This window comes from Paludisphaera rhizosphaerae (assembly GCF_011065895.1).
Classification (GTDB): domain Bacteria; phylum Planctomycetota; class Planctomycetia; order Isosphaerales; family Isosphaeraceae; genus Paludisphaera; species Paludisphaera rhizosphaerae.
Genome location: NZ_JAALCR010000003.1, coordinates 115343 through 346028, shown reverse-complemented (window position 1 = coordinate 346028; position 230686 = coordinate 115343). Strand labels below are relative to the sequence as shown.

The 230686-nt window shown below is 66.7% G+C and carries 161 protein-coding genes, 1 tRNA gene, 1 pseudogene and 1 riboswitch (2 of these 164 cut by a window edge); of the genes and pseudogenes, 75 read left to right on the top strand and 88 right to left on the bottom strand.

Features of this window, described 5'->3' with window-relative positions; all coding sequences use genetic code 11:
* Positions 1–313, bottom strand: partial view of a dihydroorotate dehydrogenase electron transfer subunit gene (locus G5C50_RS05915; RefSeq protein ID WP_240906982.1) — the start only. The gene continues 575 nt to the left of window position 1, outside the view; the window shows 313 of its 888 coding nt (coding positions 1–313); its start codon is at positions 311–313; the stop codon falls past the left edge of the window.
* Positions 310–2055 (bottom strand): pseudouridine synthase, encoded by a 1746-nt coding sequence (locus tag G5C50_RS05910; RefSeq protein WP_165066390.1) that lies wholly within the window; start codon positions 2053–2055, stop codon positions 310–312. Before G5C50_RS05910 ends, G5C50_RS05915 begins: the two co-directional genes overlap by 4 nt.
* A gap of 1061 nt (positions 2056–3116) precedes the next feature.
* On the opposite strand from G5C50_RS05910, the gene G5C50_RS05905 reads away from it, so the two are divergent.
* A complete protein-coding gene (locus G5C50_RS05905; RefSeq protein ID WP_165066388.1) occupies positions 3117–4328 on the top strand; it encodes a hypothetical protein in 1212 nt (403 codons plus the stop codon).
* Between the two features lie 205 nt (positions 4329–4533).
* On the opposite strand, the gene G5C50_RS05900 is transcribed toward G5C50_RS05905, so the two are convergent.
* From G5C50_RS05900 to G5C50_RS05880, 5 genes are all read right to left on the bottom strand, one after another.
* Positions 4534–6018: a sulfatase family protein gene (locus tag G5C50_RS05900; RefSeq protein WP_165066385.1), complete on the bottom strand. Its 1485-nt coding sequence runs from the start codon at positions 6016–6018 to the stop codon at positions 4534–4536.
* 34 nt (positions 6019–6052) lie between these two features.
* On the bottom strand, positions 6053–6481 hold the full coding sequence (locus G5C50_RS05895) for a DoxX family protein (RefSeq protein ID WP_165066382.1): 429 nt from the start codon (positions 6479–6481) through the stop codon (positions 6053–6055).
* Entirely contained in the window at positions 6478–7605 is a 1128-nt protein-coding gene (locus G5C50_RS05890) for a glycoside hydrolase family 5 protein (RefSeq protein WP_165066379.1), read from the bottom strand. The genes G5C50_RS05895 and G5C50_RS05890 overlap by 4 nt, the downstream gene beginning before the upstream one ends.
* Positions 7606–7693: 88 nt before the next feature.
* Positions 7694–8002 carry a hypothetical protein gene (locus tag G5C50_RS05885; RefSeq protein ID WP_165066377.1) on the bottom strand — a complete coding sequence of 103 codons (309 nt, stop codon included), beginning with the start codon at positions 8000–8002 and terminating at the stop codon, positions 7694–7696.
* 25 nt (positions 8003–8027) lie between these two features.
* A complete protein-coding gene (locus G5C50_RS05880; RefSeq protein ID WP_165066375.1) occupies positions 8028–9854 on the bottom strand; it encodes a sulfatase in 1827 nt (608 codons plus the stop codon).
* A gap of 291 nt (positions 9855–10145) precedes the next feature.
* Here G5C50_RS05880 and G5C50_RS05875 point away from each other — a divergent pair, with 291 nt between their 5' ends.
* On the top strand, positions 10146–13091 hold the full coding sequence (locus G5C50_RS05875; RefSeq protein ID WP_165066372.1) for a zinc-dependent metalloprotease: 2946 nt from the start codon (positions 10146–10148) through the stop codon (positions 13089–13091).
* Between the two features lie 844 nt (positions 13092–13935).
* Here G5C50_RS05875 and G5C50_RS33155 read toward each other — a convergent pair.
* Positions 13936–14100 (bottom strand): helix-turn-helix domain-containing protein, encoded by a 165-nt coding sequence (locus G5C50_RS33155; RefSeq protein WP_407673489.1) that lies wholly within the window; start codon positions 14098–14100, stop codon positions 13936–13938.
* 368 nt (positions 14101–14468) lie between these two features.
* On the opposite strand from G5C50_RS33155, the gene G5C50_RS05865 reads away from it, so the two are divergent.
* Positions 14469–15524 carry a DUF1559 domain-containing protein gene (locus G5C50_RS05865; protein WP_165066369.1) on the top strand — a complete coding sequence of 352 codons (1056 nt, stop codon included), beginning with the start codon at positions 14469–14471 and terminating at the stop codon, positions 15522–15524.
* Between the two features lie 532 nt (positions 15525–16056).
* Complete coding sequence (locus tag G5C50_RS05860; protein ID WP_165066366.1) at positions 16057–16716, top strand: PEP-CTERM sorting domain-containing protein; 660 nt, start codon at positions 16057–16059, stop codon at positions 16714–16716.
* A 159-nt stretch (positions 16717–16875) separates the two neighbouring features.
* Here the strand turns inward: G5C50_RS05860 and G5C50_RS05855 are convergent, their stop codons facing one another.
* Positions 16876–17772 (bottom strand): SDR family oxidoreductase, encoded by an 897-nt coding sequence (locus G5C50_RS05855; protein WP_165066364.1) that lies wholly within the window; start codon positions 17770–17772, stop codon positions 16876–16878.
* Positions 17773–17898: 126 nt separating this feature from the next.
* On the opposite strand from G5C50_RS05855, the gene G5C50_RS05850 reads away from it, so the two are divergent.
* Positions 17899–18831 (top strand): AraC family transcriptional regulator, encoded by a 933-nt coding sequence (locus G5C50_RS05850; protein ID WP_165066361.1) that lies wholly within the window; start codon positions 17899–17901, stop codon positions 18829–18831.
* A gap of 478 nt (positions 18832–19309) precedes the next feature.
* Here the strand turns inward: G5C50_RS05850 and G5C50_RS05845 are convergent, their stop codons facing one another.
* Together G5C50_RS05845 and G5C50_RS05840 are read right to left on the bottom strand one after the other, a co-directional pair.
* The gene (locus G5C50_RS05845) at positions 19310–20248 is read right to left on the bottom strand and encodes a hypothetical protein (RefSeq protein ID WP_206107592.1); all 939 of its coding nucleotides are present in this window, start codon (positions 20246–20248) and stop codon (positions 19310–19312) included.
* Positions 20249–20451: 203 nt separating this feature from the next.
* Positions 20452–21474: an SDR family NAD(P)-dependent oxidoreductase gene (locus tag G5C50_RS05840; RefSeq protein ID WP_165066355.1), complete on the bottom strand. Its 1023-nt coding sequence runs from the start codon at positions 21472–21474 to the stop codon at positions 20452–20454.
* Between the two features lie 313 nt (positions 21475–21787).
* Between G5C50_RS05840 and G5C50_RS05835 the strand changes: the two genes are divergently transcribed.
* Positions 21788–22639, top strand: a complete 852-nt coding sequence (locus tag G5C50_RS05835) for an ATP-binding protein (protein ID WP_165066352.1) — start codon at positions 21788–21790, stop codon at positions 22637–22639.
* Between the two features lie 25 nt (positions 22640–22664).
* Here the strand turns inward: G5C50_RS05835 and G5C50_RS05830 are convergent, their stop codons facing one another.
* Positions 22665–24974 carry a putative PEP-binding protein gene (locus G5C50_RS05830; protein WP_165066349.1) on the bottom strand — a complete coding sequence of 770 codons (2310 nt, stop codon included), beginning with the start codon at positions 24972–24974 and terminating at the stop codon, positions 22665–22667.
* Between the two features lie 378 nt (positions 24975–25352).
* Here G5C50_RS05830 and G5C50_RS05825 point away from each other — a divergent pair, with 378 nt between their 5' ends.
* On the top strand, positions 25353–26477 hold the full coding sequence (locus G5C50_RS05825) for a 3-keto-disaccharide hydrolase (RefSeq protein ID WP_240906981.1): 1125 nt from the start codon (positions 25353–25355) through the stop codon (positions 26475–26477).
* A 105-nt stretch (positions 26478–26582) separates the two neighbouring features.
* Here the strand turns inward: G5C50_RS05825 and eno are convergent, their stop codons facing one another.
* The 4 genes from eno to G5C50_RS32220 all read right to left on the bottom strand — a co-directional run bounded on the left by eno (position 26583) and on the right by G5C50_RS32220 (position 31143).
* Positions 26583–27890, bottom strand: coding sequence for a phosphopyruvate hydratase (gene eno / locus G5C50_RS05820; protein WP_206107591.1), 1308 nt, complete (start codon positions 27888–27890; stop codon positions 26583–26585).
* A 591-nt stretch (positions 27891–28481) separates the two neighbouring features.
* Positions 28482–29243, bottom strand: coding sequence for a serine aminopeptidase domain-containing protein (locus G5C50_RS05815; protein ID WP_165066346.1), 762 nt, complete (start codon positions 29241–29243; stop codon positions 28482–28484).
* A 13-nt stretch (positions 29244–29256) separates the two neighbouring features.
* A complete protein-coding gene (locus tag G5C50_RS05810; protein WP_240906980.1) occupies positions 29257–30288 on the bottom strand; it encodes a diadenylate cyclase in 1032 nt (343 codons plus the stop codon).
* 120 nt (positions 30289–30408) lie between these two features.
* Positions 30409–31143 carry a hypothetical protein gene (locus G5C50_RS32220; RefSeq protein ID WP_206107590.1) on the bottom strand — a complete coding sequence of 245 codons (735 nt, stop codon included), beginning with the start codon at positions 31141–31143 and terminating at the stop codon, positions 30409–30411.
* 439 nt (positions 31144–31582) lie between these two features.
* On the opposite strand from G5C50_RS32220, the gene G5C50_RS05800 reads away from it, so the two are divergent.
* From G5C50_RS05800 to G5C50_RS05770, 7 genes are all read left to right on the top strand, one after another.
* Positions 31583–33775, top strand: coding sequence for a hypothetical protein (locus tag G5C50_RS05800; protein ID WP_165066343.1), 2193 nt, complete (start codon positions 31583–31585; stop codon positions 33773–33775).
* Positions 33776–33869: 94 nt separating this feature from the next.
* Positions 33870–36833 carry a DUF1553 domain-containing protein gene (locus tag G5C50_RS05795; protein ID WP_165066340.1) on the top strand — a complete coding sequence of 988 codons (2964 nt, stop codon included), beginning with the start codon at positions 33870–33872 and terminating at the stop codon, positions 36831–36833.
* Between the two features lie 5 nt (positions 36834–36838).
* Positions 36839–38308, top strand: coding sequence for a DUF1501 domain-containing protein (locus G5C50_RS05790; protein WP_206107589.1), 1470 nt, complete (start codon positions 36839–36841; stop codon positions 38306–38308).
* 27 nt (positions 38309–38335) lie between these two features.
* Positions 38336–38908, top strand: coding sequence for a hypothetical protein (locus tag G5C50_RS05785; protein WP_206107588.1), 573 nt, complete (start codon positions 38336–38338; stop codon positions 38906–38908).
* Positions 38908–41673 carry a PSD1 and planctomycete cytochrome C domain-containing protein gene (locus tag G5C50_RS05780; RefSeq protein ID WP_165066334.1) on the top strand — a complete coding sequence of 922 codons (2766 nt, stop codon included), beginning with the start codon at positions 38908–38910 and terminating at the stop codon, positions 41671–41673. Before G5C50_RS05785 ends, G5C50_RS05780 begins: the two co-directional genes overlap by 1 nt.
* Positions 41674–41705: 32 nt before the next feature.
* Positions 41706–43676 carry a S9 family peptidase gene (locus G5C50_RS05775; protein ID WP_165066331.1) on the top strand — a complete coding sequence of 657 codons (1971 nt, stop codon included), beginning with the start codon at positions 41706–41708 and terminating at the stop codon, positions 43674–43676.
* 165 nt (positions 43677–43841) lie between these two features.
* The gene (locus tag G5C50_RS05770) at positions 43842–45506 is read left to right on the top strand and encodes a SpoIIE family protein phosphatase (RefSeq protein ID WP_165066329.1); all 1665 of its coding nucleotides are present in this window, start codon (positions 43842–43844) and stop codon (positions 45504–45506) included.
* A 24-nt stretch (positions 45507–45530) separates the two neighbouring features.
* Here the strand turns inward: G5C50_RS05770 and G5C50_RS05765 are convergent, their stop codons facing one another.
* From G5C50_RS05765 to tilS, 5 genes are all read right to left on the bottom strand, one after another.
* The gene (locus tag G5C50_RS05765) at positions 45531–46436 is read right to left on the bottom strand and encodes an NlpC/P60 family protein (protein WP_165066326.1); all 906 of its coding nucleotides are present in this window, start codon (positions 46434–46436) and stop codon (positions 45531–45533) included.
* Between the two features lie 68 nt (positions 46437–46504).
* Positions 46505–47584, bottom strand: coding sequence for an HAF repeat-containing protein (locus G5C50_RS05760; RefSeq protein ID WP_240906979.1), 1080 nt, complete (start codon positions 47582–47584; stop codon positions 46505–46507).
* A gap of 95 nt (positions 47585–47679) precedes the next feature.
* Positions 47680–50844, bottom strand: coding sequence for an AsmA family protein (locus G5C50_RS05755; RefSeq protein ID WP_165066323.1), 3165 nt, complete (start codon positions 50842–50844; stop codon positions 47680–47682).
* A 31-nt stretch (positions 50845–50875) separates the two neighbouring features.
* The gene (locus G5C50_RS05750; RefSeq protein ID WP_165066321.1) at positions 50876–52171 is read right to left on the bottom strand and encodes an ArnT family glycosyltransferase; all 1296 of its coding nucleotides are present in this window, start codon (positions 52169–52171) and stop codon (positions 50876–50878) included.
* A gap of 97 nt (positions 52172–52268) precedes the next feature.
* Positions 52269–53681, bottom strand: a complete 1413-nt coding sequence (gene tilS, locus G5C50_RS05745; protein WP_165066318.1) for a tRNA lysidine(34) synthetase TilS — start codon at positions 53679–53681, stop codon at positions 52269–52271.
* Between the two features lie 43 nt (positions 53682–53724).
* On the opposite strand from tilS, the gene G5C50_RS05740 reads away from it, so the two are divergent.
* Positions 53725–54678, top strand: a complete 954-nt coding sequence (locus tag G5C50_RS05740; RefSeq protein ID WP_165066315.1) for a class I SAM-dependent methyltransferase — start codon at positions 53725–53727, stop codon at positions 54676–54678.
* Between the two features lie 2 nt (positions 54679–54680).
* Here G5C50_RS05740 and G5C50_RS05735 read toward each other — a convergent pair whose 3' ends face one another.
* Positions 54681–55604, bottom strand: coding sequence for an SMP-30/gluconolactonase/LRE family protein (locus tag G5C50_RS05735; protein ID WP_165066312.1), 924 nt, complete (start codon positions 55602–55604; stop codon positions 54681–54683).
* Between the two features lie 34 nt (positions 55605–55638).
* Positions 55639–57096, bottom strand: coding sequence for a DUF1501 domain-containing protein (locus tag G5C50_RS05730; protein WP_165066309.1), 1458 nt, complete (start codon positions 57094–57096; stop codon positions 55639–55641).
* A gap of 196 nt (positions 57097–57292) precedes the next feature.
* On the opposite strand from G5C50_RS05730, the gene G5C50_RS05725 reads away from it, so the two are divergent.
* Entirely contained in the window at positions 57293–59467 is a 2175-nt protein-coding gene (locus G5C50_RS05725) for an arylsulfatase (RefSeq protein ID WP_165066306.1), read from the top strand.
* A 567-nt stretch (positions 59468–60034) separates the two neighbouring features.
* Positions 60035–61201, top strand: coding sequence for a hypothetical protein (locus G5C50_RS05720; protein ID WP_165066303.1), 1167 nt, complete (start codon positions 60035–60037; stop codon positions 61199–61201).
* Between the two features lie 63 nt (positions 61202–61264).
* Here G5C50_RS05720 and G5C50_RS05715 read toward each other — a convergent pair whose 3' ends face one another.
* Positions 61265–62032 (bottom strand): VOC family protein, encoded by a 768-nt coding sequence (locus G5C50_RS05715; protein WP_165066300.1) that lies wholly within the window; start codon positions 62030–62032, stop codon positions 61265–61267.
* Between the two features lie 131 nt (positions 62033–62163).
* Between G5C50_RS05715 and G5C50_RS05710 the strand changes: the two genes are divergently transcribed.
* On the top strand, positions 62164–62598 hold the full coding sequence (locus G5C50_RS05710) for a hypothetical protein (protein ID WP_165066297.1): 435 nt from the start codon (positions 62164–62166) through the stop codon (positions 62596–62598).
* A 3-nt stretch (positions 62599–62601) separates the two neighbouring features.
* Here the strand turns inward: G5C50_RS05710 and G5C50_RS05705 are convergent, their stop codons facing one another.
* Complete coding sequence (locus G5C50_RS05705; RefSeq protein WP_165066294.1) at positions 62602–62799, bottom strand: hypothetical protein; 198 nt, start codon at positions 62797–62799, stop codon at positions 62602–62604.
* Positions 62800–63058: 259 nt separating this feature from the next.
* Here G5C50_RS05705 and G5C50_RS05700 point away from each other — a divergent pair, with 259 nt between their 5' ends.
* On the top strand, positions 63059–64069 hold the full coding sequence (locus tag G5C50_RS05700) for a zinc-binding dehydrogenase (RefSeq protein WP_165066291.1): 1011 nt from the start codon (positions 63059–63061) through the stop codon (positions 64067–64069).
* A gap of 27 nt (positions 64070–64096) precedes the next feature.
* Here G5C50_RS05700 and G5C50_RS05695 read toward each other — a convergent pair whose 3' ends face one another.
* From G5C50_RS05695 to G5C50_RS05675, 5 genes are all read right to left on the bottom strand, one after another.
* Positions 64097–64594, bottom strand: a complete 498-nt coding sequence (locus tag G5C50_RS05695) for a hypothetical protein (RefSeq protein WP_165066288.1) — start codon at positions 64592–64594, stop codon at positions 64097–64099.
* A 34-nt stretch (positions 64595–64628) separates the two neighbouring features.
* Positions 64629–65195, bottom strand: a complete 567-nt coding sequence (locus G5C50_RS05690) for a hypothetical protein (RefSeq protein ID WP_165066285.1) — start codon at positions 65193–65195, stop codon at positions 64629–64631.
* Between the two features lie 111 nt (positions 65196–65306).
* Entirely contained in the window at positions 65307–66212 is a 906-nt protein-coding gene (locus tag G5C50_RS05685) for an NAD(+)/NADH kinase (RefSeq protein WP_165066282.1), read from the bottom strand.
* Positions 66213–66251: 39 nt separating this feature from the next.
* Entirely contained in the window at positions 66252–68264 is a 2013-nt protein-coding gene (dxs, locus tag G5C50_RS05680) for a 1-deoxy-D-xylulose-5-phosphate synthase (RefSeq protein ID WP_165066279.1), read from the bottom strand.
* Positions 68264–69202, bottom strand: a complete 939-nt coding sequence (locus G5C50_RS05675; RefSeq protein WP_165066277.1) for a polyprenyl synthetase family protein — start codon at positions 69200–69202, stop codon at positions 68264–68266. Before G5C50_RS05675 ends, dxs begins: the two co-directional genes overlap by 1 nt.
* A gap of 296 nt (positions 69203–69498) precedes the next feature.
* Here G5C50_RS05675 and miaE point away from each other — a divergent pair, with 296 nt between their 5' ends.
* Entirely contained in the window at positions 69499–70122 is a 624-nt protein-coding gene (miaE, locus tag G5C50_RS05670; protein WP_165066274.1) for a tRNA isopentenyl-2-thiomethyl-A-37 hydroxylase MiaE, read from the top strand.
* A 45-nt stretch (positions 70123–70167) separates the two neighbouring features.
* On the opposite strand, the gene G5C50_RS05665 is transcribed toward miaE, so the two are convergent.
* Entirely contained in the window at positions 70168–70737 is a 570-nt protein-coding gene (locus tag G5C50_RS05665) for a DUF6036 family nucleotidyltransferase (RefSeq protein ID WP_165066272.1), read from the bottom strand.
* Complete coding sequence (locus G5C50_RS05660) at positions 70727–71539, bottom strand: helix-turn-helix domain-containing protein (RefSeq protein ID WP_165066269.1); 813 nt, start codon at positions 71537–71539, stop codon at positions 70727–70729. Before G5C50_RS05660 ends, G5C50_RS05665 begins: the two co-directional genes overlap by 11 nt.
* A gap of 251 nt (positions 71540–71790) precedes the next feature.
* Here G5C50_RS05660 and G5C50_RS05655 point away from each other — a divergent pair, with 251 nt between their 5' ends.
* Positions 71791–72180: a hypothetical protein gene (locus G5C50_RS05655; protein ID WP_165066267.1), complete on the top strand. Its 390-nt coding sequence runs from the start codon at positions 71791–71793 to the stop codon at positions 72178–72180.
* 246 nt (positions 72181–72426) lie between these two features.
* The gene (locus G5C50_RS05650) at positions 72427–73227 is read left to right on the top strand and encodes a hypothetical protein (RefSeq protein WP_165066264.1); all 801 of its coding nucleotides are present in this window, start codon (positions 72427–72429) and stop codon (positions 73225–73227) included.
* Between the two features lie 67 nt (positions 73228–73294).
* On the opposite strand, the gene xseB is transcribed toward G5C50_RS05650, so the two are convergent.
* The 10 genes from xseB to G5C50_RS05600 form a co-directional block, all read right to left on the bottom strand.
* Complete coding sequence (xseB, locus tag G5C50_RS05645) at positions 73295–73720, bottom strand: exodeoxyribonuclease VII small subunit (protein ID WP_165066261.1); 426 nt, start codon at positions 73718–73720, stop codon at positions 73295–73297.
* A 269-nt stretch (positions 73721–73989) separates the two neighbouring features.
* Positions 73990–77388: a beta strand repeat-containing protein gene (locus G5C50_RS05640; protein ID WP_165066259.1), complete on the bottom strand. Its 3399-nt coding sequence runs from the start codon at positions 77386–77388 to the stop codon at positions 73990–73992.
* Between the two features lie 93 nt (positions 77389–77481).
* Positions 77482–81024: an Ig-like domain-containing protein gene (locus G5C50_RS05635; RefSeq protein ID WP_165066256.1), complete on the bottom strand. Its 3543-nt coding sequence runs from the start codon at positions 81022–81024 to the stop codon at positions 77482–77484.
* A gap of 261 nt (positions 81025–81285) precedes the next feature.
* The gene (gene xseA, locus G5C50_RS05630) at positions 81286–82446 is read right to left on the bottom strand and encodes an exodeoxyribonuclease VII large subunit (RefSeq protein WP_165066253.1); all 1161 of its coding nucleotides are present in this window, start codon (positions 82444–82446) and stop codon (positions 81286–81288) included.
* 278 nt (positions 82447–82724) lie between these two features.
* Complete coding sequence (locus tag G5C50_RS05625) at positions 82725–83813, bottom strand: acyltransferase family protein (protein WP_165066250.1); 1089 nt, start codon at positions 83811–83813, stop codon at positions 82725–82727.
* 430 nt (positions 83814–84243) lie between these two features.
* On the bottom strand, positions 84244–85362 hold the full coding sequence (locus G5C50_RS05620) for a Gfo/Idh/MocA family protein (RefSeq protein WP_165066247.1): 1119 nt from the start codon (positions 85360–85362) through the stop codon (positions 84244–84246).
* A 100-nt stretch (positions 85363–85462) separates the two neighbouring features.
* Positions 85463–86467, bottom strand: coding sequence for a lysophospholipid acyltransferase family protein (locus G5C50_RS05615; RefSeq protein WP_165066244.1), 1005 nt, complete (start codon positions 86465–86467; stop codon positions 85463–85465).
* A 5-nt stretch (positions 86468–86472) separates the two neighbouring features.
* On the bottom strand, positions 86473–88062 hold the full coding sequence (locus tag G5C50_RS05610; RefSeq protein WP_165066241.1) for an amino acid adenylation domain-containing protein: 1590 nt from the start codon (positions 88060–88062) through the stop codon (positions 86473–86475).
* A 40-nt stretch (positions 88063–88102) separates the two neighbouring features.
* Entirely contained in the window at positions 88103–89335 is a 1233-nt protein-coding gene (locus tag G5C50_RS05605; RefSeq protein ID WP_165066238.1) for a hypothetical protein, read from the bottom strand.
* A gap of 22 nt (positions 89336–89357) precedes the next feature.
* Positions 89358–90668 carry a hypothetical protein gene (locus G5C50_RS05600; RefSeq protein WP_240906978.1) on the bottom strand — a complete coding sequence of 437 codons (1311 nt, stop codon included), beginning with the start codon at positions 90666–90668 and terminating at the stop codon, positions 89358–89360.
* A gap of 734 nt (positions 90669–91402) precedes the next feature.
* Here G5C50_RS05600 and G5C50_RS05595 point away from each other — a divergent pair.
* The gene (locus G5C50_RS05595) at positions 91403–91939 is read left to right on the top strand and encodes a hypothetical protein (protein ID WP_165066232.1); all 537 of its coding nucleotides are present in this window, start codon (positions 91403–91405) and stop codon (positions 91937–91939) included.
* A gap of 6 nt (positions 91940–91945) precedes the next feature.
* On the opposite strand, the gene G5C50_RS05590 is transcribed toward G5C50_RS05595, so the two are convergent.
* Together G5C50_RS05590 and G5C50_RS05585 are read right to left on the bottom strand one after the other, a co-directional pair.
* Positions 91946–94687, bottom strand: a complete 2742-nt coding sequence (locus tag G5C50_RS05590) for a sigma-70 family RNA polymerase sigma factor (RefSeq protein WP_165066229.1) — start codon at positions 94685–94687, stop codon at positions 91946–91948.
* 237 nt (positions 94688–94924) lie between these two features.
* Positions 94925–96730 carry an ArnT family glycosyltransferase gene (locus G5C50_RS05585; protein ID WP_165066226.1) on the bottom strand — a complete coding sequence of 602 codons (1806 nt, stop codon included), beginning with the start codon at positions 96728–96730 and terminating at the stop codon, positions 94925–94927.
* Between the two features lie 383 nt (positions 96731–97113).
* On the opposite strand from G5C50_RS05585, the gene G5C50_RS05580 reads away from it, so the two are divergent.
* The 4 genes from G5C50_RS05580 (at position 97114) to G5C50_RS05565 (ending at position 102833) form a co-directional block, all read left to right on the top strand.
* Positions 97114–98178, top strand: coding sequence for a DUF1559 domain-containing protein (locus G5C50_RS05580; RefSeq protein ID WP_240906977.1), 1065 nt, complete (start codon positions 97114–97116; stop codon positions 98176–98178).
* 197 nt (positions 98179–98375) lie between these two features.
* A complete protein-coding gene (locus tag G5C50_RS05575) occupies positions 98376–98582 on the top strand; it encodes a hypothetical protein (RefSeq protein ID WP_165066223.1) in 207 nt (68 codons plus the stop codon).
* A gap of 204 nt (positions 98583–98786) precedes the next feature.
* Complete coding sequence (locus G5C50_RS05570; protein WP_165066220.1) at positions 98787–101744, top strand: YfhO family protein; 2958 nt, start codon at positions 98787–98789, stop codon at positions 101742–101744.
* Between the two features lie 510 nt (positions 101745–102254).
* A complete protein-coding gene (locus G5C50_RS05565; protein WP_165066217.1) occupies positions 102255–102833 on the top strand; it encodes a hypothetical protein in 579 nt (192 codons plus the stop codon).
* 110 nt (positions 102834–102943) lie between these two features.
* Here the strand turns inward: G5C50_RS05565 and G5C50_RS05560 are convergent, their stop codons facing one another.
* Positions 102944–103318, bottom strand: coding sequence for a cupin domain-containing protein (locus G5C50_RS05560; RefSeq protein WP_206107587.1), 375 nt, complete (start codon positions 103316–103318; stop codon positions 102944–102946).
* Positions 103319–104016: 698 nt separating this feature from the next.
* Between G5C50_RS05560 and G5C50_RS05555 the strand changes: the two genes are divergently transcribed.
* Entirely contained in the window at positions 104017–104796 is a 780-nt protein-coding gene (locus G5C50_RS05555; RefSeq protein ID WP_206107586.1) for a hypothetical protein, read from the top strand.
* On the opposite strand, the gene G5C50_RS05550 is transcribed toward G5C50_RS05555, so the two are convergent.
* Positions 104700–105086 carry a DNA polymerase ligase N-terminal domain-containing protein gene (locus G5C50_RS05550; RefSeq protein WP_165066208.1) on the bottom strand — a complete coding sequence of 129 codons (387 nt, stop codon included), beginning with the start codon at positions 105084–105086 and terminating at the stop codon, positions 104700–104702. The genes G5C50_RS05555 and G5C50_RS05550 overlap by 97 nt on opposite strands.
* Positions 105087–105249: 163 nt before the next feature.
* Between G5C50_RS05550 and glnA the strand changes: the two genes are divergently transcribed.
* Positions 105250–106662 (top strand): type I glutamate--ammonia ligase, encoded by a 1413-nt coding sequence (gene glnA, locus G5C50_RS05545; RefSeq protein ID WP_165066205.1) that lies wholly within the window; start codon positions 105250–105252, stop codon positions 106660–106662.
* On the opposite strand, the gene lspA is transcribed toward glnA, so the two are convergent.
* On the bottom strand, positions 106650–107255 hold the full coding sequence (gene lspA / locus G5C50_RS05540) for a signal peptidase II (protein ID WP_165066202.1): 606 nt from the start codon (positions 107253–107255) through the stop codon (positions 106650–106652). The genes glnA and lspA overlap by 13 nt on opposite strands.
* Entirely contained in the window at positions 107252–107638 is a 387-nt protein-coding gene (locus G5C50_RS05535; RefSeq protein WP_165066199.1) for a TraR/DksA family transcriptional regulator, read from the bottom strand. Before G5C50_RS05535 ends, lspA begins: the two co-directional genes overlap by 4 nt.
* A gap of 235 nt (positions 107639–107873) precedes the next feature.
* Here G5C50_RS05535 and G5C50_RS05530 point away from each other — a divergent pair, with 235 nt between their 5' ends.
* Positions 107874–108887: an NAD-dependent epimerase/dehydratase family protein gene (locus G5C50_RS05530; RefSeq protein WP_165066196.1), complete on the top strand. Its 1014-nt coding sequence runs from the start codon at positions 107874–107876 to the stop codon at positions 108885–108887.
* 45 nt (positions 108888–108932) lie between these two features.
* The gene (locus G5C50_RS05525; protein ID WP_165066193.1) at positions 108933–109463 is read left to right on the top strand and encodes a type 1 glutamine amidotransferase domain-containing protein; all 531 of its coding nucleotides are present in this window, start codon (positions 108933–108935) and stop codon (positions 109461–109463) included.
* 63 nt (positions 109464–109526) lie between these two features.
* Here the strand turns inward: G5C50_RS05525 and xylA are convergent, their stop codons facing one another.
* Positions 109527–110840: a xylose isomerase gene (xylA, locus tag G5C50_RS05520; protein ID WP_165066190.1), complete on the bottom strand. Its 1314-nt coding sequence runs from the start codon at positions 110838–110840 to the stop codon at positions 109527–109529.
* A gap of 204 nt (positions 110841–111044) precedes the next feature.
* Between xylA and G5C50_RS05515 the strand changes: the two genes are divergently transcribed.
* Positions 111045–111117 (top strand) — tRNA-Val (locus G5C50_RS05515).
* A gap of 261 nt (positions 111118–111378) precedes the next feature.
* Here the strand turns inward: G5C50_RS05515 and G5C50_RS05510 are convergent.
* The 3 genes from G5C50_RS05510 to G5C50_RS05500 all read right to left on the bottom strand — a co-directional run bounded on the left by G5C50_RS05510 (position 111379) and on the right by G5C50_RS05500 (position 116106).
* Complete coding sequence (locus G5C50_RS05510) at positions 111379–111663, bottom strand: hypothetical protein (RefSeq protein WP_165066187.1); 285 nt, start codon at positions 111661–111663, stop codon at positions 111379–111381.
* 145 nt (positions 111664–111808) lie between these two features.
* Positions 111809–115333: a carboxypeptidase-like regulatory domain-containing protein gene (locus G5C50_RS05505; protein WP_165066184.1), complete on the bottom strand. Its 3525-nt coding sequence runs from the start codon at positions 115331–115333 to the stop codon at positions 111809–111811.
* 101 nt (positions 115334–115434) lie between these two features.
* A complete protein-coding gene (locus G5C50_RS05500) occupies positions 115435–116106 on the bottom strand; it encodes a class I SAM-dependent methyltransferase (protein WP_165066181.1) in 672 nt (223 codons plus the stop codon).
* Between the two features lie 28 nt (positions 116107–116134).
* Between G5C50_RS05500 and G5C50_RS05495 the strand changes: the two genes are divergently transcribed.
* Both G5C50_RS05495 and G5C50_RS05490 read left to right on the top strand, forming a co-directional pair.
* Complete coding sequence (locus tag G5C50_RS05495) at positions 116135–116935, top strand: class I SAM-dependent methyltransferase (RefSeq protein WP_165066178.1); 801 nt, start codon at positions 116135–116137, stop codon at positions 116933–116935.
* Between the two features lies 1 nt (position 116936).
* The gene (locus G5C50_RS05490) at positions 116937–117410 is read left to right on the top strand and encodes a macro domain-containing protein (protein ID WP_165066175.1); all 474 of its coding nucleotides are present in this window, start codon (positions 116937–116939) and stop codon (positions 117408–117410) included.
* A 13-nt stretch (positions 117411–117423) separates the two neighbouring features.
* On the opposite strand, the gene G5C50_RS05485 is transcribed toward G5C50_RS05490, so the two are convergent.
* Positions 117424–118143, bottom strand: a complete 720-nt coding sequence (locus G5C50_RS05485; protein ID WP_165066172.1) for a phosphoesterase — start codon at positions 118141–118143, stop codon at positions 117424–117426.
* 452 nt (positions 118144–118595) lie between these two features.
* Here G5C50_RS05485 and G5C50_RS05480 point away from each other — a divergent pair, with 452 nt between their 5' ends.
* The 13 genes from G5C50_RS05480 to G5C50_RS05420 all read left to right on the top strand — a co-directional run bounded on the left by G5C50_RS05480 (position 118596) and on the right by G5C50_RS05420 (position 132970).
* Positions 118596–119072 carry an FHA domain-containing protein gene (locus G5C50_RS05480; RefSeq protein WP_165066169.1) on the top strand — a complete coding sequence of 159 codons (477 nt, stop codon included), beginning with the start codon at positions 118596–118598 and terminating at the stop codon, positions 119070–119072.
* A gap of 50 nt (positions 119073–119122) precedes the next feature.
* On the top strand, positions 119123–119896 hold the full coding sequence (locus G5C50_RS05475) for a MinD/ParA family ATP-binding protein (protein ID WP_165066166.1): 774 nt from the start codon (positions 119123–119125) through the stop codon (positions 119894–119896).
* A gap of 99 nt (positions 119897–119995) precedes the next feature.
* Positions 119996–120982, top strand: a complete 987-nt coding sequence (gene glsA, locus G5C50_RS05470) for a glutaminase A (protein ID WP_165066503.1) — start codon at positions 119996–119998, stop codon at positions 120980–120982.
* Between the two features lie 235 nt (positions 120983–121217).
* Positions 121218–122087 carry a hypothetical protein gene (locus G5C50_RS05465; protein WP_165066163.1) on the top strand — a complete coding sequence of 290 codons (870 nt, stop codon included), beginning with the start codon at positions 121218–121220 and terminating at the stop codon, positions 122085–122087.
* Positions 122084–122851 carry an ABC transporter ATP-binding protein gene (locus G5C50_RS05460; RefSeq protein WP_165066160.1) on the top strand — a complete coding sequence of 256 codons (768 nt, stop codon included), beginning with the start codon at positions 122084–122086 and terminating at the stop codon, positions 122849–122851. Before G5C50_RS05465 ends, G5C50_RS05460 begins: the two co-directional genes overlap by 4 nt.
* Positions 122848–124635: a putative ABC transporter permease subunit gene (locus G5C50_RS05455; protein ID WP_165066157.1), complete on the top strand. Its 1788-nt coding sequence runs from the start codon at positions 122848–122850 to the stop codon at positions 124633–124635. The genes G5C50_RS05460 and G5C50_RS05455 overlap by 4 nt, the downstream gene beginning before the upstream one ends.
* A gap of 106 nt (positions 124636–124741) precedes the next feature.
* Positions 124742–126202: a PDZ domain-containing protein gene (locus tag G5C50_RS05450; protein WP_165066154.1), complete on the top strand. Its 1461-nt coding sequence runs from the start codon at positions 124742–124744 to the stop codon at positions 126200–126202.
* 65 nt (positions 126203–126267) lie between these two features.
* Positions 126268–126756, top strand: a complete 489-nt coding sequence (locus tag G5C50_RS05445; RefSeq protein ID WP_165066151.1) for a HugZ family pyridoxamine 5'-phosphate oxidase — start codon at positions 126268–126270, stop codon at positions 126754–126756.
* A gap of 123 nt (positions 126757–126879) precedes the next feature.
* Positions 126880–127707 (top strand): menaquinone biosynthetic enzyme MqnA/MqnD family protein, encoded by an 828-nt coding sequence (locus G5C50_RS05440; protein ID WP_165066149.1) that lies wholly within the window; start codon positions 126880–126882, stop codon positions 127705–127707.
* Positions 127667–128779: a cyclic dehypoxanthinyl futalosine synthase gene (gene mqnC, locus G5C50_RS05435; protein WP_165066146.1), complete on the top strand. Its 1113-nt coding sequence runs from the start codon at positions 127667–127669 to the stop codon at positions 128777–128779. Before G5C50_RS05440 ends, mqnC begins: the two co-directional genes overlap by 41 nt.
* Complete coding sequence (locus G5C50_RS05430; RefSeq protein WP_165066143.1) at positions 128776–129564, top strand: ABC transporter ATP-binding protein; 789 nt, start codon at positions 128776–128778, stop codon at positions 129562–129564. The genes mqnC and G5C50_RS05430 overlap by 4 nt, the downstream gene beginning before the upstream one ends.
* Positions 129561–131705 (top strand): ABC transporter permease subunit/CPBP intramembrane protease, encoded by a 2145-nt coding sequence (locus tag G5C50_RS05425; RefSeq protein WP_165066140.1) that lies wholly within the window; start codon positions 129561–129563, stop codon positions 131703–131705. The genes G5C50_RS05430 and G5C50_RS05425 overlap by 4 nt, the downstream gene beginning before the upstream one ends.
* Positions 131702–132970 (top strand): amidohydrolase family protein, encoded by a 1269-nt coding sequence (locus G5C50_RS05420; protein ID WP_165066137.1) that lies wholly within the window; start codon positions 131702–131704, stop codon positions 132968–132970. The genes G5C50_RS05425 and G5C50_RS05420 overlap by 4 nt, the downstream gene beginning before the upstream one ends.
* Positions 132971–133203: 233 nt before the next feature.
* Here G5C50_RS05420 and G5C50_RS05415 read toward each other — a convergent pair whose 3' ends face one another.
* From G5C50_RS05415 to tatC, 3 genes are all read right to left on the bottom strand, one after another.
* The gene (locus G5C50_RS05415) at positions 133204–134433 is read right to left on the bottom strand and encodes a cofactor-independent phosphoglycerate mutase (RefSeq protein WP_165066135.1); all 1230 of its coding nucleotides are present in this window, start codon (positions 134431–134433) and stop codon (positions 133204–133206) included.
* A 37-nt stretch (positions 134434–134470) separates the two neighbouring features.
* On the bottom strand, positions 134471–135778 hold the full coding sequence (locus G5C50_RS05410) for a homoserine dehydrogenase (RefSeq protein WP_165066132.1): 1308 nt from the start codon (positions 135776–135778) through the stop codon (positions 134471–134473).
* A 793-nt stretch (positions 135779–136571) separates the two neighbouring features.
* The gene (tatC, locus tag G5C50_RS05405; protein WP_240906976.1) at positions 136572–137552 is read right to left on the bottom strand and encodes a twin-arginine translocase subunit TatC; all 981 of its coding nucleotides are present in this window, start codon (positions 137550–137552) and stop codon (positions 136572–136574) included.
* Between the two features lie 336 nt (positions 137553–137888).
* Here tatC and G5C50_RS05400 point away from each other — a divergent pair, with 336 nt between their 5' ends.
* Genes G5C50_RS05400 through G5C50_RS32515 form a run of 3 tightly spaced genes read left to right on the top strand, consistent with a single transcriptional unit; the run spans position 137889 to position 140198 of the window.
* On the top strand, positions 137889–138875 hold the full coding sequence (locus G5C50_RS05400; protein WP_165066126.1) for a type I phosphomannose isomerase catalytic subunit: 987 nt from the start codon (positions 137889–137891) through the stop codon (positions 138873–138875).
* A 52-nt stretch (positions 138876–138927) separates the two neighbouring features.
* Positions 138928–139917 (top strand): hypothetical protein, encoded by a 990-nt coding sequence (locus tag G5C50_RS32520; protein WP_240906975.1) that lies wholly within the window; start codon positions 138928–138930, stop codon positions 139915–139917.
* Entirely contained in the window at positions 139890–140198 is a 309-nt protein-coding gene (locus G5C50_RS32515) for a hypothetical protein (protein WP_240906974.1), read from the top strand. Before G5C50_RS32520 ends, G5C50_RS32515 begins: the two co-directional genes overlap by 28 nt.
* Here the strand turns inward: G5C50_RS32515 and G5C50_RS33150 are convergent.
* A pseudogene (locus tag G5C50_RS33150) lies at positions 140114–140929 on the bottom strand (glycosyltransferase family 4 protein); the annotation flags it as partial. The gene G5C50_RS32515 and the pseudogene G5C50_RS33150 overlap by 85 nt on opposite strands.
* A 173-nt stretch (positions 140930–141102) precedes the next feature.
* Between G5C50_RS33150 and G5C50_RS05390 the strand changes: the two are divergent.
* The 3 genes from G5C50_RS05390 to G5C50_RS05380 all read left to right on the top strand — a co-directional run bounded on the left by G5C50_RS05390 (position 141103) and on the right by G5C50_RS05380 (position 145852).
* The gene (locus G5C50_RS05390; protein WP_165066120.1) at positions 141103–142080 is read left to right on the top strand and encodes an AAA family ATPase; all 978 of its coding nucleotides are present in this window, start codon (positions 141103–141105) and stop codon (positions 142078–142080) included.
* An 80-nt stretch (positions 142081–142160) separates the two neighbouring features.
* The gene (locus tag G5C50_RS05385) at positions 142161–143609 is read left to right on the top strand and encodes a DUF58 domain-containing protein (protein WP_240906972.1); all 1449 of its coding nucleotides are present in this window, start codon (positions 142161–142163) and stop codon (positions 143607–143609) included.
* Positions 143606–145852 carry a transglutaminase TgpA family protein gene (locus tag G5C50_RS05380; protein WP_165066117.1) on the top strand — a complete coding sequence of 749 codons (2247 nt, stop codon included), beginning with the start codon at positions 143606–143608 and terminating at the stop codon, positions 145850–145852. Before G5C50_RS05385 ends, G5C50_RS05380 begins: the two co-directional genes overlap by 4 nt.
* Before the next feature lie 12 nt (positions 145853–145864).
* Here G5C50_RS05380 and G5C50_RS05375 read toward each other — a convergent pair whose 3' ends face one another.
* Positions 145865–146683 (bottom strand): hypothetical protein, encoded by an 819-nt coding sequence (locus G5C50_RS05375; RefSeq protein ID WP_165066114.1) that lies wholly within the window; start codon positions 146681–146683, stop codon positions 145865–145867.
* Between the two features lie 367 nt (positions 146684–147050).
* Here G5C50_RS05375 and G5C50_RS05370 point away from each other — a divergent pair, with 367 nt between their 5' ends.
* Positions 147051–149123 (top strand): carboxy terminal-processing peptidase, encoded by a 2073-nt coding sequence (locus G5C50_RS05370; RefSeq protein WP_165066111.1) that lies wholly within the window; start codon positions 147051–147053, stop codon positions 149121–149123.
* Positions 149124–149203: 80 nt separating this feature from the next.
* Here G5C50_RS05370 and G5C50_RS05365 read toward each other — a convergent pair whose 3' ends face one another.
* The 5 genes from G5C50_RS05365 to G5C50_RS05345 form a co-directional block, all read right to left on the bottom strand.
* Positions 149204–150169, bottom strand: a complete 966-nt coding sequence (locus G5C50_RS05365; protein WP_255597007.1) for a D-2-hydroxyacid dehydrogenase — start codon at positions 150167–150169, stop codon at positions 149204–149206.
* A gap of 64 nt (positions 150170–150233) precedes the next feature.
* Positions 150234–151949 carry a S41 family peptidase gene (locus tag G5C50_RS05360; RefSeq protein WP_165066105.1) on the bottom strand — a complete coding sequence of 572 codons (1716 nt, stop codon included), beginning with the start codon at positions 151947–151949 and terminating at the stop codon, positions 150234–150236.
* Between the two features lie 388 nt (positions 151950–152337).
* Positions 152338–154092 carry a CRTAC1 family protein gene (locus G5C50_RS05355; RefSeq protein WP_165066102.1) on the bottom strand — a complete coding sequence of 585 codons (1755 nt, stop codon included), beginning with the start codon at positions 154090–154092 and terminating at the stop codon, positions 152338–152340.
* 257 nt (positions 154093–154349) lie between these two features.
* Entirely contained in the window at positions 154350–157487 is a 3138-nt protein-coding gene (locus tag G5C50_RS05350; protein ID WP_165066099.1) for a multiheme c-type cytochrome, read from the bottom strand.
* A gap of 89 nt (positions 157488–157576) precedes the next feature.
* Entirely contained in the window at positions 157577–158164 is a 588-nt protein-coding gene (locus tag G5C50_RS05345) for a DUF1795 domain-containing protein (RefSeq protein WP_165066096.1), read from the bottom strand.
* Positions 158165–158840: 676 nt separating this feature from the next.
* Between G5C50_RS05345 and G5C50_RS05340 the strand changes: the two genes are divergently transcribed.
* Both G5C50_RS05340 and G5C50_RS05335 read left to right on the top strand, forming a co-directional pair.
* Complete coding sequence (locus G5C50_RS05340; RefSeq protein WP_165066093.1) at positions 158841–160769, top strand: ABC transporter permease family protein; 1929 nt, start codon at positions 158841–158843, stop codon at positions 160767–160769.
* A 134-nt stretch (positions 160770–160903) separates the two neighbouring features.
* Complete coding sequence (locus G5C50_RS05335) at positions 160904–163894, top strand: PVC-type heme-binding CxxCH protein (RefSeq protein ID WP_165066090.1); 2991 nt, start codon at positions 160904–160906, stop codon at positions 163892–163894.
* Here G5C50_RS05335 and G5C50_RS05330 read toward each other — a convergent pair.
* On the bottom strand, positions 163824–165263 hold the full coding sequence (locus tag G5C50_RS05330; protein ID WP_165066087.1) for an alginate O-acetyltransferase AlgX-related protein: 1440 nt from the start codon (positions 165261–165263) through the stop codon (positions 163824–163826). The two genes, G5C50_RS05335 and G5C50_RS05330, sit on opposite strands and share 71 nt — an antisense overlap.
* A gap of 182 nt (positions 165264–165445) precedes the next feature.
* Here G5C50_RS05330 and G5C50_RS05325 point away from each other — a divergent pair, with 182 nt between their 5' ends.
* Together G5C50_RS05325 and G5C50_RS05320 are read left to right on the top strand one after the other, a co-directional pair.
* Positions 165446–167440 carry a hypothetical protein gene (locus G5C50_RS05325; RefSeq protein ID WP_165066084.1) on the top strand — a complete coding sequence of 665 codons (1995 nt, stop codon included), beginning with the start codon at positions 165446–165448 and terminating at the stop codon, positions 167438–167440.
* Positions 167441–167715: 275 nt separating this feature from the next.
* Positions 167716–168183: a hypothetical protein gene (locus G5C50_RS05320; protein ID WP_165065742.1), complete on the top strand. Its 468-nt coding sequence runs from the start codon at positions 167716–167718 to the stop codon at positions 168181–168183.
* A 20-nt stretch (positions 168184–168203) separates the two neighbouring features.
* On the opposite strand, the gene G5C50_RS05315 is transcribed toward G5C50_RS05320, so the two are convergent.
* Positions 168204–169691 carry a leucyl aminopeptidase gene (locus tag G5C50_RS05315; RefSeq protein WP_165066081.1) on the bottom strand — a complete coding sequence of 496 codons (1488 nt, stop codon included), beginning with the start codon at positions 169689–169691 and terminating at the stop codon, positions 168204–168206.
* Positions 169692–169885: 194 nt separating this feature from the next.
* On the opposite strand from G5C50_RS05315, the gene G5C50_RS05310 reads away from it, so the two are divergent.
* From G5C50_RS05310 to asnB, 4 genes are all read left to right on the top strand, one after another.
* Entirely contained in the window at positions 169886–170329 is a 444-nt protein-coding gene (locus tag G5C50_RS05310; RefSeq protein ID WP_165066078.1) for a GNAT family N-acetyltransferase, read from the top strand.
* A 153-nt stretch (positions 170330–170482) separates the two neighbouring features.
* Positions 170483–170950 (top strand): PEGA domain-containing protein, encoded by a 468-nt coding sequence (locus G5C50_RS05305; RefSeq protein WP_165066074.1) that lies wholly within the window; start codon positions 170483–170485, stop codon positions 170948–170950.
* Between the two features lie 108 nt (positions 170951–171058).
* Complete coding sequence (locus G5C50_RS05300) at positions 171059–171919, top strand: carbon-nitrogen hydrolase family protein (protein ID WP_165066071.1); 861 nt, start codon at positions 171059–171061, stop codon at positions 171917–171919.
* A 203-nt stretch (positions 171920–172122) separates the two neighbouring features.
* Positions 172123–174075: an asparagine synthase (glutamine-hydrolyzing) gene (asnB, locus tag G5C50_RS05295; protein ID WP_165066068.1), complete on the top strand. Its 1953-nt coding sequence runs from the start codon at positions 172123–172125 to the stop codon at positions 174073–174075.
* Positions 174076–174413: 338 nt separating this feature from the next.
* On the opposite strand, the gene G5C50_RS05290 is transcribed toward asnB, so the two are convergent.
* The 16 genes from G5C50_RS05290 to gatC all read right to left on the bottom strand — a co-directional run bounded on the left by G5C50_RS05290 (position 174414) and on the right by gatC (position 195278).
* Positions 174414–175283, bottom strand: a complete 870-nt coding sequence (locus G5C50_RS05290) for a DUF4465 domain-containing protein (protein WP_165066065.1) — start codon at positions 175281–175283, stop codon at positions 174414–174416.
* Positions 175284–175674: 391 nt separating this feature from the next.
* A riboswitch (cobalamin riboswitch) is annotated at positions 175675–175881 on the bottom strand.
* Between the two features lie 74 nt (positions 175882–175955).
* On the bottom strand, positions 175956–177392 hold the full coding sequence (locus tag G5C50_RS05285) for a sulfatase family protein (protein ID WP_165066062.1): 1437 nt from the start codon (positions 177390–177392) through the stop codon (positions 175956–175958).
* 2 nt (positions 177393–177394) lie between these two features.
* Positions 177395–178783: an alkaline phosphatase family protein gene (locus G5C50_RS05280; protein WP_165066059.1), complete on the bottom strand. Its 1389-nt coding sequence runs from the start codon at positions 178781–178783 to the stop codon at positions 177395–177397.
* 95 nt (positions 178784–178878) lie between these two features.
* Positions 178879–179982 carry a cytochrome c biogenesis protein gene (locus G5C50_RS33145; protein WP_407673488.1) on the bottom strand — a complete coding sequence of 368 codons (1104 nt, stop codon included), beginning with the start codon at positions 179980–179982 and terminating at the stop codon, positions 178879–178881.
* 1553 nt (positions 179983–181535) lie between these two features.
* A complete protein-coding gene (locus tag G5C50_RS05270; RefSeq protein WP_165066054.1) occupies positions 181536–183656 on the bottom strand; it encodes a cytochrome c biogenesis protein ResB in 2121 nt (706 codons plus the stop codon).
* A gap of 154 nt (positions 183657–183810) precedes the next feature.
* Positions 183811–184770 carry an RNA polymerase sigma factor gene (locus G5C50_RS05265; protein WP_165066051.1) on the bottom strand — a complete coding sequence of 320 codons (960 nt, stop codon included), beginning with the start codon at positions 184768–184770 and terminating at the stop codon, positions 183811–183813.
* Positions 184771–184886: 116 nt separating this feature from the next.
* A complete protein-coding gene (locus G5C50_RS05260) occupies positions 184887–185345 on the bottom strand; it encodes a type II toxin-antitoxin system VapC family toxin (RefSeq protein ID WP_165066049.1) in 459 nt (152 codons plus the stop codon).
* Positions 185346–185639: a hypothetical protein gene (locus tag G5C50_RS05255; RefSeq protein WP_165066046.1), complete on the bottom strand. Its 294-nt coding sequence runs from the start codon at positions 185637–185639 to the stop codon at positions 185346–185348.
* 435 nt (positions 185640–186074) lie between these two features.
* Positions 186075–189095, bottom strand: coding sequence for a tetratricopeptide repeat protein (locus tag G5C50_RS05250; RefSeq protein ID WP_165066043.1), 3021 nt, complete (start codon positions 189093–189095; stop codon positions 186075–186077).
* A gap of 286 nt (positions 189096–189381) precedes the next feature.
* A complete protein-coding gene (locus G5C50_RS05245; protein WP_165066040.1) occupies positions 189382–190080 on the bottom strand; it encodes a DUF72 domain-containing protein in 699 nt (232 codons plus the stop codon).
* A gap of 72 nt (positions 190081–190152) precedes the next feature.
* Positions 190153–191031 (bottom strand): sugar phosphate isomerase/epimerase family protein, encoded by an 879-nt coding sequence (locus tag G5C50_RS05240; protein ID WP_165066037.1) that lies wholly within the window; start codon positions 191029–191031, stop codon positions 190153–190155.
* 23 nt (positions 191032–191054) lie between these two features.
* Positions 191055–192542: an Asp-tRNA(Asn)/Glu-tRNA(Gln) amidotransferase subunit GatB gene (gene gatB / locus G5C50_RS05235; protein WP_165066034.1), complete on the bottom strand. Its 1488-nt coding sequence runs from the start codon at positions 192540–192542 to the stop codon at positions 191055–191057.
* Positions 192543–192608: 66 nt separating this feature from the next.
* Positions 192609–193019 carry a hypothetical protein gene (locus tag G5C50_RS05230; protein WP_165066031.1) on the bottom strand — a complete coding sequence of 137 codons (411 nt, stop codon included), beginning with the start codon at positions 193017–193019 and terminating at the stop codon, positions 192609–192611.
* Positions 192998–193453: a hypothetical protein gene (locus G5C50_RS05225; protein WP_165066028.1), complete on the bottom strand. Its 456-nt coding sequence runs from the start codon at positions 193451–193453 to the stop codon at positions 192998–193000. The genes G5C50_RS05230 and G5C50_RS05225 overlap by 22 nt, the downstream gene beginning before the upstream one ends.
* Positions 193450–194949 (bottom strand): Asp-tRNA(Asn)/Glu-tRNA(Gln) amidotransferase subunit GatA, encoded by a 1500-nt coding sequence (gene gatA / locus G5C50_RS05220; RefSeq protein ID WP_165066025.1) that lies wholly within the window; start codon positions 194947–194949, stop codon positions 193450–193452. The genes G5C50_RS05225 and gatA overlap by 4 nt, the downstream gene beginning before the upstream one ends.
* Positions 194950–194990: 41 nt before the next feature.
* A complete protein-coding gene (gene gatC, locus G5C50_RS05215; protein WP_165066022.1) occupies positions 194991–195278 on the bottom strand; it encodes an Asp-tRNA(Asn)/Glu-tRNA(Gln) amidotransferase subunit GatC in 288 nt (95 codons plus the stop codon).
* A 315-nt stretch (positions 195279–195593) separates the two neighbouring features.
* Here gatC and G5C50_RS05210 point away from each other — a divergent pair, with 315 nt between their 5' ends.
* Entirely contained in the window at positions 195594–197438 is a 1845-nt protein-coding gene (locus G5C50_RS05210; RefSeq protein ID WP_165066019.1) for a cation:proton antiporter, read from the top strand.
* A 30-nt stretch (positions 197439–197468) separates the two neighbouring features.
* The gene (locus tag G5C50_RS05205; RefSeq protein ID WP_165066016.1) at positions 197469–198740 is read left to right on the top strand and encodes a bifunctional UDP-N-acetylglucosamine diphosphorylase/glucosamine-1-phosphate N-acetyltransferase GlmU; all 1272 of its coding nucleotides are present in this window, start codon (positions 197469–197471) and stop codon (positions 198738–198740) included.
* A 1-nt stretch (position 198741) separates the two neighbouring features.
* On the opposite strand, the gene G5C50_RS05200 is transcribed toward G5C50_RS05205, so the two are convergent.
* Both G5C50_RS05200 and dtd read right to left on the bottom strand, forming a co-directional pair.
* Positions 198742–200262: an FGGY-family carbohydrate kinase gene (locus G5C50_RS05200; protein WP_165066014.1), complete on the bottom strand. Its 1521-nt coding sequence runs from the start codon at positions 200260–200262 to the stop codon at positions 198742–198744.
* A 32-nt stretch (positions 200263–200294) separates the two neighbouring features.
* The gene (gene dtd / locus G5C50_RS05195; protein ID WP_165066011.1) at positions 200295–200744 is read right to left on the bottom strand and encodes a D-aminoacyl-tRNA deacylase; all 450 of its coding nucleotides are present in this window, start codon (positions 200742–200744) and stop codon (positions 200295–200297) included.
* A gap of 163 nt (positions 200745–200907) precedes the next feature.
* On the opposite strand from dtd, the gene G5C50_RS05190 reads away from it, so the two are divergent.
* Positions 200908–201954, top strand: a complete 1047-nt coding sequence (locus G5C50_RS05190) for a Gfo/Idh/MocA family protein (RefSeq protein ID WP_165066008.1) — start codon at positions 200908–200910, stop codon at positions 201952–201954.
* Positions 201951–203585, top strand: a complete 1635-nt coding sequence (locus G5C50_RS05185) for a glycosyltransferase family 39 protein (protein WP_165066005.1) — start codon at positions 201951–201953, stop codon at positions 203583–203585. The genes G5C50_RS05190 and G5C50_RS05185 overlap by 4 nt, the downstream gene beginning before the upstream one ends.
* Here G5C50_RS05185 and G5C50_RS05180 read toward each other — a convergent pair.
* Both G5C50_RS05180 and G5C50_RS05175 read right to left on the bottom strand, forming a co-directional pair.
* Positions 203579–204142 carry a YbjN domain-containing protein gene (locus G5C50_RS05180; protein ID WP_165066002.1) on the bottom strand — a complete coding sequence of 188 codons (564 nt, stop codon included), beginning with the start codon at positions 204140–204142 and terminating at the stop codon, positions 203579–203581. The genes G5C50_RS05185 and G5C50_RS05180 overlap by 7 nt on opposite strands.
* Positions 204143–204164: 22 nt before the next feature.
* Positions 204165–204716, bottom strand: a complete 552-nt coding sequence (locus tag G5C50_RS05175; protein ID WP_165065999.1) for a hypothetical protein — start codon at positions 204714–204716, stop codon at positions 204165–204167.
* Between the two features lie 126 nt (positions 204717–204842).
* Between G5C50_RS05175 and G5C50_RS05170 the strand changes: the two genes are divergently transcribed.
* Positions 204843–205622, top strand: coding sequence for a ThuA domain-containing protein (locus tag G5C50_RS05170; protein WP_165065996.1), 780 nt, complete (start codon positions 204843–204845; stop codon positions 205620–205622).
* A gap of 441 nt (positions 205623–206063) precedes the next feature.
* Here G5C50_RS05170 and G5C50_RS05165 read toward each other — a convergent pair whose 3' ends face one another.
* Positions 206064–211325: an Ig-like domain-containing protein gene (locus tag G5C50_RS05165; RefSeq protein ID WP_165065993.1), complete on the bottom strand. Its 5262-nt coding sequence runs from the start codon at positions 211323–211325 to the stop codon at positions 206064–206066.
* A gap of 593 nt (positions 211326–211918) precedes the next feature.
* Between G5C50_RS05165 and G5C50_RS05160 the strand changes: the two genes are divergently transcribed.
* Both G5C50_RS05160 and G5C50_RS05155 read left to right on the top strand, forming a co-directional pair.
* Positions 211919–214411, top strand: coding sequence for a PSD1 and planctomycete cytochrome C domain-containing protein (locus tag G5C50_RS05160; RefSeq protein ID WP_165065990.1), 2493 nt, complete (start codon positions 211919–211921; stop codon positions 214409–214411).
* A 24-nt stretch (positions 214412–214435) separates the two neighbouring features.
* Positions 214436–215803, top strand: coding sequence for a DUF1501 domain-containing protein (locus tag G5C50_RS05155; protein WP_165065987.1), 1368 nt, complete (start codon positions 214436–214438; stop codon positions 215801–215803).
* A 184-nt stretch (positions 215804–215987) separates the two neighbouring features.
* Here the strand turns inward: G5C50_RS05155 and G5C50_RS05150 are convergent, their stop codons facing one another.
* Both G5C50_RS05150 and G5C50_RS05145 read right to left on the bottom strand, forming a co-directional pair.
* Entirely contained in the window at positions 215988–221165 is a 5178-nt protein-coding gene (locus G5C50_RS05150) for an Ig-like domain-containing protein (RefSeq protein WP_165065984.1), read from the bottom strand.
* 540 nt (positions 221166–221705) lie between these two features.
* Positions 221706–222638 carry an AraC family transcriptional regulator gene (locus G5C50_RS05145; protein WP_165065981.1) on the bottom strand — a complete coding sequence of 311 codons (933 nt, stop codon included), beginning with the start codon at positions 222636–222638 and terminating at the stop codon, positions 221706–221708.
* A gap of 958 nt (positions 222639–223596) precedes the next feature.
* Between G5C50_RS05145 and G5C50_RS05140 the strand changes: the two genes are divergently transcribed.
* From G5C50_RS05140 to katG, 6 genes are all read left to right on the top strand, one after another.
* The gene (locus G5C50_RS05140) at positions 223597–224514 is read left to right on the top strand and encodes an SgcJ/EcaC family oxidoreductase (protein ID WP_165065978.1); all 918 of its coding nucleotides are present in this window, start codon (positions 223597–223599) and stop codon (positions 224512–224514) included.
* Positions 224515–224566: 52 nt separating this feature from the next.
* Positions 224567–225172, top strand: a complete 606-nt coding sequence (locus tag G5C50_RS05135; protein ID WP_165065975.1) for a hypothetical protein — start codon at positions 224567–224569, stop codon at positions 225170–225172.
* Between the two features lie 196 nt (positions 225173–225368).
* Positions 225369–225629, top strand: a complete 261-nt coding sequence (locus G5C50_RS05130) for a GlsB/YeaQ/YmgE family stress response membrane protein (RefSeq protein ID WP_165065972.1) — start codon at positions 225369–225371, stop codon at positions 225627–225629.
* Between the two features lie 190 nt (positions 225630–225819).
* Complete coding sequence (locus G5C50_RS05125; protein ID WP_165065969.1) at positions 225820–227517, top strand: GH39 family glycosyl hydrolase; 1698 nt, start codon at positions 225820–225822, stop codon at positions 227515–227517.
* A 171-nt stretch (positions 227518–227688) separates the two neighbouring features.
* Complete coding sequence (locus G5C50_RS05120; protein ID WP_165065966.1) at positions 227689–229044, top strand: D-arabinono-1,4-lactone oxidase; 1356 nt, start codon at positions 227689–227691, stop codon at positions 229042–229044.
* A gap of 276 nt (positions 229045–229320) precedes the next feature.
* Positions 229321–230686 carry the 5' portion of a catalase/peroxidase HPI gene (gene katG, locus G5C50_RS05115; RefSeq protein WP_165065963.1) on the top strand. The gene runs 815 nt beyond the window's last position, so 1366 of the gene's 2181 nt are visible here — the first part of the coding sequence; its start codon is at positions 229321–229323; the stop codon falls past the right edge of the window.

The window sequence follows — 230686 nt, the reverse complement described above, 5'->3', positions numbered from 1 at the left end:
CGAGCCGGTCGCCGGGTCGCTTACGCGAGAGGGCGGCCGTCCCCCGGCCGATCACCAGGTAGACGACGTCGAACGAGACCGGCTCGCCTGTCCCTTTGCGTTGAACGTCGTAAAGGGCGAACGGTCGGCCGAGCAGGGGGTCGTCCGCCCCCTCCTCAGAGGCTCGCACCATGACGAACTGGCCGGGGAGGATCCGGCGCGCGATCTCGGCGGCGTCGAGCCGCAGGAGGAACGTGTCCCGCGCGATCGGCCTGTTCTCCAGGACGAGCGCGGCGGGACGCATCAGGGCGTTGTTCGTGCAGAGGTCGCTCATGAATCCTCGCCCGGTCGCTTCCGCTTGACTCCGGCCGCCTTGCGCAGCGGACGCCGCTTCGGCATCGGCCGCTTGGGCGGGCCGCCCGGCCCGGCGTTCTCGGGCGTCTCACGGTAGACGTTGTCCAGCCCGATGATCCGCCTTCCCCTCGGTTCGGGCGACGGCGGCCCTTCGGGGCGGGGAGGACGCTGCGACGGCGGCGGGCCGGCGGGACGCGGCGGACGCTGGGACGGCGGCGGACCCGGCGGTCGCGGCGGCAATCCGCCTTCGGGTTGATAGCCGCCCTTCCCGCGTGGCGGCGGTCCCCCTTCGGGTCGGTACGGAGCCTTCCCGCGCGGCGGCGGTCCGCCTCCTTCCGGTCGGTATGCGGCCTTGCCGCGCGGCGGTCCGCCTTCGGGCCGGTATCCCTGGCGACCCTTGCCTTGCGGGCGTGGCGGCGGACCCTCCGGGCCTTCCTCGAAGTGCTGGCGGGGCGGGCGGACGCCGCTCGGCGATCGCTCCGGACGGGCGGCGCGGCGATCATCGTCGGGACGGCCCTGGGGAGGGCGTCCCCGGCGCTGGGATGGGGGCGAGCCGAGAGCCTCGGGGTCGAACTCGCGTCCCCGGCGCGGCGGCGGTCCCTGATCGCGACCTTCGGCCGAATGCGGCCGGCGCGGGCCCTGGTCGGGCTTGCGACCGCGGGGGCGGGCATCGGGGGCGAGGTCGCGCGGCGGCGAGATGGCGATGCCGGACGCCACCTTGCGGAGCATGTCGACCTCGGTCCTTGACAGCGGCCGGGCGTCGCCGACGGGGATCCCCTTCAGGCTGATCGGGCCGATGGCGATGCGCGTCAGCGACATGACCTTGTGGCCGAACTTCGCGAGCATCCGGCGGACTTCGCGCTTCTTGCCTTCGGCCAGCACCAGCTCGATGATGGTCGCCTCGCCCTGCGTGCCGACGACCCGGGTGCGCTTGGCGCGGACCTTGCCGTCGGAGAGCCAGACGCCCTCGGTCAGCCGGGCCAGGACTTCCTGGCTGGGCGTGCCGGCCACGACGGCCCGGTAGATCTTCTCGACCCCGTACCGCGGGTGGGCCAGCTTGTTCGCGAACTGGCCGTCGTTGGTCAGGATCATCAGCCCGGTGCTGTCCTCGTCGAGCCGTCCCACGGTGTAGACGCGCTCGGGGACCGAGGGGAGTAGGTCGACGACGCGGGGCCGGCCGGCGGGGTCCTCATTCGTGGAGACGTAGCCCTTGGGCTTGTTCACCGCGTAGTAGACGTGGCGCTCGGCTTTGAGCTTCTCACCGTCAAGGGCGATCGTGACCTCGTCCGGGTGGACCCGCGCGCCGAGTTCCTTGACGGTCTTGCCGTCAACCGTGACGCGGCCCTGGAGGATGTACTCCTCGCACGCCCGGCGTGAGCCCAGGCCGGCCGAGGCCAGAACCTTCTGGAGGCGTTCGCCCTTCTCGGCCTCGGGGCTGGACTTCAACGGCTGGCGGCGCGGCTTGCGGGGCGCACCTTCGCCGGTCGTCCGACCGCGCGGCGGCCTGCGATCGGCCGGTCCCGACGGCGGGCCTTGACCCTGGCCGGCGCGCGGCGGCTTGCCGCCAGGTCCCGGCGGACCCTGATCCTGGCCGAACCGCTTGGGCTTCCTCCCCGCGCCGGAGAGACTCCGCTGGGGACCACCGGGCGGACGCGGACCGCCCCCTTCCTGTCGCGGCGGACGTTTTTTACCGCCGCCCGGATTCGAACGTCGTTCGGCCATGGCCCACGCTCCTCGTCTTTCTTGATGCACGGCAGCGAACGGGCCACCGGAACCGATTCGACCGCTCGCGAGAAACGTTGCACCCCCCGCGCGGCTGGACGACTTTCATCTTACGATTTTCCGCCCCGCTTCCACCAGCGGTTGCGCCGGCTTCGATACGACATTCGCGGCGGGTTCGTTCGCGCGGAACGGTCCCAATTCGTGAAAGCCCATGCTCTTCATAGGCTCCACAGAGCCAGGGAGTTGCAGCGCTCGGCGACTCTCGGGAATTGGCTTCGATCGACCAATTTCCGAGAACCCTCGCCCCCAACGTCTCATCCTGATGGTTGGAACTGACTGGCGTGGCCGCACGAGTTGGGCCATGGAATGACGACGGACGTGGCCGGATCTGCCGACGCCCGAGTCGGGCGGGTTCGGTTGGGTTCGATCGTCCGTCGCTGTTGCTCTGTCCTGGGAGGGCAAGTCTATGTGGGGAATGGGCTTGCGTTAGAGAATCCGGCGGCGTGATCGGGTTCGATCGACCATTTTCGTGACACTCCTCGATCAATACCACCGAAGAAAGACGGATCTGGGTTTCATCGCCACGCAAGCGTGGCCCCGGCCCCCGATTCCAACGTTTGACCCAGAAATGGCTTCCGGCCGGTACTGGTGATCTTGAGCGAGGAGCGTCCATTTCTGGATCGCCCTGGGCCCACGGCGCCGGCGGATGAAATGAAGCGAGAGCGACCATGTCCGCCTCGCAGTGAATGGGTTCGTTCGTCGACTTCATCGTGGTCGCGCCCCTCTCTCAACGCCGCCGATCGTCCGTCGTCGTGCGTGCTGATCACACAACCCTCCATAAAGGAGTAGGGGCTATGACCGCAATTTTTGGTCGCGGAATTGTGGGATTTCGATTCCCGAGTCAGCATCCCCCCCGAGTGAGCCGTCCTTCGCCACGACGCCTCTGACGCCCAGTATGGATTGGGCTGATCTTGACGTCTGGGGTTGAGAGAGCGATGGTCTCAATGCATTCGACCGTGGTGGAGGCCCGGCCGAGGAGTGGGACTTTCCATGGAGGGGTCATGTCGTCGGGACGCTGGATGATGGCGGCGGGTTTGATCTTCCTGGTCGCCTCGGCCCCCACCGCTTCGGGGACGCCGCTGTACAAGGTGACGGACCTCGGCTCGGACTACCGACCGGTGGCGATGAACGATTCCGGCCAGGTGGTCGGTGTGTCGAGCCAGAGCCCCGGTCTCCCTCCTTACGGCTATGGACCCTGGGTCGCGGGCGTCTATCGCGACGGCCGCTGGTCACAGGTTCCGTCGCCGGCACCGACGACCTCAGCAGTTTTCGCAGGCATGCCCATCTACTCGTCTCCGATCGGAATCACGAGGGCCGGCGACGTCGTGTTTTCGGAGTCCTGGACCTGGAAAGACGGCCCCCTGACGCGTGATCGCGTCGAATATCGGACGACCGCCTCCAACTCGGAGGGATGGCAAATCGGCGTGGCGACCGACTACCACTGGTCGAACCTCAACGGCGGTCAGAATGAGCAACGCTCCATCCTGCTGTCGCCCGCTTCGGCAAGGACCGGATCGGTGGATTCCGACGATGTTGCATCAGCGGGTGGGCTGGCCGGGGACCCCGCCAAGTGGGCTTACAATAGGTGGCGAGGCGTAACGACCGCCGCCGCCCTGAATGATCATCTCGAGGTCGCGGGGACCTCCCAGCCCTGGCCGGGGGACCCCTCGCACGCCTACTTGAGGGATCGGACTGGAAAGTCTGTGGATCTGGGGACGCTCGGCGGCTCATACAGCTCATCGGCCGGCCTGAACAACCTGGGCGAAGTCGTTGGGACGGCGGAGACCGCGAATGGAACGTTGCACGCCTTTGTCTATCGCGACGGAAAGATGATCGACCTGGCGCCCGACTCAATCGGATACTCCATCGCCAGTGCGATCAACGACGCCGGGGTGATCGTCGGCCGAGCCGAAGACGAGGAAGGAAACTTCGGCGCTCTCTTCCGCGACGGGACCGCCCTTCGGCTCGATCAGCTTGTCGACGCGAGTTCGGGATGGTTGATCACGAGCGCGATTACCATCAACCAGGCGGGCTGGATCCTCGCGGAAGGCGAGAAAGACGGCGTCGATTCGTATCTCTTGCTCACGCCGCTCGACGAGACGCCTGTCCCCGAGCCCTCGGTCCTGATCGTGCTTGGGGTCGGCGGACTGGTCGTGAGCCGGCGGCTGCGAAACGGCTTCAACGGTCAGGCCGCCCGCCGAATAGCCGATTGAAGACTCGCAGCGGCAGAGGCGATCGAAACGGCCGGCGCTCTAGGTCATCGCCTTCGTCTTCACCTTTCGAGGTGGTTGCGTTTGCCTCAGCCCTTGGATTCCCCCCCTCATCCGGCCGCTTTGCGGCCACCTTCCCCCTGTATGGTCCGGATGAGGGCCAACTCGCGGAGCCCTTTCAGGACCCGCTCCCGGCGGGAGAGGGACTTCAAGGCGCCGAGGCGCTCTTCGCCGTCGCCCGCTTTGTGGGGCGGGGCCGTACGCGGTTGGGGAGTGGGTCGCCGGTTTCGCGGTCGAACTCGTCGGGGCTGAGCTTGTCGGGCGCGACGTCGTTGGTTCGTTGCTGCCAGTCGGCGAGGGTCTTGCGCATCTCAACGAGCGTCTCGGCGTACTTCGGGTCGGCGGCGAGGTTCTTGAGTTCGTGGGGGTCGGCGGTCAGGTCGTAGAGTTCCTCGGCGGGACGGGGGCTGAAGAAGCAGGTGGACTGCTCGGGGGTGAGCTTGCCTTCGTCGCGGAGCTTCCGCATGGCAACGAACGTGGGGCTGCGGACGGCGTCGGCGGGCGGGTTGAGGTTGCTCTCGCGGTCGTCGTTCTTCACGTACCGGAATCGCTCGGAACGGACGGAGCGGCCCCGCGCGGCGTAGTCGTGCCAGTTCCGCTCGGCGATGATGACGTCGTTGATCCTGGCAGTCGGGTCGCGGAACAAGGGCGAGACGTCCTTGCCCTGGAACGTCGGGCCGGGCTGGACGCCCGCCAGCTTCAGGAACGTGGGGGCGAGGTCGATCGTGCTGACCAGGCTGTCGCAGCGGGCGCCGGCCGGCATTCGGCCGGGCCAGCGGGCGATCAGAGGCGTCTTGACGCCGCCGTCGTAAACGGTGGTCTTGAACCGGGGGAACGGCCGGCCGTTGTCGCTGAGGAACAGGACGAGCGTGTCGTTCGCGACCCCCTGGCGGTCGAGTTCGTCGAGCACAGCGCCGACGAAGTGGTCGAGTCGGCTGATCTCGTCGTAGTAGAGGGCCAGGTCCTTGCGGACCTCGGGCGTGTCGGGCAATTCAACGGGGACCACGACGTCTTCCGGGCGGTGGGGCGTTGGGATCGTGTTCGGCTGGTAGTCGCGGTGCGGGTCGAGAGACGCCAGCCAGAGGAAGAAGGGCTTGTCTTTGGGACGGTCGCGCAGGACGGGGACCCACTGGTCGCAGCCGCTCTGCGCGGCGCCCGCGCCCTCGAAGGCCAATTTGTCCCCCGCGTCCTTCCCGGTCCCCAACTGATAGCCCGCGGCGTTGGCCTCGCGGACGACGTCGAACCGGTTCTTGACCGCGCCGCCGAGATGCCACTTGCCGGCCGCGGCCGTCCAGTAGCCGGACGCCTTGAGCTTCTCGACGAACGTGACTTGCTCCTTCGGCAGCGGTTGATGCAGCTCCTGGGCGTCGGTGTTGTGGGGATAGCGCCCGGTGATGATGCTGCAACGACTGGGGCTGCACGAACTGGCCATGACGAAGGCCCGGTCGAAACACATCCCCTCGCGGGCCAGCCGGTCGATGTTCGGCGTCCCGACGTGCGGGTTGCCGAACGGGCCGCAGTCGTCCCACGCCAGGTCGTCGGCGATCATAAGGACGATGTTGGGAGGCTCGGCCGCGCGGACGGAGGCAAGCGACAGGATGGCGAGAATTCCCGTCAGGAGAGTCAGCCTCATGGTTATGTTCTCGCTCCTCAGGTGGCTCGTTGGTCTATCGTGATGGTCGACGCCACGGGAACAGGGCCCTGAGTCGGGGCTCGCGAAGCAGCAGACCGCCCCAGACGAAGGTCGCCAGGATGCTGGGGAAGGCCAGCTCGAACGGCGACCCATTCATACGCAGGTGGGTCCAGGTGGCCCCGCCCAGGTAGCCGGTCAAGAGGACCGCGCCCAGGACGGCCGTCTGCGGGATCGCGTAGAGCAGCGTCTGGACCAGCAGGATCCCGCCGATGATCGGGATCGTCCACACGGGGATTTCCAGTGGGGCACTGGCTTCGAGGACGGGGCCGGCTTTCACGACCTTCATAACGCCGTCCATCACGAGGAAGAGGATGGCCAGGGTTGATAAGACCATGCCGGTCCAGGCGGCCGTGGTGCGGGTGCGGGGCGTCGAGGTCGTGGGGATCTCGGCGTCGATCGTCATGCGTGGTCTCCAAATCGAGGGGGCAGCCAGCCACGTTCGACGCAGTCGCGGAACGACCAGCCGCCGCCGGCCTCGGTTTTGTAGGTCCAGAAGAACCAGCCGCGGCCGGTCTCGTAGTTGAGGAGCTGGGCGTCGCCGTAGGCGCGGACGGCGGCGTCGCGGGCGAAGCCGTGGAGCCCGCGCAGCGATTCCGGCGGCAAAGCGCACGACCACTCGCCGACGATGCAGGGGAGCGTCTTCTGGAGCGACGCCACCCGCTCCTCGCGATCCGTCAGGGCGAAGCGGATTTGATCCCGGATCGACCGCTTCTTGTCCTCGTCGGTGAAGCACTGATAGCAGTGTGTGTCGATCACCACGTTCTGATATTCGGGAGGCTGCATGAACCCGGACCACTCGCCGGGGCGGAAGCCGTCGTGGATCACGACCGAGGCGCGATCGGCGGGGATGTGCTTGCGGACGAGGGTGTATGCGTCGCGGTAGAAGCCTTTCAGGATGTCCATCGGGACGTCCCAGCGGGGCTCGTTGAGGAGTTGGAAGCCGATCAGGTTGGATCGTGAGCCGAAACGCGCGGCGAGGTCGTCGACGATCCGCAGCGAGTGCTCGACGTTCTCGCGGCTGGTGTGCCAGCCGAGCGTCCCCTGCCGTCCGCTGTGGTCCCACGCGTTTTGACTGCCGGGGACGCCGTGGAGGTCGAGCAGCACGCCCAGACCGTTAGCGGCGGCCGTCTCAAAGGCCCAGTCGAGCGTCTCACGGGCCGGGACGAAGGGCGGGTTTTCCTCGGACGCGCCGTAGTTGATCGGGATGCGAACGGAGTTGATCCCGCGATCGGCCAGCCAGCGGAGGTCGTCGGCCGTGATCCAGGTCTCGCGGTGTCGCTTCAGGCGCTCGGCCGCTCCCTTCGGGCCGAGTTCCTGGCTGAGCGAGTATTCGTCCTCGGCCTTCGTACCGGCGTAGAGCGTGGGGGTGATCCACTTCTCCAGGGCGAGCCAGCCGCCCAGGTTCACGCCTCGCCACTTGGTCGCGGGCCTCGCCGCCGACGCGCCGTCTTCGGTCGCCGTCGACCATCCCGCCAGATTCACCGCGCCGACCGCCGCGGCGCTGTTCAGGAACGTCCGCCGTCGCATAATCGTCGTCCTCCCGGCCCGCGGTTCGTTGGGGCCGTCCCCGATTCTAACGGGGGGAGTGGACGCGAGACAGCGGCCTGCGACCGGCTCAGGGTTGGAGCGTCACGAGACGCTCGGCGACGCCGGCCACCGGCGGCCCGAACCGCAGGATGGCGCGAACGCGACGAAGGCAGCGAGCGGCGTCCAGGATCGGCCGTGCCGCCGCGAAGAGGGCGTTCGCGTCGGGGCCGAAGAGATAGAACGAGCCGTGGCTCAGGTCGACCGCCATCTCGTCGCCGTCGAACTGACCGACGCCGGCGCTTCCCACCTCGGAGATCAACAGAGCTTCCACGTCCAGCAGGGGCTTGAGGTCGTTCGACCCGTACTCGAACTCGACGATCACGGCTTGCTCGGCCATCGGGGTATTCGTCCTTGAGGAGTTGTCAGTCGACGTCGATCAGCGGGCGCATCAGGTCGCGGAACAGGCGGAGTCGATCCCGGGATTCGGGAAGAGAGGCCAGATCCTGGCGCTCCTCGGGGTCGGTCTTGATGTCGTACAGTTCCTCGCCGCCGTCCCCGTTCAGGATGTAAGCGTGACGCCCGGCGACGAGCGACCGCATCGTCCCGAGCCGCGCTGGGGCGTCGCCGGCCTCATCCGGCACGGCCTCCGCGCGATCCAACTCCAGGAAGACCGGCTCGTCCTCCTCGGCTAGCTCGGCCGCAGGGAAGGTTTGCCAGGCCGTCGAGAGCGAAGGACCCGGGAAGGGCCCGGGACCGTCGCCGAGGAGATCCAGGATCGTGGGAGCCACGTCGCGGAGGCTCACCGGCCGATCGACGGCCGACTCGCGGGGAGTCTTGCCGGGGGCGACGACGATCAGGGGAATATGAGTTTCCGCCCGGTAAAGGCTGATTCCATGCCCGGCCAGGCCGTGCTCGCCGAAGCTCTCGCCGTGGTCGGCCGTCACGACGATCATCGTGTCGTCCCGCAGGCCGCGACGGTCCAGGTCGTCGAGCAACCGGCCGATCTGGCCGTCGAGATAGGCCAGGCAGTCGTCGTAAGCGTCGCGCGGGGCGTTCGTTCCGGCCGAGAACTTGCGGGAGGCGTCGGCCGGCGGGATGTATGGGTCGTGGGCGTCGAAGTAGTTCAGGAACATGAAGAACGGCCGGCCGTCGTCGGGCCGGGCGTCGAGCCAGGCCAGGGCGTCTCGGTTGATCATCGCGGCCGACTTCCGGTACTGGTAAGAGCCCGGTCCGAACGCCGTCCGGACCAGTTTCGCCCCCCACTTCGACGCCGCCGTGAACCGCCCCAGCCGCGAGCACCGCAGGATCTCACGGGCGTCGACGCGGTCGTTCTCGTAGAAGTCCTCATAGTGGTCGAAGCCTCGATCCAGGCCGTACCAGGCGTTGCAGTTCTCCAGGTTGGCGACGAAGCCGGCCGTCGCGAAGCCCCGCGCGGAGAGCCGCTCCGCCAACGTGGGGAACTCGCCGTCAAGCGGCCGGCCGACGTCGACGGACAGCTCGGAAGGAAACCGGCCCGTGAACAGCGACGCATGCGCCGGCAGCGTCCAGGAGGCCGTCGATCGGGCGTTGCGGAACAGGACGCCCTCGCGGGCCAGGCGTGCGAGGTTCGGCGTAACGTCTCGCTCCGACCCATACGGGGTGAGTGAATCGGCCCGAACCGTATCCAGCACGATCACCACGACGTTGGGGTCGCCCTTCGCGGGAGTCGCCGAAGGCCCGCGATGATGCTCAAACGCCGTCGCCCCGGCTGCCGCGAGGGCCACCAGGACAAGCCCCGCCGGCGCGGTCGCGCGAACCAGTCGGCGGAAGCCGTCGGGATGCCCCAGCGCAAGCCTCGTCGCGGCCGCGGCCAGTCCTCCCGCCAGAGCCAGCCTGGCGGGCGTGTTCAGCCCCGGCACTCCCAACGCCAGCGACCACGCCGACAACGCCGCGAATCCCCCGATCGCCGCACGCCCTCGCCGAAACCTCGGCGCCGCCAGCGCCAGTCCCACAGCCGCCGTCACGGGCGCGAGAAACAGGGCAGCATAGGAAAGCGGGACCATCCAGACGTGATGCCAGTTCGTTCGAAGAGTGTCGTAGGTGATCACTCCTCGGCCGTGGATCGAGGCCAGACCGACGGCCAGCTCAAACAGCCCCGTCGCCAGGGCGAACCAGACTCCGATCAGTAGGATGTCGATCGGCGAGAAGGCCTTGCGCGACGGAAGAATCGCTGCTCTGGGGGGGGCTGGAGAATCTCCTCGGGCAGCCATTTTCTTCCTCCTTGAATCCAACGGCCGAATGCGGCGGAGCGCATCAGTCGGCCCTGGCGTCGCCTTGCTTACTCGATTGATCCGCTGCTGTCCTGAGAAGCGCGCCTTTCTGAGCCGGATTTAATGGATATTGCGGCGGAAACTCCGAAGGAACTGGGCGATCAGCCCCTTGAATTCCCTGGGACGCTTGTCGAAGATATCGCCTGGGGTGGGTGGGCGGCCCTGGGGGAATCTAGGGGCGGCTGCCCGGTCCGACATCTCAGACGTACTGACTCCGTTCTGGAGGTGAAAATGGACTTGCTGAAGCGTTCGACGGGTCCCGCGCTGGTCGCGGCGGCTCTCTCCTGGCTGGTCGGCGGCGGGCCGGCGGTCGGAGAGGAGCCGAGCAAACCTGCGGAGGCCAAGCCGGCGGAGGGCAAGCCGGCGGAAGCCAAGAAATTCCAGGACTTCCATGAGCTGACCAAGGACGCCAAGAAGTACGAGGGCTTCCTCACGCTCCACGAGAAGGAGCAACACCTCTACGCCGAGATCAAGCCCGACCAGCTCGACAAGCCGATCCTAGCGCCGATCATGATCGCCCGCGGCACGGCCAGCGCGGGGAATCCGCTGAACTTCGGCGACGAGTGGGTGCTGTCGTTCCGTCGGATCGACGACAAGGTCCAGATCGTCCGCAAGAACGTCCACTTCACGGCGAACTCGGGGACGCCGCTGGACAAGGCCGTCAAGCAGAACTACACCGACTCCGTGCTGATGGCCCTACCGATCCTGAGCATCAGCCCCAACGGCGGCGCGCTGGTCGTCGACCTGGGCGACGTCCTCATGGGGGACTTCGCCGAACTCCGCATGGGGTCGATCGATAAGAACCGCTCGCGGTGGTACAAGATCCGCGCGTATCCCAACAACGTTGAGATCCAGGTGGAAGCGACGTTTTCGGGGGGGCGCTTCGGCTACTATTCGTACGGCGGCGGGGCCTCGCCGGTCGTCGATTCGCGGGGGATGACGATGGTCATCCACTACAGCCTTTGCAAGGCTCCCGACTCGGGCTACAAGCCCCGGCTGGCCGACTACCGCGTCGGCCACTTCCTCAACGCCGTCACCGACTACAGCCAGCCGAACCCGGACACCGATGCCAAGCGGATGATCAACCGCTGGCGGCTGGAAAAGGCCGACCCCAAGGCCAAATTGTCGCCGCCGAAGAAGCAGATCGTTTGGTGGATCGAGGACAACGTGCCGCTGGAATACCGGCCCTACGTGGAGCAAGGGATCCTCGAATGGAACAAGGCGTTTGAGAAGATCGGCTTCCTGAACGCTCTGGCCGTCCGGTGGCAGAACGACCAGGACGACTTCGAGCCTGAAGACATCAACTACTGCACCCTGCGCTGGATCACGACCGGGTCGACCTATGCGATGTCGTGCCTCCGCAGCGACCCGATGACGGGCGAGATGATCGACGGCGACGTCATCTTCGACGCCAGCTGGATCAAGATCTGGAAGGAAGAGTACGCGATGCTGGTGGGCGTGCCGACGCCTTCCGGCAAGCCCGGCGAGGCGCCGGCGGCCGTCACCCCGCTGGCCATGGCCGAGATCATCAGCCCGATCATGGCGAGCAAGCAGGGCTTCGGCTTGCCCACTCCGCCGCCGGGCTCGCGCCGGGAGGCTCTCCAGAAGGCCGCGACCATGGGCCTGGCCGCCGGTGCGAACGGCGTCGTCCCGCCGCTCGTGGATCTCGTCCCCGCCGGTTGGGACCCGATCCAGGCGCAGCTCTTCCAGCGCATGAATCAGAACCGCCTGGCCGCCTGCAATTACTCCGCCGCCCGCGGCAATGAGATGCGGTTCGCCACCCTCGCCCTGGCGAGCTTCGCCGCCGCCGCTGCCGAGGAGGAGAAAGACAAGGACAAAGACAAGGAGAAGAAGGACGACGAGCCCAAGCTTCCGGAAGGCTTCCTCGGCCAGGCGATCAAGGAAGTCGTGATGCACGAGGTCGGGCACTCGCTCGGCCTGCGGCACAACTTCAAGGCGAGCGTCATGCTCAAGCCGGAAGAGATCAACGACGTCAACGTCACGCACGCCAAGGGTATGGCGGGCAGCGTGATGGACTACAACCCGATCAACGTCGCCCCCAAGGGCCAGAAGCAGGGCGACTACGCCTCTACGACGATCGGCCCTTACGACTACTGGGCGATCGAGTACGCCTACAAGCCGATCGACGGCGACGAGGCGGCCGAGTTGAAGAAGATCGCCGCCAAGTCTCCTGATCCGGATCTGACCTTCGCCACCGACGACGACTTCTACAACTACGATCCCCAGGTCAACACCTACGACCTCTCCAACGACACTCTGGCCTACGGCCGCCAGCGCATGGAGATGGCTGCGGAGTTGCTCAAGGACCTGGACAAGAAGGTCCTTCGCGACAACGAGTCGTGGAGTCGGCTTCGCTCGGCCTTCAGCTCGTGCGTCAGCCAGTACGGCAACGGCGCCTACCTCGCCGCCGAGTACATCGGCGGCCAGTCGGTCAGCCGCGACTTCAAGGGGACGGAGAAGGCCAAGGACCCCGTCGTTCCCGTTTCCGGTGAGAAGCAGCGTGAGGCTCTGAAGCTGCTGGTCGACCGCATCCTCTCGGACAAGGCCTTCGAGTTCTCACCGGCCTTGCTCCGCAAGCTGATCCGCGAGACCTGGCAGGATCAGGGCTTCGGGATGTCCGGCGCGGCCGGCTACCCGGTTTACGACGTGATCCTGAACATCCAGGAGATCCCGCTCGACGAGTGCCTCTCCGGCTCGACCCTCCAGCGGATCCAGAACCAGGAGGCCCAGAGCGACCCCGGCTCGAAGCCGCTGAAGATGGAGGAGATCTTCCGCTCCTTCACCGACGGCATCTTCAGCGAACTGGCGCCGCCCCCGTCCGGTTCATCGCCGACGACGATCTCGACCTCTCGCCGCAATCTCCAGCGCGAGTACGTCAAGCGCCTGAGCACGATGGTCCTGGGTCCGAAGTCGAACAACGACTTCTACGGGATGTACAGCTACATCATCATCCTCGGCGGCTCATCGAGCACGCCCCCCGACGCCAAGAACCTGGCCCGGCTGCACCTCGACGAGATCGGCCGCAAGATCGACGGCGCCGTCGCCCGCAAAGACAAAGACGCTGCCATCGACGACACCACGTTGGCCCACCTGAAGGAGCTTCGCCACCGCATCGACCAGGTCCTCAAGGCCAACCTCAACGCCAACGAGCCCTGATCCACCGTTGACGCGATCTCTGATGAAAACCCGAGAGGGCGGGACGCGACCGGTCGCCGGCGCGTCCCGCCCTCTTCCGTTTCGGTTTTCTCGCCCCCTCGACGGCAGGGCGGTTCGCCCGTTCGATCGAGACGACAGGTCGTCGTGGTCGCCCCGGAATCGGGCTGCTTGCTCGATCCCAGCAGGGAGTTCCCCTCCCCTGACGCGGGATGCCACGAACCGGGCCTGAGCTTTGAACCTGGATCAAAGCACGGGCCGCGCAGGGCGTCATACAGTCCTGCAGATGACGAGCGCGGCGTTTTTCACGAGCAAGTCATAGCCCCGCACTTCCAGCGTTCGTCCCGGATGGTAGCGGACCTCCCAGGATCGATCCTCAGTCGATAAGGCGAAGGTTTCGCCTGCTGAAGCGAAGACGATCACTTGCCCCTGGACGACGACCACAGGGATGCTTCCGTCGGACAGTCGCTGGACGATCAAGGGCCCATCGCCGGCCCACTCCAGGACGATCGAATCTGCATTGCAAAAATCGGAGTACATCGCGATTGAACCCTTCAAGCCCTCACCTGGGTCAGAGCAACCTCCAACTCATGGTACGAGGACCGGAGTCGATTCAGCAGCCTGGTGGCTACGATCATCCCAACCGTTGGTCACAAACATAAATGTATTGATGTTGCGATATGGGGGGCGTTGGCTGTCCGCCCTGGGGCGAAAGATCTGAGCGAAGCCGTGCGTCCGCCGGTCCGGCGTCCCTTTCCGGGCCGGCGGGATTTCACGCGATTCAGGCCGTCCCTGCGTCCTCGCGTCTGCGAAGTCCGACCGGAAGGGCACTATCGCCGCGATGCTCTCAGAGCGGCAGAAAGACGGTAAGGGACACGCCGAAGTGGTCGCCCAAGCGCTTGGCATGGGCTGCGGTCGGGACCCGCCTGTCTTTGAGGAACGCCGAGAGTGCGGATTGGGCTATGCCGACCGCATCGGCCAGGGCCTGTTGAGTCAGTCGATTGGCGTTCAGCGATTCCTGGAGAACTTCGGCCGGCGTTGCGTCTGACGGCGGAATGGTCTCGTCTTCATAGCGTTCGATGGCGTCCGATAGGGCGTCCAGGTAGGCGACGGCCCCGCCGTCCAGATCCTGTTGCAGCAGGCATTCCAGGATCTACTGGGCCTCGGCGAGATGGTCGTCGTCCTTGTTGCGCGTCAAAGGGGACACCCCCACGAGGCAGAAACGTCGATTTGTTTCCCAGCGTTCCGAAACGGTCTATTTGGACTGAAGGCAACGGGATAGACTAAATCCGAATCCGACAAGTGTGAAGTGTGCATCGGCCTGGAGATCGATTTCGGTTTATCGCGTCGACGACCTCGGACTTCGGAAAGGGGACAGCGATGCTCAGGGGCGATGGGGCGCACCGCCGGGCTTTCACGTTGATCGAACTGCTGGTGGTGATCGCGGTCATTGCGGTCTTGATCGCCCTGTTGCTGCCGGCCGTTCAGGCGGCTCGTGAGGCTGCGAGGCGGGTCCAGTGCGTCAACAACATGAAGCAGCTCGGCTTGGCCCTTCACAGCTATCACGACGTCCATACGGCCCTGCCGCCGGGCTTGATCAAGTCGTCGGCCTGCCCCCTGGGTCTCTTGACGGGATGTCAGAACACGCCGTGGATCGTGCATCTGTTGCCCCAGTTGGAGCAGCAGGCGTTCTTCAACGCGGCTAACTTCGATCTGGGGACGGAAGGGCCGTTCGCACCAGCCCCCATGGGGATTTACGCCAACCTGACCCTGGCCTCGATCAGACTCGCCGTTCTCCAATGCCCGAGCGACGCTGAGAACCAGTTCCAGGTGACGCGCGATTTCATGGGGGGCGTCATGAGCTTTTACACCAGTTCCAAGGGGAACTACGGAGCGAACTGGGGCAATACCTACTGGGGGCAAGACACTCCCTCGCCGGCGACGCTGCTTGTCGACCCGACGACGTCGAGGCCCGCGACGTACCTGGCTGCCCCGTTCGGGAGGACGCTGGTTCGACTCTCGAGCGTGAGCGACGGCCTCAGCGCGACCGCCTTCGTCGCCGAATTGATCCAGGGCTCCCTCAACGACACCCGCGGGTTGATGTGGTCGGCGACCGTCGGCGGCTCCTCTTACATCTCGCGATTCGCCCCGAATCAGTTTCGGGACTATTACCGGATCGAGAACGACGCCGACCGGATTCAACTCCCCTACTTCTGCGTCAGCGAGCCGAGGAAGAACCTTCCGTGCACGGCCGTGGGGGTGGACGAGATCGGACTGCGCACATTCGCCGGCGCGAAAAGTCGTCATCCCGGGGGCGTCAACGTCCTGCTCGGCGACGGGTCGTGCCGGTTCGTCAAGGACTCGATCAACCACGGCGTCTGGCTCGGTTTGAACTCGATCCAGGCCGGCGAGATCGTCGCCTCGGATCAATATTAATCGCGGGTCAAGGCATACTCGTCCCGACGCCGCCGCGGCAGCCGTCGCGACGGCTTCTTTTCGTCCTTTCAGGTCTCATTATCGCGAGGCCTTAAGGTTTGCCCATCATTCGCGACGCAATTTGAACCGATCAACGTCGTCTAAAAGCGACGTTCCGCACCCCGAATGTTTTCTCAGGCCGACTTGACGTGTTCCCGCGACACCTCAAACGGTCGCCCATGCGGCCCCATTGGCATGTATTGGTGATTCAATACGTCATGCGGTCACCTGCCATTTTATCGCGCTGATTCGTGAGGCATAATCCGTCCGACGGTTCGGGAAACCGACCCCCCGAAAAGATAAGAACGGAACAAGAGGGGGGGCCGTCGAGGCAGGACGGTGATTGAGCGCCGGCGGTGACCGGGGCTCTGGAACGACGCGGCGGGCGAGAACGCGGAGATCCCGCACTCAATTCAGGTGGTCGGCTTGTGCCGGCCGCTCCCGCGAGTCGATTTTCAGTGGATGAAAAGGTGTTCATATTAGGAACAATATAATGATTCGTCGTAACTGGATCAAGGCTTTGGCGTTTGGTCTCATCGCGGCCGTCTCGGGCGTCGGCGCCCAGGCCGCATCGATCACCGATCTCTACAACACGGGCGTGGACGCCAGCAAGAACATCCTTCCCGACGGTACGGCGGACTCTCACTACACCCTGACCTTCGCCCCGTCGACGTCGCTGACCGCGTACGCCACGGCTCCGTACGGCGGCGTCTGGGTTACGCCCCCCAGCGGTTCCAAGTGGATCGGCCCCCCGCCGTTCTACAACGTCGTGAACGGCGTCTACACCTATGAGACCACCTTCACGCTGACTAACGCGGTTCTGTCGACTGTCGTCATCTCGGGGCAGGCCAGCTCGGACGACAAGATCGACGACATCCTCGTCAACGGCGTCTCTGTCGGCTTCTCCACGCCGGACCAGTCCTACGGCACGCTGCACGCTTTCATGATCAGCGGCGCCGCCTTCTTCAAGGACGGCACCAACACGCTGACGTTCGTCACCGAGAACACCCACGGCGTCGTCCAGGGCTTGCTCGTCAGCATGAGCGGCACCTATACGTCCACCGTGCCCGAGCCCACCTCGATCGCCATGCTGGGCCTCGGCGTCGTCGGCCTCGCCGCCGGCCGTCGCTTCCGCACCCGCCGCGCCGGCTGACCCGGCCTCGCTGCTCCTCACCGCGACACCTCGGCCCTCTTCCTCGACGTCTTCTCGCCGCGTCCCCACCCCCCAGCCTGCCTCGGCCGGGGGGCGGGGCGTCGGCGTTTTGTTCACTGCTAGATGGCTGCATTTCTTGACAACGCTCGACGCTCTGACTCAGACTTCGGACCATCTCATGTGATCGAGGTCTTCGATGATTCCCGCCTTCTGGATGGGCCGCCATCCCAGGCGTTCTTGCGTCAGGGCGCTGGACGCCGGCATGTCCAATCCGGCGAAGAACCCCATCCAGCCGAAATGGCCGGCGGCTTCCTCGGGCGATAGGGAGACGACAGGGATTTTCAGGCCTCGCCCGATGGCCTCGGCGATCGCGCGGGCGGTCACGCCCTCCTCGGCGACCGCGTGGTATCTCGCGCGGTTCGGCCCCTTCTCCAGGGCCAGTCGGTAGACGGGGGCGGCGTCGAGCACATGCACTGAGGGCCAGCGGTTGAGCCCGTCGCCGATGTAAGCCGCGACTCCCTTCTCGCGGGCGATGGCGATCATCGGCGTGACGAGACCCTGCTTCTCCGTGTTGTGAACCTGCGGGAGCCTCACCGTCGTCACGCGCACGCCTCGCGTTGCGACTGTATCCGCGGCCAACTCCGAGGCCGCGCGGGGGTTGGGGTGGTTGGGGTCGTAGTGGTCTTCGGTCGCGGGCTGACCGGGCGTCTTCGTTCCCATCCCGGTGCCGGAGGTGACGACCAGGGGACGGTCGGTCCCGGCGAGGGCGTCGCCCATCGCTTCGATCGCTCGCCTGTCCGCCTCGCAGACTTCCTGAAACCTCGAGAAATCGTGGATGAAGCCGAGGTGGATCACCCCGTCCGAGGCCGCTGCGCCGCTCCGCAAGCTTTCGAGGTCCTCGAGATCGCCTCGAAGCGCCTCGGCTCCGGCGGCTTCCAGCGATGCCGCGCCCGTGTCCGACCGAGCGAGACCCAGCACGGAGTGCCCCGCCTTGAGGAGATCCTGAACGACGACCGAGCCGATGAATCCCGTCGCGCCGGTGACGAAAACACGCATTCGCAAACCTCCCTGAGATTGGCCTGGGCCGGACTTTCGGCCGCTCGGATTTCAGGATAGGAGCCCTGTCTGATACGATCTATGCTCTGAAATCCAAAGATTCTTCGCGATCGTCCAGGAGGCTTCATGGATCCGCTTTCGGGCGTGCTGTCGCTCCTGAAGCCGCAGAACACCATGTGCGGCGGCTTCGACGTGGGCGGGGACTGGTCGCTGCAGTTCCCCGAGCACGATGGCATCAAGTGTTATGCAATCGTCTCCGGTCGGTGCTGGCTCGCCGTGGAGGGGGTCGCCGAGGCGTTGCACCTCAGGTCGGGCGATTGCTTCCTCCTCCCTTTGGGGCGGCCGTTTCGCTTGACCAGCGACCTCTCCTTGCCGCCGGTCGATTTCAAGTCGGTCTATCAGAGGCCGTTGAATGGGAGCTTCGCCGTCTGGAATGGCGGGGGAGACGTCTCGGGAGTCGGAGGCTACTTCGATTTCGAAAAGAACTACGTGAGCATACTCCTTGGTATGTTGCCGCCGATCGTCCACATCAAGAAAGAGGCGGACAAGCTGGCTCTCCGATGGTCCATCGAGCGGATGATGGCGGAGTTGCGCGAACCGCAGCCGGGCGCCGCGCTGGTGTTGCAACACCTTGCCCATCTGATGCTGGTTCAGGCGCTTCGCGCCTTCCTGGCGGAGGGGCCGGCAGGGGGCGTGGGCTGGCTCTTCGCCCTGGCGGATGAGCACATCGGCCAGGCCATCGACGCCATGCACGGCGATCCCGCCCACCCCTGGACCCTGAGAGAATTGGCCGATCGCGTCGGGATGTCGCGGTCGGCGTTCGCGGCGAGATTCAAGGAGACCGTGGGGGCGACGCCCATCGACTACCTGACGCGCTGGCGAATGCTCCTGGCCGGCGATCGCCTGAAGCACTCCGGAGATTCAATCGCGGCCATTTCACAGGCCCTCGGTTATGAATCCGAGAGCGCCTTCAGCACCGCCTTCAAGCGGGTTATGGGCTGTTCGCCGAGGCGATACAGTCGCGGCCTGGATCTAACGTCGGCCACGCACTCGCAATAGGAACCTGAAGGTTCAGCACGACGCGATTCTTGACGTCTTAGGGATGCGGCGGGTGCTTCCCGCCCCTTTCGTCCCTACGCCGGTCGTCGACGAGCGAGCCTTCGCCGTTTCGTCGACTGATACGTCGGCTCACGTTGCAGCACCGGCGGAAGGCGATCTTGATGATGGAGGATGGGGACGTCTCGATCCGGCTGCTGCCGTGATCAGCGTCTATTCGATTGGCGCGGCCTTCCTCGGGCTGAGGCTCGTTGCTTCGATGGCGGCGGTGGGACGACTGCGCGCCCCCGGCGAGACCATCGTCGACGCTCATTGGGTTGAGGCTTTGGATCAATGGCGATCGACGTTGGACCTCCGACGGAGACGATCCCCGCGACGTTTCTCATCGGTCCCGATGGCGAGGTGAAAGCCTTGGGCCTTCGAGGCGAGCGCATCGAGGCGGCCGTCGCGAAGGCCCTCGGAGAAGGATGAGATCGGCGGCTCAAATCGCGGCGCGGCGAGACAGGCGCAGTCGCCGGATTAGCCAGTACGATCCCAGAGCGGCCAGGGACCAGCACGCCGCCGAGGCCGGCTCCGGCACAGCGGCCTCGTCGATGATCAGGCCAGAGGCGAAGGAGACGTCGTAGCCGGCGTCGGCCAGAGACGTGCCGTCGGGCAGCGTTACACCCGTCAGCGCCAGGCTCGCCCACTGGTAGGAGAAGAAGCCCAAGTTCTTGAACAATCCGGTCCTGGGAAGCGACGAGAGCGAAAGGTTGAACGGATCGCTGACGCCTGATCCGTCCAGGGCCACGTCGATGTGGAATTTGCCGAGGTAGAAGTAGGTGCCTGATTCGGGAGGAATGTCTGGCGAGATGGAGAGGCTGTCGAACTCGCCACCCACACGCAGCGTGCTATAGCCGTCAGAGCTACTATAACTGGTCACGGGCGAAATCGTGATCGTTCGACCGTTCGCGTCCACCTGCATTGATCCGAACATCCAGCGCTCCTCGCTGGAATAGCCTGGCGCCCTGAAGGTGAGAGCGAACTCGAGTCGGACGGAGTCGGGCGGGGCACCGTCGCCGGTCGGTGTCACGATCACCTGGTCACCGCTCCAACTCGCTGTAGCCGAGATGTTGCGCGCCGAATCGGCATAGGTGCCAGTGGTGCCGGGGTCTCCGGCGTAATGTTGACCGCTGACCTCAAGAAGGTTGTTGGCCTGTCCCGTTGCATTGGCCGACGCGGAACTACTCGTCGTTACTTTTGCGGCTGAATAGTAGCCTTGGAATTCGAGCAAGTGCGAGTCCGAACCGATTGCGCTGGCGGTGGCTCCGGACCGGGAGTCGGTTTGGCCGAAGACCTTCGTCGTGGCCGATGCGCCGGCCCACGGCTTTATGGCGTCAGCCTGGACGCTTACGCCGCCTATCAGCACGAACAGCGGCACAAACACTCCTGGTGCAAGTCGTGATGCGTTCATATGAGTCGATCCATCGAAACCAAGGGCCAGAGCCGTCGTGCTGTCTGGCGGGTGTGCATCCATACGAGGGCCTATGCGCGGGGACAGGCTAACAGCTTTCGAGGTTAGGTCAATCGCGGATCAGCTCCCCGGGTTCGCATGCCAAGACGCAAACGCATGGCGGGTTTGGGTCACATCTCGTTGTTGCGGGCCGCGGCGCGGTCGCTGAGGAACGTGGCCCAGGCGGGGGTGAGGCCGCGACTGTCCTTGCCCTCGCGCTTGGCCTGGCCGATGCCGCCGGGAGCGGGGAAGACGAGTTGGTTCAACACGCCCATGGCGTCGGCGAAGAGGCCCGGGAACAGACCGTTGGCCTTCGCCATCAGGTGCGCGGGGAGGGAGATGATCGCCTCGGCGTCGCCGTGGCGGGCGGCGTCGACGATGCGCCTCGCGGCGTGCTCGGCGGAGACGGAAAGGCCGGGGATCGAGTCGCCGATGGCGAACCAGGCGTACTCCTTCTCGTTCTGTCCTTTGAACGTCGCCCGGATCGGGCTCCCTGTTCGCATCAGGCCCGGCGCGACGGTCGTTACGTACACGCCGTCCTTCAACAACTCGGCGCGGAGGCCCTCGGAGAAGCCGATGAGCGCGAACTTGCTGGAACTGTAAGGCAAGAGGTGCGGCGCGGCGACCTTGCCACCGACCGAGGCGATGTTGACGATCCGACCCTCGCCCGAACGCTTCATCGCGGGGAGGACCGCCAGAGCGGTGTAGAGCGGCGCCCAGAAGTGAGTGAGCATCGCTTCCTCGAAGTCGGCCAGCGTCGTCTCCTCAAAGGGACCGACCTGGATGACGCCCGCATTGTTGACCAGGACGTCGATCCGGCCGAAACGCTCAAGGACGTCTCCCACGAGCCGTTCGACCTGCTCCTGGTCGGTCACGTCGCAGACGAACGACTCGACTTCGGCCCCGCGCGAGGCGAGGTCGGCGCGAGCGCGGCCCAACTCGTCCGCGTCGCGGGCGCAGAGGGCCACGCGAGCCCCCTGGGCGGCGAACTCGCGGCCGAGGACCAGCCCCAGTCCTCGCGATCCACCCGTGATGAGGACCGTCCGGCCGTCCAGGTGGATCATTCGTCGGTTGCGCACGAACGCTCGAGCGGCAATGGCCGCACCCGCCCCGGCCGCCGCGATCGCCAGGGCCTTGTTGACGCCGATCGCCATGTCGTCGCCTCCGTTTCGGACCACTCCCCGCCTGGGTTCCCAAGGAGATTCCATTCAAACAGGCAAACCTCGCGCCGGATCGGGCGCGGCGCGGGAGGACTGGACAGGATCAGCCGTCCCCTCTTAAATTAGTAGACAGATGCAGGGCCGTTCTGAGCCTACGCCGATCGGAGTTCGGTCGAACCCGACGCGACGAATCAATCACTTGTCACGATCGGGGCGGCGCGTGACAATGGCCCCGACCTTTCGCCGACGTCCCGGCCGACGTCGCCGGATCTCCTCGCGATTCCGTACGCCCTTCCGAGTCATGCCCATGCCGCGCACGGTTCTGATCGTCGACGATGAGCGCGACACCAACGACATCCTGGCCAGTTTCGTTCGGTCGCGCGGATTCGAACCGATCCAGCTTTTTTCCGGTGCGCAGGTCAAGGCCGCCATCGCCGAGCATCGCCCCGCGTTGATCCTGCTCGACGTCATGCTACCCGATTTCGATGGATTCGAGATTTGCGACGCCCTGAAGCGCGATCGCGAGACGAATTTGATCCCCGTCGTCATGGTTACAGCGCTGCATGAGGCCCATCACCGCGTCGCCGGGGTGCGAGTGGGGGCCAACGGGTATCTCGCCAAGCCGTTCTCGCCCGAGCAGCTCTTCAAGACGATGGACGAGGCTCTGGCCTGGAGCGACGAGCACCGCCGTCAGGGCACCTCCGGCGAGATCAACTTCGACATCCGCAGCGAGCTGACCTACCTTCAGCAGGCCAACGACATGCTGGCCGACCTCTTCGCCCACACCCCGCTGACCGATCGCCAGATCAAGGATCTGAAGCAGGCGGTGATGGAGATGGGGGGCAACGCGATCGAGTGGGGCCACCGCAAGAACGCGGACCTGGTGCTGCGGATCACCTACCGGATCGATCCCGAGGCGATCACGCTGATCATTCAGGATCAGGGGCCGGGCTTCAATCCCAAGCAAATCCCCCACGCCGCCTCCGACGAGGATCCCATCGGCCACATCGATCTTCGCAACGAGTTGGGGATTCGCGAAGGGGGCTTCGGGATCATGCTCGCCCGCGGGCTGGTCGACGACTTCCGTTACAACACCCGCGGCAATGAGGTCACCCTCATCAAGCGGTTCGACGCAGCCGAAGAGGCCGCGAAGAGCTGAGCGTCAGCCTCGGACGGAACCTGCTTTACGCCCCGACGACGTTGAGCCGGGCGCGGACGGCTCGGGCGACGTCGGTCGTCCCACGCGCGGTCAGCAGGACCTCGCGGAATGCGGGACGATCGCAGGGAGGCAGCGCGGCGAGCGCGCGGCGGATGTCCCCGACGCGGTCGACGGCCACGCTCAGCGAATCCACCCCCAGCGTCGTGAGCACGAGCGCGCCGGCGGGATCGCCGGCCATCTCGCCGCAGGCTGAGATGGGACGGCGGGCCTCTCGGGCGTCGTCGATCATCGCGGCGAGCATTCGGACCAACCCGGGGTGCATGGCGTCGTCCGGCCGGGCGCCGACGGGATCGTCACGGTTCTGCCCCAGAGCCGACGCGATCAGGTCGTTGGTCCCCAGCGAGAAGAAGTCGACCCGCTTCGACCAGTCGGTGATCAGGGGGGCCACGGCGGCGACCTCGATCATCGCGCCGATGGGAACGTCGCGACCATGGGGCAGTCCTTCGCGGGCCAGCTCGCGGTGGGCCTCTTGCACGGCCTCCAGCGCCAGGTCGAGCAGCGCCGTGCGGTTGACCAGGGGGACGAGAAGCCGGACCGAACCATAAGCCGCGGCTCGCAGGATGGCCCGGACCTGCTCGTGGAAGATCCGTTGGAGCCCGGGCGAGTCGAGCACCAGCCGCCAGTCGAGCGCCTGGGCCGTCGCCGCCGCGACGGCCGAGCCGTGGCCCAGCTTGTCGGGGCGAAGGTCGAAGGTCCTGATCGTGACCGAGCGGCCCCGGACGGCGTCGACCAGCTTGCGGTAGATCTCGACCTGCTCCTCCTCGGTGGGGAGGGTGCGGCGGGCGAGGAAGATCATCTCCGAGCGGTACAGTCCCACGCCGCCTGCGCCCGCCGCGAGCACTCGGCCAGCCTCGCCCAGCAGGTTCACGTTGACGTCGACCCTTGGCGATTCCGCCTGAGCGGGCTCGTCGGCCGCGTCGGGCGGCGGGACGATCCGGAGCGGCGGGGGGGGCGTCGGCTGGGGGCCGTGGGCGAGGCCGTCCGTCTCCAGGGGCTCTCGCGAGGGGGCTGGGTCCAGCCGGAGCGTGCCGGCGGAGCCGTCGATCGCGACCCGTCTTCCCGGCTCGACGTGTTCGAGCAGTCCCACGATCTGGCCGACCATCGGCACGCCCAGGCTGCGGGCCATGATCCCCGCGTGACTCTGCGCTCCGCCGTGCTCGACCACCACGCCCGCGAGACGGTCCGGGTCCACCGAGAAGAGATCGAGCACCGACGCCTCGCGCGCCACCAGGATCAGCCGGTCGTCGCCGACCGGGGCGGTTGATTCGTCATCACAGGGGCGCAGGTGCCAGGCGACGCGTCGAAAGACGTCCTTGATGTCGTAGATCCGCTCCTGGAAGAACGGGTTGGTCATCCGCGAGAACGTCGCGACGTACTTTTCCAGGGTTCCCGCCACGGCGGCCTCGGCGCGGTCGCCGGCCTCCAGACGCGACTCCAACTCGCGTTCCACGCTCCGATCCTGGAGGATCATCAACTGCGCCTGGAGGATCGCGCCGTGGTCCTCGCCCACCAGCGTGGAGATCCGTCGGCTGAGGCGGCCGATCTCGTCGCGGGCGGCTTCCATGGCGAGGGTCAGGCGTTGGCGCTCGACGGCTGGGTCGTCGGCGGGGCCGTCGTGCACCACGGGCGCGGGTTCGCCCACGATGTAGGCTCGCCCTGTCCCCATTCCGGGGGAAAGCCCCCGGCCCTGGAGAACCCGACCGGCCGGATCTTCGACGGCCGCAGGCCGCGCCGCGACGGAGGCGGCCGCCTGCTCAAGCAATCGCGCTCCCGTGACCAGCGGCGCGAGTTGCGAGGCCACCGTCACGAGCATCCGGACCTCGTTCGGCGAGAACGGCCGGCGATCGATCGTCTGGACGACGAGCACGCCCTCCACCGCGCCGGCCTCGACGATCGGCACGCCCAGGAATGAGCGGTAGCGGTCTTCGCCCGTCTCCTGGAAATACTTGAACCGGGGGTGCGTGGAGGCGTCCGGCTCCATGACGGCGGTCATCCGCTCCGCCACTAGGCCCGTCAGGCCCTCGTCGAACCGCATCCGGATCCGGCCCACGCTCGAGGGGTCCAGACCGATGGTCGCTGCAAGCACCAGATCCTCGGCGACCGGGTCGATCAGGTAGACCGAGCAGACGTCCGTGTGAAACCGCCCCTGGATCAGCCGGACCGTGTTCGACAGCGTTTCCTGGGGGTCGTGCGAATGCGAAACGAGCTGACTGACCTCTTCCAGGGTCAGCAGCAGCGAGCTCTCCTGAGTCGGGACGATCGCAGCTTCGCTCATTTCGCAGGGGCGTCCGAATTGCCTCGGAGTAGACGGGGGGGAAGCGACGTCTCCGTCGCATCTCGAAACTGCCAGCCGGTTAAGCAATAAGCGTGCCGTCTCTCTTTTATACGCCGAACGCCACATTGTGAAGAGGGTGGGCGAGATCTTTCGGACAGGTTCTTCGATCATCGGGGTATGCTGGAAGCCCGAATGCGAGGCACGGCCTGCGTAGCTCGACGGCATTGCGTGCAGGCGATCGTCGGAGCGGGCGAGTCAATCCGTCGGGGGCTCGTTTCCCGTTAGGCGCGAGTTATACTGGCCATTCTCGTCTCTCCGGTGGGTCGTGGCCTCGGGGAGCGCTTCCCTGTCATCCCTGGTGCTCGGGGGCTCGTCATCATGATCGCTCGTCCGTTCCGACTCCGTCGCGTCGTACTGGGAGGGGCTGCGGTCGTCGCGGCCTCGTTGGGAATGGCCGGCGATCAGCCCCGGGTGACGTCGCTGGCAACCCCCAGCGGTTGGCGTCAGCACGACGTCCACCGTCCCAAGCCGGCCGTCGTCGAACCGGCGCCATGGTCGCTCGGGACACCTGCGCCGCCCGACGCCGTGGTCCTCTTCGACGGCAAGAGCCTTGACGCCTGGAAGTCGGCCAATGGTGGGTCGGTCGAGTGGAAGGTGGCCGACGGCGCGTTCACGGTCGCCCCGGGCAAGGGGAAGATCATCACCAAGGAGACGTTCGGCGACATCCAGCTTCACCTGGAATGGGCCTCGCCCAATCCGCCGAAGGGGACGAGTCAGAACCGTGGCAACAGCGGCGTCTTCCTGATGGGGGCGTTTGAACTCCAGGTGCTGGACACGTACAAGGCCGACACCTACTCCGACGGCATGGCCGGCGCCATCTACGGCCAGTATCCGCCGCTCTTCAACGCGACCCGCCCCCCCGGCGAGTGGCAGGCTTACGACATCGCCTTCCGCGCCCCTCGCTACAGCCCTTCCGGAGCGCTCCGCGAACCGGCCCGGATCACGGCTTTCCTCAACGGCGTCCTCGTCCAGAACGGCGAGACGCCCGTCGGAGGAACCTCGTGGCTGGAGGCGGTCCCGTACGCTCCGGGCGTCTCGACGGGCCCGCTTGAGCTGCAGGATCACAGCCATCCGGTGAAGTTCCGGAACATCTGGCTCCGCAAGCTCCCCGAGCGGATCCCCGCGACGGAGGAGGAACGCCGCGAGCCGAAGATCGTGGCCGTATCCACCCCTGAGCTCGACGCACTGGCCGGCACGTACGGCGGCGGCAGCGGCTCGAACGCGCTTCAGATCGTCGTGACTCGTCAGGAGGACTATCTCCTGATGAAGCTCCCCTTCCGGGCCACGCCGCTGCGGATCGTCCCCGTCAGCCCGCTCCACTTCGTCCTGCCCTACACCGACGGCGGCCTCCTCTTCGAGAAGGACGCCGAGGGCAAGCCCACGGCCGTCCAGTTCACCATCGGCGACGGCTCGCCGAGGACGCTGAAGCGCACCGAGAAGTAACCAGGGCTTCGCCAGGGTAAGACTGGAGCGCAAGCGAAAGGCCCGACGTGGAGAGGTCGTCTCTCGCGTCGGGCCCCATTCGTTCACGCGGGTCTTACGAACCGATCAGAGCCCGGCCTTGGGGCCGGGGCCGTAGACGGCGTCCTTGCCCAGCTCTTCCTCGATGCGGAGGAGTTGGTTGTACTTGGCGATGCGGTCGGAGCGGCTGGCGGAGCCGGTCTTGATCTGGCCGGCGTTGGTGGCGACAGCGATGTCGGCGATCGTCGAGTCCTCGGTCTCGCCGGAGCGGTGGCTGATGACCGACGTGTAGCCGGCGCGGTGGGCCATGTCGATCGCGGCCAGCGTCTCGCTCAGGGTGCCGATCTGGTTCACCTTGATGAGGATGCTGTTGGTCGCCTTTTCCTTGATGCCGCGGGCCAGACGCTCGGTGTTGGTGACGAAGAAGTCGTCGCCGACGATCTGCACCTTGCTCCCCAGCTCCTTGGTGAACTCGGTGTAGCCGGCCCAGTCGTCCTGGTCGAGCGGGTCCTCGATCGAGATGATCGGGTACTTGGCGACCCACTCGGAGAACAGCTCGATCATCTGGGCGCTGGTGAAGAGCTTGTCCGGGGCGGACTTCCAGAACTTGTAGCCCTTCTTGCCCCCTTCGTCGAACAGCTCGGAGCTGGCGCAGTCCAGGGCGATGGCGACGTCCTTGTCGCGGCCGGGCTCGTAGCCGGCCTTGGTCGTGGCGTCGAGGATGTACTTGATGGCTTCTTCGTTGTCGAGGTTGGGGGCGAAGCCGCCCTCGTCACCGACGTTGGTGTTGTGGCCGGCCTTCTTCAGCACCGACTTCAACTGGTGGAAGATCTCGGCGACGACGCGAATGCCTTCCTTGAAGGACTTCGCGCCGACGGGCATGATCATGAATTCCTGGAAGTCGATCTTGTTGTCGGCGTGCTTTCCGCCGTTGATGATGTTGGCCATCGGCACGGGCAGGACGTGGGCGTTGGCGCCGCCGATGTAGCGGTAGAGCGGGAGGCCGTGGGCGGCGGCGGCGGCCTTGGCGGCGGCCATGCTGACGCCCAGGATCGCGTTGGCGCCGAGCTTGCCCTTGTTGGGCGTGCCGTCCGCCTCGAGCATCGAGCGGTCGAGGCCGATCTGGTCGGCCGGGTCGCGGCCGACGACGACCTTGGCCAGGGCGCCGTTGACGTTGTCGACGGCCTTGGAGACGCCCTTGCCGCCGTACCGCTTCTTGTCGCCGTCGCGGAGTTCAACAGCCTCGTAGGCCCCGGTGCTCGCGCCGGAGGGGACCGCGGCGCGGCCGAGGGTGCCGTCGGCCAGGACGACGTCCACCTCGACGGTCGGGTTGCCTCGGCTGTCCAGGATCTCGCGGCCTTTGACCTGCGCGATCGCGGCGATCGACTTACTCATATTGATCCTCTAATTGTTGAATGGGTGTCGCCGTCTGGGGCCGCCGTGGGCGGGGCCGAGGCCGGGACCGATCCAATTCCCGACGAGACGGCATTCGGATCGCGACGGGACAAGCTCCGGTCGGCGATCACGGCGCGCGGAAGGCGCCGTTTGTTCCCTTTCTTATCCGACAACGGCGGCGGACGGTCAAGACGCCTGCCCGGCCGGCGACCTTCCTGAAAGCGGAAAAGCTGTTTGCAGCTTTCAGGTTGCGTCGACTTCGAGGGAGCAGGTGCGGGCGGCCCCCGCCTCCGCGTGTTGAGGAGTCTGGGCGAGTTCGTCTTGGGAGGAGGCGGGGGCCGCCGCGCGGTGCGGGTTCACGGCGCACGTTCTCGCGGACGAGGCGCGTGCGGCGGGGCGGGTCGTTGGACCGGCCGGGGCGCCGCGACGGCGCGAGCGTCCGGAGCGGGGCCTTCGGCTGGCGCCGGAGGGCCGCGTTCCCGACGCTCGCAAGCTCGACCGCGAGGAGGGAGGCCGCCTGGTGAAGGTTCACCGCGACGGCCCTACTCCTATCGGCCCGGCCTGAGCGACGGCTTGACCCTCGGCGGCGATTCACGCCTCGGCCGCCCTCTCGACCCGCAGCAAGGGCACGATGTACTTAGCCAGAAAGCGCGGCGAATCCGGACCGAGGTGACCGCCGAAGTAGCCGGTCAGGCTCATGGACGGAGTCCACCTCACCTGGCGGAGCTTCCGATAGGCCTCTTGTCGCGACGGATCGTCGCCCGCGCTTGGCGTGCGAAAGCTGACGAGGCCGGCCCCTCGGCCTCGGACTCGGTCGGACGTGCCGAAGACGCCCGTCCCCAACCCCAGGAAGAAGAGGTCGTACGGCGACCAGTGGACGACGACGTCGCTGTTGACGTTCTGAAGAGCCGGGGCGAGGTCGTAGCCCGGCGACAGCGCCGGGGCCAGCAGCACGGCCCGCTCGACCAGTGGGGCCCCAATCCGTTCAAGAGCCTTGACCATCACCGCGCAGCCGCCGGACTTGCCGACGAGGAAGATGGGGACGTCCGGGCGACGATCCCGGAACAGGCGGATCGTCTCGGCGACGTCGGCGGCGCGGGCCTCGCAGTCGGCGTATCGGGTGAGGTCGGCATACCATCGGCCGAAGCCGTGGCACCAGTGGACGACCCAGGTCGTGTAAGGCAACGCCGCCGCCTTGACGACTCGAGCCAGGGCCCGGCCGCAAAGATCCATTCCGCCGATGCCGTCGGCCACCAGGACCAGGCCTGCGGAGGGCGATCCGGGGTCCGTGATCGCCTCAACGGCGGGACCGGCCGCGGTAGGGGATGTGGACGATCCGTGGAACCAACCCATCGACGGGCCTCTCTCAGGTTGAGGTCGGCGTGCGCGGCGGCGTACTCGGGGGCGACTTCTCCCGGTCTCGCTCTCGGTCCCGCTCGCGCTCTCGACTACGCGGGGGCGGGTCGGCGGGCTCGCTCTCAGCGTCTTGCCACTTCATGGCGCGGGCGTGGCGCATCGGAGCGATGCGGAGGATGACGTCGCCGTCCTGGAAGATCCGGACGGAGCCGGTGGACTGGCTGACGACCACGGCGACGGCCCGGGTGACGCTGGTGATGGCCGCCGCGGCCCAGTGGCGGGTGCCCAGTCCCTTGGGAAGGGTAAGCCCGGCGACGGGGGCGTCGATTAGCCGGCAGGCGGCCTCGACGGTCCCGTCGCGGCCGACGACGAAAGCCCCATCCAACTGGGCGATCTCCTTGATCGCCTCGCGGACGCGGGTGTCGCGAACGTTCCGCTCTTTCCGCCGGTAGCCCTTGAACGGGTCGAAACCAAGGGGGCGCGTGCGGTTTAGGACGTTCCGGACGTCGCCGACGACGATCAACGAGCCGACCGCCTTGCCCTCGCGGCCCTCGCGGCCGATCTCGACGGCCGTGTCGACGACCGCCTTGAGCGTGTCGAACGGGACGGAGGTCTCCAGAGCGCGGAGGTCGCGGGCGGTGAGGCGCTCCAGGTGTTCGCCGAGGCGGATGACACTGATCGAGTCCAGCGCCTCGGCCTCGAAGCCGGAATAGACGACGACCACCCGCGCTCCAGCTTTGACGTGATCGTTGGCGACGGCCTCGATCAGGGCCAGGGTGATTCGTTCAGCGATGGCCGCCTCGATCGGCTCCACCTCGATCGCCGTCAGTCCGGCCTTGCGGATCGCCTCAAGCTGGCGTTCCGAAGCGCTGGCGACCATGAAGTCGACCCCGCCGTCCGCGACCGGACGGACGAGGTCCCATTCCATGGGGCCCTCAGCCATGACCAGCACCGCCGACGCCCCCAACCGCTGGGCGCTTCCCGAGGCGATCGAGAGGATCGGCAGCGGGGCGGTCCCCCTGGACGTGTTGAGCGGCGTCACTGATTCCAGCCTCGGGGCGATCGAAATGAAATGCGCCCGGAAAGGCTTCCGGGCGCACAGGGCCTCAGCAGGGGATTGGAAGCAGCCGAAGCGAGCAGGGGGGCCGCTCCGCCCTCCGGGTCAATCCTTCTTGGGTTCGGCCTTGGGGGCCTCTTCCTTCTTGGGCTCCTCAGCCTTGGGAGCCTCTTCCTTCTTGGGCTCCTCAGCCTTGGGGGCTTCGGTCTTGGGGGCTTCTTCCTTCTTGGGCTCCGCGGCGGGAGCGGCGGCCGGGGCCGGCTTCGCCTTGCGGACGGCCTCGATGTGACGGTTCAGGATGCCGGCGCGCTGGTCGTACCAGGCCTTGAGGCCGGCGTTGGGGTTCAGGATGCGGACGTCGTTGACGTAGTTCACGCCGTCGACCTTGCCGTATCCGGTGTACCACGCGCCGAAGACTTCGGGGCTGACGGCGTAGGGCTTCTTGCCGTCCTTGTTCTTGAGGGTCTTGCCGTCGTCGGCATAGCCCTTGATGAGGATGTCGAGGATCGGCGGCGGGTCGATGGAGCTGTCGACGAGCCCGGCGTCCTGGGCGGCGACGATCGCCTCGGCGACGGCCTTCCGGGCGGCTTCCAGCTTGGCCTCGACTTCCGGCGGAATCGTCGGAGGCGCGGTCTCGGCGGAGGCCTCGGCCTTCTTCGGCTCTTCAGCCTTGGGAGCCTCGGCCTTGGGCTCTTCCTTCTTGGGCTCTTCCTTCTTGGGCTCCTCAGCCTTGACCTCGACCTTGGCGGCCTCCTGAGCGGACGCACGGCCCGTGCCCAGGACGGTCAACGACACCACGAGGCCCCAGGACAAGGACTGCCAAACGTTGCGGCGCAGCACCATCGTTCTCCTTTGCTTCGACTCCTCGCCGGGCGTCGCGCGGCGGTGGGGGCTCTCGTCGTTCCCGAGGTCGACTTTCGGTTCCTTCCCCCTCCCTGGACGTCCCGGCGCAAACATCCAGCCAATGTAACGGGCCGGCCTCGTGATCGCTAGGGGAGGGCGGCGGCGTCGGACTCATCGAGTTCCAAGGTTCCGGGAAGCGGCGACGGCTGTGAAAAGCCCCCTGGATGCGCCGGTTGCCTGTTTTGCGCATTTTCTGGGTCTTCTGGATTTGCCCGGCGGGGCGATGGATAGGGCAAGTCGAGTTATGCGGAAGGCTCGGATTGCCGAAACCATAGTGTGGAAAGTCGCCATGGGCCGGGCGGTTCGGACGTCGCTCGGAGGGGCTCAGGGAGGAGATGCGATGGGACGCTCGCCGTCGAACACCAGGAGGAGCCTGATGCGTCGGGTTCGGCCCATCATGGAAGGCCTGGAAGGCCGCCAGTTGATGAGCGCCGACTCGATGGGCTCGATGTCGGGCGGAACGAACGTCGACCCGATGACGACGGGGCAGGTCGATCTGGCCTCCGCCGCAGCCGCCGAGGCCTACCAGACCGCTCAAGAACAGGCGGCGCAGGCTCTCAAGGACGCCCAGGCGGCGGCCGCTGCGGCTGCCGCGGCAGCTCAACCGACCGCGACGCCGGCGGCCGTGCAACCGAGCAACGGTACGTTCCTGAAGAACAACCAGCAGTTCGCGTACACGACGCCTCACGGGACGCATGTCGTCCTCTCGGTCCAGGGGCGAGGCAGCCTGGAAGGGACTTACGTCGACGACGCCGGGGCGCTCAACCTTCGGTACAGCAAGACGAATCTGTACTCCAAGATCGTCGGCAACGTGCAGGGAGGGAGCGGCCGGGCGGCTCTCGCATCGGTTTACAGTCTCACGCAGGCGCAGAGCGGGACGCAGAACAGCACCAGCGGCATCGGCTCGCCGGTGATCGGCATGATCAACTTGCCGAAGTTCGACCTGATCGCTGGCGGCACCTTCAACGCGGAGGCCGGCATCGGCGTCGTCGCCCTGCGGTCGGCCGCTCCGGGCTCGCAGCTCCAGCTTCGCGAGCTGACCGGAATGGAGACCGCCTCCAATCGCTATGACGCCCGCGGCAACTCGGCCACCTACAACGCGAGCCTGGCGAACATCATCGCCACCTCGTCGAGCAGTAGTTCGACCTCGTCGAGCAGCAGCTCGAGTTCGTCGAGCAGTAGTTCGAGTTCATCGAGCAGCAGTTCGAGTTCGTCGAGCAGCAGCACCAGTTCGACAAGCACGACGACGTCCAGTACGGCCAACCCGATCATCAGCGACGTCTTCCTCGTGCAGACGCTGGCGGGCGGCGACGGTGAGTTCGTCTCGGCGGGCAATCTGCTGCTGACGACGACGAGTCATGGCGATCCCGGCCTCCCCAAGCCGCCGCCGGGGGTCGTCATCGCCATCGACAAGATTCAGGGAGATCTGTCGACTGTCCCGGATCTCCAGACCGACTCGCGGATTTTCGGGTACGACCCGACCACGGGCCAGGTGCTCCGGTTCCAGCTCGACCTGAACACCAACAAGGGCGTGGTGGACTCGACCTGGACGCCGATCTCGGTAGCCGGCTCGCCTCAGGACGTGGGCCTGGCGCTCGGCCGCGACGGCCAGCGGTTGGTCCTCCTGGTGAACGACGGGTCGTCGATCTCGGTCTATGACGCGACCTACGGTACGTCGTTGGGGTCGTTCTCAGTCCCCGCGGGCTACTTCGCCACCGGCTCGACCGACTCATTCACGGTCATCGGGAACGTCGACACCAACCAGCTCGAACAGATCGACGTGACCAAGAGCCTTGCCGCCGGGGCCGCCGTCAAGACGGCCTCGAACTACACGCCGCCGGCTGGAATCTCGCTGCTGGGCGGCATCACCGGCATCCCGGGGTCGAACAACGTCTACACCTCGGTGGCGGCCCCGTTCAACACGCTTCAGCCGCTGGACGACCAACTCGGCTACCTGAACGTCTCCGTCACCACGACGAAGTCGAATTCTTCCGGCGGTCAGAACATCGTCAACCAGTTCGGCACGGTCCAGCAGAAGGCGTACACGTCGGGCGGAGCCTACGTGACGATCCCGTCGGGGAACCCGAACGACACGGCGACCGCCGTCGGCAGCGTCGACCGCAATCTGGCGGTCAACACCAGCGTCGCCAACGGCGCCTCGGCTCCGAACACCATCCGTTTGTTCAGCCAGGTGACGCAGACGGCCCACGGCTCGCTCGTGCTGGATTATCCCAACCAGCTCTCGGACCTGAGCGAGAGCTTCCGGCCCGACCTCGCGGGCTCGGTGATCATCGACGTTCAGGGGACGATCCAGTCGATTCGTGGAACGACCGCGGACGGCATGGTGCTCAACGACTCCGGGTTGCTGAACCTCATTTCCTTCCAGAAGGTGACGAACTCGACGATCATCGGCCAGCCGGTCGGCCACGTCCGCATCAATCAGCGCGACGCTGCCACGACTATCTCGTCGACGCAACGGACTTACGCCGGCCGGGGCGGCGTGACGTACGTCCCCGACCTGGAGCAGATCGGGCCGCTCGCGCAGACGCGAAACCGCCCGCAGGCGTGAGCCGGCGAGTCAGGCACTCGCCCCGGGGGCGGAACCGGGCTATCATGACGACGTCGCCACCCATGCAGGGACACCACCCTCGGGGACGTTCGTCATGGCCCGTTTCTCGCTCGCCCTGGTTTTGGGTCTGTTCGCACTCGCGCCTGCCTTTGGCGACGACGCCCCAGCGCGTCGGGTCGACTTCGAATCCGAGGTCCGGCCCATCTTCACGGCGCGTTGCGTCGTCTGCCACGGCTCCCAGGCGCGCAAGGGGGGCCTCAGGCTCGACCGCAAGGCCGACGCCCTTCGCGGCGGCGACGAGGGGCCGGCGATCAACCCCGGCGACGGCGCCGGGAGCCTGATCGTCCAGCTCGTTTCGGGGATGGAAGAAGACCGCGTCATGCCCCCGAAGGGCGAGCGATTAACCGCCGCCCAGGCGGCGACGCTCCGCGCCTGGATCGACCAGGGGGCGGAATGGCCCGAGGCGGGGGACGACCCACGCTCGTGGTGGTCGCTTCGTCCCTTGTCGCGACCACCCGTACCGTCGCCGACGGACGTCGCCGACGCCCCTGCGGTGCGAAACCCGATCGATGCCTTCCTTCGCGTGAAGCTCCGCGAGAAAGGCTTGCGGCCTTCTCCTGAGGCCGACCGCCGCACACTCGCTCGTCGGCTCTGGTTCGACCTGACCGGACTCCCTCCCTCGTCGGAAGACGTGGCCGAGTTCGTCGCCGATCCGGACCCGCTGGCCTATGAGAGGCTCGTCGACCGGCTCCTTGCCAGCCCGCGATACGGCGAGCGCTGGGCGCGGCACTGGCTGGACGTCGTTCACTACGGCGATTCGCACGGGTACGACAAGGACAAGCCTCGGCCCAACGCCTGGCCGTATCGCGATTACGTGATACGGGCGTTCAACGCCGACAAGCCGTACGACCGGTTCGTCGCCGAGCAGGTCGCCGGCGATGTCCTTTTCCCCGACGATCCGAACGCCATTGCGGCATTGGGCTTTCTCGCCGCCGGCCCGTGGGACTTCGTCGGCCATGCCGAGGTGCCCGAGACCAAGTCCGACGGCAAGGTCGCCCGTCATCTCGACCGCGACGACATGGTCCGGACGACGGTCGACACGTTCCTCGGGCTGACTGTCGGCTGCGCCCAGTGCCACGACCACAAGTTCGACCCGATCGCCCAGGAGGACTATTACCGCCTTCACGCTGTCTTCGCCGCCGTCGACCGCGCCGACCGACCCGTTTACGACGACCCGGCTGTGGGACGCAGGGCGGTCGAGTTGCTCGCGGCGAAGAAGCGGGCGGAAGAGGAACGCAGCCGTTTGCGCGAGCTGATCGCCGGCCAGGCAGGACCGGCACTGACAGAGCTGGACCGTCGCATCGCCGAGACCGCCGCATCGACCGGCGACCGTCCCGAGTACGGCTACCACAGCGCCCTCGCCGCCCGCGACGACGTCGCGAAGTGGGTGCAGGTCGATCTGGGGCGCTCGGTCGACATCGTTCGCGTCCTGGTTCGTCCCTGTCGCGATGCCTTCAACGGGATCGGCGACGGCTTTGGCTTTCCCGTCCGCTTCAAGCTGGAGACTTCCGACGACCCGAACTTCCGCAAGGGCGTCGCGATGCTCGCCGACAGAACCGCGGCCGATGAATCCAACCCGGGCGTCTCTCCTCGCAGCTTTGCCGCATCGGCGCGCGGCCGTTTCGTCCGCGTCACGGCCACGCGATTGGCCGAACGGCTGAACGACTACAACTTCGCCCTTGCCGAGTTGGAGGTGTACGACCCCTCCGGCGCGAACGTCGCCCGCGACGCGAAGGTCTCGGCCCTTGACTCGATCGAAGCCCCGCCCCGGTGGCGGGCGGCGAACCTCGTCGACGGGATTGCCCCCGGCCGTGGCGGCGACGTTGAAAGGCTGAAGACCGAGCGTACAGCGTTGCTGGCGAAAGCCGTTGATGCCAAGGTTCAGGCCGACTTGCAGCGGATTGAGGACACGCTTCGACGGATCGACGCCGAACGCGCGGCGTTGCCGAAACCCCGGATGGTCTACGCGGCGACGATCCACGACGGAGGCTCGTCCCCCTTTCGCGGAACGGGGCCGGACGGCGGCCGGCCCAGGCCGATCTACATGCTCGATCGCGGCAGCGTCGACCGGCCGGGGAAGGAAGTCGGCCCGGGGGCGTTGAACGTCTTTCGCGAGTGGCCCGGCGACCTGCACGTCTCGCCCGATCGCCCCGAAGGCGAACGACGAGCTGCGCTGGCGCGATGGCTGACCGACGATCGCAATCCGCTCACCTGGCGGGTGATCGTCAACCGCGTCTGGCAGTATCATTTCGGCCGAGGGCTCGTCGCCTCGCCCAGCGACTTTGGCAAGATGGGCCAGCCGCCGACTCATCCCGAGTTGCTCGACTGGCTGGCCGTCGAGTTTCGCGACGGCGGGCGCTCGCTCAAGACGCTGCACCGCTTGATCGTCACGAGCGCGGCCTATCGGCAAACCTCGGCCGACGAGCCGACTTCGTCCACGATCGACGCCGACGACGCTTACCTGTGGCGGTCGCCCCGCCGCAAGCTTGAGGCCGAGGCCGTTCGCGATGCGGCCCTGTCGGTCTCGGGCATGCTCGACCCGTCGATGTACGGCCCGCCCTTCCGCGACTTCGTGCTGGAGCGTCCCGAACACTCGCCGCATTATGAATATGAGCTGATGCGTCCCGACGATCCGACGATCCGCCGTCGAGCCGTCTATCGGTTCCTGGCGCGGTCGCGGCCCGAGCCGTTCATGACGGTCCTCGATTGCGCCGATCCGTCGATGCAGGTCGACCGACGGGGGGAATCGGTCTCGCCGCTCCAGGCGCTGGCCCTGTACAACAACGGCCTGATGTTGACCGCCGCGAAGGCTCTCGCCGATCGGGCCGCGTCGGCCGGTGAACGCCGGGCGCAGGTGACGCGGGCGTTCGTGCTGGCGCTGGCCCGCCAACCGTCGGCCGAGGAGTTGGACGCGCTCGATGAACTGGCGGCCGAACACGGCGTCGCGAGCGCGTGTCGCGTGATTCTCAATATGAACGAGTTTATCTTCGTGGATTGACAATCATGGACCGTCGAGATTTCTTGTGGAGGAGCGGGGGAGGGCTTGGCGGGATCGCGCTGGCGAGCCTGCTGGGGGGCGACGGCCTGCTCGCGGCCGACGCGACGGGCGGGCTGAAGATCCGGCCCGACGGTGGCCTGCACCACGCGCCGAGGGCGAAGCGGGTCGTGCAGTTGTTCATGGCCGGCGGGGCCAGCCACGTCGACCTGTTCGACTACAAGCCGGAGTTGGTCAAGCGGCACGGCCAGCCGTCGAGCTTCGGTGAGAAGGTGGAGACCTTCCAGGACGGCCTCGGACCCTGGCTGCGGCCGATCTGGGACTTTAAGCCTTACGGGGCGACGGGCAAGATGCTCTCGGACGTCGTCGCTCCGCTGGGTTCCGTGGTCGATGACATCGCCTTCATCCACAACATGGTCGGCAAGACGGGCGTGCACAGCCAGGGTACGCTCCTGCAAACGACGGGGTTCAACCGCCCAGGCTTCCCCTCGATGGGGAGCTGGGTTTCGTACGGCCTGGGACGGATGAGCGACGACCTGCCGGCGTTCGTCGTCCTCCCCGACCCTCGCGGGCTGGCGTCGAACGGGTCGAAGAACTGGGACGCCGCGTTCCTCCCCTCGCAATGCCAGGGGACAGTCGTCAACCCCTCGGCGAAACGGCCCATCGCCGACCTCTTCCCCGACGAGCGCGTCGCCTTCGCCGGCCGCGCGGCCGATGCGGCGGGCGTCGCGGCGTTGAACCGGCTCAATCGAGCCCATGTGGCCGCTCATCCCGGCGACGGCCGGCTTGAAGGCCGGATCCAGTCGTATGAGCTGGCCGCGAGGATGCAGCTTGCCGCTCCCGAGGCGCTCGACCTCTCGAAGGAGCCGGCCGAGGTTTTGAAGCTCTACGGCCTGGACCACGTCCCCTCGTCGTTCCCGAAGGAGATCAACGCCGAGGAGGAGACGATCGTCTTCTCACGCCGCTGCCTGGTTGCGCGACGTTTGCTGGAACGGGGAGTGCGGTTCGTGCAGATCTGGAGCGGCAACGACAACGGCTTCCCCCGCCGCAACTGGGATTCGCACGAGGACGTCGGCCGCGACCACGGCCCGCTGGCTCTGGGAATGGCTCGGGGGGCTTCGGCTCTGATCCAGGACCTGAAACGAACGGGATTGCTCGACGACACGATCGTTCTCTGGACGACCGAGTTCGGCCGGATGCCCTCAAGCCAGGGCGGTAAAGGACGCGATCACAACCCACACTGTTTCACGAGCTGGCTGGTCGGCGGTGGCGTGAAGCCGGGCGTCTCGTACGGGCCGAGCGACGAGACGGGTTTCAAGCCGGCTGACCGCGACCATCCGACCGAGGTCTACGACTTGCACGCCACGATTCTCCACCTGTTGGGGATCGACCACACGCGGTTGACGGTCCGCCACGACGGCGTCGACCGTCGCCTGACCGACGTGCACGGCCACGTCATCCCCGATATCATGGCCTGACGAACCAACGCGAAGGGGGGCTCGATGATGTCCAAGATCGACGACGGAGACGGCGTGCAGGCCGTCACTCGGGTCATGCAGATCATCGTGGCTGCCTTGACGATCGGCGTCGTATTCTTCTCGGTCATCGTTCTGGGGCTGCTGCGGGATGACAAGCCGCTGGATCCCAATACTCCGGGGATCCTGGGCCTGCCCATGATCACGGCGATTGCGGTCTTCTTCGGTTTGACGAGCGTCATCGCGTCGTTCGCCATTCCCAAGCTCATGACGGACACCGCACTCCGGCAGATCGCCAAGGGCCCGCCGCTCGACGAGACGAAGCTGCTCGATTCGGGCGAGCGACAGATTTATCCGGCCGGTGACTCCGGCCGCCTCCTGCCGGTGTTCCAAACGCAGCTCATCGTGGCCTCGGCCCTGAACGAGGGCGCTGCGTTCTTCGCGGTGCTCGCCTATATGATCGAGGGCCACCCGATCGCCCTCGGCGTCGCCGCCGTGCTGATCGCGGTCCTGGTCAGCCGATTCCCAACCGTCGACCGCGTCCAGGGGTGGCTGGCGGCGCAGCTCGAACGACTGGCCCTCATCAGGCGGGATGAATTCTGATGCGCACGATCATCACGACGACCGTCCTGTCGCTAATCGTCTCGGCCGCATGTGCAGGGGAGGCACCCAACGCGGCGTCGATCCTCTCCGCCTCGTGTGTGCGATGTCATGGGGGCGATGCGAAGAAGGGGGGCCTGGACCTCAGCCGGCGTGACTCGGCGCTCGCGGGGGGCGAGGGAGGCCCCGCGATCGAGCCGGGGAAGCCGGACGAGTCGCCGCTGATTGAGAAGGTCGCGTCCGGCGAGATGCCGCCGAAAACGCCCCTCAAGCCCGAGGAGGTAGAGATCCTCCGCTCCTGGGTGGCTTCGGGAGCCGCCTACGGACGAGAGCCGATCACGCCCCCTCGCGCCGGAGCCGACTGGTGGTCGCTCAGGCCGATCGCCGCACCCGTGCCGCCGCCTCTCGTCGCCGAGGACGCCGCCCGCGTTTGTACGCCGGTCGACGCCTTCATCCTGGCGAAGCTCCGCGAGGCCGGCCTGGCGATGGCCCCTGAAGCCGACCGCGCCTCTCTCATCCGCCGCGTCTCGTTCGACCTGATCGGACTGCCGCCCTCGCCCGAGGATGTGGCGGCGTTCGTCGCCGATCCGGATCCGCTCGCCTACGAAAAGCTCGTCGATCGAATGCTCGCCAGCCCTCACTACGGCGAGCGCTGGGCGCGGCACTGGCTGGACGTCGTCCGGTTCGGCGAGAGCGAGGGGTACGAAACGAACATGCCTCGCATGAACGCCTGGCCTTATCGCGACTACGTGATCCGGGCGTTCAACCGCGACACGCCGTTCCCCCGGTTCGTCGCTGAGCAACTGGCCGCCGACGCTCTCCCCGCGGGGCCTGACGTCGACTGGCTGGTCCGATCGGCCACCGGGTTTCTTGTGGGCGGAACACACGACATCGTCGGCAACGCGACGATCGAGGGGATGAAGCAGCAGCGCGTCGACGACCTGGACGACGTCATCACCGCGACCGGGACGGCGTTCCTCGGTCTGACCGTCAACTGCGCCCGCTGCCACGACCACAAGTTCGATCCGATCACTCAGAAGGACTACTACGCGCTTCAGGCCGTCTTCGCCGGCGTCAACCACGGCTCGCGGCCGATCCTCGCACCCGACGTGGAGGAACGCCGTGAGCGAGCGGCCGTGGTCCGGAAGGAACTCGCGGCCGTCGACCTGGCGCTGGATCGGTTCGAGCCCCTTGCACGGCCCGAGGCCGACGCCCCTTCCCGCCCGATGGTCGACCCTCGCCGCAACGTGGAACGGTTCGAGCCCGTGAAGGCCCGGATGGTCCGCATGACGATTCTGGCGACGGCCGACCCGATCGAGCCGTGCATCGACGAGTTGGAGGTTTACTCGGCCGGCGACGAACCCCTGAACGTGGCCCTGGCGTCGAACGGCGGGAAGGCGTCGGCGTCGTCAGAGCTTCCCAACGTGTCGATTCACAAGATCGTCCACCTGAACGACGGCGTCCACGGCAACGCGCGGAGTTGGATCTCGCATTCGCCGGGACGCGGGGTGGCGACCGTCTCCTGGCCCGAACCCGTGCTGATCGACCGCGTCGTCTGGGGACGTGACCGCCTGGGCTCGTATCGGGATCGGCTTCCGATCCACTATATCGTCGAGGCCGCCGAGACGGCCGATTCGTGGAAGGTCGTCGCGACCTCGATGGATCGCGCTAGCTATCGGCCGGGGGCGCCAGCGGCGAAGGTCGCGCCCGAGGCCGAGTCTCTGCGAAAGCGTCGAGAGGAACTCAACGCGGAACTCGCCGGCCTCGGGGAGACGATCTCGGTCTACGCGGCGATGTTCGCGCAGCCCGGGCCGACGCACGTCCTCCGGCGCGGCGATCCCATGCAGCCTGGTGGAGAGGTCTCGCCGTCGGCCATCGCCGCCGTGAAGCCCGGCTGGGCCTGGGAGGGGACGCCGGACGCCACCGAAGCGGAACGTCGCCTGGCGCTGGCCCGCTGGATCGGCGACCCGGCCAATCCGCTGCCGGCTCGGGTGATGGTGAATCGGCTCTGGCACTACCACTTCGGTCGGGGGATCGTCGCCACGCCGGGAGACTTCGGCTTCAACGGGACAGCGCCCTCCCACCCGGAACTGCTCGACTGGCTGGCCTCGCGTTACATCGCCGAGGGCTGGCGGCTCAAGCCGATCCACCGACTCATCGTCCTCTCCGCGGCCTATCGCCAATCGTCGCGGATCGACTCGGAGGCCCACGCCGTCGACGCCCAGAATCGACTCCTCTGGCGGGTGACCCCACGTCGGCTGGAGGCGGAAGCCATCCGCGACGCCGTCCTCGCCGCGAGCGGCCTGCTTGATCCCAAGATGGGCGGACCCGGCTACAACATTTGGGAGCGGAACTCGAACTACGTCGCCATCTACAAGCCACGCGTCGAGCTGGGGCCGGACGCCTTCCGTCGGATGGTCTACCAGTTCAAACCGAGGAGTCGCCAGGACCCGACCTTCGGATCCTTCGATTGCCCGGACGCCGCGCTCGTCGCCCCCCGGCGGAACACGTCGACGACGGCCCTGCAGGCGCTCGACCTGCTGAACAGCGGGTTCATCGTCCAGCAGGCCGAGGCCTTCGCTCGCCGGGTCGCCGCCGAAGCTGGACCCGATCCCGAACGGCAGGCGGAGCGCGGCTTCATGCTGGCCCTGGGGAGATCGCCGAATCCCGCCGAGAGGACGGCCGCCGCCGCTCTGATCCGCTCGCGAGGCGGCCCTGCGTTCTGTCGGGCCCTCTACAACGCGAATGAATTCGTTTATGCTCCCTGATTGAACCGACCTCGTCCGTGGAGCCTTCGCTCATGCCGCGCGTCTCGACGTTCATGCTCTCCGTCCTGCTGGCGTTCGCGAATCTCGTCTCGGCCCAGGAACCGACGCTTCCCGTGCCCGAATCGATCCGCGCCGAAGGTCTTCCGGCCATCCCTCAGTCGATCGCCTCGGCGCTGAACCGCTACCAGAACATCCGGTCGGCGAGCTTCCAGGGTTGGGACGAGGGCGCCGCTCGGTCGATGTACATCACCACCCGGTTCGCCGACACGATGCAGGTCCACCACGTCGCCTCACCGGGCGGGGCGCGTCGGCAATTGACCTTCTCTCCCGAGCGTGTGCTGGGTGTGTCGCCGCGGCCGAAGCGAGGGCAATTCCTCTTCACGATGGACGAAGGGGGCGCGGAGAACTACCAGTACTTCCTCCTCGGTCGAGAGGGGGGCGTGCCTGTTCGCCTGACCGACGGCAAGAGCCGTCACGAATCGGTGAAGTGGTCTCCCTCGGGCGAGGTGCTGGCCTGGAGCGGCAACGCCCGAAACGGGAAGGACATGGACCTCTACCTGGCCTCGCCGGCCGATTCTGCGTTCAAAAGGATGCTCAAGGAGGTCTCCGGCCAGTGGAACGTCGCGGACTGGTCGCCTGACGGCAAGGCGGTCGTCGCCGAGGAATACATCTCGATCAACGAGTCGTACCTTCACGTCGTCGACGTCGCGACCGGCGCTGTCCGCACCATCACGCCGAAGCCCCTCGCCGGAGAGCCGAAGGTGGCAGTCTCCGGCGCGCGATGGTCGAAGGATGGGAAGTCGATCTTCTACGCCACCGATCGAGGCGCTGAGTTCCGCCGTCTGGCCATCTACGATCTGGCGACGGGCGTTGAGTCGATCCTCTCGGCCGTCATCCCCTGGGACGTTGAGGAGTTCGACCTCTCGGACGACGGCAAGTATCTCCTGGCCGTGATGAACGAGGACGGATTCAGCGTCCTCCACCTGTTCGGTGGAGCCGACGGGCGAACCATCGGCCGCGTCGTTCACCCGCCTGGTCAGATCGGTGGTCTGGAATTCCGCCCCGGCTCTCACGACGTCGGATTCACGCTCGCCACGTCGCAGACGTCCTCGGACGCCTTCTCGACGAATGTGGACGACGGAGGCGCCATGCCCGCCCGCTGGACCGAGAGCGAGACCGGCGGACTCGACGCGTCCACGTTCGTTTCGCCCGAACTGATCCGGTTCCCGACCTTCGACGGCAAGGCGATCCCGGCCTTCGTTTACAAGCCGTCGAAGCCGTCGACCGGTCCTCGGCCGGTGCTGATCCAGATCCACGGCGGGCCCGAGAGCCAGTTCCGCCCCGGATTCCTGGGGCGGACGAACTACCTCATCAACGAGCTGGGGATCGTCGTGATCGCCCCGAACGTCCGGGGGTCGGACGGCTATGGGAAGTCGTATCTCCAACTGGACAACGGGTTCCTACGCGAGGATTCGGTCAAGGACATCGGGGCCTTGCTCGACTGGATCGCCGCTCAGCCCGACCTGGACAAGACGCGCGTGGCTGTCGCCGGCGGTTCGTACGGCGGGTTCATGTCGCTGGCCGTGCAGACGACTTACAACGACCGGATCAAGTGTGGGATCGACGTCGTCGGCATCTCGAACTTCGTGACGTTCCTCGAGAACACGCAGGGCTACCGCCGCGACCTTCGGCGGGCCGAGTACGGCGACGAGCGCGACCCCAAGATGCGCGAGTTTTTGGAACGAGTTTCGCCTCTCAACCACGCGGGTCATATCAAGACTCCGATCATGGTCGTCCAGGGGGCTAACGACCCCCGCGTACCGTTGTCGGAATCCGAACAACTCGTCGCGGCGGTGAAGAAGAACGGCGTGCCGGTGTGGTACGTCGTGGGGAAGAACGAGGGCCACGGCTTCGCCAAGAAGCCGAACCAGGACTTCCAGCAGGCTGTGGAGGTCCTCTTCCTGAAGACCTATTTGCTGGGGCAGGGGAGTCGGGCGAGCTGACGGTTGGATGAGTCGCGGCGGGGTCTGCGCGGCGAGACTCCGTTTGCCCGTCTTGGTAATATAAGGCGGCGGCGTGCGTTCAATCAGGCGGCGCTGGTGGTGTGCGCGGGCGAGGCCTGATGAGCGTCTCCGTGAGCAGGACGCGGATTGTAGGCGGGGGGGACCATGTTCTCTGATTACGTCGGCGCCTCGCTGGAATTGCTGCGGGACGGCCGGACGGAGCGGATCGTCGAAGTGCGCGGCACCGACCTGCACATCGGCCGACATCCCCAGGTGGGCGTGGTTCTGGATCATCCCAGGGTCTCGCTTTACCACGCGCGGATTGAACGTCGGTTCGACGGGTCCTATCGCGTCGTCGACCTGATGAGCAAGAATTCCACGTTCGTCGACGGCGTGAAGCTGAAGCCGTTCGAGCCTACTCCGGTGCGCGAGGGCTCACGCATCAAGATCGTCGACTATGAGCTGATCTTCCACGAGCCGGCGGCGCGGGTGGGAGGGCCCGGAGAGGTGGCGCGGTCGACCGTCCTGGGGACGCTCGACGACCTGAGCTCGACGGGACTCGTCCAGCGCTCCGCCCACCCGGCCGATGCGCTTCGGGGGGTGCTTGAGGTCGTCCGAGCCCTGGGAGGGGCCTTCGACCTGGACGAACGCCTCTCCCACGCCCTGGGGGGGCTGCTGGCCGCCCTGCCTCGGGCGGAACGCGGATTCGTGGCGACGGCCGAGCCCGACGGTACGTTCCCGCTGCGGGCGTTCCGCAAGGTCAGGGGGCCCGTGGGTCGGCCCCCGCTGCTGAGCCGGACGATCGTCGAAGAGGTGCTCCGCAAGGGGCGAGCCTTGCTCATCAAGGACGTTTTCGTCGACGAACGCTTCAAGGATCGCGAGAGCCTTTCGGCGACCATCCGCACGGCTGTCTGCGCTCCCTTGCTGGGTCGCGATGGTTCGCCGATCGGCATGGTTCAACTCGACGGCGCCTCGCCCAACGCACGGTTCCGCGAGGAAGACCTGGATCTTCTGGCAGCTCTGGCCGTGCCGATCGCCGCGGCCGTCGAGAACGACCGGCTGCTGCACGAGCAGGCCTCCTGGGCCGCGGCGGCCGAGATTCAGCGCGCCCTGCTGCCTCGGTCGCGCCCTGAGATCCCCGGCTATACCTTCTGGGAGTTCTACCGGACGGCCCAGGACGTCGGCGGCGATCTGTACGACTACGTGCGCGTGGAAGATCCCGACGCTTCGCCGGAGGCGCCCTCGCGATGGTGCGTCAGTCTGGGGGACGTCGCCGGACACGGCATGCCGGCGGCGATCCTCATGGCCGGCGCCTGCCCCGAGGTTCGGCTGCTCGCCCGCGCAGGATTTCCGCCGGACGAGGTCCTTCCGTACGTCAACAAGAGTTGCTGCGATTCCGGCGTCGCCAACCGCTTCATCACGATGCTCATGGCCGAGGTCGACCCGGCGACCCACCGGTTGACGCTCGCCTCGGCCGGCCACCCCGCGCCTCTGGTCCGCCGCGCCGACGGTCGGATCGAGGCCCTGGAATGCCCCGGCTCCGGCCCTCCCCTGGGCGTCGATCGAAATGCGTCGTATTCGCCGTCGTTGTACGACCTGGCGCCCGGCGAGGTCGTCGTGCTGTACTCGGACGGGCTGGTCGACGCCGTCGATGAATCGGGCGGCGCGCTCGGGGCGGAACGTCTCCGAAACACCCTCGCCCGGACGACCGGCGGCGCGGAGGAGGTCGGCGAGGCCATCTTGCGCACCCTGGGCCGCCACCTGAAGGATCGACCGCCGCTCGACGACGTCACGATCGTCTGCTTCGGCCGCCATGCCGAAGAACCCTGATCGGGGGTGGTTTCGCCGGTCGCCTCAGCGTCGCACCCCCACGCGTTCCTCGCGGTCCTCAAAGATCCGGTGCGCGTGGCTGGCGCAACGGTCGTACCACGAACGAGGACGGAACGGCCGGAGCTGTACGCCGCAGGGGATCGGGCGGCCCTGGTCGTCCTCCACGCCGCTGCCGTGGCTGTCCAGGATCAGCGGCAGGCCCGACCCCGATCGGCCGATCGAGCCGATCCAGAGGACGACGTGCGTCACCTTCCCTCCCGGTTTTCCCAGGATGTAAAGCAGGTCGCCCGTCCGCAGCGTTTCGAGACGCGCCTCATGGTCTTCGGGGAGCGTGATTCGCTCCATGCGGACGGCCCGGCGCTCGTCGTTCAACTCGGCTTCACGCAGCTCGGATTGACGTTCAACGTCGCTGTTCATGTGGACGCCGAACGCCTGGTTGTAGACGAAGCTAGTGAAGTTGCTGCAATCGAAACCCTTGCCGTTGCGCCCGGCGCAGGTCGACTTCCAGGGCCAGTCGGCCGGGGGATCCCAGTCGGGGATGTGATGGTGCTGATAAGCGTAGCCCACGAACCGCAGCGCCGCGGCGATCACCCGCTCGCGACGCCACTCGACTGACTTTCCTTCCGCGATCGCCGGCGGCGGATATCGGCGCGGCGAAGGGCCCCACGAGCCGAACGATCGTCGGGCGTGCTCCGAGTACCACTCGTGATGAGGGACCACCGCCTCCATCTTCGGGTCGCCGCGTTCGGTGCGGAGCAGGTCGCCGATCAGCTCGGGGACCGTGTGACGGAACTCGACGCCGTAACCCGAAGGCGCTAGGAAGTTTCGCTCCGAAGCCTCCTGCACGCGAGCTACGGCCGGCGCGGCGACGACGGACAGCGACGCGGCGAGCATCGCCCGACGGGGGAGTTGGGGCTGCATCGAGTCCATGGCGTGGAACCTCGGAGGGAAGGCATCGACGACCGACCCTCCAATCCTAGAACGCCTACCAAAGCGCGTCAGGGCTTTTTCGCGGGGGCGGCGGGGGGCGGATCGGCGTGGACCTCCTCCTCCGTCTCCAGCACGCCGGAGACGTGGCCGGCGTCGTCAATCGTGGTGGCCCAGACGAAGTCGGGGCCGCCCTCGTCGAGGATGCGAAGCTTGCCCGCCTCATAGACGAACGCCCGAGGACCGGGAAGCTCGCCGTGGGGGCCGTCGATCTGACCGACGACTGCTCCCGCGTTATTCACGGCGCTCGCCTGACCGTGCTGGAAGCCGGGAGGAAGGCTCAGCGCTTTCGCTCCCGACTCACGGGTCCAGACCACGGCGTGGATGCTGCCGTCGGGGGAGTGTCGAACGCCGACGACCATGCCCGCGTCGTTCACGCCTCGCGGAAGCAATTCGAGCTTGCCGACGGAGAGGGGCTCACGGCGCCACTGGCCGGGCTCGACCTCCGTCCAGAGCGAGGTCTCCCCCTTCTGAACGGCGGCCAGACGCTTGCCGTCGGGACTGATGGCCAGGACGTTGGAGCCGAGTTGGTCGGCCTCGGGCAGAACGACGGTTTTCCAGCCGTCGCCGTCGCGCTCCCAGAGAACCCCGCGCAGACGGTAGTCGCCGACCCCGATCCCGGTGATGCGCCGGCCGTCTCGGCTGACGCCCGTTGCGAACGAGGCTCCGTCCGGAGCCGGGGCGCCCAGACCCTGGATCCCCTTCTCGGCCGTCCAGACGAACGCCTGATTGCGGAGGAAGACGTAGGTGTTCGGCGGCGCCGGCTTGCTCGCGCGGCCGACGACCACGCCGTCGTCGCTGACGGCGGCCGGGAAGGTCGACGTATAGCCCTTCAGCAGCGGCAGGCGGACCACGTCCTCGCCGCGGGCGAAGAACGGGGCCTCGTAGAGGATGTCCGGGTTGCCGTTCTCGGGCTCCCAGTGGAAGCCGACGACGTCGCCCCGGCCGTTCATGCCGGTGACGTTCAGCCCCTCCTTCATGGGAGTGACGACGGACAGCTTCTTCGGCGTCGCCGGCTCCTCGGCGGCGGTCGTCCCCGCGAACGTCAGGGCGGCGATGATCCAGGTGGATACGGTCCGGCTGGTGCGCATGCGATGTTCCTCCAGGATCCCGAGGATACTACGGACGGCGGGGAATCTGGAAGAACGGACGCCTGAAACTCAGGGCGGGCGAAGTCGGATTCCACTCACTGACGTCGGAAGGACCCGAAGACGGGAAGGGGTACCAGATTGTACTGCGGCGACGACAGCGTCCCCGAAACCTTGACCTTCCCCAGCAGGCCGGTCGCTTCCCTGAGGATGGGGACGTCGAAGTTGTTGCGACCGTAGGCGACGTCGAACGTCAGGTCGATCTTGTCCGACGGGTCGCGGGTTCCGGTCCCCCTCAGGCTGACGGCGTCGCCGGTCAGCTTGATCTCCTGAAAGTGGGTGTTGCCGCTGTCGATCCGGAAGACGAGGTCGGCGGAGTCGAACATCGTGCGGCCGGACGTCTTGGGAGTTCTCAGGAAGTTGTTGAAACCTCGGAGGTAGCGAAGAACGAACGGCAACTCGCCGATGTCGCCGTCGACGACGTGGGCTTCGCCTCGGCCCTGGATCGTTCGGACGTCGGAGCCCTGGCCGCTGAACGTCGCCTCGGCGTTGAGCAGACCCCGGTACGACTGCCGGCCCGGGACGCTCTTGGCGTATTCCTGAAGCTGCGCTCCAGAGAGTTGAACCGAGCCCGCATAGCTGGGGGCGTCGGACAGGCTGAGCCGGCCGTTGCCGTAGACCACTCCCCCTAGCAGGGAGCCTCTCAGGCTCTTGAGTTCGGCGACGCCGTCCTTGATCGTCAACGGCCCCTGAAGCTGACTGAGCTGAAGATCGGCGAAGAACACGCTGTCGATATCCAGGATCCCGTGGACTTCCAGGGAGCGGCCGTCCGACCACCCCCAGACGTCCTTGAGCTTGCCGTTGACGTGCTCCAGCGGGATCCCGGCCTTGAGCTTGTTGTCCATCAGGACGACGCCGGTGTTCTGCCACCGGCACCAGGCGGGCGTCCCCGGCTCGCCGTTCCAGCCGATGTCGATGTTCCCGCGCGCCGAGAAGGCGTGGCCGTCGTCCAGCCTGATGGCGAACTGGGCCATGAGCGAGGGCATGACCCGACGCAGGCCGGCGCTGAAGAGGAGATTGCGGACCCACAGATCCTTGACCGACAGCTCGAACCGTCCGCTGTCCTCGACTTGCACCTCTCCCGCCGGGAACTCCACGTCGGCGCCGTGGAACTTGAACCGAACGTCGCTCATATAAACCCGGCCGTTCACGAACTTGAATGTGCCGAGGACGTCCTGCATCGCCAGCTCGATCGTCGCGCCGGGCTCAACCCCTGGCTCCGGCGATTTGGGGATGACCAGGGCGATGCTCGACTCGGCCAGCGGGGCGATGTCGACTTGGATGTCGTCCTTGGTCGGCTTGTCGGTTTCGACGGTGATTCTGGCGGCGACGTTGCTGGCGCCTCGGGGGTTGATGATCGACCAGGACTTCCGCCAGGCCGGCTGCAAGGCGTCGCGCAGCTCAGTGTTGAACGGGAGGTTCTGGGCGTCGATCTTCATGGCGATCCGCAACGGAGGGTCGCCGTTGGGTAGGTCGGGGCCGGGGATCCGCTCGACGCGTCCGGAACCCCTGATGACGGCCTGGCCGTTGCGGCCGCACAGATTCTCGAAGATCCAGAGGTCGGGGTGGAGGCTGAGCCGTCCGGAGAGGTCCCGGATCGGGTATGGCATGCCGGCCCAGGTGATCTGACAGAGGCGGGGGTCGAGATCGAGGTCGGCGTCGATGGCCAGCCAACCTTCGGGTTTCACCGGAGGCGGACCGGCGAGGGGAACCCGCCGGATCCTCGCCTTGCCCGAGACCGAGCCGGACGGCCTGAACGCGTCGACCTGTCGGCGGACGTCGGGGGGGAGAGCGTCGAGAAATGCGGCGTCGATCGGAAGGGCCTCGGCCGCGACGGCCAGGTCGACCACGGCGTCCGGGCCGGGGTTGTCAACCGTCCCCATCAGCCGCGCCGGTTTGTCGCCGACCGGCCCCTTGACGTCGACGGTCAGCCGTCGACCCTGCAGCACGAGTTTTCCCGTGAGGTTCTTCAACGGGTATTTGAAGTGGCGGTAAAGGGCTGAGACGCCCCGGAGGTTCACTGACGCCGCCAGCGCGACCGGCCCGCTCCCGGAGCGTGAGACATCCGCCAGCACGTCGACGCGGCCGACCGGCTTGAACACGTCCCAGAGCTCATCGAACTGAGGGGGAGTCTTCTCCCGCAGCCGTTGGTCCAGGTCCAGGTCGGTCGCGCTGATCTGGAGCTTGAGGGGCGCTGAGAGCGGGTCGCCTCGACCGATCGTCCCCGAGGCGCGGAAGCGAGACGTACCGTTGGCGCCGTCGGCGTGGACGATGGTGACGTCGCCGTCGTGGACTTTCAGCCTTGCGGACAGCTCATTGATCGGGAAGGGGAGAGACGGACAGGCGCAGACGCCGCCGCGGATCTGGGCCTCCACGTCGTACGTCAACTGGGACTGAGGCGCGGCGTTGGGGCGGAAGGCCAGGGATTTCAGGTCGACGTCGACGACGCCTGACTCGAGCGCCATCGCGTCGTAGGCGGCGGCGACCTCAGGTGGCAGACGGCGGTGCAGGGTGTCGGAGATCGTCAAACCGTAGAGGCCGCCGGACAGGTCAAGGTCGCCGGTCGCCGGGTCGATGGATCCACTGACGACGGCCGTGGCGAACAGATCGCCCTTGGCCGTGCCCTCAAAGTGGAGCCGACCGCCTGCGGCCGGTTTGACCCGTACGGAGACCTCGCGGAGGATCGCCGTCGGCGTGGGGGTGTCGGACTCGGGGTCGAGGATCATCTCGACGGTGCCGTTCTTGACCTCTACGGGGGGCGGGTTCTCGATGACGGCCGTCGGCCAGGGACGTGCGGGAAGGTCCATCAGGTTCCAACCGCCGTCCTTCTTACGTCGTATCCGCAGCTTCGGCTGGATGACGACCACCTCGGAGGGCTCGGCTTCGCCGTGGAGCAACCGCCAGGGATCGAACCGCACTTCCATCCAGGAGATCGAGGCCGTTTCGAAGGGCTGGCCGTCGACGTGTTGCAGGGTCGACACCTGTTTGAGGGTCGCCTTGCCACGAAGCGGGCGGAAGTCAATCCTGCCGAACTCCAACTGGGCGCGGGGGAAGAACAGCCGCAACTCAGCCCGGATCAGCCGCGCGACCGTATCGCCGTCGGTGACGAAGGCGTAGGCGAACCAGACCGCGGCCGTCGTCAGCGTTAGGCCGACGATCGCACTCCAGAGCATGAATTTCACCAGTCGCCGCCAGAACCCCATGCCGAGCGTCTCCTCCCGTCTCGCGTGGATATCAGGCCGTCTGAGCTTTCGGCGGCCGCGCCCCGGCGAGATGCAAAAGGCCCACGGCCGTCAGACCCATCGCCGGGACCTCGCCGGGCGTCCGATATCGCATCGAGCTGACGAACACCGTGTGGAGCAGGGCGAAGTACAGGATCGGCCCAGCCAATAGAACCCACGCGCGAGCATCGCCCCGGAGCGACCAGAGGCCGAACGCGGTCAGCCCGAGCAGGGGCGTCATCGCCAGCCCGGCCGCCAGAGTCAGCCAGACCGAACGGACGCCCTCCGCGTTCGGCCAGGGGCTCCAGTAACGGCCGAGCTTCACCACAGCCAACTCCAGCGTCCGCAACGGGTTTTCGCGGGCGAACGCGAACGCCCGTCGTCTGAGCAGGTCGTCCTGGTCGCGTTCGTCGAGCGGCCAGATGTCGGGGGCTTCGAGGAATCGCATGTCGCTGGCGCCGGTCGCGGATGGGTTCAGGCCGTCGTAGAGGCTCGCTCCCATCCAGAGGGCCGTCGGGACGAACTCGCCGTAGATCCGATGGTTGCGGATCCACCAGGGCGCCATCACCGCCGCGAACGCCGCCGAAGCAGCAAGCGATGCGATGAACGCTGGCTGCAACGTCTTCCTCGCGAACGCCCGGGACAGCAGCCACGCCGCGAAAGCCGCCGGAAAGAAAAGCAGGCACGAGGGGCGAGTCAACACTGCTGCGCCGGCGAGAGCCCCGGCTCCGATCGCCGGAACGAGGATCGGCCGGACGGTCTCGCGGTTCCAGATCACCGCGAGCGTCCAGAGGAACGCCAGGAGCAGAGGAGTGAACAGAGCCTCGGACAGCAGCAGCGCAGACATGACGATGAAATACGGATGGACCGCCGTGATCGCGGCTGCGATCAACGGGGCCCGGCCCCACTCGTTATCGCCGAGCGTCGCGCGGCACAGGCGGAACACCAGCCAGACGCATGCCGCTCCGAGTGCCGCTTGGATCAGTCGAGCGCCGATCGGTCGATCGCCGGTCACGGCCCGGCAGACGGCGAGGAACAAGGGGTAGCCGGGTGTACGCAGGGCGAAATGGGGGATGTCGCCAAAATCGATGATCTGGAACAGGTCGCCCTCGCGGATCGTCTGGGCGAGCTTCCAGTAGTATTCGGCGTCCGGTAGCAGGCAGACGCGGTTGGAACCGGCCTGCTGGACGCGCCATTCCACCAGGTCCGCCGCGATGATTCGCAGCAGGAACCCGACCTCGACGGCCAGGGCCAGCGGACGACCTGTTATTCTCCCGAGCCAATCGGCGGCGCCTGACGTCCTCGGCATGCGCAGCCCTCCCTCGGGACGTGGAACGACCCATCCCCCCCGTGGGAGCGGCCGAAGTCGGCGCGAATCCTAGACCAATCCGTCGGACCCGTCAACTTCAGACGGGGCCGTGGGGAAGCCACCGCAGGCCGAGTCTTCGGCGGGTCGTTTCCCGCGTCCGCACCCGTTCGGCGATCCGGTGGCCGACGACCCAGATGATCCCCTTGCGATCGGCGACGACGGGGAACGTCGCTCGATGCTCACGCGGCACGTGACGAAGGCGCAGAAACTCCACAACCCTCTGCCGCCGCCCGTCCATGCCCAGCGGATCGAACCGCTCCCCAGGCAAGGCCGTGCGGACGGTCAGCGGGAAATGAATCTGATCACGATCGACGACTTCGTCGAAGTCCTCGTCCTGCTCGTCGATCGCGATGAGGTCTCCGTGCGCCCAGGGAATGGTGATCGAGCCCGGCGCCTCCAACGCATACCAGTCGTCGATGAGCGGCCTCGACCGATTCGAGCGATCCAGGATCAGCGTGTCAGCCTCGACGCGGAGCGAGGCGCCCTCGCCGAGGTGCTCGGCGGGGACGCCCGCGGCCACGGCTTCGGCGAGTCTTCGCCAACGTTGGGCGGTCATCGAGCGCTCAGGCCAGCCGGCCTTCTGCCAGGCTCGGCGCACGATCTCCCTGGCGAGGAGTGGATTTCGCCACTCCTCGCAACGACGCTCAAACACGATCTCGGACGGGCTGGATTTGCGGACCAACCCCGCGATGACTGGGGCGAGGAGTGAGTCGAGCAGCCTTTGCTCGGACGCCGCCAACCCTCCCAGGCGGGCGAGGGCGGCGGCGACCTGGGGGTTGTAGTCGGCCTCCAACTTCGGGATCAGGTCGTGCCGGATCCGGGCGCGAGTGTGGCTCACGTCGGCGTTCGTCGCGTCCTCGCGGAAGTTCTGGCCGAGCCTGGTAAGTTCGTCGTGGATTTCGCGACGGGACACGTCGAGCAAGGGCCGAACGAGCGTCACGCCCGGCGCGAGTGGGCGTCTGGCGGGAATGCCGGCGAGTCCGCGCGGGCCGGTCCCGCGGACGATCCGGTGAAGGATCGTCTCCGCCTGGTCGTCGCGAGTGTGGCCGACCGCAACGGCTGCTGCGCCTCGCTCTTTCGCGATGCCGGCCAGCCACGCGTGCCTCGCGGCGCGGGCGTCGGCTTCGAAGTGGCCGGTGCGGGTCGGGGCCCATGAGCCGAGGTCGAACGGCAGACCGAGCGAGCCGGACAGATCGGCGACGAACAGGGCGTCCTCACGGGCCGATTCGCCGCGGACGCCGTGGTTCAGGTGGGCGACGCTCAAGCTCAGGCCGAACTCGTTTCTCAGGCCGTGGAGCGTCCGCAAGAGTCCGACGCTGTCGCCGCCGCCCGATACGGCGACGACCCAGACGGGGCCGAGTCCCTCTCCCAGCCAGCCGGCGATGCGGCGGCGGACGGCTTCCAGCCATGCGGGGGGGCCGGTATGATCATGACTCGGATCGCTTCCCATCCTTGCAGGATACCCGACCCGCCCTCGCCTCGCCGAGAGAACGATGACCGGACCCGCCCTTAACGCCGACCTGATCAGCTTCCTGCGCTCTCCCCGTTCCCGGTCGCCGATGCACGTCGAGGGGGACGAGCTGGTCTCGGACGATGGAGCCGAACGCTATCCGATCCTGAAGAACGTCCCTCGGCTGGCGGGTGATCCCTATGTCGGCAGCTTCGGCCGGCAGTGGAACCGGTATGAGGTCGTCCGGCCCGAGGAGGACGAGGCCACCTTCGAGGCCAAGACGGGCGTTCCGCCGAGCGACATGGCGGGCAAGCTCGTGCTCGACGCGGGCTGCGGCGGCGGCCGGTATGCTCGGCTGCTGGGCGAACACGGAGCGAATGTACTGGGGGTCGACCTCAGCAGCGCCGTCGACAAGGCGGCTGAGATGTGCGCCGGCCTGCCCAACGTCCAGATCGTCCAGGGGGACCTGCTTGACCCGCCTGTCGTCGAGGACGCCTTTGACCTCGTCTTCTCGATCGGCGTCCTTCACCACTCCCCCGACCCTCGTCGGGCCTTCGCGGCGATTGCGCGGCGGGTCAAGCCGGGGGGCCGGCTGGCGGTCTGGCTCTACCGCAAGAACATCGCGCCGCAGGAGTGGATCAACTCGGGAGTTCGGGCCGTCACCACGAGGCTCCCCGCGCGAGTGCTGGAACCGCTGTGCGTCGGCCTGGGGGCGGTCGGCAGCGTCCCCATCCTGAACCGGACGCTGAACAAGCTCGTCAACTTCTCCGCCCACCCCGACTGGACCCTTCGCGTCTGCGACAACTTCGACTGGTGGGCGCCGGCCTATCAGTCCCACCACAGCCTCGCCGAGCTTCGCTCATGGTTCGAGGAAGAAGGCTTCGAGGACCTCGTCGAACTTCGCCCCATGAAGTCGGGGCGACTCTACGATTGGACCTACGACCACGACCTCATCATCGGCTCGGGGGTGAACGTCGCGGGACGACGGAAGGTGTGAGGTCACTTCGGCGAGACGTGGAAGCCCGTCATGTTGGTGGGAATGCGATAGATGCTGGAACCGGCCAGGATGTAGAGGGTGCGGTGGTCGTCGCCGCCGAATTCGACGTTGGCGGCGGCCTCTGGCGTTGGGATCAGGGCGAGTCGGTGGCCGTCGGGGGCGAAGACAGCCACTCCCCTCGGGGTGGCGGCGACGACCCGGCCGTCGGTCGTCATCGTCATGCCGTCGATGCCTGCATCGGCCTTGAAGTCGTGGATGACCCGGGGGTTAGAGGCGTTCCCCTTTTCGTCGAGGTCGACCGCGATGAGGGCGCGGCGCTCGGGGCCGTTGTCGGCGACGTACAAGGTCTTGCCGTCGGGGCTGAGCGTCAGGCCGTTGGGCTTCGTCGCGGTCGTCTCCAGCTTGGCGATCCGGCCGTCGGGGTCGACGCGGAAGACGCCCTCGAACTCCAGTTCGCGTCGTTCTTCTCCGACGTAGCGGGGGTCGGAGAAGTAAACCCGACCCTTGCGGTCGACGGTCACGTCATTGGGGCTGTTGAACCGCTTGCCCTCGAACCGGTCGGCCAGGGTTCGGCACTCGCCGTCGGGGCTGGTGATTGAGATGCGACGTCCGCCGCCGGTGTTGGCGCCCTCGGCGACGATAAGCCGGCCCTTGGCGTCGAAGATCATGCCGTTCGCCCGGTGGCTGGGCTCGCGGAAGACGGTCGTTTCGCCGGTGTCCGGATGGAACCGCATGATCCGGTCGCCGATGTCGGAGAAGAGGATCGAGCCGTCGGCCGCGGCGGCTCCTCCCTCGGTGAAGGTCCCGTCTCCCCAGAGCTTCTCGACCGTCTCCAGCGGCTCGACGACGGCGGACGGGTCGTCGCCCTGCTGGCCTCCCAGGGCCGAGGGCAGCGCGAGCAGCAAGGCGAGGACGGACGCGGACATGGCGGACGGGCTCCTCGATCGGGTCAGGTCGGTTTTAGGCCAGGACTTCGCGGATCACGTGGCCGTGGACGTCGGTCAGCCGGCGCTGGGCCCCGTTGTTGTAGTAGGTGAGACGTTCGTGGTCCAGACCGAGCAGGTGGAGGATTGTGGCGTGGAAGTCGTGGACGTCGACGACGTTCTCGACGGCCTGGTGGCCGAAGGGGTCGGTGGCGCCGTAGCTGAACCCCCGCTTGACCCCCGCTCCGGCGAGCCAGGCGGTGAAGCCCTTGGGGTTGTGGTCGCGACCCTCGGTCCCCTTCTGGAACGTGGGCATTCGGCCGAACTCGGTCGACCAGACGACCAGCGTGTCGTCGAGCAGACCACGTTCCTTCAGGTCGATCAACAGGGCGGCGGCCGGCTTGTCCAGGATCGGCCCGTGGCGGTCGTAGTCCGACTTGATCCGACGGTGTCCGTCCCAGTTCAGCGCGCCTTCGCCCATGGCGAACGCCCCGTTGAAGAGGGTGACGAACCGAACGCCCCGCTCGATCAGCCGCCTCGCCAGCAGGCAGTTGCGGCCGAAGCCCGCCAGCAGGGGGTTGGGGTCGTCGAGCCCGTAGAGCGAACGCACCGCCGGGCTCTCGCGCGAGAGGTCGCCGACCTCCGGGGCGCTGAGCTGCATCCGGGCCGCCAGCTCGTACGCGGCGATCCGGGCCGATAGCTCGTCGTCGCCGGGGTTCCGGGCCAGATGCTCGTCGTTCAGGATCCGGATCATGTCGCGGACGGCGCGGTCGTCGTAAGGGGAGACGTTCGCGGGCCGGGCGAGGTGGCGGATCGGCTTGTCGGCGTTGAACGAGGTCCCCTGAAAGACGGCCGGCAGGAAGCCGTTGGTCCAGTTGGCCGGGCCCTGCTGCGGGTCGCCGCGAGGATCCGGGATGGCGACGTACGCCGGCAGGTCCTGATCGTCGGTCCCGAGCGCATAGCTGACCCAGGCGCCGATGCTCGGGAAGCCTTCCAGCGTGAAGCCGGTCGACATGAACATCTCGCCGGGGCCGTGAGTGTTCGTCTTCGAGGTCAGCGAGTGGATGAAGCAGAGGTCGTCGGTCCGCTCCGCCAGGTGGGGGATCAACTCGGAAACGTACTTCCCCGTCTCGCCGCGAGGCTTGAACTCCCAGGGGCTCTTCGACAGCGCTCCGTTTTCCCCCTGGAACGTCACCAGCTTTTCGGAGCCAGGCATCGGCTGGCCGTGACGCTTGATCAGCTCGGGCTTGTAGTCCCAGGTGTCCAGGTGGCTGACGGCCCCCGTGCAGTAGATGTGGACGACGCGCTTCGCCTTCGCGGCGAAGTGGGGAGCGCGGGGAGCCAGAGGACCGCCCGGAGGCTCGGCGGCGAGCAGGCCTTTTTCGGCGAGCATGGCGCTGAGGGCGATGCCGCCCACGCCCGTCGCCATATGCGACAAGAAGCCACGGCGGTCGAGGAGGTGGCGGCCCAGCGGTGCGTCGTGTGATCGGCTCATGACGTCTCATTTTGATCGATGACAGACGAGCCCGCCAGGGAGTTGCACGGGCTCTCCAGGCCGCCTGACTCTGTCGGGATCGTTCCTGGGTCGCTAGGATCGGTCGGAATACGCCGCCGCCCCTCTCCGGGCGCGCCTCGGGGCGGCGACCGGAGCGATTTCAGGTGCGCCGGACGGTGAATGGGGAGACGCCTGCATGAGGTTTCTATGCGGGACTCTGGTCGCGGGGTTGCTCGCTCTGGGGACGATCGAGGCGGTCGCCGATGAGGCGAAGCGGCCGAACGTCGTTCTTATCATGAGCGACGACATGGGGTTCTCGGACCTCGGCTGCTACGGCGGCGAGTTGACCACGCCTAACCTGGACGCGCTGGCGTCGGGGGGCGTGCGGTTCACACAGTTCTACAACACGGCCCGCTGCTGCCCGACGCGAGCGGCCTTGCTGACGGGCCTGTATCCCCACCAGGCCGGCATCGGCCACATGATGGAGGACCGCGGGGTCGAGGGTTATCGCGGGGTGCTGAACCGCAATGCGGTCACGATCGCCGAGGTTCTGAGGCCCGCCGGCTACCGGACCTACATGCTCGGCAAGTGGCACGTCACGAGGTTCACTGGCCCCAACGGCGACCGTTCGACCTGGCCTCTCGGCCGGGGATTCGACAAGTATTACGGCACGATCGCCGGCGCTGCGAATTACTTCGACCCAGGCAACCTCTGCCGGCAGGACAAGCTGATCACCATTGAGAACGACCCGGAGTACAAGCCCGAGTCGTACTACTTCACGGACGCCATCTCGGACAACGCCGTCAAGTACATCGCCGAGCATCAGAAGGAATCGCCCGAGAAGCCGTTCTTCATGTACGTCGCCTACACGGCGGCCCACTGGCCGATGCAGGCGCCCGACGCGGTGGTGGCGAAGTACAAGGGGAAATTCGACGCCGGCTACGCCCCCTTCCGCGAAGCTCGGCTCCAGAAGATGAAGGAAATGGGCCTCCTTCCGAAGAACGCTGAGATGTCGCCGATCGCCGAGGACTGGGCGGCCGTGTCCGACAAGGCCCGCGAAGCCCGCTGCAAGGAAGTCTACGCGGCGATGGTCGAGGTCATGGACGCCGGCATCGGCCGGATCGTCAGCCAGCTCAAGACGACGGGCCAGCTTGACAACACTCTGGTCCTCTTCCTCCAGGACAACGGCGCCTGCGCCGAGGACATGGGCCGCGAGAAGACCCAGGCCCCGGTGAGCGACCTCAAGCCGATGGGGCCGGACGACCTCCAGCTCAAGGGTTCGCCGCCGATGCAGACTCGCGACGGCCGTCAGGTCCGGACCGGGCCAGGGGTCATGCCGGGACCGGCCGACACCTACGTCGCCTACGGCCGAGGCTGGGCGAACGTCAGCGACACCCCTTTCCGCGAGTACAAGCACTGGACCCACGAAGGCGGCATTTCCACCCCGCTCGTCGCTCACTGGCCGGCCGGCATCAAGCCTGAGCGACGGGGAAAGCTGGAAGCCCAGCCCAGCCATCTCATCGACCTGATGGCGACCTGCGTGGATCTCTCCGGCGCTCCTTACCCGACGACCCTCGACGGCCAGGCGATCAAGCCTCGCGAGGGGGTCAGCCTCCGCCCGGCCTTCAACGGCGAGTCGCTGAACCGTCCCGGTCCGATCTTCTGGGAGCACGAGGGCAACCGCGCTGTCCGCGACGGCGACTGGAAGCTCGTGGCCAAATCGGATCAGCCCTGGGAGCTGTACAACATCGCCGAGGACCGCTCCGAGCTGCATGACCTGGCGGCCAAGCATCCCGACCGCGTCCACGCGATGGCCTCCGCCTGGGACGCCTACGCCGCTCGGGCCAACGTCCTGCCGCTGGGGAGTTGGCGAGCCGCCCCGGCTCGGACCGTCAGCAAGCAGACCCGGTTCGACCTCAAGGCCGACGCCGACCTCCGCGACGGCGCCGCGCCGAACATTGCTTCCCAGCCGATCACCGTCACGGCGAAGGTGACCACCCGGGCCCAGAAGCCGGACGGCGTCATCGTCGCCCACGGCGGGGCGGCCGCCGGTTACACGCTCTACGTCGAGGACGCCCGGCCGACGTTCCTGGTCCGCACGGGGACCGGCCGCAACAACATGACCCGGATCGCCGGCGACGTTTTGACGCCGGGCGAGCACACCCTCGTCGCCAAACTCGATGCGACCGGCAAGTTGACCCTGGAAGTCGACGGCAAGGCCGCCGAATCCGCCCAGGGAAAGCTGATCCCGCGTCAGCCCGTCGACGGCCTGCAAGTCGGCCGCGACGCCGCCGGCACGGTCGGCCCCTACGCGTCGCCGCACGCGTTCAAGGGGACCGTCGATTCGGTCCTCGTCGAGATCGGCAAGTAACCTTCGCGCCGCCCCCCACCTCGGTTGGGGGGCGGTCTCCCGCTCGCCCGTCGATCTCGATGGGTGGGTTCGATTGGCTTCGGTCGCGCCTCGCGGGGGGCGGGGGTGCGTCGGTGTAACCGTTTGATATTAAGCGAGTTGCGGTTGGGCTGGTCGTCCTTTTCGGTGGCTTCGTTCGACCCGTTTTCGGGATCCTGCGGAGAGCGACTCACGACGGATTCCTGCGGCCTTGAGCGCGGAAGACTCCCCACGGCGGGGGCCCCGTGGTCGCTCCGCGCATCCACTCCGACAGCCGGGTTGTCAAGGAACACGCTCTATAAGGCATGGTGTCGCAGAATTGGATCATGAGGACGAAAAACGGAGGAGGATCGGGGAAGTCGGGCCTTCCCAGATGATGCAAGTCGTCCATCCGGCGCAGTCGGTCTGCGAGAGGAAGGCGGGACGGAGGAAAAAATTGGAAAGCCTGTTGGGTTGCAGCCGCGGTTGTTGAGTTACGAGCGGAGGGAGGAGTCGACGCGACCCGTCCCCACGCTCAACGACTCGACCCACGAACTCACGGAGGTTCCCATGGCCGGCACCGTCTTCAGGTCCGTTCGCGGTCGCAGCAAGAGGCGTCCCCGACTCGAAACCCTCGAAGGCCGACAGCTCATGTCGCTGGCGTCGGAGATCTCGGGGACGGTGAACACGACCACCCGCAACGCCCAGTTCGGCTCGGTGAACGCCAGTTCGGCGAACGGCTCGTCGGTGGTGGTCTGGGTCGACACCTTCAGCGCCACCGACCATGACATCCTCGCCCAACGCCTGAACTCCGCGGGCCAGAAGGTCGGCCCGGAGATCGTCGTCGTCAACACTCCGTTCAACGAGCGGACGCCCTCCGTCGGCATGGACAAGAACGGTGACTTCGTCGTGAGCTGGGTCCAGGACGGGCCGGGGAGCGATTCCAACGTCCTCGCGCAGCGGTTCAGCCCGTCAGGCGCCCGCGTCGGCGGGACCGTGGGCGTCGGCGTCGGCACCTTCCGCGAGCACGATCCGTCGGTCGCCATGGACGACCGCGGCGATTTCGTCGTCGCCTATACCCGCGACACGAACAACAACCACCCCGACGTGTTCGCCAAGCGGTATGATTCCGCCAACAACCTCCTTGGCACCACCAACCTCGCGATCAGCGGGCTGACGGAGGACGACGCATCTGTCGCGATGACGCCCGACGGCCGGTTCGACGTGGCTTTCGAGGTCGCTTCCAGCGTCAACAACCACGACATTCTGGTGAATCGTTACACCGCGGCGGGCGCGATCCTCTCAAGCCAGGTCGTCGCGGCGACCTCGGCCACGGAAACGAACCCGAGCGTCTCCATGGACAACGCCGGCAACGCCGTCATCGCCTGGCAGACCACGACCAACGGCAACGCCGACATCTCCGCCCGGCGGCTCTCCGCCTCGGGATTCTTCGGCCTCACGAAGGCGATCACGGCCGACTCGCTGAGTGAAACCCGGCCGAAGGTCGCCCTCGCCCGGACCGGCGGCGCCTACGTGGTCGTCTACAACGGAGCCGTCTCCACGGGGACTCACGCCCTCGTCGCCGAGGTCTCGGCCACCGACAAGGTAACCTTCCACGACGCCGGCAACCGGATCGACCCCTCGGTGAGCATCAACGGTTCCGGCCAGTACCTCATCAGCTACACCTCGAACGACAATGGCGACCTGAACATCCGCCGACGCCTCGGGCACCTTTGACCCGAACCGCTCCACCCGTCGAACTCGCCCCGCGATCCCACGCGGGGCGGGCTCGATGCGGTGCTACATCGCGTGCTTGATGATGTAAAAATGCACCCCCTGGGGCGACATCACTCCGGCGAAGCGGCCGTAGTTGGGGATGTCGCGCGGCTGGACGAAGACCGTGCCGCCGAGTTCGAGGGCCTTCTTCACCGTTGCGTCGGCGTCGGCGACCGTCATGTAGACGGCCCAGTGCGGCGGAACTTTTTCCAGGTCCGCCGGACGCGGCATCAGTCCCGCGGCGGGGACGCCGTCGAGTTTGAAGATCGAATAGTCGACCGCCGAATTCGGGACCTTCTCGACCGTCCAGCCGAACAGGTCGGTGTAGAACCGGGCTGCGCGTTCGGCGTCGGGGGTCATCGTCTCGATCCAGTTGGGGACGCCCGGGAGTGCGCGGTCGGCGCTGGTACTGGCCATCCCTTTCGCTTGCCAGACGTCGATCTTGGCGCCGTCGGGGGCGATGATTTCGGCCATTCGCCCCTGGGGGCCGACGTCGAACGCGGGCCTGGAATCGCCTCCCAGGTCCTTCGCCCGCTGGGCGATGGCGTCGGCGTCCTCAACCAGCACCATGACGCCGATCCCGGCCGGCGTGCCCGGCGGGGTGTTGGGACCCTCCAGGTCGAACAACCCGCCGACGGGGCTTCCTCCGGCCTGGATGAACCAGCCCATCCCGGGGATGTCGCCGTACTCCCAACCGAGCAGGCTGCTGAAGAACGCCTTCGCTGCTTCCGGCTGGGGGCTCAGGATGTTGATCCAGCAGAATTCGCCCGGCTTCCGAGGCTCGCTCGCCATGGTCGTTCTCCTCCCTGGGAAACGTTTGAACACCAGGCGGATCTTCTCGTGAATGGCGACGGGGGTCAAGGCGGGCTTCGGCGTCGGCGAAACGGCATTCCCAGCCGCGACGCCGCGGTTATGATGCGGGCATGGCGAACACCCCACCACCGACGACCCTGCTGGAACGGCTCCTCGACTCCATCGTCGACCAGTTGACGCCCGAGGCGGCGGAGGTCTTCACGAACCTCTACGCGCCCGACGACGTCAAGGCGCGGCTCGACGCGCTCGTCGAGAAGACCATGCGGGGGGGCCTCGACCAGGCCGAGCAGGACGAATACGACGGCCTCATGCAGATCGTCAACACGGTCTCCATGATCCAGGACCGCATCGACATGCGGCTCGCCGGCGGTTCAACCCCCGAGCCCACGCCCACGCCGGGGACGACCTACATCGAGAGCATCGACCTCGGGACGCCCAGGGTCATCCCAAGGCCCGGCGGCTCGCCCGCGTCCGTCCACCTCGAAGGGCTGGAAGCGCTTCTGGACGACCTCGACGAGACCATGAAGCCTCGTCGGCGAGACTAACGGTCAGGCGCCCTGAGGCGGTTCGTCATCGGGCGATTCCTCGGACTCCAGGAGGAGTGGGAGGAACGGCTCCATCTCCTTCTGAAACTCGGCCATGCGACGAAGCAGCTCGGCCATTTCCACGGCGATCTGCTCCATCGCCTCGCGATCGTCGACCGGTTCGGGTTCTTTGCTGGCGTCGTGATCCGGCTCTTCGGTCATGGTTGCTCCTTCGCTCCTTGACCTATCGAGGACTCGCTTGCAGGGCTTGGTCCCGCCTCCCTTCTCCCACCAGGGGAGAAGGGAGGTTCACGGTGGCTCTCTTCAGAGGGGAAGGCGATCGAGGAGCTTACATCTCAGAGTATTCCGACGTCAGAGGCCGGGCAACCAGTCGATTGACCTGGGCCGGTGCAGCACTACGATACGGGCAGGCGTCGTGCTCGCCGTTCGTCGACCGTTCGGAATCAACAGGGATCTCATCATGAAAGCCATCCTGCTCCGCGATCTGGGCGGTCCCGATCTCCTTCGGTTGGAAGACGTCCGCGATCCCGAGCCGGGTCCGGGCGAGGCGATCGTGCGGCTGAAGGCCGCGGCGCTCAATCACCGCGACGTCTGGATCCGGACCGGAGCGTATGCGGGGATCAAGCTGCCGATCATCATGGGCTCGGATGGGGCGGGGGTCGTCGAGGCGGTCGGCGAGGGGGCCGACGCTGCACTCGTCGGCCGCGAGGTGGTCATCAACCCGAGCCTCGACTGGGGCGCCGACGAACGGTTCTTCGGGCCGAAGTTCCGAATCCTGGGCCTCCCCGACAACGGGACGTACGCCCTGCTCGTGAAGGTCCCGGCGGGGAACATCCACCCCAAGCCGACAGGCCTCGGTTGGGACGAGGCCGCGGCGATTCCGCTTGCGGGGCTGACCGCCTATCGAGCGCTCGTGAGCCGGGCGGCAACGAAAGCCGGCGAGGCCGTCTTCATTCCGGGGATCGGCGGCGGCGTCGCCACGTTCGCGCTGCTGTTCGCGAAGAAGTTGGGTGCGCGCGTCTTCGTCTCGTCCGGCAGTCCTGAGAAGCTTGAACGGGCGAAGGCCCTGGGGGCTGACGGCGGCGTCTGCTACAAGGATTCCGACTGGGCCGCGAAACTCCGCGAGATGAGCGGCGGCGAGGGCGTCGACGTGGTGATCGACGGCGTCGGCGGCGAGACCTATAACGAGTGCCTCGACCTGCTCCGGCCCGGCGGGCGGCTCGTGAACTTCGGCGCGACGACGGGGCCGGTCCCGAAAGTCGAGACGCGACGGATCTTCTGGAAGCAGCTCAACCTGCTGGGGACCACCATGGGTTCGCCGGCCGACTTCGCCGCGATGCTCGAACAGTTCGCCGATGGCTCACTCCGCCCGGTCGTCGACCGCGTCTTCCCCCTGGCCGACGCCGCCGCTGCGCATCGCCACATGGACGAGGCCGGCCAGTTCGGCAAGATCGTGCTGGAGATCGGCTGAGCCGCCGGGACTGTTCTTCGTCGTCGGTCAAACGCCGTCGGCCTCGTTCGCCGGATCGCGGCGGTCGACGGCTCGTGAGCTGATGCGCCTCACGCCCGTGATGACGAGCCCCATCAGAACTCCAACGAGCAAGACTTCGGGAACGGAGTGGGCTCGCGAGATCGGCATGGCGATCAAGACACCCGGCATCAGGAGCCAGGACGAGTCATCCCGATCTCGGCGAAACGAGTAGACGACCAGCCCACAGACGATTGTCGCAAGGGCCGCGCTCAGGCTCCGCCAGAGGATGTACGTCGACAGGGTCTCGAAGGGTGGAACACGTTCCGGCTCATACCACCATTCAAAAAGGCCTGTTCCGAGACCGACGACCGCCGCACTCACGCTCCATGCGACGAGCAGCACGCGAAGCGTCAGAAGCGGGGATGGCGAAGGACGTGACTCGTTCGTCTCGGGGTCGAGCTTCATGGCGTCTCCCTCTGGAGTGTTCCCCATTGAGATCGACCAGAGGATCGAGAGGGAGTCCATCGACGTTTCCGGGAATGCCGGCGATTCTCGAGGCTCAATGGAACGTGAGAATAGGTGGGGCTCCCTCCGCTGGGTCAGCGCCCAGGAAGGTCCATCCCTTGTCGGTTCTGAGATATCGCTCGCTGATCGGCATGGCCGTTAGACCCCCACCTCGGGGCGTCGAGAGGGCCGGGCTGAGGGCGACCGTAACCTCGTGACCCTCGGGGGTGGCGACCACGTTCAGCAGGGCTCCTCTCCAGCCGTTCACGCGAATATCGGCCTTTTTTGCGAGCCAGGCGTAGGAGGCCGTCAGGCGTTCCTGGTGGCTGCGTCCTCGCTTCGGAAACTCTTCGAGCAACTGGGCGTGCAACGGGTCGTCCGGCAGGAGGCCCAGGGAGATCTTCGTGCCGAGGTCGGCGAGGTACTGCTTCCTCAGTTGTTCCTCGAACCGGGCTCGTCCGGCCCAGGCCAGCGCGGGGGAATGCTTCGGAGTGGCGACTTCGGTCGCCAGGAGCGGCAAGGAAGGGAGCGTCGAGGCCGACTCCAGGGACATGCCGGCGATCGACGTGGTCAGGGCCATGCTCGCCAGGACGTAGACGGTGGCCGTGTCGGAGATGCGCATGTGATTCCGCCTCTCTGAATCAGGTCGGTGCGATGGCTCGGGCGGTTGCACTCTTATCAGGAGGCCGATCAGGGTGCAAGAGAGGCCAAATGGCGATGCGTCCCCAGGCGGCTACGACCTCGGCCCGCGGTCGCCGACGGGATAGGTTCCCCAGCCGAGCTTGTCGCGAAGGGTGCGGTAGAAGCTGTGCCCGGGGAGGCGGACGATGGGGAAGGGCGGGTCGCCACGGCGGATCGTCACGCGGTCGCCGTCCTGGAGGGGGATCTGGATCTGGCCGTCCACCACGAGGATCGTGGCGATCCCCTCGCCGTGGGACGTCAGCTCATAGGTCTTGTGGCCGCCGTCGACCAGCGGGCGCTGGGTGAGCGTGTGGGCGCAGATCGGCGTCACCACGAACATGTGGGCGTTGGGGGGGAGGATCGGCCCGCCGGCGGAGAGGCTGTGGGCCGTCGAGCCGACCGGCGTGGCCACGATCAGGCCGTCGCCCCGGTAGCTCATCACGCTCTCGCCGTCGATCGAGAGTCCGATCTCGATGATCTTGAAGTAGGGCGCGGCGCGGATGACGGCGTCGTTGAGGGCCCGGAAGACGCGCGTCGGGCCTTTCACCGAGGTCACGGTCACCGACATCGTCATCAGGTTCTCGATCGTGAACCGGCGTGAGGCGAGGTCGGGGAGGCGTTCCAGGAAGGTCTCGATCGTCAGGTCGGCGAGGAACCCGAGCCGGCCGGCGTTGACGCCCAGGACGGGCGTGGGCCGGCCGTCCATGCGACGGACCGTGTGCAGGACCGTGCCGTCGCCGCCGACGACGATGGCGACGTCGGCCGGGCAACGGGTGAGGTCGGAGTTCGCCGTCAGGTCGATGCCGACCAGGTCGAAGTCCGGCACGGTGCGGACGGCCGTCTCGACGCGTTCGACGTATTGTCGCGCCTCATCGCGGCTGCCGTTCCCCAGGAGCATCAGCCGCAGGGGAGGGAGGCCGGCCGGTCCGGGACCGGCGCTTTCGGGGGTCGTCGCCATGGGAGGGCTCCCGCGCGCCGGGGACCGGTCGGGGTCGATTTACTTCGGGGTCGGCGAACCAGCGGCGATCGCCGATCCGTTGGCGTGGGGGGCGCCGTTCGCCGCCCCTGGATCGGAGGCGACCGTCGTCGCTCCGGGGCCAAGGTCCGAGAACTCCAGCCCGACGGTGCGGGCCAGCTCCACGGCGGAGGCGACGATGCCGTCGACGTCCAGGCCCACCTCGGCGAGTTGCTCCTCGCGTTCGGCGTGCATGATGAAGCGGTCGGGCAGGCCCAGGCGGCGGACGTGCTGGGTGGAGAGCCCGGCGTCGCTGGCCGCCTCAAGCACGGCCGAGCCGAAGCCGCCGGCGAGGCAGCCTTCCTCGACGGTCAGGACGAACCCGGCTTCCTCGATGGCCTTGCCGATCGTCGCCTTGTCGAGCGGCTTGATGAACCGGGCGTTGATGACGCCGACGTTCAGGCCGTACCGTTCGTGGAGGATCGTCGCGGCGCGGACGCAGGTGCCCAGGATCGCGCCGCAGGCCACGATCATGCCGTCGCTTTCCCACTCGATTACCTCGGCCTGGCCGACCTCGATCGGCTGGGGCTCGCGGGCGATCGTCTCGGTGGCGGCGCGGGGATATCGCAGCGACACCGGCGCGTCGTGGGCGAGGGCGAAGTCGAGCATCGGGCCGACGTCCAAACGGTCGCCGGGGGCCATGACGACCATGTTGGGGAAGATCCGCATGTAGGCCAGGTCGTACGTCCCGTGGTGGGTCGGTCCGTCGGCACCGACCACCCCGGCGCGGTCGAGACAGAAGACGACCGGGAGGTTCTGGAGCGAGACCTCCTGGAAGATCTGGTCGTACGAGCGCTGGAGGAACGTGCTGTAGATGTCGACGACCGGCCGCGCGCCGGCCTTGGCCATGCCGGCCGCCGCCGCGACGGCGTGGCTCTCGCAGATGCCGACGTCGAAGAACTGCTTGGGGTAGGTTTCGCGGACCTTCTGAAGCTTGTTCCCCTCGCACATCGCGGCCGTCAGGACGGCGACATGAGGGTTGCGGCCGCAGGCGTCGAACAAGGCGGCGCTGACGGCGTCGGTGTAGGTCTCCACCGAGGCGATCTTGAGGGGGATGATCCCTTCCTTGGCCTTGGTGAAGGGGTTCGGGGCGTGGAACTTCACCGGGTCCTTCACGGCCGGCTCGAACCCGTGGCCCTTGTTGGTCAGGACGTGGAGCAGGATCGGCCCGTCCATCGCCTTGACCTTCTCAAGGTAGGTCCGCAGACCCTTCAGGTCGTGACCGTCGATGGGGCCGAGGTAGGTGAAGCCCAGCTCCTCGAAGAGCATCCCGTGCTGGAGCGAAGCCTTGACGCCGTCCTTGATCTGCTGGAGCCAGCGCTCGGCCGTCTCGCCCACGAGGGGGATCGACGGCAGCAGCGACTTCACCCGCTTGTTCCAGTCGTGGTAGGTCGTGGACATCCGCGCCCGGTCGAGCGTATTGGCCAGGCCGCCGACCGGCGGGCAGATCGACATGTTGTTGTCGTTGAGGATGACCAGCAGCTTGCTTCGCGAGCCGCTCGCGTGGTTCAGGGCCTCGAAGACGATGCCGGAGGGGAACGCGCCGTCGCCGATGACCGCCACGGAGTGGGCGTCGCCGCGGCCCATGATCTCGTCGCCGAGCTTCAGGCCCAGGGCGGTCGAGGGGGCGCAGCCGGCGTGGCCGGTCATGAACAGGTCGTAGGGGCTTTCGGCCGGGTTGGGGTAGCCCATCAGGCCCCCCCTGGTCCGGATCGTGTGCAGTTCGGCGGCGCGGCCGGTGATGAGCTTGTGGGGGTAGATCTGGTGGCCGGTGTCCCAGATGATACGATCGCGCGAGAAGTCGTAAGTCAGGTGCAGGGCCAGAGCCAGCTCGACGACCCCCAGATTGCTCGCGAAGTGCGCGGCTCGCCTTCCCACGACGCCGAGCAGCTCGGCTCGCATCTCGTCGGCGAGCTGCTCAAGCTCCGTGTCGGACAGATCCTTCAGGTCCGCGGGGGAGCCGATGCGAGACAGGATCGAGTCGGGGTTGAGCATCAAGACTCCCTTTCCAAAAGAGCCGTGGCCAGGTCGCGGAGCCGCCCGCCACGCGCTTCCAGCGGTGCGAGGGCGGCGACCGCCTCTTGGGCGAGCTGGCGGGCCTTGGCCCGGCTGCCGGCCACTCCCAGGAACCGGGGATAGGTCCATTTGCCGTGGCCCGAGTCCTTGCCGACTCGCTTGCCCAGCTTGGCCTCATCCCCCTCGACGTCGAGAAGGTCGTCGACGATCTGGAACGCCAGGCCGACCGCCCGACCGTAACGAACCAGGGCGTCTCGCCATTCGTCCGGGGCGCCGGCGATCACCGCGCCCATCTCCAGCGGGGCCCGCAACAGGGCGCCCGTCTTGCGGCGGTGGATCGCCTCCAACTCAGCCGCCGAGCCGTCCAGCCCCTCGCCGGCGCGGTCCTCGGCCTCCAGGTCGGCCATCTGACCGCCGACCATGCCCGAGGGCCCCGAAGCTTCGGCCAGGATCCGGACGCATTCCGCGGCCGCCGACGCCGGCGCGACGCCCTTGACGATGACCTCAAAGGCCAAGGTCAGCAGGCCGTCGCCGGCGAGGATCGCGGTCGCCTCGTCGAACGCCTTGTGGCAGGTCGGCCGACCGCGACGCAGGTCGTCGTCGTCCATCGCCGGCAGGTCGTCGTGGATCAAGGAATAGGTGTGGATCATCTCCAGGGCGCAGGCCGCCGGCATGGCGTCTCGCCACGAGCCGCCGCAGGCCTCCGCCGCCATCAGGCAGAGGACCGGCCGCAGCCGCTTTCCGCCCGCCAGCAGGCTGTATCGCATCGCCGACGCCAGCCGCTCAGGGCAGGCCGCCTCGCCGTCGGAGCCCGGCTCGGGCAGGGCCGCCGCCAGAGCTTCCTCCACTCGGGCGCGATGCTCGGCCAGGTACTCGTCGAGGGTCGACGTGGTCAGGGCTTCTGAACTGATCGTCATGAAGGTGATGTTACAAGGAGTGGTGGGCCGGACAAGTCCCGGGATCGCGTCCCGCCGGGCGGAACGTTCCCGAAGGAGGGGTCCTTCCTCCCAACCCCCCGAGCCCGCTGCTATTGTGGACATTCCCCCCCGCCTTGTCTACATGGCTGCCGAGAAAACTTTGCGACATAAAGTCGATTCGGGCGGCTTGTGGTGGCGGGAGTGGGGTCGCTGCGTGATTCTGGGTAATCTGCGAAGACGTCGCGGTCTGGGGCTGCGTGCAGTCATTGGTGTGGAATCGTGGAGAAGGCTGGATCATGGGCCTCGCCGAGTCGGTTGAAGATCTTCCGTTGCTATCCCGGACGCCCGACGAGTGGGCTGAAAAGGCCCTTGAGGAGCCCCTGGCGCTCCTCAACGACCACGCCTATCTGGAGAAGAAGGCCGCGGCCAACGCGATGGAGTTGCTCAACCGCTGGCCCGAGCCCACCCCGCCCGAGATCTGGACCACGACCCTGACCTCGATCGCCCAGGATGAAGCCGCGCACCTGAACTCGGTCGTCCGCTTGCTCTCCCGTCGCGGCGGCCATCTGGAGCGGACCCACAAGAACGCCTACGCCAATGCGCTGCGGTTGCTCGTGCGGAAAGGGCAGGGGAACGAGGAGTTGGTGGACCGGCTCCTGATCTCAGCCCTCATTGAGGCCCGCTCGTGCGAACGGTTCCTGGCGCTGGCTCGCGTCTCCGCCGAGAGCGACCGCGAACTCTCGCGCTTCTACAGCCGGCTGGGAGCGTCCGAGTTGGGCCACTACCGCGTCTTCCTCGAACTCGCCGGCCACGTCTTGCCCGACGCCGAAGTCCAATCCCGCTGGACCGAACTCCTCATGGCCGAGGCGTCCATTCTGGCCAAACAGCCGCCGGGGCCGAGGATGCACAGCGGCTCATAGCGAACGCCTTCCGGGGGAAGGTCTGGTGCTTCGATTTGGCGTGGGTTACAGGGTGCGTGTTCTCCCCTCCAGGTACTCGATGACCCGTGCGAGGTTCCTGGCCGCGATATCTCGATCCGGGTCGTCCTTCTCGGACCAGGCGAAGGCCGAATCGAGGCTTTGTCTCAAGCCGTTGGCGTCCAGTTCGCCCGAATCGCAGAGGATCTGCAGGTCCTCGCGATCCTTGGCGTGGAACCGCTTCAGTTTGGTCACGGCAAGGTCGTGGGGATCGGGAAGCATGGGCCTGAGGACTCGCCATCGACCCGGGATCGGCTCCGACCGGGAGCGATAGGTCGCTGGGATCGGTGGTAGCCCCTGGGGCACCGACTCAAGATAGAACCCGAAGCGTTCGGCGTTCGCGGTCCCCCTGCCAAAGGCCTCCACGGCGGCGAGTTCCAGTGCCGAGCCGTGGAAATGGACGACGTCGACGTCTCTCGTCCCGACGTTGAGCCCGTAGCGGAGGATCAGCGCCGACCGGCCGATCAAGTAGAGGTCGAGCCGCTCGCCTTCCGCGGCCCGTCCTTCCAACTCCGCGTCCACGGCCTCAAGGAAACGGATGATTTCGTCAGGTCCCACCTGATGCCTCCCCATCCGTCCTCTCGGCGATGCCACCACGTCGTCGGCGGCGCACTCCAGACGATTTGACTGTCTGGTCCAGATCTCGGGCCCGCTGCTCGAACCGCTCCAGATCAGCCTCGTAGTTGATCCGCCACCGTTTCCAGACGGGCGATTTCGGGACTCCTTCCATCGGTCGACCGAGGTCGTCCCAATCGTCCGACCCAGGCGCGGGAGCCGGGACTTTTCGTGCGAAGCGGGAGAGTTGCTCACTCCGGCAGCCGCCAGGGAAGCCCCTGCGACGATCGATGGCCAGGGCGACGTCGGCGAGCCAGGCCAGCCGCCGGAGGATCCGCGGCCCGGCCGTCCGACCGTAGGCCCTCTGCAGGACAGGATTGAGACGATTCCACGCCAGGAGCGCCGGGACCGCCTCGATGACGCGTGGGGCCGGCGCGTCTCCTGATACGGCCAAGGCGATCACCTCCTCTGGTCGCCGGAAGGCGCCCGGGACGATCGGGTCCGCGACCCAGAGATCGACGAGGCCCAGCCGTCGTAGCTCGACGGCCAGATCGCGCAAGTCGCCGCCCGGCCGGTCGGAACCCACGATCAGCCGGTGGAGGGAGACGTCCAGGGCGCCGGCGAGTCGGACCAGTTGATCGATCGTGGGCCTACGGCGATCAAGCTCGAAGTAAGAGACCTGGGCTTGGGACAGGCCGCAACGAGTAGCCAACTCGGCCTGGCTCAGCCTTCGTTCAAGACGCGCCGCGGCCAAATGCGGGCCGATCACCACCGTGCGAGTCGATCGATCGCCTTCGACGTCCATCGCTCGCTCTCCAGCGTCAAAGAGCCAAGGCTTGCGGTATGACCTTGGCTTTGGTTTTATAACAGAGTGTTATTAATGATAACCGTCCTGTGTAGTATGTCCAGGGCGGCCTGGTATTCTGGAGTCCGCTGTCCAAACGGACGCGTGGAGGCTCGCTGGGATCAGCTTCTCAGGGCAGAGGCGCCCACCCTGGCCGAACAGCCGCCGGGACCGAGGATGCACAGCGGTGAGGGGAACGAGCTGTGAACAGCATGATCGAGATCCATGATTCCCGGCTCGCGGGGATCGCCTGGGAGTCGGGGAATCTCGTGCTTCGGTTCGCGCCGGCTTACGTCCACCGGTCGGAAGGGCGACCGGGCGTCGACGTCGGCACCGGATGGCTGCTGGAACTCGACCTGATCATTGCCGCCGCCGTCGCCGAATCGCTTCCTGTGACGGTCCCCGTCAACCTTGCGGACGGGCAGTTCTTCGAAGAGGAGACCTGCTGGGACAACAAGATTCCCTTACCCTTGAACTTTCTCGGAAGAGTCTCGCTCAGGGCTGTGACAGGAGAAAGTGAGTGGCTGATCGTCCGCGGGCGTGGAGCGTCGATCGTCGCGCGAGGCGAGCCGGTTTATCTCGAAGAGTATCCCGGAGCTTGAGGGGGCGATAGCAGGGGCGTGTGTCTATTGGCACCGGTCCTCCCGGTGTGTGGGGAAACAGGAACGGACACCGAGTCCCGCCCGCCCGTGGCCGCAATCACGGCATGTCGGATGATACCGTTCCTCGCTGTGATTTATTTATCTTAAATATTGACCAAATTTTAGAATCGATTTACCCTCCCAGCCGATTTCGAGGCCACGCATGACGCCATCACGGCCCGGGGCGTGACCTGCTGGAGGGATGCCATGATTCGCCCAGGGTGGAAGTTTGCATTCGGGATCGTCGTCTTTGCGGTCTGTCTCGCCGCACCCTCACGAACGGAAGCGGTCCCGTATTACACGGCGACGTATGTCGGGATGAGCCAGGACATCGGCAACTCCGCGCCGAATGCCGGCGTGATCGTCAACCGGACGACGGGCGAGGCATTCCCTTTCCAGTCGACGTGGATCGATCCGCATTCCCAGCCCGCCGGTTTCTTCGACAGCCTGCCAACAACCCGGGTGTACCAGGGGGCGCTCGAGCCCATTCTGACGACTTACACCATGCTGCCCAGCGCGATGAACAGTTCCGGGGTCGTCCTGGGAACGATCGCGGTCTCCCGGAGCATCCATCCCGAGGGCGATCCGGCGGTCGGCTACACCGTGAGGCAAGCTAATGGGTACTTCGGGATGTTCATCCAACTCGCCCATGACCATTCCCACTACTACGGGGTCCCTCAGCTCAGCGAAACGGGCCAGATTCTTATCAGGCTGGCCAACGGCGGTCCGACGTTGGTCGACACGACGACCGGCATAGCGACCCAGGTTCGCGACCTCATCCCGCCCGAATTGCTGGCCAAATACGGCGGGATACTCGATGCCACGTCGATTGACGACCGGGGCGACATCCTCGTCCAAATCTACAACGGCTCGGGGATCTCGTCCGAGTTCATCCTGACCCCTCCCGGGCTTGCGGCCCCCTCGCCGGTTCCCGAGCCGTCGATCCTGTATCTAGCCGCCGCGACCATCGCCGGCCTGACGGTCCGGTCGCGGCGGCGCAGCGGCTAACACGCCTGGGAGCATCGCTGTTTCTCGTCCCACGACCTGACCGTCAACCGATGCCCCCTTGCGGATCTCAGAACGGCGGGTCGAAGCGGTCGTATTCTGGTTCGGCGGGCTTCGGCTCGGGGTCTGGTTCGGGCGTTGTCGCGGGTTTGGTCGTGCGACGCTTGCGGGGTTTGGGGGCGGGCTCGTCGGATTCGGCGGGGGTGATCTCGACGGAGGCGACGATCGTAGCGGCGGCGGTGCGGGCCAGGTCGATGGTCGCGGTGGGGTCGAAGGCGGAGGTAACGGGCTCGCCGGCCTCGTCGAAGGCGTCGAGGACGGAGACGGACCGCTCGGCTCGCTCCAGGAGGCCGTAGCAGCGGCTCAGCAGCTCGACGCCCTTCTGGTACTTCGCCAGCGCGGCGTCCAGCTCGGGCTCGCCGCGCTGGAGGGCGTCGACGATCTCTTCCAGTTCGGCCAGGGCGGTTTCGAAGCGGATCTCGGGCTCGTCGGGCATGGTCCTGGATCGCAAAAAGGGCGAGGGGGTCGTGGGTCGTCCCCCTCACCTTAGCGATTCGGTATCGGCCGGCCAAGCCGATCGGCCTTCAGGATGCGCCTTTGGATTGCAGTCGGATGAGGGAACGACCGGAGTCGGACTTGCATCCGACCTGTCGCCCTTACGGCGACGCCGATCCCCTCTCATCCGGCTCTTCGAACCGCCTTCCCCGCGAGGCGGGAAGGCCGCTATGACCCCGGATTGGCATCCGGAGGTTCGATAACTGGTCGTCAGCGGCGGACGTTTCGGCGCGGCGTCGTGGTGGTGCCGGGGCCGATGTTCGTCCCTGGGGCGTAGACGCGGTTGTGGATCGAATCCAACCGCGCGGTGAAGTCGCCTCCCGAGACGCCGTTGCCCGAGGGGTACGTCCCGTAGAACTCGCCGTCGAGCGCGTTGCCGGCAAGATCTTGCAGGCCCGACGCCAGAGTGGAGGACTTCGACCGGGCGATGATCTGGTACACGCCGCCGCGAATCGCCTTCCCGCCGTTGATGACGATGTTGGCGGTCTGCGGGCCGCTGGTCGTGGCCGGCGTCACGGTAATCGGGCCGACGAGCCACTGCGAGGGAGGCCGGTAGCCCTTCACGACCGAGGAGACAAACGAATAAGTGAAATTGCTTGGGTCCTGGATCGTCGATAGGGCCATCCCCGATCCGCCGCCGGCGCCGCCGTAGTCCTGGAAGACGAGCTGGACGTAGCCCGACTTGGGGACGAAGGCGGCGGCCAGGATCCGGGGGGCGTACGTGTCGATCAGCAGCGATTGGCTGAGGATGGTGGAGACGACGTTGCTGGAGTTGTAGCGGTCGGCCGCGTAAACCGTGATGAAGTAGTAGCCGTCGGTCAGGGCCGCGCCCGAGGTGACGCTCCACGCGCCGGCCTCGTCGGCCTGGGTCGCCCCCAGGAGAGTCTGGGCGCCCGTGACGGGCGAGGTGGCGACGACCGCGACGGTGGCTCCAGGCGAGTCGACCAGACCGGAGTAGGTCGGCTGGACGACGTTGGTGATCCCGTCGCTGTTGGAGACGCCCGAATCGCTGGCCGGATTGAGCCGGCCGGTGATGGTGGTCAAGGCGGCCGGGAGGATGGTCACCGTCGTCGCGGCCACCGCCTGCGCTCCTGGAGGCGCCTGGGCGACCGCCGGGGCCGTCACGGCTACCGGAGGCTTGGTCACCAGGATCGTGATCGGATAGGTCCCGGGTTGGGTGTAGTAGTGGTTGCCGAAGATGTTGTAGACCCTCCCGCCGGCGGTCCCGGTGGTCGTGATCTGGGTCGGGCCCGTGGTCGTGCCGTCGCCCCAAGAGATCGCGACGGTGTAGGCCGAGGGATCGAGGTTCGTCCCCGAGTCCGTGAACGAGCCGACCTGGATGCCGCCGTTGTTGTTCACCAGCGGGGCGTTGGCCCGGCCGCTGAACGGGATGGCCTGGGCGCTGAGAGGCGCGGCGGCGACGACGGCCTTGGACGAGATCACGACGTTCTGGGAGACCCCGTTATTGACCGTGATCGGCACGCCGTCGACGACGGTGGTCGTGGAGCCACCGGAGCCGCCCCCCTGGCGGGTCACGGTGACCGTCACCGGGTAGCTGGTCGCGGCGGCGGCGTAGGAGTGGTTGCCCAGGACTTCATAAACGCCCGTGACGCCGGCCGCGACGATCTGGCCGCCGGAGATCGGCGAGCCGTCTCCCCAGTCGATCGAGGCGTAATAGACCGCGCCGGTCGTCGGCGAGGCGTCTGAGAACCGGGCGACCGTCCGCTGGACGAAGGCCTGCGCCTCGACGGCGTTGATCGTCACGGCCGTCCCGACGGGCGTTCCCATGCCGACGTTGATTGTGATTTGTTCAATTGAAGTATAGTCGATGCTAGGCTGGCCCGAGCCGAAGTTCAGCACGCCTGCCGTCGTAATGTCGGTGGGGGCGACGGAGGAGTTGACGATCAGCGAATCCGTCCCGGAGCCGCCGGCGACATTGTAGGTCTGAGCCGAAGTGGGACCGCCGAAGTTCACGAAGGTGAAGGTGTCGTTGCCGCTTCCGCCGCGCAGGTCCACGCTCGTCACGCCGCTTCCGCCGTAGTCGACGAACGTCCCGAGCGGTCCGCCGGTGATCCGGCCGCGATAGATGGTGAAGGAGTCGGCCGCCGTGTTGGCCGAGTCGTCGAGAAGCAGCTCCGTCGAGCCGCCCGTCGCCAGGGCGTAGACGTCGCCTTTCAGCCCGGCGAGGCTGTTGGCGTTGCTGAGGTCGATCAGGTTGCCGGCCCCCGCGCCGGCGTCGATGGTGGTCTTGACGGTCGCGGCCGCGCCCAGCAGAACGATGGTGTCGTCGCCGTCTCCCGTGGCGATGCTCACCGTGCTCAGGCCCCGGGCTGGGGTCGAAAGATCGGCGGAGATCGTGTCGGCGCCGGTCCCCGTCGTGACCGAGACGTTCGTTTTGTTGGCGAAGTCGACCTGCTCGAACGCGGACGTCGTACTGCGGATCCGGGTCGTCTGCACGCCCGAGACGACCGAGCCGGCGAGCATCTCAATCGACTGGGCCCCGCTCGGAGCCGAGAAGGTGAAGCCCGTGGCCGTGACCGTGTCGATGATCGGGCTGAGGTTGGAGAAGTCGATGACGTTCGTGATCGTGGACGACCCGACGGTGCGGTTGGGGAAAACGATGCTCCCCGCGCCGGGGCTCGAGGCCACGTACGCTTGCTGGGTGAAGGTCCCCCCCTTGAGGACGAGGGTGTTCGACGCGCCGGAGGTCGCGACGGGAGGCGCGAAGTCGAGGCTCGGGCCGTAAGGGACGCCGTTGGTGTAGTCGACCGTCAGGGTGCTTCCGGCGGTCGTTCCGCCCACGGTGAAACCGTCGATCGTCCCCGGCGTGAAGGTGTGGACCGGCCCCCCCTGGACCGACGCCTGGATCACGTTGCTGGCGATCGACAGGGTCGTGCTGAGGGCCGTCGGCGTGACGTAGAGGCTGTTCAGATTCAGGTCGAGCTGCGCCGGCTGAAGGGCGATGTCGGGGAACGACGAGGTGTAGAGCGGTTTGACCGAGGTCACGCTGATCAGCCCCGCGCCGGTCGCGGCGCTTTGCAGCGTCTCACGCCCCAGCGCGCCGGTGGCGAACGTCGCGTCGACGCCGCCGAGGGCGTAGTTCACGGCGTCCGAGTCGGTCGCTCCCCCGGCTGCGTTGGAGAGCGTGACCGCCGCGGTGATCGTCGGAGCGGTGAAGTAGAACGTGTCAGCTCCCAGGCCCGTGGTGATGCTCGTCGGCACGCCCGTCGAGGAGACGCTCACCACATCGTTGAAAGTCCCCGGGTCGCCGACGACGGCGATCGAGGAGATCGACGCCCCGGGCCCCGTCGCAGTGTGGCCGTCGGGCGAGATCGTCCAACTGGCGGACGTGGCGCCCGAGCCGAGCGTGATCGTCTGGGTGGGGTCGCGGAAAGTATAGACGTTCGAGGAATCCACCGAGATCGACAGGTTCATCGCGCTGCCGGTCGCCTGAAAGGCGAGCGAACCGGTGGTCACGTCCAGCGAGGCCGCCAGCAAGCGGCGCCCTTCCAGAGCCTCCACCCCAAAGAGCCTTCGCGAGGACCTCCGCGGTCGACGACGAGAGGGGAGGAAGCGATCACGGAGCGACGAGAGGCGATCCCGGTGCATGAAACTCTCCGTAGCGAATCAGGATGATGCGTGCAGCGCGCGCGAATCCGCGCCCGGTGACAAGGCCGGGCGCGGACATCGCGGCGGTCGAGATCAGGAGCGGAGGGCCGCCAGCCGCGCGGCGCGGGCCGACGTCGCGACCTGCCGGGCCGCCGACAGCTTAACCGCCGCCGACGCCGAAGGGGTGAGCGTACCGTCGCTGCTCAGGTACGCGCCGGTCGCCGCACGACCCGCCGGCGAGACCGGCGTGGCCGTTCCCACCTGGGTCTTGGGCGGATAGACGGTGTGGTGGATCGCGTCGAGCTCCGCCACGAAGTTCCCGCCGTTGACGTTGTTCCCCGACGGGAAATACCCGTAGAACTCGCCGTCGAGGGCGTTGCCCGCGATGTCGCGAATCCCCGAGAGGTTCGTCGGGTCGACGGAAAGGGCCTTGAACAGGTACTTCCCGCCTCGGATCTGGGCCCCGCCGTTGAACTGGATGGTCGCCACCTGCTCGCCAGTGGTCGATCCGGGCGAGACCGAGATCGACGTGATCAGCCACGGGCGGAGGTTCGTATTCTTCGCCAGCAGCTTGGTGAGAACGTAGTTGTTGGCGTCCTGGACGGCGGACGCGGCCAGGCCGGAGCCGATGTTCGAGACCCCGCCGAAGTCCTCGAGCGTGACGATCACCTGGCCTCGCCAGCCGTCGAGCAGGACGTTGGTGATCTTGGGACCGACCGTGTCGATCACCAGGCCCGACCGGATGGTCGTCAGGGCGCCGACGGTGTGGCCGAACGAGTCGATCGCCTGGGCGGAGATCGTGTAACCGCCGTCGGCCAGCGCCGCGGCCGGCGTGATGCTCCACACGCCCGCGGCGTCGGCCGAGGTCGAGCCGATCAGGAACGGCGAGCCGCCGTTGAGCGAGGCGTACAGCGCGACGGTCGACCCGCCCTCACTGACCCTGCCGGTGAAGCTCGGCGTATTGTCGTTGGTGACGCCGTCGGTGTTCGAGATCCCCGTGTCCGACGCCGAGTCGAGGGTGCCGGCGACGGTCAGGGCCCGGTCGTCGACGGCCAGCGTGTTGGTCAGGTTCACGGCCGAGCCGAAGGTGTCCTGGACGTAGATCTTGAGCGTGTACGTCCCATTAAGCGTGGCGGCCGTCGCGGGCGACGTTCCGACCGTGGTGATGGGGCTGGCGCCCGCGGCCAAGGTGTTGGCGTAGGTGTGCGTGCCCAGGATGTAGAACGTCGTGCCGATCCCGTTGGGCTGGACGACCGTGGCGGCCTGGAGGCCGGTGCCGTCGCCATAGTCGACCAGGACCTTGTACTGATCGACGGTCGCCAGCGGATTGGCGTCGTTGAACGCGCTGATCGCCAGGTCGACGAACTGAGAGGCTTCCGTAACCGGGTTGACCGCCAGCGGGGTCGCGGCCGTCAGCGCGGCGTCGGCGATGTGCGCGAAGTTCGAGGCGACCGCCGTGGCGCCGCCGTCAGCCTGCTTCACGACCACCGTGACCGTGTACGTGCCGGGGGTCGTGTACGTGTGCGGCGCGGCGCTGACGATGAACTGGCTGGAGAGGCCGTTGCGGGTGATCGTGAGGCTTCCCACGCCCACCGAGCCGTCGCCCCAGAAGATCGTCGCCGTGTATTGCCCGGCCGGGTTGGCCTGGGTCGGGTCGATGCCGCCCAGGTCCGTGAACGTCGCCACGATCATCGAGGAGGTCGTGGCCAGCGGCTTGTTCTCCACGCCGGAGAACGCCTGGACGGCCAGGGAGAGCCCTGCGTCCTGGATGATCGCGCTCTGGCTTTGGGAGACCGGATCCCCGCCCTCGGAGACGAACGTGACCGGGATCCCGCCGATGAAGCTCACCCCCGTGCCGGCGAGAGGCCGCACGGTGATCGTCGTGGTGAAGACGCCCGGCGTCTGGTAGGTGTGGGTCCCGTAGATGTAGTAGACCGCGGGATTCGAGGCGTCCTGCACGATCACGCCGGCGTCCGACTTGCCGTCGCCCCAGGCGACCGTGGCGGCGAAGTCCGAGGCCTTGAACCCGCCCGGCGCCGTGAACGCGCCCACCAGCACGTTGACCAGTTGCAGGCCCTCCGTGCCGTGGACCGGGACGCCGAAGACGGTGGGGGTCGGCGCCGCGGCGTCGGTGACGGTGACGCTCTCGTAGTTCCTGTAGGTGAGGCCCGCGCCGGTGACCGGCGCGCCCGAGACCGTCGTCGAACCGTCCGGATTGACGGTGAAGTTGGACGCGGTCAGGGCGAGCCCGCCCGCGTCGATCCTCAGCGAATCCGTTCCGGGGCCGCCGTCGACGGTCGTCGAGGTCGCGGCGGTCGTCCCGGCGAGCGTCACGAACATCTGGTCGCTGCCGCCCCCCTGCTGGACGGACGTCGCGACTGCCGGGGGCAGGGCAATCAGGTGCGACGCGTCCGACCCGCTTCCCGAGACGAACGTCAGGCTGCTCAGGCCGGCGACCGGATCGGTGATCGCGTAGTTCACCGTGCTGGTGTAATCGCCGCCGCCGAGCTGATTCACCGTGACCGCCGTCTTGTTGGCGAGGTGGACGTCGACGAACTGGGCGGGCGAGCCGTCGGAGGCGATCTTGAGCGTCTGGAGGTTCCCCGTATTGGCGGAATTCTCGCCGGCCGAGGCCGTCACGCCGACCGAAGGATCGCCCGTGTAATTGAACACGTACGACGCCACGACGACCGTGTCGTAGACGCTGTGCGACGACACGCCCGAAAAGTCGATCCCCGTCGAGTTGGAATCCTCGTCCAGGAACTGCAACGAGCCCCCGGTTCCGCCGCCGGTCGTGTAGGTCTCGCTCGTGAACGCGACCTCTGGGTCGCCGATCAGAATCAGGTCGCTCTTGGCCGCGGAGGAAGCAGTGGCTCCGCCGTTGTAGGCCATGATGGCGGTGGGGAGTGGGTTGCCGACGGCGAAATCAACGGTCAACGAGTTCGCCTGCAGGGCGGCGTTCAACAGCGTGAACCCGCCGATGCGGCCGGGGGTGTAGGTCACCGCGGCCCCTGCGCCAATCCCCGTCAACTGGGAGACCGAGCCGATCGGCGCCAGGTTCCAGACGCCGGCCGTCGCGCCCGCCGAGCCGTCGACCGTAACATTGAAGTCAGGCCCCGTCCCCAAGCCGCCGGGAGCGATCGTGATCACGCTGCTGAGACCGGACAGATCTCCGGCGCCAATGTTCAGCTGGCTTGCTCCGGCGCTCGTCCCCGGATCGATCTCCGTGGCCACGTTCGAGCTGAGGAGGGTCACCTCGCTGGATGCCGTGTTGACGCTCACGGCGAGGCCGGTGATCCCGTCGACGGTGACCACATTGCCTCCGTCCCCCGTCACGGTCAGACCGGGAACGTTTGAGGCCACGTTGATCATCTGATCCGACGAGAACGTGTACGTTGTTCCCGAGACCGAAATCGTCAGCGCCTCGGTCGCGGCGGAATCGGTCGCGTAGCTCAGCAAGGCGGCGGCGTCGATGTTGATCGTCGCCGCCAGCAGCCGCCGATCCTCCAGAGCCTCGATCCTCCGCAGCGTCTCTCCTCGGACGTGTCGCCTGCGACGCCCCGCGCCCTTGCCTTGACTCCAGGACCTCCAGTCCACGCTCAGACGTCCCTGGTGCGTCGTCTTCGTCGTCATCATGGAAGAGTGCCTCTCGGATGCAAAGATGCCGATCGATTGGCGGAGAGTGCGGATCGAAGTCCTGATGTCAACGGCGTATGCAGCCATGCGCGGTGCATGGCGTGTATCGATTGGCGCGTTCGGACATCAGGCGCTGCCAGCATCGACCGCCTAGAATACCCAGATTATCAAATCGCGATCAAGCAGAAATGTACGCCAGTCGGCTCATCTTTCCAGGGCGCTGCTTGTGGAATTTTCTTTACGGAGCTTCTCGAATACGGCTCAATCCTCGACGCGGGAGGTGAGGCGGCCGTTGGCGAGTAGAGAGTGGATGATTACGCCTGGAGGGGCCTGGGAGGGGTCGCGGACGACCGTGCGCCCGTCTTCGGTCAGGGTGAGGCTGTAGCCCCGGGCCAGAACGGCCTGGGGATTCAGGGCTTCGAGGGAGGATTTGAGGCGGTCGAGGCGGTGCTTGCGGTGTTCCAGGTTCTGGCGAGCCGCCTGGAGCAGAGCCTGGGCGAGGGAGTCCAAATTGGTTCGGGTTTCGCGGAGCCTTCCCGCCCCGGCGTGGTGGAGCGCCTGGCCGAGTCGGTCCAGGTGCATGGCGATCTCAGCCGCGTCGGGAACGACGAGTTCGCCGGCCTCGCTGGGGGTCAGGGCGCGTCGGTCGGCGGCCAGGTCGGCAAGGGTCACGTCGATCTCGTGGCCGACGGCCGCGACGACGGGGACGGGACAGCCGGCGATCGCCCGCACGACGAGTTCGTCGTTGAACGGGCCGAGATCCTCCGCACTGCCGCCGCCTCGGGCGACGACGACGACCTCGACTCCGGGGATGAGTCCGGCCAGTTCCAGGGCGGCGGCGATCTCACGGCCCACGCCGATCCCCTGGACGCGGGTCGGCACGATGACGACGTCCGTTCCCTTCCACCGCCGGCCGGTGACCTGAAGCAAATCGCGGACGGCCGCGCCGGTGGGGCTGGTGACGACCGCGATCCGTCGGGGGAATCGGGGCAGGGGGCGTTTGCGGTCGGGGTCGAACAGGCCCTCGGCGGAGAGCCGGGCGAAGAGTTGTCGGAACGCCAACTCCTGCGCGCCCATGCCCTCGGGTTCGACGGCCTGGGCGATGATCTGATACTCCCCGCGCGGGCTGTACACCGTGACCCGGCCGACAAGCCGGACGGCCAGTCCGTCGGCCAGATCGAAGGGGAGGCGCTGGGCGTCGGTCCGCCACATCACCACGCGGACGGAGGCCTGATTGTCCTTGAGGCTGAAATAGAGATGCCCCGAACGCGGACGGGCGAGGTTCGAGATCTCGCCCCGGACCGCCACGCCGCCGAACTCAGCCTCAAGCGCGTCCTTGATGCGCTCGGTCAGCCCGCCGACGGTTTCAAAGACCACGCCGTACGGGTTGTCTGAACCCTGGAACCAGGGAAAGCTCGCCATGGTGGTCCGATCGTCGTCCTTGAGGTTCCGGTGGGGTGATCGAGCTTCGATACGGCACTACGCCCCGACGGTTCCAACACTCCCGGCCGACGTCGGTGGCGAGAACGCACGGACCAGGAGGAGCTTTCTCAAGAAGCCCTCCTGGATCGAACGGACCATCCTCCCAGGAATTCGGATGGCTGACAATCGTGAACGACGGCTCGCGGTTGCGATGTCCTTACGTCGTCGAACACGCGGAGCACGACGCCTGCAACGCCGCGCTGTGGGTTCGACGGCAGTCATGCAGCGCTCTTGGCTGGCTCGTGGCCGCCGTGCGGTCGGAGATGCGATTTGAGACGGAGAAATCCCGCCTCGACGAAACGGTAGCTGAGGTAGGCCAGCAGGTAGGACCCGACCAGGTAGACCACCATTCGGATCGGCTTGTAGAGCCCGGGATGTGAGGCCTCCATGCCGGGGAGCGCGAATCCTGTGAGGTGGAGCACCAAAAAATGGTAGAGGTAGAGCCCGTAAGAGATCCGGCCGATCCGGACCAGGGGGCGCCAACTCAGGGCTGAGTCCAGAGGCCCCTCGCTCCGCCGCCAGAGGTAGCCTACGACGATCGCGAGCCCGACGGCGAGCACGGGGACGACGCCGGCCCAGAGCACCTGCATGTCGAGGACGCCCCGTCGCAGGGCCAGCGTTGCGACGATCAGCAGCAAGAGCACCGCCGCCGCGGCGGTTTCGCCGACCCGTCGCCGGCCGAGAACCTCCGCCAGTCCTGGCCAGGCCGCCATGCTCAGCGCGAAGGCGCATCCCACGACGATCGCCAGTCCCCGCATTTCGAGCCGCAGGTCCATGTACGGCGGAACGAGGATGTTGCGGGCCGCCATCCCGGCGACGAGAACCCAGGTGGCGATCGCCGTCGATTTTCGAGTCAGGCCGAGGCTCAAAGCCATCGTCAGGATGAGCGGCCAGAGGAGATAAAACTGCTCTTCAACGGCCAACGACCAAAGGTGAGCCGTAACGACCTGGTGCTCCCAGATCGGCCAGGGGGCGTAGTTGCAGTAGTAAAGCCAGAACGATCTGACGAGGTCGGAGGCAGTCCACCCGTACTTCTCCTGAGTCCATCCCAGGCCCGATGCAATGGCCAGCGTGACTCCGGCGATATAGAGCCAGTACGCTGGGGCCAGCCGCAGGAACCTCCTCGCCCAGAACTTGATCAGGTCGATCCGGCCCGTCCGCGAGTGCTCGTCCAGCATGAGCGATGTGATCAAGAACCCGCTGAGGACGAAGAAGAGGTCGACCCCCAGCATCCCCAATTCGGAAAACGGCGCGCGGGCGTGGAAGAACATCACCGCCACAACGGCGAACGCCCGGAGACCGTCCAACGCGGGGACATGCCCGGGCGAGGGGGACTTCCGATCCTTCGATCCTGCTTCGTCGGCTACGGCTTTGGCTTCGGAGAATGTCGAGGTCGCTTCTGAAGTTCGATCATCAACGCTGCTGTTCGTCTTGGAGGCGGGAGGCGGGACGGAGGATGGGGTCATTGGGTCATTCCAGACTTGAATCAGTATGGGACAACCCCTGGAAGTATAGCTAGGTTGATCGTTGAGAGCGATGAGAGTCAGTAAAGCGATTCCGACCATCAGGGCGATGAGGCCGGAAATCGACGTTCGGGACGCGAACTCCTCGACGAGGACCGTCGAGCCGACCTAGGCGTGGATGCTTATGCGAAGAAGTGGGAGCGAAAGAGCCGTGGCGGGGGCGCGCGCGGCCCGCCACGGCTCATCTTGTTCCCTGCGGAGCCAGGCAGAGGCTTCAGTTCTTTCGAGCCGGGTCGGCGGCGTCGACCAACTCCACCTTGGCGGCCGGCGGCAGTCCCATCACCTGGTCGGGCTCGATCCGACGTTGGCGGGTGTACGGCTCGAGCTTCTGGGGCTTGCCCGTTTCGAGAGCCCGGCGGACGGCCTCGACGATTCGGACGTCGCACCAACCTTCCTCGCCGTCGGGCTCGGGATCGACGTCGTTGATGATGCAGTTGGAGAAATACTCCGCCTCGCCGCCGAAGTGGTCGGTTTCGGGGAATGACTTGTGTTCGGTCTCGCCGCCCGTGGTGACGTCGTATTCGAGGCCGTGGCCGTAGGAATAGGCCGGCTGGAATTCGAGGCTTCCCTTCGTGCCGACCAGTGAATAGTGCTCGAACTTGTCCATGGCGTAGGAGGCGACGAACACAGCCTGGCCGCCGTTGGGGAATCGGAGCGTGACGCTCACCGTATCGTCCAGGTCGAGGCCCCAATCTTCGTTGCGCGAGGCGACGGCGTGGACCTCGATCGGCTCCGTGCCGAAAAGTTGTCGGCAGGCGTTGATGGGATAGACGCCCATGTCATACACGGGACCGTCGTCGAAGCCGTGCTTGGCGCGGTGGTTGTCTGGATCGAGGGGCTGCGAGAAGGTCGACGTGAAAACGCGAGGCTCGCCGATGTCGCCGTCGCGCACCTGCTCGATCGCCGCGACGGTTGCGGGCTCGAAGTGGAGGCGGTATGCGATCATAAGCTTCGCGCCTGATTCCCTCGCGGCGGCGATCATGGCCTGGCAGTCCTCTTCCGAGACCGCCATCGGCTTCTCCAGCAGGACGTGGACCCCCGCCTTGAGCGCTGGCACGACGTAGGGCGTGTGCAGATGATTGGGCGTGGCGACGTAGAGCGCGTCGACCTCGTCCGCTTCCAGGAGCTTGTCGAAGTCGTCGTAGTGATACGTGTTTTGAAGGCCGAACTCATCCTTGAGGACGGCCGCTTTTTCCGGATCTCCGGTGACGAGGACCGTCAACTCGGAGTTCTTCGTGTTCCGCACGCCCGGCATGAAGTGGCCCTGCGAGATCGCCCCGCCGGCCACGATCCCGTAACGCACCTTCCCGCTCGTGACTCGCTTGGCCTTCATGGTGAGATTCTCATGCCGGGTGTCGGATCTTGCGTTCTCCCCGCTGAGGGTGGACAACGCAAATCGCGTACCCGGGATGAGTCGGCCGAGTCTTTGCGATTCAGGCCGAGACCACGTCGGCCTCTTCGCGGGCTTCGATTCGGCGGGACGGGGGCTCCTGGCGGCGGGAGCGGGCGACGGCCGTTTCGGGGGCTTCGGTGTAGCAGGGCCAGGTGAGGTAGGCGACGGCTTCCGAGGGGTCGCGGGCGACCTGAGCTTCCACCTCGGCCAGGTACGCGGCGAGAAGGAGGTCGGGCTTGTTCGGGGTGGCCGGGTCGAGTCGCTTGAACTCGATGGCGAACCGGCCGGCGTCGAGGTGTCGGCAGAAGACGAAGAAGACCGGGGCGCGGGTGAGACAGGCCAACTCGGCCCAGACGGCGAGGAACTCGTGGTCGCGGCCGAGGAGCCGGCAGGTCCGGGTGTTCGAGCCTTCCCAGACGATGTCGCCGTTGAGGTAGAGCGCCAGGCCGTCGCGGAGAGCCGACCGCGCCTGCATCATCCGCTCGACGGCCGCCGTCGCGGGGAGGCCGCGTCGGAGGAAGAACTCCGACTGGGGATACGGTGAAACGGCCTCGTCGAAGCGACGGTTCAACTCGCGTGAGACGTGCTTGGGGCGCTGGACGAGCGCCCGGATCGGCAGGCCGCGACGGAAGAGCCAGTGCATCCCGGCGATGTGAGCCCCCATGTGGCTGCCGACGAGGATCACGCCTCGGCCTTTGCCCAGCGCTTCTTGCACGTCGTCGAAGCCCGACACGTCGAAGCGGGCGAGGGCCTCGGCGTCGCCGACGCCGTCGAGCGGGTAGTCGCGGGCGGTGAATCTCGCGGCGCTCTCGGCGAGCGCACGCCAGTCGGCTCGGTCGGCGTCGCTGCGCTTCAGCAGCGTGTTGACGCGATCCATGGCCGTCTTCAACCGCGACCGACGGCCGGGGCGGAGGTACGTCGATCCCCAGCCGGCCGAGCGGACGATCGCGTCGGCCCGCTCAGGGCGGATCGCGCCCAGGCCCGGCAGGAGCAGCTCGTAGAAGTAGAACTTCCAGGTGAAGATGCGACGAGCAAGGTGCTTCACGGGAGTCACTCTCCAGGGGCGGACGCGGACAGGGCCTTGAGCTTCTGGTAGTCGATCTTGTCCGTCGAGGTCGCCGGCAGACGGTCCAGGAACGTGATCCGGTCGGGGATCATGTAGTTCGGCAGGTGGATCGAGCAATGCCGCTTCATGGCGATCAGCGACTTCTTCCCCTCGGGCTTGAGCGCGACGAACGCCGCGATCGCGACCCCCTCGTCCCCGCTCTCGGCGATCACCGCCGCGCGGTCGACGCCGTCGTGGCGATAGAGGGCCGACTCGATCTCGCCCAGCTCGATCCGATACCCGCGCTTCTTCACCATGCGGTCGCGGCGGCCGTGGAAGTTATAGCAGCCGGCTCCGTCGTCGATGACGAGGTCGCCCGTGCGATACCACTTCACGCCGTGCTCGTCGGTGAAGAAGGCCGCCGCGGTGAGGTCGTCCCGGCCGAAGTAGCCGCGCATCACGCCCGGCCCGGCGATGACCAACTCGCCCAGCGCGCCCGTCGCCAGCGTTTTCCCTTCTTCATCGACGACCCGACCCACCAGTGGCGGGCAGGCGAATCCGATCGGGAACGGCCCTTCCTGCTCGTCGGGGATGACGCGGGGAATCTCGAGCGCCGTGCAGACGTTGGTCTCGGTGGGACCGTAGAGGTTCCAGAGGTTCGCGTCCGGCCAGAGCGTCCGCAGCTTGCGGAGCGGGGCGATGGGGAAGACCTCGCCGGCGAACAGGACCAGTCGCGGAACCCGGAAGCCGGGGCGGTCGATCCGCCCGTGCTCGGTCATCATCGCGAGGATCGAGGGGGCCGAGTACCAGACGTCGATCCGCTTGTCCTGGATGTAGTCGCCGAGCGCCGCGGGCTCCTTGGCAAGGGTCTCGCCGATCAGGACGAGCGTCCCGGCGTTCAGGCACGAGACGAACAGGTCGAAGATCGACAGATCGAAATGAAAGGGCGCGTGCGAGGAATAGCGGTCGCCGTCGACCCAGGGGCCCAGCGACTCGCGGCACCAATCCAGGAACGTGAAGGCGTTGGCGTGCGACAGCATCACCCCCTTCGGCTTCCCGGTCGATCCCGACGTGAACAGGATGTACGCCAGGTCGTCGGGGCTTCGCGGGGGGGGCAGGGGGGCCGGAGCGTCGTCGGCGAGGACGTCGGCCCAGGTGGAATCGCCGTCAACCAGGGGGGCGACCGCCGCCTCATCCTCGGCGACGATCAAGCGCGGAGCGTCGGGACGGTCGGTCCAGGCGGCGCGCAGGGCCGGGGCGAGCTTCGCCGCGACGACGACCACGCGGGCCCCGCTGTCGGCGAAGATCCCCTGGGCGCGGCCGGCGGGGCCGGTCGGGTCGACGGGGACGTAGACGGCCCCGGCGCGGAGGATCCCATGAATCGCCGCGACCGATTCCAGGCTCTTGGGAAGCCACAGTCCGACACGGTCGCCTCGGCCGACGCCCCAGCGCGCGAGCCGGGCCGCGATGCGGTCGGCGGCGCGGGCCAGTTCGGCGTAGCTCAGCGATCGTCCCTGCTCGTCCTCCACGGCGGTCCGGTCCGGCCGCGACGCGGCGGCCTCGTCCAGCAATCGGCTGAGATGGCGTCCGTCCATGGGGTCTGGTCCGTTGCGCGCGGTTGCGGGGGCGGTCATGTCAGGGGAGGTCGTGAGGCAGGGCCGACTCGGCCACCGCCTTGCGACCGGGGAACAGCAACTGGTAGCGGTCCTGGTCGGTCACCAGCTTGTGAGTCAGGGCCAGGAACAGTCGGTGATGACCCAGGGCGTTGGGATGGTCGTCCCAGGCGGCGATTTCCAGCTCGGCCGGGTCGATCTCGTCGAACGTATCCAGCAGGTCGTAGATCGGCAGGGCGTGCCGACTCGCGATGGCCTGAAGTCGGCCGACCGACTCGGCCCGAGCCGACGGGTCCGCGTCCTTGCCCACGCGGGGGATGATCAGCATCATCAGCGGGATGTTGGAGGCCCGGCAGTCGGCGGCGAGCGTCGTGACGACGTCGTCGTACAACTCCCAGTGGTAGGGGTCCAACTTTCGCTTGATCGACTCCTTGCCTTTCAATTCGCCGCGAGTGTCGAGCTGACGCTCGGCGTCGGTGATCCCCGCCCGCTGGACCACCTCCTTGACGAAGTCGTAGGTCAGGTCGGCCTTGATGCGGAAGGCGTCGCAGAGGTGGATCTCGGACAGGCGCGTGTCCAGCATGGTCGACGAGAAGATCACCAGGTCGGGCTTGAACTCCTTCGCCTTGCGGCGGAACGACTCCAGCCGTTGGAGCGGGCTGTAGGCGGCCACCGCGAAGTTCAGGACCTCGAACTTGCGATTCGAGGAAAAGCCCTGATGCTGGGCGTGGGTGTTCAGCCACCCCTCAAGCTGGTAAGCGTAATCGTCCTGGTATTTCACGCCCCAGCCCATATCCATCGATGCGCCGAGCAGGGCGATCCGAAAGACGCCCGGCGGCTTCTCGACGCTCACCTCCGGGCTGTGCATGCCGTGCGAGTTCGTCACGAACGGCTGGCTGAAGAGGACGCTGTCCATCTTCGGGATCAGCTCGAAGTGGAGGAAGTCGGCCTTGAGGTGGCGGACGACGCCGGCGTCGTTGAACCGGACCCAGCCGTTGGGCTTGCCCATCAGCTTGAGCGTCAACTCGCCGCGCCCGCCGGGGCCCTCGGCGCCGCCGACGAGGCCCTCGTAGTAGCCCGTGGCATGGTGGTCGGCGTCCGCCCGGTCGGACGGGTTTGAGGTCGCCGAGGCCAGCAGCCGGTGAGATTTCACCCAGCCGGATGGGATCGGCAACAGCGAGATCGCCACGAGAGCCGCCGCCTGAAGCATGCTGATGCGGGCCGCACGGAGCGAAGTGGTCTGGATGAGCGCCATGACCGTTCGGTTCCCCCCTCTGTCACGACGCCTGAAGGCCGCGGGCCAGTAACTCGAACCAGGCCGCGAGGCTCGGACTGTTCCAGAGCGACCACAGCAGTGTGATGGTCGCGAACGTGGCGGCGATCTTGAGCCCGCGGACCGCCTGCCCGCGGACGTCGAACCGCGGAGCGGCGTCGCCGGCCTGTTTCGACTTGGGTCGGACCGGCCCGCGGCGAGCGTCCATCTGGACGTTCACCAGCACGAAGCCGCCCAGCACGCTCCAGAAGACGGCGTCCGGGACGGTGAAGCCCCAGTCGCCCCGCAGCCAGAACGATTGATAGGCGTGCAGCAGCCAGGTCACGAAGAAGACCGCCACCGTCGCCGCCGACAGCGCCACGGGCTGCGGCCACTTCTTGAGGCGGAAGACGACCGGGTTGAACACCAGTCGGACCATGAAGTCCTTCCAGTAGATGTTGATCCGGCGCCAGTAGTCGGTGAACCCCGTCGCGAGCAGGTAATGGTGGTGCGTGTCCGGAAGCTGATAGCCGAACATGTGCAACATGCCGCAGGCGACGTGGAACTGTCCCGAGACCTGGAGGTACACCAGGTAGTTGAACGTCAGGAACCCGATCAGGCTCCAGAAACCATGGACCTCCGACGACGGGATCAGCAGTTCTTGATCGATCAGCCGGTAGAGGATCAGCTGCACCACCCCGCGAAAGACCATCTCCAGCCCCCGGCGCTGGACGTCGTGGACCGGAGCGGCGAAGAAGCCGCGTTGCCAGGTCCGGTAGTCGACGACGGGGAAGAGCATGAAGCAGTAGTTCGGCAGCAGGAAGAAATAACCGACCGCGTCGGTGAGCGACTCCGGCTTCTTCGCGTGCTTCAACTCGTACATGTAGATGATCATGCGGAACATGAACATCGAGCCGAGCACCGGCCAGACCGTCGAGGGTACCGCCTCGAACAACGCGATCGGCCGACCGCACGTGAGAAAGACCGTCAACGCCGTCAGCAGGCCGACCCGGAGGTTCCACGAGACGGGAAGTCGGGCGATTCCGATCATCGTCGCCGAAAAAGCGACGATCACCGCGCCGACGTCCGTCCCGAACACCAGGAACAACCCGGCGACCGAAGCCGCCAGGAACACGGCCTTCTTCCAGCGATACGGAGCTAGGTAGTGGATCGGAAACGCCAGACCGGCCACTTGAAGCAAGAGCTGGAAGGCGCGGCCCTCGATCCGGTATTGCAGGCATACTGCGAAGATCAGGCCGAAATAGAGCAGATTCCGGAGGAACGGGACGAGGGCTCGTTTGCAGTTCGCCGGTTCGTCCGCGTACAACCGCTTCAACCATTCGCGTCGTCGCTCAACCGCAGGACGCGCCGGTGGGCGAAACGTCCTGTGGGGCGACGTGCGTGACGCGCTCGGGTTTCCGACGTTCGGCCCCATAGGCGGTCCCTTCCTCGAACCTGCTCGACCCGGCCGACTCGCGGTGGCGCGAGGCCGGCTGGGCGTTCATCCTTGAATCGCCGGGCCGACGGCGGCCCGGTGAAGCTTCAGCGCGTCGCCGTCGGGCGTCGCGTTTCGATCAATAGGAGCGGAGGCGTCCTGAGAAGGAAGGATGGGTCGCCGGGAGCGATCCAGTTCGTCACGGTTGCGGGGCCCGATCCATCCCTGAATCGGGTCGCCCCGCAACGGTCACCATCCTTGGTACGCCTGAAATCCCTGTCGGATCCTCGCGAGAAATTCTATCTTGAAATTTCTTAAGGATCCTGGTATCTCTCCCCCGCGCCGAGTCCTTCGTTCCTGGTTCAGCAACGGTTGCTCGCACGCGTCCCGGTCAGGTGCGGCGATTTAACCGTGGGTCGGCCGGGCTGTCAACCCGACTGACGTCCGGCCAAGCGACCACGAAGGGTTTAGGCGACATTTCGTCTCAGGCAGGCCCGATTCTCTTGGTCAGGCCGGATCATCGGAGGTTTCGGGGCTTTCTCTCGCTGGAACCGTCAAGCCGTGGTTGACGAGGGACCGATCGAGGTTCCTGTGCTGCGCATGGTTCCCACCCCAGCCCTCGCGAGCCCGACCTCATGGCCACGCTTCGTCTGTCGATCCCCCCGTTGATCGCCGCGGCCCTGGTTTCGGCGGTTTTCACGACTACGACGGCTCATGCGCAGGCGACGGCTCAGCCGTTGAGCGTTTCCAGCTTGTTGAGCATGAACGAGGCCCAGTTGCAGGCCGTCTACACGCAAGGGAGTGTGGCTGGCCTGCCGACCGGGAAGGTCAAGGGGACGGTTCTGCCGGCTCCGGGATCGCGCCGGAACGCGGCCATGTCCGCCGGCGGCCGGCTGATCTGGCAGGGGAAGGTGGTCGACTCCTCTGGAACGATCGCCGTCAACCGCTTCTTCGGGGTCCCCGCCGTCAAGGGTCGTCTATATCAGGGGACGAGTTGGTTCGACGGTCAGCCGTCCTTGATCCTCGACTACACCGGCACCTCGCGCGTCTACGCTCAGAACCGCGATGAGATTCGCCTGATCGGTCCAGGGCTCTATCTTGGGTTGATGCACGAGCGGACGACGCCTCAGCCGACCTTGAAGACGTACTTCGTCCTGGAAACGCAGCCCTGAGTCGTGTCACGGCGACGGGGACTTCAACGCTTCCTCGATCGCCGAGCGATATAGCCTCTCACCGACTCGGAGGAAAGCCTGCTGGTCTGCCTTCTGCGGATCGATGCCCAACTCCTTGATGATGGCCTCCATCCGGGGGCGAATGTCCGAGTCGTTAGTGCGGAAGGCAACCTTGCCGACGCGGTCGATGACAATGGTCGTCGGAAACCCGTGAACGCCGTAAAGGCGGGCAGTCGCGCCGTCTTCTTGACGCTCCAGGCTTTCCAGGTCGCGGTCGAAGGCGAACGGCAAGGATGTTGCCTTGTTCTTCTCCAGCAGCGTGCGGACGGCGTCCTTCGACGGCTCGCCCGGTGTATGGATCGTCAGGAACACGACGCCCTTCGGCTCATACTCGGCGCGAAGTTTTTCCAGAGTCGGCAACTCGGCGACGCAGGGCGTGCACCAGGCACCCCAGAAGTTGAGGAAGACGATTTTCCCCCGAAGCTCCGTCAGCGAGCGCGGTCGGCCGTCGGACCAGTCGCCGGCGTTCAACTCCGGCGCTTGGGCGCCGATAGCGAGGGACTTGTATTTCTCGCGGGCCGCCTTCGCCGCCTCCGCACGCGCCGTCATCGCCGCGGCGTCTGGTGCAGGGGCGAGCTTGATGGTGATCGGTGCCGAGTCCCGGAATGCCGGGAACTTCCCCCCCGCTAAGAGCTTCCCATAGTGGATGTTGAGCGACGCCATCCCCTCGGAAAGGTTTTTCACGGCGAACCGACCGGCCGCGTCCGTTTTGGTGAACTGGCTGCGGGCTGCATAAGAGCCGCCCGGCTCGATCCAGGCTCCCTCGACGGGTTTTCCTTCGGGGTCGAGGACGACGCCGTTGAAGGTCGTCCCGGGGTTCAGGGTGATCGTCGGCGCGGTTTGTGTTGTCTCGCCGGTCGGGGGGGCGAAGTGAAAGGGTGGTGCGTCGACCCCGGCGAAACCGTCCTTCGTCACGACCAGGCCGATCTTGACCGACTTCCCGACGGGGGACCTCCGGGGGATCGAGCGGAGGCGGAACTCGCCCCGATCGTCCGTGGTCGCCGTGAAGTCGGACATCCCGCTCGATCCATTCTGCTCGTCATGCCAGACCAAGGCCAATCGCGCAGTCGCGATCGGCCCACCGGAGCCGTCGACAACCTTGCCGATCAGGTCGCCGTAGTCCTGCGCGTTCGGCTCCAGCATCAGGATCTGAACGACGACCCGGCCGTTCTCGATTCTCGGTTCGAGCCGACACCGGCTCGGAGCCTGGACCAGCGAGGCGGTTTTGCCGTCCTTGTCCACGAGCCGGAAGCGGACGGGGTCGCCTTCCTCTTTTTCGATCGACGCCACGGCGTCGGGGCGAAATCCCCTGTCCTGACGCTCGATCGCGGCCGCCCTGACTGAGGGTAAGCCTCCGGGCGTTTTTGAAACGCCGACCTGGACGTCCTTCGACTCGTCGGGGACCGTCACCCGGAGGAGCCCTGTCGGATCGGCGGTTCCCAGGAACTGGCCCGCGATCATTTGCTCCGGCCTCGGTTCAACTTGCCCAGGTCGAAGAACCTGGAAGTGCCAGGTGGGGGCGCGACGGACCACGTAATCCTTCCTATGCTCCGGCTGGGCCTCGTTGAGCACGACGTCCTCGATATTCTTGCCGTTGTCAGGGGCCCAGTAGCCGGCCGGGGCCCGGATCGTCCACGCGCGCACGTAGCCCTTGCCGAGGTCGATGGAATATCGGCCCTCGGCGTCGGACTGCGCCTCTCGAAGGTCGCCCCGGTGATCGGGGCCGCTGTCTCCCGCGAAGACCTGGATCGTCGCGCCGGCGACGGGTTCTCCGGTCCCCTCGACGCGCACCGTCCCCACCATCCGGTAGCTGGGGTGGGCGGGCTTCGTCCTGGGAGCCTGTTGGGGCGGCGCGGCCGGCGGCGTTTCCTGGCCGTGAGGCTTCTCCGTCGAGGCCAATGCCCCTAACGCCCAAAGTCCGGCCGAGAGGGCGAGCGATGCGACGGCGACGTTTTTCAATTGATGAAGCATCATGGATTGCAAAACTCCCCTGGCCAGGGCCGCGATGGAACTACCCGTCGCGAGCCCGAGCGAGATCCTCGTGGTTGAGCGCAGCAGAGCGAGGGGGACGGCCTCGGCCGGACGGGCCAGAGCGGTCAGCAGCAGGCCGATCGGCACCGATATTCCTCGTCGCAGAAGGCGTCTGCGCAGCTTTTCCCTCGCGCGGGCCAGTCGGCCGCGCACGGCGGCCTCGGTTAGGCCGAGTCGATCCGCCGCGGCATCGTAGGTCAGGCCCTCTATGCAGCAGAGGATCACCGATTCGCGGAGGCGCCCGGGGAGGGCGTCGATCTCCTCGAAAAGGACCTCAGGGCCCAGCTCGTCGTCAGGAGGAGGTAGGTAACACCTCGGCGACCGCTCGGCCGCGGCCCGGTGGGCCGAGTTTCTCCTCGCGGCGGAGCGACGGAGCCGCAGGGCCGCTCGGCGAGCGACGCCGAACAGCCAACTCCCCGCCGACTCGCGCTGACGGATCGTCGCCGCCCGCGTCGCCAGGGCGAGGAAGGCCGCCTGGAAGGCGTCCTCGGCGTCTTGCGGATTTCGGAGGACGCCCCGACAAACGCGGAAGACCATCGGGCCGTGTCGTCTCACCAGTTCTTCGAACGCCGCTTCGGCCGCTTCCTCATTCTCGGAGAGGAACCGATCCAGGAGCCGGCCGTCCGGGATCGCACCGAGCGTCCCGACCCGGAACAACCGTCGTGCCTCCTCCGCCGAGCCGCCCACCATACCGTTCGTCCCTCTCTTCGAGTCGCTTATCCCTCCGTGTAGTATCCGACTGCTCCGGGGCCTCACGAACTTTCTTCGAATTCGCCGCCTGGTCGACACCAATTACCCGCCCGGGCGCTTTCCGCCAGCCTTGCGGCCGCGGAGCGTCGCGCAGCCGAGCATCGGCACCGACTTCGTCCTCGAAACGCAGCCCTCAGTGATGCTTCAGGGCGTCTTCAAATCTGGGGCTGATCGGTGTTCATCCTTGGCTGAATTCGGCTGCTTGCCGTCCGACCATTTCAGGATGAGGTCGGCCGCGGAGACCTCGACGCCGGAATAGATCAGGACGAGCGGCACATCCGGCGCGGCGCTGCTGAACTTGACGTAAGCCGGCTTGCCGTGCTCCAGCAGGAACCGCGGGAGGCTCATGGACTGGAACAGCAGATGCCCCGTGCGGTTCATCACCACGTACCACTGGGGAGGCGTTGCGGGCAGGATCAGGGGCAAGGGTTTGAGCTGGCCCCAATCGTGAAGGTACTCGAAGGTCACCGCCGGGAAGCAGAAGGCGATCGTCCGTCCCTCGTCCGTATGCGTATTGAGCCAGTCGCGCACGTCCGGCGTTACGGCTTCCCAGTAGTAGGTCGGTTCGATTCCCGCCCGCGTCGCGCCCGAGAGCCCGCCGATCAGGGCGTTGAAGTACGACAGTTGCAGCGGGTGATATCGCCAGGTGCTCCACCCTCCGAGGGCCAGCGCGGCGGTCAGGGCTATGGCCTGACATCCTCGCCCGAGGGCGGGGCGGTCGAGGCCGGGGATGCGGCCGATCCATTCCCCGAGGGCGGTCAGGCCGATTCCCGACAGACAGGCCAGGAACACGAACGCCGTCAGGAACTGGCGTTCGCCGTCGTGCCCAGGCGCGTTCGGTAGGGCGCGGAGGACCAGGAAGAACACCCAGCAGAGGAATAAGAGCGTCCCCTCGCGGTCGCGGAACCGGCCCGAGACGACCCGGGCGCTGCCGAGCAGCGCCAGCGCCAGGGTCAATGGAGGCGTCACGATTGCCGTGATGACCAGGGTGTTGTACCAGGGGAGCGAGAACCGGTAGAGCCGCCCGAGGAAGTAGGTCGGGATCGGGCGCAGTTGGTCCCGGGTCAGGTTCGAGACGAGGAACGCGCGCAGGCCCTGGATCGGCTCCGCCCACCAGGTCGGGTTCGTGGCGTAGACCACAAGGGCGGCGACCACGCCCCCCAAGGCCAGAACTCGCACGGAGCGCCGGTCGAGGTAGAAAAGACTCCAGGCGATCAGTGGGAACGGGATGAACCAGCCGGTGAATTTGGTGGCCATCCCGCAGCCCCAGGCGAGGCCGAAGGCCGCCGTCCAGAGCCACCAACGATTCCCGGGCGACGGCTCGACGGCCTTCAGGAATGCGACCACGGCCAGGAACCAGAAGCAGAGTGTCGGCACGTCGTACGAGGCCAGGTGCGCGTGGGCGAACATCCGGGGCATCGCGACCAGGCCGAACGACGCCATGAGCCCCGCAACTCGGCCGTAGCGCCGAGCCATGAAGACATAGACGACGCCGACCGTCGCCGCGAACAGCGCCGCCGGTCCAAGCCGGTACGAGCCTGGAGGCGACAGAGAGTCATGGCTCACCGCCCAGCCGGCCAGCCCAAGAAGCGCATAGAGAGGAGGGTGCCCGTTCGGCTCCTCCCGCGCGAACGGCCAGTAGAACCGCAACGACTCGCGGCTCCAGGGCGACGAGGCCGAGGCCCCCGCCTTCGCCAGGTACGATCCGCGCGACTCGAGCTTTGAGAGACTCATCGCTCGCGCATGGCGAACGGACGACCCCGCGCCGCCGACCTTCGCGAACCATTCCCGCAGGCGTTCCTCGCGCTCGACCGTGAACCCCTCGTCCCACGCCATGCCGTAGTCGTTCAGCGTCGCGATCAGCAAGACCAGCGTGGCCGAGGCGATCAGAAGGCCCAGGATCGGGTCCCCCCACCGCTCTCTCCACGACTTTCCACCGCGCTCACTCATCGGCAGCTTGTTCCCTTCGCGTCCCGCTGCGGCTTGCGATCCCGCGTCTATCTTCGGTTCCTCCGGGCGCTCCGTCTACGGCCCTCCCTCCAACGGGTCCGGCGCTCCGCCGCCCTCACGGCACGCCTCGCACCCAGGCTCATTTCAGTAGGACATGGAGAGGAGACGGTCATGCAAATCCTCATTAAGAACATGCTGACGTTTCTAAGAGGTTTTTTTCTCGTCGCCTCTTGCGTTTCAAGATCGGTTCGCCGATAACACGAGGTCGAGCCGTCGTGCAAATGGCTCATGGCGAATGTTTCCTGTCCCGGTCGTCATTGTTTCGCAGGCCGTTTCCGGCCGTCATTCTTACATCGCGGTTCTCTACGTGAAGGAGACCATTCATGATGCGTCCTTCGGGCGGTGCGCGCCTTGCGCGCGCGTTTACGCTGATCGAACTCCTGGTGGTGATCGCCATCATTGCCGTCTTGATCGCGCTGTTGTTGCCGGCAGTGCAGGCCGCTCGCGAGGCGGCGAGACGGAGCCAATGCGTCAACAATTTGAAGCAGATCGGGCTGGCGCTGCACAACTACCACTCGTCCTATGAATCGTTCCCGATGCTGGCGGGCTCCGCCGGGACGGGGATCCAAGACACGGGGGTCGGGCACGGCCCGAGCGTGCTCCTGTTCGTGCTGCCGAACATGGAGCAATCGGCCCTGTTCAACGCGTTCAACATGCAGGTCGAGGCGGTTGTCGGGGCCGTGGCGACAGCTACGGCCTTGAACACGACGGTCTTTAACTCGTCGGTGGCGGGGTACCTGTGCCCGTCGGACACGGGCGGCAGCACCTTCAAGATGGGGACGAACTACGGGGCGAGCGTCGGCGCTCAGTTCAACACGTACTCGCCGATCAACAATTCCTCGGGGGCGGGCCTGGGGATGTTCGCGGCCCTCTGCGTGTACGGCCTGAGGGATTGCACCGACGGGACGAGCAACACGATCGCGTTCAGCGAGAAGCTGATCGGGGACAACACGACCGCGACGGTCAACGGGGCCGAGACGTACGCTTGCGTGGCGTGGCCGGGCACCAACGTCAACGGGTCGGGGGCCGACCAGGTCATGCCGTCGGGCCTGACCACGTTGAACACGTACATCGCGACGTGCAACGCGATGCGGGCGGCGGGGACGGCGAGCCAGGCGAATTCGAGCGGCCAGTACTGGGCGGCCGGTCGGGTGAATGAAGGGCCGAACGTTGATGAGCTGTTGCCGCCCAACTCGAAGCACGCCAGTTGCTACAACGTCGCCCAGGTGACGGGGCTGAAGACGGCCCGCAGCCGTCACTCCGGCGGCGTGAACACGCTCATGAGCGACGGCAGCGTCCGCTTCGCCAAGGACAGCGTCGCCCAGAACGTCTGGTGGGCTCTGGGGTCGAGGGCGAGTGGTGAGGTGATCAGCGCAGACAGCTACTGAAATTGAAAACCGGCCGCGACGGCTGGCCCGCCCGGCTCACGACGGACGGGCCGCCGCTCCCGGCGAGCGGTCAGGGCCACCTTTGCAATGTGCGGCGGCGGTCGACTCATTCCGAAGGCCCATCCGCGCCGCGCGCCCTGGCGGCGTAGGGTCTCGTGGTCGAGATATCCCTGGACAGACCGAAGGATTCAAGCAAGATGGCAATTTGGCGAACGATCCGTATCGCGCTCTCCCTGCTAATCGTCTCAGGTCTCGTGATGAGCCTGTCCGGCTGCGGCGGCGCTCCTTCGGGGGTGCAGGAAGAGGTCAAGGTCGAGCCGGTCAAGGACAAGGACGGCAAGGTCGTTTACGACCCGTCAAACGAGGCCAGTTCGGCCCCCGCCTCCAAGTCCAAGAGCAAGTAATCGCGGCAGTCGGCCCGGGGCCCGTCTTCTCAAGAGAAACGGGCTTCTCGATCCTCCCTCCTTAGATAGAGCACGCACCTCGGTCCGCGCGGCGTGGCAGGCTCGTGCGGGTCGTCTCGCGGACGCGCTCGCTTCGGAAATTGAACCAAGAGGCGCGCTCCACTTCTCGGGTTCCCTTTGCCTGGCGTCCTTGGATCGCTCGCGATGAAGCGTATGGCGCGGGTCGGCCTGGCGCTCTTGTGCCTGGCTGTGCCCCTTCTGTTGGTATTCGAACCGATCCTGTTGCGCGGCCGGCAACTCGCGTTTCAGGACGCGGGACATTTTTACTATCCTTTGCTGCGCCGCGTGCAGCAGGAGTGGGACGCCGGGCGCTGGCCGCTCTGGGCGCCGGAGGCGAGCGCGGGGACGCCGCTTCTGGGGAACCCCACGGCCGCGGTCCTCTATCCCGGCAAGCTCGTCTTCTTCGTCCTGCCCCACGCGTGGGCGGTGCGCTGGTACGTGGTCGGCCACGTCGCCCTGGCTTTTGGTGCGATGTGGGCGCTGCTCCGAGGATGGCGGATCTCGCCGGTCGGATCGGCGCTGGGCTCGCTGGCGTACGGGTTCGGCGTGCCGTTGCTGTCTCAGACGAGCAACATGATCTTTCTGGTCGGCGCGGCGTGGCTGCCGCTCGGGCTGCTGGCGGCCGATCGTTGGCTGCGCCTGGGCCAGAGGTCGGCGCTGGCGGCCTTGGCTCTGGTGCTGGCCTTGCAGGTGCTCGGCGGCGATCCGGAGGCGGCCTACCTGGTTGTGGTGTGCGCGGGGGGGTATGCAGCGGGTCTGTCGGCGGCGGCAGGTCCCCCCGCGACGATCAGCCGGCTCCTCAAGCGGCTGGGGTTGGCAGCAGCGGCGGTGCTGATCGGTTTGCTCGCGGTGTCGTACTGGGCGGCGTGGGTGATCCGCTGGATCGGGACCGCGAAGATTGGCGACCCAGCGCCGATCCGGCCGCCGCACGGGGCCATCGCGTGCGCGCTGTGGGGAGTGCTCGGGGTCTTCCTGGTTCGCAAGGCGCGGACCAGCCCGCCGGTGAGGGCGTTCCTCACCAGGAGCGCAGGGCTGCTCGGCGCCTCGGTGCTGGGGCTGGCGCTCGCGGGGGCCCAGCTTTTGCCTGTCCTCGAATATTCGAGCATGAGCTTCCGCGCGGCCGAGTCGGAAGGGTTCCACGACTTCTATGCCTACAGTCCGAACCCGCTCCAGGTGCTCGACACGATCTGGCCGAACGCTTTCGGCACGCTCGAAGGGGGCTATCGGTCGTGGCTCGACATGATCCCGCCGAAACCGGCGAACCGGCTTTGGATGCCGTCGCTGTACCTGGGCTGGCTGACGATCGTTCTGGCGCTCTCGGCGTTCGGGGTTCGGAAGGGGCCGCCGTGGCGGGCCTGGCTGAGCGTCGTGGCCGTGGTCAGCTTCCTGGCGGCGCTCGGCTCTTTCGGCAGCCCCTTGCTCTGGGCGCGGCTCGTGCCGGGGTGGGAATCCGTGCTCGGGCCGATCGAGCCGCCCTTTAATTGGCAGGTCCGCGCCGACGGGTACATGCGCGACGGCGACGGCGGCGTCTACTGGCTGCTCGCCTCGCTCCTTCCTGGCTTCCGCTCGTTCCGGTATCCGCCGAAGCTGTTCGTGCTCTGCTCGCTGGCGCTTTCGGGGCTGGCGGCGATGGGGTGGGATCGCTTGACGGAGCGGGATACGGAGTCGAAAGAGCGATCGCGCCGGGCCTGGGTCGTTGCGGGCGCCTTGCTCGGGGTGAGCGTCTGCGCCCTGGCGGCCTCATGGCTGGGTGCTGGGCCGATGCTTGGTCGGTTCAACGCCCTGGCCGACAGCCTCCGCAACAGCGACGAACCGCTCAACGTCGCCAGGGCGGTCTGGGACCTCCGCGCCGGGATCACGCATGGGGTCGTCGCCGGCGTCGTCGTTTGCGGGCTGATTCTCCTCGCCCGGCGTCGGCCGAGGCTGGCGGGGGGCCTGGCGGTATCGGTTTTGATGCTCGACCTGGTCTGGGCGAACGCGTACCACGTCGTGACGGTTCCACAGGACGCCTTCGAGGGGACGCCGAAAGCGCTGGAGGTCATCCGAGAGGCGGAGCAGGCGAACCCCTCGCCCGGTCCATTCCGGGTCGGGAGGATCGGAGCCTGGTGGCCTAGCAATTGGTTCAGCGCCGGCGAGCCTCGTTCGTTCGCTAGCATCACTAGCTGGGAGCGAAGCACGCTGCGGCCCAACTACAACTTGCCGCTGGGCGTCCGCCTGACCTACCACCACGACACGATCGAGCCGATGGACTACGGCCTTTTCTTCCTCCCCTGGTCGCTTACGCCCAGCGAACAGACGCTTCGGGTTCACGGCCTGAAGCCGGGGCAGAAGGTCTGGTATTACCCCAGGCGGGGGTTCGACCTGTGGAACACCCGCTACTTCATCGTTCCCGGCCACCTGAGCTGGGATAGCCGGGCGCGCGGCTACGCATCGGTCGTCCGCGGGTCGACGCTCATCTATCCCGGGCCCAATGAGTTCGACGGCCCGGGTGGAGACGAGCGCCGCAAACGCTGGAAGGAGACCGAGGACTTCCACGTCTTCCGTAATGAGAAGGCCTTTCCCCGGGCCTGGGTCGTCCACCGCGCCTACGTCGTTCCTCCGATTCAGGGCCTGCGGGTCAACGACCGCTTCCGGCTGGTCAAGGAGTTGATCTACCAGGCGGACGAGTTTTGGAACCTGCCGGGCCTGCCGGTGCGCGACCCGCATACCGTCGCCTGGGTTGAGACCGACCGGCCCAGGGAGCTCGACCCATTCCTCTCGCCCGTCGATCCCGACCCGTTGGAGACCGTGACCCTGACGCTCGACGAGCCGCAGCGGGTTGAGTTCACGGCCGTCCTGCGCTCCCCGGGGTTGGTCGTGGTGGGCGACATGAACTACCCGGGCTGGACTCTGACTGTGAACGGCCGGCCCGCCGAGATCCTCCGGACCAACCGCGCCATGCGAGGCGTGGCGCTCCCGGCCGGCACGCACCGCCTGGCCTTCCGCTACGAGCCCGCGTCCTTCCGCCTGGGTATCGGCCTGTCGGCGTTCGGCTTCGTGGCGCTGGGGGGCTTGTTGATCTGGTCCTTCCGCGCAAAACCCACGTCATTGCAGGCGGCCTGAGGAACCTCTCCTCATCGATATTTGGACATTCTACACGCCCACGGCGGGGGACCGCGACGGTCCCTGAAAGGTTGCCGGCGCGCGGAGCTTTGACGCCTCCGCGGGATTCGAGGGTCGGCTAGGGTTTGGGGTGCTGGTTGGTGGGGTTGTTAGGGATGCGCGGGCGTCCGAGTTTGCGCCTTCGGAACAGTTTATCGGACCCCGACGATCGGTAGTGTCGTCGACGTAAACCGTTGGTGCAAAAGGTGAATCGGGTTCAAGGCCCCACGCCCCGATGACGATACTATTGGTGACTCGCCCAGGGGAAGCAAAGCCCCGGAGGTGAGAATGGACGGGAGCACCTAAACCTGGTGGCGTCGCTTCGCGGAAGGGGCCGAAAGGCTCCAGGTCACGGGAAGACCTCGACTGCGGAGAGAGGCCAAGGACGACCGAAATCACACGGGGTCGTGCAAAACGGCCGGCCGAATATCACGGCCTCGTATGAAAGTTACTCAAGGAGAGTATTCTCCCATGTTGAAGCACTTGACGCTGAGCCTCAGCTTTGCCGTCGCCCTCGGGTTCTGCAGCGTGACCATGGCGGGCGGCTTCGACGCCGGCTGCTCCACCTGCGGTCTGGCTTCGTCCCAGGCCGGCCCGGTCGCCAGCCCCCAGGGGTACGTCCCCACCGCGGGCTGCGACACCTGCCTGCCGACCAAGAAGTGCGATCTCTTCGGCCACCTGGGCAGCAAGCTCGACGGCATGCACTGCAAGCTGAAGGGCCTGCTCCATCCCCCGGTGACCTATGAGTGGGTCCTGAAGAAGAAGCGGCTGTGGGGCCACAAGGGCTGCGGCGACAGCGGCTGCGGCGACGCCGGCTGCGGCACGACCGTCTACCCGACCTCGCAGGTCGCTCCTTCGTCCCAGGTCGCCCCGGCTCCCCAGAGCTATGCGGCTCCCCAGAGCTATGCGGCTCCCCAGAGCTTCCCGGCCACCGTTTACGGTGCCTCGAAGCCTGCCGCGGCTGTCGCTTCGCTGACCGGCGAAGAGGCTCCTCCGGCCCCCCAGATCCGGACCGGCGGCCTGCTGCTGCCCTCCCCGGCCGGCGAGTGACGCAAGTCACGACCCGCGACTGAATCCTAGCCCGATTCAACCCGTGGACCCTCCGACGCTCACCGCGTCGGCGGGTCCGCGGCGTTTCGAAGTGGCTCCAACGGTCCAACTCAAACGACGCTGTTCTCGACGGCGAAGAAGACGGCCAGCCAGACGGTGGGGCCGTCGGGAGTCGTCCACTCGATCCGGTGCCTCCGATGAGCGGCGATCGTGAGATGGTCGCCCGGTCCCATCGTCACCTCCTCGTCGGGCGTCTGGAACCGCAACCGCGCGGAACCTTGAAGGACGGCCACGAACTCGTGGTCGTCCTGGTCGTACCAGAACCCCTCGGGCGAGGTCTCGCCGTGCGACACGATCCGCTCGATCCGCGTTGTACCCGTCGCGGCGAGCGTCTCGACGAACTCGCCCTCGCCTCTCGGCGGCGGGTTGTAGAGATTCTCCATGCTCGGCTCCCTCAAAGTCGCAGCGATTTCGCAGTTCGTCATGCCCATCCTCGCCCATCCTAAATGTGACGGACGATGCATTGAGCGCCCCCGTGGTCCGGCCTCGAGGCTCTTGCCTGTCGCCCGGCCGCCGGCGCGGCCGTGATCGCTGGCGTGGCCTTCGAGGGGAGGCTCCGTGCGAGGAATCCTCTGATTCTTGCCAAACGAACCCACCGCCCGCTTTGACGCAAGCACCATGAGTCGAACACTTTACCCGCGACCGACCGGTCTGGCCGCTCCTGCGAACGAAGCCGTTGCGCGTCTGCTCAAAGCCGAGGCCGTCGGAGGTCAGTCCTCTCCTCGAGCCGGGCGGCTATCAATCCGGCCGTCGATGGAGTCGACGCAAGAGACGATGAGAATTTCCCGAACGAACCCGACCGAGGTGATTCGCAAGTTTTTGTTGGAAAACGACTTGAGTGCCGGTTGGCTTCGGTCTGCGGGCGCGAACGAAGCCGTCAGGTGGGTTCGTTCGACGGTCGACGACGCAAGATTTGCGGATGCGGCCAAGTTGGAACTTTGGATTGACCGGTTTTCACCTCGCGCGTATTCTGCCTTCTTGACCCCGTCATTGGTCCCCGTCTTGCCCCTCTCCATCGGCGTTCCGCTCTCTTGCGACCTCGGGCGGGTCTTCAGGCTCCGATTCCGTCGCTCCCCGAACCCGTGGGTGGTCGATGAGAAGAGCGCTTTCGAGACGGTGGAAGGTGGTTCTGGCTCTGATTGTCCTCGCCGTCGCCTTGCCGGCTGTAGGATGGCTGTGCCTGACTTACGAGCCGCGCTATTACCGCGACATGGTCCCGCTCACGGTGCCCCGCGAGCAGCTCGAAGATCGAGCGAAGCACTTCGTGGCGCAGAGTCTTCAGCTGCGCAACGACATTTGCAACGAACCGACGTGGGAGGCCGTCTTCTCCGACCAGGAAGTCAACGCCTGGCTCGCCGAGGATCTGGTGACCCACTTTGCCGACCAGCTTCCCCCCGAAGTCCGCGAGCCTCGCGTCCTTTTCGAGTCGGGGAAAGTCGTCCTGGCCTTTCGATTGGAGGGGAGGGCGGTCTCCTCCGTGATCACGGTGGTCGCACGGCCCCGGATTCCAGCGGACAACATCGTCGAGCTGACCCTGGAGAAGATCCGCGCCGGGATCTTGCCGGTCCCCGCCGATCGGGTCCTGGACCGGATCATCGAGAGGGGGCGGATCTACGGCGTGAATGCGGCCTGGCGGAAGGTGGACGGTTACCCCGTGGTGCAGCTCCACTACACTCCGAGCCCCCAGCGGGACGACGTTCGACTGGACGACGTGGAAATCCGAGCGGGGCAGATCCGGCTGGCCGGCCGGTCCGACCGCACGCGGGGCGTGTTCGTTCGACCTCGGCTTCCCTCCCGGCAGATTCTTCAGTCAACGTTCCCCAGGGAGATCTTCCAGTTCCCTCCCGCCGGCACGTTCGATTCGCGCGGTCGGTTCGTCAGGCGGAGTTCGCCGACGAGTTGACGCCCTTCCAGCCGAACGTGGACGAGATCCTCCCCCCATTCGATCGAGGTGTACACCCCCTCGTCGATCCGCCGTACCCATCCCCGATTCTGGGAGACGGGGCCTTCGTATTCGAGATAGGCCGTCCGGTGGTCGGGCAGGTGACGGGCCTCGCGCTCGGGGCCGGGGGCGGGGGGGGCGTCGAGCGCCCAGGTTTTCAAGACCCCGTCGCGCTCCAGCATGAAGTCCCAGTGGACCCCGATCCATTGGTGTTCCAGCAGCACGAAGCGAGAAGTGTGGGTGTGGCTCACGTCCGGGACTCCTCGACCGGGCCGGGTTTTCGGCGTAAGCTGGATGATCGCCCGATCTTCTGCCCCGCCGAATCCCCCCGTGCTTGGTTCCGATGGTAAGCTGTTTCCATCATCAAGCGCAAAAGCGACAGCGTCGAGAGTCAACCCCCCGGAGCAGCCCGCGGTGACCCCCAAAGAAGTCCTGGCCCAGATCCGGCAGCGCGAGGTCACCACGGTCGACCTTCGATTCATGGATTTCCCTGGCGTCTGGCAGCATTTCTCGATCCCGGCCGACGCCCTGACCGAGGAGACCTTCGAGGAGGGGATCGGCTTCGACGGCTCGTCCGTGGTCGGCTGGCGGGCGATCAACGAGGCCGACCTGCTCGTCCTCCCCCAGCCCGAGACCGCGCTCGTGGATCCCTTCATGGCCCAGCCCACGCTGACCATGATCTGCAACATCCACGACCCGATCACCCACCAGGAGTACACTCGCGACCCCCGCAACATCGCCCGCAAGGCGGTCTCGTACATGCGGAGCACGGGCGTCGCCGACTACTGCCTGCTCGCGCCGGAACTGGAGTTCTTCGTCTTCGACGACGTTCGGTTCGACCAGCGGCCCAACGAGGCGTTCTACCACGTCGATTCGGTCGAGGGGGCCTGGAACCGCGGCCGGGTGGAGAATCCCAACCTGGGCTACAAGCCGGGCTCGGGCCTGGGCTATTTCCCCTGCCCGCCGACCGACGGCCTGGTGAATCTCCGCTCCGAGATGGCCCGGCGGATGGCCGAGTGCGGCATCGGCACCTCGGCCCACTTCCACGAGGTCGCAACCGGCGGCCAGTGCGAGATCGATCTGGACCCTCAGGATCTCCTGGAGGCCGCTGACCGGGTCATGCTGGCCCGGTACATCATCCGGAACGTCGCTCACCGCAGCGGCAAGACCGCCACGTTCATGCCCAAGCCCCTCTTCGGCGACAACGGATCAGGGATGCACACCCACCTGTCGCTCTGGAAGGAAAACGAGCCGCTGCTCGCGGGCCACGGCTACGCCGGGATGAGCGACCTGGGCCTCTTCGCCATCGGCGGCCTGCTCAAGCATGCGGGCGCCCTCTGCGCGTTCGCCAACCCCACCACCAACAGTTACAAGCGGCTGATCGAGGGCTTCGAGGCTCCGACCAAGATCTCGTACAGCCGCCGGAACCGTGCGGCGATCGTCCGCATACCGGTCTCTGGAGCCAGCCCGCGGAGCCGGAGGGTCGAGTACCGCTGTCCGGACTCAGCAGCGAATCCGTACCTGCTGTTCTCAGCGATGCTGATGGCGGTGCTGGACGGGGTTCAGAACAAGATCCGCCCCGGCGATCCGCTGGACAAGGACATCTACGACCTGCAGCCCGAGGAACTCGCCAAGGTTCCGACCACGCCGAGGTCGCTGGAAGCCTCGCTCGAAGCCCTCCGCGCCGACCACGAGTTCCTGCTTCGGGGCGACGTCTTCACGCCGGACGTCGTCGACACCTGGATCTGGTACAAGCAGACTTCCGAGGTGGAGGCGATCCGAGTTCGCCCCCACCCCTACGAGTTCAACCTGTATTACGACGTGTGAGCCTGCAGCGAATCCGCGTCGCGAAGGTGCCGCGGAGCGGTTTCCGAGGCCGCTTCGCCAGAGGCGGCCTCCGGAGCCGGGTCGCCTTCCGGCGTGGGCTCGGGCCGGAGGGCGAAGAGGACCAGGGTGATCGCACCGCTAACCAGCATGACGTCGGCGAAGTTGAAGATGGCCCAGTCGAAGTTGATCGAGTCGACGTGGAAGTGGACGAAGTCCCGGACCTGCCCGAAGACCAGGCGGTCGTAGCAGTTGCCGATCGCCCCCGCCATGATCAGCCCGAGCGCGATGGTCAGCGGCAGGCTCGTCGCGGCCCCGCCGACGAAGAGCCAGCCGACGATCGCCACCCCCGCCACCACCGACAGGCTCGCGAAGATGAGGCTGCTATGAGACACCCCACGGCCGAAGCCCCAGAGCGCCCCCTTGTTGTAGTTGGTGTGCAACTCCAGGACGTCGCCGACCACCGCGACGGGCCGCGAGCCGGGCTCGCCGACCTTGCGGAAGATGATCGATTTGGAAGACAGGTCGAGCGTTGCGCCTCCCAGCGCCAACGCCCAGAAGACGATCCATCGGCTGATCGGGATCCTGCTCGTCATGCCGTGTTCTCCAGCTTCCTTGCGCACTCGATGCAGTATCGGGTGTACGGGAGGGCCTCAAGGCGGGCCTTGGCGATCGGGTGGTCGCACTCGGCGCAGATTCCGTACGATCCGTCGGCGACGCGTCCCAGGGCCTCGTCGATGAGCTTGAGCGTCTCTTGCTCGTTCTCGATCAGGCCCAGGGTGAACTCCTGGTCGTAGTTTTCGGTCCCGACGTCGGCCATGTGCAGCGGGACGTTCGAGAGGTTGGTGGAAGCCTCGCCCTGATTGCGCCGGAGGGCCTCGTCGGTCATCCGGTCGACGTTTCCGCGGAGTCGGTCGTTCAGATCCTCCAGAAGACGACGAAACGACCCGAGATCTTCCGGTTTGAGGCTGGCGGACATGGCGGCGTATCCCTTCCCTTCGACGTTCCCGGCGCCCTCGCGAGGACCGAGCTCTTACGACCTTGGGGCGATCACTCCAGACTACACCGGACCGCGATTCAAAGGCCACCCCGAACCGCCTCCACCCGACCGCCCTGATTTGACCCCGGCCGTTCATCGGGTAGGATCGAGGAGCGGGGGGCTGAATTAGACCCTTCCACCGCACCGAACTCTCCGCGCTTGAGATCCTTACGCCATGAGCAGCAGTCCCAAGACGATCTTCGTGACGGGAGCGACCGGCCTCGTGGGGGGGCACGCCGTCGAGGAAGCCCTGGCTCGCGGCCACAAGGTCCGGGCCCTCGTCCGGGCCTCCAGCGACACCCGGAAGCTCGACGAGTGGGGCGTGGAAAAGGTCCTCGGCGACCTGGAAGACGCCAAGGCTCTCGCCCAGGGCTGCGACGGGGCCGACTGGGTCTTCAACTGCGCCGCGAAGGTCGGCGACTGGGGCACGCTGGCCGAGTTCCGCCGGCTCAATGTCGACGCCCTCCGCTTGCTGCTGGACGCCGCCGTGGCCGCCAAGGTCGAGCGGTTCGTTCACGTCAGCTCGCTGGGCGTCTACGAGGGCCGCGACCACTACGGCACCGACGAGACGACGCCTCCGGCCGCCGATTCACTGGATGCCTACACCCGCTCCAAGACCGAGGCTGAGGCGCTCGCGCTGAAGTATTCCAAGGAGAAGGGCCTACCGGTCGCCATCGTCCGCCCCGGCTTCATCTACGGCGAGCGCGACCGTACGGTGCTTCCCAAGCTGCTGACGAACCTCCGGCGCGGGACGTTCGCCTACTTCGGCTCGGGCGAGCAGGCCCTCAACTGCGTCTATGTGAAGAACCTGGTCCACGGGATCTTCCTGGCTGCTGAGAGTCCCGCGGCCGTGGGCGAGGTCTTCAACCTGACCGACGGCGAGGCCGTGAGCAAGCGTCGGTTCGTCGGCAAGGTCGCCGAGCTGGCCGGTCTGCCCGCCCCGCGTCGGAAGATCCCCCTGAAGCTGGCCAAATTCCTGGCCACGGTCGTGGAGGGGGGGGCCAAGCTTCGAGGCCGCAAGGACGCCCCGATCATCAACAAGGCCCGATATAAATTCCTGGGCTTGAATCTGGACTACTCCATCGAGAAGGCGCGCCGGGTGCTGGGATACGACCCTCCGTATGGGTTCGACGAGGCGATCGAACGCGCCATGGCCGAGCACGCCCCCCAGGCGGCCGCCCGCGTCTGACCCGACCGCGTCTCTGATCCACGAAACCCCAGCGAGGAGCATCCCATGAGCGGCGTCACCGGCAAGCGCGTGGCCGTCCTGGTCGAGAAGTTCTACGAGGACCTGGAACTCTGGTATCCGGTCTACCGCCTTCGCGAGGCCGGCTGCGACGTCAAGATCGTCGGCCCCAAGGCGGGCGAGACGTTCGCTTCGAAGCACGGCTACCCCGCGAAGTCGGACGTCGCCGCGGCCGACGTGAAGGCCGAGGACTTCGACGCCGTCATCATCCCCGGCGGCTACTCGCCCGACCACATGAGGCGGACGCCCGCGATGATCAAACTGGTCGCCGACGCGGCCCAGCTTGGCAAGGTCGTCGCGGCGATCTGCCACGGCCCCTGGATGCTCTGCTCGGCCCGTTGCATCAAGGGACGCAACATCACCGGGTTCTTCGCCATCCGCGACGACGTCGAGAACGCCGGAGGCGTCTGGCAGGACGGCCCCTGCGTCCGCGACGGCAACCTCGTCACCAGCCGCACCCCCGAAGACCTCCCCGCCTTCATGCAGGGGATCCTCGCCACGCTGGCGGAGCAGGGCTGAGGCAAGCCGCGAGGCAGGGCAGGGCGGGCTCGATCACGCAAGCCCGCCCGCCTCGCACCGGGCTCAGATGTAATCGTTGAACAGGTTCTCAAGCATTTCCTGCCGACCGCTGACGTTTCGCGCGGCGTCGCCCTTGGGGAGGATGTAGGCCTCCAGGTCGGCGAAGCTGGCGCGGCCGGCTTCGACGCGGCGGCCGAGTTCGCCGTCCCAGCTCGAATAGCGGTCCTTGATGAAGGCGGCGAAGCGGCCGTCCTGGATGATCGCGTGAGCGATCTTGAGCCCGCGAGCGAAGGCGTCCATCCCGCCGATGTGGGCGTAGAAGAGGTCGATCGGCTCAAAGCTCTCGCGGCGGACCTTGGCGTCGAAGTTGACGCCGCCCGTCGTGAAGCCCCCCATCTGGAGGACGCAGAGCATGCACTGGGCGGTGAGGTAGATGTTGGTCGGGAACTGGTCGGTGTCCCACCCGAGGAGGTAGTCGCCGGTGTTGGCGTCGATCGAGCCCAGGGCCCCCGAGCCGATCGCGACTTCCATCTCGTGCATCATCTCGTGCCCGGCGAGCGTCGCGTGGTTCGTCTCCAGGTTGAGTTTGAAGTGGGGCAGGAGGTCGTACGTCCGCAGGAAGTTGAGGCAGGCGGCGGCGTCCGAGTCGTACTGGTGCTTGGTCGGCTCCTTGGGCTTGGGCTCGATGTAGAACGTCCCGTTGAAGCCGATCTGCTTCTTGTAGTCGACCGCCATGTGCAGGAACCGGCCGAGGTGGTCCAGCTCTCGCTTCATGTCGGTGTTGAGAAGGCTCATGTAGCCTTCACGCCCTCCCCAGAAGGTGTAGCCGACGCCCCCGAGATCGAGGGTCACCTCCATCGCCTTCTTCACCTGGGCGGCGGCGTGGGCGAAGACGTCGAAGTTGGGGCTGGTGGCCGCCCCGTGCATGTAGCGAGGGTTCGAGAAGAGGTTGGCCGTCCCCCACAGGAGCTTGATTCCCGTACGTTCTTGCTCTTCCTTGAGAACCTTGGCGACGGCGTCGAGGTTAGCGTGGCTCTCCTTGAGGTTGCGACCTTCGGGGGCGACGTCGCGGTCATGGAAGGCGTAGAACGGGGCTCCGAGCTTCTCAATGAACTCGAAGGCCGCGCGTGCCCGCGTCTGAGCGTTGGCGACGGAGTGGGTGCCGTCGTCCCAGGGCCGCAGCGCCGTGCCGGCGCCGAAGGGGTCGGAGAGAGGGTTGCAGAACGTATGCCAGTAGACGACGGAGAACCTCAGGTGCTCCTTCATCGTCTTGTCGCCGACGACCTCGTCCGGGTCGTAGTGCTTGAATTCCAGCGGATTCCGCGACTTCGGGCCGCCGAATTGGATCTTGGGCACATCCGGGAAGAAAGCAGTCATGGGAGGGTCGCCATCCTTCGGACGGACATCTGAACAGACTGTGAGCCCTCACTCTATAAACGCCCAGAGGCCTAGGCAAGCCCTTACCCAACGCCTGCCGACGCACCCTCGCGAATTCCCGCGCCAACGCCCCCAGCCGGCTTGCGACGTCCCTCGGCTCCCGCTAAAATCATCCTGTCGCCGCACCATCATCGGCGAGCTTTCGGGCGGCTAACTCAGCGGTTAGAGTGCCATCCTCACACGGTGGAAGTCACTGGTTCGAATCCAGTGCCGCCCATAATAACCCGAGAAACGGCAGAAGTTTGCGTCGAGCCATTCGGGTGGCGTCGAGATGACTCCCAGCGGGTAACTCCCTGGGCGACGATCGGTCGGCTGGGGGCTGGATCCTGGAAAGGGTTCGGCCTTTTTCGTTGGCGGTGCCATGCATTCCAGGGGATCTGCCTTGGGGGCATGGTCGATGTGGGAAATCCTGCTCGACGCCGACAGAATGGACTCGTGACGGTCCTAGGCGGAGACGAGGCAAGGCTCTCCCCGCCTTTCAACTGAGCCGAGAGGCCTTCGAGGGGTTGCCCTTGGCTTCGGCGTGGGCGAATGCGGCCCGGAGACTCGGTCGCACGACGCCCTGAGGATCGACTCGCCACCAGGCGACGACGTCATCCCCGGCGATCGGCGTCAGGACGTGTCCGCCGTCGGACGCGAGCCGCACAACCGCATAAGGACCCGCCGCCTGGGTGACGTTTTCCCAGTTCTCCAGGTAGTAGGTCGAGGGCAGGGGGCCGATTACAGATCCCCGGCCTTCGATTTCGAGACGCCAGAGCAGCATGGCCAGATCTCCCCGCCAATGCGAAGTGTGATCGTTTGGCCACAGTATACATGTGTTTTGCGAGAGAGCAAGAGGAGGTCCCATTGGGGCGAGCGTTCGTCTCGTCCCGGCTTATGGGCCTCGGATTTTGGCGTTCGCGAGCGACTCACGGTCCCGGGCGGGGGACTTCCAAGCGGATGAGCTGCCGCGAGACCGAAGGGCGGGCAGGGTCGACGATGAAGCCGTTGGGTTTCGGGCCGCCGTCGATGAGCAACGTCTGTCGGCCCGTCTCCAGGCCTCGGAGCGTCACCGTGCCGCGCTCGTCGACTCGGAAGGAGATCGGCAGCGAGGGGGCGAGAGGGCCTTCAGGACGAACGATTGAGAGAGACAAGCCGGGGACGGGATGGTCGCGGCCGTCGACGACTTCGAGGGCGACCGTCGCGCCTGGTTCGGGGATATCGACTTCGACGGGGCCCGCTTCCTTCCCCGACTCAACCACGAGAGGGATGGCCTTCGACAACCAGATCTCGTCGCGGACCGCCTGAACGAGGTATTTCCCAGGGCCCAACTCGGGTAAGCGAAACCGGCCGTCGGGCTCGGCGACGACCTCTCGGCTGAAGGCGTCGGCGAGCGACCCTCGATCCTGAGCTTCGGCGATGATGCGGATGCGTCCGCCTCGTCCCTCGACTCCTCTTCCGCCGATCGTCGCGATTCCAGATGCGCCCGACGCCGAAGGGAGAACCAGGACAAGCGGCTTGCCGGACTGGCACGTCCCGACGACTGGGCCCGACAGGCCGGGAAGCCATGCCGCGATCGTCGGCTCGTTCAACGGAGGAGGAGCTTTCTCGGAGATGGGCGTGGGCGTTCGCCAGGCGCCGGTCCAGGTGAGTCGGCCTGAAGCATCAGCAATTCCCTGCGCAACAGCTTGACGCCCGCCGGCCGGGTAGTAATCGGCCCGCGCGCCATAGGCGGGAGTCGTGCCGTCGGGCATCAGAATTGTCGCCTCGAGCCCCCCCAGAACCGAGCCCATCTCTCGGGCCCCGCCGATGCCAGGGTAGACGCGAGGCGGCTGGATGGGAGCGGCTGGTTGCGGAGAGCTTGGCTCCGGCTCAAGGTCGACGTGGACGAGCTTGTCTGGTTCCACGACCACGGCCCGCTCTCCACGCTTGTCGGCTGGTCTGTTGGTGAGTCGCTCAAAGAGTCCGATCGTCAAGGGGCCAACGGGGAGAGGGCCGAAGAGGTAGGCGCCTGCCGCGGGATCGATCTGGGTCCTTCCGGTGAGATCGCCGGGAATCTTGGAGTTGACGAATGCGTAATACTCGGCGGCGGTTCGGCCGGCAGGGGGCTTGAGAGTCGCCCGGACGTAGCCCACCGGCTGAAGGCGAAGCTCGACCGTCGCCGCGCCGCCGGCCGTCACGGTCAACTCGCGATCAAAGACCGTCTGAACGCCTTGCAGCACGGCGTCGTCCGGGAAGGGGTCGCCTTGCACCAGTTTCGGTGCAGTCGGTCGGCCGTCGACGACACCTTGAATCCGGTACTTGCCTGAGGGCACGTCGAGGAAGCAGACCGATCCCTCGGCGTCGACGGTTCCGGCCTGAATCGGCTGGTTCTGCTGAGGGAAGCTGCCCAGGACCAGGACCGTTCCTGAGGCGGGCCTGCCTTCCGCGTCGAGCAGCCGTGCGCGGATTGAGCCCGGTTCGCGACGTTCCGCCTTGAGAACGATCGGATCTTCGAGTTCCAGCTCCCGAGAGACTGGGAGCAGGGTCTGGACCTGGTAGTACGGCTCCTCCTGAATCGGGAACCGTCGCACTTCGTCGTCGCGAAAACGGACGTCGACCATCCAGAGTCCGGGGCTTTGGAACTGATAAGAGACGAAGCCGCGATCGTCGCACCGGATCGCCGTCGAACTCGCGACGTTCCCCTGACCGAAGCTGAACGAGATGGTTCGAGCGGCGACGGGAGTGCCGTCGGGTTTGAGAAGTTGGAAGCGGACGGGCTTCAATTTGCGGCCGACGTTGATGCTCGTCTCGACGACGCCGCTCGGCGGCACGGTGATGGTCTGGGTGAATCCTGGGGCGACGCCCAGGGTAGGCGGACGACCTTTCGTGAAGGGGTCGGTCGGCTCGACGTTGGGAAGAGCGACGACCTCGAACGGGCCTGGCGGTAAGTTCTCGAACCGGGCGACGCCGTCGGGGCCGGTCTTGATCGTGCGTGAGATGAGGTCCTCCATCTCGATCCGATCCGGACTCTGGACGACGCCGGGCCCGAAGATCCGCCTCCTGCCCGCGGTCGCATCGGTGACGGTCAGTTGGACAGTCGCGCCGGGGACCTTTTTACCGTCCTCAAGAATTGTGATTCTTGCAGACGCGCCCGCCGCGGGAAGGGACACGTCCAGCCTCGCCGGCTTACGATCGCCGTCGTCGAGCGCGGCATCGGGTGCTACTGCGTAGGCGGTGGTCGGCGGCCGTCCCTTCGCGGACGCGATCACGGCGAGGATACCCATCGAGGGCTGCAACGGGCCCTCGATCTTGTATCGACCCTGGTCGTCGGTGGTCGCCTTCTTGACGTCCTCGTTCATCCGGATGCCGCCGTCGTACTGGGCGTGGACGTAAACGACGGCTTTGGGGAGCGGCCGGCCCTGTTCGTCGCGGATGGTTCCCTCGACCCACGCGACGGTCTTGTTCCGGTCGCCGTTGAGGCGGCGGATGAGCTGCTGATTCACGCGTTGCGCATCGGCCGAGGGGGGCGGCGGAGGTTCGACGACCACGTCTCGGAGCGTCGCTCCCGGCTGGGCCTGGATCTCACGATAGCCCGTGGTGGTGCTCTGTCCGCCCTTCAAGACTGTGAGTCGGTAGTTTCCCGGAACCACGTCGACCAGAGTGAACCGACCCTGGTCGTCGCAGGGGGACGCCGGACCGATCGAGGTCTGGAAGGGCATGGAGAGGAGCGCGACCTTGGCGCCGGGGGCGAGTAGTTTCGAGTCGACTCGACCCTCGATGCGGGCGAACCGCGCCAGCGGCGCGATTTGCGGGCGGGCGATCCGGCCCTCCGTCATGTGGACGACTCCGGTCGAGCCGAAACCGACGCCTGGGACCTGGACGGAAAAACGTTGGACTCCGTCGAAGGTTCTGAGGCGGAACACGCCGTCCCGATCGGTGCGGCGGGGCAATCGAAGCGTCCCCGAGCCCGGGAACGAGACGTCGGCGGTCGGGACGAGAAGGATCGGAGCGTCCTTCAGAGGGACGCCGTCAGGGCCGCGGAGGATCGCCTCGATCTCGCTGATCGGAGGACACTCCACGATGAGCGTTCCTCCCTGCCAGCGGCTCTGGCATTGCTGATAGATCGCGTGTGCGGCCTGCCTACGGTGGAAGTCCGCGCCTGCGGCCCCCCCAGGCCCTTCCGAGGCGACGAACTCCCAGGGCAGACTTCGGTCGTCCTCGGCTCGGACCCAGCAGGTCGGACCCTGGCCTCGGGCGGGGACCCAGTTTCCCCGCATGATGGAGTTTCGGTCGAACCGGCCCTGTTCGTCGCTTGTCGCCGTCTGGGCGTTCGGATCGTCGGCCCCGCGGATCGAGACCCCGGCCAGGGGGCGGCCCGTCGCCTTCTCAACAACCGTGCCCAGAAGCGCCTCGGGGGGGCCGGGAGCCGGCTGAGCGAGCACGGCCAGGCACAACGCGGTCGCGGCGAGCATCGAACCACCTCCGACGAAGGTTCATGCACGGAATCCATCAGTGTGATCGTAACTCCACCCGACTCGCATCGCGAGGGCGTCCGTTCCTCGGTGTCGAACATTCACGGACTTTCATAGTGGGAGTCCACTGCCGGTTGGCCGGTATAGTTCGGTCCGGCGTCGACGTCGCCGCCGAGGTACCGCAGGGGCCACTCGATCGACCGTCGTCCCTCACAGACGACGAGCCGTCGCCGACCGTTGAATTCCAACCCTGCGCCGCGGAGCAACGAGGCGGATCCAGGTCCGTTGCGGAGTTTCAGGTTTCGCAGGTCGAGGTTCGCCGCGAAGAGGCCGTCTGGGACGAGCCAGGAGACGGCGCGGGCGATCAGACCGAGTTTGTCGCCGACGTAGTGGAGGCCGTGGATGCAGGTGATCAGATCGAAGGGCTCCTCCGGCTGCCACGTCCGCAACGAGGATTCGATCAGCCGCAGGCGAGATGGGTCGTGACCGTGCTCGCGGAAGAATCCCACGAGATCGACCCCGACGATTTCCACGTCGAATGCCGCAAGCCGAGCGGCGTCCGCCGCCTGGATCAGCGCCCTCCCCGAGCCGCAGCAGAGGTCGAGCCACCTCGGCCGTCTTGTCGGATTCGCCCGCCCTTGAAGAAAGGCCATGGGGGCGAAGCCGACTTCCTTGCCGTACCCGTTCGAGCCGTCCAACTCGCGCTCTCGATTCATCCTGCAGTTGGCGACGACCGCCGATCGTTCCAGTTCGCCGTCGCTGAGCAGGATCATTCGGCCAGGCCCCCAGGAACCCGTTCCCATGAACTCCGACTATAATCGGGTGAAGGGATCTCGACGAGCGGCTCAGGAGACGCTGATGGAGTTTCAGGACCACTTCTCCAACCACGCCGACGAGTACGCGCGGTTCCGGCCAGGCTACCCGGAAGAGTTGTACGACTTTCTAGCCTCGCTGGTCCCCGGTTCGGGAACGGCCTGGGACTGCGCCACCGGCAATGGTCAGGCCGCCGTGAGCCTGGCTCGGCGGCTCCGATTCGTGGCGGCCACCGACGCCAGCCTTCGTCAACTGGCTCGCGCGCATCGCGACCCGAAAGTCGGCTACGTGGCTGCGCTCGCCGATGCGACGCCGCTTCGCGACGCCTCGATCGACTTGACGACCGTGGCGCTGGCCTTGCACTGGTTCGATCAGGACAGGTTCTATGAGGAAGTCCGTCGAGTCGTGAAGCCCGGCGGCGTGCTCGCCTGCTGGACGTACCACCTGCAACGGGTCGATGCCAAGGTCGACGCCGTCGTGCAACGGCTTTACTCCGACGTGCTCGGCGGCTACTGGGCTCCCGAGATCCGACACGTCGAAACCGGCTATCAATCCCTGGCCTTCCCGTTCGAGGAGATCCCGCACCGGCCGTTTTGCGTTGGGGCGCGTTGGAATCTGGCGCGGCTCGCCGAGTTCATGGGAACGTGGTCGGCTTCGAGGAAGTACTTCGAGGAGACCGGGAGGAAGGCCGTCGACGAGGTTCGGGGCGAACTGGCCGAAGCGTGGGGAGATCCGAGGGAGACGCGCGAGATCGTGTGGGATCTTCACCTGCGAGTCGGGAGGGTGTGACTTGAACGTTCGCGTCGTCGAGGGGGACCTTCTGGACCAGCCGGTCGAGGCGATCGTCAACCCGTGGAATCGGAACGTGATCCCCTGGTGGCTGTTGTTGCCTCAGGGAGTCTCCGGCGCGATCAAGCGGCGGGCGGGGCTGGGCCCATTCCGCGAGGTAGGACGGCAGGGGCCGATCCCGCTGGGCCGGGCCGTGGCGACGACGGCCGGCCGGCTTCCCTTCCGGGCGATCATCCATGTCGCTGGGATCAACCTGATCTGGCGGGCATCGGAAACCTCGATCCGCGATTCGGCCCGGAACGCCGTGGAGTTGGCTGGGAGTCTTGGGCTGCGGTCGCTGGCGTTTCCGCTGATCGGCTCCGGCTCGGGCGGGTTCAATCCCGAGAAGGCCGAGAGGATCTTGTGCGAGACCCTCAAGGCGATTGACGCACCGATCGAGGTGATTGTGGTGAGATACCGTCGACCGGGGGCGTGAAAACGGCCGACCCTCAGGAGGTCTCCGGCGATCGTCCACGGCCCCGGAAGGGATCGAACTGGCCTCGACTGCGTTTCAGGGTCTCGAAGGCTTCGAGGCGAGGGCGGAGGACTTCGAGGATCTCCTCCAGAGACCAAACCTGATAGTCGTGGCCGTCGAAGCCCACGTCGAGCGCCGGCCAGGCGTCGAAGTCCTTGAGTGGGTTGGCTTCAGGCCGACGCTGGTAGAGTGCGTGGACGTGGCCGTAGAGGTGGATGTTGGGCTCGGCGACCGAGCCGTGGTGCTGGCCGTTCCAGGTGACCATCGGATAGTGGTTGAGGGTCAATTTGACGCCCCGGTCGCGGATCTCCGTCTGATGGTGGGTTGAGGCGAAAAGGTCCCGGATTTTCGGCTCGTCGTGGTTCCCCCACATCAGGTGGACCGTCCGGCACTGGATCTGATCGCGAAACCACCGCGCGTTGGCGAGATAGTCCGACCCCCGCCCGAAGGCCCAATCGCCCAGGCACCAGAGGACGTCGTTCGGTCCGACGCGGGCGTTGACGTTCGCCGCGAGGGTCCGGTTCATGTTGTCGATGGACTCGTCGCTGACACGCAGTGTTGAGGAGTCGCCGCCGGCGGCCTCGATCTCCAGGAATGCCGTCCTGTCCGCCTCGGTCATGAGCGCCAGGCGACGGCAGTGCTTCATGATGTTGCCATGGAAGGCGTGAGGGTCAGAGCAATAATAAGTGTTCATGGTTCCGATTCTTGGCTTCAGACCGCTTGCTCGTTTTCGGAATTCTATAGGTTCTCGACTCTCATCATGGACGAATCCTGGGCGCTCGGGGTTCGCCGGCCGGGCGTCGGGATGTAGGCCGGCCTTGCGGACTGCCGGAACGGCGGAGCGTTGACGCTGAATAATCGCGCGATTCGCACGTGACGACGCTGTCTTTTCGCTTGAAGCGGAGAAGTCCTCTCCCTTAATGTATCTTCGAGCCGTTGGAAATCGACGATTTCAGGACGGATTGCTGCTTGCTGGGGAGCTGTCGCCGAGCGCCGCTCGTCGCGTTCCCGAACCGCGCTCGAGGATGAGCGTGGAAGCCGTCCGATGGAAGCGTTCAACTAGACTCACCGACGAAGACGGCTCGCTTCGAGGCGTCTCCAGAGAAGGGTTGGCCTGTGATCAATCCCAGGGTGGCCCTCGTTCTCTTGAGCTCTCCAATTGGGACGCCGCTTCAGCGCTGGTTCTTCGATGGAACAGGGCTCATCAAGATCGGTCGGTCGGTGGACAACGACGTCGTCATCGCCGACCAGGTCGTCTCTCGCGAACACGTCTACCTGACTCCGGACGGAGACGCCTGGCTCGTCACGGTGCTCACGACGCAGGGGATCTACTGCGGGTCCAGGAAGGTCTTCAACCTGCGGCTCGAACCCAAAGCTCAGGCGGGTTTCGTCTTTCGATTGGGGCTGAAGGGGCCGTTCCTGCGTTTCGACCTGCTCTCCGAACCCGTCGAGGACGAGACCACGGCTTGCCCTGGGCGTGAGACCTCCTCGCTGCTGGAACTGGACCCTCAGAGGCTCAAGCGTGAAGTCGACGAGATCAGCGAGGGAGAGTATTTCCAGACCCTACGGAACTCCCTTCGCGTTCTCAAGGGGCTGCGAAACCCACCGGACTCCACGGCTTGAGAGAAGAAGCTCGCCGCGCGGCAAGCGTCGTACTCCTCCGGAAATCAATCATGGCCAGAATCATAGCCATCCACTCCTTTCGAGGCGGCACGGGGAAGTCCAACACGACGGCCAACCTGGCGGCTTTGCTGGCGGGAGCGGGGAAGCGAGTCGGCGTGATCGACACGGACATCCACTCGCCAGGTATTCATGTGATCTTCGGCCTTCGAGAGGAGTCCGTTCGGTTCACGCTGAACGACTATCTGTGGGGGCGCTGCCGGATTGAGCAGGCGGCCTATGAGGTGGACGCTGGACGACCCGCCGCGGCCGATGATTCGACGGCGTCCCGCGGGACGGTCCTGCTGATCCCGTCCAGCTCCCGGACCGGCGAGATCGCTCGCGTACTTCGTGAAGGCTACGACGTCGGCCTCCTGACCGACGGCTTCCGCGCCCTGATTCGCGAACTGGAATTGGACTATCTCCTCATCGACACGCATCCCGGCGTCAACGAGGAGACCCTTCTCTCGATCGCCATCTCCGACACGTTCCTGCTGGTCATGCGACCGGACAACCAGGACTTCCAGGGGACGGCGGTGACCGTTGAACTCGCCCGCCGCCTCGAGGTGGCAGACCTGCAGATCGTCCTGAACAAGGTGCCCGCGGGCGTCGACGTCGATCAGTTGCGTTCCCAGATCGAAACCGCCTACCAGGCTCCCGTCGTCGGCATGCTTCCGCTGGACGAGGATCTGGCCCGTCTCGGAAGCGCAGGCGTTTTCGTCTATCGGTTTCCCAACCACCCGGTGACTCGAGGTCTTCGATCCGTGGCCGATCGTCTCCTTTCGTAAGGCTGCGAGCACGCGACGCCCCCTATCTCGTCTTCCTGGAGCGCATGCAAAGTGGCTGTTGAATCGAACCGAGGCGACCTCGACGCGCTCGTGAACAAGATGAAGTCAGCGTCCGCCCCGTTTCGCGAGACGCTGCGAAACTTGCATGGCAAATACAGTCAGGTGAAGACAGGTCGGGTTGCGTCCTACATCCCGGAACTGGCCAAGGCCGATCCCGAGTGGTTCGGGATCAGCGTCGTGACGGTGGACGGGCTCAGGTTCGACGTCGGCGAAGCGGATCGGCCTTTCAGCATCCAATCCATCTCCAAGCCGTTCATTTTCGGGCTGGCGTTGGAGGACCACGGCCGCGATCACGTCCTGTCCAAGGTCGGAGTCGAGCCCACTGGTGAAGCCTTCAATTCGATCGTGCTCGACGAGGCGACGAATCGACCCTTCAACCCCATGGTCAATGCGGGCGCCATCGCCACCACCGACTTGATCAAGGGGGCGGACCAGATTGAACGCTACAAGCGCATGCTTGAGATGTTTCGGAAGTACGTGGGGCGCGAGGTCCACGTCGACAGCGCGACCTTCCTGTCAGAACGCTCGACCGGCCATCGCAATCGGGCCATCGCTCATCTGATGCTCAATTTCGGGATGATCGAGGACCGGGTGGATGAGACGCTCGAACTTTATTTTCAGCAGTGCTCGGTCCTGGTGGACTGCCACGATCTGGCGCTGATGGGGGCGACTCTTGCGAACGGCGGAGTCAATCCGGCCACCGGGGAGCGAGCGTTGGAGGCTCCCTATGTGAAGGACTTGCTGAGCATCATGCTGTCGTGCGGCAGTTACGACTTCGCGGGCGAATGGACCTATCGCATCGGACTGCCCGCGAAGAGCGGAGTCTCGGGGGGCATCCTCGCCGTGGTCCCGGGCGTCGCCGGCATCGCCGTTTTCTCCCCATCGCTCGACGAGAAAGGGAACAGCGTCCGAGGCGTCCTGGTCTGCAAGGAACTCTCGGAACGCTTCGGCCTGCATATCCTTGAAGCGGGCCGACCCGGCAAGGCGCTGGAGGATGAGATCAGGCCGAGCCGTAAGTCTTCCTGACCCGGTTTGCGACGGTTCGTCGGGACTTCAGGACGGCCTTTGGGGACGTCGTAACGACGCTCCCGCTAGAATTCCGAGGCGGGGGGCTCGTCGAACCACCCCAGCGCGCCTACACTGCCAGAGGAGGAGTCTGACAGACGTCGGACTCAGGTGAGCCCTGGCCTCCAGCGGGTCGTTCCGCCTAGCATGGGCGTACGGCGACTCCGCGCGTTACGAACATCGAGGGCCGGATGCAATGCCACCACGAATCGTCTCGCTGGCGATCCTGGTCTACTGGCTGATTGGGGCTTTCTTCCTCTTGAGGTGGGAGGTCGTGCCGGAATTGACGCTCGGGTATCCGCCCGACCTGCGGGCGATCGCGGCGGCGGCCGGTGAGAACCCGACGCCGGTTTCCTGGTCGATCGACGTCATCGACGACCCTCAGCGGCCGGAGGCCCGGCGGGCGGTGGGCAAGGCGGTCACGGATTCGAACCGGCTGGCCGACGGCTCGTACGCCCTCTCCAGCCGCGTCGACTTCGACGCCGCCGAGGTGCTCAAGCAGTCGCCGTTGTCGGGAGGGGCGGGCGTCAAGCTGAGCATCCTGGGCGATTATCGCGTCGACGCCCACGGCGACCTTCGCTCGTTCACCATGGATGTGAAGGGGGGCGACTCGGAGGACGTTTTCTTCAAGGTCCAGGGGAAAGTCAACGACGGCGTCATGGACGTTCAGTCGCGGGGGATTGCCTCGATGCTGAACATTCACCGCAAATTCCCCTACGAACCTCGATCCGTGGTCTCCGACTCGCTTCGACCGCTCGACCGGCTTCCCGGACTGCACGTCGGCCAGCGATGGGACATGAAGATCATCAACCCGCTTTCGGGGGTCGTCGAGACGGCCCGGGTCGTGGTCGAGCGACGCACGTTCATCGACTGGAACGGCGAGGCCGTCAGCGCCTTCGAGGTCGTCCAGACCGCTGGGCCCATCAAGGCGAAGACCTGGGTGCGGCTTGACGGCGTGATCCTCCGTCAGCAGGTGCCGTTGCCGTTCGTGGAAATGGTTCTGGAACGGCTTCCCGACCCGACCCCAAAGCCGAACGCGGAACCCGCGGCGGAGACGACGCCATGATCGAGCTGCGAGGCGTAAGCAAGTCGTTCGGCGACAAGAAAGCGGTCGACCGCCTTGACCTGACGGTCCGGCCCGGCGAACTCTTCGCCTTCCTTGGGCCCAACGGGGCGGGCAAGACCACCACCATCAAGATGATCTGCGGTCTGCTGACGCCCAGCGAGGGGAGCGTGCTGATCGGCGGAATGCCGGCGGCCTCTGAAGGAGCGAGGCGACTCTTAGGGTACGTCCCCGACCAGCCGTACCTGTACGACAAGCTCACCGGCCGTGAGTTCCTCCGGTTCGTCGTCGAGATGTACGGCGTCGACCGGGCGACCGGCGCTGCGCGGATCGAGGAGATGATCGAAACCTTCGAGATGGGGGATTTCATCGACGAACTCTGCGAGGGTTACTCGCAGGGGATGAAGCAACGGGTGGTCTTCGCCTCGGCGCTGGTTCACGAACCCCGGGTGCTCGTGGTCGATGAGCCGCTGGTGGGGTTGGACCCCCGGAACGCGCGGGTCGTCAAGAACATGTTCGTCGCCCAGGCTCGCGCCGGGGCCGCTGTTTTGATGTCGATCCATCTGCTCGCGATCGCGGAGGAACTGGCCGACACGATTGGGATCGTCGATCACGGTCGGATGCTCGCCGTCGGGCCGCTCGACGAACTGCGCCGGCAGGCGAAGCACGACGGCAGTCTGGAAGACCTCTTCCTGAAACTCACCGGTCACGACGTTCCGCGGGCGATCAGTCCGATCGCGCGGGCCCGCCTGGAGACGAGCTTATGAGCCTGGCTCTGCCGGAGTCTTTCGTCCCAGCGCCGGCCTCGGCCGCAACCCCCGCCGATCGGTCGGCTCGGGCCCTGCGCTGGCTCCGCTGGCGGCAGCTTAGCAACACTCTAAGCGCCCTGGTGGCCGACTCGCGGCTTCGGGCTTCGATGATCGTCTTCTGCAGCGCGGTTTTCTGGGCGGGATTGTTCCTGCTGTTCCTCAAGAGCTTCCAGTTCATCGCGATCTACGTCGATCTGGCCAACACGATCATCGAATACCTGTTCGGCATGTTCTTCCTGTCGCTTCTGGTGATGCTCCTGTTCTCGACGGGGATCATCGTCTATGCGGCGTTGTTCCACTCGCGAGAGGCGACGTTCCTGCTGACAACCCCCGCGGCGGCCGACCGGATTTTCGCCCACAAATTCGCCGAGGCCGTGGCGTTTGCGTCGTGGGGGTTCCTCTTGCTGGGAAGCCCGCTCCTGGTGGCGTACGGGCTGACGATCAAGGTGGGCCCCTCGGCGTCGGACGCCGGCGCGCCGTGGCCTTACTACGCGTTGATCCCCGCCTTCCTGGCGGTGTTCGTGTTGATACCGTCGAGCCTGGGCTCGATCGTGGCCATCGCCGTCGCCAACGTCTTTCCCCGACGCGAGCGGACTGTGCTGGCCCTGGCGACGGTCGTCGGCCTGGGAGTCTTTCTCTATACGGCGTGGAAGCTTCTCACGACGCCCTACGAGGCTCTCAGCAGCGACTGGCTGGGGAGCGTGCTCAACCGCCTCGCCTTCTGTCAGAATCCATTGTGGCCCAGTCGGTGGATGTCGGCGGGGCTGCTGGCGGCCGCCAAGGGAGACTGGCGCGGGGCGGGATATTACCTGATGATCCTCTCCTCGCACGCCGGGCTCGCCTACCTGACCGCCGCCGTCCTCGCTCGCGATCTTTACCGTCGGGGCTACGGGCGGATTCAGGGCGAACGCTCCAGCCGCAAACGCCGCGGCTTCGGCCTCATGGATGCGACGTTCCACCGCCTCTTCTTCTACCTGCCGCAGCCGATCCGGTTGTTGATCCTCAAGGACCTGCGGACGTTCCTTCGCGACCCGACTCAGTGGTCGCAGTTCCTGATCTTCTTCGGTCTGCTGGCTTTCTACTTCCTGAACATCCCTCGGCTCGGTTACGGCGCGCAGAGCCCGTACTGGCGGAACCTGGTGAGCTTCCTGAATCTGTCGGTGACGGCCTTGATCCTCTCGACGTTCACCAGCCGGTTCATCTTCCCATTGCTGTCGCTGGAGGGGCGGAACTTCTGGACGCTGGGGCTGCTGCCGCTGCGGCGCGACCAGATCCTCTGGGGCAAGTTCGCGTTCTCGGCGGGAATCTCACTCATCTCCACCGAGTTCCTGGTGGTTCTCAGCGATCTGATGCTCCAGATGAATCCCTGGATGATTCTGCTGCACGTCGGGATGATCGCCGTGCTCTGCCTGGGACTCTCGGGGATCAGCGTGGGGCTGGGAGCGCGGCTGCCGAACCTGCGCGAGTCCGACCCATCGAAGATCGCCGCCGGGTTCGGCGGGACGTTCAACCTGCTGGTGAGCCTGGTTTTCATCTTCACGATCGTCACGGCGCTGGCCGTGCCGTGTCATCTCTACTTCGTCGGCCAGGACAACGCGGAGTCGGCCCGGCTGATCCTCTCATGGGGCGCGCTGCGGTTCTGGCTGACGACGGCCGTGATCGCCAGCCTGATCATTGGCGCTGCGGCGACGATCATCCCGCTGCGGATTGGAATCCGGGCGTTCAACCGGATGGAATTCTGAGTGGATCGGAACATCCTTGCGGACGTCCCACCGGTTACAATCGGCGGCGAGCGGCGTGGGGCTTCGCCGCGTACACCGATCTGATCTGTATCGGGAGGTCAGGGACATGATGAAGCGATCGTGGACGTGGGCGCTTGTCGGGCTCGCACTCGCGGCCGGCCAGGCTCGATCCCAGCAGGCTCAGCCCAAGGAGGGGGCTGCGGTCGTCGTCGATGGATCGGTTCGAGGGGTCTACCGCAGCCAGAAGTCGGATCGGACCGACTACGTGGTGCAACTCGACGTCACCCGTGCTGAGATGGGTCGCGGCGCCGCCGAGGCCCGCCGACGCGGGTCCACGATCCCCGCCCCTGGCGAGCAGGTCTACGTCCACGTCTTCCAGGGGGCGAATCGAGGGCAAGGCTACGCTTCCGTTCCCTCCGAGGGAGCCACGATCAAGGCCTACCTGTATCCCCATGAGGGCGGCGGCTGGGAAGGGACGTTCCCCAACTGGTTCGACCAGTCCGGCGGACCTCCGCCGATCGACCGGACTGCGGAAGCCCGACCGACGACTCCTTCTCCCTCGCCCACTCCGACCCCGAACCTCCCACCTGTCCCCACGTCCCCATCGACGGCCGGCGCTGACGTTCTGAAGTCGATCGGCGTCAAGGCCGACGCGGTCGAGGTCAACGGTCGGCTCGTCCTTCGGATCACCGACGTCCTCCCCAATACGCCCGCGCAGAAGGCCGGTTTTGAACGGGGCGACGTCATCATCGGCGTGAACAAGTCGGGCTTCGCCAGCGTGCAACAACTCGCCGAGATCCTGGCCAAGGGAGGGCCGAACGCCGAGTTCGCCATCCTGAACGTCCGGACGCGCGAGCAGGTCGAGGTGCCGGTGGACCTGACCGGCGTGATCGCGGCTGCGCCGACTCCGACCTCGCCGGCTCCGACCTCGCCGGCTCCGTCCAGCCCAAGACGCACGTTGGGCGTTCAGGTGGAACCCGTTCGACTCGGGCTTCGGACGGCGCTCAAGGTGACGGGATTGCAGGAAGGCGGGCCCGCCAAACAGGCCGGGATCGAGGTCGGTGACGTTCTCGTCGAGGCCGGCGGGATCGCGCTGAACGATCAGGCCCGGCTGCAAGAGGCCCTCAATGCGGCCGGCGAGAAGATCGTCGTGTCAGTCCGCGACGTCCGTTCCGGTCGTGACGTTCCCGTCGAAGTCGCTCTCGGGGCGGCACCGGTTCCATCACCGTCGCCTTCGCCGACGCCTACACCCACGCCCGGACCGGCTCCCTCGAATCCCGCGCCCACTGGCGGGGGGCTCACCGCGCAGAGCTTCGGGCTGACGGTCAAGCCTGGGACGGCCGATCTGCTGCCGGTGGTGAAGGTGGCGGCCGTCGCCCCTGGCAGTCCGGCCGAGAAAGCCGGCCTCGAAGTCGGCGACGCCATCGTCGGCGTCGACGACCGAGTCGTCTTCGCTCCGGACCTCTTCGAACAGGCCCTCAAGAGCGTCGGCTCCTCGTTCACGCTCACGGTCCTCGACGTCAAGTCCGGCAAGAAGACCCCCGTCAAGATCGACCTCGGACGCTGACGGACCGGCCCCCCGCGCTCAGGCCTGAGCGCGGGGGGCCCATTCACCTCAAGGAGGGACATCCGATGGAATCCCAGGTCGGCCACGAATTGATCCGTCTCGCCCGAGATCAGCGCATCGCCTCGCTCGGAACCCTGCTCGATGGGCACCCCCTGGTGTCGCTCGTCCTCTTCGACGCCAATCTCGACCTCTCGGCGTTCCACATCCACGTGAGCCGGCTCGCCCAGCACGCTCGGGCACTCAGCCAGAGCCCCAAGGTCGGCCTGATGATCGCCGCGCCCGACAGCCACTCGCGCAATCCCCAGACTCTCTCCCGGCTCTCCATCCAGGGCTTCGCCGAACCCATCGACCCCCACAGCCAGGCCTTCACGGAGACCCGCGACTCCTACCTCCGCAAGTTCCCCCAATCCGAGATCAGCTTCCAGCTCGGCGACTTCTTCCTGGTCCGCATCGAACCGGTCTCGGCCCGACTCATCACCGGCTTCGGCGCCATCCACGACCTCACCGGCGACGACATCTCCAGCCTCGCCAGGCAGACCCACGGGTTCGAGTGAAGCCGCCTTGTCCTCACCCAGATTCGTTCTATACTTTCAAAAAGGATTGAAAGGACGACGGCGACGCCGGTTTCGGTCGAGACGAAAAATCCGGCCAACCCCGCCGGCCCCTGGGAGGGAGTTATGGCGAGAGTTGTCCGGGTCGGAGCGGTCAGTTATCTGAACGCCAAGCCTTTGTACTATCGCCTGGAGGAATTCGCCCCCGAGGTCCGGCTGGAGATGGAAGTCCCGAGCCGGTTGGCGGATCGATTGGCGGCCGGGGATCTCGACGTCGCGCTGATCCCTTCGGTCGAGTACCTGCGGGGGGCGTCGCGGGGATATGAGATCCTGCCTGGTTTCGCGATCGGGGCTCGGGGGCCGGTGCGGAGCGTCAAGCTCTTCAGCAAGGTCCCGTTGGGCTCCATCGACCGGCTCGCCCTGGACGCGGGCTCGCGGACGAGCCAGGCGCTGGCGCAGGTTTGGCTGGAAGCGGCCCACGGCGTCCGTCCGGAGACCATCGAGCCGCTGCCACTGGGGGTCTCGGCACTGGAGAGCACAGCCGACGCCGTGCTCGTGATCGGCGACCGGGCGATGAAAGTCCCGGAGGACTCATTCCACGAGGTCGTCGACCTGGCGGAAGCCTGGCGCGAGCTGACCGGACTGCCGTTCGTCTTCGCCCTCTGGGTCGTTCGGGCCGGGGCCGACCTTGGGGACGTTCCGGACGCCCTGGCGCGGTGTCGGGCCGAAGGGCTGGCGAACGCCGACGAGCTGGCCCGAATCCACGGCCCGCGGCTGGGCCTGGACTTTCAGACGTGCTACGATTATCTCACCCGTGTCCTGTCTTACGACCTGGGCGAGCCGGAGCTGGCCGGCCTGCGGCTGTTCGCCGCGATGGCCGCACGCCTGGGCCTGGCGCCTGAAGGAGTGAATCTTGTCTTCCACCGCCCCCGCGACCTTGCGACGCGCCGCTGAGGGCGGCCGTTTGACGTTCGAGGAAGGCGTCGCCTTGCTTCGGGAAGCGAGCCTGCTGGAACTCGGCGCCGCGGCCGACGCTCTTTGCCGTCGGCTTCACCCCGAGCCGTTCCGGACGTTCAACATCGACCGCAACATCAACTACACGAACGTCTGCACGGCCGTCTGCGACTTCTGCGCCTTTTACCGGAAGGTCGACGACGCCGACGCCTACGTCCTGGACCGCGACGTCCTCTTCGACAAGATCCGCGAGACGGTGGAACTGGGCGGCGATCAGATCCTCCTCCAGGGCGGCCTCCATCCCAGGCTCAAGCTGGAGTGGTACGAGGAGCTGTTGCAGGACATCCGGTCGACCTTCCCCACGATCAACGTCCACGGCTTCAGCGCCCCGGAGATCCACCACTTCACCAAGGTCGCCAAGCTGCCGTTGCGAACGGTCCTGGAGCGGCTCAAGGAAGCCGGCCTGGGGAGCCTCCCCGGCGGCGGGGCCGAGATCCTCGTCGATCGCGTCCGGAAGGCGATCACCCGCGGCAAGGTGAACACGGCCGACTGGATCAACGTCCATCGCGTCTGGCATCAGCTCGGCGGCCGGTCGACGGCCACCATGATGTTCGGCCACGTCGAGACGATTGAGGAGCGGATCGAGCACCTTGACCAGGTCCGTCGCCTTCAGGACGAGACCGGCGGCTTCACCGCCCACATCTGCTGGACCTTCCAGCCCGAGCACACCGACATGGCCGACGTCCCTCCCGCCGGGGCGTTCGAGTACCTCCGCACCCAGGCCATGACGCGGCTCTACCTCGACAACGTGCCCAACATCCAGTCGTCGTGGGTCACGCAGGGGGCGAAGATCGGCCAGATGGGCCTCTTCTTCGGCGCCAACGATATGGGGAGCCTGATGATCGAGGAGAACGTCGTCTCCTCGGCCGGGACCGTCCACCACCTCAGCCTCGACGAGATCAAGCGCTGCATCGTCGAGTCCGGCTACATCCCCCGCCAGCGTAACGTCTTCTACGAGTACATCGACGAGGCCCCCGCGTTCGACGGGGCCGTCGCCGGAGCCCTGGCGTGATTCAAGTCGAGAGGCTCGGCAAGTCGTTCCGCGACACCCAGCGCGGCTGGGTGGAGGCGGTCCGCGACGTCTCGTTCGAATGCCGGCCCGGCGAGATCTTCGGTCTCCTCGGCCCCAACGGCGCGGGCAAGACGACGACGCTCCGGATCCTCAGCACCGTGCTCAGGCCGACCGCCGGCCGCGCGATGGTCGCCGGCTACGACGTCGTCGAGGCTCCTCAAGAGGTCCGCCGCCGGATCGGCTTCATGTCGGCCAACACGGGGATCTACGACCGCATGACCGCCTGGGAGCTGGTCGAGTACTTCGGCCGGCTCTACGGCTTGCCCAAGGACAGGCTTCGCGAGCGGATGGAAACCGTCTTCGGCTGGCTCAAGATGGACGACTTCCGCGACGTGCTGGGCTCGAAGATGTCCACCGGCATGAAGCAGAAGGTCTCCATCGCCCGGACGATCGTCCACGACCCGCCGGTGCTGATCTTCGACGAGCCGACCTCGGGGCTGGACATCCTGGTTCAACGCGTGGTCCTCGACAAGATCCTGGAACTCCGAGACATGGGCAAGACGATCGTCTTCTCGACCCACTCCATGAGCGAGGTCGAGCGTCTCTGCTCGCGGGTCGCGATCATCTACCGGGGCGAACTCCAGGCCCAGGGGCCGATCAACGAGTTGCTCGCGACCTACAGCCAGCCTGACGTCGAGGAGTTGTTCTTCAAGCTCGTCGAACAAGCGGACGCTCGGTACGCGGCGGCCGGCGGTCAGGCGATCGGGGCGGGGTCGAATTCATGAACTGGTCGAACGTCTGGCAGATCTTCGTCCGCGAGGGGCTCGACCAGCTCCGAGACCGCCGCACGCTCTTCATGGTGGTCGTTTTTCCGATCCTGCTGTACCCCCTGATCGGCGCGGGGGTGCTCCAGTTCGCGGCCGCCTTGCAGGAGAAGCCGCGCCGGGTGGTGATCGTCGGCGCCGACCGCTTGCCGAAAGACCCCCCGCTGCTGAACGCCGAGGGGACGGGCTTCAACCCGGCCCTCTTCGACAGTCCCGCCGAGGCCGCCCGCCTGGAGGTTGAACGCGTCCCCGACTCCGGCGAATGGGCCGACGACGCGGTCCGAGGGCGAGCGGTTCGCGACGGCCTGGCCTCGGCCGTGATGGTGATCCCGCCGGACCTTCCGGAGCAATTCAAGGCCCGGGCCGACGCGGCGATTCCGATCCACTACAAGAGCGTCGACGAGACCAGCAAGATCACCTACCTCCGTCTTCGCGAGGCTCTCGACCGCTGGAAGGGCGGGATCGTCGAGGAACGCCGCAAGGAAGACAAGCTGCCCGAAGGCTACGCCAAGCCGATCGACGTCATCCCGCAGGACGTGGCCACGAGGCAGGAGATCGGCGGCAACGTCTGGGGGCGGATCTTCCCCTTCCTTCTGGTCATCATGGCCCTCACCGGAGCTTTCTACCCGGCCGTCGACCTCTGCGCCGGCGAGAAGGAGCGGGGGACCATGGAGACCCTCCTCATCAGCCCCGCTGGTCGCGCTGAGATCGTCCTGGGCAAGTTCCTGGCGGTGCTCGCCGCCAGCGTGACGACGGCCGTGTTGAACCTGCTGAGCATGGGCCTCACCGGCTTGCAGATGGCCCGGCGGGCCGTCGGTTTCGGCGGCGAAGACTCGGCGAGCAGCGCCGCCGCGGCGCTCGCCCCGCCGACCTTGCAGTCGGCCCTCTGGATGATCGTCCTGCTGATCCCGCTGGCCGCCTTCTTCAGCGCGGTCTGCCTGGCGGTCGCGGCGATGGCCCGCAGCATGAAGGAGGGGCAGTATTACATGACCCCTCTCTACCTGATCTGCCTGCCGCTGATCTTCCTGACGATGACGCCGGGCATCGAGTTGAACGCCTTCTACAGCCTGGTCCCCGTGACCGGTGCGGCCCTCCTGCTGAGGGCGCTCATCGTGGGCGACTACGCCACGGGGTTCCGTTACTTCATCCCCGTGCTGGTGCCGACGGTCATCTACGCCTGGCTGGCGTTGCGCTGGGCCGTCGAGCAGTTCCAGGATGAGGAGGTGCTGTTCCGTGAATCCGAGCGGTTCAACCTGGTGCAGTGGGTCAAGGCGACGATCCGCGACCGGGGGCCTCGGCCGTCGGCCTCGCAGGCGGTGCTCTGCTTCGCGCTGGTGATCACGGCCTCGTGGTTGTTCGCCCAGGCGTCCTTGACGGCCGGCTCGACGAGCGGGCTGGGGGCGGTGGCCATCGGCCAACTGCTGATCCTGCTCGTGCCGACCGCGATGGCCTTTTTGCTGACCACCGACCCGCTGGGGACTCTTCGTCTCCGCTCGACGGACGCTCGCTACTTCGCCCTGGCCGCCGCGACGGCCGTGGCGGTGAACCCGCTGACGGCCGAGTTGAGCCGGCTGGTCGAATGGGCTTTCCCGCTCTCCGACGCGACCAAGGCCGTCTTCAACTCGCTCCTCCAGGGCGAGACTCCGCTGTTGCTGGCCGTCCTGCTGTTCGCCCTGACGCCGGCCGTCTGCGAAGAGGTCGCGTTCCGGGGCTTCATCCTGTCGGGACTGAAGACGGGGAGGCGGCCCTACTCGGCAATCGTCCTCTCGGCGCTCCTGTTCGCGTTGCTTCACGTGTTCCTGAGTCTCTTCCAGCAGTTCTTCAACGCGGCGATCCTGGGCGTCTTCCTGGGCCTGCTGGCCGTCCGCAGCCGAAGCCTCTTGCCGGGCGTGCTGTTCCACGCCCTGAACAACGGCTTCGCCGTCGCGCTGGGGGCGTGGGTCGGGCTCCTCAAGCGTATGGGGGCGGCGGGGGCCGTCTATCGCGACGCCGAGCATGGTCTTTACCAGTTCCCCTGGGTGATCGTTGCAGCGGCGTCGGCGGCGGCTCTCTTCCTGTATCTCTGGAGGTTCGACCGTCCGAAGATCGAGGGGGCCGGATGAGACGCGGGACGTTCAGCCTCCGGGCGCGGTACGTTTTTCCCGTCGAGCGGCCGCCGATCGAGGACGGCGTCGTGGCGATCGACGGCGGCCGAGTCGCCTGGGTCGGCCCGGCGAGCGAGCGGCAGGCCGACCTCGACCTGGGGGACGTCGCCGTGATCCCCGGGCTGGTCAACGCGCACACCCACCTGGAGCTTTCCGGTCTGCCGGACGACGCAGGGCGGAATCCCAGGGCCGTTGAGAACGAGGTCGCCTGGCTCTCCAAGGTGATGGCCCACCGCCGTTCCGTCGCGCCCGAGTCTTACCGCGAGGCCGTCGACCGCAACCTGGCCGCGTCGATTGCCGCCGGGACGACGACCGTGGCCGACATCACGACCGCCGGCCTGAGCTGGGACGCGATCGCCAAGGCCCCGACGCGTGCGGTGGTCTTCGCGGAGGTCGTCGGGCTGAAACGTCATCGAGGGCTGCAGACGAATGATGCGGCCTGGCGCTGGTTGGGCTCGATCAATCCCGAGGCGCAGGTGGCCGCCAACGCACGCCCGGGGCTTTCCCCCCACGCTCCTTACAGCACGGCGGGCTGGCTCTACCACAACGCCGCGTCGAGCCGGCTGCCGTTGACGACCCACCTGGCCGAGATGCCCGAGGAACTCCAACTCCTGGAGACTCGCGACGGTCCCCTGCGGCGGTTTCTCGAAGACCTCGGCGCGTGGGACGACGAGTGGGAGCCGATCGGCTCGCGGCCGTCGGAGTACATCCGCAAGGGGGACCTCCGCGACGCCGACTGGCTGATCGCCCACGGGACGTACATCGACCCTCAGGATTTCTGGCAGCTTCGGCCGGAGGCTTCGACGAACGGCCATCGCGTGGCCGTCGCCTTCTGCCCGAGGACCAACGCCCGGTTCGGCCACGACGCCCACCCCTACCGGGCGCTGTTGGAACGCGGGGCGATCGTCTGCCTGGGGACGGACAGCCTGGCGTCGAGCCCGTCGCTGAGCGTCCTCGACGAGATGCGGTTCCTCCACGCCCGCGACGGCTCGCTCTCCGGCGAGCTGCTGCTGACCATGGCGACGCTGTTCGGCGCCTGGGCCCTCCGCGCCGAGACCACCGCCGGCTCGCTCCGCCCCGGCAAGTCCGCCGACCTGGCCGTCGTCCCGCTTCCCGATCGCGACGAGCAAGATCCGTATCTCCTGCTGCTGGAATCGGAAGAGCCCGTGGCGGCCACCATGTTCGAAGGCGACTTCGTCACGGGTCCCTGGAGGGGTGTTTGAGAAGCCGTCGCATAAGCGAAGGTGCAATTCGAGGGTCTTCCCCCCTCGAGGGGGAAGACAGACCGCGCAGCGGTCAGATGAGGGGGACGACCGCCGTCGCAGACGCATCCGGCGGTTGGTTCTCATAGCAACGCCGATCCCCCCTCATCCGGCCCTGCGGGCCACCTTCCCCCGCGAGGGGGGAAGGCCGTTTGTCGCCCCGTCCCAGCACTTTTGGGACAGGTTTCGAGGGATCAGCGGCCGGACCACTTCAGGTCGAGGAACTTCTCCATCAGCCGCCAGCCCTGGTCGAAGAACGCGCCGCCGCCGTCGAGGGCGTGCTGTTCGTCGTAGCGGAGGCCGCTGGCGGGGATGTTCGTCCCGGCGATCGTCCAGGCGACGGGGGCCCGGTCATGGGCCCGGGTGCGGAGCAGGGTGGAGTGGTCGGGGGAGATCAAGATCCGCCACTGCTCGTACGACTTGAGAGCGTCGACGATCGGGGCCACGATGTCGCCGTCGATGCGTTCGAGGGCCTCGACCTTGGCATCGGCGCGGCCTTCGTGGCTGGCCTCGTCGGGGGCCTCGATGTGGACGCAGACGACGTCGTGGTCGCGGAGGGCCTCGATCCCGGCCTTCCCCTTGGCGACGTAATCCGTGTCCAGGTAGCCGGTGGCGGTCGGGACGTCGATTCGGTCCCAGCCGGCCAGCACGCCGACGCCGCGCACCAGGTCGACGGCCGAGATGATCGCCCCCTTGAGGCCGTGCAGCTCGCGAAACGGCGGCATGTGCGGGGCCTCGCCCTGGCCCCAGAGCCAGATGGCGCTGGCGGGCTTCTTCCCCTGGGCGATCCGCGCGAGGTTGACCGGGTGGTTCGCCAGGATCGGCTCGGCCCGCTTCATCAGGTCGATGAGCAGGTCGGCGCCGGGTCCTTTGGGGAGGTAGTTCGCGGCCGGCTCGTCGGGGTGGTCGTGAGGCGGAACGGTCTTCGTTTCCCTGGTGAAGACGGTCGCGCCGGGCTTGCCGCGATAGATCATCAGATTGCGGTAGCTGACGCCCGCGTGGAACTCGACGTCCGGCCGACCCAACTCCTGCTGGAGGGTCGCCATGATCGAGCCCCCCTCCTCGCTGGTGATGTGCCCGGCGGTGAAGTCGGACAGGCGGCCGTCGGCGATCGTCATCAGGTTGCAGCGCACGGCCCAATCGTCGGGGCCGAGCGTGACGCCCATCGCGGCGGCTTCCAGCGGGGCGCGGCCGGTGTAGTACTTCTCCGAGTCGTAGCCGAAGAGGCTGAGGGTGGCGACGTCGCTGCCGGGCAGGAAGCGATCGGCGACGTTCCGCGAGCGACCCACGATCCCCTCCGAGGCCACGCGGTCCATCGCCGGGAGGTTCGCCGCCTGGAGGGCCGTCTTACCGCCGAGGGCCTCGAACGGCTCGTCGGCCGCGCCGTCGGGGATCACGATCACGTACTTGGGGGAGGCGGGCACGGCGGGGGTCCTTGGGATCGGGGCAGGGGGCTGGCGATCACTCCTCGACGCCGAGGCGGACGCTCGGGGCGCGGACGACGTCGAGGCGGTCGATGGCTCGGATGGCTTCGCGGAGGTCTTCCTCCACGGCCAGGTGAGTCATGATGACGAGCGGGACCGGGCCGGGCTCGCCCCCCTCGCCGTCGGAAGGCTCGTGCTGGATCACGCTGGCGATGCTGATGCCGCGGTCCCCCAGCACCTGGGCGATGGCCGCGATCACGCCGGGACGATCGGCGATCAGGAACCGGAGGTAGTTCCGCCGCCGCGACTGGCTGGCGGGGAGCAGGGGGACCGCCGGGGCCGTAGCCGACCAGAAGTCGAGCGTCCGCGAGGTCAAAAGCGCCCGACCGGTCGCCACGTCGATCACGTCGGCGACGACGGCGGAGGCCGTGGGCATCATCCCAGCGCCCCGGCCGTGGAAGAACGTGTCGCCGACGGCGTCGCCGACCACCCGGATCGCGTTGTAAGGCCCGTGGACCTGAGCCAGGGGGGCGTCGTTGCGGACCAGGCTGGGGGCCACGCGAAGCTCCAGGGCGCCGTCGGCAAGCCGGGCGTGGGCCAGGAGCTTGATGGTGTAGCCCAACTCGCGGGCGTACTTGAGGTCGGCGATCTCCAGGCGGTCGATCCCCTCGCGGGGGATGTCGGTCGTCTTGACGCTCGCGCCGAAGGCCAGTTGAGCCAGGACGGCCAGCTTGTGGGCGGTGTCCGTGCCGTTGACGTCGAGAGTGGGGTCGGCCTCGGCGTAGCCGAGCGATTGGGCGCCGGCGAGGGCGTCGGCGTAGGCGATCCCCTCCTGGGTCATCTGGGTCAGGATGTAGTTGCAGGTGCCGTTGAGGATCGCCGCCAGGCTCTGGATCTGGTTGGCCGCCAGGCCGACGTTGATCGCCCCCAGGATCGGGATCCCGCCGCCGACGCTCGCCTCGAAGGCCACGGCGCGGTCGGCCGCGCGGGCGGCGGCGAAGACCTCGGGGCCGTGCTCGGCCAGGAGCGCCTTGTTGGCCGTGACGACGTGCTTGCCGGCCGCGAGGGCGTCCAGCACGATCCGACGCGCCGCATCCACGCCGCCGATCAACTCCACGACGATCTGGACTTCGGGATCGTCGATCACGCGGCGGACGTCGTCGACGACCCGGACGCCCTCAAAGTCGGCGTCCCGACGTTTCTTAAGGTCGCGGACGACGGCCCATTTCAGCTCGATCCGGCGTCCCGATCGGCGGGCGATGCGGTCGGCGTGCTGCGTCAGGATCCGGGCGACGCCCGCGCCGACGGTTCCCAACCCGACCATTCCCACGCTGACCTGTTCCATCGCGACCACCGTTAAAGGCGCTCCGAGAGGAGAAATCCGACTAACCGAGAAGCGCCCGCACGGGCGCGTCAAGTCTAGGACGCAACCGCCGGCCCTGCAAGCCGAACGGGTTTCTGCCTGGGGCTGACGACGCGGGACGATTGCCTCGTCGACGGCTTCGAATTTGGGTTCGATCGCATTGGAAGTTCCCGTCGAATGTCGCTGGAAGTCTTTGATTTATAATGGATTGCGCTTGTGGTTCCGCGTGGCTTCGTTCGCGTGCTTTTCGAGGTTCCCACTCTCTCTTACACCGTTGCACCCAGAGCAACCGAGCCTTGTCGACAAAGAGACGTCCTTCCCGACATTGGCTTCGCGTTTGGGTTCGATCGTAGTCAGACGGTATCTCGGAGATCAGGCGTAAACATTGATTGGATAAGACGTTTCGCGTGGTGGGCGTCCTGGCTTCGTTCGGCAAGATACGCGACGCGCGCTCGCAATTCCACCGGCCCGAGCGCCAGGCTGGGTGCCATGCCCACGCAAGCGTGGGCATGCGATCGGCGACAGCCGCGAAGTCGCCGTGTGTCTGGTCGGCAACGTTCATGCAATCGCTCTCGACTGCCAAATCAACGCCTACGTAAAGACTCCCGCTGAGTAGAGTTTACTCACAACCCGAATTGATGGATGGCCGATGCAACGAAGCAGGCACGCCCTGGCCAAAGGACGGCCTGAACGGTCTCCCCCACAAGGAGGGGAGACCGTTCTCCGTGGCGACGCACCCGATCCGGATCGAGACGGTTCGTCGGGAGGGGGATTCTCAAGCCTGGGCGGGCAGGCCGGCCTTGCCGCCGCGGGCGATCAGGATGATGCCCAGCTCGTAGAGCAGGATCATCGGCACGGCCAGGAGGGTCATGCTGATCGGGTCCTGACCGGGGGTGAGCACGGCGGCGGCGATCGTGATGATGAGGATCGCGAACTTCCGCTTGGCTCGGAAGTCGTCGACCGTGAAGATCCCGATGCGCTGGAGGAATAGCATGACGAGCGGCGTTTGGAAGGCCACGCCGAAGACCAGCGGCAGGATCGTGGCGAAGCTCATCCACTCGCTCAGCCGCAACGTCGGCGCGACGCCCAGCCAGACGTTGAAATCCAGCAAGAACGCCAGGGTCAGCGGCAGAACGAAGAAGAAGCAGAGGAGAATGCCCGAGACGAACAGTCCCAGCGAGACGGGCAGGAACCGCATCACGTAATGGCGTTCGTGGCGATACAACCCGGCCGCGATGAACGCCCAGATCTGGTAGAAGACCCAGGGGCTCGCCAGCACCAGGCCGGAGACCAAGCAGACCAGGAAGTAGATCGTGATCGTCTCCAGCGGCCCCAGCGAGATCAGCGAGTTGTCGATCTGGTAGACCGACTTCTCGCTCAGGCCGATGACGTCCGCCAGCTTGTAGCGGATCGGGAATTCCAGGAGTTGGCCCTTCACCGCCTCGACGTCGGGCAGCTTCAGGTCGGGGGCGAGCTTGGCGATGGCGGCGATGAAGGACTCGGCCGGCACCTGGGCCTGAACCTCGGGCGAGACCTCCTGGGCTTGCCGGGCGGCCTCGGCCTTCTTCTCGTACTCGCTGGCGTAGAAGGCGGTCAGAGCGTTTTTGGCGGGCGACTCCATCTTCTCCATGACCCGCTTGCCGATATCGAGCGGCGGGACGAAGACGATCAGAACGCCGACCATGAGGCCGGCCAGCGCCAGGATGAGCCGCACGCGCAGCTCCTCAAGGTGCTCGCCGAAGCTCATCGTCACCATCGATTGCTCTTCGACGAAGAGATCGCGATCGCTGGGCATTGGACGTGGACCAACGGGGGTGGGCCCGCCGCATGAGGGGCGGGGCGACTTCTCGACGCGGAGGAGACGCGGGCTGCTGCGGCCAGTCCCGAGGCCGGAGCCCTTGGCGGGCGGCGCCGCGCGGCGGTCTCACGGGGACGACCGGGCGCGCGGGGGCGTTCCTGTGGCCACAAGTCTAACAGCAAGCCGTCGGAAACGCCAGGCCGGGACGGCGGCGGTGGACGGCCGTCGGTCGCGACGTTACAAATGGCTGACCGCTGATGAGGAACGTCGATTCCGCGAAGAAGGATGCTCGCCATGCAGTCGATCCCCCTGGAGCCGCTCGTTTTCTGGCCGATCTCGCGCCAACTGGTCTGGGGAGGTCGAAAGCTAGGGACCGTGCTGGGCAAGCCGATCGGCGAGGGGAACGACTACGCCGAAAGCTGGGAGCTGGCCGACCACGACGACGACGTCAGCATCGTCTCCGAAGGCCCGCTGTCCGGCACGACGCTTCGCGAGTTGATCTTCCATCGTCGCATCGAGTTGTTCGGCCCCGGCTCCCCCTCGATCAAGCAGTTCCCGCTGCTCGTGAAGTTTCTCGACGCCCGCGAAAACCTCTCCGTCCAGGTCCATCCCGACGACGCCCTGGGGAAGGAGTTGGTCGGCGACAACGGCAAGACTGAAGCCTGGGTGGTGCTCGCCGTCGACCCCGGCGCATCGATCTACGCCGGTCTCAAGCTGGGCGTCACGCGGGAGATGCTGGAGGAGGGGATCAAGACCGGCGACGTCGAGCGGCTCTTGCATCGAATCGAGCCCAAGCCGGGCGACTGCATCATGGTTCACGCCGGGACCGTCCACGCCATCGGCGCTGGGGTCTTGCTGGCGGAGATCCAGCAGATGTCCAACGCCACCTTCCGGGTCTTCGACTGGAATCGCGTCGACGCGGCGGGGCGACCGCGCCAATTGCACGTCGAGCAGGCGATGCGTTGCATCGACTTCGACCGAGGGCCCGTCGATCCGATTGTGCCGAGGCCGTACGTGATGGAAGACGGCGTCGTCCGCGAGCCGCTGGCCATCTGCGACTACTTCGAACTCGAGCGGTGGACGCTCGAAGCGCCCAGCGAGATCGGCGACGACGATCGATTCACGATCCTCATGGTCCTGGAAGGGGAGATCCGCGTCCGGTCGGCCCGTGGCGATCGGCCGTTCCGCAAGGGGCAGACCGTCCTCTTGCCGGCGTCGATCGGCCCGACGATGATCTACCCCGTCGACCGGGCCGTGGTTCTGGCCTGTCAGCAGCCCTGAGTGAATTTGACCGATGCCCGAGCAGCCGATTCAACCGTCCCGACCTGATCGCGTGGGTCTCCGAGACTGGCTCCGCCTGGCCCGCGCCGTGCCGTCGGCCTGGGATCTCCGCAAGATCCTGATTTCGGCCGTTGGGCTCATCGCCCTGGGTTTGGGAGCCTCGGCTCTCGATCGGTTGGCTCCCGGCGCGGCGCCGCTTCCGATCTGGGGAGATTGGGGCGGCCACATCGGCGTTCCCCTCCGCGGGCCGTCGGATCTCTCGGACGTTGCACTCAGAGCGGCCATGATGATGGCCGAGCCGGTCCACCTGCTCGTCGGGCCGCTGGTGCATCTCTTTGCTCGAACCGCGTCCATCGTGCCGACTCTGCTGCAACTGGTCTGGACGCTCGCGGTCATGGGAGTGGTCGGCGGCGCTCTCGCCCACATGGAGCTGGCCGAAGCCGCGACGGGGGAAAGGCCGGGCGTCGCCGCCAGCCTGGCGTTCGCCTTCCGACGCGCGCCGAGCGTGATCGCCGCGCCGCTTCATCCTCTGTTGATCGTGCTGATGTTGGGCCTGATGTCGGCCGTGCTCGGCAAGGCGACGGCCCTGGCCGCGCTGGTCCTGGGTCTTTTCTCAGCCGTGTTGTTGCTGGAGATGGTCGCATCCTGGCCGCTGATCCATGCGGCGGTGGCCGCGGAGTCGGAGACGGCCGTGGAGGCGATCGGCCGCTGCTACGGTTACGTCAACCACCGGCCCCTGACGCTGGCGACGGCGCTGGCCGTCGGCTGGGCCCTTGGCTCCGTCGGGCTGGCGGCATTCGAGCTTTTCCTGCGATCCGCATTCAGCCTGGGCGAGTGGGGCGTCGGGATTGGACTGTCAAACCCTGGCGCGACGGGAATGCGTTGGGAATCCGGGCCCAGTCCCTGGGTCGCGTTGATGAAGCTGACGTGGGAGGCCTGGGCGTTCGCCTTTTTCTGGGCGTCGGCGGCTCGGACCTACCTCCTGCTGCGTCAGGATCTGGACGACATCCCGGCATGGGGCTCGGCGGCGGCGCGGCGATAGAGGTCGGCCAGGCCATCGGCCTCGGCGTCGAGGTCGAACCTTTCGTGAAGGTCGTCCCGCGCGGCCTCGCCGAGCTCGCGAGCGAAATCGGGGTGGTCAAGCAGGCGGAGGATGGCGTCGGCCAGGGCCGGCGGATCGTCGGGGGGACCAGCAGACCGGACTTCCCCGGCCGGATCAGGCCGCGGAGCCCGCGCACGTCGGCCGCGACGCAGGGAACCCCGTGCGCCAGGGCGAGCGTCAACGTCCTTCCGGCGCTGGGGCCTAGCGAGGGCTGGCAATAAACGTCGAGGACCGACCAAAGGCGCGGGCCGACGACGTCGAAATCGGTCATCGTCACGCGTTCCTGAATGCCGAGCGCCAGGGCGTGTCGACGGACCTCGATCGAATCCCCGCCCTGCACGGCGATCAGGAATTCCAGGTCGCGACCGCGATTCAGGGCGATCCGGGCGGCCTCCAAAAAAGCGGCGAAGCCGGTCTCCGCCAGCGGCGGCCCCGCCACGCCCGCCACCAGGACGCGCGTCCCCCTGGAACGGGGCGGGGGAGGCTCGACGACGATCCCGGGGGCGATGACGGAGACTCGGTCCTGGGGGACGCCAAGGTCGTCGATCAGAACCTCGCGGAGTTCGTCGCCTGGGACGACGAATGCGTGCAGCCATCGGCGGCTGATGCGTAGTCCGGCCTCAGCCGTCAGAAAATCGTCTACAGTCTGGACGTAGGGAAGCTGCCAGGTTTCGGCCATGGCCAGGGCGGCCGAGGCGGTTTCCTCATGGAGTGCGTGCAGAACCGCGGGTCGAGGAACGGAACGCCCGTGGAAAAGCCGTCGGATCGCCAACGACTGGAACCAGCGTCGGTTGAGTCCGGGAAACTCCAGGATCCGAGGGTCGGTCGGAGCGTCGGCACGGCCGGAGCAGACGACGCGCGGGGCGATTCCACGGCGCTCCAACCGATCGAGCAGCGGCCCCAGCGGCCAGCCGTCGTCGTCCAGGCCCAGTTTCCCCGCCAGGATGAGCACGTCCAGGGGCGTTTCGCCGCCGTCGCCTTCCGTCACCGGCCCCCTCTCCCCGGATTCCCGGGACGCTTGTCGTCGCCGACTCGCGCGGACGTTGGAATTCAGATCGCGTCTGGATTATAGTGGGAACCGTCAGGATCGCACCCGGCCGTCCGCAGCACTCTCGGATCCTCGGAATGACCCCACAGCACACCACTGAAGCCGCTTCCCCCGCCCAGGAAGACCTTTACGCACTGACGAGCCGGCTGCTGGAGAATGTCGGTCTGGTGGTGCTTGGCAAAGCCGAGTCGATCAAGCTCGCCGTGGTCGCACTGCTGGCGCAGGGGCACGTGCTGGTCGAAGACGTCCCAGGCGTGGGCAAGACGCTGCTGGCGCGAGCCCTTGCGGCCAGTATCGACTGTTCGTTCCGGCGAATCCAGTTCACCCCCGACCTTCTGCCGTCGGACGTGCTGGGTTCGAGCGTTTTCCACGCGCCGTCGAGCGAGTTCGTCTTCAAGCCCGGGCCGCTCTTCGCGAACGTCGTGCTCGCCGACGAGATCAACCGCACCACCCCGCGAACCCAAAGCGCGCTGCTGGAGGCGATGGCTGATCGCCAGGTGTCGGTCGAAGGTGTGACCTACCCGCTCCATCAGCCGTTCATCGTGCTGGCGACGCAGAACCCCTACGAATTCGAGGGGACCTACATTCTGCCCGAGAGCCAGCTCGACCGCTTCATGATCCGGATCCGTATGGGCTACCCGATCCGGTCCGAGGAACGCCGGCTGTTGCACGACCACCGATCCGGCGAGCCGGTCAAGGCGTTGAAGCCCGTTCTCACGGCCTCCGACGTGGTGCGGCTCCAGGAGGGCGTGCGCCGGGTCCGCGTCGACGAGGCGATCGTCGACTACTTGCTGGACGTGGTTCACCTTACCCGGCGGAGCGAAGATCTGCACGTCGGCGTCAGCACGCGAGGTGCGTTGACGCTCTACCGCGCGGCTCAGGGGCTGGCGCTGGTCTCGGGACGGGATTTCGTGGTGCCGGACGACGTGAAGACCCTGGCGGTCCCCGTGCTGGCTCACCGCGTCCTGGGCAAGTCGTTCTTGCAGGCCGGCGAGTTCGGGGCGGCCGAGGCCATCATTCGGGACATCGTCGACCGCGTCAAAGTCCCGACCTGACCTGACCGGAGCGGCTCCGCCCCACGACGCCGGCGGGGCGAGAGCCCAAAGACGTTCCAGCCGACCGGGGGGATCGAGCGATGAGCATGGACGAGAAAGCCAGGCCCGTCCGTTCCGGCGGGCGCGCCGGCCGCATCGCCAAGGGATTGATGCAGGCCCTGGTGCCGACCGAGCGGACGATCGTCACCCGCGAGGGCCTGGGCTACTTTCTGGTGATGCTGGTCCTGCTGGCGGCGGGAATGCTCCAGCAGATCAACCTGATCTTGCTGGTCGCCACCACCGCCGCTGGTCCGTTCGTCGCCTCATGGTTCGGCAGCCGCGCGATGCTGCGTCGGTTGAGCGTGATCCGTCGCAGCCCCGGTTACGTCTTCGCGGGCGACCCCCTGGTCGTCGACTACACGCTTGAGAACGGCCGACGACGCATGGCCGCGCTCGCCGTGTTCGTCGAGGATCAACTGGTCTCAGCCGAACGCGGGGCGACCGGAGCGGCCCTCTCGCCCCGGAGTTTCTTCCCGCGAGTCGCCGCACGCGACCGCGCGCGGAATCGCTGGCAGGGAGAGCCGCCGCGACGCGGGAAGTACCGATTCCAGAACCTCGATCTCGGGACTCGCTCCCCCTTCGGGATCGTCGAACGCCGCGTCACGCTGCCGATGCCCGAGCCGCTCTACATCTACCCGCGAATTGGGCGGCTCACCCGTCGCTGGTTTCAGCTTCAACGCCAGACCAGCGAGAACCGCCTGGGGAGAAGGCACGACCGATCGGCCCAGCAGGAAGAATATCACGGCCTGCGTGACTATCGATCGGGCGACAGCCCCCGGTGGATCCACTGGCGGACCTCCGCCCGTCGCGGCGAGCTGATGGTCAAGGAGTTCGAGCAGCAGAACGAACAGGATCTGGCGATCCTGATCGACCCCTGGCTTCCTCGCACCAAGGTCTCTCCCCAGCAACGCGAGGCCGTTGAACAGGCGATCTCGTTCGCGGCGACGGTCTGCCTGGAGACCTGCCGTCGCCAGGGCCGGCGGCTCGTCATGGGATGGACCGGGTCCACTCCGGGCGTGATTCAGGGGCCGGCCTCGGTCAAGCTCCTCCATGAGCTGCTGGAACAACTCGCCGTGCTCCGGCCGGTCAATGAAGGAGGAGTGGCTGAACTGCTCGACGCCCTGCCGTCGGCGACGGTCCGCGACGCACTCCTGATCGTCGCCTCGACCCGGCCGATCAACCTGATGGAAGAGGCCGAGCGGTCGACGCGAGTGAACGCGGCCTCGGCCCGAAACCTGGCCGGACGTGTGCTGGCGTTCAACGCCGCGCAAGGCGAACTCGACGGCCTGATCCAGTTCGCCGAGGCCGATACTCGCAACCTGCTGGAACAGCGGGTCTCCAACGCCGAAGCCGACCGGATGAGCAGCCAGGAGGAACGCCGCCGAGGGCTCTTCTCGGGCGAGCCCGAGGACAGCGGCGTCATCATCGAGGAGACCGTGAAATCCGATGGACCGCCAGCCTGGCGGGCCTGGCGGGGAGGGCGGTCGTGAACAGCTATCTCGTCTATCGCGCCAGCTATTACCTCATGCTCACGGCGGCCTCCACCGCCATGTGCGCCGACCCAACCGACGACCGCGGCGGCTGGTTCCTGCCGCCGCTGGTCGCCGTCGCGGGTTTCATCGCCTTCTTCACCGTGGATCGCAACCCGGGGTGGTCGCTGCCACGGGGCCTGGCCACATTGCTGGGGATCGGCTCGCTGGGGTTGCTCTATCTGGAGTATTCGCTCGACGAAAACCAGGCCATCCGTTGCCTGGGCCACTGGCTGATCTCGCTTCAGCTCATCAAGTATTTCCTACCCAAGTCGATCGAGGACGACTGGGTGTTGTTCATGGTGGGACTGATGCAGGTCCTGATCGGCTCCGTCATCAACGTCGGCGATCAGGTGGGCGTCTGGTTGTTCGTGTGGGCCGTGCTGGCCGTTTGGGTTCTGGGGCAGTTCTTCCTCCAGCGCGAGGCGCGGCGGTTCCTTGCTCCGGACGTGAAGACCCGCGCCCCCATGCAGCCGCTTCCGAGGGACCCGTACACAAGCCTGTTCGACTCAGCCTATTTCGCGGCGACGCTCCGGGTTCTCGCGATGACTCTGGCTCTGGGCTTTTTCGTCTTCCTCCTCCTGCCGCGTCAGCAGGGCGCGGCGCGTTCCCGCTTCGGGACGCCGACTGTGAAGCATCTGACCGGCTTCGACGAGGAAGTGGCCCTGGGACAGCTTGGCGAGATCCTCGAGAACGACACGCCGGTCATGACGGTGGAGTTCAGCGATGGGGAGAAAGCCCCCACAGCGCCCCCGGCCGAACCCCTCTGGCGCGGGGTGACACTGAACAATTATGACAAGGGTCGTTGGCGTCGTCAGGCCTTGCGCTCGACGATGATGCGAACGTTCCCCAGCTACCACGGCCGTCGCAAGGTTCTTCGACAGACGATCAAGCTGGAGCCCAACGACTCCCAGACGCTCTTCGGCATCCGGCCGTTCGTCGCGGTCGAGGGTAATCCGCGAGTCCCACCCCAGTTGAACCCGCCCGAGGGGACCGCCTTCCGGCCCGAAGGACGCGGCTCCTTCGATTACGAGGTGATCTCCGACCCCGATCCGACCGTCCCTCAGGTCGGCGAGGTCGCGCCGACCGAGGACCGAATCAAGAACGTCCTGCTGGAGGTTCCGGACGACGTTCGTCCGCGTCTGGCCGCCATCGCGAAGCCCGTCCTCGACAAAATCACCGGCGAAGGCCCGGACGTCGTCAAGCGTCGCGCCATGGCTCTGGAAGCCTTTCTGCTCGATCCGTCGGTCTTCGCCTACTCTCTGGAGATGAACGTCGTCGACCCCTCGATCGACCCGGTCGTCGACTTTCTGGTCAACCGCAAGCAGGGGCACTGCGAGTACTTTGCCAGCGCCCTCGCGCTGTTGCTCCGCACCGTCGACATCCCTTCGAGGTTGGTCAACGGCTTCAAGGGAGGGGACTGGAACGACTTCACCCAATCGATGACCGTTCGGCAGAAGCACGCTCACAGTTGGGTGGAAGCCTATCTCGGGCGAGATGCGGAGGGCCGGCCGATCTGGCTCTCCCTCGATCCGACTCCAGGCAACGAACGTGAAAAGTCAATCGCGCAGGTCGGCGGCATCTCCTCGAACTTCCGAGGCTTCACGGACCTCTTCCGCTACATCTGGGTCTTCTACATCCTCGGCTATGACTCGAACCGTCAGGCTCGGCTTTACAGTCCTTTGAAGCTGATGTTTCAGAAGATCCGGGACGGCTACGTGATCATGTGGCACTGGGCCGCGGAGACCTTCGCGGGACTCTTCCATTTCCGCAATCTTCAGTCGCTCATCAGCATCAAGGGGTTCATCGTCTCGTTCCTGGTCCTCTGCCTCGTCGCCGCGCTGACCAAGGGGGCGATCTGGCTAATCAAGCGGCTTCTCGTCTGGTGGCGAGGGCCGATCGACGACGCCGCCGGCGCCACGCCGGGAACCCATTTTTACCGTCGATTGGCGCACCTCCTGGCCCAGTACGACCTGAAGAGGTCCCCGGCCGAGACCCAGAACGAATTCGCCCATCGCGCCTATCGATTTCTCAGCGGGCAGGGTGAAGGCCGGCGAGAGGTCGCCGAACTTCCCGAGAAGGTCGTTGAGGCTTTCTATCAGGTCCGCTTCGGCCATCGCGACCTGCCGCCGGAGACTCTCGCCGAGTTGGAGCGGAGTCTCGACCGGCTGGAGGCCCGCCTGAACGAGCCCGCCGCCGGCTGAGGCTTGCCCGCCTCAGCGCGGCGGGGTCCAGAGCAACGTCCCGTTGCGAAGCGCCCCGCGTCGCGACTCGACTTCCGGGTTCGCCTGCCGAAGGGTGTCCAACGCCCCGGGAGTTCCGTAGACGCGGATCGCCACGTCTTCGAGAGTCTCTCCTTCAGTCGACACAGTCGATTCCGGCTCGCCCCTGGGGATCGTCACGGGCGCCTCGGGCTCAGGTGCGACGGGCTCCGGCGTGACGATCCGAGGAGCAACGTCAGGTTCGGGGGCCACGACGGGCGGCGCACGCTTCGGCGTGGGAGTGCTGGCGAGCCGAACCGGGGCCTCCATCGTCCGCTGTGCTGGAGTGTGTGCGACGACGGGCTTCGATGGCACAGCGGCGGTGGCTGTGGGGGCGGCCGCAGGTGCAGGGGAGGGCGTCGGCGACGTTGCGGCGGCGGCCGCGATGAGTTCCGTTTTCTCCCCAGGCCGTACCGCGGGGGGGGCCGGCGAGGCGACCACGGGCTTATCGCCGACCACCGCCGAGACGGACGCCGATGCGGGAGCGCGGGCCGGCGAGGTTTCCGCCTCGGCCGCAGCAGGCTCCTCGCGGCTGCTCTGGTCCGCTGGGGGCGACGGCTGGGACGATGCAGGGGCGGGCGGCGGAGCGCTCGGTGGTGAGTCCTGGGGGTTCGTCGAATCGCCGGCCGGAGGGGCGGATTCCTCGGTCGGTGCAGCGGGGGACGCCTGATCTTGGGGGCGACCGCCGGGAGGTTCGATCGGCCGGAGGACGACCGCGAAGAAGCAGACGATGAACACGCTCAGCAGCATGCTGGGTAATACTTGGCGGTTCATGGTGCACGTCTCGGTGGAGGGGGCGTGGAGATAGTCCTCGCCTCATCTCTCATCCTCGGCGATCCGAACCCTTCGTCTTGAGCTTTTATTCCATTCTTCATCAACCGGCGCGGGGCGTGGGCCGGGCGTGACCTCACGTGGGAGGCGTCAAACTCTGGAGATTGATCCGAACCGACCGACCGCCGCCGTCGAAAAAGAGATGTCGCCGTCGTAATGCTGTTGCCGATAAGGCCTGTCGACGCCGGTTGCAGTGATTCGTCTGAATGTAGGGACGACCTTGTCGGGATCTCAACCCAGGGCTAATATTAGCTTGACGGCCTGGGTTTCTTCTGCACACCTCAACGCCAGGTTCCAGGAACACAACTCTATGCCCCGAATTGCGTTACGTCCGCTCTCGCTGGTCGCGGTCCTGTTCCTGATGGCGGCCATCGTGGGGGCGCAGGCCCCTGTGCCGACCAATGAGGACCAGGAGATTGCCAAGACCGTCGTCGATCTTCTCGAACGCGGTCACATGGCTCGGCCGGTGATCGACGACGAGATCGCAGTCAAGTGGTGCGACAACTTCCTCAAGGATCTGGACCCCCAGAAGTACTACTTCCTCAAGTCCGACATTGAGGAATTCAAGAAGAGCGCCAAGGACCTCGACGACCAGGTGCGCGAGGGGAACATCGACTTCGCCCGCAAGGTCTTCGAGCGCTTCTTGCAGCGTCAGGACGAGCGTTACAAGACCGTCACCGAGTTGCTGGCCAAGCCTCTGGACTTCTCGGCCGACGAGTACCTGACCGACGATCCCGAGAAGATCGACTACGCCAAGGACACGACCGAGGCCGACGAGCGCTGGCGGAAGAAGCTCAAATTCGAGGAGCTGCAGCTCCGTCTCGACGACTCGACCACCCCGGAAGACGTCGTCAAGAAGCTGACGATCCGCTATCGCGATCGCAACCGCCTGTTCCACCAGTTCGACTCCAACGAACTGTTGGAGGTCTACCTGTCGAGCCTCACCCGGACCTTCGACCCCCACTCGTCCTACCTCAGCGCCAAGAACCTGGAGGACATGCTCAACCAGCAGCTCCACCTGTCGCTGGAAGGGATCGGGGCCTCGCTGCGGTCCGAGGACGGCTACGCCGTGGTCGCCGAGGTCGTTCCGGGAATGGCCGCCGACAAGGACGGCCGGCTCCAACCCGACGACAAGATCGTCGCGATCCGCCGCGACGACAACAGTGAGATCGACCTCGTCGAGAAGAAGCTCAGCGACGTCGTCCGCCACATCCGCGGGCCCCGCGGGACCTCGGTCCACCTGATCGTTCAGCCGGCCGGCACCAAGGAGCGGAAGGAATACACGATCGTCCGCGAGAAGGTCGAGCTGACCGAGCAGCACGCCAAGGGCAAGATCCTGGACTCCAAGGTCGACGGCAAGGCGGTCAAGATCGGCGTCATCAACCTGCCCGCCTTCTACGGCGACACGATGGCGATCCTCCGCGGCGACCCGAACGCCGTCTCGGCCACGGGCGACTGCCGCAGGATTCTGGGCGAGTTCAAGCAGTCGGGCGTCGATGCGGTGATCGTCGACCTTCGCGACAACGGCGGCGGTCTGCTCGAAGAGGCCAAGACCCTCTCCGGCCTGTTCATCGACAGCGGCCCGGTCGTCCAGATCAAGGAAGCCGTGGGCGTGAAGCATCTCGACGACGACGATGAGGGGACGGCCTGGGACGGGCCGCTCGCCGTGATCATCAACAAGTCGAGCGCCAGCGCCTCGGAGATCTTCGCTGGCGTCATCCGCGACTACGGCCGTGGGCTGATCATCGGCGACTCCAGCACCTTCGGCAAGGGAACCGTCCAGAGCATCGTCAACCTGGGCGACCAGGCCCGCCGTCGCGATCGCGGGGTCGCCAAGAATCGCGGCGCCCTGAAGCTCACCATCCAGCAGTTCTTCCGGGCCAACGGCGACAGCACCCAGATCAACGGCGTCGCTCCCCACATCCACCTTCCCTCGATCCGCGACTACATGGATCTGGGCGAGGGCAAGATGGACAACGCCCTGAAGTTCGACAAGGTGGCTCCGCTGCCCCACGACAGCTACAACCGCACCCCTGACGACCTCGTCGCCGCCCTCGACGCGCGTTCGGTCGCTCGTCGCAAGGACGACGCCAAGTTCCAGAAGCAGGAAGAGCGGATCCAGAAGTACGTCGACCGCAAGGCGAAGCACTCGATCCCGCTCAGCGAGGCCAAGTTCAAGGCGGAGTTCATCCCGGACGACGACGAGAAGGCCGCCGACGAGAAGGAAAACAAGGACAAGAAGGCCAAGAAGAAGTACGTGGAACGCGAGGTCTGGGTCAGCGACTACTACAACGACGAGATCCTCCGGATCATCGGCGATTACCTGACCCTCGGTTCCAAGGTTCTGGCCGCCGCCCCCGTTCGGGCTGCCGCGACGAACTGATCGATCGCCTTCGGTTTCCAGCAAACTCCACGGGCCGGGCGATGCTGCAGAGCATCGCCCGGCCCGTCGGCGTTTCGAACTCAGCCCACGACGTTGATCGGCTTCCCCGACGCGAAGGCCGCGACGTTCTCCACGGTAGCTTCCAGCAGCCGCTCGCGGGCCTCAGCGGTGGCCCAGGCGATGTGCGGGGTGATGATGCAGTTCCTTGCTCCGAGCAGCGGATTCTTCGGGTCGATCGGCTCTCGCGAGACGACGTCGACGCCCGCTCCGGCGATCACCCCTGCGTTCAGGGCGTCGGCGAGATCCTGTTCGACGATCAGCGGACCGCGGCCCGTGTTGAGCAGGAAGGCCGTGGGCTTGGCCTTTCGCAGCCTCTCCGCGTTTACCATCCCTCGGGTCGCGGGGGTGAGCGGGCAGTGGAGCGTGATCACGTCCGAGCGCTCGAAGAGTTCATCGAGGCCGCAGGCTGGGATCGGGTCGTCCGGGGCAGGCGTTCGTCCGCTGGGGCGATGGGAGATCACCGTCATGCCGAACGCCTGAGCGATGCCGGCGACCCGACGGCCGATCTGACCCAGGCCGACGATCCCCATCGTCTTTCCCGCCAGCTCGATCAGAGGGGCCACGCGGATGGAGAAGTCAGGCTGTGACGCCCAGGCTCCGGCCTGGACGGCCTCGTCGTGCTTGCCGACGCTCAGCGTCAACTCCAGGAGCAGGGCGAAGGCCAACTGCGCCACGGAGTCGGTGCTGTAGCCCTTAACGTTGGAGACGACGATCCCGCGCTCCTTCGCCGCTTCAACGTCGACGCAGTCGAAGCCCGTGGCGGTAACGGCGATGAACCGAAGTTGGGGAAGTTGCGCCATCAGATCCTGCCGGATCGCACACTTGTTGACGATCAGGACGTCCGCCCCGTTCGCCCGATCGGGAAGGTCCGACGGCTCGGTGATGGGGTGGTAGACGACGTCGCCGTAGGCGTCGAGCGGCGACCAGGCCTTGGGGTCGTCGTTGAGGGTCCGGCCGTCGAGGACGACGATCTTCACGGGTTTCATCCTTCGAAATGGGGTCGCCCCCGGAGTGGGGCCGGGGGCGACTTTGGAAGAGGATCAGGGTTGTTCAGCGGACCGCAGCCTGGGCCTGCGAATCGCGCCGGGAGGCCCGGACGGCGGCGGCCAGGACCGGGTCGGTGCGAGGGTCGCCGAAGAGGGACTCGTCGATCGCCTCCTTGTCGGCGTCGGCGTCGGCGGCGGGCTTGGCGGCGACGTGCGTCTTGACGGGCATGTCGGGCGAAACCCCGCGCTCGCTGTAGGCCCGGTCGAGAGGCGAGTAGAACTTGGCCGTCGTCAGCTTCAATCCGGCGGGAGCCGAGCGGAGCGAGAAGATGCTCTGCACGGAACCCTTGCCGTAAGTCCGGTCGCCGACGATCACGGCTCGCTTATGGTCTTGCAGGGCGCCGGCGAGGATCTCGCTGGCAGAGGCGCTGTCGCGGTCCACCAGGACGTACATGGGCATCCGCCATCGGGCGCGACCGCCAGCCGAAAAGACCTGGGATTGCCCCGCGGCTCGGCCGCGAGTTGAAACGATGACCCCGTTGTCGATGAATCGATCGGCGATGTCGACGGCCACGTTCAGCAGTCCCCCCGGGTTGCCACGAAGGTCCAGGACCAACGTCGTCATCCCCAGGTTCGCCAGGCCCGAGATCGCCTGATCGAGTTCCTCGGTCGAGCTTTTCTGGAAACCGGCGAGCTGAACGTAGCCGACCCCTGGAGCCTCGTCGAGCATCTTGGCGCGGGTGACGCTCTCGACGTCGACATGGCGGCGGACCAGGCGGATGGTCTGGATCGACGCATCCCGTTTGACGATTTCCAGGTCGACGGTGGTTCCTTCGGTTCCCTGGAGGCGGTTGGCGGCCTCGTCGAGAGCCAACCCCTTCACCGTCTGGCCGGCGATCTTGACGATCTGGTCGCCTGCGCCCAGGCCAGCCTCCCACGCGGGGCCGCCTCGGATGACGCCGACAAGCTTCAGCCCATCGGGCGTTCCCTTCAACTCCACACCCAGTCCGACGAAGTTGCCGTCGATCATGGCGTAGAGGTCTTCGAGCTTGTCGGGCGTCAGGTAGCTGGTGAAATCGTCGAGGGCGTCGCAGGCGCCGTAGGTGAATTCCAGCATGACGGCGGCGGGTTCGATCCCCAGGCCGTGGCGGGCGAGGTCGGCGGCAGAGGCTGCGAGCGCCAGAGCCGCTTCGCGATCGGCGACGGCCAGCCGCGACCGCATTGCCTTGTACTGGTCTCGCAGCCAGGCGATCCGTTCCGGCTCGGTGGTCGTGGCGTTCAGCTTGAGGAAGGTCGGGTCGCGGAGGGCGACTTCCAGATTGTCCAGCCCGTGGCGGACGAGGGGTTCCAGGGCGATGGAGTCGACGTAGAAGCTCTGGATTCGTTCCAGCACCTCGGAGTACAGGTCGGTCGCCTGCTCGCGGGGGAGGCGGAGAAGGACCGTCCGAAAGCTGGCGTCGTGATACCGCTTGCCGAGTTTGAAGTGCAACTCGCAGAGCCGGAGCCGGCGGCGGATGTCGGTCCGATTCGGCCACTGCTCCATCGCGTGGCGGTAGGTCTCGATCGCGCCGGTCCAGTTGCGCTGGCGCTCCTGGTCGAGCCCTCGCTCCAGGGCCGCGTCGGGCGCCGGCGCGGCCTGAGTCTGAGGCGCATCCACCTTCGCAGAGACGTCCGAAACGGCCGGCTCCTCGGGGAGGGCGGCCTGGCTCGTCGGCGCGGGGCACCACGTCAGCAGCAGGGCGAGCAACCAGGCCAAGCGAGGGGTTCCGATCCGGCGCATGATCGACCGTCCTCCCGGGAGGGAGACGGCGTCGGGCGTCAGGCTAACCCGTATTCAGCGCCTTTGAGGGGTTTGCAAGGAGGTCCGGGACGGCGGCTCTCGAAGGGGGGCTCCGACGTTGCTCCTGGGACCACAACCCGCACGCTGAATAAGGTTTGCGCTCGCTGGCACCGTCCCTTGTTGCAATTCAATAGGTGTCTATCAATCAGGCGGCCACGACGAACGCGGCGGCCGGCGGAAGAGGTCCGGGCCGTGATCGGTCGCTTCGAACAGGGAGTCGGACTCCTCCGGCTCCCTCGCTCGTCCCGAATTATATCACACGGGCAATCGACTCAAGGGCCGGAATTCGTGCCGTTTTCATGCCGTGGCGCGGCCATGTGGCGGGGAATCAGCGCAGGCCGGAAACCTCGTCAACATGATACAGCCGGCCCGCCTCCAGGTTCTCCAATCGCGTTACTTTGCCTGAAGGCCAGGTGATCGACAGACTATCCACCTTCTCAGCCTGGCCCATGCCCAGGGTAAGGACGGGATCCATCGAGGAGAGGTAACTCTTGGCCGGGAAGTTCTGACGACGGCAGGTCAGGCCGCCGACCTTCGCTTCGACCTTGGCGCCGATGGCGTCGCGGTTCGAGGTCTTGCCGTCGCCGGTCAGAGCCAGGCGGATCCAGCGGTTGGCGTTGCCGCCGTCGTTGCGCAGCAGTCGTGCGGGGCCGTTGTTGGCGGTCAGGACGACGTCGAGGTCGCCGTCGCCGTCGATGTCGGCGTAGGCGCTGCCGCGACCGACGATCGGCTTGAAGAGGTCGGGACCGGCGGTGGAGGCGTCGACGTTGACGTACAGGTTCGGACCCGGGCGGCCGGAGTTCCACAACAGTTGCGCCGACTGCTCGTAGTGCTCGCTGGCCTGGACTCGGGCGATGTCCGGCTCCAGGTGGCCGTTGGCCGAGAGCAAATCGAGCCGGCCGTCGTTGTCGTAGTCAAAGAAGAAGAGGCCGAACTTGAGCGGCGGTTGCGTCGGCGCGCCCAGGCCGTAGAGGTTGGCCACGTCGGAGAAGACCAGCATCGAGGGTTTGTCGCTGACGTACAGGGCGGTCATCTCGTTGGCGAAATTGCCGATCGCCAGTCCCAGCCGTTCGTCGTTCAGGAAGTTCGCCCAGTCGCAGCCCATGCCGCCCCGCGCCGAGCCGTTCATGTCGAAGGCCACGCCTGACAGGATCGCCTTCTCCTCGAACTTGCCTCCCCCCTTGTTGTGGAACAGGAAGTTCTGCACCGTGTCGTTGGCCACGGCGACATCGACGAGGCCGTCGCCGTCGACGTCGTAGGGGGCCACGCCCAGGGACTTGCCTAGCGGGACCTTCAGGTCGGGCGTGCGGACCTGGACGCCGGACTCCTCGCTGATATCTGTGAATCGTCCGCCGTCGTTTCGAAGGAGGACGCAGAGCGACCCGTTGAAGGAGGTCGGCGGCCCGTAGGCCCGGCCGAGGCCGGTCAACTGGAAGCCCTGGACTTTGTCGATCTCCGGCGTCCAGGTGATGTAGCTGCAGACGAACAGGTCGAGGTCGCCGTCGTTCTCGATGTCGAGGAACGCCGCGCCGGTGAGCCAGGCGTTGGGCCCCTTGGCGTTGGCGGCTTCGCTGACGTCGGTGAACTTGCCGGAGTCGTTGCGGAAAAGGTAGGCGCGGCCGACAGCCGTGATGAAGACGTCGGGGTCGCCGTCGTTGTCGTAGTCTCCCACGGCGACGCCCTGGCCGTAGAACGTCTTGTCGAGCCCGGCCTCCTTGGTCACGTCCGTGAACTTCCCCTGGCCGTCATTGCGGTAGAGGTGCTGGGTTGGGGCCGGATCTGGGACGGGAGCGCCGGGCCAGGGGGCGGAGTTGACGAACAGGAGGTCGGGGTCGCCGTCGCCGTCGTAGTCAAGGAAGGCGACGCCGGAGCCCATCGTCTCGGGGAGAAGCTTTTCGCCCTGGGCTCCGTTGAAGTGGGTGAAGGCGACGCCCGACTCAGTCGTGACGTCCGTGAACCTGACCTTCGGCAAGGTCGCGGGGGCCACGGTCTTGGGGCGGGTCGGCGCCACCGGCGCGGCGACGACCGAGGGCTCGGGAGCCTTGGTGCAGCCGCCACCCAGGAGGAAGAGGCCGAAGATCACGAGGAGCGATGCTCCGCGCGCGGTCGGCGACTGCCTCGAAAAGTCGAACGTCGGGCCTTCCGACGTCTTCCCCCCTGGAGGGGGAAGACAGACCGCGAAGCGGTCAGATGAGGGGGAGATCGGCGTGGGGTAGAGAAAGAGCCGCCGGATGCGCGTCCAACGCCGGTCGTCCCCCTCATCCGGCCCTTCGGGCCACCTTCCCCCTCCAGGGGGGAAGGCCGTCGTCCGGGCTTCGCGTACGCTTTCGAGACAGACTCTCACTGGCCGCTCTCCTCAAGGCGTGCTGGGCGAGTTACGGTCGTGTCGACGGCCGAGGCTGCGGCCGAGGCCGTCGGCGCGGCGGGCGTCGAGTCGATCCCCGGAGCGCCGGGGCGGTGCAGGGGATGGATGACGATCGATTGGGCGTTCATGTTCGCGGCCGGGCTGTTCTGGCGGGCGATCGCGAAGGCCCGCCCCTCGGCCGTCTCGTCGGGCTTGAGCCGCTCGTGGAGCGCCCTGTGGGCGACTTCCAGCACTCGGCCGATGGCCGCCTGGACTTCGGGGTCGGCGGCTTGCTCCCAGGGTTTCGCCAGGCCGTCGGTCACCTCATAGAGAGGTTCGAGACGCGATTGATACTTCGGTCGCGGTCCCTTGACGTATCGCGAGACGTCGTCGGCCAGCTTCAAGGCTCGCTCCTTCCGCGTCGCCGAGGGGGCGGTCGCGTCGAGGACGCCCGGGATCTGCTTCGCCAGGCTTTCGGGGTCGACGGCCGCTTTCGGAGCCTCTGGCTCGGGGGGCTTCTCGCCCCAGGCGGGGTCGCCGAACGCCAGGCTCAGGCCGTAATGAGCGGCGACGTCCTCAGCCTCGATCTTGATCGTCCGATGATAGGCCGTGATCGCCTTCTTCAGCCACGTCTTGCGCTCGGGACTGTCGACAGGCTCGATCCGGGAGCGTCCGTAGCTGGCCTGGGCGAGTTCATTGATGACGAAGAAGTCCGTGCTGAAGTCGAACTTGCGCTCGGGGATCCGGGTGTTCAGGACCGACTCGAAGTTGGCTACCGCCTCGTCGAGCAGGCCGTTGCGGGCGTTGATCTCGCCGGTCAGCCAGTTGATTGTCCAGGGGGCGGCGGGCTCTTTATGAGATGCGGCCTTCTCCAGAGCCTCCAGCGCCTCGGGGATTCGCCCCTCGCGCTGGTAGACGCGGGCGAGATTCACCCAGCCGTCCGCCTTGCCCAGCTCGGCGACCTTCCGGAAGATCGGCTCGGCCTGTTTCAACTCGCCCTTTTGCCCGCCCTTGTCCGATCCCTCCAGCAGGAGGCCGATGCCGTAGTCGTTCCAGCGCTGCCAGACCTCGGCGATTGGGGACGGCTCGTTCTTGACCTCCGGGCCGCCCTCGATGGGGAGCTTGACGGCGTCTTTCGCCATGAGTACGACGGGGAGCTTTGGTCCTCCCCCCTTGCCGAAGATGAAATCCATGTAGGTCCGGTCGAACTTGCGGTAGTTCACCCGAGCTTCCAGCGTGATCGGTCCGCGCGTCCCCGACGGGACTTCCAGCCCGAAGTGGACGACCTGGCCCGCTCCGGGCGGGATCTGCTTGTTGTAGAGCGGGACGAAGATGTCCTGCGGGTTGCGACGGTCGATCCGGTTGCCGTGGCGGTCGAGCATGTAGACGTTGATGAAGTGCGAGTAGGGATCGACCGTGCCGTCCTCGCCGATCCCCCCCGACCGGCCGACGATCCGGTCGCCGTCGCGGGCGATGAGTTCGACCCAGATCTCGTTGGAGTCGACGGTCCCCTGCGTGAGCGGATGGCCGACGCCGAGCGTTCGGACGACGGTTTCGACCAGGTACTTGCCCCCCGGCTTGAGCGTCGGAATCTCGGGCCGGATCGGGCCGAGGAACGCGCCGTCGATCTCGCCCCCTTCGCGGAGGGCGAACAGATCGATTCGGACCTTCTTCTCGGTGAGGTACTTCTCGGCGGCCTTGTTCGCCGTTTCATCGTCCTGGATCGTGGCTAGTCCGGTATTGGCGGCGGCGAACATGTGGTTGTGGATCTGGCGGCCGCCCTGTCTGGCGAAGTCGCGTGCTCCGAAGTCGTTGGAGTCCTTCAACTCCATGTGGCACTCAGCGCAGTTCGTCTTGGCGACGGGAGGATAGTAGAAGCTCCTCGCCCCGTGGCCGGAGACGCCGGAGAGGTGATACGACGTGTAGTGGTCCTGGCCTCGGACGAAGTCCTTGTACTCGTTGAGTGCGAACGGCAGACCGACCTTGTGGCACGTCGAGCAGAACTCGGCCGAGCGGATGATCGGCTTGAGGAACGTCTTCTTGTGCATCTCGGGCTTGGCCTTCACCAGCGCGGCGTTGACCCACTGAAGGACGGGGTCCTCGCTGAAGGCGAAGGGATAATGCTGAGGTTCCTCGATGGTGTAGGCGGCGTTGCCACGGGTGTTGTTGATGTTGTTGATCGCGTGGCAGGTGGTGCAGGTGATCCCGGCGTGCGCGGTGGGGTCGTTGACGTCGTCGTAATCGCGATCGTCGAACTTGCCCGAGAAGAACGGGACGGGGTCATGGCAGCCGGCGCACCAGCGGGCGGCCTGGGTGGTGCCGTCGCGCTCCATCGAGACCCGCCGGGTCTCGCGGACGCTCGTCATGTAGGCCTTGTTGTTGAACGAGCTGAGCCGGTGCGACGAGTGGAACCAGCCCTCGTAGGCGTCCTTATGACATTGGAGGCAGTACCGGTCCATCATCAGGGTCTCGGCCGGGATGAACTTGCCGTTGGCCGTGACCGCTTCCGAGGGATAGAAGTACTGCTTGCCCGACTTCGGTCCGCGCTCGCCGAAGGTCCGAGGGTCCTGGAAGTGGAGCATCCCCATGATCGCCGCGAAGCCGACGACGGGGATCGCCAGCCTCCTCGCCCACTCCCAGCGGATCCGAGGCCCCGCCAACCGATGCTTGACGTAAAGTGCGACGGCGAACACCGGCGCGAAGATGTGCGCCCAGTAGCCCACGTTTCGGATCCGAGGGTCGCGGATCTCGAACACCCCGATCCGGACGAGCATCAGCCCCGAGACCAGCACCACGATTCCAGCCGCCAGCAGCGCCAGTCCGAAATTCACGGCCGCCTTGTTGGGTCGCTTCCACGACGTGACCAGGTGGGCCGCGCCGAAGGCGACGAACGGCACGATCAGCAACAACCCGACGATGACGTGCAGGATCGCCATCAGGAAGTAGAAGTAGGTCTGTTGCGTGCTGCCGGTGTACCAGGTCAGCGCGGTGACCGAGGCCATGTAGAAGCCGTTCGCGGCCAGCGCGGCGAAGGCGATCAGGATGACCCAGAGCAACGGCCGGAGCTTCGTCCCGATCGCCGGGACGTAGGCTCTGCCGGCGCGGTCGCGAGGGGTGGCGGTGGGGGTCGACATGAAAGGCTCCCATCCCCGCCGCGCGATCGATGCCGGCGGGAACCCTCCAGGATGATGATTGAGGATCGGATTCGGATGAGGACGAATGGTCAATAAGTCGAAGGCGGCGGCAGAGTCAGCGAACCCAGGATCGAATCAATCGCCGGCGCGAGTTTCTCCTGGGCCGATTCGGGCGTCCTCCAGACGAAGAAAAGCGAGCCGTCGGATCGAGGGAAGCCGATCGTGACCTCTCGGGTCGGGACCAGATTCGGGCCCTCCGCGGGGACGCCGAGTCCGGTCGGAGCGATCTCAGTTCCGGTTCCCGGCGCGACGATCTCGATTCGGGCCGCCTCGACGCCCGCAATCGTCTCGACGCGATGCGCGACGAGCGTGAAGCCTGGGAGATTCGTGAACCGATTGACGATGGCCGCGAGAAGCCGATCGGCGTCGCCGTCGGGGTCGGGAACGGTCCGATAAACAATCAGCGACGAGCCCTCAGGCCCCGACCAGGAGGCCAATCGCCGGCCGGGGGCTTTCCAGGTCTCGCGGTCGACGGCCTTCCAGCCGTCGGGAAGTTTCAAGCGGGATGCGAAGCCCTCAGCCGTCGAGGACGGCTCGCAGCCGACTCCGAGGAGGAGGAATACGCCCCACGCTGCGAAGACGCCGCGGCGCGCGAGGACGAGTGATGCGTGAGCCACGCCTGAACCCCTTGCCCGAAAACCGAGATGAAGCGCAAATCGCGACGGACGGCTTCAAACGAGGCGAGGAGGGCGATCGAGTCGGTCGACGAGGGGGGCCGGCTCGGGGCCGCGCTCAGCAGATCCCCACGATTCGCTCCCGAGTGTTGGAACGGCCGGCGTCGACAGCCCCAGGGCAGGCGCGGCCTTGACGACCACGCTGGTCGAGGACGAGGGGGTCTCATCGCTGCATCGAGGTCGGCGAAGGACGGCAGGCGCCGGTGCGTCGACTCGCTCGGAAGTCGTCCCGTCCTGCCACGAAATCGTGCGGGAAAGCACGGGGCGCTCGGGAGTATGGCAACCAGCGGCCCGGGATTCATGTGTGGAGGCGAGCAGGACCAAGACCGCGGCCGCGAAAGCGACGCGGGTCCAGGATCGTCCCATTCTCGGGCGATCGGATCGGTCCAAGGCCGGGGCTCCGCACGAATCGGAAGTCCAGTCTGCGATAGGCGTCCCTCATCGTAAGGGAGCCGCTTCAGCCATGTCAACGGCTGCCCCGGACCCCTTGGTCCCTCTGCCGCCGGTTTGCTACACTGGCCGTCTGGGGACGTTGCAGCCGGTGAAGATACGCCCATCGCTTCGCCTGCCCGTTCCTCCCGCCCGCCTGTTCTCCGTTCGACCGTTTGGGGGATCGACCTTGTTCGCCGGACCGATCATCGCCCGGGAATTGCTGACGGCGCCCCGGAGCCTGCGCTATTACCTCTGGCGGGCCTCGTTCGCCTGCTTCCTGTTCATCCTTCTCTGGACCGCCTGGCAATCGATCGTCGGCTGGCAGGACGTCCGCGAGTTGGGCCTGTTGGCGAGGTTCGGCGGCGTGCTCTACGGCATGTTCGCCATGCTCCAACTGACGCTCATGCTCTTCTTCGCCCCACTCTCGACGGCCGCGGCGGTGGCCTACGAGAAGGACCGGCGGACGTTCACGCTCCTCCTGATGACGGCCCTCTCCGACCTGGAGATCGTGCTGGGCAAGCTGACGGCCGGCCTGTTGCACATCGTGGTGATGCTGGGCGCGGGGATCGGGCTGCTCTCGCTCTGCGCCCTCTTCGGCGGGATCTCCTTCGGCCAGGTCATCAACCTGTTCGCGGTGACGGCGGCCTCGGGCGTGGCGGGCGGTGCGATGGGGCTGCTGATCGCCCTCTGGCGCGATCGGACGTTCCAGTCGATCTCGTTGACCATCCTGATGGTGGTCTTCTCCGTGACCGGCGTGGAGTTGTTCAGCGTCTTCTTTCCGGACCTCCAACTCATGGGGGTGCCGGTGGCGGAAGTCCTTAACCCGTATCGGGCGATGCTCGCCGTCCTCTACCCGGCTGCCGATCAATCGACGGGCGTCGTCTATGGGTCGAGCCTGGTTTACATCGCCGTTCGGCTGACGTTCGCGGCCTTGATCGTGACGTTCGCAACCTACATGCTCCGCGTCTGGAACCCGGGGAACAACGAGCCCCGCGAGCAGTCCGACGAGGAGGCCGAGGTCGTCGAGACGCTGATCGAGGTCCAGGAAGAGGCGGCCGTTCCGGCCGGAGCCGCCGCGGCTGGGTCGACGCTTCATCGCGGGGGAGGCGGCGAGCGATCGGCGCCGACGGTCGCTGTCGGCGGCGGGCCTTCCGGGTCCGGCGGGAGCGAGGAAGCCGGCGCGACGACCGGACTTCACGTGCCCCGCCGCACGCACCGTCGAATCGCGGCGGCGCCCAAGCCGTACCGGTCGGCCTGGGCCAACCCGATCCTTTGGCGTGAGCTGAAGACCCGCGCCTATGGGTCGAAGCCGCTCATCATCAAGGCCTGCTACCTGCTGCTGTTCGCGCTGGGCGTCGGTTTCTTTCTGAGCCTTTCCCAGGGCCTGGAGGAGCCGCTCGCCACGGGCCTCGGCCTGATCCCCGTCGGCCTGGCGATCCTCAGCCTGGTCCTCATCAACGCTCAGGGCGTGACGTCGCTCACCAGTGAACGGGACACCGGCGCGCTGGACCTGCTGCTGGTCACCGAGCTTTCTCCCAGCGACTTCATCTACGGCAAGCTCTTCGGCGTCCTGTACAACGCCAAGGAGATGGTCGTCCTGCCGGTCCTGCTGGCGATCTACCTCTGGTGGACGAACCGATTGTCGGGGGAGAACCTGGTCTTCTTCACGGCCGACTACTTGCTCTTCTGCCACTTCGCCGCGATGCTCGGCATCCACGACGCGATCACCTACACCAGCAGCCGAACGGCCGTGGCGCACAGCCTGGGGACGATCTTCTTTCTGATGGTGGGCATCCTGCTCTGCTCTTACCTGATCATCTTCAGCGACCGCGAGTTCGGCCGGCAGTTGCTCAGCTTCATGATCTTCATCGGCGCCGGCAGCGTCGCGCTGTTCAGCTCCCTGGGGGCGAGGAACCCTTCGCGGGCGATCGCCCTGGTGGCTTTGCTCACCCCGTTCTGCTCGTTCTACTGCATCATCAGCCTGCTCAACGGCGACTTCCTGGCGGCCTTGCTCGTCAGCGCCGGCGTGTACGGCTTCGCACTCATGGCGATGCTGGTCCCCGCGGTTGGGGATTTCGACATCGCCCTGGGCCGCACCAACGCCATCCAGGGCTGACGCCCGGACCCGCCCCTGCCTGCAACGACCCCAAGACCCGGCCTCCTCTCCGGCCGGCGACGAAGCGTGAGATCGAGGCCGACCGGGACCTCCCCGACCCGGCCGTTGGACGAACTCCGAGGAGCCGCCGAAGGATGACGAATCGACCAATCGCCCTCGCCCTGGCGACCTTCCTGGGCCTTACGGCCGCAGCGACCGCCCAGGAAGACCTGGCCCGTGAACTCCCTCGGATCCCGGCCCATGAGCCGGCCGAGGCCCTCGGCACCTTCGCCGTTCATCCCGGCTTCCGGCTCGACCAGATCGCCGCTGAGCCGCTGGTCAAGAGCCCCGTGGCCGTCGCCTATGACGCCGACGGAGGGCTGTACGTCGTCGAGATGCGCGGCTATCCCTTCATCGAGGACAAGCCCTCGGGCACGGTCGCCCGGCTGGAAGACCGCGACGGCGACGGCCGGTTCGACGTCCGGACCGTCTTCGTCGACGGACTGATGTGGCCCACGGGCGTCGTTCCGTACGACGGCGGCTGCTTCATCGCCGTCGCGCCTGAGATCCTCTACGCCAAGGACACCGACGGCGACGGCAAGGCCGACATCCGCAAGGTGGTCTTCACGGGCTTTGAGACTGGCAACGTCCAGGGGCTTCTGAATAGCCTGCACTGGGGCGACGACGGCTGGATCCACGGCGTCACCAGCAGCAACGGCGGCCTCATCCGGACCGTCGAGCACGCCGACCGCCCGGCCGTCTCCGTCCGCGGCCGCGACTTCCGGTTCAAGCCCGACACCCTCGTCTTCGAGGCGACCTCGGGCGGCGGCCAGTTCGGCTTCGGAACCGACGATTGGGGCCACGGCTTCACCTGTAACAACAGCAACCAGATCCGCGAGATCATCCTCCCCGCGCGGGACGTCGAGCGGAACCGCGCCTACGTCCCTCCCGGCGTGATCGCCGACATCCCGTCGGACGGTCCTTCCGGCCCGGTCTTCCGGATCAGCCCGCCAGAGCCCTGGCGGATCGTCCGGACCCGCCAGCGCGTCGCCGATCCTGAGATGAAGAAGCGGCTGTCGCACACGGAGCAGTTCGCCTTCGGCTACTTCACCTCCGCGACGGGCGTCACCATCTACAAGGGGACGGCCTATCCCGAGGCCTACCGCGGCAACGCCTTCATCGGCGACGTCGGTGGCAACCTCGTGCATCGCAAGACGATGAAGGTCGCCGGCGCGACCTACGTCGCCGATCGCGCCGAGAAGGACGTGGAGTTCCTGGCCTCCAAGGACAACTGGTTCCGCCCGGTGAACTTCGCCAACACGCCCAACGGCACGCTCCTGGTCGTCGACATGTACCGCGAGACGATCGAGCACCCGATCTCCATCCCCGAGCCGATCAAGAAGCACCTCGACCTGACCAGCGGCAAGGACCGCGGCCGTCTCTACGAGTTGCTCTCCGACGGCCCCCGGCCGCTACGTCATCCGAAGCTGAGCAAGGCTCCCGTCGCCGATCTCGTCGCGCTGCTGGCCGATCCCGACGCCTGGTGGCGTGAGACCGCCCAGCGGCTGTTGATCGAACGGAAGGACGACGCCGCCGTTCCGCTCCTCCGCAAACTGGCCGAGAGCCGGCCCACGGCCCTCGCCCGACTGCACGCCCTCTGGACGCTCGACGCGCTGGGCAAGCTGGACGACTCCTACATCGCGATGGCCCTGGCCGACTCGGAGCCTCGCGTCCGCGAGCGGGCCGCGAAGCTCGCCGAGGGCCGCATCAAGACCGACCGCGCCCTGATCTCCAACGTCTTACCGCTGGCCGACGACGCCGACCCGATGGTCCGGTTCCAGGCCGCCCTGACGCTCGGCGACGTCAACGACGACCCGCGCGCCATGGACGCCCTCACCGTGATCGCCCGTCGCGACTCGGACGACCGCTGGACCCGCGCCGCCGTCCTGACCTCGATCGCCGGCCACGCCCCCGACTTTCTCGCCCGCCTGTCGAATGGGGACTTCCTCGACACCGACAAGGGCTCGCCCTGGCTGAACGATCTGGCCACGATGATCGGCCAGGCCAAGGACAAGGCGGCGATCGAGAAGGTCGTGGCCGACCTGTTCGCCGGCAACGCCTCGGACGAACTCCGGGGCCGCGTGGTGCTGGCCGTGGGCGCGGGCCTGAAGCGGGCCCGGGGATCGCTCAAGGACACCCTCTCCGAAGAGACCTGGAAGCGGCTCGACCCGCTTTTCGACGCCGCGGCGAAGACGGCCGATTCCAATGCGGCTCCCGCTCGGCGGGCGTCGGCGATCGCGCTGGTCGGCCTGAGCGGGCCGGATCGGTCGCTCGAAGCCTTGCCGGGGCTGCTCGACGCTCGTCAGGCCTCCGAGGTCCAGCTCGCCGCGCTGCGGGCGCTGGCCGAGCAGAAGGGGCCGGCCGTCGCCAAGGCGATCCTGGAGCAGTGGAAGACCATGAGCCCCACCGCCCGTCGCGAGGCCGCCGAAGTCCTCTTCAGTCGCGGCGAATGGGTCTCCGCCCTGCTCGACGCCGTTGAGGCGAAGACGCTGGCCACCTCCGAGATCGACCCGCTCCGCCTGAAGCAGCTTCGCGAGAACCCCGTCTCCGAGGTCAAGGCGCGGGCGCTCAAGCTCTTCGGCTCGGCCGACGCTCCTCGGGCTCGCGCTTCGGTCATCACCGCCTTCAAGTCGGCCCTCGAAGGTGAAGGCGACCGCGAAAAGGGACGGGCCGTTTACTCGAAGGTCTGCGCCACCTGCCACCGGGCCGAGGGGCTCGGCGTGGAGGTCGGCCCCGACCTGGCGACGGTTGCGACTCGCTCGCCCGAGGACATCCTGACCCACGTCCTCGACCCGAACCGCGAGGTCGCCGCCAACTACCTCAACTACAACGTGGCGACCGCCGACGGCCGGGTCATCTCGGGGATCATCGCCTCCGAGTCGGCCGCCGCGCTGGTGCTCAAGCGAGCGGAGGGGGTCACCGAGGTCGTCCCCCGCGAGCAGATCGAGCAGATCGCCTCGTCGGGGATCTCGCTGATGCCCGAAGGGCTGGAGCAGGATCTCAAGCCGGTCGACTTCAAGGACCTGATCGCGTTCGTCCGGTCGATCCGGTCGGCCAGTCCGGCCCCGGCGACCGCGCCGAAGTAAGCTGATCCCGGACGAGCCGTCGGCGGTCGCCGAGCACCTCGGCGACCGCCTCGGCCGCAGCCTGGTGACCCTGGGCCGACCAGTGGGTGTCGTCCGCCAGATAGACCAACTCGCCGGCCTCCGCACGGGTGCGGAGGGCCGGCGTGAGGTCCAGGAAGCTGATCTCCGGCGAGGCCGCTCGGACGGCCTCCTGCACCTTCGCGGGCAGGTCGTCGACCTGCCAACCAGGGCAGGGGGAGTCGGCGTCGAACTCGCAGAGATCCCGATAGACCCGAAACTTGGCCGGCACGAAGGCGACCACAAGGTCCATTCCCTGCCTTCGGCAAGAGGCCGCCGCATCGGCGAAGACCTCCTTCAGCCGCTCCAACTTCTCCGGCTTCGCCCGACCGGCGACGGCCGAGGCGTTCCCCTCGTGGACCCCGCAGGAGAAGTAGAGGTCGGTCGCCGAGGATGATGATGCATCGTGACGCCTCCCAGTCCTGGACTGCGCGGGAATCGCGGCGTCGCGGTCGTCGCGCCGGACGAGCCAGCCGGCGGCGTTGCGGGCGAACGACCGGGCGTACCAAGCCTTGCGGAACGACTCCGGCCTGAGGGCTCGCACGCGGTCGCGGTCGGTCGGATACGAGTCCAGGTCTTGCAGGTCGTTCCCTTCATAGAAGAACCAGACGCACGTCCGCGGGCCGAGTTGAGGGCCGTATCGGTTGAGCACGGCCAACTCCTGGCGCGGTCCATAGCCCGTGCGGCCAAGGTTGGCGACGGGGGCGTCGATCAGCGCGGAGAGGCGGGCGGAGACGAGTTCGGCGTCGGCGACTTGCAGGCCCTCGACGAACGAGTCGCCGATCAGGGCGACCTCGGCGGATTCAAGCCGGGCCGGGTTGCGGAAGCCCTGGGCGTCGAGCGTCGTATCGCAGTCGTAGGCGGGGCCTGGAGGCATTCCTCGAAGGTCGTGTCGGTCTGACCCCTGGAATCGCAGCCGCAAACGTTGGTCGGGTTTGCGGACGAAGAGGAGGTCGGGATCGGGAAGATTCCCTGATCGCTTCCAGGGGGGCGTGGGCGTGTGGAAAACCTCGCGATAGTCGACGACTCCGAGAGCCGCGGGCGATTCCATCAGGGTGAAGGCCGCAACGAGCGACGTCGTACAGGCTCCGATCCGGGCCAGCTTTCCCGCCGGGCTCCACCGCGCCATCGCCAGCACGGGGCACCAGGCCGCGAGATAGGCCAGGACGACGGTCGCGATCAGGTGCTCGGGCTGGGCGTCGCGAGTGTGGAGCGTCTGGCGGGCGAACCAGGCGACGAGGGCCCACCAGCAGGCCGCCGTGAGGACCCGCGCCAGGCGTCGACGTCTTGGTGTCATGGCCGTTCTGCGCATGCGGGAACCTCCGTCCTTGGGCGAGGACGGGCGATTAATAGCCCGAGGCTGAATTCTGTCAACCCGACCGTTGGGGCGAGGGGTTGCCTTTCGAGGTCCTGGAGGCGACGATCGACGTTCGGAGTCCGACGACTGTGGGATTCCGGATCCCCGGTCCTTCGGCGAGGTTTGAGACGGTCCCCATGCCCGAGATGAGCGGTCGAAGCTCCACGAGGTTGGAGCCGGAGGAGTCCTGGACGTTCGTGACCGAGTCCCCGCTCAAGGGGATGGCGTTCGCTCGCGAGGCCGGCCGGATCTTCGCCTGGGACGAGGGGAACCAACTCTACCTGCTCAACGCCCACGGCGAGCCGGTTTCGACGACTCGATCGCCCAGCCGGATCCTCGCCGGTGCCATCAGCGACGACGGCTCGCTCGCCGTCGTTCTCTGCGACCACGATGAGGCCGGTCTGCTCCTGCTCAGCGGCGACCTGGAAGTCCTGGCCGAACGCGCTGCGCCCGCTGAAGCGTCGTTCGTGACGACCGATCCATACGGCCGTTACGTCGCGATAGGGAGTCGGCTGGGGGCGGTGCAACTCGTCAACCGCCATGGACGAGCGGCGGGGCGGATCGAGACGATCCAGCCGATCGCCCATTTCTGCTTCGTTCCCGATCGCCCCTTCGCCGTCGGCGCGGCGGCGTTCGGGATGCTGGCGGGAGTGGAGCTTGGAGCGTCTCGGACGCCCGGCCGGCTGGAGCCGGAGGTCGCCTGGCAAGACCGCTTGATGTCGAACGTCGGCCGATTGACCGCCAGCGGCGATGGCTCGATGATCCTGGCGAGCTGTTTTACCCACGGCATCCAGAGGTTCGACCTCAACGGTCGGAACGAAGGGTCATATCATCTGGGAGGGACCGTCTCGCACGCCGTCCCCGACTTCCCCGGCCGGACGATCGTCGCGGCGACGCTTGAGGGGGAGTTGGCGATCATGAACTCGGCCGGGAACGTCCGTTGGCGGACGCGACTCGATCGCCCCGTCATCGCGCTGGAGATCGATCCCCTGGGGCGCTACGCAGTCCACGGACGCTCCACGGGCGAGATCACGCGGCTCGACTTCTTCGCCCCTGAGCCGGGTCAAAAGCGCGACGCCGCCAAGGCGAAAGCCTCGTCGCGATCGAGCCTCGGCGCGGCCGGCGGATCCAAGGCCGGCGGGGTGCGTTCGCCCGACTGGTCGGTCCCAGCCGTCCAGGGCGAGGAGCAGGCGGAGACCGCCGTTCTGGCCGTCTGCGACGATCCCCCCTGCATCGCCGTCTTCTCCACGCCGAACCGGCTGGAGCTGTTCGGCGTGGATGGGAAGAAGCTGGGGAAGGGGCCGGAGACCATGGGCGTCGGCCGGATCCTCCGGACGGCGCCGGGCTGGCTCGCCGCGGCGACCGACCGTCAGGTCGCTCTCTGCGACCTGAGGCGGAACGAGCAGCGACGCGTAGACCTGCGGCTCGTCGAGTTGACCCACCTGGCGATCAAGCCCGACTCATTCGGCCTGATGATCGTGCAGGAGCGAGACCGGATCGGCCGGGCCACGCCGTCTGGGCGCTGGATCTGGAAACACGAACTGCCGACGCCCATCGAGGACGTGGCCATCGGCTCCGAGGGTTTCTCCGCTGCGACGACTGGCGACGGCCGGCTTCTGATCTTCGACCCGGCCGGTGAGGCATCCCAGACCGGCGGCTTCGACGCCTCGGATCCTCCGTTCTTGATCGAGGCCCCGGAAGGGTCGCCGTCGGGGCTGGCCTGGGTCACGCTCGCTCGCCGGGCCCAGCAGCTTTGCGGCCACGGGCTCCGAGGCGAGGTCGTCTGGACGCGTCGGCTTCCCTGGGAAGGATGGTCGCTCGCACGCCTCGGACCATTCGCCATCGTGACGTCCGCCGACGGCCGGGCGATGGCCTTCGACGGTGCAGGGGACGTCCGAGCCGAGGCGGCTCCCAGCGGCGCGACCAACGACGTCTTCGGTCTCGACGCCGACGGCCGGCTGATCCGGGTCGTCCGTAAGGAAGTGCACATCCTGTGCGCCGGCCTCGACGGCCGAGTCCGCTGGCGGGTCGTCGCCCCCCAGACAGTGGGGCCCTGCGCGGCCGGCAAGGCGGGGGTGGCCGTCATGATCGGCCACAATCTTGCATGGTTCAGGCAGGGCGGGCCCACCTGATCGACCAACCCGTCGTGTTGCGGAAAAGCATCGCTGGATGGCGGCGGCGGGCTCGACCATCCGAGCCCCCTAATCTCGAGACTTGCCAACGGCCGAAAAAGGGCGTACCTTCGAAACTTATCCGCGGTTCGTGAAAAATAGCACAGGCACACTCACGAAAGGTGAGCGTTCTGAGTATTAGATGACAGAGCGGTCGCCTCGAGTGCTTCCACACCCGGGCGGACGACTCTGGCGAAGTCCGCGGATCGGGGTCGCGTCCTTGCCTGGAGGGGTCGATGTCGCCTCTGTCGACGGCTGAAGTCGAGATCGAACCGAAGGTCCGATCAAGCCTTCAAGAGCGGGGGGAGCTGGAAGCCCTTCGTTTCAAGTGGCTCGAGAGCGAGAAAGTCGGCTACGACCTCGGCGAGAGCGCCATCCGTCAGTGGATCGGTCGCTACTGGAACCGCTTCCTCCGCCAGCGCTGGCTGGAACACCTCCACGGGGATGTTTGTTGGGTCGAGTTCGATTCCCGCAGCTTCGCCGTGCTCCATCACTCCGGACTGCTCGCCTCATCGCTGACAGAGACCATTCTGGAACGCTTCCGCTGGGGTGAGGAGAACCTCCACATCATCCAGTGGGCCATGGAGAGTTCCCAGCCAATGGACGAGGTCCGCTCGATCCTGACGGCTCTGGACGTGAACAGCTCGCGCCTCTCCTGCCAGTTCGACCCCGCCCGCCCTCGGTTCCGCACCGCGGCGGGCTGAGCCGGTCTTTCCGCCTTCTCTCAACTCGCCGCTTTCTCCAGGTAAGCAACCAGGGTGCGGACGAAGCAGCCCGTGCCCCCGACGTCGCGCGTCGAGGCCTCGTTATCGCTCCAACTGGGGCCGGCGATGTCCAGGTGGACCCAGGGAATGCCGGCGGTGAACTCCTCCAGGAACTTGGCGGCGGTGATCGCCCCGCCCCACTTGCCGCCGACGTTCTTCATGTCGGCCACGCTGCTCTTGAGGGCGTCCTTGAAGTCGTCGTCCAGAGGAAGCGGCCAAATGCGCTCGCCGGCCGTCTTGCTCGCGTCGGCGATCTCGCCGGCGAAGGGCTCGTCGTTGCTGAACAATCCGGCGATCTTCGTTCCCAGGCCGACGATGCAGGCACCCGTCAGGGTGGCCAGGTCGAGCATCCGCGCCGGCTTGGACTCGGCCGCGTAGCTCAGGGCGTCGGCCAGGATGAGGCGGCCCTCGGCGTCGGTGTTGAGGACTTCCACGGTCTTGCCGTTACGCATCTTGAGGACGTCGCCGAGCTTCATGGCGCGGCCGCCGGTCATGTTCTCGGTCAGAGCGAGGTAGCCCTTGACGTTCACCGGCAGCTTGAGGCGGGCGACGGCCAGGATGGTCGCCGCCACGACCGCCGCGCCGGTCATGTCGGACTTCATGTCCTCCATGGAGGCGCTCGGCTTGAGGCTGAGGCCCCCCGAGTCGAACGTCACACCCTTGCCGACGAGGGCCAGGACGGGGGCGTCTCCGCCTTTAAGGTAGTCGAGCGTGACGAAGGCCGGCGGCTCGTCGGAGCCCGCAGCCACGGCCAGCAGGCCGCCGAACTTCTCCTCGCGGATCTTCGCCGCGTTCCAGACGTGGACGTCGATCCCCTGGTCGGCCGCCGCCTTGCGGATGACCTCGGCCAGAACGACGGGCGGCTTCTCTCCCGGCGGCGTGTTCGCGAGCATCCGCGCCATGTTGACCGCCTGGCCGACGACCTCTCCCCGCGCGGCGATCTGTTCCAGCTCGGCGACCGTCGCGTCGGTTGTCCCCTCAGGGACGATCAGGTCGAGCGGGAAGGCGTGGCGGTTCGGTTCAGCCTTATGCAGCCCTGGGCTCTGCATGCCGACCATGATTCCCTCGACCAGCGAGGAGACGAGCGTCGGGCCGCCAATCTCCAGGACGGCCGCCAGACTGACGACGACGCGGTCCCGCGGCTTTCCCGCCAGTCGCTTCGCCATCGCGACCCCCGCAGCATAAGCTCCGCGGGCGTCGATCTTGGCCTTCGACCCTAGCCCGGCCAGCAGCAGCGAGGGCGCGAGGAACCCCGCCGGCGCGTAGAGCGTGACGGTCTCGCCAACCGATCCTTTGATCTCCTTCTCGTCCAGCAGGCGCGTCGCGAGCGGCTCGATCGAAGTCCCCCGCAGGTCCGAGGCGATTCCGCCTTCCTTGTCGAAGATCGGCGTGACGACCCAGGGCGCGTCTACGGTCGTCAGCGGCTGACGGATGATCCTGATCGTCATAATGGCGGGCTCGATCCTTACAAATGACAAGGGTTGGGGGCCGGTCCCGCGACGTTGTAATCGGCGACCGGACCCCGATGATCGCAGGGGTCTCCGAACGCGCCAAGGCGTTTCCCCTCGCTCTGGACGGGCCGCGCGGGCATCATCGGAGTTCGTAGCCGCGTTGCGAACGCATCGACGATCCGGGTGCCGCCATGACCATCGTCCCCATCGCCAGGGCTGATTACCTGCGCCTCGTGGAAATCTGGGAGGCCTCCGTTCGCGCCACTCACGACTTCCTGACCGAGGCCGATCTCCAGGTAATGAAGCCGCTGATCCTGAACGGGTATCTCGACGCCGTCGATCTGGCGGGCGTTTGCGACGACTCCGGAGAGTTGGTCGGCTTCCTGGGGACGCATGAGAATCGGATCGAGATGCTGTTCGTCGCCCCGGAGATGCGCGGGAAGGGCTTCGGCCGGATGCTGATCGAGCATGCCGTCGATCGGTTGGGGTGCGACGAGGTCGACGTCAACGAGCAGAACCCGCAGGCCGTCGGCTTCTATTTGAAGCTGGGCTTCCGCCAGGTGGGGCGGTCGGCGCGGGACGGTCAGGGGAACCCGTTCCCCCTGCTGCACCTGAAGCTGCCGGTCGAAGCGTGACCGAGCCGTCGGAAAGCTGCCGCAAGCCGCCTTGTCGGTCCTTGGCGTCAAGGTTAGAATCCCGGCCGCTATGACCCTCCGGAGCGCCGATGCGTCCCGGCGGGTCCGCCTCGAAACGGTCCGGAACGGGCCGACGAGATGGGAGAGCCAAGGATGGTGAGATCTCCGAAGGTCGTCCGCACTGCCGCGGCGCTGGCCCTGGCGGCCGGCTGCCTGAGCATGGAAACCGGCTGCGTGATCCGGCGGTACACGATCCGCTCCGACCCCCCCGGCGCGCAGGTGATCGTCAACGATGAGGAGATCGGGCCGACGCCCGTCTCGAAGTCGTTCGTTTTCTACGGCGATCGCGAGATCACGCTGATCAAGGACGGGTTCGAGACCAAGACCGTCGTCCAGCCGGTCGCGGCGCCCTGGTGGGACAACCTGCTCACCGAGTTCTTCAGTGAGAACGTCGTCCCGTTCACGCTGCGGGACGAGCGCGAGTTCACTTACGACCTTCAGCCAGCCCGATCGCCCGGCGCCAACGATGTCCTCGAACGCGCTGAGAGCCTGAGGGCCGAGGCTCAGGCACCGCCCAAACCGAGGCGTCGCGGGATTCTCGCCTGGCTGGGCTTTGATTGATCCAAGACCTATCGAACTCAAGTCGCCGACGCCCCGAATCCGATCAGGAAGATGCGGCGGGTCGTCGGCCCGCAGTCGCCGTCCCCAGGGATGTGGGAGTGGACTGACGTGAAATTGACGGCCGCCGCCGTACAGATGCCGAGCGACCTGCTGGACCTCTCGGCGAACCTCCAGCGCGCCGACGGGCTGCTCCGCCAGGCGCGCGACGCCGGCGCCGAGCTGGTCGTCCTGCCCGAGCTGTTCAATACGGGCTACAGTCTCTGCCCCGACTTCGGGCCGTACAGCGAGACCCCCGAGGGGCCGACGCTCTTGTACCTCCTTCGTCGGGCCCGCCAGTGGAAGATGCACATCGCCGCCGGCTACGTCGAGCGCGAAGGTCGACACCTGTATGACTCGCTCGCGTTCTGCACGCCGGACGGCGAGCTGCACGTCTACCGCAAACGGAACCTCGTCTTCTGGGAACGTTTCCGGTTCCACCCCGGATCGAAGCCCCTGGTCGTCACGACCCCCTGGGGCCGCGTCGGCTTCGCCGTCTGTGCGGACATGATCTACCGCCGGGTCTGGAAGGGCTACCGCGACAACATCGACCTCGCGGTGGTTTCGGCCGCCTGGCCGGAGTTCGCGGATCGTGCGAGCGGCCGTCGCCACTGGCTGCTGGGGCACGTCGGCCCGCTGTGCAGCGACATCCCCGCGCAGGTCGCGCAGGATCTGGGCGTGCCGGTGGTTTTCGCCAACCAGTGCGGCGAGACCCAGACGCGGATTCCGCTCCTGCACACGACGATCCACGACCGGTTCGCCGGCCGCAGCAGCATTTGCGACGGGCTTCACGGGGCTCCGCTCCGTGCCGGCCTCGCTCCGGACCTCCTGATTTCCTCTGTCACCATCCATCCGAAGCGAGGATTGAAGTCGTGGCATTTTACGTCCCCCTCGGCCCGCGCGGCGGCGTCTTTCGCCTCGGAACCTTCCTGATCGGTATCATGGGGGGGATGGCCTATCGCAAGGCGTACCGTCGCCGCGACATGGCCTTCGTGAACCCCACGCTGCCCGCGCCGCTCCTGGATTCGCTCCACGCCGAGTGAGCCCGACGACAGTCCGCCCGCCCCTCGACGCCGAGCGCTGGGCCGATCCCGCGTTCGCGCGGCCGCGAAGCTCCCCACCTTGAGGTACATCCCATGTGCGGCATCGCCGGAGCCTACGACCTGACCGGCCAGAGAGAGTTTCCCGCGGCCCGACTCCTGGCCATGACCGCCGCCATCGCCCACCGCGGCCCCGACGACGAGCAGATCCACATCGAGCCCGGCGTCGCCCTGGGCGCGCGCCGGCTGTCGATCATCGACCTGGCCGGCGGCCGTCAGCCGCTGTCGAACGAGGACGGCTCGATCTGGGTCGCCTTCAACGGTGAGCTGTTCGAGTATCCCGAGCTGCGTCAGAAGCTCCTTGACCGCGGCCACACCCTGGCGACGCGCTGCGACACCGAGGCGTGGGTCCACCTGTACGAGGATCGTGGCGAGGCGATGTTCGAAGAGGCGCGGGGGCAGTTCGCCGTCTCGCTCTGGGACCGTCGCAATCGCACCTTGATCCTCGGCCGGGACCGCATCGGCATCTGCCCGCTCTATTACGCCCAGGCCGACGGCTGGCTCCTGTGGGGATCGGAGATCAAGGCGATCCTCGCCTCCGGCCTGATCCGCGCCGAGGCTGACGTTCGGGGGATCGACCACCTCTTCACGTTCTTCTGCTCGGGGACGTCGCGGACCTTTTTCAAGGGCGTGACGTCGATCCCGCCGGGGAACTTTCTGAGGGTTCAGGGCGACCGCATCGAGAAGCGGGTCTACTGGGACTTTGACTTCCCCGACGCCGGCGACGAGACCCGGCTCTCCGACCCGACGCCGCTCGTCGACGAGTTGCAGCACCGGCTGGAGACGGCCGTCGAGCGTCGGCTCCGCAGCGACGTCCCGGTCGTCACCTACATCAGCGGCGGCCTCGATTCGACGGTCGTCCTGGGACTCTGCTCGCGGCTGCGGCAGGAGCCGATCCCGGCTTTCACGATCGGCCTGGACCGCGCCGGACCCGATGAACGGGCCCACTCGACGGAGGCCGCCGAGACTCTCGGCTCGCCGCTGACCACGGTGGTCATGGATCGCGCCAAGGTCGCCGACGCCTTCCCGGAACTGGTCATGGCGGCCGAGGGGCCGATCGTCGACACCTCGTGCGCTGCGCTCCTGCGGCTGGCGGAGACGGTCCACGGCCAGGGCTACAAGGTGACGCTCACCGGCGAGGGCGCCGATGAGGCGCTCGCGGGATACGTCTGGTACAAGACCCAGAAGGTTCGCGACGCCGCTTACAAGGTCGTCGGTCGGACGCTGCCCCGGATCGCCCGCAATCTGGCCGGACGGACGATCAGCGGCCGCCGCTTTTCCGTGCCTCCCGAGGGGGCCATCCACGGGGTCCGCACGGCGCAGCAGGATATGTACGAGATGATCTCCCAGTGCAAGCCGATGCTCTACTCGTCGGCGATGCGGGCGGATCTCAGCGAGCACGACCCCTACGCCGACCTGGACGTCCCCAATGAGCGGATGTCGCGCTGGGCGCCCCTGAATCAGTCGCTGTACGTCGGCTATAAGGTGATGCTCGCGGGCTTGTTGATGATCTCCAAGGGGGATCGCATCGCCATGAACTCGTCGGTCGAGGCCCGTTACCCGTTCCTCGACGACGACGTGGTCTCGTTCGCGACCCGGATCGCCCCTGAGTACAAGCTCCACGGCATGACCGAGAAGTGGCTCCTCCGGCGCGTTGCGGAGCGGATCCTCCCGGCGAAGATCGCCAACCGCCCCAAGACGATGTTCCGCACCAGCATGTCCGGGACGTTCCTGGGCCCTCACCGGCCGTCGTGGGTGGACCAGTTGCTCAGCCCGGAATCGCTGGCGAAGACCGGTTACTTCGACCCCGAGGCCGTCCGGATCCAGCGGGCCCGCCAGGTCCGCACGCCCCGCATAACCATTCCGCGCTTCACCTACGACGTCGGCCTGACGTGCGTCGTCACGACTCAATTGTGGCACCACCTCTTCTGCGGCGGCGGACTCTGCGACCTCCCCGAGTGGTCGCCTCCCATCACGGCCAGGGTTTGAGCCGTTGGCTTCGATCTCGCCGGCCTGCACTTGAACCCATCGGCGGCAAGTCGTTTCACGGATTGATTTTGCCCGTCGAAAACGGCTCTGTACGGCGGCTTCGTTCGGCGATTTTTCGAAGGCGTCGTTCACGACTTGTTCCTTGTAATGCAACGGCAGGCGTCGAGGCTCCTCTCAATCAATAATGTGGTTCCGGAATGGGAATTTTGTTCGCGGGCGTCCGGTTTTCGCGGCGCACAGAGCGGCGGCCACGATGAACTACTTCGCTGGTGGAGGGAGTTCTTCGTGGCCGCCGAACGAGGTGGAGCGTCAGCGCAGAGGGTACTGGCGAGGGGACCTCACGCCGCGGCTTGTCTCCGTCGCAGAGACAGGCCGACGACGGCGACGGCCGACGCCGCCATGACGAGGCCCGTCGGCTCGGGGACGGCGGTGGCGTTGAGGCTATAGGTGATGTCGTCGACGGCGAAATAGCCCGGCGTGTTCATCCCGTACTGGCCGACGTCCGACGAGGAGACGTTGAACCAGAGTTGCGTGGCGCCGGCCAGGGACGACAGATCCATGTAAGCCCAGGCGTCCAGGATGTAGTGGTCGGCGGCGTTGGAGGATCGGTAGTCGGCCAGATAGAAGTCGACGGACTCCAACCCAGACGACGTGAAGCCGTAAGCCGTCAGCTTGAACCAGTCGCCGGTGTCGAACTTCTTGGCGAACGAGTCGCCGTTAAGCATTGAGAGAGCGGCGTAGGTCGTGTTGGTGACGAACATCCCCTCGATCGAACCGCCGGTCGGCAGGATGATGGTGGGCAGCGTACCGAAATCCTGTGGCGTCTGCGGGTTGAACGACGAACTCGCGTAACCGAAGGCCACACCATAGTTGGTGCCCGAGTGCCCTCCGCCGGCGTAGGCCGAGAACTGGTTGAGGTAGCCCGCGGTCGTCGTGTCGGTCGTGTTTGAATAGGCGAAGCCGCCCCAGCTCCCGTACGTCGTGTCGTAACGGTTGTTGAGCGTGACGCCGCCGGTTGTGAACGAGCCCGCCGCGACCTTGCCGTAAGGGCCGTCGACGAGCGTCGCGTTCGGCATCGGGCCCCTGTTGTACGACTTCGGGGCCAGCGTCAGATCGTCGAAGCCGGCGACGATCTCACCGGCCTGAGCAGGGACGGCGAGAGTCGCCAGGGCCAGGCAGACGGCGATGTGGAGGTGTCGAGAGATCATCGAATCAAATCCTGTCGTCAAGGTGGATGAGAATCGGTCGGTGCGCGCGCACGTCGACCGGCCCGGCGCGACTGGTCGCGTCGGCTGAATTGGGGATGGATCAACGATCCCTCATCCACCGGAGTCGGTTCACTGGGCGCCATGCCCACGCTCGTCGTGGGCCTGCGATCGGCGACGGATCCACGAGCGTCCCGCGCCGGTCGATGGCCTCGGCAAGCGTGGCCATGCCACCCCTGTTTGGTGGCGAGGGCGTGTGGACGATTAGGACGCGCTCATTCTTCGGGGGCCTTTCCGCCGGGACGGGCAGGGCGGGGCGCGAGCGGCCGTGCCGGGCGCACCTCTCGCGGCCGATCCGCGCGAGCGTCCGCCGCGGACGCCGACGGCCGGGCGTCCTCGCAGCTCTCGACGGGCAGGTCTTCTGGCTCTCGGCTCATGACGGCTTCGGACGGCCTTCCCGTCCCCGAATGTCGGGGATAGTGGCCCTGTGGTCCGAAGCCTCACCGATTACAGCGGCGGCCCCGCGCCGGATTTTCACCGGCTTCCCTATTCTCCCCCCCGAGCATTCTCGGCCGGGGGCACCTGTCGAGCGAGCCCCAGGGTAGCGGTTCCCGGCCTGGGATTCAAGCCGGGAACCTTCGACGCATTAGGTCATGAAGCGTGCGGATATGAAAATCAGTCGGCGGCCGTCTCGGCCGGGCGGACCTCGGTGGCGGTGCGATTCGTCAGCTTGTCGCCGAGCTTGCCGCGCATGACGTCGGCCATCGCCTGGAGCTTGGCGACGACCTCGGGCTTCTCGGTAGTCAGGTTCTTGGTCTCGCCGACGTCGGCGTCGAGGTCGTAGAGTTCCAGCCCGACGGCGAGGTTGCGATACTTGCCGGGCTCGCCGCTGTGACCGGGGGCCTGGCCGTTCATCGTTCGCGAGGTGTGCGGGAACATGAGCTTCCACGAGCCGGACCGCATCGACTGGAGCTGGCCGTCGGCGTAGTAGAAGAAGAACGCCTCGTGCGGGCTGCGAGCGCCGGGCTCGCCGAAGAGGAGCGGCCGGATATCCAGCCCGTCGATCGGCAGCGTGGGCGACTTCGCGCCGATGATCGCGGCCAAGGTCGGCAGTAGGTCGATGGTCGCCGCCGGCTGATGCTGGACGAGACCCGCGGGGATCTTGCCTGGCCATCGCGCGAGGAAGGGCTCGCGAATGCCTCCCTCGTAGCTCGTCCCCTTGCCCTCGCGGAGCGGGCCTGCGGAACCGCCATGGTCGCCGTAGCTCAGCCAGGGGCCGTTGTCGGAGGTGAAGACGACGAGCGTCCGGTCGTCGATTTCCGAGTCGCGGATCGTGCTCAGGATCGCGCCGACGGCGTCGTCGATCTCGCGGATCACGTCGCCGTAGAGCCCCGCGCCGCTCTTGCCGACGTCGTCGTCGCGGACGAAGAGCGGGACGTGGGGCATGTTGGTGGCCAGATAGAAGAAGAACGGCTTATCCTTGTTCCTCTTGATGAAATCGACGGCGCGGGCGCTGTAACGGGTTGTGAGTAGCTTCTGATCCTCGGCCGTGACGTCCGGGTCCAGCGGCTGGTCCCCCTCGATCAGCGGCAGCCTGGGATAGTCCGCCGGCCGCTCGGGGTGGTGCGGCCACATGTCGTTCGAGTAGGGGAGGCCGAGGTATTCGTCGAATCCGTGGTGGATCGGCAGTTGCGAGGGCCGGCAGCCCAGGTGCCACTTGCCGGCCATGCCCGTCGCGTATCCGGCCGACTTGAACATCTCGGCCATGGTCGTCTCGCTGTGCGCCAGCCCCTGCTTAGACTTCGGCCCGAGCGCTCCGCGAATCCCGACGCGCTCGTTGTAGCACCCCGTCATCAGGGCCGAACGCGAGGCCGAACAGACTGCGCTCGACACGTAGAAATCCGTAAACTTCGCACCCTCGGCGGCCATCCGGTCGAGGTTCGGCGTCGCGTACTTCTTGGCGCCGAAGGGGCCGATGTCGCCGTAGCCCATGTCGTCGCAGAAGATCACGACCACGTTCGGGTGGGCGGCGTCCGCAGCCGGTTGAGCGTGCAGGGCCGACGGCGTCGAGAGGACGATCGTTGAGACGATCAAAATATAAGTTTGTCTCATTATTAATCCTGAGTCAAGGCGTTGAGCAGCAGGCCACGGAAGTCGGTCGTCTTCAAGAGTCCTTCCGTCGGCTCGGGACCGTCTGCGACGAGCAGGGGCTTGTCGAGCGGATCGGCGGCGGGGAGTCCGTGGCTGCCGCGGACGAGGGTCGGGTCGAGGGGCACGACGTCGAACAGGGTGCGGAAGCCGAGCTTCTTCTGGATCAAACGGCGCATGGCCCGGCCCATCGGCCAGATCAGGGCGGGATCGAAAAACATCTCGCAGGGGTCGAAGCCCGGCTTGCGGTGGATGTCGATCGTCCGGGCGAAGTCCGGCGCGAGCGCGTCGTCGAGCCAGTACGGGTACGCGAACCAGGCGTCGCGGTCGGAGAGGGCGACGACCTCGCCGGAACGCTCGTGGTCCAGGCCGATCTCCGCCCACTCCGCGCCGGCGTACGTTCGCGAGACGCCCGGTTGTGACGCCAGCAGCTCCCGGACGGCCTGAACGTCGTCGGGATTGGAAACGTAGATATGTGCAAGCTGGTGATCGCAGACGGCGATCGCGCGGCTGTTGAACGCGTCGATCGTCTCACCGAATGGCCCGGGGCGGACGGTCAGCAGGCCGGCCTGACGCAAGATGCGGTTGAGCAGGACGGGGCGAGAGACGTCGCAATGGCCGTACTCGCTGACGACCCAGACCCGAGCGCCGGCGGCCTTTGCGGCGTCGAGCAAGGGCGCGGCGGCGGCGTCGAGTTCGGCGACGAGCTTCGGCATGTCGCAGCCGGACGGCCCCCGCCGCTGCGGCTCGTAGTCCAGGTGCGGCAGGTAGACGAGCGTCAGGTCGGGGCGGTCATCCTTGAGGACGTCGGCGGCGGCCTTCGCGATCCAGTCGGTGCAGGGGAGGCCGGCGTTAGGACCCCAGAACGTGTGGAACGGGAACTTGCCGAGCCGTCCCTCCAGCCGTTCGCAAAGGCCGTCGGGCGTACCGGCGATGCCGAAGACCTTGTTGCCGTCAGCCCCATAATAGGGCTTGGGCGTGACGCTCAGGTCGACGTCGGCCCCCTGGTTGAACCACCAGAAGAGCTTGGCGACTTTGAACGGCCGCCCGCGCTCGCGGCCGATCCGGCGCAGGGTCGTCTCAATCGTCTCCGCCTGGACGAGGGCGCTTGACTGCTGCCAGAAGCGGACCTCGCGGGTGTCGCGAAAGAGCCAGCCGTTGGCAACGACCCCGTGCTCCTGCGGGAGCTTGCCCGTCAGCAGGCTGGCCTGCGCCGTGCAGGTGACGGCTGGGACCACTTCCTCCAGCGACCGGGCCCATCCGGAATCGGCCAGGGCTCGGAGCTTTGGAGCGTGGGCGAGGAGCCGACGGGTCATCCCCACGGCGTTAATGACGACGACGGGCTGGACGGACATCGCGGGGGGCGGCTCCGAGATCGCGGCGGGGACCTTTGACGAGCAATGGGCCCGAGCATACCACGATGGAGAGCCGCCGTCCCGCGTTCACCCGGTCAGACGGCCGCGCGAAGCTGTCCCAACCGTCGACGCCACCAGGCGGCTAGCGGCAGGGCCATGATCGAGCAGAGGATGACGCCCATCGCGCCTTGCGAACCTCCCTCGACGAAGCCGTAGCTGTGCAGGCCGACGCCCAGCACGAAGTTCACGCCGTACCAGGCCATGACGACGGACAGGAAGCAGACGACCGAGGCGAAGACCAGGCCGAACATGCTCACCCAGCCGGCGAACCGCCCGTGGAGCGGGACGAGGTAAACCAGCAGGGTGATGAGCGCCCAGACCTCCTTCGGGTCCCATCCCCAGAACCGGCCCCAGGAGTAATCCGCCCAGACGCCGCCGAGGATCGTCCCGGCCGCGATCAACAGGACGCCGACCTGCATGGCGCGGTAGATGAAGTTGGCCAGCGGCTTGATCGTGGCCGCGGTCCGCTGCATGGCCAGGCCGCGGAGGTCGAGCTTGGCGGGGGCGGCCGAGGCGACGATCTCCTCAACGGAGGGACGGGCCTTGGGCGCCTCGGCGACGGCCGGCTCGGGGGCCCCGCCGCTGAGGGCCGGCAGGTCGAGGATTTCGCCGTTCCAGGAGATCTGGTTGAGGAACTCGCCGACGACGGAGAGAACGGCTCCCAGCGAGGCCATGCCGCCGATCGCGGCCATCGCGGCGAAGACGTAGAAGAGGCCGTCGGGGACGACCCACGACGGGCCGAACATCCCGTAGCCGGCGAGCATCCCGCCGAGGCCCACCGTGAACAGCGGGAAGGCCGGGACGAGCGGCGAGGCCAGCTCTCCGTACGAGGGCGAACGCCGGTAGGTGGCGGTCAGGTAGTAGATCGTCGCGATCAGACCGAGCGCCCAGGCCAGGCCGAACGCCGCGTAGCTGGAGACCTCCGTCAGGACGTGGATCGTCAGCCAGAGGTTGCTCCGCAGTACCGGCTGGAGGCTCTTGATGCTGGGGTCGAGGAGCGGCACGTTGAGCGCGGTGATCGTCCCGAGCAGGGCCACGGCGGCCCCCGCCACGGCCGAGAAGGTGCGACGGTAGATCAGCTCGAAGATGAACGACAGGACGGCGGCCACCAAGGCGACCCAGATGACCGTCTCATACATGTTCGTAACCGGCGCCCAGCCCGAGATCGAGATCCGGAGGTAGAACCCGTAGCATTCCCACGCGATCCCCGTCAGCAGGGCGAGCATCCCGACCCCTCGGATCGCCTTGCCGATCGTGCTCATCTCGGCCACTCGGCCGCCGGAGAAGCCCAGGGCGATCGCCAGCAGCGCCAGGGCTGTCCCGTAGGCGAAGGGGGCCTGATAGAACGGGTTGACCGCGTTGAATCGGGACTCGCGATCGATGGCCGCGGCCGACGGGTAGAACTGCGGATTGACGGCCTCGCCCAGAGAGCGCGACGCTGTCAGCAGCGCCTCGGCCGGTTCGACGGCGATCTCTCCGGGCTTCTCGTTCTCGGCTTTTTCAAAGCCCTTGTAGGCATCCAGGAAGGCGCGAGCCTGCTGCTCCGGGTAGCCAGCCGCGGCCAGGTCGGTGGGCTCCGCCTGGAGCAAGACCTTGAGCGGCACCCAGACCGAGCTCTCGGCGAGCCAGGAGGCGAACTTCTTGTCGGCCTCGGCGTTCGACCCTGGGTCGTGATGGTCGGTGTCCGGGATGTCCATCCAGTAGGTCTGCAGAGCCTTGATCACGTCGAACTGGACCGGCGGCAGCGACCGGCCGGAGAGGTTCTCGTCGACCTTCATCTTGGCCCGAAGGTCTTCGAGCGCGGTTTTGAAGTACGCGAACGCCTCGGGCCCGAAAGGCCGGGGCATGATCCGGATGAGGGCGTTGCTCTGAATCTCCTCGCCGGAGTACGCCCGATAGGTCGCCAGCCGGTGGCCGACCTGAATCGCCCGACGCTCGACTTCCGTCGGCCGCGCGGCGAGGGCCGGGTCGCGGTCGAACTTTCGCTTCTGGTCGTCGAGCTGAGCCACCCACTGCATGAACGATTCGTCGTGCTCGCCGTGGCGGATCTTGGCGTCGTCGAAGTCTGTCGGGGAGAGCCACTTGTGCTCCTCGGAGAGCTTCGCGGCGACCTCTTCCAGCAGCTTGCGGTCGGCCTCCACGAGCTTCGCCGACTTGAGGAAGCCGATGACGGCGGCGGCGTCGAGGGCCTGGTCTTCGCCGAGGAGTACGAGCTTCTTCTTGTCCTCGTCGGGCGTCTCAGGGCGGGCCGCGATCGCGGCCAGTTGGGTGCGGATCGGGCCCAGCAGGATCTGCCGCTTCAGCGGGAGGTAGTCGACGAGGATGAACGGCTGCGAGTCCCAGAACTCGGGGCGGATCATCCAGTCGACGAACGCGGAGACGGGGGCCCAGGTCTCGGCGACCTCGTTGCGGCCGTCGAGGATCTTGACCGTCTCACGGCCGAAGACCTGCTTGACCTCCTCGCGGGCCACGGTGTCCAGGGGTTTGATTCGACCCTGGTGCATGACGGCGATCCGGCCGAGCCGGTCGTAGGCCGGGCCGGTCCCAAGCTTGCGCGGGCCCGAGGTCGGCTCGGCCGCGGAAGCCGCGCCGAGCAGGCCGCAGAGGGCCAGGCTGGTGAGAAGTCGGCCGTATCGTCTCATCGCGCGTCTCCCGGAATGGTTGGCGTTAGGATCGACTGGGCGGGCGGGGCTCACAGGGTTTCCTCTTCGGCCTTCCTCGCGGCTTCGAGCTTCTCGTGCTTCGCGCGGTAGTTGAAGGCGCCGGCCCGCATGTAGAACTGGAGGAACGTCCCCAGGACGATGAGCAAACTGCCGGCGTAGATGATCGGCCGGCCCGGGTTGCTTCCCACCTGGAAGACTGACTGGAACTGGCCTGTCCGCTGGTTGGTTCGCGGGTCGACGATCGGTGAATAGCGCATCTGGTAGAACGTCAGGCCGCGATGCGTCATCGGCTCGTTCATGGCGATGACGTGCTGCTGATCGCGGACGCCGTGCGCCGGGTCTTCGACCTTGACCGTGCTGACGAACTTGGTGGCCTGCTCGGTCCCCGGCTCGAAGCCGACCTCGAAGTCTTCCAGCTTCACGTCGAAGCCCAGCGGCTTGCGGTCGACGTCATAGGCGATCTCGAACGATCGGCTGCCGACGTTCACCGGGCGGTAGACGGGAGCTTCCAACGACTCGCTGCGCTGGATCCAGATCTCCTCGGACTTGCCGTCGGCGGTCAACTCGACGAGGCAGGCGGGGATAGCCTCTTCCATCTGGTTGCCCAGCAGATGGAGCGGGCGGAAGACCCGCTTCTCGACGCCCGAGGGGAGGAACTCGGCGACCTGGAAACCGATGGACATCGCCGCGCCCCCGCCGCCGAAGGCGTCCACCCATTCGCCGGTCTTGATCGGGGCGGCCGTGCGCAGCTCGGGCTTGCCTTCTTCCTTGCCCCGGCCGAAGACCCGGTAGTACAGCTTGCCGTCGGGGGCGGCCAGAACGTCGACCTGGCCGAACCGGCCGTTCGTCTTGGGGTCGATCTCTGGCGTCAGCATCATGTGGATGCGGACGAGGGCCTTGGGCGGCGGGGTGCCATCGGGCACGGCGCGGGGGATGACGTTGGGGAACATGGGCATCTCGCCCATCGCCACATGCTCGACGGGCTCCGCCGTCCCCTTGCGAACGTCGAAGACGGCGATCGGGATCGAATCCTCGCCGACCGTCCGGGCCAACTCGCCGGTCGGGAAGTGGGCCAGACGTTCAAGCGTGGCGGTTAGATCGCTGTCGGGGAGCGGGACCGGCTTCTCGGTAGCGCCGTCGAGGGGGAAGTCGTAAACGTGTTCCTTGCCGTCGTTCCCTTCGTAGCGGAACCGAGCGACGCCGATCGGGCTTTTGTCGATGGGAGGCTTGAGGAAGTCCTCAACGTATTCGGGGCGATCCACCGAGGTGAATGAGATCAGGGCCGGCATCTCGCCGCTGCGAGCAGTGCGCTGGAACCGGCGGTCGAGCTTGAACCACTGGCTGGCCTCGTCCGGGTTGGCCAGACGGGCTTCGGGCATCATCGGGGCCTTGAACCGCAAGAGCATCCGGGCCATCGGCTGACCGTCCGGCGAGGCCTCGTGAAGCGTTTCCGGGGTCGAGGCCGGCAGGTACTCGCGAACGACGAGCTTGAACGGGTCGCCGGACTTGCTGAGAACGTCGGCCTCGGAGCGAGCGGTTGGGAGCCGGCCTCCGGTGACCCGATTCAGACCCAGGTCGAAGATGTTGCGGATACGAGGCTGGCCGCCCCCCCAGGGGAACGGGCCGCTCTCGTCGAAGTCCATGGCGTACGTGGCCGAGGGCTGCTGGGTGTGCGCGTCGACCTCGCGGATGCGGAAGACGGGGGAGTCGGTCCGGAGCATTTCGCTGCGGGTCTCCCCTTCCAGCATGCCGACGGTCCCCTCATCGCCCGACTTGAAGTGGACGTATGAGCCGGCGATCAGCACCAGGAGCCCCGCGTGCGTCACCACGAAGCCCGTCTGCCGCTTCTTCCAGGGAAATCGGATCGTCGCCGCGCAGAGGATGTTGATCGCCAGGAAGGCGAGGATCAGGGCGAACCACACGCTCTTATAGACGAACGCCTGGGCGGCTTTCGTCCCATAGGTCGATTCAAACCAGGTTGCGAAAGCGAGCGCCGCGGCGAGTCCGCCGATCGTCAGGACGGCCAGCTTGAGCGAGGCCAGGAACTTGTAGATCTCGTCGACCACGGCCAGGAGCCGGCCGCCGGCCGACCTTACGGCGTCGGGCTTCGGGGGTTGGGGGCCGGGGTATTGCTTGGTGGCCGTCGCCATGTCGTCGCACCTGCCGGAGGGAGGAAGTAACGGGGATGAGCCGGGCGGGCCGGGTCGAGCCGCGCGGGCCGTCCCGAGATCCTTCAATTCTAATCCAGCGCCGCCGTAAGCGACCAGGGGCGTCGGGTTTGCAGAGCCGGAGGGTTAAGACGAATCAATGGAGCGCGACGTGGCATCGCACGCAGGTTGCGAGAAGTCGCGAGGCCGCCGAGCCGTCGGGCTTCGCGGCCAGTTCCCGCGCCGCCAGCCGGGTTGCGCCGGCCAGGTTTCGGGACTCCTCGCGAACGACGGCCGCACGATCGGCGTGCTCGACGCCCGCCTCGATCCGGGCGCGGTCGAGCCCTTCGCCGTCATTACGCTCCAGCGCGGCCAGGAGTTCTGTCAGCCCGGCCGCACGCAGGGCATCGGGGTGAGTGGCCGCCGTCGCGATCGTTCCGCTCGTGGGGGGGAGGTCGGGTCGATGATCGGATCGCAGGAAAGAGGCGGCCCAGACGGTCGCCGCGAGCAGCAGCCCGAGCGTAACCCCTCGGCCGATCAAGCTCTTGCGGAGGAGCGATCGGGCCCGGTCGAGGCGTCGGGAGATGGAGCCGACGGGATATCCCAGCGCGGCAGCCGCTTCCTGGTTGGTCTTGCCTTCCAGGTAACAGAGGGCCAGGGGAGCCCGGTATTTCTCAGGCAGATCGTCCAGGGCGCCGTCAATCGCCTGACGGACGTCGCGCCGCTCGATTTCCTCGGTGAATGCGGAAAGAGGGCATTCCAGGTCGGGCAGAGGGCCGGCGTCGCCGAAGCGGAAGTCGCCGGGCAGGGATGAGGCGAGGGTTTCTCGACGGCTTCGGCGGGCGATCTCGCTCCGGGCGTGGAGGGCCAACCGACGGGCCACGTCCCCCACCCAGCCGGCGACCGACGACCGCCAGGCCACGTCGGAGGCTCGCAGGGCCAGGAGCAGGAACGTCGCCTGAAAGACGTCTTCGGCGTCGTGCTCGCTCCGAAGGAACCGCCGACAGACGCGCTTGACGCCGGGCCCGTGGCGTTCCACGAGTTCCGCGAACGCGGCCTCCTCGCGCCCCTCGGCGAACCTCCTCAGCAAGATCGCGTCCGTCGCCCGCTCGATCATCGTCGAGACCGCCCTCGCTTCCCTCGAATCACGCTCTTCCCCGTATTATGCCGATTCGGCCGTCGGGCGAATGCGTTTTTCTGGGAAGATGCGCCGATCCATCGGAGGGATCGCGATCATATCGTCTCTGGATTGATGCAGGAGAGTCCTTGGCGGGCGGCGATTTCGAGAAGCCGTTGGTCGGCCGAAACGAAATGATCGACGGGCGACGGGAATTGGATGGAGAGAGCAACCGCCAGTTGCAAGGCGTCGAGCGTGTGCAGTTGCCGAGTCCGGCCGTGTTTCGAGATAAGCGAGCCCGCCGCCTCGAAATGGCCGTTCAGGATGCGGACCGGAACGATCAGCCGATGGGCGACGTCGGCGAAGAATCTGAGTTTGAGAAGGTCGAAATCCGGGTCGCGGATCTCACCTGTCCTGACCTTCCTGGCGAAGACCGAGACCATCTCGGCCAGAGTGAGTCGAGCGATGGAATTGATGGACTTGGGGTCGTCCACGATCTTCGAAACTTCGAGCGAGCCCGCCTCCGCGTGGTAGTGCTTCACGAGAGCGCTGGTGTCAAAGAAGTAGTGAGGCATTCAGAAGCGCTCGTTGCGTTCCTCGATGACCGCCTCGGCCATCGAACCGGAGATCTTGGCCAGCGCCTGCCTTACCTCCTCGTGAGAAGGGACTTTCTCGCCGCCGATCTCACGGGTGCAGTAAGCGATGGCTTCCCGGTCGATGAGGTCGTCGGGCCATGCCCCAACTTGCCCGTGCTGGATGTGATCCTGAATGATTCCCTGGATGTAGGAAGCCAGATCACGTCCGCTCATACGGGCCTTCTCAAGGAGCGCCTCCTCCTCATCGGGGGGGAGTTCGATCGTGATCGTCATCTCTCGACCTCCGTGGGCCCATGTGGATGTCATCGCTTCATTATTATCTTATCCGCGAGCAATCGGTTCTGGTGACGGCCGAACGCGCTCGGCTCGGTCTTTCGGGTCAGGCTGCCGCCCTCGGCTGGCCTGAACTGGACTCAGCGGCAGTTTAAGGAAATCCGTCCTCTCGCCGGACCCACAGTCGTCCCGTGTCACGGAAGCCAAGCTCGTCGGCGTCTACGAACGCGGCAAGGTCCGCCCAACCCCTGAACGGTTCCCCGTCACGTCCGAGGAGCCGATGTTCGTGTTGTCGTTTGGGTTATAGGCACCGTCCAGGAACGCCCGGACGAGTTTCCGGTCGTGGAGCAGGACGAACTCACCATACATTATATGATGGCGTCATAATACGCGGTGAACGTTCAGTCGAAGCGGTCCTTCCGTTCCTTCCGCTGCTCAGGTGGTCGTTGGGTCGTCGGGTTTACGGCCGGGATTGGCCGGCTTGGGGGTGGGTTTGGCGTCCGGCGACGCCTCGCGGAGCCACACGCTCGTCGCGGTTCTGTACCACGAGTTGAATCCGACGTAGCCGACGCAGTATTCCAGGTGCTTCCGGGCGTCTTCGATCCGGCCTCGGTTGAGGAGGAAGCGTCCCACAAGGTACTCGACGATCGACCGCGGTTCCGGAGTCCAGTCGGCGATCATGGCGTCGATGGCCGCGAGATCCGGCGGTTTCGCCCCGGGGGCCAGCGAGCCGAAGAGCATCTCGCAGATCTCCACCGTCTTGGGGCCTGAGTTCTTCATCTCATCGACCATCCGTTTCACCGTCTTGTCCCGCTCGTCAGTCGCGCCAGTCTGGTCCTGGAGGAGGGCCAGGTTGATGGCGACCCGGAGGTCGTTGGTCGAGGCGGTTCCCGGATTCAGCGTGCGGAGGGCGGCGTCAGCATCTCCTTCGATCCAGTGATAGAAGGCCAGCGTTACGGGGTCTGTCGCCCCGGGGACTCGCGTCATGACCCTGGCCAGTTTTGCAGCCCGTTCTGGCTCGGCGCGGCCGGTACGGCGGGAGAAGAGGTACCAGTCGGCCCAACTCGAGGGGTAGCGTTCGGCCGTCCGCTGCAGCCATGCGCCGGCGGATTCCAGGTCGCCGAGTTGTTCGTCGACCTCGGCGGCGCACTTCATGGCCCAGCCGGCCCAGGTGGCTGCGGCATCGTACGCATAGGGCCTGGCCTTCTCCGGAAGTCCCTTCTTGAGGTAGAACCTGGCCAGCCTCACCTGCACCGTGGCATGGTCCAGGCCCGAGTTCTCGGTGTCCTCAAGGTACGCATTCAGCGTTTCCAGCCAACCGGCCTCGTCCCCGGCCTTTTGCTGGCATTCGGCCAACTGATCGTATCCCCAGCGGTCGGGCGACACGATGATGTAGTGGGTCAGGACCGGGCGGGCCTCGTCGTGGCGGTCCAATTCGATGAGCTTGTTCGCCAGAGCGAAGAGGAAGGCCGCGGAGTTTCCGTGGCGTTCTTTCCATTCAGCGAGCTTCGGCTGGGACTTGGCCCAGTCGTACTTCACCAGCATGGACGCCGCGTAAGCGTTGTTGGGGCTGGCCTCCATCAACCGTTCGGCGTAGTTGGCCCGAAGCTCTTCCCGGGTGCCGTTGAGCATCAAAGTTATGTCGCGCACAGAGGACGTATTGTGAGCGCCGACGAGGTTCCAATCGTCCCTGGCGGAATCGAGGGCAGGTCCAGGCGTGTGCTGGATGTGGAGGATGAACGGGGCCTCGGTTGATTCCAGGTCGGCCCGGTCATAAACCATGGAGAATTCCTCGTAGTCGCGGCGGTCTTCTGGGTTTCCGGCCAGCATCCCGAGGAACGGTCGGTAGGGGTGATGCATGATGGAGGTCCGCGCCGCCTCCCAGAAGTCGTCGACGGGGACGCTCCATTTCTTCCGCATGAAATCCAGGCGTCGCATGACCTGGACGAACCGGGTCTCGCGCGCCAGGTGGGCGAGAACGCCCCAGGAAGGCTCGCCGGAGTCCGAGCCGACGCGGCCGGCCTGGGCCAGAGCGTCGTCGAGGGCTGCGTCGTCCTCATCCTCCAACGACTTGCGGGCGGACTCGGGGAGGTCCTTGGCCGCGTGGAGTTTGGAGCGGAGGAACTCGTGAAAGCTTTGTGGACCGAGCACCGTGGCCTTGTGCAGGTCGCTCAGGCCGCCGTTGCTGCTGATCATGTCGAAGGCCTGGGAGCAGTCGGGGTCGACCTGAATGACGGCTTCCGCGGCGTGGATGAGCTGCCTCGTGCCGGCGGGTTGCTCCACCGCCAGCATTTTGAGATAAGCGCCGAGGCGGTCATGCGGCGGCTTCGCCGCGCCGAGCCTCGGAAGGGCGTACTGAACGTAGGCGTCGATCACCTCCACCCAGGCCGGAGCTTCAGCCCCTCCCTCGCGCCCGGCCGCCGCCGTCAGATCCTTGATCGCGCTGGCGTGCCGGCCGGCGAGGGCCTCCGCGAACGCGCGGTGACGCAGGGCGAAGGCCGAGGACTCTTCCTTCGCCACAAGCCGTTGGGCGTAAAGCAGCGAACGCGCCTCAAATGCACGGTGAGCCGCGCTCCAGTGGTGGGTCGTCAGGGCGCCGAGCGTGGCGTAGCCCCGGACCAGGGCGCCGAGCCGCGCGGGTGACTCGCCATCGGTCCGGATCGCGGCGTGGACCTCACGGATCGCTCGCACGAGGTCGACCAGCCCGAGCGAGCCGAGCTTCTCCTCCACTCCGTTCGGAACAGAGGCGTCGGCCCGGTAGGCGTTCGGCTCGCCCTTCAGGCCCAGACGGTCGAGGGTTTCCGGGATCGATGTGCGCGACAGCTTCTCGGTCAGAACCAGCTCCGGTTCAGCCTCGCCGGAGACCTTCTTGGGGTCGAGATCTCCGACCGTCAGCGGTTCGGTCTGCTCGTCGACCTTGCCCGCGGCGACGGGACGGATCAGCAGTCTGCTCTGGACGTTGGTCCGGAAGAGCGTGCCGACCTGTGCGACGGCCTCGGCGGTCGGCGGAGCGTCGTCGAGCAGCTCGTCGCGCGTGGCGGCTCCGCGCTCGTCGCGGGCGGCGATCAGCACGGCCTGGCGGGCGAACTCGCGGAAGAGGAGATCCTGGTCCGTGCCGGCGATTTTGGACACGTCGCGGGGGGCGACGGGCCGGGCCAACTCAACGGTCGCGCGGCCGTCCCGCGCCTTCGAAATCGAGATCAGGCTCGTCACGTCGGCTGGGTCCGGCGCATTGGGCGAAACCGGGATGGGCTTCGGCGGCGGGGCGGCCGAGGCGGTTTCCGGCGTCGGCGTCGCCGGAAACCAGGGACGATCGGGTATGTTCCGATAGATCACGATTCCGGCCACGGCGATCACGGCCAGCAACACGACTGTCGCCGCGCCGTTGCCACGCTTCCGACCCGTACCCGCTTCGTTCGCCAAGCCCGTCTTGATCCCATCGTCCGGTGACGTCATCACGCCCTCCCGACCGAATCGTCGACGACGATTTCGGAAATGTATTTAGGTCGTGCGGAGATCGTACGAGATCAGGGCGGGCCGAGGCAATCAGTGAGGCGTGAAATCCTACATGAGAGGCCGCATGGCTTGTCCGGGCCTCGGGGGAGTCCGTTCTGGTCGGTCGACGCCCCCGAAGCCTCTCCCGGACGACGGTTCAATTGAACAGAAGTTTGTCCATCCGGGCGATCACGTCCTTTTTCTCGGAAGTCCAGAGCGGATCTTCGAGGTGAGACCGTATAGGAGCTTACGCCCAGAGCTCAAGATACCGCGTCGCCATCCTCGGTCCCTTCCCTTCTTCCTCATGCTTGAAGAAGACGAACGTCTCATCCCAGCTCTGTTCGCTGACGCGGTCACCCCAGGTTCTCAGGGCCGCGTCGTCGTAGTCGGGACGTCGAAGGCGAAGGTAGCCCCAGTCGGCGGTGGGCTCGAACGGGACTTGCAGTTTGTCGTCGGCGTCCGCGATGCAAAGGGCGGAGTTGTGGTCGCGGAGGGCGTCGAAGACCTCATCGTCGAACCAGGACGCGTGGCGGAACTCGAAGGCCATCCGCAGTCCGGCAGGGCAGGTTTCGAGGAACGCCCGAAGCCGGGGAGCGTCCTTTTTGGCGTGCGGAGGGAGCTGGAAGAAGATCGGACCAAGACGATCACCCAGGGGCCCGATAGCTTCGGTCAGCCGGGCCATCAGGTCCCCCACACCCTCGAGCCGTTTCCTGTGCGTGATCTCTTCCGGAGCCTTCATAACGAACCTGAAGTTTTCCGGGACAGCGGCCGCCCAGTTTCCAACGATCGAGAGCGTAGGGATCTGACGGAATGTGTAGTTAATTTCGACTGTCGAAAACCGCTCCCCGTAGTAGGGGAGCATCTTCTTGTCCGAGAAAGGCTTGGGGTAAAAGGACCCCTTCCATTCCTTGTAGGAATAGCCGCTGGTGCCGACGAATTGCCGCATGGTTCGTCCGTGCCTCCGGGTGAAGCCGTTCCGGTCGCTCGACGCGACCGGGAACCTACCCGAAAGTACGGTTCAACTGAACAGCAATTTGTCCATCCGGGCCACGACGTCCTTCATCGTCTCCAGGTCCCCGAGCCCGACCTCGGCCGTGATCCAGCCGTCGTAGCCGACGTCGGTGAGGGCCTGCTTGACGGCCGGCCAGTCGATCTCGCCCTCGCCGAGCTTGTAGCCGAAGCGGTTCTTCTTGGCGTATTCCTTGATGTGAATCTTGAGGATCCGCTTGCCCAACTCGTGGATCCACTCCTGCGGGTAGGCGTATTCGACGATGTTGCCGACGTCGAAATAGGCTCCGACGGTCGGGCTCTCGAATTCGTCGATGTAGCGGGCGAACTCGATCGGGCTGAGGAGGAACTTGTTCCAGACCTCCTCCACGGCGATCTTGACCCCGGCCTCCTCAGCCAGCGGGATCAGCTTGCGGATCTGGGCCTGCGAGCGCTCCCAGGCCTGGCGGTACGAGACCTTGGGGCTGACGATCGCCGGGACGACGAGGACGGTCGTTCCGCCGTACGCCTTGCACTCGAGGAACTCCTGCTTGATCGCGGCGACGCCTTCCTCGACGACGGCCGGATCGGGGTCGGAAAGGGGCTTCTGCCAGTGCCGGCCGCCGCTGACTCCGTGGATGACCAGACCGGTCTCGTCGCGGGCGGCGAGAACTTCCTTCACGTCGAGCTGGCTGGGGCTGATGAGCTCGACGCCTTCAAAGCCGGCTTCCTTCAGCAGCTTGAAGGTTGGGAGGACCGGCCCCTTCGTCAGGCCGCCGAGCATGAACGCCTTCTTCCACTTCGGCCCGTCGGCCGCGGCCTTCGCCGCGCCGCCGCCGATGAGAGCGGCGGCCGTCGCGCCGCCGGCGGCGGCGAGGAATCCCCTGCGGTCGATGTCGCGCGTCTGCATCGAGTTCGGTCCTTTCGTGGGAATCAGGCGAGGATCTCGGCGAGCTTGGCTTCGAGCAATTCGCCGACGATCGCGGGGTTGGCTTTGCCGCCGGTCTGCTTCATCACCTGGCCGCGGAGGAAGCCCTTGACGGCTTCCGGCTTCTTCTTGCCCCCCTTGAGGTCCTCGATGGCCTGGGGGTTGGCGGCGAGGGCCGCCTCGACGGCCTTGGCGATGGCGTCGTTGTCCGAGACCATCTTGTAGCCGCCCAGTTCGATGACCTTCTCGGCCGCGTCGCCGGTCTCGATCATCCGGCCGAGGACCTCGCGGCCCTGATTGGTGTTCAGCTCGCTCCGCTTCACGCGGCCGATCAGGTCAGCAAGGGCCTCCGGGCCGACGGGGAAGTCGGCGATGGCGATCTTGCGGTCCTTGATCGTGCGGAGGACGTCCTGCTGGATCCAGTTGCTGGCCAGCTTGGACTCGCCCCCGGCGGCGACGACGGCGTCATAGTACGCGGCGACGTCGTCGCCCTGTTCGACGAGGACGTTGGCGTCGTAGGCGGACAGGCCGTGATCGCCTTCATACCGCTTGCGGCGAGCGGCGGGCAACTCGCCGATCGTGGCGCGGACGCGCTCCAGCCAGGCCTCGTCGACGACCACGGGGACGAGGTCGGGCTCGGGGAAGTAGCGGTAGTCGGCGGCCGTTTCCTTCTCGCGCTGGGGCTTGGTCTTCTCCAACTCGTCGTCCCAGCCCCAGGTCCCCTTGGGGGCGTCCTTGATGGTCAGGCCGTCCTTCTGCCACTTGGCGTACTGGCGATCGGCCTCGTAGTTGATGGCCTTCTCGACGGCCCGGAAGCTGTTGAGGTTCTTGATCTCGACGATCGGCGTGGCGATCGTCTTGCCGTCCTTGTGAATGTGCAGGTTGACGTTGGCGTCGCAGCGCAGCGACCCTTCCTGCATCTCGCAGTCGGAGACGCCCAGGTAGCGGAGCGTCAGCCGCAGCTCCTCCAGGCAGCCGCGGGCGTCGGCGGCCGAGCGGATCTCGGGCTCGCTGACGATTTCCAGCAGGGGGATCCCCGCGCGGTTGAGGTCGACCTCGGAATACTCGCCGACGCCGTGGGTCAGCTTGCCGGTGTCCTCCTCCAGGTGGACGCGGGTCAGCGTGCAGACCCCGCCTCCGCCGCCGTCCTTGCGGACGGGAATATCCAGCGAGCCGCCCGTGGAGAACGGCAGGTCGTACTGGCTGATCTGATAGTTCTTGGGGAGGTCGGGATAGTAGTAGTTCTTGCGGTCCCACTTCGTGAACGGCGTGATCTTCGCCCCCAGGGCGACGGCCGTCTTGAGGGCCAGCTCGAACGCCTTGCGGTTCATCACCGGCAAGGTTCCGGGGAGCCCCAGCGAGACCGGGTCGGTCTGCGTGTTCGGCGGCAGGCCGAACTCCGTGCCGCACCACGAGAACATCTTGCTCTCGGTCTGGAGCTGGACGTGGATCTCAAGGCCGATGACGACTTCGTAGGGAAGGCTGCTGCTCATGGAAGGGGGCCCGCCGGGCTTTCTCGATTCAGATCGGAATGGGCGTTCGAGGCTTCGTTCGCTGTTTCAGTGGGGATCGGCGGCCGAGGCGGAAGCGGGCTTCCGGTCGGCCCAGGCGGCGTCGATCGTCGACTCCAGGAAATCCGTCACGTCTTCCTCGTCGTCGTTTACGCGGAAGCTGGAGTAAAGTTGGTCCTCGTTCTCGATGGTTCGGATGACCAGGCCCACATGCCAGGTCGCATAGGGATCGCCCGCCTGCGTGAAGCTCTCGCGGAGCCGGGCTAGGATGTCCGAGTACCACCGCGAGCCGTCGACGTCCTTCGTCGTCCCGAGGACGAGACTGATCCGGCCTGTCCGCTCGCTCCAGGCACCGACGAGGGCGAATTCCGACCGCCGAAAGCCCTGGAGCGCGACGTAGTCGGCGATCTCGCGGCCGATCCTCCGCAACGTCGGTCTCATGTACGCTTTGAGAGCCATGCCAGCACTCCGGTGTCGGGCTCGTCGAGAGCCGCGTCGATCCGCGCCACGTCTTCCTGGGTCAGCTCCGTGCGAGGTTCGTATCGCAGGTCGTTGAGTCGGTCCCTGCTGTATTCTACGAGCGTATCCCAATTCTCCCGGACGAGCGAGCAAGAAGGGTCTTGCATCTCCCGCCAGGCGCCTGTGTAGACGAGCAATTCGACGAGGTTGTGCGACTTGCAAGCGGCCGGAAGGCTGGGCAGGTTCAGATGCTTGCAGATCACGACCTTGACGAGGATTTCCAGGGCGTAAAGTCGAAGCGCGGCGGCAGTCGAATGAAAGCCCAGGCCCGACAATCCCTTCGCCTCCTCCTCTCGCTCTTTCCAGGCCGCTTCCAGATGGACAAGGGTGGTGTCGATCAGGCCTTGGGGCACACGTCCCTTCGCACTGCTCATCCGATCGTCGGTCGCTTCTGGTGCCAGTCGGTCTCGCGTTCGAAGACGCGGGCGGTGCGGAGGAGGTTCTCCTCGGCGAAGGCCGGGGCCAGAAGCTGCAGGCCGATCGGCAGGCCGGACTTGGTCAGGCCGCAGGGGATGCTCAGGCCGGGGATGCCGGCGAGATTGGCGGTGATCGTGTAGATGTCCGAGAGGTACATCGCCAGCGGGTTGGCCGTACGCTCGCCCAGTTTGAAGGCGGCCGAGGGCGACGTCGGGCCGAGGATCACGTCGACGTCCTTGAAGGCGGCGTCGAAGTCGTTGCGGATCAGGCGGCGGACCTTCAGCGCCTGGTTGTAATACTGGTCGGCGTAACCGGCGGAGAGGGCGAACGTCCCCAGCATGATCCGCCGCTTGACCTCGGCGCCGAAGCCCTCGGCGCGGCTGGCCATCATCATGCGAACGAGCGGGTGCAGCTCCTCCTCGCCGGGGTATTTGGGCGACCAGTCCTCGGCGCGGTGGCCGAAGATCGTGCCGTCGTAGCGGGAGAGGTTGCTGGAGCACTCGGCGGGGGCCACGATGTAGTAGGCGGGGACGCCGTACTTCGAGTTCGGCAGCGAGACTTCCTGGATGGTCGCGCCGGCCTTCTCGTAGACGCGGATCGCCTCGCGGACGGCCGCCTCGACCTCGGGATCGAGCCCCTCGCCGAAGAACTCGCGGGCGACGCCGATCCGGAGCGACTTCGGCTTCTCGTCGAGGGTCGCCGAGTAGTCGGGGACGGCGTCGTCGACGCTCGTAGCGTCGCGGTCGTCGTGGCCGGAGATGACCTTCATCAGGAGCGCGGCGTCGGCCAGGTCGTGGGTGAAGGGGCCGATCTGGTCGAGCGAGCTGGCGAAGGCGATCAGGCCGTATCGGCTGACCCGGCCGTAGGTCGGCTTGAGGCCGACGATGCCGCAGACGGCGGCCGGCTGGCGGATCGAGCCGCCGGTGTCGGAGCCCAGCGACAGCGGGGCCAGGTCGGCGGCCACCGCGGCGGCCGAGCCGCCCGAGGAGCCGCCGGGGATCCGTTCTTCGTCCCAGGGGTTGAGCGTCGGCCCGTAGGCGCTGTTCTCGGTCGACGAGCCCATGGCGAACTCGTCCATGTTCGTCTTGCCGAAGAGGATCGCGCCAGCCTTCTTGAGCTTGGCGATCACCGTGGCGTCGTACGGAGGCCGGAAGTTCTTGAGCATCCGGCTGCCGCAGGTGGTCGGCTCGCCGTTGACGCAGAGGACGTCCTTGATGGCCACCGGCACGCCGGCGAGCGCACCCACCGGCCGGCCGGCCTTGCGGTCAACGTCGACGGCCTTCGCCTGGGCGAGAACCGCCTCGGGGTCGAGATGGACGAAGACGTTCAGCCGCTTGAGCGCGTCGGCCCGGTCGAGGTAACCCCGGACGACTTCCTCGCTGGTGACTTCCCCGGCTTCGAGCTTCGCCAGCAGGGACGTGGCGGTGGCGTCTTTGAGCAGGTCGGCGTTCATGTGAGGCGGGGTCTCGGCTCAGTGCGTTGCGGAGCGGTCGTTCAGTCGAGGACGGCGGGGACGAGGAAGCTTTCCTTGTTCCGCTTCGGCGCGTTCGTCAGGGCGGCCTCGCGGGGCAGGGCCTCGCCGCGGACGTCGTCCCGGAAGACGTTGCGGACCTCGACGCCGTGCGCCAGCGGTTCGACGCCGTTCGTGTCCGGCTCCTGGAGCTGGGCGACGTAGTCGACGATCGCGTTGAGCTGGCCGGTGAAGGTCTCCAACTCCTGGGGGCTGAGGCGCAGCCTTGCCAGCACGGCGACCTTGGCAACGTCCTGGGTCGAAAGCGACATGATCCGGCCTTCTCCTGAGAATCGAACTCGGCGCGGACCTTGCCCGCGTCCGGCGCTCGGGGCCAGTCTGACAGAATCGCCCGCGACCTTCAAGACGCGCGAAAACCCGCTGCGGTTCGCCCATCCGTTCAAGGAATCTTGGCGGGCGGCGAAGACATCCTCAAGGCCGCGCGACGTTGCGTGGGCGCTGGAAGTCTGGTGCCCAGAGCCTCGTTCGCACATAATGGCCGATCGAAAGGGGGCGCCGAACCGTTCGTTTCTCGCGAGGGTGAGGGCCGTCAGTCCGAGGCCGCCGACCGCGGGAGCGCATCGCCCATGCACGACGTCGATCTCATCGTGACCCTCACCGGCGGCCTGACCGCCGCGCTGGTCCTGGGGTACATCACCTTCAAGCTCCGGCTGTCGCCGATCGTCGGCTACCTGCTGGCTGGTATCGCGGTGGGGCCGTCGACGCCGGGGTTTCACGCAGACCAGCAACTCGCCGACCAACTCGCCGAGATCGGCGTGATCCTGCTGATGTTCGGCGTCGGCCTCCAGTTCCATCTCAAGGAACTACTGGCCGTCAAACGGGTGGCGATTCCGGGGGCGATCTGCCAGAGCCTGGTGGCGACGGTCCTGGGGACTCTGGTCGGCTTCTATCACGGGTGGGGCTTCCAGGCGGGACTGGTCTTCGGCCTGGCGATCGCCGTGGCGAGCACTGTCGTCCTCGTCCGCGTGTTGGCGGACAACGGAGACTTGCACACCCAGACGGGCCACATCGCCGTCGGCTGGCTGGTGGTCGAGGACCTGTTCACGGTCTTCGTGCTGGTCATGCTTCCCGTCGTCTTCGGGCCTGGCGACAAGACCTTCGCTTCGGTGGCCTCGGCGGTCGGCCTCGCGACGGTCAAGGTCGGCGTGATGATCGCCCTGACGTTTCTGGTCGGCGATCGCGTCATCCCCTGGATCCTGGACAAGGCGGCGGGGACTCGCTCTCGCGAACTGTTCACGCTCACCGTGCTCGTCACGGCGCTGGGGATCGCCGTTTCCGCGGCCAAGATCTTCGACGTCTCGATGGCTCTGGGGGCGTTCCTGGCGGGGATGGTGGTCGGACGTTCGCAGTTCAGCCTGCGGGCGGCGACCGAGGCCCTCCCGATGCGGGACGCCTTCGCGGTCATCTTCTTCGTCTCGGTCGGTATGCTGTTTCATCCGGCCTATCTGCTCAAGTCGCCCGGTCTGATCGCGGCCACGCTGGCGGTCATTCTGATCGGCAAGCCGTTGGCGGCCTGGCTGATCGTCCACTTCATGGGCTATCCCATGCGGGCGGCCGTCTCGATCGGCACGGTGCTGGCGCAGATCGGCGAGTTCTCATTCATCCTGGCTTCGGCGGGGAAGAGCCTGGGGATTCTCGATGACGAGGCGTCGAATGCGCTGATCGCCGCGGCGATCATCACGATCACCATCAACCCGCTGCTGTACCGGATGATCGGGCCGATGGAGAATCTCCTGAAGCGGTTCTTCGCCGATCCGGGTCCGGTCGAAAACCGCATCCATCACGAGCAGGAGGAGCCTGAGGAGTCGGGCCGACACCGCGTCGTGGTCGTCGGCTACGGGCCGGTCGGCAAGACCCTGGCCCGCCTCCTGCGGGACAACCAGATCGACCCAGTCGTGATCGAATTGAACATGGATACCGTCCGCCGCCTGGAGGAAGTCGGCGTGCGGGCCCTGTACGGCGACGCCATGCATCGGGACGTCCTGGAGCACGCCGGCGTCGACAAGGCCGTCGGCTTGATCCTCTCCAGTTCGACGATGAGCGGGGGCAAGGAGACGATCCGCCTGGCTCGTGACATCAACAAGGACGTCTTCATCCTGGCTCGAACGACCTACCTTCGCGAGGTCCCCGAGATGCGCGAGGCCGGCGCCGACAGCGTCTTCGCCGGCGAGGGCGAGGTCGCCCTGGCGATGACCGAGTCGCTGCTGCACCGCCTCGGCGCGACGCCCGAGCAGATCGACCGCGAGCGAGCCCGCGTCCACGCCGAGTTCTCCGCGATGATCGGCACGGCTGAGGAAGCCTCCGTCCTCGCCGCGGCCGAGGCCGACGCCAGCGGACCACCCGCCTCACAGCCCGTCGCCGGAGCGCCCGAGATGTCCTCGGCCCGTCGGGAAAACCCCCTGGGCGAATGAACCGACAACACGAAGGAAGTCGAACGTATCATGGCCATCGAAGGACCTGTGGCGATCATCCTGGCGGCCGGCCAGGGAAAGCGGATGAAGTCGGACCGGGCGAAGGTCCTGCACGAGGTCTGCGGCCGGCCGATGATCTCGTACGTCGTCGACGCTGCCCGTGGCGCGGGGGCGAAGACGATCGTGGTGGTCGTCGGCTACGCGGCTGATCAGCTCTACGCGGCCCTGGATGGTGAGCCCGACATCCGGTTCGCCGTTCAGGAAGAACAGCTCGGCACTGGCCACGCCGTGAAGGTCTGCCGGCCGCTGCTGGAGGGCTGCGAGGAGCCGATCATGGTCCTCGTCGGCGACGAGCCGTTACTGCGTCCCGAGCCCCTGGCCGACCTCCTCGACCGCCAGCGCAAGGAGCAGGCCGCCTGCCTCCTTGGGACAGCCGAGGTCGCCGATCCCATGGGCTTCGGCCGGATCCTCCGCGATTCGGCCGGCCGCTTCCTCCGGATCGTCGAGGAACGCGACTGCACGCCCGAGGAGAAGGCGATCCGCGAGGTCAACCCGAGCTGCTACGTCTTCGAGCCGGCCGCCCTCTGGGACGCGCTCGACCGGATCGGCACCAGCAACGCCCAGGGCGAATACTACCTGACCGACGCCCCTGAGGAGCTGCTGCGGTCGGGCCAGAAGGTGGTGGCCCTCAACGTCCTCTCGGCCGACGACATTCTGGGGGTGAACACCCGACAGCATCTCGCCCAGGCTGGGGCGATCATGCAGGCCCGTATCCAGGACCACTGGATGACCGAGGGGGTCTCGATCGTCGACCCGCCCAACACCTACATCGACGGCCGCGCGACGATCGGCCGCGACACGGTCGTCTACCCCTTCAGCGTCATCACCGGCGACGTGAAGATCGGCTCGCACTGCAAGATCGGCCCGTTCGCCCACATTCGGCCGGGCACGACCCTGGCCGAAGGCGTGGAAATCGGCGCGTTCGTCGAGGTCAACCGTTCGACGATCGAGACCGGGTCTTACGCTCGCCACCTCGCCTACCTGGGCGACGCCCGCGTGGGCTCGAACGTGAACATCGGCTGCGGCGCGATCACCGCCAACTTCGACGGCGTCCACAAGCACCCGACCGTCATCGGCGACGGCGCCCGCATCGGCTCCAACTCCGTGATGGTCGCCCCCGTCGAGATCGGTGCGGGAGCCGTCGTCGGCGCCGGCACCGTCGTCACGAAGGGGGACGACGTCCCCGCCGGCGCCACCGTGGTCGGCGTGCCGGCGCGGCCGATCTCCAAGTCCACAGGCTGATTCACGCCTCGTCGTTGAGGCGGTGGTACAGGTCGACGTATTGGGCGAAGAGGTCGTCGTAGACGGCGGCGTTCTTCGGGTCGGGTTCGACGACTCGCTCGATGGCGACCATCGCGCCGGCGGCCTCGTCGAAGTCCTTGTAGATGCCGGCGGCGACGGCGGCGCACATGGCGGAGCCCAGGGCGCAGGATTCGCCCTCGCGGGTCAGGTGGATTGGCTTCTGGAGGACGTCGGCGTGGATCTGAAGCCAGAGCGGCGACTTGGCGCCGCCGCCGCCGATGAAGACCCGCTCGACGCTCAGGCCGTGGCGGGAGCAGTCGGCGAGGATGTCGCGGGTTCCCATCGCGGTCGCCTCGTAGAGGGCGCGGAAGACGTGGCCGGGGCCGTGTGAGAGTGACAGGCCGACGATCGCCCCGCGGGCGTGCGGGTTCTTGTAGGGCGAGCGGTTCCCCTGCCAGTCCTCGCGGACGACAACGCCGTCGGAGCCCGGCGGGACGGCGGCGGCCTTCTCGTCGAGGATCGAGTAGACGTTGACGCCTTTCGCCTCGGCCTCGGCCTGCTCGCGGGCGGCGAAGTGACGGCGGTACCAATCCAGGATGGAGCCCGTGGCCGTCTGGCCGGCCTCGATGGTGTAGAGCCCTTCGACGGTCGCGTCCGGGCAGCAGCCGGCGGCGCCCGAGCCGAAGACCCCCTCGCGGGTCTGGGCCAGGTGGCAGGTGCTGGAGCCGACGATCAGCGCGACGTCGCCGTCCCCCGTCGCCCCCAGGCCGAGCATGCCGAGGTAGGCGTCGATGCCGCCCTGGGCGACGAGCGTCCCGGGCTTAAGCCCCAGTTCCTCGGCCGCCCTGGCGCAGAGGCCGCCGGCCGGTTTGCCCAGCGGCAGGATCGTCTGCGGCCATTTCGCGGGGAGGTCTTGCAGGCCGACGGCCGCGATCATCGCCAGCGGCCAGCCGCCGTCGGGTCGGGCGTAGTTCCACTTCACGGCCAGGTGGTTCAGCGAGAGCGTCCACTCGCCGGTCAGCCGGTGCATCATCCAGTCCGTACACTCGACGAGCCGCTCGGCGCGGTCGAAGGTCTCGGGCTCGTTCCGCTTCAGCCAGAGGGCCTTGGGGAGCATCCACTCGGGCGAGACCCGGCCCGAGACGTATTTCAGGACGGGGTCGCCGGTGGCGCTGATCTCATTCGCCTCGACGTGGGCCCGCTGGTCCATCCAGAGCAGCGACGGGCGGAGCGGCTCGCCATCCATGGTGCAGGCGACAACCGTGCAGGCCGTGCAGTCCAGCCCGATCGCCGCAACCCGAGACGGGTCGATCCCCGACGACGCCAGCGCCTTGCGCGTTGCCGACTTCGCGGCCGTCCACCAGTCCTGCGGCTGCTGCTCGGCCCAGGCGGGACGCGGGTAGGTCGTCTCGATCGGCTCGACGCCGTAGGCGAGGGTTTTGCCGCTCAGGTCGACGAGCGCGGCGCGGAGGCTCTGGGTGCCGACGTCGAGGCCCAGGACGATCGGTTGGCTGTCGCTCATGGGAGAGGTCTCGTGCGAGAGGTGCGACGGTTTCAGAACTGGCGGCGGCTGTCGAGCAGGAACGTGACCGGGCCGTCGTTGACCAGCGCGACGGCCATGTCGGCGCGGAAGACGCCGGTGGCGATCTCCAGGCCCGAGGCGTCGACCAGTCGGACGAATTCCCGGTAGAGGGCCTCGGCCGTCTCGGGCTCGGCGGCCTCGGAGAAGCCCGGCCGACGCCCGGCGCGGCAGTCGGCCATCAGGGTGAACTGGCTGACGACCAGGACGCCTCCTCGGACGTCCTGGACGCTCCGGTTCATCTTGCCGTCCTCATCCTCAAAGGCCCGGAGGTTGAGGATCTTCTCGGCGAGGCGGGCGGCGTCCTCGGGGCCGTCCCCCTTCGCGACACCCAGGAGGACGAGCCATCCGGCGCCGATCCGGCCGACGACCTCGCCGTCGACGGTCACTGAGGCTCGAGATACACGTTGAACGACCGCTCGCATCCGGCGTAGGCTCCCTGGGGTCGGGGGGGACGGGGCCATCTTAGCCGCCGCGGATTGGCCTTGGTAGGGACGGGCGGCCGTTCCGGGTGGCCGGGCGGGCGGCGAGTTGATAACCTTTGTGGGCGACGGCCGATGCCGACCGGGAAGGAACGAGGAGGGGGCCTTGCTAGACGCGTCGAAACCGCAGCGGCTCCGGGTCGGGGTCGTCGGCCTGGGCCGCCTTTGGGAGAGCCGTCACCGGCCTTCGCTCCTGCGCCTTCAGGACAAGTTCCGCGTCACGGCCCTGTACGATCAGGTGGCTCGCCGCGCCCAGATCGAGGCCGGCCAGCTTGGCTGCACAGCCTGCGAGGGGCTGGCCGGGATGATCGCCCGTCCCGATGTGGACGTGATCTACCTGCTCTCTCCCCAGTGGTTCGGCCTGCACCCGGCCTTCCTGGCCTGCGAGGCCGGCAAGCCCGTCTACTGCGCCCTGCCACTCTCCGGCGACCTTTCCGAACTGGAAAGGCTGGCTGAGCGGGTCGAGGCGACCGGCGTCCCCTTCATGACCGAGTTCGCCCGCCGCTGCTATCCGGCGACCCTCCGGCTTCGCGAACTGCTGGCGACGACCCTGGGAGCGCCCAGGCTCGTTGTGGGGTGGTCCCGGCTCTACAGCTTTGACCGCTACGCCCAGCCGGGCCCGCTCGTGCAGGTCGTCCCGCTCCCTTTGGCGATCGATCCCGGCAGCTACCTGCTGGACTGGTGCTCGTTCGTGTTCGGCGGGACGCCGCAATCGCTCGTTTCAAGCCGGTCGGTCGTGCTGCCGGCCCAATCGGGGAAAGAGGCGGACTTCGAGAGCTTCACGGCGGTTTTCCCGGGCGGGGCGACCGCCCAGGTTTCCTACGGCCGATACCATCGAGGCGAGTGGGGCGAGGCCAGCCGATTCCTCCCCCCCGCGGGTTTCCAGGTCTTCGCTGAGCATGGAGCCGCCTGGTTGGAGATGCCCGACCGGATCCAGTGGTGGGACGCCGAGGGGCCGCACGAGGAGCGGCTGCCGCTGGAGCCCTCGGTGGGCGACGCCCTCAACGAGCAGTTCCACCGGCTCGTCCACGGGGCTCCCTCGCTGGCCCCGACGATCCAGGACGCCCTGGACGTCGCCCGCCTCGTCCGCGACCTGGAGCAGAGCCGCGCTGAAGGGCGCGTCGTCGGCCGTGAAGAGGCGAGCGAGCCGTGAGCGGTCGGCAGCCCCTGGCCCTGACGACCGCCGCGGCGGTCGTCGGCCTGGCTCTGGTCTGGCAGGCCGCGGCGGCGTCCTCGGCGACATACGACGAGACCACCTACCTGAACGCGGCCGCCCGCTGGTGGCGCCAGGGGGATCGTGTCGGCGTGACGCGGATGGGCTCGCCCAACCTCTTCTGGAAGCTCCAACTCGCGCCGACGTTCGCGGCCCTCGACCTTATGGGGAGAGGAGCGCTGATCGACGACCAACCCGCTCGCCAGCCCGACTTGCTGCCGATCGCCAGGATCGGCTCTTCGTGGATCTGGCTGCTCGGCCTGGCGCTGACGGCCTGGTGGGCCCGACTTCTGAGCGGGCCTTGGGCGATGGCTCTGGCGGCCTGGCTCTACGCGCTGAGCCCGAACCTCCTGGCGCACGGCGGCCTGGTCACGATGGAGACGCCTGTGACCGTCGCCGCGACGGCCGTCTTCATGTCGTTCTGGGCTTTCCTTTGGACGGGGCGTCGTCGGTGGTTCTGGGCGTCGGCGGCGCTCTGCGGGCTGGCCTTCGCTTGCAAGTTCACGGCGATCGTCCTCCCCCCCATCCTGGGGGCAGTATGGCTCTTTTATGAGCCATTGAGCATGCGACGGCTTGCCCGCATGGGGCTCGCGATGGCCGGCTATCTCATCGTCATGCTGGCGGCCGATGCGGCGTTGAACGGCTTCGCGATCCTGCCCCTGAGCCCGACGTCCGGCGACCATCCGAGCGCCTCGGGGTTCGGGCCGCTGGGTGGAATCGTGGCCCGATTGTACGAGACGCCGATCCCCCAGGACTGGGTGGGCTTCGCTGGGCAGTTGCGGCATCAGGCGTCGGGAGGGCCGGGGTATCTGTTGGGCGAGCGTCGGATGGGAGGGTGGCGGTATTACTACCTGGTCGCGCTGGCAGTGAAGGTTCCGCCGCTGTTCTGGCTGATGGCCGCCTGGCGCGGGTCGATGAGCGGGTGGAGGCGGAGTCTGACCCAGGCGCCCGACCGCATGCTCTTGCAGTCGGCCCTGCTGTTCTTCGCGATCGCTTCGGCGGGCTCGTCCCGCAACTACGGGGTCCGCTACTTGCTGCCCGTAGCACCGCTGGCCGTGATGTGGTTGTCGGGATTGGTGCGGGGCGAGGAACGGGGGAGGCCTTCGAGATTGATCGGCCGGGCCGTGATTGTCGTCGGTCTGCTCGGTCAGGCTGCGGCCGTGATCAGCGTCCAGCCAAACCCATTGACGTATTTCAACGTCTTTGCCGGAGGTCGTGCCGGCGGCCGTCGAGTGCTGGCCGACTCGAACCTCGATTGGGGCCAGGGGCTCCGGGCTCTCGCCAGACTTCAACGCGGTCGGCCCGAGTTCCGCGACCTGACCATCTACACATTCGGAACCGTCGACCCATCGGTCTACGGCGTCGTCGGGACGGCCCACGTCATCGACGCCGACGAGGGGCACACGCCGCCTCCTCCGCCTCTTGAGAGCGTGGCAACGCCCTACGTCGCCGTGTCGGCCTCGCTCCAGTACGGGCCCTGGGGGCCGGCGGGCTTATTCCGACCGCTGGACGGTCTTGTTCCCATCGCCATGACCGATGACGGGACCATCGCCGTGTATCGCGTTCAGTAGATGTCGCGACCCCGCGAGAGGCGGTCTTCCAGGCCGTCGGCCGCCCGGGCGATGCGGCGGAGGACGTCGGCGGCGGCGAGGTGTTCGAGGAGGTCGACGGGGAGGTTCTCGACGAAGACGAAGTACTCCTCGCCCCGGAGGACGCGGATGGCGAAGCAGCCGTCGGTCATCCGGGCGTTGAGCTTCAGCAGGATGCGGCAGTCGCGATCGACGACCGGCCCGCAGACCGAGATGAAGCCGACGAGCGCCCTTCCCTCGGCGTCGAGCCCCGCCGGGCCCGCGTAGACGGCCTGTTTGCGATCCAGGTGGAGCGGGACGGTCGTCCGCCAGCCTCGACCCGAGGGGGCCAGCGGCAGGCCGGAGCGGGCGAGGAAATCGTGGAGGGCCCGAGTGACGTCCGGATCGGCGGGCTCCGGAGGCTCGTAGGGACCAAGGGCGTCGAGGCCGGCGTCGGCGTCGGGCTGCAAGCCGCCGATCGGCAGCCCGCAGCCCACGCAGAAGCGCTCCGAGCCGAGGTTCGGCGACGTGCAACGAGCACAGACGATCGTCACCGACATCGATTCGGCCCTCCGCTCGGTCTTACTTGCCCAGTTCGAGCGACTTGATCATCTCGTCGAACTGCGGGGCCAGTTCCTTCATGGTCTTGTCCGGGCCGACCATTCGGATGAAGTAGCCGGCGTCGTCCGTCAGGAGGATCGCACCCAGCAGTCGGGCGTTGGCGCGGGCGGGCTCGGCGGGGAAGCCGGGGCCGCTGCTTGGCTGGTAGTTGCCGGAGGTCTCCGCGCGGGTGACCTCGCCCCCCTTGGCCGCGATCTTCTTGGTCTCGATCTTGGGGGCCTCGCCGTTGGCGTCCTTGAACAGCTTCCGCCAGCGCTCCAGGTTCTGCTCGACCCCGCCGCCCCCGCCCGGGAAGACGAAGACGACCAGGTCGGCCGGGTAGGAGTCGCCGTCGACGGGCTCCACCCGAATCTGCGCGGCGCGCATCGGGCTGGCGGGGGTGACCTTCTTCCAGGTCGTGGGGGCCTGGATCTTGAGGCCCCGCGCCTCGATGGTCTGGGTCTTGGGATCCTGGGCGGCGGTGAGGGCCACGGCGACGGCGGCCAGGGAGGCGGCGATGCGAACGGGTTTCATGTCTTCGGCCTCGTGTTCTCTCGGCTGTTGGGGCTCGGGCGCTTGCGACGTCCCCGGGATGCGAATACGCTGGCCCTGGCCCTGGATCTCGCTCGATTCGATCACCCACCGCCAAGGAGCGTCGTCATGTTTCGGTCCGCGATCGCCTGGAGCTGCGCCTCGCTGTGGCTCATCGGCCTCTTCAGCACGCCGGCGATGGCCCAGAAGAAGAACCCGGACGGGGCCAAGGTGCTGCTCCTCTCGGGCGGCCAGCGCCAACATCACGGCTACCGCGATCAGGCATTCTACCTGAGCGCGGCGCTGGAGGACACCGGCCGCTACCAGGTGACCCAGACCGAGGACGCCGCCCTCCTTGAGACCCCCGGCCTGGCCCAGAAGTACGACCTCATCATCGGCCTCTCCGACCGCCGCGACCCCGAGTTCAAGATGACCAAGGGCCAGCAGCAGGCTCTCTTCAACTACGTTCGCGACGGCGGCGGCTATATCTCGATCCACGGCGCCGACAACGGCGCGGCCGACTGGGAACCCGAGTGGAAGCCGATGCTGGGCGCCATCTTCTCGCACTTCGGCCTTCCCGACGGTAAGACCAAGAAGGGCGAGTTCACCGTCAGGATCGTCGACACCTCCAGCCCCGTGACCAAGGGGATGTACGACTTCAAGCTCAAGGACGAACTCTACTACCACCTTCAGATCGAGCCCGACGTGAAGCCCCTGGCCGTCGTCAACTTCGAGGGGACCGACTGGCCCGTCGCCTGGACCCGCAACTACGGACAGGGCCGCGTCTTCCACACCGTCTTCGGCCACCGCGATTTCGGACCCGGCAAGGACGACCCCCTGCGAGACCCCAACTTCGGCCGCCTGGTCCTCCAGGGCATCGACTGGGTCGCCGAAGGCCGCAAGAAGTAAGCCCGACCCGAACCGCCGGTCGGATCCAATGGTCGGGTCCGATTGGCTTTCTTCGCCCGAGTCTTCTGGTCGAAGCCGTCGACGCAACCGTAATCCCGGATTCAGCTTCGGGGCGGAATTCGCCCCGGTCGCGGCGGCTTCGTTCGGCGATTTTTGGGATGTCGCGATCCGCAGGTCTTCTCGCGTTGCGGGAGCGATCACCGAATTGTCAAAGAGCGAGCCTCACAACTAAACAGGGGCCACGATCGCGATTTCGGAGAGTGAAATCGCGGAGGTTGGCCGACGAGGGATCGTTACAACCCGACCGTCTGGACATGGATCTGTGCGCGAAATCGCGTCCTGTGACCGCCGTTAAATCCGGCATGATCCGCAAGGGGGAGATTCGGACGACGTCGATCCCCCCCTCGGATTGATGCGGACTGTTCGCGGGACGCCGCGTCCTCAGTCGATGAAGAGTCCGCTGAGTACGGCGTTGGGGCCGCCGATGCGGGTGATGCGGAACGACACCTTGCCCGAGAGCGTCCACGTCAGATAGACGCCGCCGGAGAAGTCGGAGACGACGCGGGTGTCGAGCACGGCGCCGGTCGTCGCGTCCAGGACCTCGACGCGTTGGGAGCGTCCGCCGCCGTCGGCGTCGAGGAAGTAGAGCGACGCCTGCTTCGGAGCCGATCCGGCGTCGAGCGTGACGGTGAACGTGTCCTTGTACCAGGCGGCCAGCAGGCGCCCCGAGGCCAGCGGGTCGGCCAGGCCGCGGGGGTCGGCTGAGCCGGCCTGCCAGGTGTAGGCCGGGGCGTCGACGCCGAAGCCGGCCGAAGCGCCGAGGGTGTTGCCCGAGGCGGCCATGGCGTATCCGCCGGCGCCGTAGGCCGACGCCCAGTCGCCCCGGGTCGTCGCGTCGGAGCCCTTGTAGGCCGCCGTCGGGACGGATACCTGGGCGCCGTCGACGAAGACGCCGCTGAGGACGGCGTTGGGGCCGCCGATGCGGGTGATCCGGAACGACACCTTGCCCGAGAGCGTCCAGGTCAGGTAGACCCCGCCGGAGAAGTCGGAGACCGTGCGGTCGTCGAGCACCGCGCCGGTCGCGGCGTCGAGAACTTCAACCCGCTGCGAGCGTCCGCCGCCGTCCGCATCCACGAAGTAGAGCGAGACCCGTTTGGCCGTCGCGCCGGCGTCGAGTGAGACGCTGAACGTATCCTTGTACCAGGCGGCCAGGAGGCGTCCCGAGGCCAGCGGGTCGGCCAGGCCGCGGGGGTCGGAGCCGCCGGCCTGCCAGGTGTAGGCCGCCGTATCGCCCGAGCTGAACGCCGCGCCCAGCGTGTCGGCCGAGCCCGCCAGGGCGTAGCCGCCGGCGCCGTAAGCCGAGTCCCAGGCCCCCTGGGTCGTCGCGTCCGACCCCTCATACGAAGCCGTCGCGGACTCCTGGTGTCCGCCGTCGTCGAAGCCGCCGCCGACGAAGACGCCGCTGAGCACGGCGTTGGGGCCGCCGGTCCGGGTGATCCGGAACTTCGCCTCGCCCGAGAGGATCCACGTCAGGTAGACGCCGCCCCCGAAGTCGGAGACGTCGCGGGTGTCGAGCACGGCTCCGGTGGCGGCGTCGAGGACCTCGACGCGCTGGGAGCGTCCGCCGCCGTCGGCGTCCACGAAGTAGAGCGAGACCTTCTGGGGAGTCGCCCCGGCGTCGACGGCCACGGTGAAGGCGTCCTTGTACCAGGCGGCCAGGATGCGTCCCGGGGCCTGGGGCTGTTCCAGGCCCCGCGGGTCGGAGCCGCCGGCCTGCCATGTATAGGCCGGCGTACTGCCCGCGTCGAAAGCTGCGTCCAGCGTATTGGCCGAGGCGGCCATGGCGTAGCCGCCGGCCCCGTAGGCCGCGTCCCAGTTCCCTCGCGTCGTCGCGTCCGAGCCCTCGTACGTGGCCGTTGTAGGGGGAGCGTCGGGCACGTTGAACGCCATCACGAAGGCGTCGTTGGTGAGCACCAGGCGTCCGTCGACAAAGGCCATCTCCATGTTCGTGTCCATGAGATAACCATCCGTCCGGTTATCATAGGTCCAATCGACCTGGTTGGTTGCGAGGTTAATCGCATAGACGCGAGTGAAGTTATTACCCCCTGCTTGGACAAAAGCGTGGGTGTGTGTGAGTACGATCTGGTCGCTCAGTCCAGAAGGGGCTTGCCAGACGCCCCGTTGTGAGCCGGTTTCCTCATCGAGGAGGATGAGTTGATCACTGGAGGTGACCGCCACGATGCCATTCCCCACGGCGAGTCCACGTCGGTAGGAGGGAAGGAGTGTGGTCCAGATCGGCGTCCGCGTCTGCCCGTCGTATGACGAAACGCCGTCCCAAACGCTTTTACCTTCGAACCCTGACACGCTGAACAAGACTCGTCCTGAGCCCGAGACGACAGGGGAGCCGACCCGGTTCATACGCGCCGGCGGAGTGATTTCGCCGAGATAGGCCCCGTTGGACCGAGAATAAACCATGTCGTCGTAGGCATAGACGTAGCGTTCGGCTACCGCCACCGATGGGCTCTGGAGTTGCGGGCCGTTGTTGCTCCACAGGGAGGACATGATCGAAGCCATCCACGCGCCGAAGCCGCCGTAGTAGCCCTTCGGGGCGAAGAGCTGGTTCCCATCGATCACGGGGCGTTCATCCGAGTCCCACTGGGCTTCGTAAGTTTCGCGTTGCAGGACCGCGCCGGTGCGGGCGTCGAGGACGTAAATCCAAGGTCGATCTTCATCCTTGGTGCCGTCGATGTTTCTGGAGTGCCCAGAACGATTGACGTAGACCCTCCCGTTGACGACCGACGGGGCGCTGACAGGGCCGTTGCCGACGATGACCTGATTCCAAACCGCGGCCCCGGTCTTGAGATCGTAGGCGATGATATGATAGTCGCCCCCGAACTCAGAGCCATCGAGGCTGGTCCGGTAGACGTACATATCGTCGATCGCGACCGCCTGATTACCCGACTGGGCCCAGTTCCCGCTGGCGACGTATGTCAGCGACTGATTCCAGGCGAGCGTGATTCCGGCAGCGTTCACCCGCGCGTCCACGTAGCTCGAGTGCCCCGCATTCCCGCCGCGCTGGGTCCAGAGGGCGCCGGTCGTATCAGCGACGATTAAATTGACAGTCGCGAGCGCAGATCCAAGATCGCCGTCGTTCGCCCGGTAAGTGAAGCTGTCTGGGCCGGACCATCCGGTCGTCGGGGTGTAGGTGAACGAACCGTTGGCGTTGAGGGTCAGCGAGCCGTGCGCGGGCGGCGTCACGAGGGACGCGGTGATTGCTTGGCCGTCGGGATCCTTGTCGTTGGCGATGAGCCCGGGGGCCGCCACGACGAGCGTCGAGCCTGGCCGGAAACTGTACGCGTCGTCGCCGGCGACCGGCGGCTTGTTGACGAAGACGACGTTGATCGTGACGGTCGTCGTCGCGGTTGAGAGCTTGCCGTCGGTCGCGTAATACGTGAACGAGTCCCGGCCGAGGAAGCCGGCATTTGGCCTGTACGAGAAGGAGCCGTCGCTCTTCAAGGAGAGCCCACCCGACTTCGGGCCGACGGCAAGGACGGCGCGGAGCGGGAGCCCGGCCGGGGAGACATCATTGGCCAAAACGCCAGGGGCCGCCACGATCAAGTATGCGCCCGCCTCAGCGGTGTAGACTTCCGCCGTCGCCGTCGGTTGTGCATAGACCGAGATCGTCACGGTCGTCGGGGCGCTGCTCAGGTCTCCGTCGCTGGCCCGGTAGGTGAAGTGGTCGACGCCGTAGAAGCCGATGTTCGGCGTATAGCTGAACGAGCCGTTCGAATTCAAGACGAGCTTGCCCGACTTCGGTGCCGAATCGAGCACGGCCGTGATCGGCTGCCCGTTCACGTCGCCGTCGTTGGCGAGGACGCCGGGCGACTGGACCTGGAGCTGCGTCGTCTGACCCGAGACGACGAGTTCGTAGGAGTCGACGCCGGCAGTAGGCGCGTCGTTCGCGCCGACGACGCTCAGGGCGACGGTCGCGACGTTCGACGTGGACGTGCCGTTCGTCGCTTTGTAGGTGAAACTGTCGGGGCCGAGGTAGGTCCCGCTGGGCGTATAGACGAACGAGCCGTCCGCATTCAGGCTGACGCTGCCGTGCTTCGGGCCGGCGACGAGCACCGCCGTCAGCAATCCTCCGGCCGGGTTGTCGTCGTTGCCCAGCACGCCGGGGGTCGTGATGGCCAGAGTCGCCGATTTCTGGATGTTGTAGACGTCGTCGACCGCAGTGGGAGTCCGTGTACCCATGACCGTCACTTCGTCGTGAGCGCCGAGGGGGAGAGAATCGATGTAGGCGTCAATATAATATCCTGTCGCGGGGGCATAGCCGACGGCGATGATCCGCTCCCCATTCTGGAGGGCCATCGAGTTCACAGGTTTATCGGAGATCGTACCGAGAACGGCTCCGTTCGCGTCAAACCACGAGATTGATTCACCGCCGATGACGATCGTTCCATCCTCGAGGCCTACCATGGACACGGCAGCCCCGAAATCCAGGCGTACGGAACCATTCACGCCGAACGAGGCGTCCAAAGTCCCGCTCGTCGTGTAGCGAACCAATGACGACCCGTAGCCCGGAATCCCTGCGTTGCTCGAGTAGCCCGCCACGAGGATCTTCCCATCGGGCTGGATCAGGATGTCGTTCACTCTGCCATAGATGCCTGGGACCTTTGTCTCGACTCGGCCTGCAGAACCGAATGTGGAGTCGAGTCGGCCATCCGCTGTCCAACGAGCCAGGGCGAACGTCATGTCCCCGGTTCCTCCGCCCTTCGAACCCGCCAGAAGAATCTTCCCGTCAGGCTGCACCACCAGCGCTCTGCCGAGGTCGCTGCCGACGGAAAAGCTCGTCGTGGCGTAGCCGCCATTTCCAAAGGTTGTATCGAGCGACCCGTCTTCGTTAAGGCGTCCGACGGCGAAATCCTCGTCGCTGCCCACGTTCGATATGCAGCCGCCGAACAGGATCTTCCCGTCTGGCAGTACGGTTATGTCATAGATCTCGTTGTAGGAGCCCGAGGTGGGGGCGAGCGTCACCCAACCTTGCGTCCCGAATGAGTCGTCGAGTTGGCCGTCCGCCGTGAGGCGGACGAGCTGCATGCTCCATCGCGCGCCATAACGTGCCGTGAAGAAACCAGCGACGACGATCTTTCCATCAGGCTGCACCGCCACTGCCTCGAGCACGGAGTTACGCGCGGACAATCCGACGTTTGCGATACCTCCCTCATGGAATGTTGAGTCTAACGTGCCGTCTGAGTTGTAACGTCGAACGGAATAGCCGTAGTCGCTGTTTTCCATCGCATACGCACGAGCTGTGACGATCTTGCCGTCGGCCTGGGTCGTTACCACCCACCCGCCGACGTCCACGACGGTATGGAATGATGTGTCCTTGCTGAGGAAAGCATCAATCGTCGCCGAAGCGGTGATCCTGACGACCCGGTCCACGGGAGTTAAATCGTCGAGCGTGGTGTCGACGGTGAAGCTGGCCGACGTCTTGCCGGCTTGGATGACAACCGTGGCGGGAACGGAGGCTGCGTTCGGAGCCGAACTGGTCAGGGAGACCGTCAACGCCTGGCTGTTATCGGCCGAGGTGCGGGTAACGGTCCCGGTGGTCGCCCCGGGGCCGGCGTTGGCGGCGACCGAGTCGGCCACGATGTTGATCGACAGCCCGGGATTCGCGAGGAGCCGACGGTCCTCCAGCACGTCAAAACGAGGACGCCTTCGCGCTGCATGCCGAGAACCACGAGCCGGACGACGAAACGACGGATCCTGAGCCAGGATGCCCATTATAAATCCTTTTTAATGATCGGAACGCCTGGGTCGAGGAGGAGGCGAGGAAGGAGGTCGACGGGAAGGCACGACGCCACCGGTCGACGTGCGAGCAGGCGTAAATCCCAGCGGTCGAGGCCAACGTCGGAGTCGGTGCTCGATACCATAAGGGGTGGGCAGCATTCACTGCCACGTGCATGTATTAGAGCGAACCAATGCGCTCCTGTCAAAGGGGGGCCGCCTGGAGTGATCCGCAGCGCCCAAACCTCTCAGTTTGACATTTAAGGACTGAATCCGTTCTATCAAGGCCGGATCGGTTCATCATCGCCGTCGGCCTCGGCCGGATCGCAGCGAGCCGCGCCTCCGGGGGGAGAGTTGGCGGTTGTCGATCGCGAGCGGTCTGCCGACGCGCGTCATGCGGCACAATTTCAGGCTTAGGCTTTCGGCGAAGCCCGGCCGAAGGTATGCTTGTTCGAATATTATTAAACAGCGGTTCCCTGCTTGTTATGGACGCGGAGGGACGCGGCATGAAGCGGCGGATGGTCATCGGCCTCGCGTTGTCGTCGGTCCTCATGCCGGCGTCGGCTTCGGTTCGCGGCGAGACGCCCGACGCGGCGTCGGAGAACTTCTTCGAGCTGCGCGTCCGGCCGGTGCTCGCGAATCACTGTGTCAAGTGTCACGGAGAGACCAAGCAGAGCGGCGGTCTGCGCGTCGATTCGCGCGAGGCGCTCCTGAAGGGGGGCGAGAACGGCCCGGCGATCGTCGCGGGCGATCCGGCGGCGGGGTTGCTCGGCCGGGCGATCAGCCACACCGACGACGACCTCAAGATGCCCCCGTCGAAGCCGCTGCCGAAGGCCGCGCAGGACGACCTCGCGGCCTGGATCGCCGCGGGCTCGCCGTGGCCGGCGTCGGTGGCGTCCCGCCCGATCGAGGGCGACGCGCACTGGGCCTTCGAGCCGCTTCGGCAAGTCTCTCTCCGCGAAGACCCGACCGGATGGGCCGCATCGCCGATCGACCGCCTGATCGCCGAGGCGCGACGGCCTCACGGCCTCCATCCCGTGGAGCGGGCCGATCGTCGCACCCTGATCCGGCGAGCGACGGTCGACCTGATCGGCCTCCCTCCCGATCCCGCGCGGGTTGAGGCGTTCGCCGCCGACGACCGCCCCGACGCCTATGAGAAGCTGCTCGACGAGCTGCTCGCCTCGCCTCAGTACGGCGAGCGCTGGGCGCGCGGCTGGCTGGACCTGGCGCGCTATGCGGACACGGCCGGGGACAACTCGGACTATCCCATCCCCGAGGCGTACCTGTACCGGAACTACGTGATCGACGCGTTCAACGCCGACGTTCCGTACGACCGCTTCCTTCACGAGCAAATCGCCGGCGACGTGCTGGCACAGGACGGCCCGTCAGAGGACTACGCGCGGCGCGTGATCGCCACCGGGTTCCTCGCGCAGGCGAAGCGGTTCGGCACACGGAAGCTCGAGGACGGGCACCAGATCATCGAGGACGTCCTGAACACGACGGGCCAGGTGGTGCTCGGGCTCTCGCTCCGATGCGCCCGCTGTCACGACCACAAGTTCGACCCGATCACGTCGAAGGACTATTACGCGCTCTACGGCTTCTTCGCGGCCACCAAGTTCCCGTTCGCCGGCGCCGAGGAAGATCACAGGCCGAGCGAGTTCGCCCCGTTGGTCCCGCCCCAGGAGATCGGCGCGTACCAGGCGCGCTACGACGCGGCCCTCGCGAGTCTCACCCGCAAGGCGAAACGCGCCCAGGCCGAAGAGGGGAACGTGGTGGATGACCGGGGGTTCACGGCGGCCGTGGCGGCGTTTGTCGCCGACGTCGCCGGCCCCGCCGACAAGGCCGCCGCGGTCAAGGAATTGGAGGAGGCGCGGGCCGAGTACGCAGCCGCCCGCCGGAAGGCCGCGAAGACCCGGCAAGTTCAGAGCCAGATCACGAACCTGGTCGCGGACGGAGCCGTCGCCTTGGCTCCACGAGCGTACGCCGTCCGCGACGGCGAGCCGACCGTCGTGAAGTTGCAGATCGGCGGCGACCCGAACCGGCTCGACGCCGTGATCCCCCGGGGAGTCCCGAAGATCCTCGAGCCGTCGGGCTCGATCGAGCTGCCGTCGAGCGGAAGCGGCCGGCTCGCTCTGGCGCGCTGGCTGACCGAGGGGCGGCCCCAGCCGCTGGTCGCCCGGGTGATGGCCAACCGGATCTGGCAGCACCACTTCGGCAAGGCGATCGTGCCGACGCCGTCGGACTTCGGCCTCCGAGGCACGCCGCCGACCCACCCCGACCTGCTCGAATGGCTCGCCGCCGACTTCGTGGCGTCCGGCTGGTCGATCAAGGCGATGCACCGGCGGATCATGCTGTCGGAAACGTACCAGCTCGCCTCTCGGAACGACCCCGCGAACGCGGCGAAGGACACCGGCAACGCCTGGTACTGGCGGTTCGACCGCCGCCCCCTGGACGCCGAGGCCCTCCGGGACAGCCTGCTCGCGCTGGGCGGCGATCTCCGACTCGATCGCCCGGGCTCGCACCCGTTCCCTCCCGAGGAGTCGTGGGGCTTCACCGCTCACCACCAATTCAAGGCGGTCTACCCGTCCGACCACCGAAGCATCTACCTGATGGTCCAGCGGCTGCACCCGCACCCCTATCTCGCCCTGTTCAACGGTCCCGACGCGAGCGCCACGACGGCCGTGCGGGACGCCTCCACGGTGGCGATCCAGGCCCTCTTCATGGTGAACAACCCGTTCGTCCACGAGCAGGCCCGGAAGTTCGCCGGGAGGCTGCTGGAGTCCGATTCCGACGACTCGTCGCGCATCCAGACGGCCTATCTCCGTGCGTATGGACGGCCGCCGACAGACGCCGAACGCGCCCGGGCCGACGCCTTCCTGCGCGAGTACGGCCGCAGCCTCGCCGCCGAAGGCCTCCCCGCCGATCGGCTCCAGGGCGAGGCCTGGGCCGGCCTGGCCCGGGCGATGCTGGCTTCGAACGAGTTCCTCTACGTCGATTGATCGATCATATCTGGGGACCGAGCCATGACCGATCAACCTCTCAATCGCCGCACGTTGCTCCGCCGGGGATCGGCCCTCGCCGCGGCCGGCGGGCTGGGTCTTCACAGGCAGCTTTCGATCGCCGCGGCGGCGAGTGGGGCAAGCCCCCTGGCGCCCCGGCCGGGCCACTTTCCGGCGAAGGCGAAGCACCTGATCGTCTTCTTCATGACCGGCGGGCTCTCCCACCTGGACACCTTCGACTACAAGCCGAACCTCCAGCGCGATCACGATAAAAGGGTCAACGGCAGGAAGGTCCTCGCCTCTCCTTACTCGTTCCGCCCCCGGGGCGAGTCTGGCAAGTTGGTCAGCAATCTCTTCGAGCACGTTGGCGGCCTGGTCGACGAGATCTGCTTTCTGCACACCGTACACGGCGACTCGGCCGGCCATTCGGCCGCGACCCTGGGCATGCACACCGGGTCGGTCACGATCCCGTTGCCGAGCCTCGGATCGTGGATCAGCTACGGACTCGGGACGCTGAATACGAACCTGCCGTCGTTCGTGGTGCTCGCCGCCAAGGAGCCGTACAACGGCTTCCAGGTCTGGGACGCGAACTTCCTGCCCGGCTACCACAAGGGGGTGCGGGTGATCCCCGGTCCCGACCCGCTCCCGGATGTGAAGAGCCCCGTAACGTCGGTTCCGCTCCGCGACCTGGAGGCGCGGATGCTCCACGACCTGAACGACGCCCACCTCTCGTCCCGCGACGGCGACGAGTTGCTGGCCTCCCGGATGGCCACGTTCGAGACCGCCTACGGCCTGATGCGCGAGGCCCCCGAAGCGTTCGACCTCTCCCGCGAGAGCCGCCCCACGCTCGACCTCTACGGCGCATCGCCCAACGCTCCGGCCTCGTTCGCCGCCCAGTGCCTGACCGCCCGCCGTCTGATCGAGCGGGGCGTGCGGGTCGTCGAACTGTTCGACGTCGGCTCGAATACGAACTGGGACAGCCACAACAACATCGACGACCACGTCGGCCTGGCGCGAAACGTCGACCAGCCCATCGCTGCGCTGATCACCGACCTGAAGTCCCGCGGCCTGCTCGACGAGACCCTGATCGTCGGCTGCTCGGAATTCGGCCGCACGCCCTGGCAGGACCTGACCCCGCGCGGTCGCGGCCACCACAGCCGTTGCTTCACCTGCTTCCTCATCGGCGGCGGTACGAAGGGGGGGCTGAGCTACGGCGTCTCCGACGAGTACGGCAACGCCCCGGCCGAGAACCCGGTCCACGTCCACGACTTCCACGCCACCATCCTGGCCCTGATGGGCCTGGACCACACCAAGCTCACCTACCGCTACTCCGGCCGCGACTACCGCCTCACCGACGTCCACGGGAACGTCGTGAAGCCCGTCTTCGCGTGAAGTCGCCCGGCCGTCGCGCGGCCGGGTCGTTCCGATGCGGTGGACTCCGAAGTCGTGGCTGGGGTCTCGTCTCCCCCAATCGCCCCCAAGGACTCGGGAGCCGTAAGGGGGATCGAGTCGGCCTCGATCCCCCCCGCGGATTCGTGTGGACTGTTCCCTGGACCCCGGTTGATCTGTTGCGTCCTCAGTCGATGAAGAGTCCGCTGAGTACGGCGTTGGGACCGCCGATGCGGGTGATGCGGAACGACACCTTTCCCGAGAGCGTCCACGTCAGGTAGACGCCGCCGGAGAAGTCGGAGACGTCGCGGGCGTCGAGGACGGCCCCGGTCGTCGCGTCCAGGACCTCGACGCGTTGGGAGCGTCCGCCGCCGTCGGCGTCGAGGAAGTAGAGCGACGCCTGCTTCGGAGCCGATCCGGCGTCGAGCGTGACGGTGAACGCGTCCTTGTACCAGGCGGCCAGGAGGCGCCCCGAGGCCAGCGGGTCGGCCAGTCCTCGGGGGTCGGCCGAGCCCGCCTGCCAGGTGTAGGTCGAGGCGGCGACGCCGAAGCCGGCCGAAGCGCCAAGGGTGTTGCCCGAGGCGGCCATGGCGTATCCGCCGGCGCCGTAGGCCGACGCCCAGTCGCCCCGGGTCGTCGCGTCGGAGCCCTTGTAGGCCGCCGTCGGGACGGATACCTGGGCGCCGTCGACGAAGACGCCGCTGAGGACGGCGTTGGGGCCGCCGATGCGGGTGATCCGGAACGACACCTTGCCCGAGAGCGTCCAGGTCAGGTAGACCCCGCCGGAGAAGTCGGAGACCGTGCGGTCGTCGAGCACCGCGCCGGTCGCGGCGTCGAGAACTTCAACCCGCTGCGAGCGTCCGCCGCCGTCCGCATCCACGAAGTAGAGCGAGACCCGTTTGGCCGTCGCGCCGGCGTCGAGTGAGACGCTGAACGTATCCTTGTACCAGGCGGCCAGGAGGCGTCCCTGGGCCAGCGGGTCGGCCAGTCCGCGGGGGTCGTAGCCGCCGGCCTGCCAGGTGTAGGCCGCCGTATCGCCCGAGCTGAACGCCGCGCCCAGCGTGTCGGCCGAGCCCGCCAGGGCGTAGCCGCCGGCGCCGTAAGCCGAGTCCCAGGCCCCCTGGGTCGTCGCGTCGGACCCCTCGTACGAAGCCGTCGCGGACTCCTGGTGTCCGCCGTCGTCGAAGCCGCCGCCGACGAACACGCCGCTGAGGACGGCGTTGGGACCCCCAAGCCGGGTGATGCGGAACTTCGCCTCGCCCGAGAGGGTCCAGGTCAGGTAGACCCCGCCCCCGAAGTCGGAGACGACTCGGGTGTCGAGCACGGCTCCGGTGGCGGCGTCAAGGACCTCGACGCGCTGGGAGCGTCCGCCGCCGTCGGCGTCGACGAAGTAGAGCGAGACCTTCTGGGGAGTCGTACCGGCGTCGACGGCCACGGTGAACGCGTCCTTGTACCAGCCGGCCAGGATGCGTCCCGAGGCCTGGGGTTGCTCCAGTCCGCGTGGGTCGGAGCTGCCGGCCTGCCATGTGTATGTCGGCACGCCGCCGAGGCCGAGGCCGAACGCGGAGCCCAGCGTGTCGGCCGAGCCCGCCAGCGCGTAACCGCCGGCGCCGTAGGCCGAAGCCCAAGTCCCCCTGGTCGTCGCGTCCGAACCCGCGTACGTCGCCGTTGTCGGGGGAGCATCGGGTAGGAGGAAGGCCGCCAGGAAGGCGTCGTTGCGGAGAACCAGACGACCGCCGCCGATGGCCATCTCCATGGTCGTGCCCAGCCGATAACCCCTGGTCCGGTTCTCGTAGGTCCAGTCGGACTTCCCGGTCGCGAGGTTGATCGCGTAGACGTGCGAGGAGGTGGAGTTCGTCGCTTCGACGAAGGCGTAGTTGCGGGTCAGGACGATCTGGGAGTTCAAGTTATCGGGAGCGTTCCAGACGCCGAGCTGCGTGCCGGTCGACTCATCGAAGAAGAATACCTGTTTCCCCGCGGTGACGACGACCACGCCGCCGCCCACCGCCTTGCCGGCCGGGCTCGCCGGCAGCGTGACGGTCCAGCGTGGGGTCCGCGTCTGGGCGTCGTACGACGAGATCCCGAACTTCGTCGCATAGTTCTCGGAATCGCGCACGTTGAACAGGAGCCGTCCCGAGTCGGAGACGACCGGGGAGCCGATCCAGCCCATCCCGGTCGGCGGGGCGATCTTACCCTGATAGGCGCCCGTCGATCGCAGGTAGAACTGGTCGTCGTAGGCGTAGACGTACTTGGCGTCCAACGCGGCCAGCGGGTCTTCGAGCTGCGGCCCCGTGTTATTCCACTGGCGCGTCATGGTCGACGTCGACCAGGCGCTGAAGCCGCCGTAGTAGCCGTCCGGGGCGATGATCTGGCCGCCCTCGATTACCGGGCGTTCGTCTGAGTCCCACTGGGCCGAGTACGTCTGCCGCTGCAGGACCGCGCCGGTGCCGGCGTCGAGCACGTACAGCCAGGGCTTGTCGTTGTCGGTGCCGCCCGAGATCCCCGAGTGCCCAGAGCGATTAACGTAGACCTTGCCGTCGACCACCGTGGGCGCGCTGACGGGGCCGTTGCCGACGATGATCTGGTCCCAAACGAGGGCCCCGGTCGGCCGATCGAACGCCATGATGTGATAGTTGTTATACTTGTTGATGTCCAGCGAGGTCACGTAGACCCGAGCGCCGTCGATCGCGATCTCCTGGTTGCCGGCGAATCCGTTGACAACGTAGGTCAGCGGTTGGAACCAGGCGGCCGTGATGCCCGAGGCGTCCAGCCGGGCGTCGATGTAGCCCGAGTGCCCCGCGTCGCCGCCGCGCTGGGTCCAGAGCGCGACGGACGGGCTGGCGACGAGCAATTGCACGGTGGCGGCCGCGGACTGGAGCTCGCCGTCGCCCACCTTGTACGTGAAGGCGTCCGCGCCGGACCACCCGGCCGCCGGGGTGTAGGTGAACGAACCGTCCGAGTTCAGAGTCAAGGACCCGTGCGCAGGCGGCGTCACCAGGGCCGCGGTGATCGCCTGGCCGTTCGGATCCTGGTCGTTGGCAAGGACCCCCGGAGCGCCCACGAGGAGCGGCGTCCCCGGCCGGTAGTTGTAGGCGTCGTCGCCGGCGACCGGCGGCTTGTTGAGAAACGTCACGTTGATCGTGCTCGTCGCCGTCGCGCTTAAGAGCTTGCCGTCGGTCACGTAGTACTTGAACGTGTCCTGGCCGACAAAGCCGGCCTGGGGCGTGTACGTGAACGAGCCGTCGTCGTTCAGATTAATCAATCCGGACTTCGGGCCGACGGAGATGACGGCTCGGAGCGGGAGCCCGGCCGGCGACACGTCGTTCGCCACGACGCCGGGCGCAGGCACGCTCAAGACGGTGTCCTGGATGACTGAATAGGTATCCGCCACGGCCGTGGGTTGGCCGTAGACGGAGATAGTGACTGTCGTCGGGGGGCTGGTTAGCTCGCCGTCGCTGGCCCGATAGGTGAAGCGGTCGACGCCGTAGAATCCGGCGTTCGGCGTGTAGACGAACGAGCCGTCCGAGTTCAGGACGACCTTGCCCGACGCCGGGGCCGAATCGAGGACGGCTGCGATGGCCTGGCTGTTCGGGTCGCCGTCGTTGGAGAGGACGCCGGGCGACTGGACTTGGAGCTCCTTGGTCTGGCCGGACACGACCAGTTCGTAGGACTCGGCACCGGCCGTCGGGGCGTCGTTCGCGCCCACGACGTTTAGGGTGACGGTCGCCACGTTCGAGGTCGACGTTCCGTTCGACACCCTGTAGGTGAAGCTATCTTGGCCTAGGAAGGCCCCTTTCGGCCTGTACATGATATAGCCGTTTACACCCAGGCCGGCGCTGCCATATTTCGCGCCGGTGACCATCACGGCCGTCAGCGTCCCTCCGGCCGAGTTCTCGTCATTGGCCAGGACGCCTGGGGCGGCAACGGTCAGCTGAGTCGCCTTCTGCGCAGTGTAAGTGTCGCCGACAGCCTTCAGAGCCGGCGAGCTGGTCACGATCACCGTGTCGCTGGCGACGGCGGGGAACGAGGCGATGTAGCCGTCCAAGTAGCTCGTAGATGAAGAGTGGCTGAGGGCGACGATCTTCCTGCCTCCCTGAGTGACGATCGCGTCGACGAGGCTCGTGGCCACCGAGGCGAGCTCGTCACCGTTCTCGCTGAACCGGGACAGGTTGGAGCCGCCGACGACGATGCCCACATCGCTCTGGGCCACCATAGAGGTGGTGGATGTCGCGGAGCTCTTTGTGACGATCCCGCCAGTCCCGAAGGAGGCATCCAGGGTTCCGGCCGCCGAGTAGCGGACCATGGTCATCCCGTTGCTGGAAGAGCCGGCCACCAAGATTTTCCCGTCGGGCTGGACGGCGACGCCCCTCGCCTCGTCGTAGTTCCCCGGGACGTCGGTCGCGAGCTTGCCGCCCGAGCCGAACGCGGAGTCGAGCCGGCCGTCGGACGTCCAGCGGGCGACGGCGAATGTGGAGCTGGCGTTGCCGCCGAAGCTCGACCCCGCCAGGAGGATTTTGCCGTCGGGCTGCACCGCCAGCTTGTAGCCTCGATCGCTGCCGTTCGAGAAGCTGGTCGTGGCGTAGCCGCCACTCCCGAAGGTCGAATCGAGCGACCCGATTGAGTTCAGCCGTACGACGGCGAAGTCGTTGGAAGTGCTGGAGTTGTAGATGGAGCCGCCGATCAGGATTTTCCCGTCCGAGAGCACGGCCAGGTCCCAGATCTCGTTATAGAAGCCCGACGTGGGGATGAGGGTCACCCAGCCGCCGGTCCCGAACGAGGAGTCGAGCCGGCCGTCGGCGGTGAGCCGGGCGAGTTGCATGTTCCAGGTCGAGGAGCCCTGGTCCTGGAAGTAGCCGCCGACGAGGATCTTGCCGTCGGCCTGGACGGCGACGGCCTTGCCCACCATGGACCGTCCTGTCATCCCGAGGACGGCGGCCAAGCCGTTGTTGAACGTCGCGTCGGGAGAACCGTCCGCATTGAACCGCTGGACGGCGAAATTGGAGGATGTCGTGTACACCGACCCCGCCGCGATGATCTTGCCGTCCCATTGCGTGGTCGCCGCGGCTCCATTGAAAGAGAGGGCCCGGGTAGAAAAAGAAGAATCCTTGCTGAGAGGGTCGCCAATCTCTGCCTTAGCCGTGATCGTGACGAGCTGATCTCCGATCGTCGAGTTGCCGGGCGTGGCGTCCACGACGAAGTTGGCCGAAGTCTGGCCCGCCGGGATCACGACCGAAGCCGGCACAGAGACCGCGCTCGGGGTAGAACTCGTCAGGGAAACGGTCAACGCCTGGCTCGTAGGAACGCCACGGCTAACGGTCCCGATGGTCGCGGCAGGGCCGCCGTCGGTGGCGATCGAGTCGGCCATGATTCTCACGCTCAGCACGGAAAGCGTCAGGAGCCGACGGTCCTCTAGGGCGTCGAATCGCGGCCGCCTGTGCGTTGCATGCCGAGGACGACGAGTCGGACGACGAAACGACGGATCCTGAGCCAGGGCGCTCATTGTAAATCCCTTTTAATGATCGGTCGCCTGAGTCGAGGAGGAGCGACAGGCGAGGAAGGGGGTCGACGGGGCGTGCACGACGCCGCCGGTCGGTATGCGAGCAGGCGGAACCCCTCATAGGTCGAGCCCGACGACCGCGTCGGCGCTCGATACCATAAAAGGAGGGCAGCATTCACTGCCACGTGCATGTATTAAAGCGATCCATCGAGCCCCTGTCAAAGGGGGCGCGTCTCGCTGCAACGCGGTGGATTTCGGCGCGAGGAACCTGGGCGTAAGTAGGCGTCGGTTCGAGCCATGCCTGGCTCGCCGCGTTCCCCTTCGAGGCATCCTCATTCAGCCGGAATACGCTGGGAGAGCCAGGAACGAGTCTGCCCGGGCCGACGATCAGGCGCCGTTTTCATGGAGTCAATGGGGAGGCCGCCTGAGGGTCTCCGAGGGGGATTCTCCGAATTGCTCACGGTATCGGCAGGCGAAGCGACCGAATTCCCAGATGCCATGGTCGGCGAGAACCTTGGTCACCGTCGTGCTGTCCGCAGACGCGCGGCGCAGAGTTTGGCGAACCCGATGAAGCATGCGCATCTGCAGGTACTTGATGGGACTGAGGCCGAAGTAATCGTGGAAGGCCGCTCGAACGGTTCGATCGGAGACGCTCGCTGCATCGGCGAGCGCGGCCACCCGGATAGGACCGGGTCCTTGATCCTCAATGAATTCCAGACATCGGCGGATGATCTCGTGTCGCCGTAAGCGAGGTCGGCCGATTTCCGGAGGGGTGGGAGATTCTTCGGTCGCGATACAGGCGAGAGCTGCTTCGAGAAGCTCGAGCGAGGCTGCGCGGCGGGCTGGTTCCGGCAGCACGTCTGGAGACGGAGACATCGAGGCGATGCAGCTGATGAGATCGACGAGTCGACGGCGAGGATCGCTCCCCGGGCGTACGACACGGCAGCCGGCGACTCCGAGAGTCTGTGCGGAGGGCGATGGATGTTCCGCCGCCCATGGAATGAAGATGGAAGTCCAGTCATGCGCCCGACGTCGTCCCGTGATGCAGAACTCGCTTCCGGGATCGATCACCACGAGCGACTCGTCGTCGAGCCGCTCGCCGTTGACGGAGCTGAATTCCACACGCGTCAACGGCAGATAGAGGATGCGCCCTCCCAGGCGGCGAGCCCCCTCACAGAGGTTCCCACCCCCCTCACGGCCCAGTTGGAGTGAAATCCCCGTGAAATCCCAGTTTGTGAGCTGCCACTGGGGTATTTCAAGACGATCGCACATCATGTACACATCCGCGTGACGGACGGCCGCGGCATAGGCCTCGAAGTCGTCGAACTCCTGGAATCTCATGGCGCGATTCCTCAGTGCGATCGATTTTTGTTTGAGCATCGTCCCGATGGACGGTTTGGCCGTGGCGACCGATGAAACAGCTGATTTCGTTCAGAGCCAAGATGCGACACTCAGATTTGCAAAGTCTTGGGGGCTGGATCAAGCCGCGCCGCAAGAGGCGCCCTTGTCAGCGTTGTACATCGTCCCAACTGGGCTTTGAAGGACGACGTCGGTTTTTGCCGAAAATGCATTGCGAATGCCCGCGACCATATCCGATGCTGGTTTCGTTTTCGACCGACTTCTTCCCCCGACGGTTTTCGAAGCGTGATCACCTCTTGGCCCTTTCGGCCGTCTGCCGCCGTGAGGGGGGTCGCCAGAACGAGATTCCTCGAGCCGGAGTGCGGGGGAGCGAGAGTGATGACGGGCAAGCCAGGAGCGTTCTGTCAATCGCCTAGCTGGTGTTGGTGACGTACGCCATGCGTTCGACGGCCGGAGTGAGGTCTCAACGACCAGTCCGGTAGTCGATCGTAACATGTGTTCGCGCGAGACCGGCTAACGCCGAAGCTTCGGCGGACCGAGCCGGACGCCGGCGTTGTTGCACGCATCTTGTTTTCGCACCGTCGACGCCAATCGATATTCCATTCCCCTGGAAAGCTCAGGGAGATTGTCGGCCATGAGATATGTCGATGTGGTCGATGTGTTGAAGTGTATGATCGATGTGTCAAAGCGCGTTTGAATTGTCCGTGTGCCGGTACGTGGATGTTCATCCCGTCGGACTACGGTCGGGATCATGTCTTTCGACGAGTTCGTCGCAGCGACGACGCCGCTTTGCCCCTTGTTGGAATACCACGGGGCGGGGGCGGAATCCCGGAAACCCCAGGTCCGCAGTCGGCTCGAATGAGCCGGGTGCATTTTTCAGTTCCGTCAGTCGTCAAAAGGGGCCCGCAGATCAAGGAACGACCACTGGAAGGAGCAGCTGATGCGACAGTTGACGATCATGCTCGCGTGCGGCGTTTCTTTGCTCGGATCGCGACTTGTTCAAGCCGAGGACGGCAATCTTAAGGCGCTCGGTGAAACCGGGACCGCGTTCGTCAACGCCTACAACGCCAAGGACGCCAAAGCGCTTGCCGCTCTCTGGGTGGAGAACGCGGACTACCGAGACGACACCGGCATGGACGTCCACGGACGCGATGCGGTTCAGCAAGCGTACGGAGCAGTGTTCACGGAGCATCCCGACTGGAAGCTGGACCTTCAGAACGTGTCCAGCCGTCAGGTGACTCCAACGATCGCGATCCAGGACGGAATCGCGGCGATCTCCCCGCCTCCGGCCGGACGCCCAGGGCCGAACTGTTACACCGCGACGCTCGTCTTGCAGGACGGCAAGTGGATGATCGCCAGCGTCCGCGAGTTGCAGGTCGCCGTGGCGTCCAACTATCCACAACTCCAGGTTCTTGAATGGATGATCGGCGATTGGGTCGTGGAGTCGCCCAAGAGGACCAGCGAATCGACGGTCGTTTGGACGAAGAACAAGAACTTCATCAAGCGCACGTTTCGAATCACGTCCAAGGACGAGAAGGATTCCTCCGTCACGACCGGGATGCAACTGATCGGGTTTGACCCGGCGTCGGGCGAAATCCGATCGTGGCTGTTCGACTCGGAAGGTGGGTTCGCCGCGTCTGTCTTCACGGCGGAAGACAATCGACTCGTCGGCCAGACGACGAACATTCTCTCCGACGGCAGCTCGGCGCATTCGACGGACGTCCTGACCCGGATCAGCGACAACGAGTTCAGCGTCCACTCCACCAATCGTTCGATCGAAGGCGAGAGCGTTGAGGACGGCGATGAGGTCCACGTCAAACGCGTTCCTGCGATGAATTCGGTGGCAAAGGCCAAGTGAGACGTCCAGGTGCGAAGACCTTCCGATCCAAGATCATGAGGAGTACGACGCCATGACCCGAGTTCATGCTTGTGGAATCCTGATTCCGGTCGTGTGGGGATTCGTGTTCGCTGTGGACGTTCCCGTCAAGGCTCAAGGTCTGGGTGGGGCCGCCCGAGGCGCTGTCGCCGGCGCCGCGCTCGGGGGCCAAGGCGGCGCGGCCAAAGGCGCCGCGATCGGCGCGGTGGCAGGCGGGGCCCCTGCGCAAACGGCAGCGGGCGGCGCCGCCCGAGGAGCCGTCGCCGGCGCTGCGGTCGGCGGATCGGCGGCCCAGGGCGCCGCACTTGGGGCAGTGGCGGGCGCCGCTCCCGCGCAGACGGCAGCCGGCAGCGCCGTGAGAGGGGCCGCAGCCGGCGCCGCACTCGGCGGATCGGCCGCGAAGGGAGCTGCTCTCGGCGCAGTGGCGGGTTCTGGACCCGCGGACACGGCCGTCGGTGGGGCCGCTCGTGGAGCCGTGGCTGGAGCCGCCCTGGGCGGCGGCGCGGCGAGAGGTGCCGCCCTCGGCGCCGTCGCGGGCCGAGCCCCCGCGCAAACAGCGGCAGGCGGCGCTGCAAGAGGCGCCGTGGTGGGACAGGCGCTTGGCGGACATGCGGCTGCGGGGCCGCGGTCGGGGCTGTGAGCGGAGGTTCGCGGCGGTTCCCAACCGGGTACTAGCCTCGAAACCCTGACACGCTCGTCGACGATCGGGCGCGCGTCTGGCGTTCGTCGAGCGTGGCCCCTGAGATCTCCGGTAAGGCGACTCGAGCCGATATCACGTGCGGCGACGCCGTCGCCGCGAGCATCATGACACTCAGACGCGATCGGAGTCAGCTAACATGAACATCGATGTGTTAGGGTTGTTGCTCGCGCTGCTCATCGGTGCAATCGCCGGCTACCTCGCCGGCCAGATCGTGAAAGGGCACGGCTTCGGCACGGTCGGCAACATTGTCGTGGGGATCGTCGGCTCGCTCCTCTTCGGCGTTCTCTTCGGGAGTTTCAACTTCCTGAACTCGGCGATGCTCAACGAGATCGTCGGTGGGACTCTGGGAGCCGTCATTCTGCTTTTCGCGATCGGTCTCGTGAAGAAGACTGTCTAGCTTCCGCCGGACTCTCGATCGCCTCACATCCGCTCACGGAGCGCGCCCGACATCGGATCGGGAAAGGCGGAGTCATCGGTAAGTCGTCGTTGAACAGGTCCTCCGCACTTCTTGCACCTCCTCGGGAGTGCTACCGTGTTGGAAAGGTCGGCGTTCGTCGAAGTCGTGCCGCCCGGGTGAGGAGGCGAGGATGATCCGCGGAATCGGCTGGGTGTTCGCCGGGTTGTCGGTCCTGGCTGCTTCGATCTCTCGGGGGGCCGACGACCTGCCGGCCGGGTTTCCGGTGCAGGTCCGCGTCGACGCTTCAAAGCCGCGCGGGGCGTTGCCGCCGATCTGGCGGTTCTTCGGGGCGGATGAGCCGAACTACGCCTATATGAAAGACGGCCGGAAGCTCGTCGGCGAGCTTGGCCGGCTCCGACCTGGCTCGGTCTATTTTCGAGCCCACAACCTGCTGACCTCCGGCGACGGCACGCCCGCCCTCAAGTGGGGATCGACGGGGGCCTACTCGGAAGACGCCCAGGGGAATCCGAAGTACGACTGGTCGATCGTCGATCGGATCTTCGGCGTCTACCTGGAGAACGGGGTCAAGCCCTATGTGCAGGTCGGATTCATGCCCCGGGAGATGTCGATCCGGCCGGAGCCGTACCAGCATCACTGGACGCCCACCGCGAAGTACGACGAGGTCTTCACCGGCTGGGCCTATCCACCGAAGGACTATGCGAAGTGGGCCGAACTGGTCTACCAGTGGGCCCGGCACTGCGTCGAAACCTACGGTCGGGCCGAGGTTGAATCGTGGTACTGGGAGACCTGGAACGAGGCGAACATCGGCTACTGGCGGGGCACGCCCGAGGAGTTCCAGAAGCTCCACGACTACACCGTCGACGCCATCAAGCGGGCGTTGCCGACGGCTCGCGTCGGCGGCCCCGATTCCGCCGGCAGCGGCGGGCGATGGACTCGCGAGTTCCTGGAGCACTGCCTGCGCGGCAGGAACCATGCGACGGGTCAGGTCGGCACGCCCATCGACTTCGTCTCGTTCCACGCCAAGGGGGCGCCCACCGTGGTCGACGGCCACGTTCGGATGGGGATCGCCGAGCAGTTGCGGACCATCCAGGACGGCTTCCGGATCGTGGCGTCCTTTCCCGAGCTGAAGGATAAGCCGATCGTCATCGGCGAGTCCGACCCCGAAGGCTGCGCAGCCTGCCAGGGGCCTCGTTTCGGCTACCGCAGCGGCACGATGTACTCCAGCTACACGGCCGCCGTCTTCGCCCGCAAGCACGACCTCGCCGAGCGGACAGGGGTGAACCTCGAGGGCGCCCTCACCTGGGCCTTCGAGTTCGAGGACCAGCCCTATTTCGCCGGCTTCCGCGCCCTGGCGACCAACGGCGTCGACCTCCCCGCGCTAAACGTCTTCCGGATGTTCAGCCTGATGGGGGACCGTCGGCTGCCGGCTTTCAGCACGTCGGAGGTCGGTCTCGACGCCATCCTCCGCGACGGCGTTCGGGGCGCTCCCGACGTCTCGGCGCTGGCTTCGCGCGACGATCGCTCCGTCTCCGTCATGATCTGGCACTACCATGACGACGACGTTCCCGGCCCGCCTGCCGAAGTCGCTTTGGAGATCAGCGGTCTCCCCGTCTCGGCAAACCCCACGCTCCTGCACCACTACCGCGTGGACGCCGATCACGGCAACGCTTACGAGGCGTGGAAGCAGATGGGCTCTCCCGCACAACCCTCGCCGGAACAGCACGCCGCGTTGCTGCGAGCCTCGGGCCTCGCGCTGGTGGAGCCGCCGGATTGGCATCGCATCGACGGCGGCGTCCTGGGGCTTCAGATGAGCCTTCCGCGTCAAGGGGTCTCTCTGCTGCGGCTGGAGCTGCCCTCTAGCAAGTGAGGAGCTGAAGTCGGCTTCCATGAGACGAGCATGGAGCCAGGCAGAGCATGCACCGAAGGTCGTGTTCCATCGATTCGACCCGCTTGACGGCCCTTTTCACACCTTGGCCCCCGTCGGGTCTGCGATCGTGTCTGTAGCTCGTCGGCGTTCGTCGGAAAGGAAGATCGTATTATGAACAAGCGGACGTTTCTCGGGCTGGGGGCGGCGATCATGGGCGCGACTTCCCTGCGGAGTCTCTTTGGTGGAGAGGGGGGCGCGCCTCCACCGGCGGGCGGGCTCACCAACTGGGCCGGAAATCTTCGGTACAGCACCGACAACCTGGTCGTCTTCGATTCGGTGGAGAAGGTCCGCGAGTACGTCCGGACTCATGATTCCATGCGGACGCTCGGCACGCGTCATTGCTTCAACACGATCGCCGACAGCTCGCACGCCCTCGTCTCGGTCAAGCCGATGGACCAGGTGGTCTCGCTCGACCCAACGGCGAAGACCGTGACGATCGAGGCCGGCATGACCTACGGCCAGCTCGGGCCGTATCTCCATGAGAAGGGGTTTGCGCTCCATAACCTGGCCTCGCTGCCGCACATCTCGGTTGCGGGGGCCTGCGCCACCGCGACGCACGGCTCGGGCGTCGGCAACGGGAACCTGTCCAAGGCCGTTTCGGGGATGGAGTTGGTTACGCCCGACGGCGATCTGGTGACGATCTCCCGAGCGAAGGACGGCGAGGCCTTCCCCGGCGCGGTCGTCCATCTCGGCGCTCTCGGCGTCGTGACGAAGGTCACGCTGGACGTTGAGCCGACCTTCCAGGTAAGCCAGGAGGTGTATGAGAACCTCCCCACAGCGCAGCTCTCGGAGCACTTCGACGCCGTCATGTCGGCCGCCTACAGCGTGAGCCTGTTCACCGACTGGCAGAAGGGGCGGATCTCCGAAGTCTGGGTGAAGCGTCGTGTGGATGGAGGAATCGCGGCGGCGGACCTGACGCGTTACGGAGCGACGCGCGCAACCCGCAACCTGCATCCGATCGTCGAACTCTCCGCCGAGAACTGCACGGAGCAGATGGGCGTTCCCGGTCCCTGGTACGACCGTCTGCCGCATTTCCGCATGGGCTTCACGCCCAGCAGCGGCAAGGAGCTTCAAGCCGAGTATTTCGTCCCCCGCGAGAACGCGGTCGACGCCATCCTCGCGATCGAGCGGCTGCGCGACCGGATTACGCCCCATCTCTTCATCTCGGAGATCCGCACGATCGACGCCGACGACCTCTGGCTCAGCCCCTGCTACAAGCAGCCGAGCGTCGCCATCCACTTCACCTGGAAGCCGGAATGGGACGCCGTCCTCGGGCTGTTGCCGTTGATCGAGAAGGAACTGTCGCCATACAAGGTCCGTCCCCACTGGGGCAAGTTGTTCACGATCGAGCCGGCGGTCCTCCAATCGCGATACGAACGGCTGGGAGATTTCAAGAATCTGGCTGCGAAGTACGACCCTCGCGGCAAGTTCCGCAACGAGTTCCTGTCGCGAAACCTCTACGGCTGAGATCTGGGCGGGACTGGACGCGACGCAGACCAGGATGCTCGGCCGGTCTCTTGTTTTCACCTGACGGCAGGGCCAGAATCAGGACCGTCGGCCCTGTCGCCGACGTTGTCGATGCTTCACGCTTTTCGGTCGTTGGTTTCGTGGGGCGACCGACTCCTGGCTGACTTTTTCGGCCCGCCACGCTCCAGCGGCTTGCTTGGATTCTTCACATGTTATGGGCATGTGAGGAAGCGGTGATTTCTGAAACGTCGCCTCTTCCAGCACTGGAGAAATCACGTGGCCGTCGAAACGAAATGCCCGTTCCAACATGTCGCCGGCGGCGGCATGTCGAATCGCGACTGGTGGCCGAACGAGTTGCGGCTTGACCTTCTGAATCAGCATTCCTCGAAGTCCGACCCGATGGGCGAGGATTTCGACTACCCGGCCGAGTTCAAGACCCTCGACCTGGCGGCGGTGAAGGCCGACCTCGCAAGGCTGATGACGGACTCCCAGGACTGGTGGCCGGCGGACTTCGGCCACTACGGCCCGCTGTTCATCCGGATGGCCTGGCATGCCGCGGGGACGTACCGCATCGCCGACGGTCGCGGCGGCGGGGGTAGGGGCCAGCAGCGGTTCGCGCCCCTCAACAGTTGGCCCGACAACGTCAGCCTGGACAAGGCCCGTCGGCTCCTCTGGCCGATCAAGCAGAAGTACGGGCGTAAGATCTCGTGGGCCGACCTGATGATCCTCACGGGGAACGTCGCCCTGGAGACGATGGGGGTCAAGACGTTCGGGTTTGGCGGCGGCCGCGAGGACACCTGGGAGCCGGACCGCGACGTCTACTGGGGCGTTGAGAAGACCTGGCTGGGCGACGCTCGGTACACCGGCGACCGCGACCTGGAGAACCCTCTGGCCGCCGTGCAGATGGGCCTGATCTACGTGAATCCCGAGGGACCGAACGGGAACCCAGACCCCGTCGCCGCGATCCGTGACATCCGCGAGACCTTCGCTCGCATGGCCATGAACGATGAGGAAACCGTCGCGCTGATCGCCGGCGGCCACACCTTCGGCAAGACCCACGGCGCGGGCCCCGCGACCGACGTCGGCCCCGAGCCGGAAGCGGCCGGGCTTGAGTTGCAGGGCTGCGGCTGGGCGAACAGCTTTGGCACCGGGAAAGGCGCCGACGCGACCACCAGCGGCCTGGAGGTCACCTGGAATACGACCCCCACGCAATGGGGCGTCGGCTTCCTTCGGAACCTCTTCGACTACGACTGGGAACTCACCAAGAGCCCGGCCGGCGCCCACCAGTGGCAGCCCAAGAACGGCGCGGGCGCGGGGACCGTCCCCCATGCGTTTGATCCCTCGAAGCGGATCGCGCCTTCCATGCTGACCACCGACCTCTCCCTGAAGGCCGACCCCGACTACGAGAAGATCGCACGCCGGTTCATGGAGAACCCCGACCAGTTCGAGGACGCCTTCGCCCGCGCCTGGTTCAAGCTGACGCACCGCGACATGGGGCCCCGCGCCCGCTATCTCGGCCCCGAGGTCCCCGCCGAGGAGCTCATCTGGCAGGATCCCATCCCGGCCGTCGATCACCCCTTGATCGACGCCCAGGACGTCGCTGCGCTGAAGGCGAAAATCCTGGCGACGGGGCTGTCGGTCT

Coding starts and splice junctions, on each gene's coding strand:
- G5C50_RS05910 (WP_165066390.1), bottom strand. CDS start 2,055: ATGGCCGAACGACGTTCGAATCCGGGCGGCGGTAAAAAACGTCCGCCG.
- G5C50_RS05905 (WP_165066388.1), top strand. CDS start 3,117: ATGTCGTCGGGACGCTGGATGATGGCGGCGGGTTTGATCTTCCTGGTC.
- G5C50_RS05900 (WP_165066385.1), bottom strand. CDS start 6,018: ATGAGGCTGACTCTCCTGACGGGAATTCTCGCCATCCTGTCGCTTGCC.
- G5C50_RS05895 (WP_165066382.1), bottom strand. CDS start 6,481: ATGACGATCGACGCCGAGATCCCCACGACCTCGACGCCCCGCACCCGC.
- G5C50_RS05890 (WP_165066379.1), bottom strand. CDS start 7,605: ATGCGACGGCGGACGTTCCTGAACAGCGCCGCGGCGGTCGGCGCGGTG.
- G5C50_RS05885 (WP_165066377.1), bottom strand. CDS start 8,002: ATGGCCGAGCAAGCCGTGATCGTCGAGTTCGAGTACGGGTCGAACGAC.
- G5C50_RS05880 (WP_165066375.1), bottom strand. CDS start 9,854: ATGGCTGCCCGAGGAGATTCTCCAGCCCCCCCCAGAGCAGCGATTCTT.
- G5C50_RS05875 (WP_165066372.1), top strand. CDS start 10,146: ATGGACTTGCTGAAGCGTTCGACGGGTCCCGCGCTGGTCGCGGCGGCT.
- G5C50_RS05865 (WP_165066369.1), top strand. CDS start 14,469: ATGCTCAGGGGCGATGGGGCGCACCGCCGGGCTTTCACGTTGATCGAA.
- G5C50_RS05860 (WP_165066366.1), top strand. CDS start 16,057: ATGATTCGTCGTAACTGGATCAAGGCTTTGGCGTTTGGTCTCATCGCG.
- G5C50_RS05855 (WP_165066364.1), bottom strand. CDS start 17,772: ATGCGTGTTTTCGTCACCGGCGCGACGGGATTCATCGGCTCGGTCGTC.
- G5C50_RS05850 (WP_165066361.1), top strand. CDS start 17,899: ATGGATCCGCTTTCGGGCGTGCTGTCGCTCCTGAAGCCGCAGAACACC.
- G5C50_RS05840 (WP_165066355.1), bottom strand. CDS start 21,474: ATGGCGATCGGCGTCAACAAGGCCCTGGCGATCGCGGCGGCCGGGGCG.
- G5C50_RS05835 (WP_165066352.1), top strand. CDS start 21,788: ATGCCGCGCACGGTTCTGATCGTCGACGATGAGCGCGACACCAACGAC.
- G5C50_RS05830 (WP_165066349.1), bottom strand. CDS start 24,974: ATGAGCGAAGCTGCGATCGTCCCGACTCAGGAGAGCTCGCTGCTGCTG.
- G5C50_RS05825 (WP_240906981.1), top strand. CDS start 25,353: ATGATCGCTCGTCCGTTCCGACTCCGTCGCGTCGTACTGGGAGGGGCT.
- eno (WP_206107591.1), bottom strand. CDS start 27,890: ATGAGTAAGTCGATCGCCGCGATCGCGCAGGTCAAAGGCCGCGAGATC.
- G5C50_RS05815 (WP_165066346.1), bottom strand. CDS start 29,243: ATGGGTTGGTTCCACGGATCGTCCACATCCCCTACCGCGGCCGGTCCC.
- G5C50_RS05800 (WP_165066343.1), top strand. CDS start 31,583: ATGCGTCGGGTTCGGCCCATCATGGAAGGCCTGGAAGGCCGCCAGTTG.
- G5C50_RS05795 (WP_165066340.1), top strand. CDS start 33,870: ATGGCCCGTTTCTCGCTCGCCCTGGTTTTGGGTCTGTTCGCACTCGCG.
- G5C50_RS05790 (WP_206107589.1), top strand. CDS start 36,839: ATGGACCGTCGAGATTTCTTGTGGAGGAGCGGGGGAGGGCTTGGCGGG.
- G5C50_RS05785 (WP_206107588.1), top strand. CDS start 38,336: ATGTCCAAGATCGACGACGGAGACGGCGTGCAGGCCGTCACTCGGGTC.
- G5C50_RS05780 (WP_165066334.1), top strand. CDS start 38,908: ATGCGCACGATCATCACGACGACCGTCCTGTCGCTAATCGTCTCGGCC.
- G5C50_RS05775 (WP_165066331.1), top strand. CDS start 41,706: ATGCCGCGCGTCTCGACGTTCATGCTCTCCGTCCTGCTGGCGTTCGCG.
- G5C50_RS05770 (WP_165066329.1), top strand. CDS start 43,842: ATGTTCTCTGATTACGTCGGCGCCTCGCTGGAATTGCTGCGGGACGGC.
- G5C50_RS05765 (WP_165066326.1), bottom strand. CDS start 46,436: ATGGACTCGATGCAGCCCCAACTCCCCCGTCGGGCGATGCTCGCCGCG.
- G5C50_RS05760 (WP_240906979.1), bottom strand. CDS start 47,584: ATGCGCACCAGCCGGACCGTATCCACCTGGATCATCGCCGCCCTGACG.
- G5C50_RS05755 (WP_165066323.1), bottom strand. CDS start 50,844: ATGGGGTTCTGGCGGCGACTGGTGAAATTCATGCTCTGGAGTGCGATC.
- G5C50_RS05750 (WP_165066321.1), bottom strand. CDS start 52,171: ATGCCGAGGACGTCAGGCGCCGCCGATTGGCTCGGGAGAATAACAGGT.
- tilS (WP_165066318.1), bottom strand. CDS start 53,681: ATGGGAAGCGATCCGAGTCATGATCATACCGGCCCCCCCGCATGGCTG.
- G5C50_RS05740 (WP_165066315.1), top strand. CDS start 53,725: ATGACCGGACCCGCCCTTAACGCCGACCTGATCAGCTTCCTGCGCTCT.
- G5C50_RS05735 (WP_165066312.1), bottom strand. CDS start 55,604: ATGTCCGCGTCCGTCCTCGCCTTGCTGCTCGCGCTGCCCTCGGCCCTG.
- G5C50_RS05730 (WP_165066309.1), bottom strand. CDS start 57,096: ATGAGCCGATCACACGACGCACCGCTGGGCCGCCACCTCCTCGACCGC.
- G5C50_RS05725 (WP_165066306.1), top strand. CDS start 57,293: ATGAGGTTTCTATGCGGGACTCTGGTCGCGGGGTTGCTCGCTCTGGGG.
- G5C50_RS05720 (WP_165066303.1), top strand. CDS start 60,035: ATGGCCGGCACCGTCTTCAGGTCCGTTCGCGGTCGCAGCAAGAGGCGT.
- G5C50_RS05715 (WP_165066300.1), bottom strand. CDS start 62,032: ATGGCGAGCGAGCCTCGGAAGCCGGGCGAATTCTGCTGGATCAACATC.
- G5C50_RS05710 (WP_165066297.1), top strand. CDS start 62,164: ATGGCGAACACCCCACCACCGACGACCCTGCTGGAACGGCTCCTCGAC.
- G5C50_RS05705 (WP_165066294.1), bottom strand. CDS start 62,799: ATGACCGAAGAGCCGGATCACGACGCCAGCAAAGAACCCGAACCGGTC.
- G5C50_RS05700 (WP_165066291.1), top strand. CDS start 63,059: ATGAAAGCCATCCTGCTCCGCGATCTGGGCGGTCCCGATCTCCTTCGG.
- G5C50_RS05695 (WP_165066288.1), bottom strand. CDS start 64,594: ATGGACTCCCTCTCGATCCTCTGGTCGATCTCAATGGGGAACACTCCA.
- G5C50_RS05690 (WP_165066285.1), bottom strand. CDS start 65,195: ATGCGCATCTCCGACACGGCCACCGTCTACGTCCTGGCGAGCATGGCC.
- G5C50_RS05685 (WP_165066282.1), bottom strand. CDS start 66,212: ATGGCGACGACCCCCGAAAGCGCCGGTCCCGGACCGGCCGGCCTCCCT.
- dxs (WP_165066279.1), bottom strand. CDS start 68,264: ATGCTCAACCCCGACTCGATCCTGTCTCGCATCGGCTCCCCCGCGGAC.
- G5C50_RS05675 (WP_165066277.1), bottom strand. CDS start 69,202: ATGACGATCAGTTCAGAAGCCCTGACCACGTCGACCCTCGACGAGTAC.
- miaE (WP_165066274.1), top strand. CDS start 69,499: ATGGGCCTCGCCGAGTCGGTTGAAGATCTTCCGTTGCTATCCCGGACG.
- G5C50_RS05660 (WP_165066269.1), bottom strand. CDS start 71,539: ATGGACGTCGAAGGCGATCGATCGACTCGCACGGTGGTGATCGGCCCG.
- G5C50_RS05655 (WP_165066267.1), top strand. CDS start 71,791: ATGATCGAGATCCATGATTCCCGGCTCGCGGGGATCGCCTGGGAGTCG.
- G5C50_RS05650 (WP_165066264.1), top strand. CDS start 72,427: ATGATTCGCCCAGGGTGGAAGTTTGCATTCGGGATCGTCGTCTTTGCG.
- xseB (WP_165066261.1), bottom strand. CDS start 73,720: ATGCCCGACGAGCCCGAGATCCGCTTCGAAACCGCCCTGGCCGAACTG.
- G5C50_RS05640 (WP_165066259.1), bottom strand. CDS start 77,388: ATGCACCGGGATCGCCTCTCGTCGCTCCGTGATCGCTTCCTCCCCTCT.
- G5C50_RS05635 (WP_165066256.1), bottom strand. CDS start 81,024: ATGATGACGACGAAGACGACGCACCAGGGACGTCTGAGCGTGGACTGG.
- xseA (WP_165066253.1), bottom strand. CDS start 82,446: ATGGCGAGCTTTCCCTGGTTCCAGGGTTCAGACAACCCGTACGGCGTG.
- G5C50_RS05620 (WP_165066247.1), bottom strand. CDS start 85,362: ATGAAGGCCAAGCGAGTCACGAGCGGGAAGGTGCGTTACGGGATCGTG.
- G5C50_RS05610 (WP_165066241.1), bottom strand. CDS start 88,062: ATGGACGGACGCCATCTCAGCCGATTGCTGGACGAGGCCGCCGCGTCG.
- G5C50_RS05605 (WP_165066238.1), bottom strand. CDS start 89,335: ATGGCGCTCATCCAGACCACTTCGCTCCGTGCGGCCCGCATCAGCATG.
- G5C50_RS05595 (WP_165066232.1), top strand. CDS start 91,403: ATGGCCACGCTTCGTCTGTCGATCCCCCCGTTGATCGCCGCGGCCCTG.
- G5C50_RS05585 (WP_165066226.1), bottom strand. CDS start 96,730: ATGAGTGAGCGCGGTGGAAAGTCGTGGAGAGAGCGGTGGGGGGACCCG.
- G5C50_RS05580 (WP_240906977.1), top strand. CDS start 97,114: ATGATGCGTCCTTCGGGCGGTGCGCGCCTTGCGCGCGCGTTTACGCTG.
- G5C50_RS05575 (WP_165066223.1), top strand. CDS start 98,376: ATGGCAATTTGGCGAACGATCCGTATCGCGCTCTCCCTGCTAATCGTC.
- G5C50_RS05570 (WP_165066220.1), top strand. CDS start 98,787: ATGAAGCGTATGGCGCGGGTCGGCCTGGCGCTCTTGTGCCTGGCTGTG.
- G5C50_RS05565 (WP_165066217.1), top strand. CDS start 102,255: ATGTTGAAGCACTTGACGCTGAGCCTCAGCTTTGCCGTCGCCCTCGGG.
- G5C50_RS05560 (WP_206107587.1), bottom strand. CDS start 103,318: ATGACGAACTGCGAAATCGCTGCGACTTTGAGGGAGCCGAGCATGGAG.
- lspA (WP_165066202.1), bottom strand. CDS start 107,255: ATGACGAGCAGGATCCCGATCAGCCGATGGATCGTCTTCTGGGCGTTG.
- G5C50_RS05535 (WP_165066199.1), bottom strand. CDS start 107,638: ATGTCCGCCAGCCTCAAACCGGAAGATCTCGGGTCGTTTCGTCGTCTT.
- G5C50_RS05530 (WP_165066196.1), top strand. CDS start 107,874: ATGAGCAGCAGTCCCAAGACGATCTTCGTGACGGGAGCGACCGGCCTC.
- G5C50_RS05525 (WP_165066193.1), top strand. CDS start 108,933: ATGAGCGGCGTCACCGGCAAGCGCGTGGCCGTCCTGGTCGAGAAGTTC.
- xylA (WP_165066190.1), bottom strand. CDS start 110,840: ATGACTGCTTTCTTCCCGGATGTGCCCAAGATCCAATTCGGCGGCCCG.
- G5C50_RS05510 (WP_165066187.1), bottom strand. CDS start 111,663: ATGCTGCTCTGGCGTCTCGAAATCGAAGGCCGGGGATCTGTAATCGGC.
- G5C50_RS05505 (WP_165066184.1), bottom strand. CDS start 115,333: ATGCTCGCCGCGACCGCGTTGTGCCTGGCCGTGCTCGCTCAGCCGGCT.
- G5C50_RS05500 (WP_165066181.1), bottom strand. CDS start 116,106: ATGATCCTGCTCAGCGACGGCGAACTGGAACGATCGGCGGTCGTCGCC.
- G5C50_RS05495 (WP_165066178.1), top strand. CDS start 116,135: ATGAACTCCGACTATAATCGGGTGAAGGGATCTCGACGAGCGGCTCAG.
- G5C50_RS05485 (WP_165066172.1), bottom strand. CDS start 118,143: ATGAACACTTATTATTGCTCTGACCCTCACGCCTTCCATGGCAACATC.
- G5C50_RS05475 (WP_165066166.1), top strand. CDS start 119,123: ATGGCCAGAATCATAGCCATCCACTCCTTTCGAGGCGGCACGGGGAAG.
- glsA (WP_165066503.1), top strand. CDS start 119,996: ATGAAGTCAGCGTCCGCCCCGTTTCGCGAGACGCTGCGAAACTTGCAT.
- G5C50_RS05465 (WP_165066163.1), top strand. CDS start 121,218: ATGCCACCACGAATCGTCTCGCTGGCGATCCTGGTCTACTGGCTGATT.
- G5C50_RS05460 (WP_165066160.1), top strand. CDS start 122,084: ATGATCGAGCTGCGAGGCGTAAGCAAGTCGTTCGGCGACAAGAAAGCG.
- G5C50_RS05455 (WP_165066157.1), top strand. CDS start 122,848: ATGAGCCTGGCTCTGCCGGAGTCTTTCGTCCCAGCGCCGGCCTCGGCC.
- G5C50_RS05450 (WP_165066154.1), top strand. CDS start 124,742: ATGATGAAGCGATCGTGGACGTGGGCGCTTGTCGGGCTCGCACTCGCG.
- G5C50_RS05445 (WP_165066151.1), top strand. CDS start 126,268: ATGGAATCCCAGGTCGGCCACGAATTGATCCGTCTCGCCCGAGATCAG.
- G5C50_RS05440 (WP_165066149.1), top strand. CDS start 126,880: ATGGCGAGAGTTGTCCGGGTCGGAGCGGTCAGTTATCTGAACGCCAAG.
- G5C50_RS05425 (WP_165066140.1), top strand. CDS start 129,561: ATGAACTGGTCGAACGTCTGGCAGATCTTCGTCCGCGAGGGGCTCGAC.
- G5C50_RS05420 (WP_165066137.1), top strand. CDS start 131,702: ATGAGACGCGGGACGTTCAGCCTCCGGGCGCGGTACGTTTTTCCCGTC.
- G5C50_RS05410 (WP_165066132.1), bottom strand. CDS start 135,778: ATGGAACAGGTCAGCGTGGGAATGGTCGGGTTGGGAACCGTCGGCGCG.
- tatC (WP_240906976.1), bottom strand. CDS start 137,552: ATGGTGACGATGAGCTTCGGCGAGCACCTTGAGGAGCTGCGCGTGCGG.
- G5C50_RS05400 (WP_165066126.1), top strand. CDS start 137,889: ATGCAGTCGATCCCCCTGGAGCCGCTCGTTTTCTGGCCGATCTCGCGC.
- G5C50_RS32515 (WP_240906974.1), top strand. CDS start 139,890: ATGGGGCTCGGCGGCGGCGCGGCGATAGAGGTCGGCCAGGCCATCGGC.
- G5C50_RS05390 (WP_165066120.1), top strand. CDS start 141,103: ATGACCCCACAGCACACCACTGAAGCCGCTTCCCCCGCCCAGGAAGAC.
- G5C50_RS05385 (WP_240906972.1), top strand. CDS start 142,161: ATGAGCATGGACGAGAAAGCCAGGCCCGTCCGTTCCGGCGGGCGCGCC.
- G5C50_RS05375 (WP_165066114.1), bottom strand. CDS start 146,683: ATGAACCGCCAAGTATTACCCAGCATGCTGCTGAGCGTGTTCATCGTC.
- G5C50_RS05370 (WP_165066111.1), top strand. CDS start 147,051: ATGCCCCGAATTGCGTTACGTCCGCTCTCGCTGGTCGCGGTCCTGTTC.
- G5C50_RS05365 (WP_255597007.1), bottom strand. CDS start 150,169: ATGAAACCCGTGAAGATCGTCGTCCTCGACGGCCGGACCCTCAACGAC.
- G5C50_RS05360 (WP_165066105.1), bottom strand. CDS start 151,949: ATGCGCCGGATCGGAACCCCTCGCTTGGCCTGGTTGCTCGCCCTGCTG.
- G5C50_RS05350 (WP_165066099.1), bottom strand. CDS start 157,487: ATGTCGACCCCCACCGCCACCCCTCGCGACCGCGCCGGCAGAGCCTAC.
- G5C50_RS05335 (WP_165066090.1), top strand. CDS start 160,904: ATGACGAATCGACCAATCGCCCTCGCCCTGGCGACCTTCCTGGGCCTT.
- G5C50_RS05330 (WP_165066087.1), bottom strand. CDS start 165,263: ATGCGCAGAACGGCCATGACACCAAGACGTCGACGCCTGGCGCGGGTC.
- G5C50_RS05325 (WP_165066084.1), top strand. CDS start 165,446: ATGCCCGAGATGAGCGGTCGAAGCTCCACGAGGTTGGAGCCGGAGGAG.
- G5C50_RS05320 (WP_165065742.1), top strand. CDS start 167,716: ATGTCGCCTCTGTCGACGGCTGAAGTCGAGATCGAACCGAAGGTCCGA.
- G5C50_RS05315 (WP_165066081.1), bottom strand. CDS start 169,691: ATGACGATCAGGATCATCCGTCAGCCGCTGACGACCGTAGACGCGCCC.
- G5C50_RS05310 (WP_165066078.1), top strand. CDS start 169,886: ATGACCATCGTCCCCATCGCCAGGGCTGATTACCTGCGCCTCGTGGAA.
- G5C50_RS05305 (WP_165066074.1), top strand. CDS start 170,483: ATGGTGAGATCTCCGAAGGTCGTCCGCACTGCCGCGGCGCTGGCCCTG.
- asnB (WP_165066068.1), top strand. CDS start 172,123: ATGTGCGGCATCGCCGGAGCCTACGACCTGACCGGCCAGAGAGAGTTT.
- G5C50_RS05290 (WP_165066065.1), bottom strand. CDS start 175,283: ATGATCTCTCGACACCTCCACATCGCCGTCTGCCTGGCCCTGGCGACT.
- G5C50_RS05285 (WP_165066062.1), bottom strand. CDS start 177,392: ATGAGACAAACTTATATTTTGATCGTCTCAACGATCGTCCTCTCGACG.
- G5C50_RS05280 (WP_165066059.1), bottom strand. CDS start 178,783: ATGTCCGTCCAGCCCGTCGTCGTCATTAACGCCGTGGGGATGACCCGT.
- G5C50_RS33145 (WP_407673488.1), bottom strand. CDS start 179,982: ATGTATGAGACGGTCATCTGGGTCGCCTTGGTGGCCGCCGTCCTGTCG.
- G5C50_RS05270 (WP_165066054.1), bottom strand. CDS start 183,656: ATGGCGACGGCCACCAAGCAATACCCCGGCCCCCAACCCCCGAAGCCC.
- G5C50_RS05265 (WP_165066051.1), bottom strand. CDS start 184,770: ATGATCGAGCGGGCGACGGACGCGATCTTGCTGAGGAGGTTCGCCGAG.
- G5C50_RS05260 (WP_165066049.1), bottom strand. CDS start 185,345: ATGCCTCACTACTTCTTTGACACCAGCGCTCTCGTGAAGCACTACCAC.
- G5C50_RS05255 (WP_165066046.1), bottom strand. CDS start 185,639: ATGACGATCACGATCGAACTCCCCCCCGATGAGGAGGAGGCGCTCCTT.
- G5C50_RS05250 (WP_165066043.1), bottom strand. CDS start 189,095: ATGACGTCACCGGACGATGGGATCAAGACGGGCTTGGCGAACGAAGCG.
- G5C50_RS05245 (WP_165066040.1), bottom strand. CDS start 190,080: ATGCGGCAATTCGTCGGCACCAGCGGCTATTCCTACAAGGAATGGAAG.
- G5C50_RS05240 (WP_165066037.1), bottom strand. CDS start 191,031: ATGCAGACGCGCGACATCGACCGCAGGGGATTCCTCGCCGCCGCCGGC.
- gatB (WP_165066034.1), bottom strand. CDS start 192,542: ATGAGCAGCAGCCTTCCCTACGAAGTCGTCATCGGCCTTGAGATCCAC.
- G5C50_RS05230 (WP_165066031.1), bottom strand. CDS start 193,019: ATGGCTCTCAAAGCGTACATGAGACCGACGTTGCGGAGGATCGGCCGC.
- G5C50_RS05225 (WP_165066028.1), bottom strand. CDS start 193,453: ATGAGCAGTGCGAAGGGACGTGTGCCCCAAGGCCTGATCGACACCACC.
- gatA (WP_165066025.1), bottom strand. CDS start 194,949: ATGAACGCCGACCTGCTCAAAGACGCCACCGCCACGTCCCTGCTGGCG.
- gatC (WP_165066022.1), bottom strand. CDS start 195,278: ATGTCGCTTTCGACCCAGGACGTTGCCAAGGTCGCCGTGCTGGCAAGG.
- G5C50_RS05210 (WP_165066019.1), top strand. CDS start 195,594: ATGCACGACGTCGATCTCATCGTGACCCTCACCGGCGGCCTGACCGCC.
- G5C50_RS05205 (WP_165066016.1), top strand. CDS start 197,469: ATGGCCATCGAAGGACCTGTGGCGATCATCCTGGCGGCCGGCCAGGGA.
- G5C50_RS05200 (WP_165066014.1), bottom strand. CDS start 200,262: ATGAGCGACAGCCAACCGATCGTCCTGGGCCTCGACGTCGGCACCCAG.
- dtd (WP_165066011.1), bottom strand. CDS start 200,744: ATGCGAGCGGTCGTTCAACGTGTATCTCGAGCCTCAGTGACCGTCGAC.
- G5C50_RS05180 (WP_165066002.1), bottom strand. CDS start 204,142: ATGTCGGTGACGATCGTCTGTGCTCGTTGCACGTCGCCGAACCTCGGC.
- G5C50_RS05175 (WP_165065999.1), bottom strand. CDS start 204,716: ATGAAACCCGTTCGCATCGCCGCCTCCCTGGCCGCCGTCGCCGTGGCC.
- G5C50_RS05170 (WP_165065996.1), top strand. CDS start 204,843: ATGTTTCGGTCCGCGATCGCCTGGAGCTGCGCCTCGCTGTGGCTCATC.
- G5C50_RS05160 (WP_165065990.1), top strand. CDS start 211,919: ATGAAGCGGCGGATGGTCATCGGCCTCGCGTTGTCGTCGGTCCTCATG.
- G5C50_RS05155 (WP_165065987.1), top strand. CDS start 214,436: ATGACCGATCAACCTCTCAATCGCCGCACGTTGCTCCGCCGGGGATCG.
- G5C50_RS05150 (WP_165065984.1), bottom strand. CDS start 221,165: ATGGCCGACTCGATCGCCACCGACGGCGGCCCTGCCGCGACCATCGGG.
- G5C50_RS05145 (WP_165065981.1), bottom strand. CDS start 222,638: ATGAGATTCCAGGAGTTCGACGACTTCGAGGCCTATGCCGCGGCCGTC.
- G5C50_RS05140 (WP_165065978.1), top strand. CDS start 223,597: ATGCGACAGTTGACGATCATGCTCGCGTGCGGCGTTTCTTTGCTCGGA.
- G5C50_RS05135 (WP_165065975.1), top strand. CDS start 224,567: ATGACCCGAGTTCATGCTTGTGGAATCCTGATTCCGGTCGTGTGGGGA.
- G5C50_RS05130 (WP_165065972.1), top strand. CDS start 225,369: ATGAACATCGATGTGTTAGGGTTGTTGCTCGCGCTGCTCATCGGTGCA.
- G5C50_RS05125 (WP_165065969.1), top strand. CDS start 225,820: ATGATCCGCGGAATCGGCTGGGTGTTCGCCGGGTTGTCGGTCCTGGCT.
- G5C50_RS05120 (WP_165065966.1), top strand. CDS start 227,689: ATGAACAAGCGGACGTTTCTCGGGCTGGGGGCGGCGATCATGGGCGCG.